Source organism: Rhodophyticola sp. CCM32 (assembly GCF_004751985.1).
Lineage (GTDB): Bacteria > Pseudomonadota > Alphaproteobacteria > Rhodobacterales > Rhodobacteraceae > Rhodophyticola.
This window is the reverse complement of sequence record NZ_CP038492.1, coordinates 3466784-3689847: the sequence shown is the minus strand read 5'-3', so window position 1 is coordinate 3689847 and position 223064 is coordinate 3466784. Positions and strand designations below refer to the sequence as shown.

Annotated in this window: 229 protein-coding genes, 1 tRNA gene, 1 other RNA gene and 9 pseudogenes (2 of these 240 running past the window's edge); 90 read left to right on the top strand and 150 right to left on the bottom strand. The window is 60.9% G+C overall.

Annotated elements, in window-relative coordinates; genetic code table 11:
* On the bottom strand, positions 1-347 hold the start of the coding sequence (locus E2K80_RS18090) for an NAD(P)/FAD-dependent oxidoreductase (protein ID WP_135376267.1). It extends 946 nt beyond the left edge of the window; only the first 347 of its 1293 coding nucleotides appear in the window; the start codon lies at positions 345-347; its stop codon lies off the left edge, out of view.
* 104 nt (positions 348-451) lie between these two features.
* Between E2K80_RS18090 and E2K80_RS18085 the strand changes: the two genes are divergently transcribed.
* The 4 genes from E2K80_RS18085 to tdh all read left to right on the top strand — a co-directional run bounded on the left by E2K80_RS18085 (position 452) and on the right by tdh (position 4279).
* Positions 452-1114 (top strand): sigma-70 family RNA polymerase sigma factor, encoded by a 663-nt coding sequence (locus E2K80_RS18085; RefSeq protein WP_238475584.1) that lies wholly within the window; start codon positions 452-454, stop codon positions 1112-1114.
* A gap of 6 nt (positions 1115-1120) precedes the next feature.
* Positions 1121-1768, top strand: a complete 648-nt coding sequence (locus E2K80_RS18080; protein ID WP_135376266.1) for a ChrR family anti-sigma-E factor — start codon at positions 1121-1123, stop codon at positions 1766-1768.
* A gap of 271 nt (positions 1769-2039) precedes the next feature.
* Positions 2040-3245, top strand: a complete 1206-nt coding sequence (locus tag E2K80_RS18075; protein ID WP_135376265.1) for a glycine C-acetyltransferase — start codon at positions 2040-2042, stop codon at positions 3243-3245.
* A complete protein-coding gene (gene tdh, locus E2K80_RS18070; RefSeq protein ID WP_135376264.1) occupies positions 3242-4279 on the top strand; it encodes an L-threonine 3-dehydrogenase in 1038 nt (345 codons plus the stop codon). Before E2K80_RS18075 ends, tdh begins: the two co-directional genes overlap by 4 nt.
* Positions 4280-4431: 152 nt before the next feature.
* Here the strand turns inward: tdh and trxA are convergent, their stop codons facing one another.
* From trxA to regB, 8 genes and pseudogenes are all read right to left on the bottom strand, one after another.
* The gene (gene trxA, locus E2K80_RS18065) at positions 4432-4752 is read right to left on the bottom strand and encodes a thioredoxin (RefSeq protein WP_135376263.1); all 321 of its coding nucleotides are present in this window, start codon (positions 4750-4752) and stop codon (positions 4432-4434) included.
* Positions 4753-4821: 69 nt separating this feature from the next.
* The gene (gene addA, locus E2K80_RS18060) at positions 4822-8205 is read right to left on the bottom strand and encodes a double-strand break repair helicase AddA (RefSeq protein WP_135376262.1); all 3384 of its coding nucleotides are present in this window, start codon (positions 8203-8205) and stop codon (positions 4822-4824) included.
* Positions 8202-11162 (bottom strand): double-strand break repair protein AddB, encoded by a 2961-nt coding sequence (addB, locus tag E2K80_RS18055; protein WP_238475583.1) that lies wholly within the window; start codon positions 11160-11162, stop codon positions 8202-8204. The genes addA and addB overlap by 4 nt, the downstream gene beginning before the upstream one ends.
* Positions 11152-11847: a nucleotidyltransferase family protein gene (locus E2K80_RS18050; RefSeq protein WP_135376261.1), complete on the bottom strand. Its 696-nt coding sequence runs from the start codon at positions 11845-11847 to the stop codon at positions 11152-11154. Before E2K80_RS18050 ends, addB begins: the two co-directional genes overlap by 11 nt.
* Positions 11844-12812, bottom strand: coding sequence for an aminoglycoside phosphotransferase family protein (locus E2K80_RS18045; RefSeq protein ID WP_135376260.1), 969 nt, complete (start codon positions 12810-12812; stop codon positions 11844-11846). The genes E2K80_RS18050 and E2K80_RS18045 overlap by 4 nt, the downstream gene beginning before the upstream one ends.
* Positions 12809-13333 carry a tRNA (adenosine(37)-N6)-threonylcarbamoyltransferase complex ATPase subunit type 1 TsaE gene (gene tsaE, locus E2K80_RS18040; protein WP_238475582.1) on the bottom strand — a complete coding sequence of 175 codons (525 nt, stop codon included), beginning with the start codon at positions 13331-13333 and terminating at the stop codon, positions 12809-12811. Before tsaE ends, E2K80_RS18045 begins: the two co-directional genes overlap by 4 nt.
* 75 nt (positions 13334-13408) lie before the next feature.
* The gene (locus E2K80_RS18035; protein WP_168193236.1) at positions 13409-15055 is read right to left on the bottom strand and encodes a PAS-domain containing protein; all 1647 of its coding nucleotides are present in this window, start codon (positions 15053-15055) and stop codon (positions 13409-13411) included.
* Between the two features lie 58 nt (positions 15056-15113).
* A pseudogene (gene regB, locus E2K80_RS18030) lies at positions 15114-16516 on the bottom strand (sensor histidine kinase RegB).
* A 95-nt stretch (positions 16517-16611) separates the two neighbouring features.
* Between regB and E2K80_RS18025 the strand changes: the two are divergent.
* The 3 genes and pseudogenes from E2K80_RS18025 (at position 16612) to E2K80_RS18015 (ending at position 18376) form a co-directional block, all read left to right on the top strand.
* Positions 16612-17250 carry an SCO family protein gene (locus tag E2K80_RS18025; protein ID WP_135376258.1) on the top strand — a complete coding sequence of 213 codons (639 nt, stop codon included), beginning with the start codon at positions 16612-16614 and terminating at the stop codon, positions 17248-17250.
* Between the two features lie 69 nt (positions 17251-17319).
* Positions 17320-17871: pseudogene (locus E2K80_RS18020) on the top strand (ActR/PrrA/RegA family redox response regulator transcription factor); the annotation flags it as partial.
* Between the two features lies 1 nt (position 17872).
* On the top strand, positions 17873-18376 hold the full coding sequence (locus tag E2K80_RS18015) for a hypothetical protein (RefSeq protein WP_135376257.1): 504 nt from the start codon (positions 17873-17875) through the stop codon (positions 18374-18376).
* 287 nt (positions 18377-18663) lie between these two features.
* Here E2K80_RS18015 and E2K80_RS18010 read toward each other — a convergent pair whose 3' ends face one another.
* Entirely contained in the window at positions 18664-19563 is a 900-nt protein-coding gene (locus E2K80_RS18010) for a LysR family transcriptional regulator (RefSeq protein ID WP_135376256.1), read from the bottom strand.
* A 123-nt stretch (positions 19564-19686) separates the two neighbouring features.
* Here E2K80_RS18010 and E2K80_RS19225 point away from each other — a divergent pair, with 123 nt between their 5' ends.
* Positions 19687-19830 (top strand): hypothetical protein, encoded by a 144-nt coding sequence (locus E2K80_RS19225; RefSeq protein ID WP_168193235.1) that lies wholly within the window; start codon positions 19687-19689, stop codon positions 19828-19830.
* 149 nt (positions 19831-19979) lie between these two features.
* Here E2K80_RS19225 and E2K80_RS18005 read toward each other — a convergent pair whose 3' ends face one another.
* Together E2K80_RS18005 and E2K80_RS18000 are read right to left on the bottom strand one after the other, a co-directional pair.
* Complete coding sequence (locus E2K80_RS18005; protein ID WP_135376255.1) at positions 19980-20477, bottom strand: GNAT family N-acetyltransferase; 498 nt, start codon at positions 20475-20477, stop codon at positions 19980-19982.
* Entirely contained in the window at positions 20474-21037 is a 564-nt protein-coding gene (locus E2K80_RS18000) for an HD domain-containing protein (RefSeq protein ID WP_135376254.1), read from the bottom strand. Before E2K80_RS18000 ends, E2K80_RS18005 begins: the two co-directional genes overlap by 4 nt.
* A gap of 455 nt (positions 21038-21492) precedes the next feature.
* On the opposite strand from E2K80_RS18000, the gene ahcY reads away from it, so the two are divergent.
* The 6 genes from ahcY to E2K80_RS17970 all read left to right on the top strand — a co-directional run bounded on the left by ahcY (position 21493) and on the right by E2K80_RS17970 (position 27546).
* Entirely contained in the window at positions 21493-22881 is a 1389-nt protein-coding gene (gene ahcY, locus E2K80_RS17995; protein ID WP_135376253.1) for an adenosylhomocysteinase, read from the top strand.
* A gap of 10 nt (positions 22882-22891) precedes the next feature.
* The gene (locus E2K80_RS17990; RefSeq protein ID WP_135376252.1) at positions 22892-23896 is read left to right on the top strand and encodes a ketopantoate reductase family protein; all 1005 of its coding nucleotides are present in this window, start codon (positions 22892-22894) and stop codon (positions 23894-23896) included.
* Positions 23897-23902: 6 nt separating this feature from the next.
* A complete protein-coding gene (locus E2K80_RS17985) occupies positions 23903-24217 on the top strand; it encodes a hypothetical protein (RefSeq protein WP_135376251.1) in 315 nt (104 codons plus the stop codon).
* Positions 24218-24676: 459 nt separating this feature from the next.
* Positions 24677-26221: an acetolactate synthase large subunit gene (locus E2K80_RS17980; protein ID WP_135376250.1), complete on the top strand. Its 1545-nt coding sequence runs from the start codon at positions 24677-24679 to the stop codon at positions 26219-26221.
* 8 nt (positions 26222-26229) lie between these two features.
* On the top strand, positions 26230-26934 hold the full coding sequence (locus tag E2K80_RS17975) for an extensin-like domain-containing protein (protein WP_135376249.1): 705 nt from the start codon (positions 26230-26232) through the stop codon (positions 26932-26934).
* A gap of 270 nt (positions 26935-27204) precedes the next feature.
* On the top strand, positions 27205-27546 hold the full coding sequence (locus tag E2K80_RS17970) for a DUF2853 family protein (protein WP_135376248.1): 342 nt from the start codon (positions 27205-27207) through the stop codon (positions 27544-27546).
* 1164 nt (positions 27547-28710) lie between these two features.
* Here E2K80_RS17970 and E2K80_RS17965 read toward each other — a convergent pair.
* The 3 genes from E2K80_RS17965 to tsaD are packed head-to-tail and all read right to left on the bottom strand — an operon-like array spanning position 28711 to position 31165.
* A complete protein-coding gene (locus E2K80_RS17965) occupies positions 28711-29130 on the bottom strand; it encodes an EVE domain-containing protein (RefSeq protein WP_135376247.1) in 420 nt (139 codons plus the stop codon).
* A gap of 5 nt (positions 29131-29135) precedes the next feature.
* Positions 29136-30089: an NAD(P)H-dependent glycerol-3-phosphate dehydrogenase gene (locus E2K80_RS17960; protein ID WP_135376246.1), complete on the bottom strand. Its 954-nt coding sequence runs from the start codon at positions 30087-30089 to the stop codon at positions 29136-29138.
* A complete protein-coding gene (gene tsaD, locus E2K80_RS17955) occupies positions 30086-31165 on the bottom strand; it encodes a tRNA (adenosine(37)-N6)-threonylcarbamoyltransferase complex transferase subunit TsaD (RefSeq protein ID WP_135376245.1) in 1080 nt (359 codons plus the stop codon). The genes E2K80_RS17960 and tsaD overlap by 4 nt, the downstream gene beginning before the upstream one ends.
* A gap of 48 nt (positions 31166-31213) precedes the next feature.
* On the opposite strand from tsaD, the gene E2K80_RS17950 reads away from it, so the two are divergent.
* The 3 genes from E2K80_RS17950 (at position 31214) to E2K80_RS17940 (ending at position 34736) form a co-directional block, all read left to right on the top strand.
* Complete coding sequence (locus tag E2K80_RS17950) at positions 31214-31918, top strand: uroporphyrinogen-III synthase (protein WP_135376244.1); 705 nt, start codon at positions 31214-31216, stop codon at positions 31916-31918.
* A 98-nt stretch (positions 31919-32016) separates the two neighbouring features.
* Positions 32017-33249, top strand: coding sequence for a COG4223 family protein (locus E2K80_RS17945; RefSeq protein WP_135376243.1), 1233 nt, complete (start codon positions 32017-32019; stop codon positions 33247-33249).
* A gap of 11 nt (positions 33250-33260) precedes the next feature.
* Positions 33261-34736 (top strand): heme biosynthesis protein HemY, encoded by a 1476-nt coding sequence (locus E2K80_RS17940; protein WP_135376242.1) that lies wholly within the window; start codon positions 33261-33263, stop codon positions 34734-34736.
* An 11-nt stretch (positions 34737-34747) separates the two neighbouring features.
* On the opposite strand, the gene E2K80_RS17935 is transcribed toward E2K80_RS17940, so the two are convergent.
* A complete protein-coding gene (locus E2K80_RS17935; protein WP_135376241.1) occupies positions 34748-35659 on the bottom strand; it encodes an alpha/beta hydrolase in 912 nt (303 codons plus the stop codon).
* A 248-nt stretch (positions 35660-35907) separates the two neighbouring features.
* Here E2K80_RS17935 and ttcA point away from each other — a divergent pair.
* The 8 genes and pseudogenes from ttcA to E2K80_RS17895 all read left to right on the top strand — a co-directional run bounded on the left by ttcA (position 35908) and on the right by E2K80_RS17895 (position 43935).
* Positions 35908-36758 (top strand): annotated as a pseudogene (gene ttcA / locus E2K80_RS17930) (tRNA 2-thiocytidine(32) synthetase TtcA).
* 91 nt (positions 36759-36849) lie between these two features.
* Positions 36850-38403 carry a putative bifunctional diguanylate cyclase/phosphodiesterase gene (locus E2K80_RS17925; protein ID WP_135376240.1) on the top strand — a complete coding sequence of 518 codons (1554 nt, stop codon included), beginning with the start codon at positions 36850-36852 and terminating at the stop codon, positions 38401-38403.
* Positions 38404-38607: 204 nt separating this feature from the next.
* The gene (yidC, locus tag E2K80_RS17920; RefSeq protein WP_135376239.1) at positions 38608-40437 is read left to right on the top strand and encodes a membrane protein insertase YidC; all 1830 of its coding nucleotides are present in this window, start codon (positions 38608-38610) and stop codon (positions 40435-40437) included.
* Positions 40434-41174, top strand: coding sequence for an MOSC domain-containing protein (locus tag E2K80_RS17915; RefSeq protein ID WP_135376238.1), 741 nt, complete (start codon positions 40434-40436; stop codon positions 41172-41174). Before yidC ends, E2K80_RS17915 begins: the two co-directional genes overlap by 4 nt.
* Positions 41171-41824, top strand: coding sequence for a ribosome biogenesis GTP-binding protein YihA/YsxC (gene yihA / locus E2K80_RS17910; RefSeq protein ID WP_135376237.1), 654 nt, complete (start codon positions 41171-41173; stop codon positions 41822-41824). Before E2K80_RS17915 ends, yihA begins: the two co-directional genes overlap by 4 nt.
* A 64-nt stretch (positions 41825-41888) precedes the next feature.
* Complete coding sequence (gene argB / locus E2K80_RS17905; RefSeq protein WP_135376236.1) at positions 41889-42752, top strand: acetylglutamate kinase; 864 nt, start codon at positions 41889-41891, stop codon at positions 42750-42752.
* Between the two features lie 38 nt (positions 42753-42790).
* On the top strand, positions 42791-43438 hold the full coding sequence (locus tag E2K80_RS17900) for a ferredoxin (RefSeq protein WP_135376235.1): 648 nt from the start codon (positions 42791-42793) through the stop codon (positions 43436-43438).
* Positions 43435-43935, top strand: coding sequence for a SixA phosphatase family protein (locus tag E2K80_RS17895; protein ID WP_135376234.1), 501 nt, complete (start codon positions 43435-43437; stop codon positions 43933-43935). The genes E2K80_RS17900 and E2K80_RS17895 overlap by 4 nt, the downstream gene beginning before the upstream one ends.
* A gap of 301 nt (positions 43936-44236) precedes the next feature.
* On the opposite strand, the gene E2K80_RS17890 is transcribed toward E2K80_RS17895, so the two are convergent.
* The 11 genes from E2K80_RS17890 to E2K80_RS17840 all read right to left on the bottom strand — a co-directional run bounded on the left by E2K80_RS17890 (position 44237) and on the right by E2K80_RS17840 (position 54602).
* Entirely contained in the window at positions 44237-45040 is an 804-nt protein-coding gene (locus E2K80_RS17890) for an amino acid ABC transporter ATP-binding protein (protein ID WP_135376233.1), read from the bottom strand.
* A gap of 12 nt (positions 45041-45052) precedes the next feature.
* Positions 45053-46369, bottom strand: a complete 1317-nt coding sequence (locus E2K80_RS17885) for an amino acid ABC transporter permease (RefSeq protein WP_135376232.1) — start codon at positions 46367-46369, stop codon at positions 45053-45055.
* 1 nt (position 46370) lies between these two features.
* Positions 46371-47588, bottom strand: coding sequence for an amino acid ABC transporter permease (locus E2K80_RS17880; protein WP_135376231.1), 1218 nt, complete (start codon positions 47586-47588; stop codon positions 46371-46373).
* Positions 47589-47719: 131 nt separating this feature from the next.
* A complete protein-coding gene (locus tag E2K80_RS17875; protein ID WP_135376230.1) occupies positions 47720-48736 on the bottom strand; it encodes an amino acid ABC transporter substrate-binding protein in 1017 nt (338 codons plus the stop codon).
* A 235-nt stretch (positions 48737-48971) separates the two neighbouring features.
* Complete coding sequence (locus E2K80_RS17870) at positions 48972-49685, bottom strand: ATP12 family chaperone protein (RefSeq protein WP_135376229.1); 714 nt, start codon at positions 49683-49685, stop codon at positions 48972-48974.
* Positions 49682-50371, bottom strand: coding sequence for an HAD-IA family hydrolase (locus tag E2K80_RS17865; protein WP_168193234.1), 690 nt, complete (start codon positions 50369-50371; stop codon positions 49682-49684). The genes E2K80_RS17870 and E2K80_RS17865 overlap by 4 nt, the downstream gene beginning before the upstream one ends.
* On the bottom strand, positions 50368-51417 hold the full coding sequence (locus E2K80_RS17860) for an RluA family pseudouridine synthase (protein WP_135376228.1): 1050 nt from the start codon (positions 51415-51417) through the stop codon (positions 50368-50370). The genes E2K80_RS17865 and E2K80_RS17860 overlap by 4 nt, the downstream gene beginning before the upstream one ends.
* Positions 51414-51794 carry a fluoride efflux transporter CrcB gene (gene crcB, locus E2K80_RS17855; protein ID WP_135376227.1) on the bottom strand — a complete coding sequence of 127 codons (381 nt, stop codon included), beginning with the start codon at positions 51792-51794 and terminating at the stop codon, positions 51414-51416. The genes E2K80_RS17860 and crcB overlap by 4 nt, the downstream gene beginning before the upstream one ends.
* Before the next feature lie 31 nt (positions 51795-51825).
* Positions 51826-53145 carry a replication-associated recombination protein A gene (locus E2K80_RS17850; RefSeq protein WP_135376226.1) on the bottom strand — a complete coding sequence of 440 codons (1320 nt, stop codon included), beginning with the start codon at positions 53143-53145 and terminating at the stop codon, positions 51826-51828.
* A gap of 181 nt (positions 53146-53326) precedes the next feature.
* Positions 53327-53914, bottom strand: coding sequence for an acyl-homoserine-lactone synthase (locus E2K80_RS17845; protein ID WP_135376225.1), 588 nt, complete (start codon positions 53912-53914; stop codon positions 53327-53329).
* A 76-nt stretch (positions 53915-53990) separates the two neighbouring features.
* Entirely contained in the window at positions 53991-54602 is a 612-nt protein-coding gene (locus E2K80_RS17840; RefSeq protein WP_135376224.1) for a helix-turn-helix transcriptional regulator, read from the bottom strand.
* Between the two features lie 90 nt (positions 54603-54692).
* Between E2K80_RS17840 and E2K80_RS19220 the strand changes: the two genes are divergently transcribed.
* Positions 54693-54860, top strand: a complete 168-nt coding sequence (locus tag E2K80_RS19220) for a hypothetical protein (protein WP_168193233.1) — start codon at positions 54693-54695, stop codon at positions 54858-54860.
* A gap of 70 nt (positions 54861-54930) precedes the next feature.
* Here E2K80_RS19220 and rplQ read toward each other — a convergent pair whose 3' ends face one another.
* From rplQ to E2K80_RS17695, 29 genes are all read right to left on the bottom strand, one after another.
* Positions 54931-55356 carry a 50S ribosomal protein L17 gene (gene rplQ, locus E2K80_RS17835; RefSeq protein WP_135376223.1) on the bottom strand — a complete coding sequence of 142 codons (426 nt, stop codon included), beginning with the start codon at positions 55354-55356 and terminating at the stop codon, positions 54931-54933.
* A 129-nt stretch (positions 55357-55485) separates the two neighbouring features.
* Positions 55486-56502: a DNA-directed RNA polymerase subunit alpha gene (locus E2K80_RS17830; protein WP_135376222.1), complete on the bottom strand. Its 1017-nt coding sequence runs from the start codon at positions 56500-56502 to the stop codon at positions 55486-55488.
* Positions 56503-56619: 117 nt separating this feature from the next.
* Positions 56620-57009 (bottom strand): 30S ribosomal protein S11, encoded by a 390-nt coding sequence (gene rpsK / locus E2K80_RS17825; protein ID WP_135376221.1) that lies wholly within the window; start codon positions 57007-57009, stop codon positions 56620-56622.
* Positions 57010-57020: 11 nt separating this feature from the next.
* Positions 57021-57389, bottom strand: a complete 369-nt coding sequence (gene rpsM / locus E2K80_RS17820; RefSeq protein ID WP_135376220.1) for a 30S ribosomal protein S13 — start codon at positions 57387-57389, stop codon at positions 57021-57023.
* Positions 57390-57640: 251 nt separating this feature from the next.
* The gene (locus E2K80_RS17815) at positions 57641-57976 is read right to left on the bottom strand and encodes a DUF6693 family protein (protein ID WP_135376219.1); all 336 of its coding nucleotides are present in this window, start codon (positions 57974-57976) and stop codon (positions 57641-57643) included.
* Between the two features lie 170 nt (positions 57977-58146).
* Positions 58147-58803 carry an adenylate kinase gene (locus tag E2K80_RS17810; RefSeq protein WP_135376218.1) on the bottom strand — a complete coding sequence of 219 codons (657 nt, stop codon included), beginning with the start codon at positions 58801-58803 and terminating at the stop codon, positions 58147-58149.
* A complete protein-coding gene (gene secY, locus E2K80_RS17805; protein WP_135376217.1) occupies positions 58800-60170 on the bottom strand; it encodes a preprotein translocase subunit SecY in 1371 nt (456 codons plus the stop codon). Before secY ends, E2K80_RS17810 begins: the two co-directional genes overlap by 4 nt.
* A 132-nt stretch (positions 60171-60302) precedes the next feature.
* Positions 60303-60776 (bottom strand): 50S ribosomal protein L15, encoded by a 474-nt coding sequence (gene rplO / locus E2K80_RS17800; protein ID WP_135376216.1) that lies wholly within the window; start codon positions 60774-60776, stop codon positions 60303-60305.
* Between the two features lie 216 nt (positions 60777-60992).
* Positions 60993-61181, bottom strand: a complete 189-nt coding sequence (rpmD, locus tag E2K80_RS17795; protein WP_135376215.1) for a 50S ribosomal protein L30 — start codon at positions 61179-61181, stop codon at positions 60993-60995.
* A gap of 5 nt (positions 61182-61186) precedes the next feature.
* A complete protein-coding gene (gene rpsE, locus E2K80_RS17790; protein ID WP_135376214.1) occupies positions 61187-61774 on the bottom strand; it encodes a 30S ribosomal protein S5 in 588 nt (195 codons plus the stop codon).
* Between the two features lie 174 nt (positions 61775-61948).
* Positions 61949-62308 (bottom strand): 50S ribosomal protein L18, encoded by a 360-nt coding sequence (rplR, locus tag E2K80_RS17785; protein WP_135376213.1) that lies wholly within the window; start codon positions 62306-62308, stop codon positions 61949-61951.
* 11 nt (positions 62309-62319) lie between these two features.
* Positions 62320-62853 (bottom strand): 50S ribosomal protein L6, encoded by a 534-nt coding sequence (gene rplF, locus E2K80_RS17780; protein ID WP_135376678.1) that lies wholly within the window; start codon positions 62851-62853, stop codon positions 62320-62322.
* A gap of 10 nt (positions 62854-62863) precedes the next feature.
* Positions 62864-63256 (bottom strand): 30S ribosomal protein S8, encoded by a 393-nt coding sequence (gene rpsH / locus E2K80_RS17775; protein ID WP_135376212.1) that lies wholly within the window; start codon positions 63254-63256, stop codon positions 62864-62866.
* 13 nt (positions 63257-63269) lie between these two features.
* Positions 63270-63575, bottom strand: a complete 306-nt coding sequence (gene rpsN / locus E2K80_RS17770; protein ID WP_135376211.1) for a 30S ribosomal protein S14 — start codon at positions 63573-63575, stop codon at positions 63270-63272.
* 19 nt (positions 63576-63594) lie between these two features.
* Positions 63595-64158, bottom strand: coding sequence for a 50S ribosomal protein L5 (gene rplE / locus E2K80_RS17765; RefSeq protein ID WP_135376210.1), 564 nt, complete (start codon positions 64156-64158; stop codon positions 63595-63597).
* A complete protein-coding gene (rplX, locus tag E2K80_RS17760; RefSeq protein ID WP_135376209.1) occupies positions 64158-64463 on the bottom strand; it encodes a 50S ribosomal protein L24 in 306 nt (101 codons plus the stop codon). The genes rplE and rplX overlap by 1 nt, the downstream gene beginning before the upstream one ends.
* 1 nt (position 64464) lies before the next feature.
* Positions 64465-64833: a 50S ribosomal protein L14 gene (gene rplN, locus E2K80_RS17755; RefSeq protein WP_068340767.1), complete on the bottom strand. Its 369-nt coding sequence runs from the start codon at positions 64831-64833 to the stop codon at positions 64465-64467.
* 69 nt (positions 64834-64902) lie between these two features.
* Positions 64903-65133: a 30S ribosomal protein S17 gene (gene rpsQ, locus E2K80_RS17750; RefSeq protein ID WP_135376208.1), complete on the bottom strand. Its 231-nt coding sequence runs from the start codon at positions 65131-65133 to the stop codon at positions 64903-64905.
* 3 nt (positions 65134-65136) lie between these two features.
* On the bottom strand, positions 65137-65376 hold the full coding sequence (gene rpmC, locus E2K80_RS17745) for a 50S ribosomal protein L29 (protein ID WP_135376207.1): 240 nt from the start codon (positions 65374-65376) through the stop codon (positions 65137-65139).
* Between the two features lie 818 nt (positions 65377-66194).
* The gene (locus E2K80_RS17740; protein ID WP_135376206.1) at positions 66195-66815 is read right to left on the bottom strand and encodes a TIGR02466 family protein; all 621 of its coding nucleotides are present in this window, start codon (positions 66813-66815) and stop codon (positions 66195-66197) included.
* A gap of 40 nt (positions 66816-66855) precedes the next feature.
* A complete protein-coding gene (locus E2K80_RS17735; RefSeq protein WP_135376205.1) occupies positions 66856-67611 on the bottom strand; it encodes an SGNH hydrolase domain-containing protein in 756 nt (251 codons plus the stop codon).
* A complete protein-coding gene (locus tag E2K80_RS17730) occupies positions 67592-68764 on the bottom strand; it encodes an acyltransferase family protein (protein WP_168193231.1) in 1173 nt (390 codons plus the stop codon). The genes E2K80_RS17735 and E2K80_RS17730 overlap by 20 nt, the downstream gene beginning before the upstream one ends.
* Positions 68765-69077: 313 nt before the next feature.
* Positions 69078-69491 carry a 50S ribosomal protein L16 gene (rplP, locus tag E2K80_RS17725; protein ID WP_135376203.1) on the bottom strand — a complete coding sequence of 138 codons (414 nt, stop codon included), beginning with the start codon at positions 69489-69491 and terminating at the stop codon, positions 69078-69080.
* A 12-nt stretch (positions 69492-69503) separates the two neighbouring features.
* A complete protein-coding gene (gene rpsC / locus E2K80_RS17720) occupies positions 69504-70208 on the bottom strand; it encodes a 30S ribosomal protein S3 (protein WP_135376202.1) in 705 nt (234 codons plus the stop codon).
* A complete protein-coding gene (gene rplV, locus E2K80_RS17715) occupies positions 70208-70600 on the bottom strand; it encodes a 50S ribosomal protein L22 (RefSeq protein ID WP_135376201.1) in 393 nt (130 codons plus the stop codon). The genes rpsC and rplV overlap by 1 nt, the downstream gene beginning before the upstream one ends.
* On the bottom strand, positions 70597-70875 hold the full coding sequence (gene rpsS / locus E2K80_RS17710; RefSeq protein WP_135376200.1) for a 30S ribosomal protein S19: 279 nt from the start codon (positions 70873-70875) through the stop codon (positions 70597-70599). Before rpsS ends, rplV begins: the two co-directional genes overlap by 4 nt.
* 3 nt (positions 70876-70878) lie before the next feature.
* The gene (rplB, locus tag E2K80_RS17705) at positions 70879-71721 is read right to left on the bottom strand and encodes a 50S ribosomal protein L2 (protein ID WP_135376199.1); all 843 of its coding nucleotides are present in this window, start codon (positions 71719-71721) and stop codon (positions 70879-70881) included.
* 407 nt (positions 71722-72128) lie between these two features.
* Positions 72129-72515: a type II toxin-antitoxin system VapC family toxin gene (locus E2K80_RS17700; protein WP_135376198.1), complete on the bottom strand. Its 387-nt coding sequence runs from the start codon at positions 72513-72515 to the stop codon at positions 72129-72131.
* On the bottom strand, positions 72515-72745 hold the full coding sequence (locus tag E2K80_RS17695; RefSeq protein ID WP_135376197.1) for a type II toxin-antitoxin system Phd/YefM family antitoxin: 231 nt from the start codon (positions 72743-72745) through the stop codon (positions 72515-72517). Before E2K80_RS17695 ends, E2K80_RS17700 begins: the two co-directional genes overlap by 1 nt.
* Before the next feature lie 373 nt (positions 72746-73118).
* Between E2K80_RS17695 and E2K80_RS17690 the strand changes: the two genes are divergently transcribed.
* Together E2K80_RS17690 and E2K80_RS19215 are read left to right on the top strand one after the other, a co-directional pair.
* Positions 73119-73670, top strand: a complete 552-nt coding sequence (locus E2K80_RS17690) for a Panacea domain-containing protein (protein ID WP_135376196.1) — start codon at positions 73119-73121, stop codon at positions 73668-73670.
* Positions 73671-73783: 113 nt separating this feature from the next.
* Complete coding sequence (locus E2K80_RS19215; protein ID WP_135376195.1) at positions 73784-74056, top strand: hypothetical protein; 273 nt, start codon at positions 73784-73786, stop codon at positions 74054-74056.
* A gap of 90 nt (positions 74057-74146) precedes the next feature.
* On the opposite strand, the gene E2K80_RS17680 is transcribed toward E2K80_RS19215, so the two are convergent.
* From E2K80_RS17680 to E2K80_RS17575, 21 genes are all read right to left on the bottom strand, one after another.
* A complete protein-coding gene (locus tag E2K80_RS17680) occupies positions 74147-74443 on the bottom strand; it encodes a 50S ribosomal protein L23 (RefSeq protein ID WP_135376194.1) in 297 nt (98 codons plus the stop codon).
* Complete coding sequence (rplD, locus tag E2K80_RS17675; protein WP_135376193.1) at positions 74440-75060, bottom strand: 50S ribosomal protein L4; 621 nt, start codon at positions 75058-75060, stop codon at positions 74440-74442. The genes E2K80_RS17680 and rplD overlap by 4 nt, the downstream gene beginning before the upstream one ends.
* Entirely contained in the window at positions 75057-75908 is an 852-nt protein-coding gene (rplC, locus tag E2K80_RS17670; protein WP_135376192.1) for a 50S ribosomal protein L3, read from the bottom strand. Before rplC ends, rplD begins: the two co-directional genes overlap by 4 nt.
* A 13-nt stretch (positions 75909-75921) precedes the next feature.
* Positions 75922-76236 (bottom strand): 30S ribosomal protein S10, encoded by a 315-nt coding sequence (rpsJ, locus tag E2K80_RS17665; RefSeq protein WP_121899052.1) that lies wholly within the window; start codon positions 76234-76236, stop codon positions 75922-75924.
* 80 nt (positions 76237-76316) lie between these two features.
* The gene (gene tuf, locus E2K80_RS17660) at positions 76317-77492 is read right to left on the bottom strand and encodes an elongation factor Tu (RefSeq protein ID WP_135376172.1); all 1176 of its coding nucleotides are present in this window, start codon (positions 77490-77492) and stop codon (positions 76317-76319) included.
* Between the two features lie 84 nt (positions 77493-77576).
* Entirely contained in the window at positions 77577-79694 is a 2118-nt protein-coding gene (fusA, locus tag E2K80_RS17655) for an elongation factor G (RefSeq protein ID WP_135376191.1), read from the bottom strand.
* A gap of 49 nt (positions 79695-79743) precedes the next feature.
* On the bottom strand, positions 79744-80214 hold the full coding sequence (gene rpsG / locus E2K80_RS17650; protein ID WP_135376190.1) for a 30S ribosomal protein S7: 471 nt from the start codon (positions 80212-80214) through the stop codon (positions 79744-79746).
* A 12-nt stretch (positions 80215-80226) separates the two neighbouring features.
* Positions 80227-80598 (bottom strand): 30S ribosomal protein S12, encoded by a 372-nt coding sequence (rpsL, locus tag E2K80_RS17645; RefSeq protein WP_135376189.1) that lies wholly within the window; start codon positions 80596-80598, stop codon positions 80227-80229.
* Between the two features lie 255 nt (positions 80599-80853).
* Positions 80854-81747, bottom strand: coding sequence for a DMT family transporter (locus E2K80_RS17640; protein ID WP_135376188.1), 894 nt, complete (start codon positions 81745-81747; stop codon positions 80854-80856).
* A gap of 379 nt (positions 81748-82126) precedes the next feature.
* Positions 82127-82330 carry a hypothetical protein gene (locus E2K80_RS17630; protein WP_135376186.1) on the bottom strand — a complete coding sequence of 68 codons (204 nt, stop codon included), beginning with the start codon at positions 82328-82330 and terminating at the stop codon, positions 82127-82129.
* A gap of 202 nt (positions 82331-82532) precedes the next feature.
* Complete coding sequence (locus tag E2K80_RS17625) at positions 82533-83171, bottom strand: ImmA/IrrE family metallo-endopeptidase (RefSeq protein ID WP_135376185.1); 639 nt, start codon at positions 83169-83171, stop codon at positions 82533-82535.
* Between the two features lie 26 nt (positions 83172-83197).
* Entirely contained in the window at positions 83198-83491 is a 294-nt protein-coding gene (locus E2K80_RS17620) for a hypothetical protein (RefSeq protein WP_135376184.1), read from the bottom strand.
* Positions 83492-83819: 328 nt separating this feature from the next.
* Positions 83820-88028 (bottom strand): DNA-directed RNA polymerase subunit beta', encoded by a 4209-nt coding sequence (gene rpoC, locus E2K80_RS17615; RefSeq protein WP_135376183.1) that lies wholly within the window; start codon positions 88026-88028, stop codon positions 83820-83822.
* Positions 88029-88107: 79 nt separating this feature from the next.
* The gene (rpoB, locus tag E2K80_RS17610) at positions 88108-92244 is read right to left on the bottom strand and encodes a DNA-directed RNA polymerase subunit beta (protein ID WP_135376182.1); all 4137 of its coding nucleotides are present in this window, start codon (positions 92242-92244) and stop codon (positions 88108-88110) included.
* 257 nt (positions 92245-92501) lie between these two features.
* Entirely contained in the window at positions 92502-92882 is a 381-nt protein-coding gene (rplL, locus tag E2K80_RS17605) for a 50S ribosomal protein L7/L12 (RefSeq protein WP_135376181.1), read from the bottom strand.
* Positions 92883-92957: 75 nt separating this feature from the next.
* Positions 92958-93476 (bottom strand): 50S ribosomal protein L10, encoded by a 519-nt coding sequence (gene rplJ / locus E2K80_RS17600; protein WP_135376677.1) that lies wholly within the window; start codon positions 93474-93476, stop codon positions 92958-92960.
* Positions 93477-93742: 266 nt separating this feature from the next.
* Complete coding sequence (rplA, locus tag E2K80_RS17595; RefSeq protein WP_135376180.1) at positions 93743-94441, bottom strand: 50S ribosomal protein L1; 699 nt, start codon at positions 94439-94441, stop codon at positions 93743-93745.
* A 3-nt stretch (positions 94442-94444) separates the two neighbouring features.
* On the bottom strand, positions 94445-94897 hold the full coding sequence (rplK, locus tag E2K80_RS17590; RefSeq protein WP_135376179.1) for a 50S ribosomal protein L11: 453 nt from the start codon (positions 94895-94897) through the stop codon (positions 94445-94447).
* A 167-nt stretch (positions 94898-95064) separates the two neighbouring features.
* Complete coding sequence (nusG, locus tag E2K80_RS17585) at positions 95065-95598, bottom strand: transcription termination/antitermination protein NusG (RefSeq protein WP_135376178.1); 534 nt, start codon at positions 95596-95598, stop codon at positions 95065-95067.
* Positions 95599-95890: 292 nt separating this feature from the next.
* Positions 95891-96088: a preprotein translocase subunit SecE gene (gene secE, locus E2K80_RS17580; protein WP_135376177.1), complete on the bottom strand. Its 198-nt coding sequence runs from the start codon at positions 96086-96088 to the stop codon at positions 95891-95893.
* 135 nt (positions 96089-96223) lie between these two features.
* Positions 96224-96299 (bottom strand) — tRNA-Trp (locus E2K80_RS17575).
* A 229-nt stretch (positions 96300-96528) separates the two neighbouring features.
* On the opposite strand from E2K80_RS17575, the gene E2K80_RS17570 reads away from it, so the two are divergent.
* Positions 96529-96825: a hypothetical protein gene (locus tag E2K80_RS17570; protein WP_135376176.1), complete on the top strand. Its 297-nt coding sequence runs from the start codon at positions 96529-96531 to the stop codon at positions 96823-96825.
* A gap of 110 nt (positions 96826-96935) precedes the next feature.
* On the opposite strand, the gene gndA is transcribed toward E2K80_RS17570, so the two are convergent.
* The gene (gene gndA, locus E2K80_RS17565) at positions 96936-98423 is read right to left on the bottom strand and encodes an NADP-dependent phosphogluconate dehydrogenase (RefSeq protein WP_338014559.1); all 1488 of its coding nucleotides are present in this window, start codon (positions 98421-98423) and stop codon (positions 96936-96938) included.
* Positions 98424-98606: 183 nt separating this feature from the next.
* Here gndA and E2K80_RS17560 point away from each other — a divergent pair, with 183 nt between their 5' ends.
* The 3 genes from E2K80_RS17560 to E2K80_RS17550 all read left to right on the top strand — a co-directional run bounded on the left by E2K80_RS17560 (position 98607) and on the right by E2K80_RS17550 (position 100837).
* Entirely contained in the window at positions 98607-99302 is a 696-nt protein-coding gene (locus tag E2K80_RS17560; protein WP_135376175.1) for a lysophospholipid acyltransferase family protein, read from the top strand.
* Positions 99303-99567: 265 nt separating this feature from the next.
* The gene (locus E2K80_RS17555; RefSeq protein ID WP_135376174.1) at positions 99568-100146 is read left to right on the top strand and encodes a peptide-methionine (R)-S-oxide reductase; all 579 of its coding nucleotides are present in this window, start codon (positions 99568-99570) and stop codon (positions 100144-100146) included.
* 436 nt (positions 100147-100582) lie between these two features.
* A complete protein-coding gene (locus tag E2K80_RS17550; RefSeq protein WP_135376173.1) occupies positions 100583-100837 on the top strand; it encodes a hypothetical protein in 255 nt (84 codons plus the stop codon).
* Positions 100838-100941: 104 nt separating this feature from the next.
* Here E2K80_RS17550 and tuf (E2K80_RS17545) read toward each other — a convergent pair whose 3' ends face one another.
* The 5 genes and pseudogenes from tuf (E2K80_RS17545) to parC form a co-directional block, all read right to left on the bottom strand.
* Entirely contained in the window at positions 100942-102117 is a 1176-nt protein-coding gene (gene tuf / locus E2K80_RS17545; RefSeq protein ID WP_135376172.1) for an elongation factor Tu, read from the bottom strand.
* A gap of 89 nt (positions 102118-102206) precedes the next feature.
* The gene (locus tag E2K80_RS17540) at positions 102207-102851 is read right to left on the bottom strand and encodes a hypothetical protein (protein WP_135376171.1); all 645 of its coding nucleotides are present in this window, start codon (positions 102849-102851) and stop codon (positions 102207-102209) included.
* 167 nt (positions 102852-103018) lie between these two features.
* Entirely contained in the window at positions 103019-104185 is a 1167-nt protein-coding gene (locus E2K80_RS17535; protein WP_135376170.1) for a M48 family metallopeptidase, read from the bottom strand.
* Entirely contained in the window at positions 104185-105369 is a 1185-nt protein-coding gene (locus tag E2K80_RS17530) for a DUF898 family protein (protein ID WP_135376169.1), read from the bottom strand. Before E2K80_RS17530 ends, E2K80_RS17535 begins: the two co-directional genes overlap by 1 nt.
* A gap of 9 nt (positions 105370-105378) precedes the next feature.
* Positions 105379-107681: pseudogene (gene parC, locus E2K80_RS17525) on the bottom strand (DNA topoisomerase IV subunit A).
* A 140-nt stretch (positions 107682-107821) separates the two neighbouring features.
* Here parC and E2K80_RS17520 point away from each other — a divergent pair.
* The 7 genes from E2K80_RS17520 (at position 107822) to E2K80_RS17490 (ending at position 112973) form a co-directional block, all read left to right on the top strand.
* Positions 107822-108418, top strand: a complete 597-nt coding sequence (locus E2K80_RS17520; RefSeq protein WP_135376168.1) for an SH3 domain-containing protein — start codon at positions 107822-107824, stop codon at positions 108416-108418.
* A gap of 163 nt (positions 108419-108581) precedes the next feature.
* On the top strand, positions 108582-109412 hold the full coding sequence (locus tag E2K80_RS17515) for an SDR family NAD(P)-dependent oxidoreductase (RefSeq protein WP_135376167.1): 831 nt from the start codon (positions 108582-108584) through the stop codon (positions 109410-109412).
* A gap of 164 nt (positions 109413-109576) precedes the next feature.
* Entirely contained in the window at positions 109577-109786 is a 210-nt protein-coding gene (locus E2K80_RS17510; protein ID WP_135376166.1) for a twin transmembrane helix small protein, read from the top strand.
* Between the two features lie 5 nt (positions 109787-109791).
* Positions 109792-110364, top strand: coding sequence for a cob(I)yrinic acid a,c-diamide adenosyltransferase (locus E2K80_RS17505; RefSeq protein ID WP_135376165.1), 573 nt, complete (start codon positions 109792-109794; stop codon positions 110362-110364).
* Positions 110365-110485: 121 nt separating this feature from the next.
* Positions 110486-111145: a PAQR family membrane homeostasis protein TrhA gene (gene trhA, locus E2K80_RS17500; protein WP_135376164.1), complete on the top strand. Its 660-nt coding sequence runs from the start codon at positions 110486-110488 to the stop codon at positions 111143-111145.
* A 137-nt stretch (positions 111146-111282) separates the two neighbouring features.
* Positions 111283-112044: an electron transfer flavoprotein subunit beta/FixA family protein gene (locus E2K80_RS17495; RefSeq protein WP_135376163.1), complete on the top strand. Its 762-nt coding sequence runs from the start codon at positions 111283-111285 to the stop codon at positions 112042-112044.
* Positions 112044-112973: an electron transfer flavoprotein subunit alpha/FixB family protein gene (locus E2K80_RS17490; RefSeq protein WP_135376162.1), complete on the top strand. Its 930-nt coding sequence runs from the start codon at positions 112044-112046 to the stop codon at positions 112971-112973. The genes E2K80_RS17495 and E2K80_RS17490 overlap by 1 nt, the downstream gene beginning before the upstream one ends.
* Positions 112974-113023: 50 nt before the next feature.
* Here the strand turns inward: E2K80_RS17490 and E2K80_RS17485 are convergent, their stop codons facing one another.
* Positions 113024-113845 (bottom strand): DUF6473 family protein, encoded by an 822-nt coding sequence (locus E2K80_RS17485; protein WP_135376161.1) that lies wholly within the window; start codon positions 113843-113845, stop codon positions 113024-113026.
* Positions 113846-114026: 181 nt separating this feature from the next.
* On the opposite strand from E2K80_RS17485, the gene E2K80_RS17480 reads away from it, so the two are divergent.
* Entirely contained in the window at positions 114027-114902 is an 876-nt protein-coding gene (locus E2K80_RS17480) for a 3-hydroxybutyryl-CoA dehydrogenase (protein WP_135376160.1), read from the top strand.
* Positions 114903-114958: 56 nt separating this feature from the next.
* On the opposite strand, the gene E2K80_RS17475 is transcribed toward E2K80_RS17480, so the two are convergent.
* From E2K80_RS17475 to E2K80_RS17445, 7 genes and pseudogenes are all read right to left on the bottom strand, one after another.
* The gene (locus tag E2K80_RS17475) at positions 114959-115849 is read right to left on the bottom strand and encodes a lysophospholipid acyltransferase family protein (protein WP_210405491.1); all 891 of its coding nucleotides are present in this window, start codon (positions 115847-115849) and stop codon (positions 114959-114961) included.
* A gap of 48 nt (positions 115850-115897) precedes the next feature.
* Entirely contained in the window at positions 115898-116179 is a 282-nt protein-coding gene (locus E2K80_RS17470) for an HPr family phosphocarrier protein (RefSeq protein ID WP_135376158.1), read from the bottom strand.
* Positions 116176-116567 (bottom strand): annotated as a pseudogene (locus E2K80_RS17465) (PTS sugar transporter subunit IIA). Before E2K80_RS17465 ends, E2K80_RS17470 begins: the two are co-directional and overlap by 4 nt.
* A 17-nt stretch (positions 116568-116584) precedes the next feature.
* A pseudogene (gene rapZ, locus E2K80_RS17460) lies at positions 116585-117465 on the bottom strand (RNase adapter RapZ).
* A 173-nt stretch (positions 117466-117638) separates the two neighbouring features.
* Positions 117639-118115, bottom strand: a complete 477-nt coding sequence (locus tag E2K80_RS17455) for a serine kinase (protein WP_135376157.1) — start codon at positions 118113-118115, stop codon at positions 117639-117641.
* A gap of 3 nt (positions 118116-118118) precedes the next feature.
* Complete coding sequence (locus tag E2K80_RS17450; protein WP_135376156.1) at positions 118119-119852, bottom strand: sensor histidine kinase; 1734 nt, start codon at positions 119850-119852, stop codon at positions 118119-118121.
* Positions 119853-120554 (bottom strand): response regulator transcription factor, encoded by a 702-nt coding sequence (locus tag E2K80_RS17445; protein WP_135376155.1) that lies wholly within the window; start codon positions 120552-120554, stop codon positions 119853-119855.
* Positions 120555-120857: 303 nt separating this feature from the next.
* On the opposite strand from E2K80_RS17445, the gene E2K80_RS17440 reads away from it, so the two are divergent.
* Together E2K80_RS17440 and E2K80_RS17435 are read left to right on the top strand one after the other, a co-directional pair.
* A complete protein-coding gene (locus E2K80_RS17440) occupies positions 120858-122456 on the top strand; it encodes a phosphoenolpyruvate carboxykinase (RefSeq protein WP_135376154.1) in 1599 nt (532 codons plus the stop codon).
* Positions 122453-123025 (top strand): DUF3859 domain-containing protein, encoded by a 573-nt coding sequence (locus E2K80_RS17435; protein WP_135376153.1) that lies wholly within the window; start codon positions 122453-122455, stop codon positions 123023-123025. Before E2K80_RS17440 ends, E2K80_RS17435 begins: the two co-directional genes overlap by 4 nt.
* Before the next feature lie 248 nt (positions 123026-123273).
* Here E2K80_RS17435 and E2K80_RS17430 read toward each other — a convergent pair.
* Positions 123274-123944, bottom strand: a pseudogene (locus tag E2K80_RS17430) (sulfite exporter TauE/SafE family protein).
* A 256-nt stretch (positions 123945-124200) separates the two neighbouring features.
* Between E2K80_RS17430 and E2K80_RS17425 the strand changes: the two are divergent.
* A complete protein-coding gene (locus tag E2K80_RS17425) occupies positions 124201-125892 on the top strand; it encodes an acyl-CoA dehydrogenase family protein (protein ID WP_135376152.1) in 1692 nt (563 codons plus the stop codon).
* A 293-nt stretch (positions 125893-126185) separates the two neighbouring features.
* Entirely contained in the window at positions 126186-126581 is a 396-nt protein-coding gene (locus E2K80_RS17420) for an META domain-containing protein (RefSeq protein WP_135376151.1), read from the top strand.
* Here E2K80_RS17420 and recO read toward each other — a convergent pair.
* Genes recO through era form a run of 3 tightly spaced genes read right to left on the bottom strand, consistent with a single transcriptional unit; the run spans position 126566 to position 128578 of the window.
* A complete protein-coding gene (recO, locus tag E2K80_RS17415) occupies positions 126566-127294 on the bottom strand; it encodes a DNA repair protein RecO (protein WP_135376675.1) in 729 nt (242 codons plus the stop codon). The two genes, E2K80_RS17420 and recO, sit on opposite strands and share 16 nt — an antisense overlap.
* 49 nt (positions 127295-127343) lie before the next feature.
* Positions 127344-127676 (bottom strand): DUF1491 family protein, encoded by a 333-nt coding sequence (locus E2K80_RS17410; protein WP_135376150.1) that lies wholly within the window; start codon positions 127674-127676, stop codon positions 127344-127346.
* The gene (gene era / locus E2K80_RS17405) at positions 127673-128578 is read right to left on the bottom strand and encodes a GTPase Era (protein ID WP_135376149.1); all 906 of its coding nucleotides are present in this window, start codon (positions 128576-128578) and stop codon (positions 127673-127675) included. Before era ends, E2K80_RS17410 begins: the two co-directional genes overlap by 4 nt.
* Positions 128579-128811: 233 nt before the next feature.
* Between era and E2K80_RS20130 the strand changes: the two genes are divergently transcribed.
* Complete coding sequence (locus E2K80_RS20130; protein ID WP_443216563.1) at positions 128812-129189, top strand: thermonuclease family protein; 378 nt, start codon at positions 128812-128814, stop codon at positions 129187-129189.
* On the opposite strand, the gene E2K80_RS17395 is transcribed toward E2K80_RS20130, so the two are convergent.
* From E2K80_RS17395 to folK, 11 genes are all read right to left on the bottom strand, one after another.
* Positions 129157-129926, bottom strand: a protein-coding gene (locus E2K80_RS17395; RefSeq protein ID WP_168193246.1) for an IS5 family transposase whose coding sequence is annotated in 2 segments (ribosomal slippage) — positions 129157-129605 and positions 129605-129926 — 771 coding nt in all. Because the reading frame shifts where the segments join, the coding sequence is not laid out codon by codon here. The two genes, E2K80_RS20130 and E2K80_RS17395, sit on opposite strands and share 33 nt — an antisense overlap.
* Positions 129927-130149: 223 nt before the next feature.
* Complete coding sequence (gene rnc / locus E2K80_RS17390; RefSeq protein ID WP_135376147.1) at positions 130150-130833, bottom strand: ribonuclease III; 684 nt, start codon at positions 130831-130833, stop codon at positions 130150-130152.
* Positions 130830-131615 (bottom strand): signal peptidase I, encoded by a 786-nt coding sequence (lepB, locus tag E2K80_RS17385; RefSeq protein ID WP_135376146.1) that lies wholly within the window; start codon positions 131613-131615, stop codon positions 130830-130832. Before lepB ends, rnc begins: the two co-directional genes overlap by 4 nt.
* A 62-nt stretch (positions 131616-131677) precedes the next feature.
* Positions 131678-132127 carry a holo-ACP synthase gene (gene acpS / locus E2K80_RS17380; RefSeq protein ID WP_135376145.1) on the bottom strand — a complete coding sequence of 150 codons (450 nt, stop codon included), beginning with the start codon at positions 132125-132127 and terminating at the stop codon, positions 131678-131680.
* Between the two features lies 1 nt (position 132128).
* Positions 132129-132764, bottom strand: coding sequence for a LysE family transporter (locus E2K80_RS17375; protein WP_135376144.1), 636 nt, complete (start codon positions 132762-132764; stop codon positions 132129-132131).
* Positions 132761-133387 carry a LysE family translocator gene (locus E2K80_RS17370; RefSeq protein WP_135376143.1) on the bottom strand — a complete coding sequence of 209 codons (627 nt, stop codon included), beginning with the start codon at positions 133385-133387 and terminating at the stop codon, positions 132761-132763. Before E2K80_RS17370 ends, E2K80_RS17375 begins: the two co-directional genes overlap by 4 nt.
* Positions 133384-134145 (bottom strand): pyridoxine 5'-phosphate synthase, encoded by a 762-nt coding sequence (locus tag E2K80_RS17365; RefSeq protein WP_135376142.1) that lies wholly within the window; start codon positions 134143-134145, stop codon positions 133384-133386. The genes E2K80_RS17370 and E2K80_RS17365 overlap by 4 nt, the downstream gene beginning before the upstream one ends.
* A gap of 260 nt (positions 134146-134405) precedes the next feature.
* Entirely contained in the window at positions 134406-135050 is a 645-nt protein-coding gene (locus E2K80_RS17360; RefSeq protein ID WP_135376141.1) for a DUF2062 domain-containing protein, read from the bottom strand.
* Between the two features lie 28 nt (positions 135051-135078).
* A complete protein-coding gene (locus tag E2K80_RS17355; protein WP_135376140.1) occupies positions 135079-137202 on the bottom strand; it encodes a RelA/SpoT family protein in 2124 nt (707 codons plus the stop codon).
* Positions 137203-137229: 27 nt separating this feature from the next.
* Positions 137230-137583, bottom strand: a complete 354-nt coding sequence (rpoZ, locus tag E2K80_RS17350) for a DNA-directed RNA polymerase subunit omega (RefSeq protein WP_135376139.1) — start codon at positions 137581-137583, stop codon at positions 137230-137232.
* Between the two features lie 43 nt (positions 137584-137626).
* On the bottom strand, positions 137627-138271 hold the full coding sequence (gene folK, locus E2K80_RS17345) for a 2-amino-4-hydroxy-6-hydroxymethyldihydropteridine diphosphokinase (protein WP_238475581.1): 645 nt from the start codon (positions 138269-138271) through the stop codon (positions 137627-137629).
* Positions 138272-138367: 96 nt separating this feature from the next.
* On the opposite strand from folK, the gene E2K80_RS17340 reads away from it, so the two are divergent.
* Complete coding sequence (locus tag E2K80_RS17340; RefSeq protein WP_135376137.1) at positions 138368-138946, top strand: LabA-like NYN domain-containing protein; 579 nt, start codon at positions 138368-138370, stop codon at positions 138944-138946.
* A gap of 63 nt (positions 138947-139009) precedes the next feature.
* Here E2K80_RS17340 and E2K80_RS17335 read toward each other — a convergent pair whose 3' ends face one another.
* A complete protein-coding gene (locus E2K80_RS17335; protein WP_135376136.1) occupies positions 139010-139546 on the bottom strand; it encodes a peroxiredoxin-like family protein in 537 nt (178 codons plus the stop codon).
* A 196-nt stretch (positions 139547-139742) separates the two neighbouring features.
* Between E2K80_RS17335 and ispH the strand changes: the two genes are divergently transcribed.
* Positions 139743-140693, top strand: coding sequence for a 4-hydroxy-3-methylbut-2-enyl diphosphate reductase (ispH, locus tag E2K80_RS17330; RefSeq protein WP_135376135.1), 951 nt, complete (start codon positions 139743-139745; stop codon positions 140691-140693).
* Here the strand turns inward: ispH and E2K80_RS17325 are convergent.
* Positions 140690-140935, bottom strand: coding sequence for an excalibur calcium-binding domain-containing protein (locus E2K80_RS17325; protein ID WP_210405405.1), 246 nt, complete (start codon positions 140933-140935; stop codon positions 140690-140692). The genes ispH and E2K80_RS17325 overlap by 4 nt on opposite strands.
* Positions 140936-141098: 163 nt before the next feature.
* On the opposite strand from E2K80_RS17325, the gene E2K80_RS17320 reads away from it, so the two are divergent.
* The 4 genes from E2K80_RS17320 to E2K80_RS17305 are packed head-to-tail and all read left to right on the top strand — an operon-like array spanning position 141099 to position 143693.
* Complete coding sequence (locus E2K80_RS17320) at positions 141099-141743, top strand: lysophospholipid acyltransferase family protein (protein ID WP_238475580.1); 645 nt, start codon at positions 141099-141101, stop codon at positions 141741-141743.
* Complete coding sequence (locus E2K80_RS17315) at positions 141740-142690, top strand: phosphatidate cytidylyltransferase (RefSeq protein ID WP_135376132.1); 951 nt, start codon at positions 141740-141742, stop codon at positions 142688-142690. Before E2K80_RS17320 ends, E2K80_RS17315 begins: the two co-directional genes overlap by 4 nt.
* Positions 142690-143058 (top strand): hypothetical protein, encoded by a 369-nt coding sequence (locus E2K80_RS17310; protein ID WP_135376131.1) that lies wholly within the window; start codon positions 142690-142692, stop codon positions 143056-143058. The genes E2K80_RS17315 and E2K80_RS17310 overlap by 1 nt, the downstream gene beginning before the upstream one ends.
* Positions 143055-143693 (top strand): CDP-alcohol phosphatidyltransferase family protein, encoded by a 639-nt coding sequence (locus tag E2K80_RS17305; protein WP_135376130.1) that lies wholly within the window; start codon positions 143055-143057, stop codon positions 143691-143693. The genes E2K80_RS17310 and E2K80_RS17305 overlap by 4 nt, the downstream gene beginning before the upstream one ends.
* A gap of 2 nt (positions 143694-143695) precedes the next feature.
* Here the strand turns inward: E2K80_RS17305 and E2K80_RS17300 are convergent, their stop codons facing one another.
* Together E2K80_RS17300 and nudC are read right to left on the bottom strand one after the other, a co-directional pair.
* Positions 143696-144169 (bottom strand): hypothetical protein, encoded by a 474-nt coding sequence (locus tag E2K80_RS17300; RefSeq protein ID WP_135376129.1) that lies wholly within the window; start codon positions 144167-144169, stop codon positions 143696-143698.
* A 169-nt stretch (positions 144170-144338) separates the two neighbouring features.
* Positions 144339-145310 carry an NAD(+) diphosphatase gene (gene nudC / locus E2K80_RS17295; protein WP_135376128.1) on the bottom strand — a complete coding sequence of 324 codons (972 nt, stop codon included), beginning with the start codon at positions 145308-145310 and terminating at the stop codon, positions 144339-144341.
* Between the two features lie 208 nt (positions 145311-145518).
* Between nudC and E2K80_RS17290 the strand changes: the two genes are divergently transcribed.
* The 6 genes from E2K80_RS17290 (at position 145519) to rsgA (ending at position 151756) form a co-directional block, all read left to right on the top strand.
* Positions 145519-147414: a bifunctional 2',3'-cyclic-nucleotide 2'-phosphodiesterase/3'-nucleotidase gene (locus E2K80_RS17290; RefSeq protein WP_135376127.1), complete on the top strand. Its 1896-nt coding sequence runs from the start codon at positions 145519-145521 to the stop codon at positions 147412-147414.
* A 166-nt stretch (positions 147415-147580) separates the two neighbouring features.
* Entirely contained in the window at positions 147581-148594 is a 1014-nt protein-coding gene (locus E2K80_RS17285; RefSeq protein WP_135376126.1) for an ABC transporter substrate-binding protein, read from the top strand.
* Positions 148595-148665: 71 nt separating this feature from the next.
* Positions 148666-149508: an ABC transporter ATP-binding protein gene (locus tag E2K80_RS17280; RefSeq protein WP_135376125.1), complete on the top strand. Its 843-nt coding sequence runs from the start codon at positions 148666-148668 to the stop codon at positions 149506-149508.
* Positions 149505-150275 (top strand): ABC transporter permease, encoded by a 771-nt coding sequence (locus tag E2K80_RS17275; RefSeq protein WP_135376124.1) that lies wholly within the window; start codon positions 149505-149507, stop codon positions 150273-150275. The genes E2K80_RS17280 and E2K80_RS17275 overlap by 4 nt, the downstream gene beginning before the upstream one ends.
* Positions 150276-150391: 116 nt before the next feature.
* Positions 150392-150488: signal recognition particle sRNA small type (ffs, locus tag E2K80_RS17270), an RNA gene on the top strand.
* A 224-nt stretch (positions 150489-150712) separates the two neighbouring features.
* Positions 150713-151756 (top strand): ribosome small subunit-dependent GTPase A, encoded by a 1044-nt coding sequence (gene rsgA / locus E2K80_RS17265; protein WP_135376123.1) that lies wholly within the window; start codon positions 150713-150715, stop codon positions 151754-151756.
* A gap of 109 nt (positions 151757-151865) precedes the next feature.
* Here the strand turns inward: rsgA and E2K80_RS17260 are convergent, their stop codons facing one another.
* Both E2K80_RS17260 and E2K80_RS17255 read right to left on the bottom strand, forming a co-directional pair.
* A complete protein-coding gene (locus tag E2K80_RS17260) occupies positions 151866-152171 on the bottom strand; it encodes a hypothetical protein (RefSeq protein ID WP_135376122.1) in 306 nt (101 codons plus the stop codon).
* A gap of 147 nt (positions 152172-152318) precedes the next feature.
* Positions 152319-153860, bottom strand: a complete 1542-nt coding sequence (locus tag E2K80_RS17255) for an ankyrin repeat domain-containing protein (RefSeq protein WP_135376121.1) — start codon at positions 153858-153860, stop codon at positions 152319-152321.
* Between the two features lie 273 nt (positions 153861-154133).
* Here E2K80_RS17255 and E2K80_RS17250 point away from each other — a divergent pair, with 273 nt between their 5' ends.
* Genes E2K80_RS17250 through recR form a run of 3 tightly spaced genes read left to right on the top strand, consistent with a single transcriptional unit; the run spans position 154134 to position 156862 of the window.
* Positions 154134-155888, top strand: coding sequence for a DNA polymerase III subunit gamma/tau (locus E2K80_RS17250; protein ID WP_135376120.1), 1755 nt, complete (start codon positions 154134-154136; stop codon positions 155886-155888).
* 18 nt (positions 155889-155906) lie between these two features.
* A complete protein-coding gene (locus E2K80_RS17245; protein WP_135376119.1) occupies positions 155907-156251 on the top strand; it encodes a YbaB/EbfC family nucleoid-associated protein in 345 nt (114 codons plus the stop codon).
* Positions 156252-156262: 11 nt separating this feature from the next.
* Positions 156263-156862, top strand: a complete 600-nt coding sequence (recR, locus tag E2K80_RS17240; protein WP_135376118.1) for a recombination mediator RecR — start codon at positions 156263-156265, stop codon at positions 156860-156862.
* A gap of 12 nt (positions 156863-156874) precedes the next feature.
* Here recR and E2K80_RS17235 read toward each other — a convergent pair whose 3' ends face one another.
* The gene (locus E2K80_RS17235; RefSeq protein WP_135376117.1) at positions 156875-157507 is read right to left on the bottom strand and encodes a ribonuclease T2 family protein; all 633 of its coding nucleotides are present in this window, start codon (positions 157505-157507) and stop codon (positions 156875-156877) included.
* A gap of 130 nt (positions 157508-157637) precedes the next feature.
* Between E2K80_RS17235 and E2K80_RS17230 the strand changes: the two genes are divergently transcribed.
* Together E2K80_RS17230 and E2K80_RS17225 are read left to right on the top strand one after the other, a co-directional pair.
* Positions 157638-158396, top strand: a complete 759-nt coding sequence (locus E2K80_RS17230) for a DUF1013 domain-containing protein (RefSeq protein WP_135376116.1) — start codon at positions 157638-157640, stop codon at positions 158394-158396.
* 185 nt (positions 158397-158581) lie between these two features.
* Entirely contained in the window at positions 158582-158911 is a 330-nt protein-coding gene (locus E2K80_RS17225) for a DUF4453 domain-containing protein (RefSeq protein ID WP_168193230.1), read from the top strand.
* A gap of 521 nt (positions 158912-159432) precedes the next feature.
* On the opposite strand, the gene E2K80_RS17220 is transcribed toward E2K80_RS17225, so the two are convergent.
* From E2K80_RS17220 to clpS, 4 genes are all read right to left on the bottom strand, one after another.
* Positions 159433-160578, bottom strand: coding sequence for an aminotransferase class I/II-fold pyridoxal phosphate-dependent enzyme (locus E2K80_RS17220; RefSeq protein ID WP_210405404.1), 1146 nt, complete (start codon positions 160576-160578; stop codon positions 159433-159435).
* A 212-nt stretch (positions 160579-160790) separates the two neighbouring features.
* The gene (locus E2K80_RS17215; RefSeq protein ID WP_135376114.1) at positions 160791-161600 is read right to left on the bottom strand and encodes an SDR family NAD(P)-dependent oxidoreductase; all 810 of its coding nucleotides are present in this window, start codon (positions 161598-161600) and stop codon (positions 160791-160793) included.
* A gap of 16 nt (positions 161601-161616) precedes the next feature.
* Positions 161617-162615 (bottom strand): class I SAM-dependent methyltransferase, encoded by a 999-nt coding sequence (locus E2K80_RS17210; RefSeq protein ID WP_135376113.1) that lies wholly within the window; start codon positions 162613-162615, stop codon positions 161617-161619.
* Positions 162616-162641: 26 nt separating this feature from the next.
* Positions 162642-162962 carry an ATP-dependent Clp protease adapter ClpS gene (clpS, locus tag E2K80_RS17205; RefSeq protein ID WP_168193267.1) on the bottom strand — a complete coding sequence of 107 codons (321 nt, stop codon included), beginning with the start codon at positions 162960-162962 and terminating at the stop codon, positions 162642-162644.
* A 212-nt stretch (positions 162963-163174) separates the two neighbouring features.
* Between clpS and E2K80_RS17200 the strand changes: the two genes are divergently transcribed.
* Positions 163175-163879, top strand: coding sequence for an HAD family hydrolase (locus E2K80_RS17200; protein ID WP_135376112.1), 705 nt, complete (start codon positions 163175-163177; stop codon positions 163877-163879).
* 27 nt (positions 163880-163906) lie between these two features.
* Positions 163907-164644: a CDP-alcohol phosphatidyltransferase family protein gene (locus E2K80_RS17195; protein ID WP_338014557.1), complete on the top strand. Its 738-nt coding sequence runs from the start codon at positions 163907-163909 to the stop codon at positions 164642-164644.
* Between the two features lie 30 nt (positions 164645-164674).
* On the opposite strand, the gene E2K80_RS17190 is transcribed toward E2K80_RS17195, so the two are convergent.
* Together E2K80_RS17190 and E2K80_RS17185 are read right to left on the bottom strand one after the other, a co-directional pair.
* On the bottom strand, positions 164675-165664 hold the full coding sequence (locus E2K80_RS17190; protein WP_135376111.1) for an NAD(P)H-quinone oxidoreductase: 990 nt from the start codon (positions 165662-165664) through the stop codon (positions 164675-164677).
* A 21-nt stretch (positions 165665-165685) separates the two neighbouring features.
* The gene (locus E2K80_RS17185; RefSeq protein ID WP_135376110.1) at positions 165686-166384 is read right to left on the bottom strand and encodes a COQ9 family protein; all 699 of its coding nucleotides are present in this window, start codon (positions 166382-166384) and stop codon (positions 165686-165688) included.
* Positions 166385-166498: 114 nt separating this feature from the next.
* Here E2K80_RS17185 and rpsU point away from each other — a divergent pair, with 114 nt between their 5' ends.
* Positions 166499-166705 (top strand): 30S ribosomal protein S21, encoded by a 207-nt coding sequence (rpsU, locus tag E2K80_RS17180; protein ID WP_121896303.1) that lies wholly within the window; start codon positions 166499-166501, stop codon positions 166703-166705.
* 143 nt (positions 166706-166848) lie between these two features.
* On the opposite strand, the gene E2K80_RS17175 is transcribed toward rpsU, so the two are convergent.
* From E2K80_RS17175 to E2K80_RS17155, 5 genes are all read right to left on the bottom strand, one after another.
* The gene (locus E2K80_RS17175) at positions 166849-167487 is read right to left on the bottom strand and encodes a hypothetical protein (protein ID WP_135376109.1); all 639 of its coding nucleotides are present in this window, start codon (positions 167485-167487) and stop codon (positions 166849-166851) included.
* On the bottom strand, positions 167484-167624 hold the full coding sequence (locus E2K80_RS17170) for an aa3-type cytochrome c oxidase subunit IV (protein WP_135376108.1): 141 nt from the start codon (positions 167622-167624) through the stop codon (positions 167484-167486). Before E2K80_RS17170 ends, E2K80_RS17175 begins: the two co-directional genes overlap by 4 nt.
* A gap of 87 nt (positions 167625-167711) precedes the next feature.
* Positions 167712-168173: a DUF6173 family protein gene (locus E2K80_RS17165; protein WP_135376107.1), complete on the bottom strand. Its 462-nt coding sequence runs from the start codon at positions 168171-168173 to the stop codon at positions 167712-167714.
* Between the two features lie 3 nt (positions 168174-168176).
* Positions 168177-169196 carry an MBL fold metallo-hydrolase gene (locus E2K80_RS17160; RefSeq protein WP_238475740.1) on the bottom strand — a complete coding sequence of 340 codons (1020 nt, stop codon included), beginning with the start codon at positions 169194-169196 and terminating at the stop codon, positions 168177-168179.
* Positions 169196-170893, bottom strand: coding sequence for an acyl-CoA dehydrogenase (locus E2K80_RS17155; protein WP_135376106.1), 1698 nt, complete (start codon positions 170891-170893; stop codon positions 169196-169198). The genes E2K80_RS17160 and E2K80_RS17155 overlap by 1 nt, the downstream gene beginning before the upstream one ends.
* Before the next feature lie 129 nt (positions 170894-171022).
* On the opposite strand from E2K80_RS17155, the gene E2K80_RS17150 reads away from it, so the two are divergent.
* Positions 171023-171985, top strand: coding sequence for an L-threonylcarbamoyladenylate synthase (locus E2K80_RS17150; RefSeq protein WP_135376105.1), 963 nt, complete (start codon positions 171023-171025; stop codon positions 171983-171985).
* Between the two features lie 110 nt (positions 171986-172095).
* Here the strand turns inward: E2K80_RS17150 and lepA are convergent, their stop codons facing one another.
* The 5 genes from lepA to E2K80_RS17125 all read right to left on the bottom strand — a co-directional run bounded on the left by lepA (position 172096) and on the right by E2K80_RS17125 (position 179049).
* Complete coding sequence (gene lepA / locus E2K80_RS17145) at positions 172096-173895, bottom strand: translation elongation factor 4 (RefSeq protein ID WP_135376104.1); 1800 nt, start codon at positions 173893-173895, stop codon at positions 172096-172098.
* Between the two features lie 224 nt (positions 173896-174119).
* On the bottom strand, positions 174120-176225 hold the full coding sequence (locus E2K80_RS17140; protein WP_135376103.1) for a N,N-dimethylformamidase beta subunit family domain-containing protein: 2106 nt from the start codon (positions 176223-176225) through the stop codon (positions 174120-174122).
* 2 nt (positions 176226-176227) lie between these two features.
* On the bottom strand, positions 176228-177523 hold the full coding sequence (locus E2K80_RS17135) for a TRAP transporter large permease (RefSeq protein WP_135376102.1): 1296 nt from the start codon (positions 177521-177523) through the stop codon (positions 176228-176230).
* Positions 177520-178002 (bottom strand): TRAP transporter small permease, encoded by a 483-nt coding sequence (locus E2K80_RS17130; protein ID WP_135376101.1) that lies wholly within the window; start codon positions 178000-178002, stop codon positions 177520-177522. Before E2K80_RS17130 ends, E2K80_RS17135 begins: the two co-directional genes overlap by 4 nt.
* 87 nt (positions 178003-178089) lie before the next feature.
* A complete protein-coding gene (locus E2K80_RS17125; protein WP_238475579.1) occupies positions 178090-179049 on the bottom strand; it encodes a TRAP transporter substrate-binding protein in 960 nt (319 codons plus the stop codon).
* A 143-nt stretch (positions 179050-179192) separates the two neighbouring features.
* Between E2K80_RS17125 and E2K80_RS17120 the strand changes: the two genes are divergently transcribed.
* The 6 genes from E2K80_RS17120 (at position 179193) to E2K80_RS17100 (ending at position 184690) form a co-directional block, all read left to right on the top strand.
* Complete coding sequence (locus E2K80_RS17120; RefSeq protein ID WP_135376099.1) at positions 179193-180083, top strand: LysR family transcriptional regulator; 891 nt, start codon at positions 179193-179195, stop codon at positions 180081-180083.
* 246 nt (positions 180084-180329) lie between these two features.
* A complete protein-coding gene (locus E2K80_RS17115) occupies positions 180330-180860 on the top strand; it encodes a DNA helicase (protein WP_238475578.1) in 531 nt (176 codons plus the stop codon).
* Positions 180838-181044 carry a hypothetical protein gene (locus tag E2K80_RS19690; protein ID WP_238475577.1) on the top strand — a complete coding sequence of 69 codons (207 nt, stop codon included), beginning with the start codon at positions 180838-180840 and terminating at the stop codon, positions 181042-181044. The genes E2K80_RS17115 and E2K80_RS19690 overlap by 23 nt, the downstream gene beginning before the upstream one ends.
* 89 nt (positions 181045-181133) lie before the next feature.
* Entirely contained in the window at positions 181134-182579 is a 1446-nt protein-coding gene (locus E2K80_RS17110) for a hypothetical protein (RefSeq protein WP_135376098.1), read from the top strand.
* 51 nt (positions 182580-182630) lie between these two features.
* Positions 182631-184016, top strand: coding sequence for a capsule biosynthesis protein (locus E2K80_RS17105; RefSeq protein ID WP_238475576.1), 1386 nt, complete (start codon positions 182631-182633; stop codon positions 184014-184016).
* Between the two features lie 11 nt (positions 184017-184027).
* The gene (locus E2K80_RS17100) at positions 184028-184690 is read left to right on the top strand and encodes an ABC transporter ATP-binding protein (protein ID WP_135376097.1); all 663 of its coding nucleotides are present in this window, start codon (positions 184028-184030) and stop codon (positions 184688-184690) included.
* Positions 184691-184708: 18 nt separating this feature from the next.
* Here E2K80_RS17100 and E2K80_RS17095 read toward each other — a convergent pair whose 3' ends face one another.
* From E2K80_RS17095 to gmd, 7 genes are all read right to left on the bottom strand, one after another.
* Positions 184709-186979, bottom strand: a complete 2271-nt coding sequence (locus E2K80_RS17095) for a DUF4214 domain-containing protein (protein ID WP_168193229.1) — start codon at positions 186977-186979, stop codon at positions 184709-184711.
* Between the two features lie 202 nt (positions 186980-187181).
* Positions 187182-188135, bottom strand: coding sequence for a glycosyltransferase (locus E2K80_RS17090; RefSeq protein WP_135376095.1), 954 nt, complete (start codon positions 188133-188135; stop codon positions 187182-187184).
* A 10-nt stretch (positions 188136-188145) separates the two neighbouring features.
* The gene (locus tag E2K80_RS17085; RefSeq protein ID WP_135376094.1) at positions 188146-188967 is read right to left on the bottom strand and encodes an ABC transporter permease; all 822 of its coding nucleotides are present in this window, start codon (positions 188965-188967) and stop codon (positions 188146-188148) included.
* A 64-nt stretch (positions 188968-189031) separates the two neighbouring features.
* On the bottom strand, positions 189032-190444 hold the full coding sequence (locus tag E2K80_RS17080; protein WP_135376093.1) for a mannose-1-phosphate guanylyltransferase/mannose-6-phosphate isomerase: 1413 nt from the start codon (positions 190442-190444) through the stop codon (positions 189032-189034).
* Between the two features lie 20 nt (positions 190445-190464).
* Positions 190465-191379, bottom strand: coding sequence for a class I SAM-dependent methyltransferase (locus E2K80_RS17075; RefSeq protein WP_135376092.1), 915 nt, complete (start codon positions 191377-191379; stop codon positions 190465-190467).
* Between the two features lie 36 nt (positions 191380-191415).
* Positions 191416-193911: a glycosyltransferase gene (locus E2K80_RS17070; protein ID WP_135376091.1), complete on the bottom strand. Its 2496-nt coding sequence runs from the start codon at positions 193909-193911 to the stop codon at positions 191416-191418.
* Between the two features lie 92 nt (positions 193912-194003).
* Positions 194004-195077: a GDP-mannose 4,6-dehydratase gene (gene gmd, locus E2K80_RS17065; protein WP_135376090.1), complete on the bottom strand. Its 1074-nt coding sequence runs from the start codon at positions 195075-195077 to the stop codon at positions 194004-194006.
* A 219-nt stretch (positions 195078-195296) separates the two neighbouring features.
* Between gmd and E2K80_RS17060 the strand changes: the two genes are divergently transcribed.
* The 6 genes from E2K80_RS17060 (at position 195297) to E2K80_RS17035 (ending at position 204147) form a co-directional block, all read left to right on the top strand.
* On the top strand, positions 195297-198026 hold the full coding sequence (locus tag E2K80_RS17060) for a DUF4214 domain-containing protein (protein ID WP_135376089.1): 2730 nt from the start codon (positions 195297-195299) through the stop codon (positions 198024-198026).
* A 154-nt stretch (positions 198027-198180) separates the two neighbouring features.
* On the top strand, positions 198181-199029 hold the full coding sequence (locus E2K80_RS17055) for an OmpA/MotB family protein (protein ID WP_238475575.1): 849 nt from the start codon (positions 198181-198183) through the stop codon (positions 199027-199029).
* Between the two features lie 210 nt (positions 199030-199239).
* On the top strand, positions 199240-200550 hold the full coding sequence (locus E2K80_RS17050; RefSeq protein ID WP_135376088.1) for a flagellar hook protein FlgE: 1311 nt from the start codon (positions 199240-199242) through the stop codon (positions 200548-200550).
* Between the two features lie 25 nt (positions 200551-200575).
* The gene (gene flgK, locus E2K80_RS17045) at positions 200576-202033 is read left to right on the top strand and encodes a flagellar hook-associated protein FlgK (RefSeq protein ID WP_135376087.1); all 1458 of its coding nucleotides are present in this window, start codon (positions 200576-200578) and stop codon (positions 202031-202033) included.
* 3 nt (positions 202034-202036) lie between these two features.
* Entirely contained in the window at positions 202037-203047 is a 1011-nt protein-coding gene (locus E2K80_RS17040) for a flagellin (RefSeq protein ID WP_135376086.1), read from the top strand.
* Positions 203044-204147, top strand: a complete 1104-nt coding sequence (locus tag E2K80_RS17035; protein WP_443216537.1) for a flagellar basal body P-ring protein FlgI — start codon at positions 203044-203046, stop codon at positions 204145-204147. Before E2K80_RS17040 ends, E2K80_RS17035 begins: the two co-directional genes overlap by 4 nt.
* 48 nt (positions 204148-204195) lie before the next feature.
* On the opposite strand, the gene E2K80_RS17030 is transcribed toward E2K80_RS17035, so the two are convergent.
* Genes E2K80_RS17030 through fliF form a run of 5 tightly spaced genes read right to left on the bottom strand, consistent with a single transcriptional unit; the run spans position 204196 to position 208012 of the window.
* On the bottom strand, positions 204196-204711 hold the full coding sequence (locus E2K80_RS17030) for a hypothetical protein (protein WP_135376085.1): 516 nt from the start codon (positions 204709-204711) through the stop codon (positions 204196-204198).
* Between the two features lie 11 nt (positions 204712-204722).
* Complete coding sequence (gene fliP, locus E2K80_RS17025; RefSeq protein ID WP_135376084.1) at positions 204723-205451, bottom strand: flagellar type III secretion system pore protein FliP; 729 nt, start codon at positions 205449-205451, stop codon at positions 204723-204725.
* On the bottom strand, positions 205441-205719 hold the full coding sequence (locus E2K80_RS17020; RefSeq protein ID WP_135376083.1) for a FliM/FliN family flagellar motor switch protein: 279 nt from the start codon (positions 205717-205719) through the stop codon (positions 205441-205443). The genes fliP and E2K80_RS17020 overlap by 11 nt, the downstream gene beginning before the upstream one ends.
* A complete protein-coding gene (locus E2K80_RS17015) occupies positions 205716-206336 on the bottom strand; it encodes a hypothetical protein (RefSeq protein WP_135376082.1) in 621 nt (206 codons plus the stop codon). Before E2K80_RS17015 ends, E2K80_RS17020 begins: the two co-directional genes overlap by 4 nt.
* Positions 206333-208012, bottom strand: a complete 1680-nt coding sequence (fliF, locus tag E2K80_RS17010) for a flagellar basal-body MS-ring/collar protein FliF (protein ID WP_135376081.1) — start codon at positions 208010-208012, stop codon at positions 206333-206335. Before fliF ends, E2K80_RS17015 begins: the two co-directional genes overlap by 4 nt.
* Positions 208013-208270: 258 nt before the next feature.
* Here fliF and E2K80_RS17005 point away from each other — a divergent pair, with 258 nt between their 5' ends.
* The 11 genes and pseudogenes from E2K80_RS17005 to E2K80_RS16960 all read left to right on the top strand — a co-directional run bounded on the left by E2K80_RS17005 (position 208271) and on the right by E2K80_RS16960 (position 217971).
* Positions 208271-208642 (top strand): flagellar basal body-associated FliL family protein, encoded by a 372-nt coding sequence (locus E2K80_RS17005; protein WP_238475574.1) that lies wholly within the window; start codon positions 208271-208273, stop codon positions 208640-208642.
* Complete coding sequence (locus tag E2K80_RS17000) at positions 208642-209139, top strand: DUF6468 domain-containing protein (RefSeq protein ID WP_135376080.1); 498 nt, start codon at positions 208642-208644, stop codon at positions 209137-209139. Before E2K80_RS17005 ends, E2K80_RS17000 begins: the two co-directional genes overlap by 1 nt.
* Positions 209136-209750, top strand: coding sequence for a MotE family protein (locus E2K80_RS16995; protein WP_135376079.1), 615 nt, complete (start codon positions 209136-209138; stop codon positions 209748-209750). Before E2K80_RS17000 ends, E2K80_RS16995 begins: the two co-directional genes overlap by 4 nt.
* A gap of 48 nt (positions 209751-209798) precedes the next feature.
* Entirely contained in the window at positions 209799-210668 is an 870-nt protein-coding gene (motA, locus tag E2K80_RS16990; RefSeq protein ID WP_135376078.1) for a flagellar motor stator protein MotA, read from the top strand.
* Positions 210665-212731 (top strand): hypothetical protein, encoded by a 2067-nt coding sequence (locus tag E2K80_RS16985; protein WP_135376077.1) that lies wholly within the window; start codon positions 210665-210667, stop codon positions 212729-212731. Before motA ends, E2K80_RS16985 begins: the two co-directional genes overlap by 4 nt.
* A 218-nt stretch (positions 212732-212949) precedes the next feature.
* The gene (locus E2K80_RS16980) at positions 212950-213687 is read left to right on the top strand and encodes a transglycosylase SLT domain-containing protein (RefSeq protein WP_135376076.1); all 738 of its coding nucleotides are present in this window, start codon (positions 212950-212952) and stop codon (positions 213685-213687) included.
* Positions 213687-215770, top strand: a pseudogene (flhA, locus tag E2K80_RS16975) (flagellar biosynthesis protein FlhA). The gene E2K80_RS16980 and the pseudogene flhA overlap by 1 nt, the downstream one beginning before the upstream one ends.
* Positions 215767-216543, top strand: a complete 777-nt coding sequence (locus tag E2K80_RS16970) for a flagellar biosynthetic protein FliR (protein WP_135376075.1) — start codon at positions 215767-215769, stop codon at positions 216541-216543. Before flhA ends, E2K80_RS16970 begins: the two are co-directional and overlap by 4 nt.
* Positions 216543-217013 (top strand): EscU/YscU/HrcU family type III secretion system export apparatus switch protein, encoded by a 471-nt coding sequence (locus E2K80_RS19980; protein WP_338014556.1) that lies wholly within the window; start codon positions 216543-216545, stop codon positions 217011-217013. The genes E2K80_RS16970 and E2K80_RS19980 overlap by 1 nt, the downstream gene beginning before the upstream one ends.
* Positions 216911-217630: an EscU/YscU/HrcU family type III secretion system export apparatus switch protein gene (locus E2K80_RS16965; protein WP_338014606.1), complete on the top strand. Its 720-nt coding sequence runs from the start codon at positions 216911-216913 to the stop codon at positions 217628-217630. The genes E2K80_RS19980 and E2K80_RS16965 overlap by 103 nt, the downstream gene beginning before the upstream one ends.
* Entirely contained in the window at positions 217627-217971 is a 345-nt protein-coding gene (locus E2K80_RS16960; protein WP_135376074.1) for a hypothetical protein, read from the top strand. Before E2K80_RS16965 ends, E2K80_RS16960 begins: the two co-directional genes overlap by 4 nt.
* On the opposite strand, the gene E2K80_RS16955 is transcribed toward E2K80_RS16960, so the two are convergent.
* The 9 genes and pseudogenes from E2K80_RS16955 to E2K80_RS16915 form a co-directional block, all read right to left on the bottom strand.
* Positions 217959-218510: a flagellar basal body-associated FliL family protein gene (locus E2K80_RS16955; RefSeq protein ID WP_135376073.1), complete on the bottom strand. Its 552-nt coding sequence runs from the start codon at positions 218508-218510 to the stop codon at positions 217959-217961. The two genes, E2K80_RS16960 and E2K80_RS16955, sit on opposite strands and share 13 nt — an antisense overlap.
* A 9-nt stretch (positions 218511-218519) precedes the next feature.
* Positions 218520-219260: a flagellar basal body L-ring protein FlgH gene (flgH, locus tag E2K80_RS16950; RefSeq protein WP_135376072.1), complete on the bottom strand. Its 741-nt coding sequence runs from the start codon at positions 219258-219260 to the stop codon at positions 218520-218522.
* Positions 219257-219685, bottom strand: a complete 429-nt coding sequence (gene flgA, locus E2K80_RS16945) for a flagellar basal body P-ring formation chaperone FlgA (protein WP_135376071.1) — start codon at positions 219683-219685, stop codon at positions 219257-219259. Before flgA ends, flgH begins: the two co-directional genes overlap by 4 nt.
* 1 nt (position 219686) lies before the next feature.
* On the bottom strand, positions 219687-220472 hold the full coding sequence (flgG, locus tag E2K80_RS16940) for a flagellar basal-body rod protein FlgG (RefSeq protein WP_135376070.1): 786 nt from the start codon (positions 220470-220472) through the stop codon (positions 219687-219689).
* A gap of 16 nt (positions 220473-220488) precedes the next feature.
* A pseudogene (locus E2K80_RS16935) lies at positions 220489-221213 on the bottom strand (flagellar hook-basal body complex protein).
* A complete protein-coding gene (locus E2K80_RS16930) occupies positions 221213-221479 on the bottom strand; it encodes a flagellar biosynthetic protein FliQ (protein WP_210405403.1) in 267 nt (88 codons plus the stop codon). The pseudogene E2K80_RS16935 and the gene E2K80_RS16930 overlap by 1 nt, the downstream one beginning before the upstream one ends.
* Positions 221479-221781 (bottom strand): flagellar hook-basal body complex protein FliE, encoded by a 303-nt coding sequence (fliE, locus tag E2K80_RS16925; protein WP_135376068.1) that lies wholly within the window; start codon positions 221779-221781, stop codon positions 221479-221481. The genes E2K80_RS16930 and fliE overlap by 1 nt, the downstream gene beginning before the upstream one ends.
* Before the next feature lie 18 nt (positions 221782-221799).
* A complete protein-coding gene (gene flgC / locus E2K80_RS16920) occupies positions 221800-222189 on the bottom strand; it encodes a flagellar basal body rod protein FlgC (RefSeq protein WP_135376067.1) in 390 nt (129 codons plus the stop codon).
* Between the two features lie 17 nt (positions 222190-222206).
* Positions 222207-222560 (bottom strand): FlgB family protein, encoded by a 354-nt coding sequence (locus E2K80_RS16915; RefSeq protein ID WP_135376066.1) that lies wholly within the window; start codon positions 222558-222560, stop codon positions 222207-222209.
* A gap of 89 nt (positions 222561-222649) precedes the next feature.
* Between E2K80_RS16915 and E2K80_RS16910 the strand changes: the two genes are divergently transcribed.
* Positions 222650-223064: the 5' portion of a FliI/YscN family ATPase gene (locus E2K80_RS16910; protein ID WP_135376065.1), read on the top strand. 911 nt of this gene lie beyond the right edge of the window; only the first 415 of its 1326 coding nucleotides appear in the window; the start codon lies at positions 222650-222652; the stop codon falls past the right edge of the window.

The window sequence follows — 223064 nt, the reverse complement described above, 5'->3', positions numbered from 1 at the left end:
TGGGCGAAAAGCGACCTGACATCGCGCAATCCGTATTCAATCCTGCCACCATCAATCGAGGCAGCAAAGCTCATATCGCTTTTGGCAACCGGCACGTCCAAGGCATCAAACAGCGCTGTCAGATGGGGATAGTTCGCGTAATTGAACACGATGAACCCGGTATCGACCGGCTGATCGCCATTTGCGCCGGCCAGAACCGTGCGCGCATGCCCGCCAAGTCGTCCCTCGGCCTCGAACAGGCTGACGGCATGGGTTCTCGACAGGTGATAGGCCGCACCCATCCCGGAAATCCCGCCCCCGATAACAGCAATACGGCGTGGCGCGGCGGCGGCAGTTTCAAATGGCACGGATGATTCCCCAAGCGCGTTTTTCAATCTCTATATGGGATTACGGGCAATGTCCCCTTGCGGATGAAACAAAAAAGAATGATCCGTGTTAGGCCATTGCGCGTATGGTCTGTATGCTTGTGATGAATGACCATAATGCACCTGCAAAGCTGCCGCCAAGCGTGATCCGGCAAAGCCGTGACACCGTGCTGGCAGCGGATGCGAAACCCGGGAAAGCCGTGACCATCGCACCAGAAGATGAGACAGATTGGGCCGGGCTTGTGCGTGCAATTGCCTGCCATCACGATCAGACGGCCTTTGCCGCGCTGTTCCGGCATTTCGCGCCAAAGGTGAAAGCGTTTCTGATGAAATCCGGCGCCGATGCCGGCCTGGCCGAGGACTGCATGCAGGATGTCATGGCAACGCTTTGGCGCAAGGCACATATGTATGACCCGTCCCGGGCCAGTGTGGCGACATGGATTTTCACCATAGCCCGGAACCGCAGGATCGACCTGTTGCGCAAATATGCCCGGCCTGAACCTGAAGACCTGCCCTGGGGCCCCGAAGCGGCCCCTGATCAGGCTGATGTGATCGCATTTCAGCAGGAAAGCACACAACTGGCAGATGCCCTGAAACACCTTCCCGAAAAGCAGCGGGTTCTGGTCGAACGCGCCTATTTCGGAGACCTCACCCATAGCGAAATCGCCGCCGAAACCGGTCTGCCCCTTGGCACGATCAAGTCGCGCATTAGGTTGGCGCTGGACCGGCTTCGGCACAATATGACGTGAAATGATATGATTGATGTAAACCACCAGATACCCGACGACCTTTTGATGGGCTATGCGGCAGGCGCCCTGCCCGAGGCTTTTGACCTGGTTGTCGCAACCCATGTCTCGCTCAGCGATGAGGCCCGCGCCCGGCTGGAAAGCTACGAGGCCATTGGCGGCGGTGTGCTGGAGACGATCGGGCTGGCCGATCTGGACGCGCATAGTCTGGAGGCAACCCTTGCGCGGATCACCGGCGACCCGATGCCGGAGATGACAGAGATTGCCCCTGCAACGGGCGTCTTTCCCGCGCCGCTGCGCCAGATGGTCGGCGGCGATCTCGACACGGTGAAATGGCGCCCCGTCGGCATGGGGGTGAAACAATGCGTGCTGCATACCGGCAAGGATGCCAGCGCAAGGCTGCTTTACATTCCCGCCGGTCAGGCGATGCCGATGCACAGCCACCGGGGCACCGAGATGACGCTGGTTCTGCAAGGCGCCTATGCGGATGAGGAAGACCGCTTTGCCCGCGGTGATATCGAGATTGCCAATGCGGAGACCCATCACACCCCCACGGCGGAACCGGGGGCGGATTGCATCTGCCTGATCGCAACCGACGCGCCGCTGAAATTCGACGGGATTTTGCCGCGCATCGCGCAGCCTTTTGTGGGGATCTGAGGCCTAGAATATCATCCATCTAATCCTCAACGCACATGCATTGCGCGGAGGGCAGCGCCCGAACCGAAGGGTGGGCGAGAAGCGCCCGCCCTGTTGGGGCGGGTCGGGCGCTGCCCGGCGTTGCCGCCGGGCGGGATGGTGCTGAGCGGGGTGAAATTTCAGACCGAAGTTATAAAACGCCCGTTTCCGACAGCTTGCCTGATATCCATGTCGCGCGCCATTCAATCTGGCGCGCAACATGGTTTATGCTGGCGGTCAGGAGGTCGCGCATATGTCCCAGGCTTTTCTCACACGCGTATCCGAAACCCTCAAACACATCCGGGAGGACGGGCTTTACAAGACGGAACGCCCGATCATCTCGCCACAGGGCGGGCATGTGACGGTCACAGAGGATGGCAGGCCGCGCAGGCTGCTTAACCTTTGTGCCAATAACTATCTGGGTCTGGCCGATCATCCGGCCCTGATTGCCGCCGCCCGCGAGGCGATGGAACATCAGGGGTATGGCATGGCCAGCGTGCGGTTCATCTGCGGCACGCAAGGCCTGCACCGCGCTTTGGAACAGGCGCTGGCGCGGTTTCTGGGCAAGGAAGACGCGATTCTGTTTGCCGCCTGTTTCGATGCCAATGGCGGGCTGTTCGAACCCCTGCTCGGCCCCGAGGATGCCATTATTTCCGATGCGCTGAACCATGCCTCGATCATCGACGGCATCCGCCTGTGCAAGGCCCGGCGCTATCGCTATGCCAATGCGGATATGGAGGAGCTTGAGGCGCAGTTGAAAGCCGCAAGGGCCGAAGGCGCGCGTACGATCATGATTGCCACAGATGGCGTGTTCTCGATGGATGGCTATCTGGCGCCCCTGGCCAAGATCACCGCCCTGGCAGAGGCTTATGACGCGGTGGTGATGGTCGATGATTGCCATGCGACGGGCTTCATGGGGCCTGAGGGGCGCGGCACCCCCCATCATGCAGGCGTCGCCGATCAGGTGCATCTGCTGACCGGCACCCTGGGCAAGGCGCTTGGTGGGGCCATCGGCGGCTATATCGCCGGGCCGCAACCGGTGATCGACCTGCTGCGCCAACGCTCCCGCCCCTATCTGTTTTCCAACGCCCTGCCGCCCGCGGTTTGCGCCGCGGGGCTGGAAGCCTTGACACTGGTCGAGGCGGGCGACGGGCTGCGCGCACAGCTTTTCGAGAATGCCGCCCATTGGCGGGCCGGTCTGACCGATCTGGGGTTCGACCTTCTGCCCGGCCAGCACCCGATCATCCCGGTGATGCTGGGCGAGGCCCGGCTGGCGCAGGAGATGGCATCGGCGCTTTATGCGCGTGGCGTTTATGTGGCCGGGTTCTTCTTCCCGGTTGTGCCCAAAGGCAAGGCGCGGATCAGAACCCAGATGAATGCCGCCCTGACCCGCGATGATCTGGATTTCGGGCTGGAGGCCTTTGCCGCCGCCGGGCGGGATGTGGGGGTGATCAGATGACCAATCAGATGCAGGCTTTGGTCAAACCCGCCCCGGTGGAAGGGCTGGAAATGCAGGCCGTTCCCGTCCCCGAGATCAAACCCGATGAGGTTCTGATCCGCATCAACAAGACCGGGATCTGCGGCACCGATATCCATATCTGGACCTGGGATGACTGGGCCGCGAAAACCGTGCCGACCCCGCTTGTCACCGGCCATGAATTTGCCGGGCAGATCGTTGAGATGGGCCGGAATGTGGAGGGGCTGACACTTGGCCAGCGCTGCTCGGGCGAGGGGCATCTGATCGGCAGGACATCGCGCCAGAGCCGGGCGGGCAAGTTCCACCTCGATCCGGAAACCCGCGGGATCGGGGTGAATGAACAGGGCGCATTCGCGGAATATCTGGCCCTGCCCGCGTTCAATGTGGTGCCCCTGCCCGATACGATTGATGATGAGATCGGGGCCATTCTGGACCCGTTGGGCAATGCGGTTCACACAGCGCTCAGCTTTGATTTGCTGGGCGAGGATGTGCTGGTGACCGGCGCCGGCCCGATCGGGATCATGGCCGCCGCCGTGGCCCGGCATGCAGGCGCGCGCCATGTGGTGATCACCGATGTGAACCAGGCCCGGCTGGATCTGGCAGGACAGGTGGCCGATCTGCGGCCGGTGAATGTCGCGCAGGAGGATCTGGCCGCTGTGATCCCCGAACTGGGCCTGCAGCAGGGCTTTGATGTGGGGCTTGAGATGTCGGGCAATCAGCGGGCGCTGGACCAGATGGTTGAAACGCTGGTGATGGGCGGGCGGATTGCGCTTCTGGGCATTCCGCCGGGCAAATCCCCCGTCGACTGGAGCCGGATCGTCTTCAAGGCGATCACAATCAAAGGCGTTTATGGCCGGGAGATTTTCGAGACCTGGTACAAGATGATCGCGATGCTTGAAAACGGGCTGGATGTGCGCCGGGTCATCACCCACCGGTTCAAGGCGGCGGAATATCGTGACGGGTTCGCGGCAATGCTGTCAGGGCAGTCGGGCAAGGTGGTGCTGGACTGGACCTGAAGCACCGGGCCATCTGCGGGAGAGGTATGTGGAATTCCCGCATCTCCGGGCACTCCCCGTATATCAAAAAAGACCCGCCGGGTGATCCCCGGCGGGTCTGTTGCTGAAAACTGTCGTGCCCTCTTACAGCGGGGGCGCAGACCAGGGCGGGGTCAGACCGCCTCGTCAATCCATTTCTGCAGGGCCGCTTTCGGGGCCGCGCCGACCTTGTTGGAGATCACTTCCCCATCCTTGAACATGAACAGCGCCGGAATGCCCCGCACACCCAGTTGCATGGGCGCGGTGGGGTTTTCATCCACATTCACCTTCACGATCTTGACCTTGCCGTCATACTCGCTTGACAGTTCTTCCAGGGCCGGGCCGATCTGTTTACAGGGGCCGCACCATTCGGCCCAGAAATCCACCACAACAGGGATGGTCGATTGCCGGACCTCGGCGTCAAACGTATCATCGGTGACGGAAACGGTGGTCATTGCTCGCTCTCCTCAAAGGCGCGGATCATTGATGTTGGAGGGTGAAGGTAGGAACCTGACCCGCCAAGGTCAAGCAGAGGCTGCCCTTTGCAACGCCGCCATGACGGAACTGTGAGGCAGCACCATCAGCGTTGCAGTCCGGGTCCAGAGGAGTGCCGTCTCGATGCTGCGGCCCGGATAAAGCGGGCTCAGCATTTCCGCATAAGCCCCCATCTGCCGCAACAGCCCCTCGGGCACATCTTCCGCCCGGGCCGGAACCGTGGCGTTCGATTTGAAATCAACCGCCAGAACGCGGGTTTCGGTCACGATCAGCCGGTCGATCACGCCAAACAACTGCACCGACAAGATGTCGCTCCAGGCGGTCAGCGGCACCTCGGCCAGGGTGTCAGGGGCGAAGACAGGGGCCAGGGCCGGGGCGGTCAGAACCCTGCTTGCCTCTTCCAGCAGGGCCGCCTGTTCCGGCTCCGGCACGTCTTCCTCCAATGCCAGAATGCCCGGGGCCGCCGCCGCCCATCCGGCCTCGGCCACGCCGGGCAGATGCTCCAGCAGCAGATGGATCAACCGGCCGCGCCGTTTCGCCTGATCCTCGGCCAGCCCGACGGTATCAGAGGCCAGCGCCTTGGCCCCGCCCAGATCAGAGGGCGCGCGGGCGGGCTGCATCCGACCCGTATCCGCCGCCGGGTGCCGCGCCCAGTCCGGCAACCCGGCGGGCGGCGGCGCGGCGACCGGTGCGGCATCCCCCGGCGCGGCCCAATCGCCGCTTTCCAGACGCAAGCCTGTCTCACCGAACATCGGCTGTGGCGCAGCACTCAGGGCCTCGGCGCTTTCGCGGATCATCCCGTACCAGCTTTGCCCCGCTGCCCGGCCCAGATCACCGGCGGCGGCCACGATCAGCCAGCTTTCCGCCCGCGTCATCGCCACATAAAGCAGCCGGTTGCGTTCTTCCGCCTCGGCGCGGGCCGCCGCCTCATGGGCGGGCCGCATCATTGCCGGGGCATCCGCCTTGGGCATCGGCCAGACCAGCGGGCCGCCTTCGGGCTCCAGCAGGCGAACACCCTGATTGCCGCTGCGCCGCTGTGCGCAATCGGGCAGGATCACAATCGGCGCTTCCAGCCCTTTCGCCCCGTGGATCGACATCACCCTGATCTGGTTTCCCGCCCGCCCCGGGTCGCGTTTGATGGTCACGTCATCGGCCTGCAACCAGCCGACAAATCCGGTCAGGTTGGGCACCTCCATCCGTTCATAGGCCAGCGCCTGACCCAGCATCGCATCAATGCCGTCTTCCGCCTCGGGCCCCAGACGGGCCAGCAGATTGCGCCTGGCATCATGGCGGATCAACACCCGTTCAAGCAGGTCATAGGGGCGCAGAAAATCCGCGCGGTCGCGCAGGTCTTCCAACAGCGCCACACTCTGCGGGAACGCCCCGGCCCGGCTTTGCAGGGCGCGCCATAAAAAGCCTTTGCGCCCATGGGCAAGATCGTACAGCGCCGCCTCGGACCAGCCCAGAACGGGCGACCGCAGAACACAGGCCAATGACAGGTCATCCTCGGGCGTGGCCAGAAACGCCATCAGCGCGATCAGATCCTTCACCGCCAGTTCAGCGGCCACGCGCATCCGGTCGGCCCCGGCAATCGGCAGGCCCGCCGCCTTGATCGCGGCGATCATCTCGTGAAACAGGTCTGACCGGCGCTGCACCAATATCAGAATGTCGCCGGCCCGCACCGCGCGGCGGCGGGTTTTGCCGTCTTCCTCAACGGTGATCATGGTCTGCCCGTCCAGCATCGCGCTGATCGCCTCGGCCACCCGGCGCGCCAGACGCACATGGTGATGATCCTCTTCCAGAAGATCGACCGGGTTTTCCCAGTTCGATGGCACCTGCTTTTCCGATCTGGCGATATGCGGCCAGATGTCGATCCGCCCGGGCAAAGCGGTTTTGAAGGCTGTATGGGTGACATCCGGCCCCACGCCTGCCGCCGCCGCTCCGCCCGCCACATGATCAACCAGCGCCAGAACAGGCGCGGCCGAGCGGAAGGAATAGATCAGTTCGCGCGCCTGGAACGGCGCGCCGATCTGGGCCAGTTGCCCGGCGAAATGCTCGCGCATCCGGTCAAACCCCGACGGGTCGGCCCCCTGAAAGGAATAGATCGACTGTTTCTTGTCGCCGACCACAAAAATGGTTCGCGGCGTATCGGCCCGCGCGCCGATACCGGCGGCAAATTCCTCGGCCAGTTTGGCGATGATCTGCCATTGGGCGGGGGCGGTATCCTGCGCCTCATCCACCAGAATATGGTCAATCCCGCCATCCAGACGGAACAGAACCCATTGCGCCACGCCCGGTGCCATCAGCAAGGCCCGGGTGCGGCGGATCAGATCGTCGAAATCAAGCCAGCCACGGGCCTGTTTCGCAGCGTCATAAGCGGGCAGGAACGCTGCGGCGAACTGGTGCAGCGCGGCGGTCTTGCCCGCCGATTGCAGGGCCCGGCGCTGCGGGCGAGCCGCTTCAAGGCGCAGCATGAAGTCTTCCAGTGGTGCCAGATCCGCGCCCATAGCTGCCCGTATCTGGGCATTGCCAAACGAGCCGATCTTGGCCGCATCCGGCGTCTTGGTGGCTGAGCCCGTCAGAAACACCTTTTCGAGTTGCGTCAGATCTTCAAGACCGGGGCGCAGCCAATTGATCCCCGCCAATATCCGATGGCTGTTGCCATAGGTCCGGCTTTCCGGGTCCAGATGCGGCAGCAACCTGTCACAAAGCGCCTGCTCACCGCCCAGAAAACACGGACCCAGAATATCTGCGGCGCTCAACCCCGGGTCGATCCCGAACCAGCCGAAAATATCCGCCCGGCTTTTCGGCGGCTCAACCCCGTCGCGATGGGCCAGAAGCGCGCGCAAAAGCCCGGCCATGTCATCGCCTGACAGATATTGCGCCACCGCATCCACCGCCGCCACATCGCCGCCAGCCGCCAGATCGCCCAGCACATCCTCGGCCAGCAGCATCTGCGCGCGTTCATCCATTTCGGTGAAGCCGGGCGACACCCCGGCCTCCAGCGGAAACCGGCGCAGCACCCCGCCGCAAAACGAGTGGATGGTCTGGATTTTCAGGCCCCCCGGCGTCTCGATCGCGCGGGCAAACAGCGTGCGGGCGCGCGACAGCAGGTCGGGCGTGATCTCTGCGGGGTCCAGCCCCAGATTGTTCAGCGCCTCTTCCAGCCCGTCAACCCCCATCATTGCCCATTCGCCAAGGCGCCGGAACAGGCGGTTCTGCATCTCGGACGCCGCCGCCTTGGTATAGGTCAGACAGAGAATGCGCTCCGGCGGCACCTCCTCCAGCAGCAGCCGCGCAACCCGGTCGGTCAGAACCCGGGTCTTGCCGCTGCCCGCATTGGCCGAAAGCCAGGTGGATTGCCCCGGATCGGCGGCAATGATCTGCGCGCGGGAGGCCTCATTCACACTCATCCGCCCACCTCTTCGGATTGGGGCGGGGTGGTTTCATCCCATTCGCCATAGCGCGCCAGATGGTCGTAATCACCCGCATAGCGCAATTCGGCCATGGCGCGGCGCGCGGTGTAGCCGGTGGCGGGTTCGGCGTAATGGGTCAGCAAGGCGTCGAACTCTGTGGCGATCAGGTCAATCTCGGCATCGGTGACCTCATGGGTCAGCAATCTGCCACCGCTGCCCAGCCCGATATAGGCGATCCGCGCGACCTGCCTGGCATCGCCAAAGGCCCCGCCCCGGGCCATCATCGCCTCCAGCCAGAGCTGTTTGTTGAAATAGCGCTCCTGATCGGCGGAGGGCACCGAACCGGTCTTGTAATCGTAAATCGCCAGCGCCCCGTCAGCGGTGCGATCCAGCCGGTCCGCCGTACCGCTGAGCGTGAACCCCGTTTCGGGGAAGGTGAGTTTCCCCTTTATCTCAAGCAGATGGGGGGCGGCAAAGGCGCGCCTGTCCCGCTCGGTCGTCACAAACCAGGGCGCGATGCGCGCCATGCGCGCCTGCCACAGACGCCGCGCCACGGGCCAGGGCACCTCCTGTTCCAGCGCCTCGGCGGTGAGGCGGTTGAACAGATCCTCTGCCGCCTCGGGCAGGCCCGCATCGGTGGCCTTGATGAAGCGGCGCAGGATCGCATGCAATGTCGTGCCCCGCAGGCGGGCATCAGGGGTCTGGCGCAGCGGGTCCAGAGGTTTCAGCCCCAGCACTTTCAGCGCATAGATCGCATAGGGGTCGCGCACCAGTTTTTCGATCTGGGTGACCGAAAGCCGGGCGGGCCGCGCCGCCACGGGCGGGCAGGGCGACGGGCGCGGGGCCGGGTCAACCGGGGCCTCAGGCGTCCCAAGCGCCTCGGCCCGGGCCAGCCAGATATCCCCCCGCGCCCGCATCTCTTTCAGGGCCGCGTGCGCGCCCTCGCCGGTCCCCTCCATCAGGTTCAGCAACCGGTTCAGCCAGCGCGAGGGCACGGTTTCGGTCTCCGCATCCCGGCGCGACCGGCTCAGCCAGACCTCATTGCCCGCCACCGCCTGCTGGAAATCATGGGCGGACAGGCCGATCTGCCGGTCCGGCAGGCGCAACCCGGCTTCGGCCCGCATCGCCCGGTTCAGCCAGGGGTCGGCGCCGGGGGCGGCGGGCCAGATACCTTCGTTCAGCCCCGCCAGTATCATCAGATCCGCGCCCTGCACCCGGGCCTCCAACGCGCCCCAGATCATGATATGCGCATGGGGGCGGACGGGGTTGCGGGCCTCCGCGTCCTGCAAAACCGCGCTGATCAGGTCCCGGTATTCCACTGGCGTCAGATCACCCCCCGCATCCGCATCGGCCGCAACCGCCTGCATCAGACGCCCTGCCGTCTGGCCGTCTTCACGCTCCCATAGCGCGCCGGTCCGCGTCTCTGCATCATCGCCCGGCCCCGCGGCCAAAGCCCCGGCCAGCGCCAGATGCCGCGCCACATGATCGGCAAATGGCACAGCCCCGATAGCGGGGTCCACCAGCAGCAGATCGGCAAGCCAGACAGCCCAGTCCACAGCCCCCGGATCACTGTCGCGCGCCCCGGCCCAGACCATCAGATCGGCACGCTCCAGATAGGGGCCACCGCCGCGCAGCACCTGCAATTCCAGATCGCGGCTGCGCAGCAGGTGCTGGCCCCGGCCATCGCGGCCCGAATGGCACAGCGGATGCTTCAGCAGCACCAGCAGCGCTTCGGCATTTGGGCGGGTCGCCATCGCCTCGGCCACATGGCGCAGCAGACGCCCCGGCGCGGTCAGCGCCACGGGCTGCCCGGCGCTGTCATCGGGCAGGATCTGCCAGCGGTCCAGCGCGGCGGTCACCTGCCGGGTCAGGGTCCGGTCGGGGCTGATCAACGCGGCGGTCTGCCCGTCTTCGGCGGCCTGACGCAGGCGCAGGGCAATCGCGGTCGCCTCGGCCTGGGGCGTGGGCGCCTCGATCAGCGTCAGACCGGCCACCGCCCCGGTCAGATCACCCAGTTTCGGACCTTCCTCACGCCACTGATCGGTCACCGGGGCCGGGCGCAGGGCAAGGGATATCAACCGGTTGCGCAGCGGATGCGGGGGTGAGACCGCACCCCAGACCGGCACTGCCCCCGGGGCCAGCCCCAAATCGGTGGCAAAGCGCCCCAGACGGTATTGCGGGTGATCCTCCCCGCCCAGACCCATGGCGCGGCCCTGCAACAGACCCTGCCACACCGTATCGGGCATGTCATAATCCAGCCCCGGCAGCACCACCGCCCCTTGCGGCAGGCCCGCCACCGCCCGCATCAGCCGGGCCGTCACCCCGCGCGACCCGGTGGAGCCTGCCACGATCACCGGATGATCCGGCGGCGCGGTCTGCCAGAGCCGGGCCAGCCGGTCAACAATGGCCGAATGGCGCGCCTCGACCGTCAGGCTGTCATCGCCCGCGAAAAACGGCGCGACGATGGACAGGAACGCCTGACTGCGTTGCCAGTGCTGCGCATGATCACCCACATCCAGATTATGGAGCATCCCGGGCGTTACCCGTTCTTCCTGCATCTCCCCCATCAGATCGGCCAGGCTGTCGGCCAGCGCATAAAGTGCCGCGCGCGGCGCCAGATCGGGGCGCTGATCCAGCAGCCGGGCAATCAGCTGGCTGAGTTGCAGGCGCTCCCTAAGCGGTGACATCGCCGGGGGCAGCCCGGCCATATCCGGTCGCGCGGCCAGATCGGTCACCGGCCGGATGCGGGGCAGAAAGCTGGCCCGGCGCTGTGCAAACTGCGCGGTCAGGCGGCGCTGCATGCGGGCGGTGTTGACATAAATCTCAACCCGCGCCAGCGCCTCGGGCGGCTGACCCTGCAAACGGGCCTCGACCCCGTCGATCAGGGCGGCGGTGAAATCAACCCCAAGCGGGGTGGCGAACAGCCGGGGTTTGTCTGTGGGCTCAAACAGCATCTGCGCCCCGCAGCATCTCTTCGGCCAGGGCGATGCCGCCGGGATGGCCCACATCCGCCCAGACCCCGGAATAGGGGAGGCCGAACAGCCGCCCCTCGACGATCAGCTTTCGCCATATGACCCACATGGAAAACGGCCCCGGCGGGGTGGTCTCAAAAACCGCCGGATCAAGGATTTGCGCGCCGGTCCAGACCAGACCGGATTTGTCCGGGGTGATCTGCCCCGTCCCGGCCAGCGCGAAATCCCCCCCGTCCTTGCGCCCCACGGCCCGGGTCTGCGGCACCAGCAACAGCAACCCGCCCATCCGGTCCGGCCTCCAGCCTGCGGCAAGGGTGTTGAGCGCGTTATCCCCCCGCCAGACCGCATCGGAATTCAGCGTCCAGAACGGTATTTCGCCCAACAGCGGCAGCGCATTGCGCACCCCGCCGCCGGAATCGAGGATCTCCGGCACCTCATGCAGAAACCGGACCTCCGGCGCATCCGCCAGATATGCGGCCAGTTGATCGGCCCGGTAATGCCCGTTCACCACGATCCGGCCGGCCCCCGCATCCCTGGCCTCGGCCAGGGCATGGTCGATCAGGGGGCGCCCGGCCACCTTGATCAGGGGTTTGGGACACGCAGCCGTCAGCGCGCCCATACGGGTGCCGAACCCGGCAGCCATGATCATGCAGGCACGCGGGGTCATCGGGCGGGGACTTTCGTGTAATGGTCCAGAAGCAACCCCACCGGGGCCTGCAAATCTGTCAACCCGGCATGACCCGCTGCCCGCCGGATATGGCCCGCCACACGCGGCATATGGCGCAGATATCCGGGTTTGCCATGGGTTTCTGCCAGCCGGGCAAAAACGCCCAGAATGCGCAGGTTGCGTTGCAGCGACAACAGCGCGCAGCGCAGGGCAAACTGGTCCGGGTCAACCCCCAGCGCTGCCGCCTGCCGCGCAATCAGCTGCCCGCGCAGCGCCGGTGACACATCCCGCCGCGCATCATCCAGAAGCGAGATCAGATCATAGCCCGCAGGCCCGATCACCGCGTCCTGAAAATCCAGCAGGCCGATCCGGGCATGACCTGTGCGATCCGGCAGCCAGATCAGGTTTTCCCCATGGTAATCCCGCAGGATTGTCACCCCCGGACCTGCGGCATGGCTTTGCAAAAGCGTGAATAATGGCCCCGAAATCTGATCCCGCAGGGTGTTGGGCTGCGCGCCGGATGGCATTTGTTCAAAGGTCACGGCGATCATCCCCACCATGCGCTCCGGCGTCAGGCGGGGCAGATCAGGCGGGGGCGGCAGACCGGCGAGATGGGTCGAGAGATCGGCAGCGGCGGTGTAAAGCTGCGCCTCACCCGGCGGGTCATCGGCCACCCGCCGGGCGATCAGATCATCCCCCAGATCCTCCAGCAGCATCAGCCCCGTCTCTGGCGCCGTGGCCAGAACATGCGGCGCCGACAGGCCATGGCCCGTCAGATATCCCGCCATCGCCTGAAAACTGTCACAGGCGGCACGATCCGCAGGCGGCGCGATCATCAGCACAGCGGTTTCTGGGCCAGCACAAAGCCGCAGATAGCGCCGGGCCGAGGCATCGCCTGCAATCTCCTGCCGGCGCGCCCCGGCCCATCCGGCCTGCCGCAGAAATCCCTGAATATCCACGTTCATGGGCTCTCCACACAGCGGGTCAGCTTTGCCGCCAGCGGGCTGGCAGGCGCGGCGGAATGGAGCGTGATGATCCGGCTGTCTTCGGGTTTTGCGTCGGGTGCGAAATGCAGCATGACCGCGTCATCGGGCCAGTGCCCGGACAGACGGTCGGGCCATTCGATCAGGCAAAGCGCATCGGCAAAAGCCTCTTCCAGCCCCAGTTCCAGCGCCTCGTCCGGGCCGGTCAGCCGGTAGAGATCGCAATGCCAGATTTCCAGATCTCCGGCCTGATAGGTTTGCACAAGGGTGAAACTGGGTGAGGGCACATCCTCGGTAATGCCATGTTCTGCCTGCCGGGCCTGTATCAGCGCGCGGGCAAAATGGGTTTTGCCGCTGCCCAGATCACCGCTGAGAAGCAGAACATCGCCCGCCCCCAGCACAGCGGCGATCCGAGCAGCCAGCGCCGAGGTCCCCTCCGGGCTTGGGCTGTGCCGAGCCGCAAGGGCGGGCATATCGGGGGAAAGGGGGGTGCGCCGGGACATGGTGGCAGAGTTTAGCCAAGCCCGGGCCACCCGCAACCGCTACCTCGGCGGAAGGTGGTTTTCGGATGTTCCGGTTCAGTCTTCGGCGACGGCGCGGTCGGGTCGGTCCTTGACCGGGGCAGGGCCGGTGACCGGGGCGGGGCCGGTGATCGGGGCGGGGCCGGTGATCGGGGCAGAGTTGGCCGAAACCGGCAGGAAACTGACCATCATCGCCCCGGCTTTGAGCGGGGATATCCGGGTTTCCACCACCCGGCCATCGGTCAGCACCACATCGTCAGACCAGGTGACACGATCGGCTTCCTGACCGGCAAAGGTACGAATATCGCCCCAGACCGGCGTGGGCTGCGCCGCCTCCTGCCAGAGCCGCGTTGCCTCGACCAGCCCCATCATGCCCAGAATCTCGCGCGGGTCATTGCCCCAGAGCGCAGCATAGGCATCATTGCTGAGGATCAACTGGCCGTCTTTCGAAAACACCGCAAGCGCGGCCTCTGTTTCATTCAGAACCGCCTGATAGAGGTCAAGATCAGCGCGGAATTGCCGGGTCAGCGACACTTCGGAACTGATATCCTCGAACATGAAGGCCACCGCCCCATCCGGGTGCGGGCGCCCGATCACGCGATAGGTCTGACCCGTCGGCAGGGTCCACAGCTCCTGATAGCTGCCATCCTGTGCGGCCTGTTCCAGCTTTGACAGGCTCTCGCGCCAGGCTTTGTAATTCTTCGGCTCCGGCATCCGCTGACATTCCCGCAACTGGTCAAGGAATGCGAAAAGCGAGGGCCGCGAGGACAGCCATTCAGGGTCCAGTGTCGACAAGGTCAGCAAGGCCGGGTTGAACAGCATCAACTCGCGCTTCTTGTCGAAAATCGCCAGTCCGATCGGCAGATGGGCAAAGGTTTTCGACAGGGTCTGAACGAAATTCCGAAGCCCGGTTTCGGCGGCCACAAGCCGGTTGATGGACCGCGCTGCAAACAGCGTACCGGTCTTTTCCCGCGTCATCGAGACATCAAACCAGCCCGGATCAATCTGATCGGTGAATGCCAGCTGACAGCGCCGGCTGGCTTCCGGTTCGGGCGGCGGGTCCAATTGTTCGGCAAACAGCCTGCGGATCGGCCAGACAAGCGGCCCGTCGATATCCGCAGTTCTGCGGACCAGCCGAAAATAGGCCGCGTTGGCCCAGAATATCTGATCATCCGGCCCTTCACGCCACATCGGTACGGGCAGAAAATCCAGCGCCGTGCGCAACCCCTGCATCTCGGCCTGGATCTTGTCGAGACTGCCTTTGTGGACCGTCTGGCGGGCGCTGCTTTCCTGGGCCGTGGCCACGGTGATTGTCAGCATCTCACCGGTGATCTGCCCTGACACCGACAAGGCATCACTGCCCACATGACCGATCAGCATGAACCCGTCACCATGCGCGTCAAGCGCGCGCATCGCCTGTGGAATATCCCGGTGCAGGGGGGTGAGCCCCTCAATCAGCCCGGCCCAGGCCCCGACGCGATCCTCCCGGTCAGAGATAAAGCATTCATCCTCATCCAGGTCCGAGATCAGATATCCGTCCCGAAACACATAGATGCGTGGCGCATCCAATCCGCCCAGGATACGCTGGCCGATATACCCATTGCGTCTGCGCCAGATCATCTGGTTCAGCATCAATGCGATCGAGGCCGCCAGAATGCAGACCCCGGTCAACAGCACAACTGTCATGATATCCGGGCCGCCCATATGCCCCCCTGCCGAAAATTCCATCCGGCAACCAAACGGCAGAAGGGTTAACGATGCGTTAAACGGGAAACGGTTGATTGGCGCCCAACGGCGCGCTGGCCTCATTGGCCAGCAGGCCAATCGCGTCATCCGGCCAGCTGACCACAACAACGGCACCGCGTTTTTCGCCCCTGTCCTCGGCTGGCAGGAACGGATCATAGGCGTTCAGAAACTGCACGGTGGCGCCTGAACGTTCCAGAAGCGTCTTGGCAATGAACAGGCCAAGGCCCATCCCCTCATATCCGGGCCGCTGGTCGGTTTTGGGGCCTGACCGCCGGCGCAGAAACGGATCCCCCAAACGCCCCAGAAGATCCGGGGGAAGCCCGCGCCGTCATCGACCATCCGCAGACCGATCCGGCCATCGCCCCAATGCCCCTCGATCCAGACCCGGCTTTCCGCGAAATCCACCGCGTTCTGAACCAGGTTGCGCAACCCGTGGATGATCTCGGGCTTGCGCCAGATGATCGGCTGCCCTTCGGGCGCGCCCTCATCGGCCTGAAACTCATACCGGATATCAATGCCCCGGTCTTCATGAGGTTCGGCCGCCTCGCGCATGACGGCGGCAAAAGGCGCGCTGCGCATATGCAGATCATCCTTGCCCGCCCGGCCCATGGCCCGCAGGATATCGCGGCACCGGTTGGCCTGTTCGCGGATCAGCGTGGCATCCTCCAGCAGTTCGGGCCGGTCCGCCAGTTCCTCCGCCAGTTCGGTCGAGACCAGTTTGATCGTCGCCAAAGGCGTGCCCAGTTCATGGGCCGCGGCCGCCACCACGCCGCCCAGATCGGTCAGTTTCTGTTCCCGGGCCAGCGCCATCTGCGTTGCCAGCAGCGCCTGGGTCATGGAATGGGCCTCGCGGGTGACCCGGCGGGCATAGGCAGACAGAAAAATGATCCCGATCACAATCGCCAGCCAGAAACCCAGAACAAACAGATCGGGCAGCGCCAGAACCACACCTTCGGCAGAGCGGAGCGGAATATAGACACCCACCAGAAGTGTGATCATCATGATCGCCATAAACCCCAGAAACAGCGTGGATCGAAGGGTCAGCGCGGTGGCGGAAATCGTGACCGGTGCCAGAATCAGCAAGGCAAAAGGGTTGTTCAGCCCACCGGTCAGAAACAGCAGGAATGACAATTGCGTCAGATCGAAAAGCAGGGTCAGCATCGCGTCCCGGTCGCTGAGCCGCTGGTTTTCCGGGAAGATCGTCATCGCGATCAGGTTCGAAATCACGCTGGCCCCGATGGCCAGAAAACACAGGCCCAGTTCAACCCTCAGACCCAGATAGAGGCTGACAATCACCACCGTGGTCGTCTGCCCCAGGATCGCCAGCCAGCGCAGCACCAGAAGCGTGCGCAGCCGCACCCATTCGCTGCGCGCATCGCCGGAAACGAGGGTCAGGGACGGATCGGGAATAGAGGCCATGGCGAACGAGGCTTTCTGTCACAGGCGCGCGATCGTGAATTGATAGTCGGTCAGGCTTGGTTGATCAACGGACCGCATATATCCAGGAGGACAGGATGACCCGTATTTATGCCATCAGTGCCGTCACTCTGATCGCCGCCATGCTGGCCGGGATTGCGCTGGTGATCTATCTGAACCGGGGTCAGAACAACGCGAATGCCGATCTGTATGGCCATTGCCGGGCAACGCAGATCGCCGGCGGGGCGGACAGCATCGGCGGCCCGTTCGAACTGGTCAATGCAGCAGGCGAAACCGTCACCGATGCGGATGTGATCACCCGGCCGACGCTGCTGTATTTCGGCTATACATTCTGCCCCGATGTCTGCCCGCTTGACACCGTGCGCAATGCGGATGCCGTAGATATTCTGGCCGACCAGGGGATGCCGGTGACATCGGCCTTCATCTCCATTGATCCGGGCCGTGACACGCCGGACGTGGTGGGGGCCTTTGTCGGCAATGTGCACCCCGACATGATTGGCCTGACCGGCACGCCGGAACAGACCGCCGCAGCCTCCCAGGCCTATCGCACCTATTACCAGGCCCATGACACATCAGATGAATTCTATCTGGTGGATCATTCCACCTTCACCTATCTGGTGATGCCAGAGGATGGGTTTGTGGAATTCTTCCGGCGTGAACTCTCGCCTGCGCAACTGGCCGAGCGGGTCAGCTGCTTTGTTGAGGCCGGGTCGTAAGCACAAATTGACCTCTCGCAATAATTGCGCGTATGAGGGTTAAATTGCGCAACTATCGGAGGATGCCGCATGTCTCAGGAACGCAGGCTACGGGAGATCGGGCCTGACAAGTCCCTGCTTCTCGTGGATGATGACGAGCCGTTTCTGCGCCGGTTGCAGCGCGCCATGGAAAAACGCGGCTTCGAGGTCGAGGCGGCGGGCTCTGTCGCGGCGGGCGGCGCGATTGCCACGGCGCGGCCCCCCGCCTATGCGGTCATCGACCTGCGGCTGGAAGATGGCAATGGCCTCGATGTGGTTGAGATTCTGCGGGAAAAGCGCCCGGATTGCCGGATTGTGGTGCTGACGGGCTATGGCGCGATTGCCACGGCTGTGGCCGCCGTGAAGATCGGCGCCACCGATTACCTGTCGAAACCCGCCGATGCCAATGACATCACCGCGGCCCTTCTGGCGGCCGAGGAAGAAATGCCGCCGCCGCCGGAAAACCCCATGTCCGCCGACCGGGTCCGGTGGGAACATATTCAAAGGGTCTATGAGCTGTGTGACCGCAATGTCTCGGAAACCGCGCGGCGGCTGAACATGCACCGCCGGACCCTGCAACGTATCCTGGCCAAACGGTCCCCCGGTGAGATATGGCGCGCTGGCCGTCGCGGCTCTGGCGCTGGCGGCCTGTGTGCCCGGCAATAGCGACACCCCCATGGCCCTGCCCGCCCCGCTCAGCCCTTCGGCCATCGGGTTGCAACCGGCGGGCAGCCCGCTTGAGATCAGCTTTGGCCGCGCCCGGGAGGGCGTGATCGAAACCGTGTCGCGCCTGCTTGGCGCAGGCCCGGTGGAGATCACCCGGCAGGATGAATGCGGCGCAGGCCCGGTGACCGCCGCGCGCTGGTCGAATGGCCTGACACTCAACTTCACCGATGGCGATTTCCGGGGCTGGGTGCTGAACCAGCCGGGGCTCCGCACCGCACAGGGCCTGTCTGTGGGTCAGCCGCGCGACGCATTGGGGGCCGTGCAGACCACGGAAACCTCGCTTGGGAGCGAATTCCGGAAAGGCGGCGAATATGGCCTTCTGGGCGAAGACGGCAGCGCCATTGACCTGATCTGGAGCGGCACGACCTGTTTCTTTCGGTGAGGAAGAGCGCCTTGGACCCGGACCTCTCCTGAGCCGTGATCACACCAATACGGCGAGACATAATAGCGTCCGGTTGCGCATATAGAGCAGAGGGCCGCGCCCGAACCGAGGGGCAGGAAGCGAAGCACCCGCCCCGTGGGGGCGGTACGGGCGCTGCCCGGCGGTGCCGCCGGGCGGGAAGATGCCAAAGTCGCGCCCCAAATGAGAGCCTTAAGTCATAAAGGCCTGCTTCCCATGTCTTCGCTGAAAACTCCGCAAACCCGCTTTGCAGGGTCAGACAGCCGCCTCTAACATTCCGCCGCGCAGGCGACCAGCCAGTCTTCAAACACCTTCACCCGGGCGGGCACAGGGCCCGGCTGGCGCAGGATGTAATAGCCCAGTTCCGCATCGCATTGCTGCCGCAACAACACCAGCCGACCCTCTTCGATATCCCGTTCGACCACCGCGTAGGGCTGCATGCTGACCCCGGCGCCGGCGCGACAGGCGGCCAGAACCAGCGAGTTTGACATCAGCTTGGTTGTCGAGAGGGCCTTTTCCTCCAGCCCCTGGGCCCGGAACCAGGAAAAGAACTCGCCAAAGCTGGTGTCGATGACCCAGGGCAGTCTGGCCAGCATCTGTACCGCGTCCGGCGCCGCCGGGTCATAGCTGTCAGGCAGTTGCGCGACCACAGAGGGATGCGCAACCACGGCCTTGTTGGCCGAGGTCAGAAACCGCGCCTCCAGCCCCGGCCAGGTTCCGCGCCCATAGCGGATCGCCAGATGGTGGCCCTCGCGCCGCAGATCGCGCACCCGGTTATCGGGCGTGATCGTCAGCGGGATATCGGGATGCGCGGACCAGAAACCAGACAGGCGCGGCATCAGCCAGTTTTCGGCAAATGTCTGGGTGGTGGTGAGCGAAATCGGCCCCTCTTCGGCGGCGTCCATCAGGGTGCGAACGCCCGCCGCGATCTCGGCAAACCCGTTGGCCAGATCATTGGCCAGCCGCCGCCCCACAGATGTGGGCACCATGCGCTTGCCTTCCCGTTCGATCAGGGACTGGCCGAAATGGCTTTCCAATGCACGCACATGCTGCGCGATGGCCGCATGGGTGACGTTCAGCGTGCGGGCGGCGGCGGAGTAATTCTCCAGCCGGGCGGCGGCCTCGAACGCGCGCAGCGCCGAGAGGGAGGGGATATCACGCCAATCCATACCTGTAACCTCAGCTTACATGTGCAAGCTATTGCTGACTCGCCGAACCAGGTCAAGCCCGGCTATTGTGGGAACAGATCACATGGAAAGGAACAAGCCATGCTTCGCCTTTACGCTGACAGTATGAAAACCGCCTTACGGCAGAGAAAATGGGATGCGCCGGATTACTGGCGCCAGATGGAAGACCCCCCCAGGTCGCGCCTGCCCCAAAAGCAACGTGACCAGCGCAGCATGCGCCGCTGGCTGCGCGACACCGGTATTTTGTGATCCCATCTTACACCGGCAACAACTGATCCCTGTGGCGGGCCGTTATGGCCGCCCTTACTCTGGCCGGGGGAGAGTGGCGCCCCAAACGCCCCTGTCCTTCGGCCGTTTTTTGAGAATACGAAACATGGTTGCGGCGCCTCCCGGCCCGCTCAATCCAGGGCGTAGCGCTTCAGAACCTTGTCCACGGTCTGGCCATTTTCCAGCCGGAACCCGGGTTTAACCCCGTAATCCTCAAACCCACGGCTTTGATAATAGGTCAGCCCGCTGCTGTTATCGGCACGGATATTGGCGTTGATCCAGGCATATCCCAAATCCCGCGCTGCTGCCTGCGTGGCGCGGAACAGGTTTGATCCGATCCCCAGACCATGCCGCCCGGGCGCCACGAATGTGGCGATCTCTGCCGCCTCGGGGGGCAGATACTCGGCGGGTTCGATCCATTGAAACCCAAGGATCTGCCCGGTTGCATCCTCGGCCACATGCCAGGCGCTTTTGCCCGGCGCGCGGGCCATCCAACCGGCAATATCCACAGCCGTAACCGGCCGGGTCATCGCGGTGGTGCCGCCAATTCTGATGATCTGGCAAAGCAGTTCTGCCATGCCATTTGTGTCAAGCCCGTGGGCCGGGCGAATGTGAAGGTTCCGGGTCATAACATCCCCAGCAATTCTGCATGGCGTCCGGTGAAATCCGCCCGCACCTCGGCGGGCGGGCGCAGGCGCAGGGTCAACCCACGGGTGAGGGCCGCCACAGGGCGCCCGAAAAACCGGTTGGCCTCGGCCTCGGTGAAACCTGCCAGTTGTGTCGCCTCCAACCAGGCCGACAGCTTGTCGGCCCGTTTGATCCGGGCCTTGATGGTTTTGGGCAGCATCGCGGGCAGACCGAAGCGCAGATGAATAGCCGCAGTCAGCCGGTCATCCAGTGCCCCGTAGCCGGGGCCGACCGCCGCCTTGACCGGGGAAATCATATCGCCGATCACATATTCCGGGGCATCGTGCAAAAGCGCCGCCAGCCGCCATTTGACCGGCGCATCGGGCATCGCGCGGCCAAAAATCTCTTCCACAAGCAGCGAATGTTCTGCCACCGAATAGGGGTAATCGCCCCGGGTCTGCCCGTTCCAGCGCGCCACAAAGGCCAGCCCGTGGGCGATATCCTCGATCTCGATATCCACCGGCGTGGGGTCCAGCAGGTCTAATCTGCGACCCGACAACATGCGCTGCCAGGCGCGGGGGGCTGTTTCGGCATCTGGTCCTGTCCGGCAATCTCTGGGCCCGAAAAGGCATAGGCGGCAGCGGTGCAAAGAACAACCGTGAGGGGATAGGCCACAGAATTTTCTAGGTGCAGGCGCAGGTTTGCGCTTAAGCTTTCTCCACTATTCGCAATTTAAGGGAGGATGATTATGTCAAAAGATGAAAAGGGCGGCGGCAAAGGCCCCGGAACCACACCCCACGGGACCGAAAAAATGCCCGGTGGCGGCAAGGGTGCGGAAAAAGGCAAATAAGCCTTTCACATACTGACAGAATACCGGAAGGGGCCGCGCAATCTGTGACGCGGCCCTTTTACATTCCGTCAGGGTTCCGCATTCCGGCCCTGCCCCGCCATTGCCGCCAACGGGGCGCGCTGTTATGGGACGGAAAACCCCGAGATGCCGCCCAAAGGAGAGGCCCCGTGACCGACTATATCGTGAAGGATATCAATCTCGCCGCATTCGGCCGCAAGGAACTGGATATCGCAGAAACCGAGATGCCGGGCCTGATGGCGCTGCGCGAGGAATATGGCGACAGCAAACCCCTGAAAGGCGCGCGGATTGCCGGTTCACTGCACATGACAATCCAGACGGCGGTGTTGATCGAAACCCTTGTGGAGCTTGGCGCGGATGTCCGCTGGGCCTCTTGCAACATCTTTTCGACCCAGGATCATGCGGCGGCCGCCATCGCGGCTGCGGGCATTCCGGTTTATGCGGTCAAGGGACAGACGCTTGAGGAACACTGGGACTATCAGGACCAGATATTCCTGTTTGAGGGCGGCGCGAACATGATCCTCGACGATGGCGGCGATGCGACGCTTTATGTCCTTCTGGGGGCGCGGGTCGAGGCCGGGGAGACCGACCTGATCGCGATCCCGAAATCCGAGGAGGAAGAGGCGATTTTCGCGCAGATCAAAAAACGCATGGCGGCCTCCCCCGGCTGGTTCACCAAACAGCGCGATCTGATCCAGGGCGTGTCCGAGGAAACCACGACCGGGGTGCATCGTCTTTATGAATTGCAGCGTGACGGGCAATTGCCCTTCCCCGCGATCAATGTGAACGATTCCGTCACCAAGTCGAAATTCGACAACAAATACGGCTGCAAGGAATCGCTGGTCGATGGCATCCGCCGCGCAACCGACACGATGATGGCCGGCAAGGTGGCCGTTGTCTGCGGCTATGGCGATGTGGGCAAAGGCTCTGCCGCGTCGCTGCGCGGGGCGGGCGCACGGGTGAAAGTGACCGAGGCCGACCCGATCTGTGCGCTTCAGGCGGCGATGGACGGGTTTGAGGTGGTTCTGCTGGAGGATGAAGTGGCGCATGCCGATATCTTCATCACCACCACCGGCAACAAGGATGTCATCCGCATCGAGCATATGCGTGAGATGAAGGATATGGCGATCGTCGGCAATATCGGCCATTTCGACAATGAAATTCAGGTGGCCGCGCTGAAGAACCACAAATGGACCAATATCAAAGAGCAGGTGGACATGATCGAGATGCCTTCGGGCAGCCGTCTGATCCTGCTCAGCGAGGGGCGTTTGCTGAACCTTGGCAATGCCACGGGGCACCCCAGTTTCGTGATGTCCGCCAGTTTCACCAATCAGGTGCTGGCGCAGATCGAGTTGTTCACCAAAGGCGATGCCTATCAGAACCAGGTGTATATTCTGCCGAAACTGCTGGATGAGAAAGTCGCGCGGCTGCATCTGAAGAAGATCGGGGTGAAGCTGACCGAACTGGCAAAGGAACAGGCCGATTATATCGGTGTTGCGCAGTCAGGGCCGTTCAAGCCGGAACATTACCGGTATTGAGGAACGGCCGATGCGCGTGGTGATCTACGGCGTCGGGGCGGTTGGCGGTGTCATTGGCGCCGCGCTGGCCCATGCCGGGCACCCGGTTATCGGGATTGCCCGCGGGCGCCAGTTAGAGGCGCTTTGCGCCGGGCCGCTGCGGATGCGCCACCCGGGTGGAGAGGTCAATGTGACCCTGCCCTGTGTGGAGGACCCGGCGCAAATCACATTCCGCGCCGATGACGTGATACTGCTGACGATGAAAACCCAGGATACCGGTCCGGCGCTGACCCGGTTGCGCGCGGCCGGGGGGCGCGATCAGGCGATCTTCTGCCTGCAGAACGGTATCGCGAATGAACGGATGGCCCTGCGGCTGTTCCCCAATGTGCATGGGGTCACGGTGATGATGCCCGCCGGGTTTACAGAACCGGGCGAAGTGACCGGCCATGGCACGCCAAAGCTCGGGCTCTTCGATATCGGGCGTTATCCGCAGGGTTCGGATGCGGCGGATGCGACGCTGGCAGCCCTGTTCGACAGCGCGGAAATGGCCGGGTTCGTACATTCGGACGTGATGGCAAGCAAACGCGGCAAGCTGTTGATGAATATCGGGAATGTACTGGAAGCCGGTCTTGGCCAGGGCGTGGATAAAGGCGCATTCATGGCGCGCGCCAAAGCCGAGGCCATCGCCGCCTTCAAGGCCGCCGGTCTGGGCTGGGACGATGTTGGCATGCAAAACCCCCGCCGCGCCGCGCTGATGCAGACCGGCAAGATTTCGGGAACCGACCGGCTTGGCGGATCGACGACGCAAAGCCTGTTGCGCGGCACCGGCGCGGTGGAGACGGATTACCTGAATGGTGAGGTGGTTCTGATCGCCCGGCAGCAGGGTATCCCCGCCCCCGTGAACAGTTTTCTGTGCGATCTTGGGGCGGAGATGGCCGCGCGGAACACACAGCCGGGCAGCCTGTCCGAGGACCGGCTGCATCGGCTTTTCGCGGTCTGGGAGGCGGGAGGTGATGTATCTCTGCCCGGCAGTTAAGGCATTTTGCGCAAACTCATCACGCCACGGCAAAGGAACATGCTGTGCCTCGCCACCCCCGCTTTTGTGCCGCACCCGATGATCGCCGGAATTCGCGAGAATTCCATGTGGAAAACGGGCGTTTTCCACAGTCTGGTGTTTCACCTGAAATCTTGCAAGATATTGTTTTATAATAACTATTCCGAGGGGAATGTTTCAGGTGCTTCGGGACGGGATAGCGATCAAGCGCAAATTTCTCTAAAGCAGAAATCGTTTAATCTGAATCAAAATTCTCTGCCTCTCGATCAGCAAGCTGCTGATCTCGAACGCGAATTTCGATGAGCGATGGTACAGATTAAAACGATTTCGCTCCAAGGCGCATAGCTTTACGACACCGCAAAGGCGAAATCTGCGCGGGTCGGATACAAGACATTCTCGGAAACATCCCGGTGCAAAGCCCGGCATGTGCCATCCGGCAGGACAGAAAGAAGCGGCGCCGCTTCAGAGACGGAAGCGGTTTCTGATCCACCCGGCACCCGGTTTGCGCCGGGCCGGGGGGGGGAACGCGCGCGGTCTGTGCGGCCCGTCCTTGGCCCGTTCGGGGCTGTCTTCGGAAAGGCCCTCGAAACCGGTGTCCTGTCATCGCGGGCAGGCCCGAGGCCCGGTCCGCATGGTATACCGCCCTCCCCTATGGCAGAAATTGGTTAAACCAAGCTTAAGCGATGTGCAGAATCCCCTTGGCAGTCCATGCGCCCCGTGATCGGGTGGCGGCCAGACCATCCCGAAAACAGGAGCCCGCGAATGAACGGTGCCGAAAGCCTTGTCACCACCTTCCTGCAAAGCGGGGTGGAGGTCTGTTTCGCCAATCCCGGTACGTCAGAGATGCATTTCGTTGCGGCGCTGGATCAACATCCCGATATGCGCTGTGTGCTCTGCCTGTTCGAGGGCGGGGCCTCGGGCGCGGCGGACGGGTATTACCGGATGACCGGCCGGGTGGCGGCAACGATGCTGCATCTGGCCCCGGGCTTCGGCAATGCCTATGCCAATCTGCACAATGCGCGGAAGGCCGGCAGCGGCATTGTCAATGTGATGGGGGATCATGCGACCCATCACATGCGCCATGAAAGCCCGCTGAAAGGCGATACTGCGGGGATCAGCGCCGCGATTTCCCAATGGGCACGGTCGGCCCAAAGCGCAGGCGATGTGGCGCGGGACGGGGCCGCCGCGATCACCGCGGCGCGCAGCCGGGGCGGGCAGATTGCCACGCTGATCCTGCCTGCCGATACCGCCTGGGGGGAGGCCGAAGGGCCGGTCGTGGCGGCGGATCCACCGGCGCTGCATCACCCCTCACCCGATCAGATTGCAAGCGCGGCGGCGGTTCTGACAGGCGGGAACGCCGCCCTTCTGATCAGCGGGCCGGCGCTTTGTGAACCGCTTCTGACCCGGGCGGGGCAGATCGCGGCAGCCACGGGCGCGCAGCTGATGTCCCCCTTGCAGGTGCCGCGTTTAAGCCGGGGCGCGGACCGGGCGCAGGTGGCGCTGCAACCCTATGTGGTGGAACAGAATCTGGCCGCCCATGCGACGCTGGAGGCGGTGGTGCTGTGCGGGGCGCATCCACCGGTCAATTTCTTCGCCTATCCCGGCAAGCCAAGCGTGCCGACACCGCCGGGCTGCGCGATCCATGATCTTTGCCTGCCGGGGATGGATGTGGGATGGGTATTGGAGGCATTGGCGGATCATCTGGGCCTGGCGCAGGACGCCCCCTTTGACGCCGCCGCTCTGGACCTGCCCGATCTGCCAACGGGTGCGATGGATCTCGACAAGATCGCGGATGCCATTACCGCCCTTCTGCCGGAACAGGCGATTGTGGTGAATGAGGCCGTGACCAGCGCCGCCCCGATCCTGACCGCGACCGAAACCGCCCGCGCCCATGATCTGCTGGTCACCACCGGCGGGGCCATCGGGCAATGCCTGCCGGTTGCCACCGGGGCGGCCGTGGCCTGCCCCGACCGGCCGGTGATCGCGATGAGCGGTGACGGATCGGCCATGTACACGCTGCAATCGCTGTGGACGATGGCCCGCGAACGGCTGGATGTGACGGTGCTGATCTTTGCCAACCGGGGCTATCAGATTCTGCGCGGCGAGTTGACCAATGTGGGCGTCGAGAGTGTTGGCCGCAACGCCATCCGCATGCTGGATGTGGATGATCCGCTGCTGGATTGGGTCGCCCTGGCAGAGGGGCATGGGGTGCCGGGCCGCCGGGCGACGACCACGGACGCTTTTGTCGAGGCCATGCAGGAGGCGCTGGCCACGCCCGGGCCGCATCTGATCGAGATCGTGCTCTGAAACGGCCGGTGGCACGGCTCTGGCGGGGGGGGACGGCGCTTGTCTGGGCGGGGCTGGTCCTCTGGGGCGGCTGGTGGCTGCTCAGCCACCCGCTGCCTGATCATTGGAACCCTCTGACACCGCTGGATGTGGCGGCCCCGGTGACACCGCTGACCGGTCTCAAACTGCGCGCGGCGCTGCGCTCGACCGAGGCTTGTTTCGCGGCGCTGGACGGGCAGGCCCGTCTGACCCGCATGGCGCCTTTGCGGGAAAGCGCGACCTGTTTCATCGACCCGCGCCTGCGGCTTGACCGGGCAGGCCGGGCCGATCTGGTCCCGGTGGAAACCACCTGCGCCATCGCCCTGCGGCTGACCATGTGGGAACATCACGTTCTGCAACCGGCGGCGGAAACCGCATTCGGGCAGGGCATTGCGGCGCTTCACCATCAATCAAGCTATAACTGCCGCCCCATTCGCATGACAGGCGGCGCAGGGACCCGGATGAGCAGCCATGCCACCGCTGAGGCGATTGATATTCGTGGCGTTGTGCTGGCCGATGGGCAGCGCGTGGACCTGCTGGGCAACTGGGGTGGCTCCACACCGGAGGCAGAGTTTTACCGGGCTGCGCGGGATGGCGCCTGCCGCTGGTTCAGCACCGTACTGGGGCCGGAATTCAACAGGCTGCATGCGGATCATTTTCATTTACAATCCACCGGCTGGGGCACCTGCCGGTGATCGGAAGCAGAGATTGCCCTGCAATTTCAGGCTTCAATCACAATCCGGCCACGATAACCGGCACTTTGCATGAAAGCCGTATGTCCTTGCATATGCGACGCATAAACATAAATGGGCGAGAGGGTGCTGATACGGGGCCGCTCATTACACCTCCGCCAGCGCGGGATTGAGCAGACCGGCCCGTATTTCCCCTTTCTTTTTGACGCGGTTCACGCCAATCTCCCCTGCACATTGGGGCTACCCCAAGACCAAACTGACTGGGAGAAAATGATGGGAAAGAGAGACGATTTGATCGCCGTCTATGCGGATGATCTGAAAAACAAATGCGGTATGACACCGGATATGGCGTTGCTGACCAAGGTCACCATCGGATGCGGACCGGCGATTTACGACGCCGATGCCTCAACCGTCGCAGCGACGCAGCCCGGTGAGCTGGAAACCGTGAAGAACAATTTTCTCATCAAGAAGCTGGGTCTGGCCGATGGCCCGCAGCTGATGGAGGCGATCAACAGCGTGATTGCAACCTATGGGCAATCCGAGCGGAACAAATACCGCGCGGTGGTCTATTACATGCTGACCAAACATTTCGGCAAAGAAAGCGTTTACGGCTGAACCTGTTTGATATTTCAGTTTTGAAGGGCCTGCAGTATCTGCGGGCCCTTTTGGGATGGAAGGGCCGTGAAATTTCCCAAATGGAGCCCGGAATCCCTAAAGCGGGTTTCGATAGATCTGCCTTGCATAAACGCAAACCACTATAGGAAATTTTAAACTTTTCTACTTCACAGGCAAAGATAGAGATCATAATTCTCGTAGGTATTTGCATTAGCTCGTGTCGACGCATATTCAGCGCGCGAGTCACCTCCGGCCCGACAAATTCTGGTTGCCTCGGCCTGCGATGCAATACCCGCCTCATCAGCGTTTGCCCATTGGGAAGTCACAATTGTTACACTCGCTCCATTATATTCTGAAACAATGGGAGTAGCTGGAACACACCCCATTAAAGATATAACAGTATCAGCAAAGGCACGGAGTTTCATTTACATCCTCAAATAGAATATCTATGCGTTAAAGCAGAAATCGTTTAATCTGAATCAAAATTCGCTGCCTCTCGATCAGCAAACTGCTGATCTCGAACGTGAATTTTGATAATCGGTGGTGCAGAATAAAACGATTTCGCTATAGTATTTTCGTTGATCGTGAAATTTATGAAAATTTAATACGATTATAGATTCATGATTCGCAACAAATAAATGGCTCTATCATCAACAGCTATGGTCTCGACCTGAAATTCTGAAACACACCACATCACCTTTCCGCCCGGCGGCAGCGCCGGGCAGCGCCCGAACCGCCCCCACGGGGCGGGCGCTTCTCGCCCTCCCCTCGGTTCGGGCACTGCCCTCTGCGCAATGTATATGTGATGCAGAGTTTTGGGTCGGCACTTTAGGGGCAGATTTAGATAAATCTTCCCGGTTATTTCTTTGCACCCGACCCGGCACTGCCATATCCTGAATTGGCGCCCGACCAGGATGGCGGGTCTTCATTATACAGCATTTTGCGTTTGCATCGCATCAATAACTGCAGCCTTTCGGCTTCGGTTTGACCGCGTCTTTCAACAGGCCCTGTTTCGGACAAGCCGCGAAATGCCACAGAACACCAGCGGAGCGAGAGACCCGCGTGGGTGTTGGAGGGCCCCGGCGTGCGGTATCGGGGCTCTCCGCCTTTTTCTGATCGGGTCTGGATATCCCGTTTCAACAGATTGCAAGCCGCGCAGAGCTTTCAGCCTGCGACCCCGCCCATCTGGCAAATCAGCCGCCATTCCTCTGCCCGGACAGGCTGCACAGACAGGCGGGAATTCCTGACCAGCACCATGTCGGCCAGACGCTCATCAGCCTTGATCTGTTCCAGTGTCACCGGGCTGGCCAGCGCCTCCACCGCTTTGATATCCACACATTCCCATCGCGCGTCATCGATGGTGCTGTCCGGGTGAGCCTCGGCAATCACCTCAACAATGCCCACAATTTCCTTGTCCTTCTGGGAATGGTAGAAAAACCCCCGGTCGCCCACGGCCATCTCGCGCATGAAATTGCGGGCCTGATAATTGCGCACGCCATCCCATTCCTCCCCTTCGGCGCCTTTGGCGGCCTGTTGGTCCCAGGACCAGGTGGAGGTTTCGGATTTGAAAAGCCAATAACGCATCGGGGTCACTCCGGTTTCAGGGGGCGCGACAACAGGGTCTCCAGCGTGGCGGCAAAGTCAAGCCGTCCCTCGGCCAGGGCCGTGACCGCATCGGCGATGGGGGTGTCGGGTTCCGGGCGGGCGGCAAGCTCCTGCGCGGTGGCCAGACCCTCCACCGTGATCTCCGGATCAAAGGCCTCCCCCCGGGCCAGACCGGCCCCGAAGCGGAAATTGCGGGATTTGTCAGAGGTGCAGGTGAGCACCAGATCGCCAAAGCCCGACAGGCCCGAAAGCGTGTCATCACGCGCGCCTGCGGCCCGGGCGACCCGGCGCATTTCGGCAAATCCACGGGCCATCAGCGCGGCCCGGGCGCTTTCGCCAAGCCCGGCACCGATCACTGCGCCCGCAGCAATGGCAATCACGTTTTTCAGGGCACCGCCAAGCTCGGCCCCGATCACATCGCTTGTGGTGTAAAGGCGCAGCGCGGGGGTTGAAACGGCCTGTTGCAGATGGCTGGCCACCGATGCGTCGGCACAGGCCAGCGTCAGCGCCGTGGGCAGGCCATGGGCCAGATCCGCGGCAAAGCTGGGACCGGTCAACTGGGCGGGGATGGCTTTGGGCAAGGCGCGGGCGATCAACCCGGTGGGGCCAAGCCCGGTGGCCCGGTGAATGCCCTTGGCGGTGGAGATCACATGACCGGCAGACAGGCGCGCACCGGCCAGAAACCCGTCAAGCTTCTGGGTCGGGATCGCCAGGATCAGGATATCGGACGTCAGGCTTGCCAGATCGCCGGTGACGCGGATACCCGGCGGCAGATCATGACCGGGCAGGCGGCGGGTATTCTGGCGCTGCGCCTGCATCTTTTCGGCGCCCTGGCGCGCCCAAAGCGTCACCGGATGGCCCGCATTGGCCAGTGTGATCGCCAGCGCCGTGCCGAAGGCGCCCGCGCCTGCAATGTCGATGGCAGCTATGACGCTCATGCCTTGGCACCTTTTTTACCAGAGCCGATCAGCGCCGGGCTGGTGCGATCCAGCGGCCAGCGGGGGCGCGCGGCCAGATCCATACCATCCCTATGCCCATCCCGGAATGCCTCCAGCCCCGCATAGGCGATCATCGCCGCGTTGTCGGTGCAAAGCGCCATCGGCGGCGCGATGAAGGGCAGGCCCGCATCCGCCGCGACCTGTTTCAAAGCGTCCCGAAGGGTCTGGTTCGCGGCAACACCACCGGCAACGGCAAACCCGGTCAGATCGCCTTGGCCGGTCAGGGCGCGGCGGGATTTTTCGGCCAGCACATCGCGCACAGCCGCCTGAAACCCGGCGCAAAGATCGGCGCGATCCTGATCTGTCAGGCCGGATTTTTCCGCCACCACCGCATCACGGCTGCGCAGGACGGCGGTTTTCAGCCCTGAGAATGACAGGTCCGCGCCGGGCCGGTCCAATAATGGGCGCGGCAGGGCAAAGCGGGTGGGGTCGCCGCGCGCGGCCTCAGCCTCGACTGCGGGGCCGCCGGGTTGCGGCAGGCCAAGGATACGCGCCACCTTGTCGAAGGCCTCCCCCGGGGCGTCGTCAATGGTGCCGCCAAGGCGGGTGAATGCGTCATGCCCGTCCACGCGCAGAAACTGGCAATGGCCGCCAGAGACCAGCAGCATCAGATAGGGATAGGCGAGAGCATCGGTCAGGCGCGGGGTCAGGGCGTGACCGGCCAGATGGTTCACCCCGATCAGCGGTTTGTTCAGGGCAAAGGCCAGCCCCTTGGCGGCCATGACACCGGACAGCACACCGCCGATCAGCCCGGGCCCGGCGGTCACCGCAATCGCGTCAATTTTATCCAGCGCGGTTTCCGCCTGTTCCAGCGCCTGCGCCACCACCAGATCAAGACGTTCCGCATGGGCGCGGGCGGCAATCTCGGGCACGACCCCGCCAAAGGCGGCGTGCAGATCGGTCTGGCCGGAAACGATGGAGGACAGGATCTGCGGCCCCCCATCGTCGCGCAGAACCGCCGCCGCCGTATCATCGCAGCTGCTTTCGATACCAAGAAGGGTCAGGGGCGCGGTCATGATCGGGTTCGTTGCCTGGGGTTCGGATCGCAGGTAACACTCGGGCCCATGCCTGACAATGCCGCGCCTTTGTTGTTGCTGACCCGCCCTGCCCCGCAATCCAGCCGGTTTGCGGCCCGGTTCACCGGCAGGATAGAGGTGGTGATCGCCCCCTTGCAGGAGATTGCCCCGCTAGAGCCACGGCTCAGCCTTGATGGGGTGGGCGCGCTGATTTTCACATCGGAAAACGGGGTCAGGCGATTTGCCGATATGTCAGACCGGCGCGATCTGCCGGTATTCTGTGTCGGTGACCACACCGCAGAGGTGGCACAGGCCGCAGGCTTGCAGGCCCGGTCCGCCGGGGGCACGGCGGCAGAGCTTGTGGCGCTGGTGCAGGCAGCCCATACCGGGGGCCGGGTGTTGCATATACATGGGCGCCACACGCGGGGCGATGTGGCGGGGCTGCTTTCCGCTGCCGGTCTGGAGGCCCGAGGGGTTGCGACCTATGAACAGCGGGCCTGCGCGCGCCCCGCCGCATTTGACGGGACGCTCAGCCGGGGGCGCCCGGTCATCGCGCCCTTATTCTCCCCCAGAAGCGCGGATCTGTTTGTGAAAGCCATGGGCCAGACCCGCACGGCCCGGCTGGTTCTGCCCTGTCTCAGCCAGCCTGTGCGCGCGGCCCTGCCTATGGATTTGCAGGCGCTTGCCCCTGTCTCTGAGACACCGGATGCAGCAGCGCTGACTGCGACGATTGAGGGCCATTTTTCCCCCTAGCCGCGCCTTGAGAGGCATGCAACGCTGCTTTAAACTGACTCGCGGCCCATTGGGGCCAGGCAGGCAGTGCAATCGCTGACAATTGAAGGGATGGCGTGGTGGCAAGACAGACCTCAGACCACTCAGGCGCGGATAAAGCGCAGGACGCGACCGCAGAGGAAACCATCGCCCCCGAAGAGACCACAGCAGAAACCGGGGCGGACGGACCGACGGAGGCGCGCGCCGAACCGCTGGTGCTGGAAACGGCAGAGGCGGAGCCCGATAGCATGGATGAGGCCGACGCCGAGGCGGATACGGGGCCGAGCCCCATGGCCACGCTGATGGCCAATGCCACCCCGGCGCAGACCGTGATTGAACGGCGCGGGCCCGGGTTTTTCCCACTGGTTCTGGGCGGTATCGTTGCGGTGGCGCTTGGCTATGGCGCGGCCTATATGGGCTATCTTCCGACCCCTGATCGCAGCATGCTCATCGAGGATCTGGGCGCTGCTCTGGAGGCTCAATCCACCGATCTCTCGGCGCTGAATGATCGTGCAGACGGGATCGAGGCGCGGCTTGCCGCCCTGCCCGAGACCCCCGAGATCGACCTGTCGCCCCTGCAGGGGCAACTGGACGGGATCACGGCCCGGATCGACGATATGTCCGCGCGGATCACCACGCTGGAGGCCCGCCCGGTTCTGACCGGAGAGGGCAATCTTGATGATCAGGCCATCGCCGCCGCGATGGCCGATCTCAGGGCCGCCAACACCGCCATGGCCGATCAGATCACCGCCGCCGCTGCCGAGGCCGAGGCCCGCATTGCCGCCGCCGAGGCGCGTGCGGAGGCCCGCGCCGACAGCGCCATGGCACAATCCGCGTTGAGCCAGTTGCGGATCGCCCTGGCCGCAGGCAATCCGTTTGCGCAACCGCTGGCCGATCTGGCCGGTGCGACGGCGCTGGAGGTGCCCGACCGGTTGAGCGCCATCGCCGAAACCGGCGCGCCCACGCTGGAAGAATTGCAGGCGGATTTCCCCGCCGTGGCCCGGGCCGCCCTGCCCGTCGCCCTGCGTGAAACCGCCGGTGACGGCACCACCAACCGGGTGGGTGCGTTTCTGCGCGGGCAGATCGGCGGGCGCTCCCTGGAACCCCGCGAAGGCGATGACCCGGATGCAGTCCTGTCGCGGGCCGAGGCGGCGCTGGCCACCGGCGATCTGACCACCGCGCTGGATGAGCTGCAAAACCTGCCCGAAGCGGCCCGCGACCAGATGGCGATCTGGATCACCGACACCCAGACCCGGCTGGACGCGACACAGGCGCTTGAAGGGCTTGCCACCGCGCTGGATGCCGCGAATTAAGGAGCTGCAAGATGCTTTGGTCCCTTCTCAGGATCCTTGTCTTTGTTGTCATCGTGGCCGCCCTGGCTTTGGGCGTCGGCTATTTGCTGGAACTTGGCGATATGGTGCTGATCACCGTGGCGGGCCGCGAATTTGCGCTGACCCCGCTGACGGCGGTGCTTGCAGCACTGGTGGTGCTGGTGGTGGTCTGGGTGGTGTTGCGGCTGGCCGGTCTTCTGGTCGCCACGCTGCGGTTTCTCAATGGCGATGAAACCGCGATCTCGCGCTATTTCAACCGGCGCGGCACGCAAAAGGGCTATCAGGCGCTGGCCGACGGCATGCTGGCGCTGGCCGCAGGCGAGGGGCGGTTGGCGATCCGCAAGGCGCAGCGGGCCGAAACCTATCTGCAACGGCCCGAGATCACCAATCTGATCGTGGCCCAGGGGGCCGAGATGGTTGGCGATGACGCGCTGGCCACCGACACGCTGAAAGCGCTGGTGCAGGATGACCGCACCCGGTTTGTGGGCGTGCGCGGGCTGATGAAACAAAAGCTTGAGGCCGGCGACACGGACACCGCGCTGAAACTGGCCGAAAAGGCCCTGACGCTGAGGCCACAGCATGAAGAGGTGCAGGATACGCTGCTGCATCTGCAGGCCCGGCATGAAGACTGGCAGGGCGCACGGACAACGCTGGCAGCCAAGCTGAAAGCCGGCCATCTGCCGCGCGATGTCCATAAACGGCGCGATGCGGTGCTGGCGCTGGCCCATGCGCGCGAAGCCCTGGCCGATGGCCAGATCGCCGAGGCGCAGCGCGATGCAACAGCCGCCAACCGCATGTCTCCCGGTCTGGTGCCCGCCGCTGTCATGGCCGCGCGTCTGGAGATTGATGAGGGCAAACCGAAAATCGCTGCCCGGATCATCGTCAAAGCCTGGGATACCGGCCCGCATCCCGATCTGGCCGCGGCCTTTGCCGCGATTGCGCCAGACGAAACCCCGCAGGAGCGTATTCGCCGGTTTGCAACCCTGACCAACCGCCATGCGGATGCAGAAGAAACCCGGCTGCTGAAAGCCGAATTGCAGATCGCGGCGGAGGATTTCCTGGCCGCACGCGCCGCCCTTGGCGATCTGGCCGAAACCCGCCCGACTGCCCGCTCGCTGACCATCATGGCCGCGATCGAACGGGGCGAGGGTGGAGAGGATCAACTGGTGCGGGCCTGGCTGGCCAAGGCGGTCACCGCGTCTCGCGGGCCGCAATGGATATGCTCGGCCTGCGGCCATGTGCATGGGGAATGGCACCCGATCTGCGCCAATTGCGACCGGTTCGACACGTTGAGCTGGCAGGAAGCCCCGCAAAGCGAGGCCGCCCTGACCGGCCCCGACCGGATGCTGCCACTGATCGTCGGCGCGCTGGAAGACAGTCGCGGCGATGGGGATGTGGTGGATGCCGACCCGGCCGCCGAGGCAGAGGCAACACAGCCCGAGCCCGAAACAGCGGCCGGGCGGAGCTGAAGCGGTTCGCGTTACCCGATCAATGCCTGATTGCCCAGATCGGTCACACCCCGGGTGGGCATGGCATTGGCGGGCGTTCCTGCAAGCGTCAGGGCCGCATCCCGATAAAAGGTGGCGTCCAGAAACTCCCAATTATGAGAGATCGACGTGCTTTGCGGCCATTCATTCTTATGCTGGATGTAATAATTCTGCACCGTGACATTCGCACAATCCGCCGGAGCCCTGTCGGGAAGGCCTGAAAACCCAAGGCGCGAGGCCTGACCCAGACGATAAATCTGCGACAGGCTGAGAATTTCATCCGCCCGGCTGTAGTAATTGGTGATCCGGCCCGAAAAATCATAAAGCGCTTTGGATTTCTTTGCCCCCGCATTCATCGACTTGCCCGCGATATCAGCCGCGACCATCAACACCTCGCCCACCGAGAAATCCAGCGCCGTGGCCTTGCCCAATTCCACCAGCCGCGTGAAGGCATGGCGGGTCACCAGATTGCCCATGGAATGGGCGAAAATGTCGATCTTCACATCGGCTTTGGCCTTGCGCAGCACACCGATCACATCCAGCACCAGTTGCGGTGCGATCGTATGGGCATCGGCACGATCCTTGGCATATTCGAGAAAAACGCCATTGGTCGGCCAGTCGAAACTGACCACAGCCCCGCCGAACCCCTGTGCTTTCAGCCCGTCGCGCACAAGGTCATGGCGCGCCATCAACTCACGCTGCTGGATATTGAACCCGTGCACATGGATCAGAACCCCCTGCCCGTTGGCCTGCGCCAGCACCTCGGCAGCCCAGGCATCGGCGGTCAGAAAATGCGCCACTTTCTGGCCAGCCGCACCCGGGATAATTTTCAGATATCGGGTCACGCCGGGATTATTGGTGAATTTACCCGAATTCACACTGCGGGTTGAAATGATATAGTCCATGGATATTCCCCCGAAATAATTACGTTTAAAGCATCCTGCCTTAAACTTGAATTACAAATACCCTGCCACGCTTCGCGGCCCCGGGACATTTGCGATAAGCGATGTCTCAGGTTTTAGGCAGCATGCTGTAATAAAATCTATTTTATCGCAAATTTGCAAAATACCCAAATCGGGCCGGGTCATCGCAGCCCACTTGACCTGACCCGGCCTGCGGCCCTATGCCGGGGCAAACCCGCAAAAGGCCCGCCATGCTGGACGAAAGTGACGACATTCACCCGCTGTTTCACGGCGCCCCGAAGACCGCCGAATTCAAGAAACTGCGCAAACGGCTGATCCGCGAGACCCGGGACGCGATTGACCGTTATGGCATGATCGAACGGGGCAGCCGCTGGCTGGTCTGCATGTCCGGCGGCAAGGACAGCTATACCCTTCTGGCGACGCTTGTGGAATTACAGTGGCGCGGGGTGCTGCCGGTTGAGCTTCTGGCCTGCAATCTTGATCAGGGACAGCCGGGTTTTCCCGCGACCGTTCTGCCGGATTTCCTTGAAAAGATGGGCGTGCCCCATCGGATCGAATATGCCGACACTTATTCCATCGTGATGGACAAGGTGCCCCGGGGGCGCACCTATTGTGCGCTGTGTTCCCGGCTGCGGCGCGGCAATCTCTACCGGATCGCGCGTGAGGAGGGATGCTCGGCCGTTGTGCTGGGCCATCATCGTGACGACATTCTTGAGACGTTTTTCCTCAACCTGTTCCATGGCGGAAAACTGGCCACCATGCCGCCGAAACTGCTGAATGACGAGGGGGACCTGTTTGTCTATCGTCCGCTGGCCCATGTGGCCGAGGCCGATTGCGACCGCTTTGCCCGGACGATGGGCTATCCGATCATCCCCTGCGATCTGTGCGGCAGCCAGGACGGGCTGCAACGCCAGGCGATCAAACAGATGCTGGACGGGTGGGAGGCCAAGGCCCCGGACGGCGGCAAAAGATGCTGTCGGCCCTGATGTCGGCGCGCCCCTCGCATCTGCTGGACCCGGCGCTGTTCGACTTTGCCGGGCTGACAAGATCGGCGGGAATTGATGAAAATTCGCCGGAATAAGCGCCCGGGGCATTAAGGCCCTATCAGCCAGTTTGCCCTAGCCAAGGCCCTGACCCGGTTTCCTGACGGGTGGCGTTGCAAAGAGGCGATCATGGTGAGATTTGGAAAATTGCGCTTCTCTGCGCGGATGGACCGGCTGCGCGCCGGGATGTCCCGGATCGAAGTTCTGGCGCTTTATCCCGGTCTTGTCCTTGTTGCCGTCTGGCTTGGACATCTGGACATACTGCTTGTCACGGCTTTCCTGCTGCCCGGTCTTCTGGCGCTTCAGGCATTTGTGAAAATGGCCCAGCCCCGGCCCGATGACATGGACAAAGGGGATGAGGACGCGCTGGCCCAACTGCCCACACGCCCCGCCCTGACCGCCATGGCCGACCGCGTGGCCGGACTGGCCCCGGCGAAATCGACCGTGGCGATTTTTCTCCATATCGACGCGCTGGACAGCGTGACCGAGCTTTGGGGCAGTGAAGCGGTTGATACGATCCTCAACAAATCCGCTGACCGGTTGCGCGGCACCCTGCGCAATGATGATCTGATCGCCCGGATCGGCGATGCGGGGTTCGGCATTGTGCTGCGCCCGATGTCCAGCACCAATCTGGATGTTATCCTTGGGCTGATCGACAGGATTCAGGCCGCCTTTGGGGAGCCGGTTGCCGTAGCGGGCACAACCGTCCATGTCACCGCCTCTTTCGGCTATTGCACGCTGGACATGGCGCCGGCGCGCACCGGCCGATCCGTGCTTGAGGCGGCCGATACGGCCCTGACCGAGGCCCGGCGTCATGGCCCTTCGGCCATTCGCGCCTTTTCAAAAAAGTTCAACATGAAACGCCGCAAACGGGTTGATCTGGTCGACAAGGTGGAGACCGCGTTGGCAGGCGGTGAGATCAAGGCCTGGTATCAGCCGCAGGTGTCCACCGATACAGGCGTGATAAGCGGGTTCGAGGCGCTGGCCCGCTGGCACCACCCTGACGAAGGCGTCTTGCCCCCGGTGGAGTTTCTGGGTGCGATTGCCGATGCGGGACATATGGCGAAACTGGGCGAGGTGATGCTGTATAATGCCCTGTCTGCGCTGAAAAGCTGGGATCAGGCCGGTTTGAAAATCCCCTCCGTCGCGGTGAATTTCTCGGCTGAAGAGCTGCGCGACCCGCAACTGGCGGACCGGATCAAATGGGATGTGGACCGGTTTGACCTGCGCGCCAGCCGCCTGACGATTGAAATCCTTGAAACCGTGGCCGCCCAATCCGAAGATGACATCATCATCCGCAATATCGAAATGCTGGGAAGCCATGGGTTCAACCTTGATCTGGATGATTTCGGCACCGGGCAGGCCTCGATCGCCAATATCCGGCGGTTCCATGTGAACCGGATCAAGATCGACCGGTCATTCATCACCCGGCTCGACAAGGATGCCAAACAGCAATCCATGGTTTCCGCCATCCTGTCGCTGGCGGACCATCTGGGCGTCGACACATTGGCCGAAGGGGTGGAAACCACGGGCGAACACAGCATGCTGGCGCAGCTTGGCTGCGGCCATGTGCAGGGGTTCGGCCTGGCCCGGCCGATGCCCTTTGAAGACACGATCGCCTGGGCACGGGCGCATACGGACAAACTGGCCAGCCCGGCCCGGATCGGACGGCAGGCGGGCTGATCCACCGCCAGTCCATGATCACGTGACCCGGTGCCCGGCAAATGCCGGTCTTGTCCTGGCTGCACCCGCCGGGTTCCGACAACGGCCTTACATCGCAGGGCACAGGCAGCGAGGCGGTCAACGCCCGAAAGGGAAAAGCGCTTGACCTTTCCACCCTCAATCTGTTGAACCTCGGTGACTTCAACAAAGGGGTGGTCTGCGACAATGAACGATCAGAACAGAAACCTGATCCTTGCGACGGCGTTGAGCTTTCTGGTGATACTGATCTGGTTCGTTCTGTTCCCGCCGCCCGATCCACAGATCACCGACCCGAACACCCCCGCCGCCACGGTTGTGGATGACGAAGGCAACGCGATTGCCCTGGCCCCGCCCGTGGCCACGGGCGGTGACACGCCGCAACTGGCCAGTGACGCGGAAACCCGTGCCGATGTTCTGGCCGAGGCCGAGCGGATCACCATCGAGACGCCATCCGTCTCCGGCTCCATCTCGCTGATTGGAGGGCGCATCGACGATCTGTCGCTGAACAATTATTCCGAGACCCTGGAAGATGACAGCCCGACGGTCACGCTTCTGTCGCCGGTGGGCGAGGCCGAGGCGTATTATGCCCTTTACGGATGGGCCCCGGCGGGGGATCTGGGCTTTGATGATGTGCCCGGCGCCAATACCGAATGGCAGATCGAAAGCGGTGACATCCTGACCCCCGACAGCCCCGTTTCCCTGGTCTGGGCGAATGGCAATGGCCTTGTGTTCCGCCGCCATATCGAGATTGACGACAATTTCATGTTCGCCATCAGCCAATCGGTCGAGAACACAACCGATACGATTGCCCGCATGGCCCCTTACGGCATCGTCGCGCGCCATGGCCTGCCCTCGGATTTGCAGAACTTCTTCATCCTGCATGAAGGGGTGGTGCGCAAGGTCGATGGCTCGCTGGACGAAATTGCCTATGACGACATGCCCGATCTGGATTTCGTGCAGCGCGAGGGCACCCCGGCGGATGTGGTCGATGTCACCGAAAACGGCTGGATCGGCTTTACCGACAAATACTGGATGACCACCCTGATCCCCGGTCAGGAGCAGCCCTTCAGCTCGGTCACCCGATATGTGCCCGCCAGCGATATCTACCAGACCGAGGCCCGCCTGCCGACGATGAGCGCCGCACCCGGAGAAACCGTCGAGATCACGACCCAGCTTTTCGCCGGTGCGAAGGAATGGGAAACCATCCGCAATTACCAGAACGAGGGCGGTATTGTGCGTTTCCTCGATTCCATCGACTGGGGCTGGTTCTATTTCCTGACGAAACCCATTTTCTGGCTGCTGCACACGCTGCACGGGCTGATCGGCAATATGGGCCTCGCGATCATCGCGCTGACGCTGATCATCAAGGGGGCTTTGCTGCCGCTGGCCTTCAAATCCTATGTCTCGATGGCCCGGATGAAAGAGCTTCAGCCGGAAATGGAAGCGCTGAAGGAAAAGGCCGGGGAAGACCGGCAGAAACTGCAACAGGGGATGATGGAACTGTATAAGAAGAACAAGGTGAACCCGGCCTCGGGCTGTTTGCCGATCCTTCTGCAAATTCCGATCTTCTTTTCCCTCTACAAGGTGATCTTCGTCACGCTGGAACTGCGTCAGGCGCCGTTCTTCGGCTGGCTGAACGACCTGTCGGCGCCGGATTCCTCGTCAATCTACAACGCGTTCGGGTTGCTGCCCTGGGCCCCGCCGGAACCGGGCACGATCATGGCACTGCTTTTCATCGGCATCCTGCCGCTGCTTCTGGGTGTCTCCATGTGGTTGCAGCAAAAGCTGAACCCGGCACCCACCGATCCGACACAGGCGATGATCTTTGCCTATCTGCCCTGGGTCTTCATGTTCATGCTTGGCAGCTTCGCCAGCGGTCTGCTGGTCTATTGGATCACCAACAACACGGTCACCTTTGCCCAGCAATATTCGATCATGCGATCCCAGGGTTTCAAACCCGATGTGTTCGGCAATATCAGGTCCAGCCTGAGCCGGTCGAAGCCCGAAAAGAAATGACCCCGCGTCTGGCCCATATCTGGCGTCATCCGATCAAAGGCATCGGTGCCGAAACCCTGGATCAGGTGACGCTCAGCGCTGATCGCCCTCTGCCGCTTGACCGGGCCTGGGCCGTGTTGCAGGAGGGGGCTGTGTTCGATGGCGGCTGGAGTTCCTGCCGCAATTTCCTGCGCGGAGCGAAAGGCCCGGGCCTGATGGCTGTCACCGCGCGGGTTGAGGGAAACCAAATCCATCTCAGCCACCCGGAGCGGCCCGATCTGACCGTTGACCCGTCAGGGGATGCCAGCGATCTGATCGCCTGGCTTGGCCCGATCTATCCCGACACCCGGCCCGCGCCGGTGGCACTGGTCGCGGCCCCGCCCCAGGGGATGAGCGATGCGCCCTTCCCGTCGGTCTCGGTGCTGAACCTGTCCTCGCTGCGCGCCCTGTCCCAGAAGATCGGTCAACAGCTCGACCCGCGCCGGTTTCGCGGCAATCTGTGGCTGGAAGGGCTGGCCCCCTGGGAAGAGTTCGATCTGATCGGCAAAACCCTGCATATCGGCACCACCGCCATGGATGTGGTGGAGCCCATCGGACGTTGCCGCGCGACCGAGGCCAACCCCGAGACCGGACAGCGCGATGCCAACACCCTGGACGCGTTGCAGGACGGATGGGGCCATACGAATTTCGGGGTCTATGCACGCGTGACCCGGGGCGGCGATATCGCCCTTGGCGACACGGTTGAGGTCACCGCGTGAGTACCCTGCCCTTCCCATTGGCCGAAACCCCCGATGACGCCACAACCGAGCTTGGGCGCAAGCTGTTCGCGGGGGGCGCGGATTTCCTGAAAGGTGTCGTCGCGATGGACGGCATGCCGGTTGCCGACCGGGTAGAACTGTGTTTCGCGGGCCGGTCCAATGTGGGGAAATCCACCTTGATCAATGCGCTGACCGGCCGCAAATCGCTGGCCCGGGCCTCGAACACGCCGGGGCGGACGCAGGAAATCAACTTTTTCACCCTCGCCGACAGCCATTATCTGGTGGATCTGCCCGGCTATGGCTTCGCCAATGCGCCGGTTGCCGTGGTCGAGAAATGGCAGCGGCTGCTCAAAGCCTATCTGACCGGGCGCGCGACCCTGCGCCGGGCCTTTGTGCTGATCGACGCCCGCCATGGGGTGAAACCGGTGGATGAAGAGATCATGGGCCTTCTGGACAAGGCCGCCGTGACCTTTCAGGTGGTCCTCACCAAGGCTGACAAGGTGAAAGACAGGGATCGCGATGCAATGCTGGCGCAGGTCCGCCGCGCCTTGTCGAAACACCCTGCGGCTTTTCCTGAACTGGTGCTGACATCTTCTGAAAAAGGCGACGGGATTGCCGGGCTGCGCAGCATCATCGCCAGGATTGACTGAGCCCCGCGCTTGCCTCAAACACGGCGCGCCCGTAACAAGGCGCAACCCCAAGACCAGAGCCGCAATGAAGACACAGACCGCCATGACCCGTGATTACGTCGCCACAGCCCGCACATTGAACGAGGCGCTGCCCTATCTGCAACGCTATGCCGGGGCGATTGTGGTGATCAAACTGGGCGGTCACGCCATGGGCAGCGACGATGGCATGGCCAGTTTCGCCCGTGATGTGATGCTGATGCGCACGGTGGGTATCAACCCGGTGGTGGTGCATGGCGGCGGGCCGATGATCAACGATCTGCTGGCCCGGCTTGGGGTTGAAACGGTGTTTCTGCATGGCCAGCGCGTGACCGATGAACAAACGGTCGATGTGGTCGAGATGGTGCTTTCCGGTCAGGTCAACAAGCGCATCGTGCAGGCGGTCAATGCCGCCGGTGGCAAGGCCGTGGGCCTGTCGGGCAAGGATGCGGATATGATTGTCTGTGATCAGGCGCACCCGGATCTGGGTTTTGTGGGCCAGCCCGCCGAGATCAATCTGGGCATTCTGGAGCAGCTTTTCGAGGCCGAGATGATCCCGGTGATTGCCCCGATCGGAACCGGGCGGGCGGGGGAGACCTTCAACATCAATGGCGATATCGCCGCAGGCGCGATTGCCGCCGCGCTGAAGGCTGACCGGTTGCTGCTTCTGACCGATGTCTCGGGGGTGAAAAACGCCGCCGGGGAGGTCGTGACCGAATTATCCGCCGCCGAGGTCGAAGAGATGACAGAGGCGGGCGTGATCGCGGGCGGGATGATCCCCAAGACGCAGACCGCGCTGGAGGCGGTGCGTGCCGGCGTGCGGGCCTGTTCCATCGTCGATGGGCGCGTGGCCAATGCGGTGCTGCTGGAACTGTTCACAGATCACGGGGCAGGCAGCATAATCCGCGTCTGACGCTTGCGCCCCTGCCCTATGCCGGACAGGGTGAGGGTATGGATTATGCCGCACTCTCCCAGATTATCCGTGTTCAGCATCTCGGTATTTTCGGCGGTTTCCATCCGCGTCCCGAAGATTGCGCGCCCGAAGGCACCGGGACGCTGCTGCTGCTTGGGCCCGATGAACCGGGATTCTGGGCGCATGTGACATCTGAACCGGAATTCGCTGATGGCAAACCCGACCCGATGGACCGTTGGTCGCGCCGGGTGATCGGGCATCTGGCCTGTGATCTGGGCGCCAAGGCGCAGTTTCCCTTTGGCGGACCACCCTATGCGCCTTTCATCCGCTGGGCCGGGCGGACAGGCCGCGCCTGGGTCAGCCCGGTCAGCATTCTGGTCCATGATACCGCCGGGCTGATGCTGTCCTATCGCGGGGCCCTGGCCCTGACCGAGCAGATCGACCTGCCAGAGCCGCCGCCACCCCCTTGTGAGACCTGCGCCAAACCCTGCCTGACCGCCTGCCCGGTCAATGCGCTGACATCGGATGGCTATGACACCGACACCTGCCACCGATACCTTGACACCGCCCCGGGCACGGCCTGCATGACCCGGGGCTGCGATGTGCGCCGCGCCTGCCCGGTCAGCCAGTCCTATGATCGTCTGCCCGAACAATCGGCCTTTCATATGAGAAGTTTTCACCCATGAGCCTGACCCTGATCCTGATCCGCCACGCGAAATCCGACTGGGAGGATCCGCTTCAGGTGGATCATGACCGCCCGCTGAACGACAGGGGGCGCCGGGCGGCCCCGAAGATCGGCGGCTGGCTGCGGGCGGAGGGGTTTGTTCCGCAAACCGTGATCTGCTCCACCGCCCGGCGGACACAGGAAACATGCAGCGGGATCAAGAGCCGGTTCAACGATCCGCCCGAAATACGCTTCACCCAAACACTCTATCATGCCGATGCCTCTACCATACTGGCACAGACCCACACGGCAGAGGGCACGGCGCTGGCGATCATCGGCCATAACCCGGGCATCGGCAGTCTGGCCTGGTCGCTATGCGACAGGCCCCCCGCGCATCCGAAATTCGAGAGCTACCCGACCGGCGCCTGTCTGGTTCTGGGGTTTGATGTGCAAAGCTGGGATCAGGTTACAGCCGGACAGGGCCGGGTTCTGGGCTTCGTGACCCCGCGGGATCTTTGAAGCGTTTCGCCTTTCCGTGAGAGTAGATGCGCGTTTACGGCGGAGCGCCGCAGGGGTGGAAAACTCCAGTTTTCCATGTGGAATTCTGCAGAATTCCGGCCATCAGCGTGTAACCCCACAAACCGCAAAAGCCCTGCCACGTATTGGCTTTCTTCGGGCTTTTGCGATGCTTTAAAGCACCCTGCCTTAAACTTGAATCACAAATACCCTGCCACGCTTCGCGTTCTCGGGACATTTGTGATGCGCGATGTCTCAGGTGTAAGGCAGCATGCTTTGGATCTCGGGTATTCCGCGACCTGTTTCAGTGACCCAGAATCTGGCTGAGGAACAATTGTGTCCGTTCACTTTTGGGATTGTTGAAGAACTCTTCGGGTTCGTTCTGTTCGACAATCTGGCCTGCATCCATGAAGATCACCCGGTTGGCGACCTGGCGGGCAAAGCCCATCTCATGGGTCACACAGATCATCGTCATGCCTTCTTCGGCCAGCTGGATCATCGTATCCAGAACCTCCTTGATCATCTCAGGGTCAAGCGCCGAGGTCGGTTCGTCAAACAGCATGATCCGGGGCCGCATGCACAAGGAGCGCGCGATGGCGACCCGCTGCTGCTGACCGCCTGACAACTGGCCGGGGTATTTGTCGGCCTGTTCCGGGATCTTGACCTTGTTGAGGAAATACATCGCCGTTTCCTCAGCCTCTTTCTTGGGGGTCTTGCGCACCCAGATCGGGGCCAGCGTGCAGTTTTCCAGAATCGTCAGATGCGGGAACAGGTTGAAATGCTGAAAGCACATCCCGACCTCGGACCGGATCTTGTCGATATTCTTCAGGTCATTGGACAAAAGCGTGCCGTCCACCGTGATCGAACCCTGCTGATGTTCTTCCAGCGCGTTGATACAGCGGATCAGGGTGGATTTGCCCGAGCCTGACGGGCCGCAGACGACGATACGTTCGCCCTGATTGACCGTCAGGTCGATGTCACGCAGCACGTGGAAGGTGCCGTACCATTTGTTCATACCCTGGATTTCAATTGCCACCTCGTCAGAGACAGCCATTTTCGAGCGGTCGATCTCGCGGTCGACGGCAGGGGAAGTTTGCGCGTCAGTCATAGGGACGTCTCCTTAACGGTGGTCAGTGCGAAGCTTGCGCTCCAGCCATTGCGAATAACGGGACATTGAGAAGCAGCTGATGAAGAAGCACAGCCCAATGAAGATGAACAATTCCCAGTAGATGCCGTTCCAGTCGGTGCTGGCACGGATCGCATTGGAAAAGCCGATCGGGTCCAGCAGGCCGATGAACACCACAAGGACGGTATCCTTGAACAGACCGATGAAACTGCTGACGATCCCGGGGATCGAGATTTTCAGAGCCTGGGGCAGAATGATCAGCTGCATGGATTGCCAGTAATTCAGGCCCAGACTGTCCGCGCCTTCATATTGGCCCCGTGGCAATGCCGCCAACCCACCCCGGATCACCTCGGCGATATAGGCCGAGGAAAACAGGGTCACCATGATGATCACCCTCAGCAGCAGGTCGAAATTCGTCCCCCGTGGCAGGAAGTAGTTCAGCAACAGTTGCGCGGTAAACAGCCACACGATCAGGGGAACCCCCCGGATCGTTTCGATAAAGATCACGCTGAACCGGTTCAGGATGAACAGATTCGACTGTCGTCCAAGTGCCAGAACGATGCCAAGCGGGAAGGACAGCACAATCCCCGACGCCCCGATAACAACCGCCAACAGGAAGCCGCCAAACTGGTCAGAGGCGATATATTCGATCCCCAGAGGCAGGATATTGTGCAGCACGCCGGCCAGAGGCCCGGCCAGAAACAGCCAGTACAGGATCGGCACCACAATCGCGCCCAGGGTTGCCGTCAGGGCGCCGGCCATCTCCTGACCGTATGTCAGAATGGCCCAGCCCAGAACAAACCCCGCCGCAACAGCAACCGGCCCCCAAAGCGACCCGCCCCACAGCAGCCAGTAGCAGATGAACGGTGCCAGCGCTGTGAACAAAAGCAGTTTGCGCGGCACGGTGTCGAACAGAACCGGTGCAAGACCAATGCCAAAGACGGCAATGGCCAGAAGCGGCCTCCAATAGGCATCCGACGGGTAGAAGCCGAACAAAAGCTGATCCCACCGGTCGGAAATCACCGCCCAGCAGGCCACACTGGCCCCGTCGCCATAAAGCTCATCGCGGATCGCGCGGCATTCTGTCAGCGACCCGGCATCCCAGATACCATAGACGATCCAGCCAAGCGTATGGGCCAGAACCCAATATACAAAAGCCAGGGAAATCAATGTCAGCGCGGAATTCAACCAACCGGAAAACAGGTTTTCCCGCACCCATTTATATACGCCCCTTTGGGTGACCGGGGGCTCTTTCTCCGGCAGCATGGTATCGCGGACATAGCTGACGGTTTGTGCATGATGATCACTCATATCAACGCTCCTTCAGCTTGACGGAATTGTTGTAGATGTTCATGACGCCCGCGATCACCAGGGATGTGATCAGATAGAACAGGCCAAGAAGCATCATCCCTTCCAGTTCTCGCCCGGTCTGGTTGATGGTGATCCCCCCAAGGGTGGAGCGGACATCCATATACCCCACCGCGATTGCCAGCGACGAGTTTTTGGTCAGGTTGAGATATTGCGAGATCAGCGGCGGAATGATGACGCGCAGCGCCTGCGGCAGGATCACCAGGTTCATCGTTCGGCTTGGCTGGATACCCAGGGCAAAGGCGGCCTCGGTCTGGCCTTTGCTGACGGCCAGAATACCCGCGCGCACGATTTCAGCGATGAAAGCCCCGGTGTAGAGAGACAACGCAATCCACAGCGCGATCAGCGAGTTTCTGAGATGCGTGCCGCCGGTGAAATTGAACCCGGTCAGTTCCGGGTATTCCAGGCTCACCGGACGGCCCAGAATGAAATAGAACAGCACAACCGGCACAAAGAACAGGCCAAGCGACACCCAGAACACCGGCAGGATATCCCCGGTCTGTTCCTGGCGCTTGCGCGCATAGCGGCGGAAGGCCCATATCGCCACCAGAGAGGCCACAAAAATTGCTATCAGAATGGCAGAGCCATTCCCCCAGACCGGGGCAGGTATGAACACCCCCCGGTTGGTGACTGCGACACTGTCAAACAGCAACATGCTGGCATCCGGGTTATCGCCCCTGAAATCCCTTGGTTGCGGTGTGCTTTCGGTCATCACCGCGAAAATCACGATGATCCAGAGCAGCAGCGGAATATTGCGGAACCCTTCGACATAAACCGTCATCAGGCGGCCGACGATCCAGTTTTGGGACAGCCGCAAGACACCGGCGATAACCCCAAGGATCGTTGCCAGCACACAGCCCAGAAACGCCACCAGAAGCGTGTTCAGGATACCGACCAGGGCCGCCTGGCCATGGGTGCTGTCATTTGTATAGGCGATCAGACGCTGGTTGATGTCATAGCCGGCACGGGAACTGAGAAATCCGAAATCGAAATCCTTGCCCAGATCTGCCAGATTCTGGATCGTGTTGTTCACCAGCCAGGCCAGCGACAGCATGATCAGAATAAATGCCACAACCTGAATCGTCATGGATCGGTAGCGGGTATCGTAGATCAACTGACTTATTCGGAAAGACTCGGTAGGCGGTTCCGTCATCGTTGCCATATCGTGCACCCCTGCAACTGTTGGATAGCCGAACTCTTTAGCAGAATACCTATCGGTTTCTGCCCGGTTCGGTCTTTGCGCTTCCAGATAAACGAAGGGCGCGGGATGACCCGCGCCCTTCGTAGATTATGTCACCGGAACGGCGGGCTGTAGAGCAGGCCGCCATCGGTCCATTGTGCGTTCAACCCGCGCGACAGACCAATCGGGGTCGACGCGCCGATGTTTTCCTCAAACAGCTCGCCATAGTTGCCGACGGCTGCAATCGCGTTCATGGCCCAGTCCGCCTCGAGGCCAAGCATGGCCCCCAGATCGCCTTCGGTCCCGAGAATACGATTGATTTCAGGATTATCGGTTCCGGCTGCCAGTTCCGACACATTGGTCGAGGTGATGCCCAGCTCTTCCGCCGAGATCAGCGCGTTCAATGTCCACCGAACAAGGTCGCCCCATTCGTTGTCACCGTGACGGACCAGAGGACCAAGCGGCTCTTTCGAAATGATCTCAGGCAGAACCACATGGGCATCAGGATCTTCGAATGTGGCGCGCGTGGCAGCCAGACCCGATGCATCGGTGGTGTAAACGTCACAGGCGCCAGCCAGATACTGCTGCTGCGCTTCGGCGTTGGTTTCGATCGGCACCGGCTCATAGCTCATGCCGTTCGAGCTGAAGAAATCAGCCAGGTTCAGTTCTGTCGTGGTGCCGGTCTGGATGCAGACGGTCGCGCCGTCCAGTTCCATGGCCGAGGCCACGCCCAGATCACGCGGAACCATGAAGCCCTGACCATCGTAATAGTTGACGCCCACGAATTCGAATCGCAGGTCAACATCGCGGCTGAAGGTCCAGGTTGTGTTCCGGGCCAGCATGTCCACTTCGCCGGATGCCAGCGCCGTAAAGCGTGTCTGACCGGTGGTGGGCACAAAGCTTACAGCCGTCGGATCGTCAAAGATGGCAGCAGCAACAGCGCGGCAAATAGCGACGTCAAAGCCTTCCCACTCGCCACTGGCGTCGGGAGCGGCAAAACCAACCAGACCGGTTGATACGCCGCAGTTCAGGCTGCCCCGCGCCCGGACCTCGTCCAGGGTTTGCGCGGAACCGGCTGCTGCGGCGAGGCCAGCGATGGCCAAAGTGCCGAGAAGTACGGATTTATTCATTTTTAACCTCTTCCTGATGGACTGCCTTTGTTGACAGTTTCCGATGCCAGGATTTCCCTGGCGTAGTTTATGAAGAATTTTTACGCTCTTCATCGCCTCTTAATTGGGCAAATATGTCGCAACAGGTCAAGAGTGAGAACCTTGGTTTCCGTTAGGTCAGGTCATTTCCCGGGCCGTAACTTTATAAGATGCCCAAATGCTAAGCATCACATATGGTTATATGACATTAGCGCAATCACGCCCCGTCTGACAGTTTCAGAAAGCGGGCAGCATGAAAAAATTCATCTTTCTTCCGGGCCGCAAATTCCGTCGCTTCATCGTCTTTACCCCATTGTTCAATCTGCCAGGATTCATCGATTCGCGACAAGGACCAGGCTTCTTGCACGGTGATCTGCCCCTTATGCACCGCCAATGCGAGGATCAAAGACCCCGATAATGTGACCAGATCGTGAAAGCCGGTCAGCGAGAAAGGGCGCAATTCCGAGACCGCATTGCCATAGATCGTCAAACTGTCTTCCGGCTGGCCGACCGGCAGCACACCTTCGGTCGGGATCAGCGGTGCATGATAGATACGCGCGGCCCAGTCCAGCACCGGGTCCCACCCCTTGGTCTGGCGCTGCACCAGCCCCTCTGGCGTGCCGGCCCGGTGGCAAAGCAGATCGGTTTCGGCATACCCCGCTAGCATCGCCGCCACCGCCGCGTGTTGCGGGGCCACCTTGTCGATGGCGGAGTTGGCCGAGCGGGTGACCGGCATGCTGAGCGGATCAACCTGTTCGCCCTGGGCGCCCCATTCCCCAGCCACAGCGCGCGCCATGGCGCGTGTCGGCAGAATGAGGGCCGATTTGAACGGCGTGCGCAGGGGGCGCGCATCCAGGGTGACCTGAAACCCGGCCCCGGCCTCTGACACCTCGGCCTTGTCCCAGAACCTCTTTGCGGCCCATTCGCTCATCCCCGGCCCCAAAGCTGGTCCAGTGCCGGGGGAAGCTCTGTGAAATCCGACAGGATCGTTGCCGCCCCCGCCCCGGTCAGTGTCGTACTCGGGTGATACCCCCAGTCAACGCCAATGGCGTGAATGCCGCCGGCGCGGCCCATCTCGATATCATAGGTGGTGTCACCCAGAATGACGGCGTGTTCCGGGGCGACACCTGTCTCCCTCAAACAGGTCAGCACCATTGAGGGATGCGGTTTTGACGGGTGATCATCGGCCACCTGCACCGTATGAAACAGCGGCCCGATCCCGTGTATTTCAAACAGATGGTCCAGACCGCGCCGGGATTTTCCGGTGGCGATGCCCAGAAACACCTCCTCCTGCGCGGCCAGAGCCTGCAAACCCGCCATCGCACCGGGATATAGCGGCGACAAGGCCCGGCCATCCCCTGTCTGGCGCAACTGGGCAAAGCGGCTTTTATAGGCCTCCACAAGCTGCGTTCTGACGGCCTCGGAGGCATCCGGGATCAGCCGCATCATCGCCTGCGGCAGGGACAGACCGACAATCGACAGGGTTGCCGCCCGATCCGGGGCGGGCAGGCCCATCGCGTCAAAGGCGCCCTCCATCGAGGCCAGAATATGCGCCTGGCTGTCGACCAGGGTGCCATCCACATCGAAGATGATCAGTTTCAGGGTGCCTGCGCTCACCACGTATCCTCATCAAACGGATCGGCGGGCACGTCATTTGCAAACCAGCCCAGAGTGTCCCAACTGCGCGCCATATGATCCGGCAAAGGCGCTGTCAGGTTCAGGCGGGCGCCGGTGACCGGATGGGTCAGAGACAATGAGCGCGCATGAAGATGCAGTTTCCGGCTGATCTCTCCACCCAGTTGCGCGCCCCAGCCATCGCCAAGGTTTTCCTGACCCGAACCACCATATTTGCCATCGCCGATCACCGGATGCCCGATCTCGGCCATATGGGCGCGCAACTGATGGGTGCGCCCGGTGACAGGCACCAGTGCAACCCAGGCCGCGCGACCGCCCAGATTGCTGAGCACCGCATAATCGGTTGTGGCGCGTTTCGCATCCGGCGTGCTGTCGGCCTGATCGGGGTGCAGGCAGTGCATCTTTTCGCCCTCTCCGCCCATGCCATGGCCCGGCGCCTTCACCAGCCCGAATTTGATCGTGCCCATGCGTGGCAGGGGCGCGCCGGCGACAGCCGCCCAATAGATCTTGCGCGTATCGCGCGCCCGAAAGGCCTTGGTCAGGGCGGCGGCGGCCTGACGGGTCCGCGCCAGCAGCAAAATGCCCGAGGTGTCCTTGTCCAGCCGGTGCACCAGCCGCGGTTTGTCTTCCAGGCCAAAGCGCAACGCCTCGGCCAGACCGTCCACATGGCGGGTCTGTTTGCTGCCGCCCTGGCTGGGCAGGCCGGGGGGTTTGTTCAGCGCGATCAGGTGATCATCCCGGTACAGAACCGCCGCGCGGATCATCTCGGCATCCGCTTCGGACACGGTGCTGCGGGGCGTGATCGGTTGAGGTGCGGCCTGATCCGGCAGGGGCGGCACGCGCACCATCTGCCCGGCGGCAACCCGGGTCGCAGGTTTCACCCGACCGCCATCAAGCCTGATCTCGCCCTTGCGGCACATCTTTTCGATCCGGCCCTGGCTGATCTGCGGAAACTGGCGGCGAAACCAGCGGTCCAGCCGCTGGTCGCCATCGCCAGCGGCCACTTCAAGGGTCTGCACACCGCTCATGCAATGACACCGCGTGCCAGCCAGAGGCCCAGAAACAGGGCTCCGACGGACAGGATCACCGATGCCAGAACATAAATCGCGGCCGACATCACCTCACCCCGTTCATAAAGCGTCACCGCCTCAAGCGAGAAGGCCGAGAAGGTGGTGAAGCCGCCCAGAAACCCGGTCATCACCAGAGGCGACAGATGGGTCAGCCCCCGTTGTGCCGCGACACCCACAAAGGCGCCGATCAGAAACGAGCCGATGATATTCACCGTGATCACCCCATAGGGAAACCCTGTATGCCCCAGCATACGCACCATGCCCAGACCGGTCAGATAGCGCAAAACCGCCCCCGCCGCGCCGCCAAGGGCCACCTGAAAAACTGCTGTCATCATGGGCGGGGTTTCGGCGCTTGGGCGCGGCTTGTCAACTGTGCTGGCGGTCCGCGCGCAGCTTGTTGAAATAGGCAAGACGTTTGGCAAGCTCGCGCTCGAACCCGCGCTGGACCGGCTGATAGAATTGTGCCCGGCCCATACCATCGGGAAAATAGGCCTGCCCGGAAAACCCGTCTTCGGCATCATGGTCATAATCATAACCCGCACCATAACCCTGATCTTTCATCAGCCCGGTGGGCGCGTTCAGGATATGTTTCGGCGGCGGCTTTGACCCGGTGGATTTCGCCGATTTGCGGGCATCTTTATAGGCGGTATAGGCCGCGTTCGATTTTGGCGCCAGGGCCAGGTACACCACCGCCTGCGCCAGCGCCAGTTCCCCCTCGGGGGAGCCGAGACGCTCATAGGTTTCCCAGGCATCCAGACAGACCCGTTGCGCCTGTGGCTCGGCCAGGCCGATATCCTCGACAGCCATCCGGGTGATCCGGCGGGCCAGATAGCGCGGGTCTTCGCCACCTTCCAGCATCCGGGCCAGCCAATAGAGACTGGCATCCGGGTCAGACCCGCGCACGGATTTATGCAGGGCAGAGATCAGATTGTAATGGGCATCGCCGGATTTGTCGTATTGCGCAGCTCGGCGGGACAGGCGCGCCCCGAGGGCGGCAATGTCCAGCGGGGCCTCCGGCGTCCAGGCGGCAACCTGTTCGGCCAGGTTCAACAGCGCCCGGCCATCCCCATCCGCCATCTCGCGCAGGGCCATGCGGGCCTCTTTCGTCAGCGGCAGCTTATGATCCAGCACCGCCTCGGCCCGGGCCAGAAGCTGCTCCAGATCCTCGTCATTCAGCCGCTCCAGTACCAGAACCTGGGCCCGGCTGAGCAGGGCCGCATTCAGTTCAAAGGACGGGTTTTCGGTTGTGGCCCCGACCAGCAGGATTGTCCCGTCTTCCATATGCGGCAGGAACCCGTCCTGCTGCGCCTTGTTGAAACGGTGAATCTCATCCACGAACAGAAGCGTGCCGCGCCCGTTGGCATGGCGCAGCTTGGCGGCCTCGAACACTTTGCGCAGTTCCGGCACGCCGGTGAAAATAGCGCTGACCTGCACAAAATGCAGATCGGTTTCCGCCGCCAGCAACCGGGCGATTGTGGTCTTGCCCACCCCGGGCGGACCCCAGAAGACCAGCGATGACAGGGCACCACTGTCCAGCATGACCCGCAAACTGCCCTCGGGGCCCATCAGATGGGTCTGGCCGATCACCTCGGACAGGGATTGCGGGCGCAGCCGGTCGGCCAGGGGGCGCGGACCGGCGGCGGATGCATCTGGCGGTGCAGAGGTTGTATCAAACAAATCGGCCATATCCCCTGTCTACAGCCTTTTGCGTTTCATCTGAAACAGGACATATCGAAAGCTGCGGTCATGCCGGTGGGGACAGGCGCGCGCTTTCGATGGAAAACGGGCCTGCAACAGGAAAACGGCGGGCAGGCGCAGGCAGCCTGCCCATGGTTGTTATGGGCCCCATCCGGAGAGAATGGCCATGTCAGTGCATCTTCGAGGCCATCGACACGAAATAGCACCGGTGGGATATGCCGCCGATCTTCATCATCGGCCCCCCCGCTTCCATTTGAATACCCAGACGGCGGCCCAATCGCGGGATGCCGATGGGCAGAAGCCCCAGAAGCGTTGTCGCCCCCAATGCCCGCGCGGACCGTACCATATGCCCCATCAGCGACATCTGAACTTCGCGCCGGATTTCCGTGCTGACACCATCGACGACGAATAACCTGTTCGCGTCCCAAATATGCGGCGCAATCGGTGCTTCTTCATAAAGCAGATTGGAGGGTATCGCATCTAACAGCCCCCGTTGCGCGTCGCGCACCATATAAGAATAAATTCCACATCGCGCGATGGTGGGCGTCAACCGCACCCCCGCCAGAACTTTTCCCATTTCATGCACACATACCCAACGGCTTTGTGGGGTATCATACTGATCGAATTCCATTCCATCCGCACTCGGAAGATCCCAATGCATATGGTCAATGAACGTCGAATGACGAGCACGTAACATATTTGCGAACAACTCTCCATAATTGTGCATGTTGTTGAAAGAGAGTGTCGTTGCCTGCATAGGTTGGCCTCCTGTGGCTCTGGTTAAAAAAACCTTCACCGCGGAAACGCTCAGCAGCCTGCCAATGTCCTATCCCTCAGATCAATCCGTATTCTTTTGCCCGCTGGACAGCCTCGGCCGTTGTCCGGGCCATAAGCTTCTGACGGGCAGAGGTGAGACGCGCCTTGAAAGCACTTTCGGATATCTTAAGTCTGGCGGCGGCAGCTGCATGGCGGTCCCCATCCGCGATACATCTTAACGCTTCTATCTGCGCCTTTGAGAGTTTCGTGGGCGGCACAGAGAGATCATGCATGCGCTGCACGATCCTGTGGACATGTTCCATTTCCTCCTGTGTATATTCGCGATCAAACCGTGTTGCCCCGGCGATGGTGCGCGACGACAAGGGGCCGATTGCGCAGATCATCCCGAAATGCATTCCATATTCGGCAGCCTCTTTCAGAATCCCGAACGGATCCGGCAGGCCAATCTCTGTCCATCGGCGAACCCCCGTATGGCTCAGCCCCCATGCAAGTGTCGGATCGCGAAGGCCATAAACCTTGGCTGTGTAAATTTCCTGCCATTCCTCCGGGTAGGTATTCACCATGATCAGCGGCGCCACATATCGAATGTGAAGGCCGATTGCATAACCACCCGGAGTCGCCAAAGCGAGCTCATGCAAGAGTAAGTCGAGGGCAGGTGTTTTTGACATGGAACCGACGAAAAGACATGTCTTTTTAGACAGGTTGCCAGGAACGCGGTCAACCATAAACTCTGATTCTCCTATCAGAGGTCATGCTGCATGTCGGAAAAGATTAACCCGGAAATTTTTGCCCGGTTAATGAAATTACCAAAGCCTGTTCGCGATGATCTTCTTGAATTTTTGGGCGAAACGCCGGTTGCAGACGAGGAATTGGAACGTTTGATTGATGCGGCAATCAAAGACAATCAGGCGAAAAAACTATCATAATACAAAGAAACCCCACCAATCGGCGGGGTTTCGTTTTTCTGAAACTGTGTCGAAAATGCGGCTCTTGTGATCAGCCCTGATCTTCCAGGGCCTCCTCGGCCTCGATACGGGCGCGATCACCGGCGCCCTTTGCATCCACATCCCGATCCACGAATTCGATGATCGCCATCGGCGCCATATCACCGAAACGGAAACCCGCCTTCAGAACCCGGACATAACCGCCCTGACGTTCGGCATAGCGCGGGCCCAGAACCTCGAACAGTTTTGCCACATAGGCATCCTGCTTGAGCTGTGCGGCCGCCTGACGACGGGCATGCAGATCGCCGCGTTTGGCAAGCGTGATCAGCTTTTCGACAATCCGCCGCAGCTCTTTGGCTTTCGGCAGGGTGGTTTTGATCTGCTCATGTTCGATGAGCGAGCCGGCCATATTCGCAAACAGCGCCTTGCGGTGCTCATGGGTGCGATTCAGGCGGCGGTAGCCTCGTGCGTGACGCATGTCATTTACTCCGTTTTATACTTTGTCCGGGGCCCCATGCGTGCGGGGCCCTCTCCTTGGGGCGTCTATGCCCGGATTTTCCCCGCATCCATGCGGGCATTCAAAGGCCTGAAGCGCGATTGCCGCGTTTCAGAAATTGTCTTCGTATTTCTTGGCCAGATCTTCGATATTGTCGGGCGGCCAGTCGATGATATCCATACCAAGATGCAGCCCCATGCCTGACAGAACTTCCTTGATCTCGTTCAGGGATTTGCGGCCAAAATTCGGGGTCCGCAGCATCTCGGCCTCGGTTTTCTGGATCAGATCCCCGATATAAACGATATTGTCGTTCTTCAGGCAGTTCGCCGAACGCACCGACAGTTCCAGCTCATCCACTTTCTTCAGCAGCAGCGGGTTGAATTCCAGATCATCCTCATCATCCTGACGGCTGGCGCTTTCCGGCTCGTCGAAATTCACGAAGATCGACAACTGGTCCTGGATGATCCGCGCGGCATAGGCCACCGCATCGTCAGGCGTAACCGATCCGTCGGTTTCCAGCTTCAGGGTCAGCTTGTCGTAATCCAGCACCTGGCCCTCACGGGTCGGCTGCACGTCATAGCTGACCTTCTTGACCGGCGAATAGATCGCATCAATCGGGATCAGGCCGATCGGTGCATCCTCGGGGCGGTTCTTATCTGCCGCGACATAGCCTTTGCCGGTGCTGATGGTCAGTTCCACATAGAGGTCCGCGCCTTCATCCAGATGGCAGATCACATGCTCTTTGTTGAGCACTTCGATGCCTGCGGATTCCGAGATATCGCCCGCGGTCACAACCTTCGGGCCCTTGGCCGAGATCGACACGCGTTTCGGGCCGTCGGTTTCCATGCGGATCGCCACGCCCTTGAGGTTCAGAACCACATCGGTGACGTCTTCCCGCACACCGGCGATCGAGGAAAACTCATGCAGCACATTGTCGATCTGCACGCTGGTGATCGACGCCCCCTGCAGCGAGCTCATCAGCACGCGGCGCAAGGCGTTGCCAAGCGTCAGGCCAAAGCCCCGCTCCAGTGGTTCGGCCACAACGGTTGCCTGACGTGCGGGTTCATTGCCCGGGTTCACGACCAGTTGCGTGGGCTTGATAAGCTCTTGCCAGTTTTTATGGATCATGGTGTCGCCTCCATTCTTGTTCAGGGCCTGGATCCGTGGCCCCGAACGCTCGAGGATCAAAAATGACGGTAACGAGCCACGCGCAAATACCGCAGCTCGTCACGGATAAATCATGTCTTAAACGCGGCGGCGCTTTGGTGGGCGGCAGCCATTATGGGCCATCGGCGTCACGTCGCGGATCGAGGTGATCGAAAACCCGACAGCGGCCAGCGCGCGCAACGCGGATTCGCGGCCCGAACCGGGGCCCTGAACCTCAACCTCAAGGGTTTTCACACCATGTTCCTGCGCTTTCTTGCCGGCATCTTCCGCCGCCATCTGCGCCGCATAAGGCGTGGATTTGCGCGAGCCCTTGAAGCCCATGGTCCCCGCCGAGGACCAGGCAATCGCATTGCCCTGCACATCCGAGATCAGAATCTTGGTGTTGTTGAACGAGCTGTTCACATGCGCCACACCTGCGGCAATATTCTTACGCTCTTTTTTCTTGGTCCGTGTCTTGTCGCGTGCCATTGATCTGCCCCCTACTTCTTCTTACCGGCAATGGCCTTTGCGGGGCCTTTGCGGGTGCGTGCGTTGGTATGGGTCCGCTGACCGCGCACGGGCAGGTTACGGCGATGGCGCAGACCGCGATAGCAGCCCAGATCCATCAGACGTTTGATGTTCATCTGCGTGTCCCGGCGCAAATCACCCTCAACGGTGAAATTCGCGTCGATATGTTCACGGATTTGCAGAACTTCCGCATCCGACAATTCATTGACCCGGCGCGCGGTGTCGATGCCGACAGCTTCGCAGATCTGCGCGGCTGAGTTATGTCCGATGCCTGTGATATAGGTCAGCGCGATTGGGACGCGCTTGGCGGTGGGGATGTTCACCCCGGCAATACGTGCCACGTATCTTTATCCTTCTTCGTTGCGGTTCCGTGATGCCAGAACCTTTTTTCACAACATAAGGCCCGAGGATGTGGTCCTGCGGGCCCTGTCATATCTGGTCGGGTGTATCGGGGTGCCCGGCAGGCGCCCATACCCATTTGATTCCCGAGGGAAGGCCTGCAATTAAGATCATTTCATGCAGGCGTCAAGAGGTGTTCCTGTTTCGACTGACGCTCTTTGCGTTTCGCAAAAACTGATGCTTTGGCCGGGTTCTAAAGCTCAACCATCTTGCTCGCATTCAGCACTCGTTTGATCACCGCAGGCCAATAAACGAGATAGGCCAGACCGAAGGTCACGATGGTCAGCAACAACCAGACCAGCGCATGGCCCAGAATGTCACTGAAACTGACCTCAACATTCAGGCGTGCAAGCTTGGTCCCGTCACGATCAACGACAAATGTACGGTTAATTGGTGCCTTCACGAAATAGTAGGGCAGTACAAACAGCGCCAAGCCGAACGTGATGATCGCAAGCAATATCCAGATGATCAACTGGCCGATTGCTTCACTCAGAGAGAATTCGCATTTAAGATTACTACCGACTACCATATCTGTTCTCCTGGCTTAATTAGCAGGGAAACTGTTGCACGCAGAAATATGCAGCGTCAATCGGGAAGAGAGCTAAGGTGAGACTAAAGCACCCTGCCTGAAACTTGAATCACAAATACCCTGCCACGCTTCGCGTTCCCGGGACATTTGTGATGCGCGATGTCTCAGGTTTAAGGCAGCATGCTGTAGTCAAGCACCGTGGCGATCTCTCCGGCAACCTCGTCAATCTCGCCCAGGCCCGGAACCCAGCGCAGCTGCCCTTTGGCATGATAATAGCCGACCAGGGGGGAGGTCTTTTTGTAATATTCCATCAGCCGGGTTCTGAGGCTTTCCTCATTGTCATCGGCCCGGCGTTTGAAATCGGATGCGCCGCAATTGGTGCATTTGCCATCCGCCGGGATCGGCTTTGTGATGTCGTTATAGACCTCGCCGCAATTGCCGCAGGTGGACCGTGCGGTGATCCGCGCCACCAGCGCCTCGTCATTCACCTCCATCGCCACAACATGATCAAGGGCCTGACCCTTGAGTTCCAGCAAATCGGCCAATGCATCCGCCTGGCCCAGCGTGCGCGGGAACCCGTCAAAGATCACCCCGCCACCGATATCGCCCAGCAGTTTCTCTTCAATCAGGCCGATCACGATTTCGTCGGTGACCAGTTCGCCTGCATCCATGATGGCCGCAACACGCTGGCCCATTTCTGTCCCTGAGCTTCGCGCCTCGCGCAGCATATCTCCGGTGCTGAGCTGCACCATGCCGCGATCTTCCACCAACCGGCGGGCTTGTGTGCCCTTGCCAGCGCCTGGCGGCCCCAGGAGTATGATATTCATCTGCGTGCAGGTCCCTTCCGTCCGCTGCCGCTGCGGTTTTTCTTGCCGCGCAGCTGCGATTTTTCGATCAGCCCTTCATATTGATGGGCCAGCAGATGAGACTGGATTTGCTGAACCGTATCCATCCCCACCGACACAATAATCAGAATCGAGGTGCCGCCGAAATAGGCCGTGATCGCCAGTTCCGTCCGCACAATTTCGGGCAGAAGACAGACCAGCGCCAGATAACCGGCGCCCAGAACCAGAACACGGTTGACCACATATTCCAGATATTCCGAGGTTCTTTTGCCGGGCCGGATGCCGGGGATAAACCCGTTCTGGTTTTTCAGGTTATCGGCCACATCATCGGTCTTGAACGACACGTTCAGCGTATAGAAATACGTGAAGAAAACGATCATTGAGACAAAGAACAGAAGGTAAAGCGGCTGACCGGGGCCGAAATTGGCCAGCAGCCAGGACATCACCGGGCCGGAGGTTTCAGTACCCGAAAAGGCGCTGAGCGTCGTCGGCAGAAGCAGCAGCGATGAGGCAAAGATCGCCGGGATCACACCTGCCGGGTTCACCTTGATCGGCAGATGGCTGGTGCCGCCATCATAGACCTTCATCCCCACCTGGCGGCGCGGATACTGGATATGGATCTTGCGCAAAGAGCGTTCCATGAACACCACGAATGTCAACGTCGCCAGAAGCATCGCGATCACCCCAAGGATCACCGGGGTGGCCAGCGCGCCCTGACGGCCCTGTTCGAAGAACTGGGCAAAGGCCACCGGAAGCTCGGCAATGATGCCCACGAAAATCACCAGCGAGATACCATTGCCGATCCCGCGCGCGGTGATCTGTTCACCCAGCCACATCAGGAACATGGTGCCGCCCACCAGCGTGATCACGCAGGCCGCCCGGAAGAACAGGCCCGGATCGGTGACCAGCCCGCCGGATTCCAGCGAGACCGCGATGCCATAGGCCTGGAATGTCGCCAGAACCACGGTGCCGTAGCGCGTGTACTGGTTCAGCTTCTTGCGACCGGATTCACCCTCTTTCTTCAGCGCTTCCAGTTGCGGCACCATGGCCGACATCAGCTGCACGATGATCGAGGCCGAGATATAGGGCATGATGCCCAGGGCAAACACGCCCATCCGCGACAGGGCACCGCCGGTGAACATGTTCAACACACCGCCCAGCCCGGCGCCCGCATCTTCAAAGAAGCGCTGTAGCTGGACCCCGTCAATCCCCGGCACGGGAATATAGGTGCCGATCCGGTAGATGATCAGAAGCCCCAGGGTGAACAGGATGCGCTGTCGCAGCTCGGTCGCTTTGCCAAGCGCGCTCCAGCTCATGTTGGCTGCCATTTGCTCTGCCGCAGATGCCATGCTGTCTCTCTTATGCATTGCGCCGCGGGATCGGAGGTCGATCACGCGGCGCGGATATAAACCTTGGGCGTAGATGTAAGGGGCGAACGCGCGCCTCACAAGCGCCTATACTGTCCTCAGCGCGCGGGCGGGTTATTCCGCCGCAGGTGCCGTGGCAACAGTCAGGCTGCCACCCGCCTTTTCCACCGCATCCACGGCAGCTTTCGACGCGCCGGTGACGGTGAGTTTCAGCTTGGAGGACACGTCTCCCTTTGCCAGCACGCGCACCCCGTCAAGCTTGCGCCGGATAACACCTGCTTCAAGCAGGGTGTCTTCGGTGATGTCTTTCTTGGCGTCCAGCTTGCCGGCCTCGACGAATTTCTCGATCAGGCCCAGATTGACGACAGCGAATTTCTTGCGGTTCGGCTTGTTGAAGCCACGCTTGGGCAGACGCTGGTAAAGCGGCATCTGGCCGCCCTCATACCCGTTGATCGCCACACCTGAACGGGATTTCTGCCCCTTGATCCCCCGGCCAGCGGTCTTGCCGATGCCAGAACCGGGCCCACGACCAACGCGTTTGGCTTTCTTGGTGGCGCCGGGATTGTCGCTGAGTTCATGCAGTTTCATATCGCTTCTCCTTGGCCGGAACTGCCCCCGAAGCGAGATGGGCAGACACGGCGTTTCTTGATGTGTGAGTCGGGTCCGCAAGGGACCACCGGGGGCATATAGACGGGGCGGCAGGCCGGATCAAGCCAATTGATGGGCAGCTCGGCATTGCACCTCAAACGGAAAACGCCCCGGCGGTCACTCACCAGGGCGTTTTCAATCCTGTATCGAAGAAGCTCACCCGCGTTCTTCGATGATCTCCACCAGATGCGGGATCTTGTTGACCATGCCGCGCACGGCGGGGGTGTCTTCAAGCTCGCGGGTCTTGTGCATCTTGTTCAGGCCCAGGCCGATCAGCGTCTGGCGCTGTTTGGCGGGGCGCCGGATCGGAGACCCCACCTGTTTCACAACAATCGTTTTTGCCATGTCTCTCAGGCCTCCTCAGCCGCGGTTTCCGCCTCGGCTGCCGGGGCTTCTTCCCGCTTGGGCAGGATATCGGCAACCTTCTTGCCACGACGCGCCGCAACCTGACGCGGGGAGGACTCTTTCTTGAGACCATCCAGCGTGGCGCGGATCATGTTATAGGGGTTCTGCGAGCCTGTGGATTTCGACACCACATCCTTGATCCCCAGCATTTCGAACACGGCGCGCATCGGACCACCGGCAATGATGCCCGTCCCTTCCGGTGCGGTGCGCATGACAACCTTGCCGGCACCATGGCGGCCCAGCATGTCGTGATGCAATGTCCGGCCCTCTTTCAGAGGCACGCGGATCAGTTGGCGCTTGGCCTGTTCGGTCGCCTTGCGGATCGCCTCGGGCACCTCTTTGGCCTTGCCCTTACCAAAGCCCACGCGGCCCCGCTGATCGCCCACAACCACAAGGGCCGCAAAGCCGAAGCGCTTGCCGCCTTTCACGGTTTTGGACACCCGGTTGATCGCCACCAGACGATCGGCAAATTCCGGCGTTTCCTCTTCACGGTTGCGACCGCGGCCACGCCCTCTGTTTTCACGTTCTGCCATAAGTGGCATCCTTTCCTGACGGCACGCGCATGTCGCGCCCCTGAATTCCGATCGCAGTGGGCCTGTCCAAAGACCCCCCGATCATCGAGGCGGCGCAACCGCCGCCTGCCTTTTCCTAGTGGTCGCGCGACCTGTTCCGAAAACCGGTTTCCGCTTTTCGGCTTGCCCGCACCTTTAGAACTTCAGACCACCTTCACGGGCAGCGTCGGCCAGAGCCTTCACCTTGCCATGAAAGAGAAACCCGCCCCGGTCGAAATAGCACTCTTCGACACCGGCTTTCCTGGCGCGTGTGGCAATCGCCTCACCCACCTTGGTCGCTGCCTCGACATTGTTCTTGCCCACAACACCCAGATCCTTTTCAAGGCTGGAGGCCGCGGCAAGCGTCACGCCATTCAGATCGTCGATCAGCTGCACGCTGATGTTTTTGTTGGACCGATGCACCGACAGGCGCGGGCGCCCATCTGCCATCTTCCGCAATTTGTTCCGAACGCGCAGGCGGCGTTTCTGGAACAGAACTCGTTTGCTGTTTGCCATTGTTCGCGCCCTTACTTCTTCTTGCCTTCCTTGCGGAAGATATACTCGCCCTTGTAGCGAATGCCTTTGCCCTTATAGGGCTCGGGCTTGCGCCACTCACGGATGTTGGCCGCAACCTGGCCGACGAGTTGTTCATCATTGCCCTCGATGATCACTTCGGTGACCTTGGGGGCCGTCACGGTCACACCGGCCGGCACCTCAAAGTTCACTTCGTGGGACAGGCCAAGCGACAGTTTCAGGGTGTTGCCCTGCATCTGTGCGCGATAGCCCACGCCCTGGATCTCAAGCTCTTTCTTGAACCCGGCGGTCACACCGGTGACCAGGTTCTGCACCATCGTGCGGCTCATGCCCCACTGCTGACGGGCGCGTTTGGACTTGCCGCGCGGGGTGACCGTCACGGCATTGTCTTCCACGGCCAGGGTCACATCATCGGTCGCGGTGAAGCTGCGGGCGCCTTTCGGGCCTTTCACTTCAATCGTCTGACCCGAGATGTTCGCCTCGACGCCCGAGGGAAGATCAACCGGCCTTTTGCCAATACGAGACATCATTCCCTCCTTAGAATACGGTGCAGAGCACTTCGCCGCCGACATTGGCGTTGCGTGCGGCTGCATCCGACATCACGCCCTTGGACGTGGAGACAATCGACACACCCAGACCCTGACGGACCTGCGGAATGTCACCGACGCCCATATAGACGCGACGACCGGGTTTGGAGACCCGTTTCAACTCGCGAATAACAGGCGTGCCTTCATAGTATTTCAGGCTAATCTCGATCGCCGGGTGGCCATCGGCCCCCGTCGTCTTTTCATAGCCGCGGATGTAGCCTTCATCGGCCAGCACATCCAGAACCCAGGCCCGCAGTTTGGAGGCGGGCGTCATCACCGTGGATTTGCCGCGCATCGAAGAGTTGCGGATCCGGGTGAGCATATCTGCGATAGGATCAGTCATATCTATATCTCCCCTACCAGCTTGACTTGACCATGCCGGGGATCTGACCGTTGGAGGCCAGATCGCGCAGCTTGATCCGCGACATTTTCAGCTTGCGGTAATACGCCTTGGGGCGGCCCGTCAGCTGGCACCGGTTGTGCAACCGGGTGGCAGAGCTGTTGCGCGGCAGTTTCGCCAGTTTCAGGCGGGCCGTGAAACGCTCTTCCATCGGTTTGCTTTCATCATTCGCGATCTCTTTCAGCGCGGCGCGTTTGGTGGCGTATTTCTCCACCAGGCGCTGACGCTTCAATTCGCGTTCGACCATTGCTTTTTTTGCCATGTCTCTTTCTCTCCCGCGATCAGCTGTTGAAGGGCATGTTGAAAGCTTTCAACAGCGCCTTGGCTTCCGCGTCCGTATTCGCGGTGGTGGCAATCACGATATCCAGTCCCCAGTTCTCGTCGATCTTGTCAAAGTTGATCTCGGGGAACACCAAATGCTCTTTCATGCCCATGGCATAGTTGCCGCGGCCATCGAAGGATTTGCCGCTGACGCCGCGAAAATCGCGGACCCGGGGCAATGCGACGGTGATCAGACGATCCAGAAATTCATACATCCGGTCGCCGCGCAGGGTGACCTTGGTGCCAAGCGGCATTTCTTCACGCACCCGGAACCCGGCGATGGATTTCTTGGCCTTGGTGACAACGGCCAGCTGACCGGCAATCGCTGTCAGATCTTCCTGCGCCGATTTCACCTTCTTGGTGTCACGAACCGCCTCGGCACCGGCGCCGATATTCAGCACGATCTTGTCCAGACGGGGCGCCATCATCGGGTTTTTATACCCGAATTCCTCGATCAGAGCGGCTTTGATCGTAGCGGCATAAAGCGCCTTCAGACGCGGTGTGTAGGTTGCAGTATCCAGCATCAGATCACGTCCCCCGTGGTCTTGGCAAACCGCACCTTCTTGTCATCTTCCATACGGAACCCGACGCGGGTGGCTTTGCCATTGCTATCCAGCAGCGCCAGATTGCTCAGCTGGATCGGCATCGCCTGTGGGATGCGACCGCCCTGGCTGGACTGGCTTTGCTTGGTGTGACGGATGGCGATGTTGATGCCATCGACGATTGCCTTGCCGGCTTTCGGGTCAACAGACGAAATCTCGCCCTCTTTGCCCCGGTCCTTGCCGGCCAGCACGACGACCTTGTCGCCTTTTTTCAGTTTCGCAGCCATGTCACAGCACCTCCGGCGCAAGCGAAATGATTTTCATGAAGTTCTTGCCGCGCAACTCACGCACCACCGGCCCGAAAATCCGGGTGCCGATCGGCTCGTTATTGTTGTTGAGGATGACGGCGGCGTTGCGGTCAAAGCGGATCGCGGTGCCGTCTTCACGGCGCACTTCCTTGGCGGTGCGCACAACGACGGCCTTGCGGACATCGCCTTTCTTCACGCGGCCCCGAGGGATGGCTTCCTTCACGGACACAACGATCACGTCACCGACGCTTGCGTATTTCCGCTTGGACCCACCCAGGACCTTGATGCACTGAACACGGCGAGCGCCGCTATTGTCAGCCACATCCAGATTGGTCTGCATCTGGATCATTTTGGTTTCTCCCGACCTTTGGGGACCTTTTTGCCCCAGGGTTTCGATCAAACCGGTTGGTGGTTACCTTTAGGAGGCAATCACCTCCCAGCGTTTGGATTTCGAGACAGGGGCACATTCCTGAATACGGACCTGGTCCCCGACCTTGAACGTGTTTTCCGGATCATGCGCCCGATACTTCTTGGACTTCCGGATGGTCTTCTGCATGACCGGGTGCTTGAAGCGACGCTCCACGGATACGGTCACGGTCTGTGCATTGGCGTCGCTGGTCACGGTGCCGGTCAGAATACGCTTGGGCATGGTTTACGCCTCCGCTTCGCTGGTTGCGGACGTGACATCCGACGCCGCTTCGGCGGCTTTCTGATTCAAAATGGTCTTCACCCGCGCGGCGCCCCGACGGACCTCGCGCATACGGGCGGTGTTTTCCAGCGCACCGGTGGCTTGCTGGAAACGGAGGTTGAAAGCCTCTTTCTTCAGCTGGACAAGCTCCTCGCGAAGCTGATCCGGCGTCTTGTCACGCAGGTCCTGGGCGCTGGTCGCCATCTGGTCTTCCTTTCAACATCACCAGACGGCCCCGCTTTGGGTCACCGTGATTCTGGTGGAGGTGGTGAATGAAGGATGGCTATAGGGGTCGATTGCTTGGCGTGCAACCCTTGTTTTTTGCAACCGTCGAAGCCATTGTCGACTTTTGAGGCACGAGATAACGTCAGATGTCAACGCGCACAGCCATGCTTTGCCTTGCCATTGGGTTTAACGCATTCGGGACCACAAGCTCATTTGGCTTTTGTTTCGAACCTTCCTTCAATGGTTACGAGCCACACTTCGCGCAAAGCCCACCGAGTGCTCCGTCGGCGTTTGCAATACCTAGAGTGCCTTATTGCCTTACATCTTACAGTTATTCCGGGACCCACACCTGTTCCCAATGGGAGCTCGACCGCTACTTCAATGATGTTGATGCATATATCCGAGACTTAAATCTATACATTTCTAATGCGAACGCCTATGCCGACGCCGCGCGGCAATACGCGCTTGATGCCACCGAGTTTGCTGATGGAGCATCAGCATACGCAGAGGACGTTTACTCGTTTGCGTTATGTGAAGCCGACGAAGCGAGAACACAACACGAATAGCTAACCATTTGACTATCTCAAATCCCTGCCGTCTTCCGCAACGCCGAATTCATCCGGCTCTGCCATCCCGGCCGTCCTTTTGAAACGCTTCCACCACATCCGAGTCTGGTCGGATCTTTGTGGAGATGCTCTGTCAGACCTAAGCTGGTCGTAAATCCAAGTCAGGGCTCCGCCCGTTCGCGCCTCGAAAGGTCCACTGAACCTTTCGCCGGGCTTTGCCCGGATCGGCGCTCACTCCCACCCATAGTTAAAGCTCACACTCACCCGGTCCTCTGCATCCATGTTCATCGGCACCTCATGGCGCAGCCAGCTTTCCCAGAGCAGCACATCCCCCGTCTTCGGGCCCGGATAGACAAAGGCCCGCAATTCCTCGCGGCAATCCGTCCGCCGGTTGGGGGCTGCCATCATCATCGCATGGCGCGGGTCTTCCAGTTTGATCGACTGCGCGCCGGGCGGCACCGCCACATAGGTGGTGCCCGAGATCACCGCATGCGGGTGGATATGGGAGGTATGGATGCCGCCTTCGGGCAGGATATTGATCCACAGGCTGTCAAGTTTCAGCTTCTTCTCGCCCAGATCGAATTCCAGATCACCCGCAAACGCCTTCACATGTTTGTCGAGCACCTTCTTCAGATCCTTGAAGATCGGGAACCGCCAGGGCAGATCGGTCAGGGATGCATAGCTGGTATAGCCCGGAAATCCGTTCTCGGCGCTCCAGTCCTGCCCGGCGGTGTCATCCTCGGCAATGGACAGACAGGACACCTCCAGCTCATCCGGGTCGATGGGTTTGCCAAGCTCGGACAGGCGGGCGTGGTAAAGGCGGGTGGCGAAGAGGGAGCGGATGTTTGACATGGGACCTGACTAGCAGAGCTACTGTGTTCACAACAGAGGGTCAGGGGGCCAAGACACTTAGCGCCCAGTCATTCAACAGGTTTGCCGCTCCCAAGCTTAGATGATCATCGTCAGAATAATAGCTGTTTCGTAGATCGCCTATCCGGCAAATGCCGCCAGGCGTGCAGAGAATTTCCGCCGGATCATAAAGCCGGGCTGAAGGGTATGCACTCGTTGCATCCTCCATAAGCGCATGAACATGTTCGGTGAATGATTGATGTGCTGACGCAGATACAGCCATATCAGTCAGATATTCAGGCCGAGATGTCTCGAAGAAAAGGTCATACACTCTCCGGGGATCGTATGGCTGGTGCGGCACCTGAGACACAAGCTGCACGGATATTCCCGCATCCTGATAAGTCTGGAGTGTCCTCATAATTGCCGCTTCAAGATACCCTAGGCGGTCGTCTTCATTCTGTCCCCATGCGGCGCCCAGAAAGCGGGTGTTTTGAGTATATCCACAGTCCGGTTGGGGCTCACCACAGAAATAGTAATTCCAGCGAGATGCGAAAACGACCCGCTCGATGTCATGTTCTATGGCATAATCGAGAACGGCATATCCTAAGGTTAGGCATTGTTCCGACAACGGTTCGCCACGGTTCGGCTCAAGATCCAGCAGCAGAGGGCACCCCGAACGAGAGACAACCAGTCCGCGCAAATCAGCCTCTGTGGCAGCCGAATGGAAGACAGATGCAATCGCCTCAGCGTGACTGTCTCCAATAAGCAGGAATTCGATATCACCATCGGCGGCTCCCAACCCGCACCACAGGTATTGACCTGTAGACCTGCTCGACATCGCGCAGTGCAACACTACTTGCGACCACTAAAAAGACGGCTGACAATCCCCCGCACCCATAAATCAGACCCGAGGTACTGATCTGATTGCGGTTTCGGAAGGGCTGTTCGACCCAACGCCATGTTACAGCCGCCATCAGGCCGCTTAGGATGATCAGGACAATCATCACCATTGCGGATATATCTTGCGTGCTGGAGATCCGGGCGAATGCAAAAACCGGGAAATGCCAAAGATAAAATGAGTAGGAGATCAATCCGATACCGACAAACGGCCGAGAGGACAGCAATCGGGTTGCCGGATCATTCGGGTTCGCCCATCCGATGACAAACACCGCGCCCAGCACCGGAATAAGTGTATAGAATGATGGATGGGGCATGGTGTCAGAAAAGGTAATGATTGCTCCTAAAATCAACCCCAGACCAAGAGTGGGCAGGTAGCGGCCCAACAGACCCAGCCGGGGCTTACGGCTCGCCGGTATCAACGCAAGCAACCCGCCACAGATCAACTCCCAGGCGCGTGTTGCGGTAACAAAGAAATTTGCGTCAACAAATCGCGTCGACAGATACTGCGCCAGCAAAAGCGACAGTAGCGCCAGTGCCAAAAGCAACATAAGGCGTATTCTAAATGCCAGCACACTCAATGCCATCATCAGCGGCGGGAAGAAAATGTAGAACTGCTCTTCGACGGAAAGGCTCCAAGTGTGCAGCAATGGTTTGAGTTGGCTAGGCTCTGTTGCGTAACTGTCCTGAAACCAGAAAAAGAAATTTGAAAAGAAAAGCAAAGTCGAGACAACCGAGCCTGCAAACTCCTGTTGTGCTTCCGGATCCATAAGGGCCAGAGCGAACGGCGTTGACGACAATATGACAAAAAGCAGTGCAGGCAGAATACGCCGGGCTCGTCTTTCATAGAACCGCAGGATCGAAAAGCGCCGCGCCGTTAGCTCACCGGCGATCAGTTGCGTGATCAGGAAGCCAGAGATGACGAAAAACACGTCAACGCCGACAAAGCCACCGGGCAGTTGCTTCATGCCGCCCAAAACGAAATCTGCGTGATAGATCACCACTGAGATGACAGAAACAGCTCGCAGCCCGTCGATTTCACGTCTGTAGTCCAAGTTCTTACAATCCCCAGAACGCCACCCGAAAGCCAAACCTATGTGATCATGCCATTTTTTGCGACAGCTGCGTATTGGTTTCAACCTTCTCCGCGATATTTTGATTGGCACCTTAAACCCGTTTGAGCATTCAGGCCCCATGCCATTGCGCAGGCGCGACCCGGCGGTGTCGGATGGGGACAGATGACGGCGGACGCACCAAAAGAAAACCCCCGCCGATCTCTCGGGCGGGGGCTTCGTTATCTCAACCGGGGTGGGGCCCGGACGTTTTCTTCGAAATCGCCTATACCCCACTTGGCGGCGAAGCCGCCGTTTACCAGTCTTCGCGAACGACCGTGCGGGTCTTGACCGGCAGTTTCATCGCGGCGAGGCGCAGGGCCTCGCGGGCGACCGGTTCGGACACGCCGTCGATCTCGAACATGATCCGGCCGGGTTTGACCTTGCAGGCCCAGAAATCGACCGAGCCTTTCCCCTTGCCCATCCGCACTTCGGTGGGTTTCGAGGTGACCGGCACATCGGGGAAAATCCGGATCCAGACCCGGCCCTGACGTTTCATGTGGCGGGTCATGGCGCGGCGGGCGGCTTCGATCTGGCGTGCGGTCACACGCTCAGGCTGAAGCGCCTTCAGGCCATAGGTGCCGAAGGTCAGGTCAGACCCGCCCTTGGCTTCCCCTTTGATCCGCCCTTTGAACTGTTTGCGGAATTTCGTGCGCTTTGGTTGCAGCATCTCATCTACTCCTTAACGGTCGCGGCGCGGACGTGGGCCGCCACCTTCCTGAAGCTCCTGATGCTTGCGATCACGGGCCGACGGGTCGTGCTCCATGATCTCGCCTTTGAAGATCCAGACTTTGATGCCGATGATACCATAGGCGGTTTTCGCTTCTGCATGGGCATAGTCGATATCCGCGCGCAGCGTGTGCAGCGGCACCCGGCCCTCGCGATACCATTCGGTCCGTGCAATCTCGGCACCGCCAAGACGACCCGCGACATTCACGCGAATGCCAAGTGACCCCATGCGCATCGCGTTCTGAACCGACCGTTTCATCGCACGGCGGAACGACACCCGGCGCTCAAGCTGCTGCGCGATGCTTTCGGCGACCAGGGCCGCGTCAAGCTCGGGCTTGCGCACCTCGACGATGTTCAGGTGCAACTCGCTGTCGGTCATGGCGGCAAGCTTGCGGCGCAGGGTTTCGATATCTGCGCCTTTCTTGCCGATGATGACGCCCGGGCGCGCCGTGTGGATCGTGACGCGGCACTTGCGGTGCGGACGCTCGATGATCACACGGGACACACCCGCCTGTTTGCACTCTTCCGCGATAAACGCGCGCATACGGATATCTTCCAGCAGAAGATTTCCGTAATCCTTGGTATCGGCATACCAGCGGCTGTCCCAGGTGCGGTTCACCTGCAGGCGCATGCCGATCGGATTGACCTTATGACCCATTACGCTTGCTCCCCGACGATATCTTCGACCTGGCGGACCGTGATGGTCAGCTCGCTGAACGGCTTGATGATCTTGCCAAACCGGCCCCGTGCCCGCGGACGCCCGCGTTTCAGGGTCAGGTTCTTGCCGACATAAGCCTCGGCAACGACCAGATCATCCACATCCAGGTTATGGTTGTTTTCGGCATTGGCGATGGCGGATTGAAGGCATTTCTTCACATCTGCCGCGATCCGCTTTTTCGAGAAGGTCAGATCGGCCAGCGCCTTTTCAACCTTCTTGCCCCGGATCATCTGCGCCACAAGGTTCAGCTTCTGCGGGCTTGTGCGCAGCATGCGGGCCTTGGCCATGGCTTCGTTTTCCGCCACGCGGCGGGGGTTCTTATCCTTGCTCATTTTCGTTTCGCCTTTTTGTCGGCGGCGTGACCGTAATAGGTCCGCGTGGGCGAATATTCCCCGAATTTCTGACCGATCATATCCTCGGAAATGCTGACCGGGATATGTTTGCGACCATTATAGACCCCAAAGGTGAGGCCCACGAACTGGGGCAGGATGGTGGAGCGGCGCGACCAGATCTTGATGACCTCGTTGCGACCGGATTCCTTGGATTTTTCGGCCTTCTTGAGGACATAGCTGTCGACAAAAGGACCCTTCCAGACAGAACGCGACATGATCTAGCGCCCCTTCTTCTTGGCGTGGCGCGAGCGGATGATCAGCTTCGACGACGCTTTGTTCTTGTTGCGGGTCCGGGCGCCTTTGGTGGGCTTGCCCCAGGGCGATACCGGATGACGGCCGCCGGATGTCCGGCCCTCACCACCACCATGGGGGTGATCGACGGGGTTCATCACCACACCACGGACAGAGGGGCGGATGCCCTTGTGCCGGTTGCGGCCCGCCTTGCCGAGATTCTGGTTCGAGTTGTCGGGGTTCGACACCGCGCCAACCGTGGCCATGCATTCCTGGCGGACCAGGCGCAGTTCGCCCGAGGAAAGCCGGATCTGCGCATAGCCACCGTCGCGGCCCACGAATTGCGCATAAGTGCCGGCGGCCCGCGCGATCTGGCCACCCTTGCCGGGCTTCATCTCGATATTGTGGATGATCGTGCCGATCGGCATGCCCGAGAACGGCATCGCGTTGCCCGGCTTGATATCCGCCTTGGCGGAAGAGACGACCTGATCGCCAACCGCCAGACGCTGCGGCGCCAGGATATAGGCCTGTTCGCCATCTTCATAGCGGATCAGCGCGATGAAGGCGGTGCGGTTGGGGTCATATTCGATCCGCTCGATGGTTGCGGATACATCCATCTTGTTGCGTTTGAAATCAACGATCCGATACAGACGCTTCGCGCCACCGCCCTTGCGGCGCATCGTGATCCGTCCGGTGTTGTTCCGGCCGCCATTCTTGGTCAAACCCTCGGTGAGGGATTTGACCGGGCGGCCTTTCCAAAGCTCCGAACGGTCGATCAGAACCAGCCCACGCTGGCCCGGCGTCGTCGGCTTATACGACTTGAGTGCCATGCTTTCTGTCTTCCGTTTGCTTTGCGGGAGGTTGATCCCGTCTCTTGATATGTAGGGCCCCGGAGGTCCCCGAATTTTGTGGCCTTGCGACCAAAAGCAGAACCCCGGACGAATCCGGGGCCTTGCCGATGGGGTCTGTTAAGGGATGGGGGTGGGGGGGTCAAGTGGCGCTGGCGGGAAGTCAACGGATTGGGCAGCTTTACCGTGCGGATTCAACGGGTCGCAACACAAGCCGGGCGAGCGCCTGCCCGTGGGATGGCGCTGCTACAGATATGTGAGGTGATTAACGCCAGCCAAGCCCCCCTATCCCATGATAGCATACGCAATGGTCGCAGAAGCGCCAGCCCGCCGGAACGGGCAGGCGCTCGCCCGGCGCCTTCGGCTTGATTCCGGGCGCAGTTAAACTCCTAATCCCAAATTCGCTCCACCCCCGCCGCATCAAACGCGGCATCCGACGACACCAGCGGCACCCTCTCCCGCAATGCAGTCGCCGCGATTATCCGGTCGAACGGATCGCGGTGGGGCCAGTCCAGCAGGGCGGCTTTCAAGCACAAATCCGCTGACATAGGCAGAAGCTCCAAGCCACTGGCCAATGCGCTGGTTTCAAGCTCGTCCATGAACGGCTCCATCTCAGGCCACTTACCCAATCGCGACTTCTGCGCGATTTCGTAAAACGAGATGGCAGACACCAGAACGGCATTGCTTTTCTTAATAAGGATTCGCACCTCCGGTTTCATGCGAGCGCTCTCCAACAGCAGCATCGCAAATGGACCGGTGTCCAACAGCAGTGGCATCAGCCGCCTTCCCACAGGCGCAACTCTTCCTCGGACATCTGCTCGAAGAAGCTGTCCGGGATTTCGCCAATTTTGTCTTTCAGAATGCCAAAGCGTACCGTCTTCTTCCGCGCCGGGATCAATTCCGCCGCCGGTTTCCCGTATTTCGTGATCACAACCCGCTCCCCCCGCTCGACCGCTTCGAGCAGTTTCGACAGGTTCGTCTTGGCTTCATGGACGGAGGCTTGCATGAGCGGCTCCCAAAGTGTTGACTAAGTCTTAGCTAAGTCTGAACTTATCGAAAATCAAGCCAGCAAACCCCGAACGGTCGATCAGAACATGCTTTCTGTCTTCCGTTTGCATTGCGGGAGGTTGATCCCGTCTCTTGATATATAGGGACCCTGAGGTCCCCGAATTTTGTGACCATACGACCAAAAGCAGAACCTCGGACGAATCCGGGGCCTTGCCGGTGGGGTCTGTTAGGGGATGGGGGAAGGGGCGAGGGGCGGAGCGGAACGAGCACAAGCAAACCATGCAGCAACAGCTTATTCACTTTTGTTAGCACATGTATTGCCTGACGAAGACTAGACGCACATATTGAAAATAGAGGAAAGATATAAGATTATGCCGTACGATCCCCAAAAAGCCGCCCAGACTGTCGCCTTCTTTGCAATGCAAGAAGGCGGTTCGATCAATGTGCTTAAGGTCGTGAAACTGGTTTACCTTGCTGATCGCGAGAGCGTGCGGACACGCGGACATCCAATTCAAGATGAAGCCCGGGTTTCGATGCCGCATGGACCAGTCAATTCTGTGACACTCAACTACCTCAACGGTGCCTATCGCGACGACGGTGGTTGGTCTGAGTATCTACGTGATCGCGCGAATAACGATGTCGGTGTGGTGCAAAAAGACCTCACTACTGATCACCTATCCTCTCTCAGCGAAGGCGATTTGGAGATGCTCGAAAGCACTTGGGACCAATTCGGGCACTTCGACCGATTTGATCTTGCTGATTGGACGCATAATCACATTGCGGAATGGCAAGATCCCAATGGCTCATCTACACCGATCCCATTGGACCGGATCATGACAGCGGTTGGATTAGAGAACCCTATTGAAAGGGCAAAAGAACTCGAAAGCGTGAACCGCGCAGCCAATGTGTTTGCTCGTCTTTGATTGGCAATCGGATAATCTTCCGTAAAAACACGTTACTTGTCCCTTCCGGTCCTAGTAACAACTTAGCAAAAAAGCACTTGCACGTTGTTTGCAACGACACTTGCCACCTAGGTTTGAACCTCTTGGTGCCGGTGTGCACCTTTTATGACGGTTGCGATACCACCTGCGAGCTTGATCAGGGCGACCATGACTTCATACAGCATTTGTCTTATGTATTTTATGCCAAATCGTTGCTTGTCGAAGCAGATAGAATCCGCAAAGGATTGAATTCAAGTATCCTGCTACGTCAGCCCAATATCGGTGAAGAAGTCTTTAGTAGGGTAGAAGGTGGGGTGTGTTTATCGCCAGACACACCGCTTAAAATCAAACAATACTTTGGCTGTTGAATAAGCATCTCTTGACAACCGCCCACCGGAATCAAAAACCCCGACCGCTCACGCAGCCGGGGCTTCAATCTTCACACCTGATCTCGAAACTTAAAGACCCGTGCTCACATCAATCGTGTTGCCCTCTTCAAGGGTCACATAGGCTTTCTTCACGTCCTTGCGGCGGCCGAGCTGGCCCCGGAACCGTTTGGATTTGCCTTTGGTGATTGTGGTGTTGACCGCTTTGACCTTCACACCAAAGAGGGTTTCAACCGCCTCCTTGATCTGTGGTTTGTTCGCGTCGATTGCCACCTCGAAGACCACGGCGTTCTGTTCGGACGCCATGGTGGCCTTCTCGGTGATGACCGGCTTGCGGATCACGTCGTAATGGGATGCGTCTGTGCTCATTTCAGGCGAGCCTCCAGTGCTTCGACACCCGCTTTGGTGAGCACCAGGGTGTCACGTTTGAGGATGTCATAGACATTTGCGCCCATCGACGGCAGCACATCGAGACCTTCGATATTGCGTGCGGCCATGGCGAAATTTTCATTCACCTCGGCGCCGTCGATGATCAATGCGCGTTTCCAGCCAAGGCTTTTGACCTGTTTGGCCAGCGCACCGGTCTTGGGGGCATCCAGATCGGCATTGTCGATGATGACCAGCGAGCCTTCCGCCATCTTCGCCGAAAGCGCGTGCTTCAGGCCAAGTTTGCGGAACTTCTTGGTCAGATCATGGCCATGGCTGCGGACAACCGGGCCTTTATAGACGCCGCCACCACGGAAGATCGGGGCCGAGCGGGCGCCGTGGCGGGCGCCGCCGGTGCCTTTCTGGCGATAGATCTTCTTGGTGGAATAGCTCACCTCGGACCGGGTCTTGACCTTATGGGTGCCGGCCTGCGCATTGTTGCGCTGCCAGCGGACCACACGGTGCAGAATGTCGGCACGCGGTTCCAAGCCGAAGATATCTTCGCCCAGATCGACGGAACCGGCTTTCTTGCCGTCCAGTTTGATCACGTCGAGTTTCATTCCTCACCGTCCTTCTTCTCGGCTTCCTCAGCAGGCGCCTCGGTTGCGGTGTCGGATTCAGCGGCTTCCATCGCGGCCTGTTCCGCCTCGGCGGCGGCAGCGGCGGCGGCTTCCGCCTCGGCGGCGGCGGCGGCGGCAGCCTCTTCTGCGGCTTTCGCGGCTTCCTCAGCGGCCGATTTCAGCGCGGCAGGCAGAATGGCGTTCTCGGGGAACGGTTTTTTCACCGCATCCTTGATCGTCACCCAACCGCCTTTGGATCCGGGAACCGCGCCCTTGATCATGATCAGGCCACGGTCGGCATCGGTGCGCACAACCTGAAGGTTCTGCGTGGTCACCCGCGCCGCGCCCATATGGCCGGCCATTTTCTTGCCTTTGAACACCTTGCCCGGATCCTGGCACTGGCCGGTGGACCCGTGGGAACGGTGAGAGATCGACACACCATGGGAGGCCCGGAGACCCCCGAAATTATGCCGCTTCATCGCGCCCTGAAAGCCTTTACCGATCGAGGTGCCCGAGACATCCACGAACTGGCCTTCAAAATAATGGTTGGCGGTGATCTCTTCCCCCACGCCAATCAGGTTTTCATTGGCCACGCGGAACTCGGCCACCTTGCGCTTCGGCTCCACCTTGGCGGCGGCGAAATGGCCGCGCATCGGCGCGCTTGTGCGTTTGGCCTTGGCCGTGCCCGCGCCAAGCTGAACCGCCGAATAGCCGTCCTTCTCGGGCGTGCGCTGTGCCACCACCTGCAATTTGTCCAGTTGCAGAACGGTCACCGGAACCTGGCGGCCATCCTCCATGAACAGGCGGGTCATCCCCACCTTTTTCGCGATCACTCCAGAGCGCAACATATCCGTCACCCCCTTAAACTTTGATCTCGACATCGACACCGGCAGCCAGGTCGAGCTTCATCAGCGCGTCCACGGTCTGCGGGGTCGGGTCAACAATGTCCAAAAGACGCTTATGGGTGCGAATTTCCCACTGGTCGCGGCTTTTCTTGTCCACATGGGGCCCGCGCAGGACCGTGAACTTCTCAATCTTGTTCGGCAGCGGGATCGGCCCGCGCACCTGCGCACCGGTGCGTTTGGCCGTATTGACGATCTCTTGCGTGCTGGCATCCAGAACGCGATAGTCAAAGGCCTTCAGCCGGATGCGGATATTTTGGCTTTGGACTGCCATGTTATCAGCCTTTCGAGGCAATTGGAGTTGATAGGAGGAGCGGCCACCATGGCCGCCCCTCGTCGAACCCTTAGGGTCTTTTACTCAATGACTTTGGAGACGACACCAGCGCCGACGGTTCTTCCGCCTTCGCGGATGGCGAAGCGCAGGCCGTTTTCCATGGCGATGGGCGCGATCAGTTCCACGTTGAACTTCAGGTTGTCGCCCGGCATCACCATCTCGGTGCCCGAGGGCAGTTCAACCGTGCCCGTCACATCCGTCGTCCGGAAGTAGAATTGCGGACGGTAATTGGCGAAGAACGGCGTGTGACGGCCCCCCTCTTCCTTGGTCAGGATATACGCCTCGGCCTCGAACTTGGTATGCGGGTTCACCGAGCCCGGCTTGCACAGCACCTGGCCACGTTCCACCCCGTCGCGATCCACACCCCGCAGAAGCGCGCCGATATTGTCGCCCGCCTCGCCACGATCCAGCAGCTTGCGGAACATCTCCACACCCGTGCAGGTCGTCTTGGTCGTGTCCTTGATGCCGACGATCTCGATCTCGTCGCCCACATTGATCACGCCACGTTCCACCCGGCCGGTCACAACCGTGCCGCGACCAGAGATCGAGAACACATCCTCGATCGGCATCAGGAACGGCTGGTCAACAGCCCGGGCCGGCGTCGGGATATACTCATCCACCGCCGCCATCAGCTCGGCAATCTTCTGTTCGCCGATCTCCGGGTCGCGGCCTTCCAGCGCCGCCAGGGCAGAGCCCGCGATGATCGGGATATCGTCGCCCGGGTATTCATAGGAGGACAGCAACTCGCGGATCTCCATCTCGACCAGCTCCAGCAGTTCCTCGTCATCGACCTGGTCGACCTTGTTCATGAACACGACCATGTAGGGGATGCCAACCTGGCGGCCCAGCAGGATATGCTCGCGGGTCTGCGGCATCGGACCATCGGCAGCGTTCACCACCAGGATCGCGCCATCCATCTGCGCCGCACCGGTGATCATGTTCTTCACATAATCCGCATGGCCGGGGCAGTCGACATGGGCGTAGTGGCGCGCCTCGGTCTCGTATTCCACATGCGCCGTCGAGATCGTGATCCCGCGCGCCTTCTCTTCCGGCGCACCGTCAATCTGATCGTAATCCATGAAATCGCCAAACTGCTTCGTGATCGCAGCCGTCAACGTCGTCTTGCCATGGTCAACATGACCAATCGTACCGATGTTAACATGCGGCTTACTACGCTCAAACTTTTCCTTAGCCATGATGGCCTCCTGTCTTTGCTGTCTATCGGCGGGAAATCCGCCCTGCGGGTGGTGGGTTGGGCGGGGAACCCCCGCCACCCGGGTTTATGCGTATTGCGACTGAATCTCTTCCGAGATGTTCTGCGGCACCGGATCGTAATGGTCGAACTGCATCGTGAACTGCGCCCGGCCCGAAGACATGGAGCGGAGCGTGTTGATATAGCCGAACATGTTGGCCAGCGGCACCATCGCAGCGATGGCAATCGCATTGCCGCGCGGCTCCTGCCCGGTCACCTGGCCGCGACGCGAGGTCAGATCGCCGATGATACCACCGGTGTAATCCTCGGGCGTCACCACCTCGACCTTCATGATCGGTTCCAGCAGCTTGGCCCCGGCTTTCTTCATGCCTTCGCGCATGCCCATGCGGGCGGCAATTTCAAAGGCCAGAACCGAGCTGTCCACGTCGTGGAATTTGCCATCGATCAGGGCCACCTTGAAGTCGATCACCGGGAAGCCTGCCAGAGGGCCGCTATCCATCACCGATTTGATGCCTTTTTCCACGCCGGGGATGTATTCCTTGGGCACCGCCCCGCCAACGATTTTGGACTCGAAGGAATACCCCTCGCCCGGCTCGGTCGGCGAGATGACCATCTTGACCTCGGCGAACTGACCCGATCCACCGGACTGTTTCTTGTGGGTGTAGGTATGTTCGACCTCATGGCCGATGGTTTCCCGATAGGCCACCTGCGGCGCACCAATATTCGCCTCGACCTTGAATTCGCGCTTCAGACGATCCACCAGAATATCCAGATGCAATTCGCCCATGCCCTTCATGATGGTCTGACCGGATTCAAGATCGGTCTCCACCCGGAAAGACGGGTCTTCGGCGGCCAGACGTTGCAGACCTTGCGACATCTTTTCCTGGTCGGCCTTGGTCTTCGGCTCAACGGCGATCTCGATCACCGGATCGGGGAAGGTCATGGTTTCCAGCACCACCGGATCCTGCGGATCGCAGATCGTGTCACCGGTCGTGGTGTCCTTCAGACCGGCCAGCGCGATGATGTCACCGGCAAAAGCCTCGTCAATCTCTTCACGGTTGATCGAGTGCATCATCATCATCCGGCCCACACGCTCTTTCTTCTCCTTGGTGGAGTTGAGCATCGTGTCGCCCTTTTTCAGCATGCCTGAATAGATGCGCGTGAAGGTCAATGAGCCGACAAACGGGTCATTCATGATCTTGAATGCCAGACCGGCAAAGGGCATCGCATCATCCGCGCGGCGCGCGATGTCGCGGGTTTCGGTTTCGTCACCGGGTTTGAAGCCCATGTAATCCACCACATCCAGCGGGCTGGGCAGATAGTCGATCACCGCGTTCAGAAGCGGCTGAACGCCTTTGTTCTTGAAGGCCGAGCCACACAGAACCGGGATGAACTTGATCGCCAGCGTGCCCTTGCGGATCAGCGCGCGCAGGGTCTCCACATCGGGCTCTTCGCCTTCGAGATAGGCCATCATCGCGTCGTCATCCATTTCGACGGCGGTCTCGATCAGCTTGCCGCGCCATTCCTCGGCAGTGTCTTTCAGGCTGTCGCGGATCGGGCGTTTTTCCCAGGTCGCGCCCAGGTCTTCACCGGCCCAGACCCATTCTTCCATGGTGATCAGGTCAACGATGCCTTCCAGCTCGGTCTCGGCCCCGATCGGGATCTGAACCGGGGCGGGGATTGCGCCGGTACGGTCCTGGATCATGTGAACGCAATTGAAGAAATCGGCGCCGATCTTGTCCATCTTGTTGACGAAAACAATCCGCGGCACCTTGTAGCGGTCGGCCTGGCGCCAGACGGTTTCGGTCTGCGGCTCAACCCCGGCATTGGCGTCCAGCACGGCAACAGCACCATCAAGAACCGCCAGCGAGCGTTCAACCTCAATCGTGAAATCCACGTGGCCGGGGGTGTCGATGATGTTCAGACGGTGCTTTTCGGTATCTGCCGACTGGCCATCCTCGGTCCGTTCCCAGAAGGTGGTCGTGGCCGCCGAGGTGATGGTGATGCCCCGCTCCTGCTCCTGCTCCATCCAATCCATGGTGGCCGCGCCATCATGCACTTCCCCGATATTGTGGGATTTGCCGGTGTAATACAGAATCCGTTCCGAGCAGGTGGTCTTGCCTGCATCAATATGGGCCATGATCCCAAAGTTGCGGTAGCGGTCGAGCGGAAAGTCGCGAGCCATTTGAGTCAGTCCTCAGACAGAGATTGAAGACGCCGGGAACCCCCGACGATTACCAGCGGTAGTGGCTGAATGCCCGGTTGGCATCGGCCATTTTATGGGTGTCTTCGCGCTTTTTCACGGCAGAGCCCCGCGCGTTCACGGCGTCGATCAGTTCCCCTGCCAGACGCTCTTCCATGGTGTTTTCGTTGCGCGACCGGCTGGCATTGATCAACCAGCGGATGGCCAGGGCCTCGCGGCGCTCAGGGCGGACCTCGACAGGCACCTGATAGGTGGCGCCCCCGACCCGGCGGGACCGAACCTCCAGCGCGGGTTTGATGTTGTCGAGCGCTTCGTGGAACACTTCCACGGGCGCGCGTTTCAGTTTTTCCTCAACCCGGTCAAACGCGTTGTAGACGATGCGTTCAGCGACGGATTTCTTGCCGTCGATCATCAGGTTGTTCATGAATTTGGTCAGGACCCGGTCACCAAATTTGGCGTCGGGCAGAACTTCGCGCTTCTCGGCAGCGTGACGGCGGGACATGGGCTGTTCCTCTTACTTGGGGCGCTTGGCGCCGTATTTCGAACGACGCTGACGGCGGTCTTTCACGCCTTGCGTATCCAGAACACCGCGCAGGATGTGATAGCGCACGCCGGGAAGGTCTTTCACACGACCGCCACGGATCAGAACCACCGAGTGTTCCTGAAGGTTATGGCTTTCACCGGGGATATAGCTGATCACCTCAAACCCGTTGGTCAGGCGCACCTTGGCCACTTTCCGCATGGCCGAGTTGGGCTTTTTCGGTGTCGTGGTGTAGACGCGCGTGCACACGCCGCGTTTTTGCGGGCAGGCTTCCAAATGCTGGGATTTGGAGCGTTTAATTTTGGGCTGCCGCGGTTTGCGGATCAGCTGTTGGATCGTCGGCATTCGGTTCCCCGTCTTGCTCGTTCATGTCAACTGGCGCACCGTCACATGACGACAACACCAAAACCGCATGCGTCCCTTCCCTACCTGGAGGACGCCGCGGTGGAATTCCCAGAGGATCGGGGCACTTAAACAACCCGGATCATGGCCACTCAAATCTGTATCTCTGGCAAATGGGTGCATGACGCAGCCCTGCCAAGTGGCGCGCGGTATAGGAGGAATCGGATAGGCTGTCAACAGCGCCCCGGCCCTGGTATTTCAGGCCGTGCACAACTGTCGCGCCCGCCTGACCGCGACCTGTTCACGCCACAGGGTGAAAAGCCCGGTCGCCACCACGATCGCACTGCCCAGCAGCGTCAGATTGTCGGGCCATTCCCCGAAAATCAGCCAGCCCAGGATCAGCGCCCAGATCAGGGCCGTATAGCGGAACGGGGCGACAAACCCGATCTCGCCCACCCGCATCACCATGATCGAAAACAGATAGGCCACGATGATCACGGTCGAGGCCGCCAGAACCAGCCCCGCGGCCTTCATGTCAACCGGTTGCCATGATGTGCCCAGCGACAAAGCGCCACCGCACAGCCCCACAGCCGCCGCCGTGATCACCGCCACCCCGGTTGAGGGGACATCCGCGCTCAACCGCCGGGTGACCAGATCGCGCGTGGTCACCAGCATCACCGCCAGCAAGGCCGCCAGCGCATAGATGTTGAACCCGCTTCCGCCGGGCTGGATGATCAGCAGAACACCGCCAAACCCGATCAGAATGGCCAGAAGACGCCTCCAGCCCACCGGCTCCCCCAGAAACACATGGGCCGCGAGAGTGACGGTCAGGGGCAAAGCCGCCAGAATGGCCGAGGCATTGGCAAGCGGCATGTTGATCAGCGCGGTCAGAAAGGCGATCATCGCGCCGATCTCGGCCACCGTGCGCATGGCCACCCGCCCCCGATCCCCGCGCGGAATACGAAAGCTGAGACCGCCCATCGCCCAGACCATCGCGGCCATCATCGCAGTGGTGGTCACGCCGCGCAGAAAGACGATCTGAAACAGCGGCAAATCCCCGGCCAGCAGTTTCACAAAGGCGTCGTTCAAGGTGAACCCCGCCATGCTGGCCATCATGAACAACGCGCCTTTGAGGTTCGGGCTCTTGCCCATATCTATCTATGCTTTCCTTCTCAATACGTAAGCTGAACCCACCCAAATCGTCCCTTATAGCATGCTGCCTTAAACCTGAGACATCGCGCATCACAAATGTCCCGGGAACGCGAAGCGTGGCAGGGTATTTGTGATTCAAGTTTAAGGCAGGATGCTTTAGGCTGGCGACGGTGGAACTGCTGCCGCCAGCCTTGAGTGTTTTGCTTACTTTCCGCGATGTTTCGTCGGATCAGTGAGCCGGAACTTTTGCCCCTTACTCTCAGGTGGGGGCAGAGGCTCACCCCGCACCACGGTTCGCTCGACGCCGGTTTTTCCACCTTTCGGCCCGACAATTTCATATTGTCCAGAACGCGGGGCTTTCTGGCCCGGTTTATACAGCTTACCCGACATGAGAAGCCCCTCCCTGCTCATCTGAAAGCGTTGCAGGGCGCACCTGCGCAAAGCGCTTGCCCTTCGCAATCTCGCAAATACGGCCTTGGTTTAGGTCATAATCTGCGGCGATGCGATGCTGGAACTCACCCATAAGAAGGCGAGCTTTGATGATCGACACGTCATGGTGTGTCAGCCCCTTTATCGAAGCCATTGGCTTACTCCTCTTGAGCGCAGGAAAGTGTTGCCCCCGACCTCAATCAAAGCTAAGCCTCAGTTGCTACAGTGAGGGCTTTGATCATCGGAGCCTTTCGCTTGGGTGCGCTAACCCCTTGCGAAAACTGCGGAAAACGGGCCTTTATGGTCCGTTTTTTGCTTTTTCTCTCTCCCTCGAACGCACTAAGTGGGCAAATTCCTTAAGCGGCGCGGGCACGACGTAGCTCCTCCAAAAGAGGCGCAAGTTCTCGCACCTGCTCTATGAGTTTCTGTGCAGCTTGCATGGACATGCGATAACGAAGCTTGAGGTCTCTGGCCCTCGTGTGCGAGGTAATTACGTCAACGGGGGCCAATAAGCCCCCGCCGAAAACATTTGCCTCTTCTTCCTCAATGGGATCAGTCCGAAAGGACGTACCGCTATTCGGCATGCCCCGTTTCAAAGCTTGCCCCACACGCTTTTTCATCTTTTCGGTGTGCAGAACGGCATGGGCGATCTCGTGACAGAGGGTCGTTAGTGCGGCGCCGTCCTTAGGCCCCTTGTGGATATCAAAGGGCTTCAAGGCTTCGAATGCTCCTCTCACCACTTCGTCGGTGACTTGTAGAAATGGGTGACGGTCAAAAACGACTTGGCCGTCGTTTTCGGTTCCATCGTCCTCTATGAGCTCTTCTTCGTACCCGTAGACGCAATGGGGCTTTCTCAACAACATATCATGCTCGATATGCCGAAGAGGGTTGAACGGCTCGTCGTCCTTAAATCCAAACCGGCGGCGATAGTCCTGCGCATCTAGCAACAGTTCCGCTGTCCGTCGATCCGATATGTTCCGCTTCTTGTTTTTCACTGCCCTCTCCTGTCCCTCGGGGTCGGTTACTTTTTGCTTGCGGCCAGAGCATGAACGCGTTCACTCACGCGGGGGCGTGACCGAAACTCAACGTTAGATTTTTCTACTGCGGTGCGAAGTTTGGTTTGGTCTTTCTCGTCGAGGTCTAGAAAGTCAGTGATGGTTGGAATCCAGCTCTCGGGGACTGGTTTACGGCCCAACTCTACGCTGCTGAGTAACGACGGAGTGCAATCCATAAAGATCGCCTGCTCGACCAGCAAACGACCCTGCTCCATGCGCTTGATCCGCACGAACCTTCCATAGGGCGTGACTTGCTTCATAGCATCCCTCCTGATCCGGTACAAAATTGTACCACATCTTTCCATTACCCCGAAATCTAGCGGCAGGTCAACCCTTTGCCGCAAGATATGGAAAACAACGCAGTTTGAAGCGCAAAACCCCTTCTATTTGGGGTTGCAGCAAGCCCGCTCTACAGTCGGCATTCACAATCTTGCAGAAATTGGTAGGTCTGGCCTCAACCCCGCCATTTGAAAGCCGATTAAGCACCGGCAGCATGCACCGCTTCGCTTGACATGCATCCACAAAAGAAAACCCCCGCCGAATACGTATTCGGCGGGGGCAGGTTTTCATGATACGGGGCTGTGCGGTTTATTCCGCCGCGCTTTCCCCGCTCTCAGACTCGTCGGGGGCGGCCAGTGCGGCAGCCGCTTCGGCCTCGGCACGGGCTGCTTCGATCACCACTGCGTCACGTTCGGTTGCAATCCGGCGCACCCGCTGCGTGGCGCCCCCGGTGCCCGCCGGGATCAGGCGGCCGACGATGACGTTCTCTTTCAGCCCCACCAGCTTGTCGCGCTTGCCCTGCACCGAGGCTTCGGTCAGCACGCGGGTGGTTTCCTGGAACGATGCGGCCGAGATGAACGACCGGGTCTGCAGGCTGGCCTTGGTGATCCCCAGCAAAATCGGCTCCCCCGTTGCCGGGCGGCGTTTTTCGGCAAGGGCCTTTTCATTGGCCTCGTCAAACTCGGCCTTATCGACGTTTTCGCCTTTCAGCAGCGTGGTTTCCCCTGAATCCAGGATCTCCCATTTCTGCAACATCTGGCGGACGATCACCTCGATATGCTTGTCGTTGATCTTCACGCCCTGCAACCGGTACACATCCTGCACCTCGTCGATCATGTAATCGGCCAGCGCCTCGACACCCATGATCGACAGAATGTCATGCGGCGCCGGGTTGCCATCCATGATGTAGTCGCCTTTCTGGACGAAATCGCCCTCGGCAACGGGGATGTGTTTGCCCTTCGGCACCATGTATTCCACCGGCTCCTGCCCGTCTTCGGCGGGAACCACCGCAATCCGGCGCTTGTTCTTGAAGTCGCGGCCGAATTTCACATAGCCATCCTTCTCGGCGATAATCGCATGGTCTTTCGGGCGCCGCGCCTCGAACAGTTCCGCCACCCGGGGCAGACCCCCGGTGATGTCCTTGGTCTTGGCGCCTTCACGCGGGATACGGGCGACGACATCACCGGCCTCGATGGTCTGGCCATCCTCGACCGACAGGATCGCATCCACCGACATCGGATAGGTCACCGGGTTGCCCGCGTCATTGCGGACCGGTTCGCCATCTTCACCGACCACAAGGATCTCGGGCTTCAGCTCGTTGCCCTTGGGGGCCGCGCGCCAGTCCATCACGATCTTCTGGGTCATGCCGGTGGCATCATCGGTTTCGTCCCGCAGGGCCGTGCCCACCGCCAGATCGACAAACCGCACGCTCCCGGCCTTTTCGGCGATGATCGGCAGGGTATACGGGTCCCATTCGAACAGACGGTCACCGCGTGTCACCTCGGCACCTTCGGCGGCATGAACCTTGGTGCCATAGCCAAGCTTGAAGCTTGCCCGTTCGGCCCCATGCTCATCCATGATCGCCATGACCATGTTGCGCCCCATGACGATGATCTCACCGGCGGCGTTTTCCAGCAGGTTGGCATTGCGGAATTCAATCTTGCCGTCCGCACCCGCCTCCTGGAAGGATTGCTGGCCACCCTGGGCCACACCGCCGATATGGAAGGTCCGCATGGTCAGCTGTGTACCCGGCTCACCAATGGATTGTGCGGCGATGATGCCGACAGCTTCGCCCACATTCACCCGTGTGCCGCGCGCAAGATCACGCCCATAACAGGTGGCACAGACGCCCTCCTCGGCCTCGCAGGTCAGGGGGGAGCGGATCTGCATCGACACGACACCGGCCTGTTCCACCGCATCGGCCTTGCGTTCGTCAATCAGCTCTCCCTTGGTCAGGATCACCTCATCGGTGCCCGGCACCAGCACATCCTCACCCGCGGTCCGGCCCAGAATCCGCTCAGCCAGGGAGGACACAACCTCCCCGTCATTCACGGCGGCCTCGGCGGTGATCGTGTTCTCGGTGCCGCAATCAATCATCCGAACGATGCAATCCTGCGCCACATCCACCAGACGCCGGGTCAGATAGCCCGAGTTCGCGGTCTTCAACGCGGTGTCCGACAGGCCTTTCCGGGCGCCGTGGGTCGAGTTGAAGTATTCAAGAACGGTCAGACCTTCCTTGAAGTTCGAGATGATCGGCGTCTCGATGATCTCACCCGAGGGTTTGGCCATCAGCCCGCGCATCCCGCCCAGCTGCTTCATCTGGGTGACAGAGCCACGGGCGCCGGAATGGGCCATCATATAGACCGAGTTCGGCTCCTGTTCGGCGCCGTCATCATCGGTCACCTTGGCCGAGATGGAACCCATCATGGCGTCAGTGACCTTGTCATTGGCTTTCGACCAGGCGTCGATGACCTTGTTATACTTCTCACCCTGGGTGATCAGGCCATCCATATATTGCTGTTCGAATTCCTTCACCTGGCCGCGGGTCTCGTCAACCAGCGTCCATTTGGTGTCGGGGATCAGCATGTCATCCTTGCCGAAGGAGATACCGGCCTTGAATGCCTCACGGAACCCAAGCGTCATGATCTGATCGCAGAAAATGACCGACTCTTTCTGACCGCAATAGCGATAGACATTGTCGATCACCTGCTGGACCTCTTTCTTCCGCAGAAGACGGTTCACCAGTTCAAACGGCGCCTTGGCATTCAGCGGCAGCAGGCTGCCCAGACGGATCCGGCCGGGCGTGGTTTCAAACCGCTCATAAACCTCGTTGCCTTCCTCGTCGATCTGCTTGAGACGCGCGGTGATCTTGGCGTGCAGATGCACCTCACCGGCGTTCAGGGCATGTTCCACCTCTTCGACCGAGGCAAAGACCATGCCTTCGCCCTTCATACCTTCGCGTTCCAGGGTCACATAGTAGAGACCCAGGATCATATCCTGCGAGGGCACAATGATCGGCGCGCCGTTGGCCGGCGACAGAACATTGTTGGTCGACATCATCAGAACGCGTGCTTCCAGCTGTGCCTCCAGCGAAAGCGGCACGTGAACAGCCATCTGGTCGCCGTCGAAATCGGCATTGAACGCGGAACAGACCAGCGGATGCAGCTGGATCGCCTTGCCTTCGATCAGCGTCGGCTCGAACGCCTGAATGCCCAGACGGTGCAGCGTCGGCGCCCGGTTCAGAAGCACCGGATGTTCGCGGATCACCTCATCCAGGATATCCCAGACCTCGGGGCGCTCTTTCTCAACCAGTTTCTTTGCCTGCTTCACCGTGCTGCTGAGGCCCTTGGCCTCCAGCCGCGAATAGATGAAGGGTTTGAACAGCTCCAGCGCCATCTTCTTGGGCAGGCCGCATTGATGCAGCTTCAGTTCCGGCCCGGTCACAATCACCGAACGGCCCGAGAAATCGACCCGTTTGCCCAGAAGGTTCTGACGGAACCGGCCCTGTTTGCCTTTCAGCATGTCGGAAAGCGATTTCAGCGGGCGCTTGTTGGCCCCTGTGATCACCCGGCCACGACGGCCATTGTCAAACAGCGCATCAACGGATTCCTGCAACATCCGCTTTTCGTTGCGGATGATGATGTCGGGCGCGCGCAGTTCGATCAGCCGTTTCAGACGGTTGTTGCGGTTGATCACCCGGCGATACAGATCGTTCAGGTCAGAGGTCGCAAACCGGCCCCCGTCCAGCGGCACCAGCGGGCGCAGCTCTGGCGGGATCACCGGCACAACGGTCAGGATCATCCATTCCGGGCGGTTGCCGGATTCCAGGAAGTTCTCGACGATTTTCAGCCGCTTGATGATCTTCTTCGGTTTCAGCTCACCGGTGGCCTCTTTCAGGTCTTCACGCAGTTGCGCGGCTTCGGCCTCAAGGTCGATATTCTGCAACATCTCGCGGATGGCTTCGGCCCCGATATTGGCCTGGAACGCATCGGCGCCATAAGCGTCCTGCGCATCCATGAACTCTTCTTCGGACATCAGTTGCCCATAGGTCAGATCGGTCAGGCCCGGCTCGATCACCACATAATTCTCGAAATAGAGAATCCGTTCCAGATCGCGCAGGGTCATGTCCAGCATCAGGCCGATGCGGCTCGGCAATGATTTCAGGAACCAGATATGGGCGACGGGCGCGGCCAGTTCGATATGGCCCATCCGCTCGCGGCGGACCTTTTGCAGGGTCACCTCCACACCGCATTTCTCGCAGACAACGCCGCGATACTTCATGCGCTTGTACTTGCCGCAAAGGCATTCGTAATCTTTGACCGGGCCAAAGATACGGGCGCAGAACAGCCCGTCACGCTCGGGCTTGAAGGTCCGGTAATTGATGGTCTCGGGCTTTTTGATCTCGCCATAGGACCATGACAGAATCCGCTCAGGGCTCGCCAGGCTGACTTTGATCTCGTCAAAGGCCTTTTGCGGGGTCAGCGGGTTAAACGGGTTGTTGGTCAGTTCCTGGTTCATCGTATTTCCTTACACAAAGGTGCGGGGTCGAGGGAGGTGGAAAACGCGCGTTTTCCACCGGGAATTCTTGCGAATTCCGTTATTCCTCCCCCTCCGCATCCAGGAGTTCCATGTTGAGGCCGAGGCCGCGGACTTCTTTGACAAGCACGTTGAAGCTTTCCGGCACGCCGGCTTCAAAGTTGTCCTCGCCTTTGACGATGCTCTCATAGACTTTCGTCCGTCCGGCCACGTCGTCCGACTTCACGGTCAGCATCTCCTGCAGGGTATAGGCGGCGCCATAGGCTTCCAGCGCCCAGACCTCCATTTCCCCGAAGCGCTGGCCGCCGAACTGGGCTTTACCGCCCAAAGGCTGCTGCGTGACCAGGCTGTAAGGCCCGGTGGAGCGTGCGTGGATCTTGTCATCGACCAGATGGTGCAGTTTCAGCAGATATTTCACACCCACCGTGACCTGACGGGAGAATTGCTCCCCCGTGCGGCCATCATAGAGATCGGACTGACCGGATGTATCGAACCCTGCGCGTTGCAGCGCATCGTTCACATCCGCCTCTTTCGCCCCGTCAAAGACCGGGGTGGCCACCGGCACACCACGGGTGACGTTGGAGGCCGCCTCAAGGATCTGGCTGTCCTCCATCCCGGCGGTGGCGTCGTTATAGACATCCTCGCCATAGGCGATCTTCATCGCATCCTGCACCGGTGTCATATCGCCGGAGCGGCGATATTCCTGCAGCGCTTCGTCGACTTTCAGGCCCATGCCACGGGCCGCCCAGCCCATATGGGTTTCCAGAATCTGGCCCACATTCATCCGGCTTGGCACCCCAAGCGGGTTCAGCACGAAATCCACCGGCGTGCCATCGGCCAGGAACGGCATGTCTTCCATCGGCACAACCTTGGAGATCACACCTTTGTTGCCATGACGCCCGGCCATTTTATCACCCGGCTGCAATTTGCGCTTCACGGCGATGAAGACCTTGACCATCTTCATCACACCCGGCGGCAGGTCATCGCCCCGGCGCACCTTTTCGACCTTATCATCGAATCGGTGATCCAATGCGCGTTTCTGCGCCTCGAACTGTTCGTTCAGGGCTTCCACATGGGCCGCGTCTTTTTCCTCACCAAGGGCCAATTGCCACCACTGCCCGTGAGACAGGGTTTCCAGAAGCTCTTCGGTGATGTCCGAACCGGATTTGACGCCTTTGGGGCCTTTCACGGCGGTCTTGCCGAGGATCATCCCCTTCAGACGCGCATAGATGTTGCGCTCCAGAATGTGCAGCTCATCATCGCGGTCACGGCTCAGGCGTTCCACCTCTTCACGCTCGATCTGCAGGGCGCGTTCGTCTTTCTCCACCCCGTGGCGGTTGAAGACACGCACCTCGACCACGGTGCCGAAATCCCCCGGCGGCAGGCGCAGGGATGTGTCACGCACATCCGAGGCTTTTTCGCCAAAGATCGCGCGGAGCAGTTTTTCCTCCGGCGTCATCGGGCTTTCGCCTTTCGGGGTGATCTTGCCGACAAGAATATCCGCCGGGCCCACTTCGGCGCCGATATAGACAATCCCCGCCTCGTCGAGGTTGCGCAGCGCTTCCTCGCCCACATTGGGAATGTCGCGGGTAATCTCTTCCGGGCCAAGCTTGGTGTCACGGGCGGCAACCTCAAACTCCTCGATATGGATCGAGGTGAAGACGTCATCGCGCACGATCCGCTCGGAAATCAGGATCGAGTCCTCGTAATTATAGCCATTCCACGGCATGAAGGCGACGATGACGTTCTTGCCAAGCGCCAGTTCCCCCATATCGGTGGAAGGCCCATCGGCAATCACCTCTTCCTTCGAAACCTTGTCGCCGACTTTCACCAGCGGGCGCTGGTTGATGCAGGTGTTCTGGTTCGACCGCTGGAATTTCCGCAGGCGGTAGATATCCACACCCGCATCCCCCAGTTCCAGATCTTCGGTGGCGCGCACAACGATCCGCTGCGCATCGACCTGATCGATGATGCCGCCGCGTTTCGCCATGATCGCGGCGCCTGAATCCTTGGCCACGACGCTTTCGATCCCGGTGCCGACAAATGGCGCATCGGCCTGCAACAGCGGCACCGCCTGGCGTTGCATGTTGGAGCCCATAAGCGCCCGGTTCGCATCGTCATTCTCAAGGAACGGGATCAGCGAGGCGGCCACCGAGACCAGCTGTTTCGGGCTGACATCGATCAGGTCCACATTCTCGCGGGGCGAGAGCGTGTATTCCCCGGATTTCCGGGTCGACACCAGATCATTGAGGAATTTTCCATCCTCGCTGAGCGTCGCATTGGCCTGGGCCACCGTGTGCCGCATCTCTTCGGTGGCGGACATGTAATGGACCTCATCGGTCACCTTGGCATCCGCGACCTTGCGATAGGGCGTTTCGATAAAGCCGTATTTATTGACCCGCGCATAGGTGGCCAAGCTGTTGATCAGGCCGATATTCGGGCCTTCCGGCGTTTCGATCGGGCACATCCGGCCGTAATGGGTGGGGTGCACGTCGCGCACTTCGAAGCCCGCACGCTCCCGGGTCAGACCGCCCGGCCCAAGCGCCGAAAGACGGCGTTTATGGGTGACTTCCGACAAGGGATTGGTCTGGTCCATGAATTGCGACAATTGCGAGGACCCAAAGAATTCACGCACCGCAGCCGCAGCCGGTTTCGCGTTGATCAGATCCTGCGGCATCACCGTGTCAATCTCGACCGAGGACATACGCTCCTTGATCGCACGTTCCATGCGCAGCAGGCCGACGCGATACTGGTTTTCCATCAACTCACCGACCGAGCGGACACGGCGGTTGCCCAGATGGTCGATATCGTCGATATCGCCGCGCCCGTCGCGCAGTTCAACCAGCGCCTTGATGCAGGCGATGATATCTTCCTTGCGCAGCGTGCGCTGCGTGTCTTCGGCATCCAGCGCCAGACGCATGTTCATCTTGACCCGGCCGACGGCTGACAGGTCATACCGTTCGCCATCGAAGAACAGCTGATCGAACAGGCCCGAGGCCGCATCAACCGTGGGCGGCTCCCCCGGGCGCATCACGCGATAGATATCCATCAGCGCGGTTTCGCGGTTCAGGTTCTTGTCCGCGGCCATTGTGTTGCGGATATAGGGGCCGACATTGATGTTATCGATGTCGAGCACCGGGATATCGGTGATGCCCGCATCCATCAGTTCTTTCAGCGAACCGCCGGTCACCTCACCGTCTTTATCCAGTTCCCAGGTCAGTTCATCCCCGGCCTCGACATAGATCGCGCCGGTGTCCTCATTGATGATATCCTTGGCGACGAAACGGCCGACAATCGCATCAAAGGGCACCAGAAGATCAGTGACTTTCCCCTCGTCGATCAACTGCTTGACCGCACGCGGCGTGACTTTCTTGCCGGCCTCGGCAATCACGTTACCGGTTTTCGCATCCACCAGATCCATCACCGGGCGGGTGCCGCGCACACGTTCGGGGAAGAACTTGGTGACCCAGCCCTTGTTCTTTTTCAGCTTGAAATCGACCGTGTCGTAATAGGCATCCATGATGCCTTCCTGATCCAGCCCCAAGGCATAGAGAAGCGTGGTGACAGGCAGTTTCCGGCGGCGGTCGATCCGGGCGAACACGATATCCTTGGCATCGAATTCAAAGTCCAGCCACGAGCCGCGATAGGGGATGATGCGGCAGGCGAACAGCAATTTGCCCGAGGAATGGGTCTTGCCCTTGTCATGGTCGAAGAACACGCCGGGGCTGCGGTGCATCTGGCTGACAATCACCCGCTCGGTGCCGTTGACAATGAAGGTGCCATTGGGGGTCATCAGGGGCATGTCGCCCATGAACACGTCCTGCTCCTTGATGTCCTTGACCGATTTCGCGCCGGTATCCTCGTCGATATCAAACACGATCAGGCGCAGGGTCACCTTCAGCGGCGCCGCATAGGTCATGTCGCGCTGCTGGCATTCCTCGACGTCATATTTCGGATGCTCAAGTTCGTATTTCACGAATTCCAGCACGGCGGTTTCATTGAAATCCTTGATCGGGAACACCGACTGGAACACGCCTTTGATGCCTTCGCCATCCAGCGGCTGCGGTTCATCGCCGGATTTCAGGAACAGATCATACGAAGATTTCTGAACCTCGATCAGGTTCGGCATCTCCAGAACTTCGCGGATTTTACCATAGAATTTGCGAATACGTTTCGCGCCTGTGTAGGTCTGAGCCATGCTCTCAAACACCTTTCCGTTTCCTCGTGCCGCACACGCCGTCGGGGCACCGACGCGGCCACACACTGAAACAAACGGGTTCGGACCAATTCATGCCCACCGTCCCACCGGCAAGCTCCCGATCCATTGAACACCGCCTTAGGGAAGACCCGCCCATCTTTCCAACGGGCCCTCGCTAAGACAGGGTCGGCTGGACCCGGGCGCATTGCCCGGATCCAGCCAGATATCTGCATCCTGCCCGCAGGCAGGCACAGGACTTACTTCAGTTCGACCTCGGCGCCAGCTGCTTCCAGCTTGCCCTTGACCTCTTCTGCTTCATCCTTGCTGACGCCTTCCTTGACGGCCTTGCCGCCGGCTTCAACCAGCTCTTTGGCTTCTTTCAGGCCCAGGCCGGTCAGGGCGCGGACTTCCTTGATCACGTTGATCTTGGAGGCACCAGCGGCCTTCAGGATCACGTCGAATTCGGTCTGCTCTTCCGCAGCCGCGCCACCGGCATCGCCGGCAGGCCCGGCCATCATCACCGCGCCACCAGCGGCGGGTTCGATGCCGTATTCGTCTTTCAGGATGGTTTTCAGTTCTTGGGCTTCGAGAAGGGTCAGACCCACGATCTCTTCTGCCAGTTTTTTCAGATCAGCCATGTTAACGGTTTCCGTATGTAGGTTTGTGTTCCAACATCGCAAGGGCCAGGCCCTACGACAGGTCTCAAAGTTGCTTTACGCGGCCTCTGCCTTCTCTTCGATCGAAGACAGAATGCTCGCGATATTCGAAGCAGGTGCGCCAATGGCCCCGGCGATGTTGCTGGCAGGTGCGCCAATGCAGCCCACGATCGAAGCGATAAGCTCCTCCCGCGACGGCATTTTCGCAACGGCCTTCACACCGTCAGCATCCAACAGGTTCTCGCCCATCGTGCCGCCAAGAATGACAAACTTGTCATTGCTTTTGGCGTACCCGTCCGCGACCTTGGCCGCAGCCACAGGATCTTCGGAAAAGGACAGAACTGTCATCCCCGCCATCAGGTCGGCGATGCCAGCGGCAGGCGTTCCTTCAAGGGCGATCTTGGCGAGCCTGTTCTTGGCGACACGCACGGACCCGCCCGCTTCACGCATTTGCGCGCGCAGGTCCTGCATCTCAGCAACCGTAAGGCCTTCGTAGTGCGAGACCACGACGACGCCAGAGCTTTCAAAGATCTGGCCGAGTTCCTCGACCACTTTCTCTTTCTGGGCTCTATCCACAGTTTCACTCCAAATTGGGAGGTTTCCCTCCCGGCTCATATTTGGCTGGGTTGCCCCAACCACTTCGGGTCCAAGTCAGGGTCCCGAGGCCAGATCGCCCGAGGTTGCCCCCGGAAATCGTCTCTCGCGTCCCATCTCAGGAAGGAATTATGTGGCGGATGCCACACCCTCCGTCTCGGACAGAACGGGGCCGTATTGATGGCCCCGCCATTCACCCGGCGAACCGGGCAAATCCTGTCAGGCAGGCAATGCGCCTGCCCGCAATCTCAATTGCCGGTCGCGCTTTCCACGCTGACCGTCACACCCGGCCCCATGGTGGAGCTGAGCGAAACTTTCTGCATATAGGACCCTTTGGCCCCGGCAGGTTTGGCCTTGCTGACCGCATCCACAAAAGCGCGGATATTCGCGGCAAGCTTCTCGGCATCAAAGCTCGCCTTGCCGATGCCCGCATGCACGACACCGGCCTTCTCGGCCTTGAACTGCACCTGGCCACCCTTGGCCGCTTCCACGGCCTCTTTCACATCCATGGTCACCGTGCCCACTTTCGGGTTCGGCATCAGGTTGCGCGGGCCCAGCACCTTACCCAGACGGCCCACGATGGGCATCATGTCGGGCGTGGCGATGCAGCGATCAAACTCGATGGTGCCGCCCTGAACGGTTTCCATCAGGTCTTCGGCCCCTACGATATCAGCGCCTGCCGCGGTGGCCTCTTCGGCCTTCGGACCACGGGCGAACACGGCCACACGAACCGATTTTCCGGTGCCGTTGGGCAGGGTCACCGTGCCGCGCACCATCTGGTCGGCATGGCGCGGGTCAACACCCAGGTTCATCGCAATCTCGACCGACTCGTCAAATTTCGCGGTCGCGCTGGCCTTGATCAGATCAACAGCCTCTTCAACACTCAGATCGGTCTTGCCGGCAAAGGCCGTACGGGCCGCAGTGCTTCGTTTTCCAAGCTTACCCATGATTTACCCCTTTACCTCGATACCCATCGAGCTGGCGGAGCCAACGATGATTTTCATGGCAGCCTCGACGTCATTGGCGCTGAGGTCTTTCATCTTCGCTTCGGCGATCTCGCGCACCTGCGCCACCGTAACCGAGGCCACCGTTTCACGACCGGGCGCCTCTGCGCCACGCGGGCGGTTGCGCTTGCCGACGGGTTTCAGGCCAGCGGCCTTCTTCAGATAATAAGACGCAGGCGGCGTCTTGATTTCCATCGCAAAGGATTTGTCCTGATAATAGGTAATGATTGTCGGGCAGGGGCTGCCCTGTTCCATCTCCTGGGTCTTGGCGTTGAACGCCTTGCAGAACTCCATGATGTTGATCCCGCGCTGACCCAGAGCCGGGCCAACAGGCGGGCTTGGGTTGGCCTGACCGGCCGGGATCTGGAGCTTCATCGTTCCAGCAAGTTTCTTGGCCATCCGGCCTCTCCTTTTGTCATCGGCAGGCAGAGCGCCCACCCTGAGAACCGGAACGCGATCCGGCCCTGTCGCTTCGCGTGGTCCGGTTCAGACGCGCGCGCCCTCGCCTCCCACAGATGATTGGCGTTGCCGCCATCAGATGGGCAGGTGCCCACCATTCCCTGAACTCAGATCTGCTTTGCGACCTGCGTATATTCCAATTCGACCGGGGTGGCCCGGCCAAAGATCGAGACCATCACCTTCAGGCGCTGGTTCTCATCATCCACTTCCTCGACCATACCATCGAAATCCTCGAACGGGCCGTCATTGACCTTGACCTTCTCACCCACTTCAAAGGTGATGGTGTTGCGCGGCGAGGCTTCACCTTCCTCAACCCGGTTGAGGATCGAATTCACCTCATCATCGCGCATCGGCATCGGGCGGCCCTGCGGGCCCAGAAACCCGGTGACCCGGGGGATCGAGTTGATTGCGTGATAGGCGCTGTCGGTCAGCTCCATCCGCACCAGCACATAGCCGGGCATGAACCGGCGCGGCACCGTGACTTTCTTGCCGCGACGCACCTCGATCACATCCTCTTCGGGCACCAGAACTTCCTCGATCTCGTCTTCGAGGCCTTTCTCCGTCACGGCAGTTCTGATCTGCTCGGCAATGCGCTTTTCGAAATTCGACAGCACGCTGATCGAATACCACCGTTTCGCCATGTCTTGCCCGTCCCTCGCACCGGCGCCCGCAGCAACCGGAAAATTACCATCATCTCAACGACTTAATCCGCGCCCCATCAATAAAAAACAGCGCGCATCACGAATCGACGCACGCTATCATTGGGGAAGTCGCGTGTGACCTACCGCCCGGGCCTTGGAAAATCAAGGGGTCGGGGCAGGTTTTCTGACCCGATTTCCCTGCTATAGCGTTTCGACTTTATAGTGAGACAGTGTAACGGCTTTCGCGTTTGAGCCAAAGGCGAAAGCCGTTTCAACATAAAGTCGAAACGCTTTAGCCGAACATGTTCAGGATCTGCTCCAGGCCCAGGCGGATCAACAGGTCGACACCGAAGAAAAAGATCGCGGCCAGCAACGCCATGATAAACACCATAACGGTGGTCAGCAGCACCTCGCGGCGACCGGGCCAGACAACCTTGGCAATCTCGGCACGGGTCTGCTGGAGAAACTGAAACGGGTTGGTCATGGCCATGGCTCTGTCCGATCCTTCGCGGGTATTGCGGGGCATATACGCATCACATGCGAGGCGCGCAAGCCGGGCGACAGCAATCCATACGGCTTTTCTGGCAATCCCTGAGGTCTGGCCCTGGGGTCTGGCCCTGAGGTCTGGCAGGGGCGGAGGGACTCGAACCCCCGACCGTCGGATTTGGAATCCGATGCTCTACCAACTGAGCTACACCCCTAGACCGGAGCCTCGTTTAGCCCTGGGCCTGCATCATTGCAAGCCGCAAAGAGGCAGATCACAGGCCGACCATGCACGCCCATCGAATTTGGCGGGACAGGTGCCGCAGGCGATGATCCGGCAAACCGGCGACACCGGCATCACGCGAAAGCGTTACGCGCCGTGGGTTGACCATGCCTGCGTCGCGCCTCATGTCTTGATCAGACGCCGCTGAGCCTCGAAGGCCTTTTATGTCACATGCCCACAGAACCGCCCTTGCCCTGATCGCCGCCCTGGCCCTTGCCCTGCCGATAAGCGTACCGGCGGCCCAGGCACAGGGGGCCCATGAATGCTCCGGTCAGCTTATCAGATCCGTCGAGGCCCGCTTACCGCGACTGAACCATGACATTCCGGTTCAGGCCTTGTCCTGCGCGGGTATCGTCCAGATCTATTTCCTGCTGGACCAAAGCAACCGGGGCGAGATCCAGCGGAATTACCTGCGCCAGCGGATCAACGCGGTTTTCCGGCGCGAAGGCCTGATCAACTGATCCTTTATCAATAATAGCGGTCTGAGGCGGAATTCTCCAGAATTCCACGTGGAAAACTGGAGTTTTCCATCCCTACGACCCATGGGCTTACGGGGCATAATCCGAAACACTTACCCCCAGGGGCCGTGCAACCCGGTCTGACCCGGCTGGTCCAGCCGTTCAAACCCGTGCTGGCCAAAGAAGTCACGCTGTGCCTGAAGCATGTTGGCGGTGCCCCGCGCGGTGCGCATCGTGTCGAAATACCCCAATGCGGCGGATAAGGCTGGCACCGCGATACCATGGGCCGATGCCAGGCTGACGGTCTGGCGCAATGCCCCATGGTGCTCGATCAGAAGGCCCGCGAAATAGGGGGCCATGATCAGGGAGCGGTCGGCAGCCTCACCTAGGGCGGCCGCCATATCGTCCAGCATGGCCGACCGGATAATACAGCCCGCGCGCCAGATCTCGGCCACCTTTGGCATCGGCAGGGCCCAGTCTTCCTCGGCGCTGGCTTTGGCAAGCAATTCAAACCCCTGCGCATAGGCCAGAACCTTGCCGGCGATCAGCGCGCCTTCCATCATTGTCTGGCTCAACGCGTCGCGTGGCAGGGGCGATGGCCCGGAACCGAAAAGCGCCTCGCCCGAAACACGATCCGCCGCACGGGAGGACAGGATGCGCGCGGTCACCGCCGCCTCGACCGCAGAAAGCGGCGCACCACGTTCCTGGGCATCCATCACCGTCCATCGGCCTGTGCCTTTCTGGCCTGCGCGATCGGCGATCACATCCAGCATCGGTCGGCTGGTTTCCGGGTCTGTGGCGGCTGCGATGTCCGCTGTGATCTCGACCAGGTAAGACTGCAATATGCCTTCATTCCAGCCCGCGAAGATCGGGGCCATATCAGCAGCCCCCATACCCAGCCCGTCGCGCATCAGCCCGTAGATTTCGGCGATCATCTGCATATCGGCATATTCGATGCCGTTATGGACCATTTTCACATAATGCCCCGCACCCCCCGGCCCCAGATGGGCCACACAGGGGCTGCCTGCGAAATCGGCGGCAATGGCTTTCAGCACCGGGGCGACCATGGCAAAGGCCTCCGCCGCGCCGCCCGCCATCATCGACGGTCCATGGCGTGCGCCTTCGGCCCCGCCGGACACTCCGAGACCCAGATGCAGAAGCGGTGCGGCAGAGGCCACACGGCGATTGGTGTCATGCCAGTCGGAATTGCCGCCATCAATGATCAGATCACCGGGATCAAGCAGCGGTTTCAGGGTCGCGATCTGATCATCGACGGGCTGCCCCGCAGGCACCAGCAGAATGATCCGGCGCGGCATGCTCAGGCTGGCGACAAACGCCTCCAGCGTCTCAGACGGGAGCAACCGGTCCGCAAGCGGGCCTGCCTCGGCCAGAAAGCCTTGGGTGCGGGCAAAGGTACGGTTGAAGACGGCGATACGGTGGCCTTTTTCGGCGATGTTCAGCGCCAGATTTGCCCCCATCGTGCCCAGACCAATCAGCCCGATTTCTGCCTGTTCCGCCATCTCGACACTCCACTCTTCCTGTCCGGTTCCGGGGCACCCTAACCGGCGAATGAACGTGCCGCCAGTATGTAGCGCCCACATGTCGGACCCGCATATTAAAGCGTTTTGCGTTTATATGAGGCATCCCCATCGAAAACCGCGTTTGAGCCGAAGGGGAGAGGCAGCGGTTTTCGATAAAGATCGAATGCAAACCGCTATAGGATTGACCCGCACCGCACAATCGCCCATTTCAACCACATTCCGAAATCAAATCCGCCAAGGCATATGAACCTCCGCAAACGCATCGCTGATCATCCGACCGCAAACCGCGCCGTGGCCGGGCTGTTCGGCCTTTACATGCGGTTCGTGCGGGCCAGTTCCCGCTGTGATGAGGATGGATGGGCGGCGGTCTCGCAGGCGATAGAGACCCATGGCGCGGTCCTGATTGTCTGCTGGCATCAGCGTCTGATGCTGACACCCTGGATGTTCGACCTGACCCAGGCCCCCTGCCGCAGCCTGACCTCGAACAGCCGTGCCGGGCGGCTGATGGGCTGGATTCACCGCGCTTTCGGCTATGAAACCATGCCGATGAAACATGGAATGCTGGGGGCAGGTGCGATCCGTGAAGTGCTCAAAGGGTTGCAGAACGGGATCTCGATCGGGATCTCGCCCGATGGGCCAAGAGGCCCGGCGCGGGTGGCCAAGGTGACCCCGATTCAATGGGCGCGGGCAACACAAATACCGGTTTTTGTGTTTACCTTCTCGGCACGGCGCTACTTGAGCTGGTCAAGCTGGGACCGGCTGATGTGGCCGGCCCCTTTCACAAAGCTCAGTCTGATGTGGCGGCAGTGGGAACGCGACATTCCCCGCCGGTTACAAGCTGACGAGGCCAAGGCGCTGGCCGATGATCTGGGTGCGTTCATGAATGGCGTCAGCGCAGAATGCGATGCCCGGGTCGGGCATGCCGCGCCACAGTTATAGCGCGGGATGAAGGGCATCATTTCAAATCTGTGCCATGCAGCCCCTGTACAAATCCGACGCCGCCCCGGAGACCTGTTTCCCCAATGGTTCGCGCTCACCTCCCTATGGTCAAGAATACCGGCATCAACGCTGCGGAATGACCGTATCAGGCCCCGGGGCATGTCACCAAAAAGCGATTTCTCCATCACGATCCGTCACGCAGGCTTGGTTGGGCTGTTAGCAGGTATCAGCGCTAGGCTTTCCCTGTAAAATCAGGAGATTCACCATGCTGCCAACGCACATCCCCCGCCGCCAGTTTCTGGCCGCAGTCACCATCAGTTCTGCCGCCGGTTTGCTGGCGGAACCGACCCATGCCAATGCCAGCCCAACCATCGAAGGGTCGGAAGACTTCCAATATGAAGTTACCCGCAGCCTGCCTGAATGGCTGCATCGTCTGAGCGAGCCGGAGTTTCGCATCTTGCGGCTGAACCAGACCGAAATTCCACGATCCAGCCCGCTTTGGGAAGAAAGCCGCAGCGGAACTTATTGCTGTCGTGGCTGCGATCTGACCCTTTATGACAGCGACTGGAAAGTGATCCTGCCCATTGGCTGGGTCTTTTTCGAGCATTCCAGACAGAATGCAGTACTGACCGGCATTGATAACGGCCCGCAACCGTCAGAAGAGGAGGCCAGTATGGATGAGACCGAGGTGATTATCAGCCCGATGCCGGGCGCAGACGGAGCGCGGGCCTTTGTCGAGGCGCATTGCCGCCGCTGTGGCAGCCATTTGGGCCATATGGTGGCAATCGAGGGACGGCTGCTGCATTGCATCAACGGGGCAAGTCTGGATTTTCAGCCCGCCTGATCCGCAAGGATCGACCCAAAACCGATTCCATCCCGCGCGCCTTCTCAGGCATCGAACCCCCTGCCATGTAACACGGTCAGGGGGTTTTTTGACGCATCGGTGAAGAGGCGCAGCCCGCTGTTTCACAAGTAATTGACCCACGAAAAGGTGTTGTCGTGAAACTTGCGAAACCCAGCACAGATCTGTGATTTACGCCCGACATGCGGATCACAGATCCTGAGAATTTGTGAAAAAAGTTACATAATAATTTCAGATGTTTGCATCATATCCCGCCGCTGCACTCACAAGCGGGTCACGGTCTCGGCCTGACAATCCAACCCTGCGCGATCAGGCGTGAGGAAAATGGTGTTTTTACCCCGGAGCCAAGGCTGTCGATGGTGACATCGCGGAACAAACCCGCAGTTTTGAAACCAAACACACTCTGAGGAGACTGATCATGAAAGCAACACTGAGTGCACTGGCCATTGCGGCCTCATTGTCCGCTGGTCTTGCCACCGCCAGCTTTGCCATGGAGGCAGAGATCGACGCGCTGATGGAAGCACTGGAAAGTGAATTGTCCACACGTGGTATCGAAACGGAAGGGTTGGAAAACCTGACCATTGCCGAACTGCGCCTGGTTCAGCAGATGCTGAGCAATGGCGATAGCGCCGGCGAAATGCGCGGGGCCATCGACACATTCGTGAACCAGTAAGCTTGACAGCTTATGGAAACCGAAAAGGGGCCGCGTGATGCGACCCCTTTTTTCATGAAAGGCTAAACGCCTGCTCAGATCAGCAGCAGGCAAGCCCCAGCCGCTTACTCAATGACTTTGGAGACGACGCCCGCGCCGACGGTTCTTCCGCCTTCGCGGATGGCGAAGCGCAGGCCGTTTTCCATGGCGATGGGCGCGATCAGTTCCACGTTGAACTTCAGGTTGTCGCCCGGCATCACCATCTCGGTGCCCGAGGGCAGTTCAACCGTGCCCGTCACATCCGTCGTCCGGAAGTAGAATTGCGGACGGTAATTGGCGAAGAACGGCGTGTGACGGCCCCCCTCTTCCTTGGTCAGGATATACGCCTCGGCCTCGAACTTGGTATGCGGGTTCACCGAGCCCGGCTTGCACAGCACCTGGCCACGTTCCACCCCGTCGCGATCCACACCCCGCAGAAGCGCGCCGATATTGTCGCCCGCCTCGCCACGATCCAGCAGCTTGCGGAACATCTCCACACCCGTGCAGGTCGTCTTGGTCGTGTCCTTGATGCCGACGATCTCGATCTCGTCGCCCACATTGATCACGCCACGTTCCACCCGGCCGGTCACAACCGTGCCGCGACCAGAGATCGAGAACACATCCTCGATCGGCATCAGGAACGGCTGGTCAACAGCCCGGGCCGGCGTCGGGATATACTCATCCACCGCCGCCATCAGCTCGGCAATCTTCTGTTCGCCGATCTCCGGGTCGCGGCCTTCCAGCGCCGCCAGGGCAGAGCCCGCGATGATCGGGATATCGTCGCCCGGGTATTCATAGGAGGACAGCAACTCGCGGATCTCCATCTCGACCAGCTCCAGCAGTTCCTCGTCATCGACCTGGTCGACCTTGTTCATGAACACGACCATGTAGGGGATGCCAACCTGGCGGCCCAGCAGGATATGCTCGCGGGTCTGCGGCATCGGACCATCGGCAGCGTTCACCACCAGGATCGCGCCATCCATCTGCGCCGCACCGGTGATCATGTTCTTCACATAATCCGCATGGCCGGGGCAGTCGACATGGGCGTAGTGGCGCGCCTCGGTCTCGTATTCCACATGCGCCGTCGAGATCGTGATCCCGCGCGCCTTCTCTTCCGGCGCACCGTCAATCTGATCGTAATCCATGAAATCGCCAAACTGCTTCGTGATCGCAGCCGTCAACGTCGTCTTGCCATGATCAACATGACCAATCGTACCGATGTTAACATGCGGCTTACTACGCTCAAACTTTTCCTTAGCCATCGCCCTGATGCCTCGTCATATGGGGCCCGTATGAGGCCCGGTTTCATATCCGGGCGCTCGTTACGAAGATGTGAGAGGAAAATCAAGCGTCAGTTGCTGACCGCCTCCGGCTCCACATCTTCGGGTATGGCGACATCGGTCTCGGATGCGTCTGCAATCGCTTCAATCTCGGCAGCGTCCACCGCAGCGGCGTCGGGGTCGATGTTGAACCAGTCCGGGTTCTGCAACATCCACAACTGCACCCGGCGGACGGCGTTGCGGGCCAGGATATCCATCTGCTCTTCCCGGGTGCGGATCAGACCCGAACCGAAGATCGAAGCGGCGCTGACCCCTTCGAAAACGGTGATCCGCTCCGGTTCCTCATGCAGTTTGATCTGGGCCGCGTCATCCCAGACATTGGCGGAAATCACCAGAACCGACTTTGGTGCCAGCACCACGGGAATGCCCGGTGGTGCCAGCGAAAACCCGTCAACATTGATCGCGATATGATAGAGCCGATCGCCCTCATAGCCCCCGAAACGGCGGTCGACCTCGGCGGTCAGCGCGTCGATCCATTCCTGTTGCGTGGCGTTCCGCGAAGGGGAAACCCGACGCATGTTCTCGGCCACGACGATGTTATATTCGAGGCGGAAATCGCCCATATCCGGCAGGTCCTCCTCCACCGGGTCGGGCGCCGCGCAGGCCGCCAGAAAACAGACCAGACCAAACGCCGCGATACGGGCCGTGAAGCGCATGAGAAATCCCCCGGGACAAGCAACGGACAAGCCATACCCCAGCGGATGCACCCACGCAACGTTGCCTTGGGACGACCCGGTCAACCGGCGGTCAGAGGATCACCCGGCATGGGTGCAAAGCGCGTCAGGACCTTGCCTGAGCAGATGCATGAGGCGGATATCAAAGATCAACTTTTGTCGATCGCCGTGTGTGCGCTGTTCTGGCATATGCTTTGCAGGGCACCCCATTCTGCCCCGGACAGGATCGGCGGCCCTTGGGTGAACCCGTGATCGGCGGCAGCAGTCGAGGCCGCGATCCGGTCCAGCAGTCCGGGATGGCTGCTGAGATGGCGGAACACCCCCAGATCCGTATCCAGACCTTCAGCCCGCAACCGTTCAAAAAACACCGCAAGCGATGCCGGGGAAACCCCTGCATGCGCCAGAAGATCATGGGCATAGGCATCCGCGCGGGCCTCTGCCTCGCGGCTGTAGGAGGAATTCACCAATTGCTGTGTCACCGCGGCAACAGCCGAACTGCCCAGAAAATCCCCATAGGCCAACCCGATGATCCCGAAAGAGCCGGTTCTGCGCAGCACGGCACGGGTGCCATCGCGATGGGCCACATGGCCGATCTCATGGGCCAGAACAGCCGCCACTTCCTCCGGCGTTTCAGCCGCCTGGATCAGACCGTTATGAAGGGTCACATACCCGCCCGGCAGTGCCGTGGCGTTCAGGCTTGGGTCAAAAACCACATGCACCTGCACCGGATAGGGCAGATCCAGCCCATCGGTCAGCCGTGTCTGCATCACCGCAAGGGCCGCCTGCCCCGCCGGATCGGTGCATTCATAGGCCCCCATGGCCGGGTAGATCTGGTTGAATGTGGTTTGCCCAAGGGCCATTTCGGTCGCGGGCGGGATCATCTCGGCGCCTTTATCCGCCATGAACGGGATCAACGCGAACAGGATCGCGCCAAACGCGACAACCGCCGCACCCGCCAGACCCAGAAGCCTGAGCGGCGATCCGTTTCGGGGCCGCAGGGGTTTCAGGTCGGGGAGCGCGCTGAGCAATATGCGCAGCGCCTCTCTCTCGCGGATCACAAGGCGCGCGGGCCCGGCATTGTCAGGGGCGAAGATAAACGCATCCGCACTGGCCTGATCGGGCACCTGGCGCATATCGGCCAAAGACCAGCGCTGGCTGCCCTGGGTCTCGACATTCTTCAACTCCAGCATTGCGGTGGAGCCCTGCCCGGCCACGCGCAGGCTGACCCGCTGCACCATCGGGCTGATCCCGTCATAAAGCTCGGCATAGATCATTGCGGCGGCGGCGAAGGAGGGGGTGCGTCGGGACAGGGCCATCAGAATGCCGCCCCCACATCAAGCGCTTCGGCAAATCCGCCTGCATCGCGCATATCATCACGGTCGCGCTGGCGGATCGTGCCAAGCAGCGCGGGTTCGTGGATTTCCAGCGTTTCAGCCACATGGCGGACCATCGGGAAGGTGACAAACACCTGGCGGAATACATTGTAAAAGACAGCGATCAGCGCAAAGGCCGAGGCCAGGATCAGCATGATGATCGCAAGCGGTGGGTTTTCAAGCATCGCTGGCGAGGCGACACCCCCCAGCAACAGGATGCCAATGGCCAGCCCCAGGATCAGCATCGCAGCAAACCCGCCCACGAGGCTGGTCAGCAGATTGCCGAGAATATGGATTTTCACCAGGGTGCGCGTGCGCGGATAAATGTCAAATTCCAGCCCGTCGCCAAGCGTCTTCATCGCCGCCATGATCCGGAACGCCGAGACCCGGTAATAAACCGCGAAAAGCAGGGTCAGCGGCAACACCAGATACACCGCAGCCAGCATATACCACTCGGATCGCTGCTGCACCGAAATCAGCGGCAGCGCGACCAGCCCCCACAGGCAGACCAGAAAGGGAAGCAGCGATCCGTATAGCTGCCCGAAATGTCCGAACTGGGTGAACCGTGCCGTGCCGAACCAGCTACGGTCGGTCAGGTATTTTTCAAGCTGAAACGTCATCAACGGCCAGAACAGCCCGACAGACAGGATTGTCAGAACCCAATACATGAAAGACCGCCAGGCATAGCCCCAGGCCCCAGGCGACATGGCAAACCGAATACCCCGCCAGCGCGACCGCGCCAGGATATAGCGCCGGTTACGATAGCGGGCCATGAAGACGATCGGCACAAGCGACAGTGGCGTGGCGGCCACCCCGAATGTCAGGATATCGGGGGGGCCTTCGCTCAGACGGATCAGGATGAACATCGCCGCGACATTGAACAACGCCAGATAGATCGCCAGAAGGATAATGGCGAAAAGGAACCCGACCAGTTTTTCCTGCCCGGTCCCGGTATATTCCATCGGCGTGCCCCCCGGGCGAACCGAAGACCAGTACCAGCGCCGGAACCGCGCGATCTGCCAGAAACGATAAAGACCAAAGGTGAGTGCGGTGAGCAGCCCGGTTTTCAAGGCCAGCTGAAACAGCTCGCCCCGGTCGCCGCCGAATTCCGTTTTAAGTCCTGACATGTCCTGCCTTCAGGTGAACCGATTATCCCTGGGAAACCCGCGCGGGGCCATACGGCCCGCGCTGGCGCGCTTGCCCATCCATTCGGTCAAATCGGTTTCCGTCCGCGTGCGGCCTGCCGGATCACTCCAGCTCAACCCCTCGGACAGACCAAAGGCGCGGGCGTCAGACAGGCCCCCGTCTTTGTATTTCTGCAGCCGCACACCTTTGCCGCGGCCCATTTCGGGCAGCTCCTCCAGCGCGAAAACCAGAACCTTGCGGTTCTCACCAACTGTGGCGATGTGATCATCGCCAGCCGCCAGGGGTTTGCAGACCTTCGCGGTCACATCTCCCCTGACATTCAGCACCTGCTTGCCTGCGCGGGTCTGCGCCACCACATCGGCCTGCGGCACCACAAACCCGTCCCCCGCCGAAGAGGCGACCAACAGTTTGCCGTCAGGCTGATGAATGAACAGATCCACGATTTCGACCTCATTGGGCATGTCCACCATCAGGCGAACAGGTTCCCCCATCCCACGGCCTCCGGGCAAATTTGTGGCAGAAATCGTGTAAAAGCGGCCATTATTCCCGAAACATAACAGCTTGTCGGTGGTTTCCGCATGGAAGGCGAAACGCGGCGCGTCGCCATCGCGGAATTTCAACTCGCTGCCCAGGTCGATATGGCCCTTCATGGCGCGGATCCAGCCCATTTGAGAGCAGACCACAGTGATCGGCTCACGCTCGATCATCGCCTCCAGCGGCACCTCTTCCACCTCTCCGGCTTCGGCAAACTGGGTGCGACGGGCGCCGAATTCGGTGGTTTTGCCAAATTGCTTGCGGATGTCTTTCAACTGGTCGGTGATGGCGGACCACTGGATATCGTCGTTTTCCAGCAGGTCTTCGAGGCCCGCGCGCTCTTCCATCAGCGCTTCCTGCTCGCGCAGCAATTCCATCTCTTCCAGCCGCCGCAGGCTGCGCAGGCGCATGTTCAGGATCGCCTCGGCCTGCACATCGCTCAACTCCCCTTCGCCCGGGGCGGGGTTTTGTAATCGGCCTCATCGCGAGCGCGGGTGAAATCGCGGCCCCAATCCTCGCGCATCAGCGCCGCTTTGGGGTCATCATCATAGCGGATGATGTCGATCACCCGGTCCAGATTCAGAAACGCGATGATAAAGCCTTCCAGCACCTCCAGACGATGGTCGATCTTTTCCATCCGGTGCCGGGACCGGCGGATCAACACATCGCGACGATGGTCAAGAAAGGCGCGCAAAACCTCTTTCAGGCTACACACTTTCGGCGTGCGCCCGTCGATCAGCACATTCATGTTCAGGGAAAACCGCGTTTCCAGATCGGAATTGCGATACAGCATGCCCATCAGCAGGTCTTTGTCGACGGTCTTGGCGCGGGGTTCCAGAACGATGCGGATGTCATCGGCACTTTCGTCGCGCACATCGGCCAGGATCGGGATTTTCTTGGTCTGGATGACCTCGGCCAGTTTCTCGATCAGTTTCGATTTCTGCACCTGATAGGGGATCTCGGTGACCACGATCTGCCACTGGCCCCGGCCCAGGTCTTCCACCTCCCATTTTGCGCGCAGACGGAAGGCACCGCGCCCGGTGCGATAGGTCTCGGCCATGCTTTCGGCGGGCTCGACAATGACGCCGCCGGTCGGGAAATCCGGGCCTTTGACATAGTTCAGAAGCGTATCATCCCGTGCATCCGGCACTTTGATCAGATGCAGGCAGGCCGCGATCAGCTCATCGAGATTATGGGGCGGGACATTCGTGGCCATGCCCACGGCAATGCCCGATGACCCGTTGGCCAGAAGGTTGGGCAGGGCTGCGGGCAGCACCTCGGGCTCTTCCAGCGTGCCATCGTAATTGTCGCGGAAATCGACCGCATTCTCTGCCAGACCTTCCAGCAGCGCCTCGGCCACCGATGTCATCCGGGCCTCGGTATAGCGGCTGGCGGCCGGGTTATCGCCGTCGATATTGCCAAAGTTCCCCTGCCCGTCGACCAGCGGGTAGCGAATGGTGAAATCCTGCGCCAGACGCGCCATCGCGTCATAAATCGCGGCATCGCCATGGGGGTGGTAATTGCCCATCACATCGCCGCTGATCTTGGCGGATTTGCGAAACCCCCCGGTCGAGGACAGGCGCAATTCCCGCATCGCATAAAGAATGCGCCGATGCACCGGTTTCAGACCGTCCCGCGCATCGGGCAGGGCACGGTGCATGATCGTGCTCAACGCATATTGCAAATAGCGAGACCCGATCGCCCGGCTCAGCGATTCGCTTTGGTCTGCGTTGTCGTCTGGCGTGTTCTGCTCGCTCATTTGAACCTGTGATACGCAAGCAACGACCAACCGTAAAGGAACCAAACGAGACAAAGCTGCGTTTTTTCCCCGTGTCAGAATCGCTGACAGCGCCCTAGAGATGGGTTTGTATTTGAAGACGACCTTTAAGGATTACTGCCATGATCCGCCTGACCCTTTTGTTATGCGCCATAATCTACAGCGGAATGATCATATTTTCCGACCCCGCGACACGCGATGTTGAGACACCGGACGGGGTAAGCACCCGGGCCGAATTTGACCCCTCTGTCGCCTTGCCGACACCCCATGCCCCGCCTGTGCCGCAGATTGCCAACAGCACAGGCACCGCCCAGGTGATCCGCGCGGCGCTTGTGGACCCTGCACCACAGCCACCGGTCCCGGACGCGCCGGTGATGACCCTGACCGGCCCGGATGGGGAAATAATCGCGATCAGCGCCGTGATCCGGCCATCACAGGCGGAAAACGAGATCATCAGCCTGACCCGTCCTGCCGCCCCCGCAACCACACCGGCGGCCGAGATCGCAGAGGCGCCGCGCCCGGTGGTCTATGTCACCGGTCGCCGGGTGAATATGCGCGCCGGGCCATCCACCGGAACGGCGGTGATCCTGTCACTTGGGTTCGGGGCCGAGGCTGAGCAGATCGGCGACGTGACCGATGGCTGGGTCCAGATCCGCGATCTGGCGTCCGATCAGACCGGCTATATGGCCGAGCGCTTTCTGTCCGCTGACCGTCCCTGACACCATTGCCCTGACGCGGCCCGTGCCCTATAGCTTTTTGGGTTTAACCTGAAACAGACCGCATCGAAAACGCGTTCGAGCCAAAGGCGAGAGGCAGCTTTTTTCGATGCAAGGCTGACCCGAAACGCTTTAGGCATGGGGCCGCAATCCAGACGAGGGCAGCATGGCAAAATCCATCCTGATCACGGGCTGTTCCTCAGGCCTGGGGGAAGATGCGGCACGCAGGCTGCACGCGCGCGGATGGCGGGTGTTCGCCACCTGCCGCAAACCCGAAGATGTGGCGCGGCTAAAGGCCGAAGGGCTGGAAAGCTTCGTGCTGGATGTGGCCGACCCCGACAGCATTGCGCAAGGGATGGCCGAAACCCTGCGCCGCACCGGCGGAACGCTGGATGCGCTGTTCAACAATGCGGGCTATGGATTGCCCGGCGCGATGGAAGATGTGCCGCCGGGCGCCCTTCGTGAGATTTTCGAGACCAATGTATTCGGATTGCATGACCTGACCTGCCGGGCGGTGGCGGTGATGCGGGCGCAGGGCGGGCATGGGCGGATTGTCCAGCATTCCTCGGCCCTGGGGCGGATGTTCCTGCGCTGGCGCGGTGCCTATACCGCCAGCAAACACGCGGTGGAGGGGTTGGCCGACAGCCTGCGGCTGGAATTGCGGGATACGGAAATTTACGTCTCGATCCTGAACACCGGCCCGGTGACATCAAAGTTCCGGGTGAATTCGATCCCCGGATTCGAGACCTGGATCGACTGGGAAAGCTCTGCCCTTGCGGATCGCTATCGAACCGAGTTGATCCACCATCTGTATCAGGACACGGGCAAAGCGGCCTTCCAGCTGGAACCGCCCGCCGTGACCGCCAGACTGATCCACGCGCTGGAGGCCCGCCGCCCCCGCGCCCGCTATTTCATCACCACCGCCACATGGATTGTCGAGATTGCACGGCGGGTGCTACCGCAACGGGTGTTTGACTGGATTCTTGCAAAGGCCTAAAGCAGAAATCATTTCATCTGAATCAAAATTCGCTGTCTGCGGGTCAGCAAGACGCTGATACCGAATGCGAATTTTGATGAGTGATGGTGCAGAACAAACGATTTCGCTATAGCCAAACCGGGCCAGGCCCCTAGATGTCCAGATACCGCATAAAAGGATATGCCATGCTTTCCGACCCGCTGTTCATCATCGTGGCCCTGGCTTGTTTCGGGGTGCTGGTCATATTGCTGATGGGCGTCAATTCGTTTCGTATCGGCGGAGAGTATAACCGCAGGAACGCCAATAAATTCATGCGCTGGCGGTTGCTGGCACAGTTTGTGGCGGTATTGCTGATCCTCGCCTTTGTCTATTTCCGTCGTCAAACAGGGGGCTGACCCGAATGGTCGTTCTGAACAAGATCTACACCAAGACCGGCGATGCCGGGGAAACCGCCCTGGGCGATGGCAGCCGGGTGGCGAAACATTCAATGCGGGTTGCGGCCTATGGCACGGTGGATGAGCTGAACGCGACGCTTGGCATCGCCCGGTTGCAGGCCGAAGGAGAGATGGATGACAGGCTGGCCGCGATCCAGAATGACCTGTTCGATCTGGGCGCGGATCTGTGCACCCCGGGGATGGAGAAAGACAGCGCCCGGGAATATCCGGCCCTGCGGATCACCGAGGCGCAGGTTCTGCGCCTTGAGGCCGAGATTGACGGGATGAATGCAAAACTGACGCCCCTGCGCAGTTTCATCCTGCCCGGCGGCACGGCCCTGGCCGCGCATCTGCACATATGCCGCACGGTCGCACGGCGGGCCGAACGGATGAGCGTGGAACTGGCCACCATGGAATCGGTGAACCCCGAGGGGGTGAAATACCTCAACCGCCTGTCGGACTGGTTTTTTGTCGCCGGCCGGATCGCCAATAACGATGGCAAGGATGATGTGTTATGGATTCCAGGTGCGAACCGCTGAAAGCGGCGAGGGCTCCGGGTCAATCGGAACACGCCCCCCTCACGCGGCTGTCACGATATGATCAATTGACCCGTCACCATTCCGCGTTAGGCTGACATCCTCATTTTCCGAAGGCCACCGCATGCTGCAACGCCACCCTCCAGACGTCTATTCCCGCGCCGAATATGTTTCTGATGCCGTGGTGCATGTCTCGGGCCTGTCTGCGGCGATGATCGGCGGGCCGGTGATGATCACCCTGGCCGCTGTCTGGATCGGGGATGCCACGATCACCACCGCCACAACCGTCTATACGCTTTGCCTGATCGCGATGCTGTTCTGTTCGGCGCTTTACAACATGATCCCGGCGCCTGCGTGGCAGGACTGGCTGCGCCGTATCGACCAGTCGGCGATCTATCTCAAAATCGCCGGAACCTATACACCCGTGGTGGCGCTGGCGGGCAGCCATGCGGGCTGGTTTCTGGCGGGCATCTGGGGCGTGGCGCTGACCGGCGCCTCGATCATTCTGTTCAGTGCCCGGCACCGCCGCTATCTGGCACTGGCGCTTTATCTGGGTCTGGGCTGGGCCGGGGTGGCCTTTGGCGGTGCGGCCCTCGCAGGGTTGAGCCAGGCAGCGATGATCCTGCTTCTGATCGGCGGGCTGACCTATACTGCGGGCGTGGTCTTCCATATCTGGCAGGCGCTGCCGTTTCACAACACCATCTGGCATGTCTTCGTTCTGATCGCGACCGGCCTGGTCTATGCGGCTGTGTTTGTCCAATTGGTCCACGCTTCCGGGGTCTGATGTCGTAACGCGGCGTCTGAGCAGGGGCAGGGGTCGATTTTGGGCTGTTTTCGCCTGAGCAAGAACGATAACACAGCTTGGGAACGGAGAAGTGGCCGGGCAATGCGCACCGGCCCATGAATAGGAGAGACGTGGCGATGAAGGTCTTGGTGCCTGTGAAGCGCGTGATTGACTATAACGTGAAGGTCCGGGTGAAAGCGGACGGGTCCGGGGTCGATCTCGCCAATGTAAAAATGTCGATGAACCCGTTTGACGAGATTGCCGTGGAAGAGGCGATCCGCATGCGGGAGGCAGGCAAGGCTGAGGAGGTCGTCGCCGTCTCGATCGGTGTCAAACAGGCGCAGGAAACCCTGCGCACGGCGCTTGCCATGGGTGCGGATCGTGCGATCCTTGTCATTGCCGCAGAAGATGTGAACCAGGATATCGAGCCGCTGGCGGTTGCGAAAATCCTGAAAGCCGTGATTGACGAGGAACAGCCCGGTCTGGTTCTGGCGGGCAAGCAGGCCATCGACAATGATATGAATGCCACGGGTCAGATGCTGGCCGCCCTGCTTGGCTGGTCACAGGCCACTTTTGCCTCGGCCATCGAGATCGAGGGCGACACCGCGAATGTGACCCGCGAGGTTGATGGCGGGTTGCAGACCATCGCGGTCAAGATGCCCGCCATTGTCACCGTCGATCTGCGCCTGAACGAGCCGCGCTATGCCTCGCTGCCGAACATCATGAAAGCGAAGAAAAAGCCGCTGGACGAGAAAACCGCCGCAGATTACGGCGTCGATGTTGCACCGCGTCTTGAGGTTCTGAAAACCACTGAACCGGAAAGCCGAAAGGCCGGTGTCATGGTTGGCTCGGTGGATGAGCTGATCACGAAACTCAAAGACGAAGCGGGGGTGATCTGATGGCTGTTCTTGTTCTTGCCGAAGTGACAGATGGGGCCTTGGCGATGGATGCCACGGCCAAGGCCGTAACCGCCGCCGCAACCCTGGGCGATGTAACGCTGCTTTGTGTGGGTGCAACGGCCAAAGAGGCGGCGGATGAAGCCGCGACGATTTCGGGTGTGGCCAAGGTGCTCTGCGCGGAAGATGCGATATATGGCCACCGTCTGGCCGAACCCACAACCGGTCTGATCGTATCGCTGGCCGGTGATTACAGCCATATCGCCGCCCCCGCGACGACAGATGCCAAAAACATCATGCCCCGGGTCGCCGCGATGCTGGATGTGATGGTGATCTCTGACGCGATTGCGGTGGTGGATGCGGATACATTTGACCGTCCGATCTATGCGGGCAATGCGGTGCAGACGGTGAAATCCACCGATGCCACCAAGGTCATCACCTTCCGCACCTCGACCTTTGATGCGGCGCCGACCGGTGGCAGCGCCCCGGTCGAGGCAATCGGCGCGGCGGCGGATCCGGGCCTGTCTTCCTGGGTTGAAGACAAGGTCGCGGCCAGTGACCGGCCCGAACTGACATCGGCAGGGATCGTCGTGTCCGGCGGGCGCGGCGTAGGATCGGAAGAACAGTTCGCGATTATCGAGGCGCTGGCCGACAAGCTGGGGGCCGCTGTCGGGGCCTCCCGTGCGGCGGTCGATTCGGGCTATGCCCCGAATGACTGGCAGGTGGGGCAGACCGGTAAAGTTGTGGCCCCCGACCTTTATATCGCGGTCGGCATTTCCGGCGCGATCCAACACCTTGCCGGTATGAAAGACAGCAAGGTGATCGTCGCGATCAACAAGGATGAAGAAGCCCCGATCTTCCAGGTGGCGGATTACGGGCTGGTCGCAGACCTGTTCGATGCGGTGCCGGAACTGACCGGCAAGCTTGGCTGAGCCTTTGTAAAATCAGACAGGAAAGCCCGCCGATGACCCGGCGGGCTTTTTTATCCTGCCAGACACGGGGCCAGCATCTCAGCCGCGCGGTCATGCAGATGCGGACCCGGCAAAGCCCGTGCGGCACCGGCCTCTCCCGGGGCGAAGAACATACCGCGCGTGGGGTTCACCCGATCTGTTTCATCGGCGACCGAAAAGCTCAGCGTGGTTGCCTCTCCGGCGATGTCTTCCAGCATCTCCTGACCGATGAACAGCGGATCCGTGCCAAGGGTGCCATCGCGGGGCTGCTCATCCGGGCGATGATCTGCGATCCACAGCAGATGCAGCGGCACGTTGATCTGCCCGATCACCTGGCGCATCCGTGCAACCCAGGCCTCACGCACCTCCTGCACCACGATCGCGAACCTGTCTTCTGACAGAATCTGCAAACTCGACAGCATGTGGCGTGTAAAATGAAACTCGGTGAAATCCACGTCGCGATAAACCGTCTGCAACAGGCCAGAGGCTTTTACAAACCGGTCATTGCGGCGCGGATGCACCCGATAGAACCGATTGTTCAGATTATGGGCCCCCATGATCTGCAACACCACCGCCTCGGCCCCGGTCATCACCCCTGCAATCGCCGGGTCATGCAGCAGCAGATCAAGGCCCGCATTCATCACACCCATATTCACAACCGGCCTGTTCAGGGCCCGGGACAATTGTTCTGGGAACGGCGCACTGACAAATTTCCCATAGGTTTCCGACCCGCCCAGACACAGCACATAAGGCTGGCTCAGATCCGCCGCCGGACCACGAAACATCACCTGCGATCCGGGATATTGCACCGGATCGTATTCAATGGGGCCATGCCCCGGTTGCGCAAAGCTCATCGCCTGCTCCCACCTAATTTCGACTCACCCGCCTCCAGATGGGCCGGGAGCCGTTTCCATTTGGCTAAACAACCAAGTTGAATGGGTTTTTCACAGAATCTGTCACGCCCCTTGGCCCTTGTGCGCGGGCCATCGCCGCGCCTATGGTGCGGCGGAAATCGGATGCTGGAGGATGCCGGACATGGACGTTCAGAAAATCGGGATTGTCGGCGCGGGGCAAATGGGCAACGGCATTGCCCATGTCTGTGCACTTGCAGGCTATGAGGTTGTTCTGAATGACATTTCCCAGGACATGCTGAACAAGGCCATGGGTCTGATTGACCGTAATCTGGAACGGCAGGTCAGCCGCGAAAAGATCTCGGCCGAGGAGAAATCCGCCGCCATGGGCCGGATGTCGACGACCCTGCGCCTGGCTGATCTTGGCCCTTCGGACCTGATTATCGAGGCCGCGACAGAACGCGAAACCGTAAAACAGGCGATATTTGAAGACCTTCTGCCGCATCTGAAACCCGAGACAATCCTGACCTCGAACACCTCGTCAATCTCGATCACCCGGCTGGCCAGCCGCACGGACCGGCCTGAGAAATTCATGGGGTTCCATTTCATGAACCCGGTGCCGGTGATGCAGCTGGTCGAACTGATCCGTGGCATCGCCACCGATGAAGAGACCTTCGCGGCCTGCAAGGCGGTGGTTGACACACTTGGTAAAACTTCGGCCACAGCCGAGGATTTCCCGGCTTTCATCGTCAACCGCATTCTGATGCCGATGATCAACGAGGCGGTCTATACGCTTTATGAAGGCGTGGGGAATGTGAAATCGATCGACGAATCCCTGAAACTGGGGGCGAACCACCCGATGGGGCCGCTGGAGTTGGCCGATTTCATCGGGCTGGATACCTGTCTGGCCATCATGAATGTGCTGCATGACGGGCTGGCGGATACGAAATACCGGCCCTGCCCGCTGTTGACGAAATATGTCGAAGCCGGATGGCTGGGCCGGAAGACCGACCGGGGATTTTACGATTATCGCGGGGACACGCCGGTTCCGACACGGTGAGGGGTTGGGCGTTTCCGCGCGGAAAACATCTGGAAAACCCGCGTTTTCCGACCCTGTCAGGTCTGGTCCGGGTTCTCTTTCAAAGACAAGGTCCGCTCCCGCAGCCAGCCCATGAACTGGCGCGGGTTGTCCGCATGACCATCCCAGTCTTCAGGCCGGATCGGGTTTCCGATGATCGGTGCCTGGGGTTTGTCGAACGCATGAACAACCTCATGGATCAGCAGCCCCTGACGCAAAACCGATGAAATCTGGTTGGCGGCCTGATACCAGCGCGAATTTGACCCCTGAAAATAGCATGGCACCACCGTGGCACCGGATTTGCGGATCATCTTGGCGGTGAAGACATTCCATTCCGCCTCGATCACAGGACCGAACATGGTTTTCGAGGTTGCCACAACGCCCGAGGGAAAGAGCGCAATCAGCCCTTTCTGCTCCAGATGCGTCATCGCCTGTTTGCGCATCTCGATCATTTTCTGCTGGGATTCAGGCTCATGCGGGAACGGCACGGGGATCATGTAACTGCCCGCGCTGTCATCAATCCCGGTCAGGATCGAGCGACTGAGAATACGGTAATCATCCCGCCGTCGGCCGATCAGATCGGCCAGGATCATCCCATCGACCAGCCCATGCGGATGGTTGGCAACGAACACAACCGGGCCGTCAGCCGGAATCCTGTCAAGCTGCGCCTGCGGCGTCTGCAGCTCGATCCCCATGGCTTTCATCGTCGCGGGCCAGAACGCCCGCCCTGCGGGCGCGCCCATACGTTCAAACCGGCGCACCCGGCGCAGAATGGTCAGCTTGCCGGTCAGCCATTCAAGCGTCTTGATCGAATGGCGCGTCACCGCATTATCAAACGAGTTGGCGTATGTCAGGGTGCGATGGTCATAGACAATAGAAGGGCGCCGGCCTGCGGGCCGGTTTCTGGGCTTTACTGTGGGCGTGGTGATATCTGTCAACGCACCCGGTCCCCCCGGATTTTTTCCCTTGGCACGGGGTCAGTTGCCTTCGCCAAACTTGTCGGCCACCAGGGCCTCCAATGCGTCAGCCAGCGCCTCGGCATCCGTGCCACATGTTTCAACCTCAATAGAGGTTCCAAGCGAAGCTGCCAACATTAAAAGCCCCATGATCGAATCCCCGGCAGCACTCAGCCCATCGCGGCGCACCGTGGCCCGGGCCTCAAACGTCTCGACAACCTCGACAAATTTCGCCGAGGCACGGGCGTGCAGGCCCTTGATATTCACGATCTTCAGATCGCGGGTCACCGGCGCGGTGCTCATTCAGGGGCTCCGTCGAAACTGTCGATATAGCGCCGCCCGGCCTCTGCCGCCCGGCTGACAGCGGTCTCTACAGGCAAATGACGGGATTTGGCCAGCTTTATCAGCATCGGCAGGTTGACCCCGGTCAGGATTTTGCGGTTTTGCGGGCGGCAGGCCCTGAGCGACAGGTTCGAGGGGAGCCGCCATACATATCGGTGACCACCACCACCCCGTCGCCGGTATCCACACGATCGGCGGCATCGCAAATCTCGGCCGTACGGCGGGCGCGGTCATCGTCAACCCCGACAGGGATCGCCACCATGGTCGCCTGATGCCCCACCACATGTTCGGTCGCGCTCAACAACTCCCGTGCGAGCCCCCCATGCGCAACAATGACAATACCGATCAATTCGTATGCTTCCCGGCTTACGGCGTCTGGATCACGCCCCGCCTCTCCAATTCACGATGTCTTTTAGATACCTGCCACCCGGCACGCGCAAGATGGGTGGCCAGATTTTCGGCCATGGCGACCGATCTGTGTTGCCCGCCGGTACATCCGAACGCGACATTGAGATGGCTTTTGCCCTCGTCCCGATAGGCGGGAAGCAGGGTTTCGATCAACTGGGTGACCTGATCGGCGAAGGGGGGAAAGCGCGGGTCTGCGGCGATATACTCTGCCACCGCCGTATCGCGCCCGTCGAGAGGGCGCAGATCCTCCTGCCAATAGGGGTTGTTCAGAAAGCGACAGTCAAAGACCAGATCCGCACCGGTCGGCAGGCCGCGCTTATAGGAAAAGGACTGCACCGACAGCGCCAGTTTCTGATGCCCGCCCGCGGCGAACCAGCGATTGATCTCGGCCCGCAGATCATGGGGGTCATATCCGTCGTGTCGATCAGAATGCCGGCGCGGGCGCGGACCGGGGCAAGCAGATCCTGCTCCAGCCCGATGCCCAGCATCGGCTGCCCCTCGGGTGCCAGAGGGTGGCGGCGCCGGGTTTCGGAATAGCGTCGCTCCAGCACGTCTGCGGCACAGTCGAGATAGACCAGATCAGACAGGATGTCAGGGTCTGTGGCCATCCGGTCCACCGCCGCGATCAGGGCCTGGGCACTGTAATCGCGGTTTCGCGGGTCAGTGCCAAGCGCCAGGGGGCGGGTGATCGGCGGCCCTTCCAGCAGGCGCGGCAACAGGCTGAGCGGGAGGTTGTCGATCGCTTCATAACCCAGATCCTCCAGGGCGCGGATCGCCGTGGACCGGCCCGCGCCCGAGGGGCCCGAGACAAAGACAACCCGCGTGACGTCCTCGGCCATGGCGGCGGCAGTCTCGGGCGGGCTGGGAGGCTGGGCATCATTCATGGCTTACCCTCGCGCAGATGAAGATTGGGGTCTATAGATTCGAACGGATATTCGGAACCATATCCTATCACCTTTTCGTATGCGGCCTGACCGGGCTGGGGCATTGCCGGGGCCTTTGGTCCGGCATTTCAGCCCGCATAACCGCCGCGCAGATATTGTATCAGCGCCGCCCAGAGCATCGGCTGGCCAGCGCCATGGATCAACGGGGCGCAGGCTGCGCCCCAACTGATTGCACGCCGGGGGGGCAGGCGCGCCGGTTCTGGCTGATCAAGATCGACCGCCAGGCGCAGGGGCACCGGGCCTGAGGCCGGTTCAGCGGCCAGCAGGCCCATATGACGCGCTTCGATCAATGGCGGGGCTGTCGCGGGGCGATGAAGGGTCAGGATATCCTCAACCCGGGTGACCCGCACCCCGTCATCGGCAATCAGCACAGCCCCATGCGCCATCAGGGCAAGCGCCAGGGCCGATTTGCCGGAGCCCGAGGCCCCAAGCAGCAACAGGCCCTGCCCGGCAAGACTGACCGCCGTACCGTGGCAGTGAAGATAAGTGTCGAATGCTGTGCCGTAAGCATCAAGCGGGCAGATCAGGTCAGGTGCTGCGCCCACCGGTCAGACCGGCAGGCCGACCACGAAACGCGCGCCGAACGGTTCCGAGGTCACATCCACCTCGGTCGGGCGGATATTTTCGGCCCAGATCACGCCGCCATGAGCCTCGACAATCTGTTTCGAGATCGCCAGTCCAAGGCCCGAATGATCGCCGAACTGCTGCTCCGGGCGTTCGGAATAGAACCGGTTGAATACCTTGGTCAACGCCTCTTCGGGAATGCCCGGGCCAGTGTCTTCCACGACAATCAGAACCCGGTTCTGGCGTTTTCGGGCCCATAGGCGCACTGCATCGCCAGGCTCACAGAACGATATGGCATTGGTGATCAGGTTCACAAATACCTGCGCCAGACGTCCCTCAAGCCCATTGATCACCGCCGGCTCTGCCGGCAGATCAGCGATGAAATCTATCCCGGCCTTTTCGGCCAGTTTCTGATGATGGGTGCCCAGATTTTCCAGCATATGGATCAGGTCAAATTCTTCCTCTTCCTCTTTCACCAGATCACTGTCGAGCCGGGAGGCGTTGGAGATATCGCTGACCAGCCGGTCCAGCCGCTTCACATCATGTTCAATGACTTCCAGCAGGCGATTGCGCTGATCCTCGGTCCGGGCCACGCGCATGGTGCCAACCGCCGATTGCAGCGAGGCCAGCGGATTCTTGATCTCATGAGAGACATCGGCGGCGAATTGTTCGTTTGAATCGATCCGGTCATAAAGCGCATCCACCATGCCGCGCAACGCACCGGACAGGCGCCCGATTTCATCCGGGCGCCCGGTCAGATCGGGAATGCGCACGCGGGTCGGGCTCATCTTGCGGGCGTTTTTATCGCGGCCAAGTTCAGCGGCGGCAGACAGATCCGACAGCGGGTTGGCGATGGTGGAGGCCAGAACCAGGCTGAGCCCGATGGAGACCAGCAGCGCAATGACGAACATCTGCAACAGCTGTTCGCGTTCGGCACGCACAAGCTGATCAATCTCACCGGCCGCCGTGGTCACCGCCACCACGCCGACCAGACCGGTCGCACCTTCAATCGGGGTGGCCGCGACATAGATCGTGCCCGCCATTTCAACCCCGCGACGCAATACCGTGCCGCCGGTCACCACATCCTCCAGCAGGGCGCGGGCCAGAACCTCATTATCGGTGACCGGTTGTGGCGTCTCCCGATTTGACAGGACCGAGGCGATTCCATCCCAGACGCTGTTCAGGAAATCGGTGATCAGCATCGACCGGCCCCGCCGGTCATCCACAAGGCCCTGCACCGGGCGCACCGGGTTGCGCGCCACCGTATCGGTGGAGGCGACCAGCACACCCGAAGGGGTATAGATAAAGACATCCAGCCCTGCGGTCAGCCCGATCCGGCCCAGCACCTCCTCCGGGTCGATCCCGTCACCGGTGTTCAGGTCGGCGGGGGCGTTCCGCGGCAGGCTGGCCTCAAACACATCGGCGATCAGCTGTGCCTCAATCGCAAGCCCGCGCTCCCGCTGCAACACCAGACTGTCCCGGAACGGGTTAAGGTAAAGAACCCCTGCCACCAGCACCACAATGGCCAGCAGGTTGAAGATGATGATCTTTCGTGCCAGGGGCGAACGGTTCAGCGACCGCATGCCCCGACGCTGTCGCGCGGCGCGCAGCTCGGATTCGACCGCGCCCTGCGGTCGATCCCAGTCTTCACCAAGCACGATATCGCCGCGGTCGCGGGCGCGCCTGTTGGTCATTGAAAGATCAGAGGCCAGAGTCATCTACTCTTCGTTGTAACGATAACCGATGCCGTACAGGGTTTCGATGGCCGAAAACTCACCATCCGCCTGACGCATCTTTTTGCGCAGGCGTTTGATATGGCTGTCGATCGTACGATCATCGACATAGACCTGTTCATCATAGGCCACATCCATCAGCTGATCGCGGGATTTCACGAAACCGGGCCGTTGCGCCAGCGCCTGCAACAGCAGGAACTCGGTCACGGTCAGGGATACGTCATTACCCTTCCAGGTCACCGCGTGGCGCAAAGGGTCCATCGACAATTCACCGCGCACCAGAACCTGGCTTTCCTCGGGCGTGTCCGTGGCATCGGATGCAATCGCATCCTGACGGCGCAGGATCGAGCGGATACGTTCCACCAGAAGACGCTGCGAGAAAGGTTTCCTCACGTAATCATCCGCGCCCATGCGCAGGCCCATCAATTCATCAATCTCATCATCCTTGGAGGTGAGAAAAATGACCGGCACCTTGGATTTCTGGCGCAGACGCTGCAACAGGTCCATGCCGTCCATACGGGGCATCTTGATATCCAGAACGGCCAGTTCCGGCATCCGCCGGGTAAACGCGTCCAGCGCGCTTTGGCCATCATTATACGTCTCGACCTCGAAACCCTCTGCCTCAAGGGTCATGGATACGGAGGTCAGGATATTTCTGTCATCATCGACAAGCGCGATCCTTGACATGGTGTCATCCCTTATGCTGCTCAAGTTGCCTTATTTTTTCCTCATTCTCAGGTTTTCACGCTTTAGAATCAATCGCTAACTTGCGAATCATCGCGCCATGACACCCCAATTCAGGCCTTTTCGACGTTAATGCCGCCCTAATGATGCAAAAATGTTTCGCTTTGGTTGCGCTAACTGTGCCTTTGCGACCTGTTCATGAATAAAATCGCCATGTTATAGGGGCCGTGCTGCGGGGAGTATCGACCCTCGCCGACGGGATTTCCACCCCCCAGAACCGGACCCATTCGGGCAAGGAGCTTGCAGATGACAATCGGATATGTGAACCCGGCTGAAACGCTGGACCAGCAAGGCATTACCGGTCTGGACACGGTCTATTACAACCTGCTGGAACCCGCGCTGATACAGGAAGCCCTGCAGCGCAACGAGGGCATATTGGGTCAGGGTGGCGCCCTGCTGGTGACCACGGGCAAACATACCGGCCGGTCCCCCAATGACAAATTCGTCGTCCGCACACCACTGGTCGAAGATACGATCTGGTGGGAAAACAACAGCCCGATGGACCCAAAAGCCTTTGATCAGCTGCACAGCGATATGCTGGAGCATATGAAAGGTGGCGAATATTTCGTGCAGGATCTCTATGGCGGCGCCGACCCGGCCCACCGGCTGGATGTGCGTCTGGTGACCGAACTGGCCTGGCATGGTCTGTTCATCCGCCACATGCTGCGCCGCCCCGATATGGAGGAACTGGCGCGCTTCGTGCCGGAATACACCATCATCAACTGCCCCAGCTTTCAGGCCGACCCCAAGCGCCATGGCTGCCGCAGTGAAACCGTGATCGCGCTCAATTTCGACCGGAAGCTGATCCTGATCGGCGGAACCGCCTATGCGGGCGAGAACAAGAAATCGGTCTTTACGCTGCTGAATTACATCCTGCCCGGCAAGGATGTGATGGCCATGCATTGTTCGGCCAACCATGCAATTGGCAAGCCCGAGGAGACAGCGGTTTTCTTTGGGCTTTCGGGCACGGGCAAAACCACGCTCAGCGCCGATCCGGGCCGGGTTTTGATCGGTGATGACGAACATGGCTGGTCTGACACCGGGATCTTCAATTTCGAGGGTGGCTGCTATGCCAAGACCATCAATCTGAACCCCGAGGCCGAGCCCGAGATCTATGCGACCACCTCGAAATTCGGCACGGTGATCGAAAATATGGTCCATGACCCGCACAGCTTTGCGCTGGATTTCACCGATGACAGCCTGACTGCGAATATGCGCTGCGCCTATCCGCTGCATTATATCTCCAACGCATCCGAAAAGGCGCTTGGCGGGCATCCGAAAAACATCATCATGCTGACCTGCGATGCCTTTGGCGTCCTGCCGCCGATTGCCCGGCTGACCCCGGCACAGGCGATGTATCATTTCCTGTCCGGCTTCACCTCGAAAGTGGCGGGCACCGAACGCGGCGTGACCGAGCCCGAGCCGACCTTCTCCACCTGTTTCGGGGCGCCGTTCATGCCCCGCCGCCCCGAAGCCTATGGCAATCTTCTGCGCGACAAGATCGCCCATCACGATGCCACATGCTGGCTGGTCAATACCGGCTGGACCGGCGGTGCCTATGGCACTGGCAGCCGCATGCCGATCCGGGCGACCCGGGCGCTGCTGACCGCCGCGCTGGATGGGTCTTTGCAGGATGCGACGTTCCGCCGGGATCCGAATTTCGGCTTCGATGTGCCGGTCTCTGTCGATGGCGTGGCCGATCTTCTGCTGGACCCGCGCCGCACCTGGGACCGGCCCGACAGCTATGACCGGCAGGCCGGGCGTCTGGTGCAGATGTTTGTGGATAATTTCGCGCAATACATACCCTATATTGACGATGACGTGAAAGCGGCAGCCATCTCATGAGATGGCAGGGGGCAGGTCTGCGGGCCTGTGTCCTTGCGGCTGCGCTGGCCTGCATTGCGCCGGGTTTTCCGGCCTTGGCACAACCCGATGACGATAATCCGGTTATCGGACCGGGAATTGCCCGTCTGGAATACGGTGTCTATTGCGCCCAGGAGCCGGACGCGACCGAAGAGGCGCCCGGCACGGCTGCGGGTGTGGTGAATCTGGTGTCTGAAATCCCGGCGATCCGCTGGCCGCAATTTCAGGTGCCCGCCGATATCGGCATTGGCTTCGGGGTGATTATCGAGACCGGGGATGATCGCGTGCTGGACCCGGTCATCATCACCGTGACGCATCCCCCCTTCCCCGATAGCGGGATCGAGGTGGAGCAATGGCTCACCCGGATCGACGGGCAAAGCCCCAGCCTGCACGGGTTCAGTTTTGAATATGAGGCGGAACGGGTTCCCGGCGACTGGACGTTCAGCGCCAGCTATAAGGGGCAGGAGCTTTACCATGTCACGTTTCAGGTTCTGCCCGGCACTGCCATGCCCGAGTTTGCGCTCACCTGCATGGGCGGTGCGGTATCGTGATGCCGGGAAGCAGGTTTCCTCAAGGAAACCCGTGGGAATTCTCGAGAATTCCGGGCCACCCCGCAGGCGGAATATATAGAGCGAAACCGTTTAATCTGAATCGCCCTGCACCATCCTTCCGCCCGGCGGCACCGCCGGACAGCGCCCGAACCGCCCCCAAAGGGCGCGGGCGCTTCGCTTCCTACCCCTCGGTCCGGGCGCGGCCCTCTGCGTAATGTATATGTGTTGCAGAGTTTTGGGCCGAAGCTTTAGCCCATGATCCCGCGCCGCACCAGATTGGCGCCCGCAACCACCAGAACGATCAGGGTCATCTTGCGGAACAGACCCGCATCCAGCCGGTCGCTCAACCGAAAGCCCACCTGCATCCCCAGAAAGGCCGGTATCAACAGCGCAGCGGAAAACGGCGCCGTCACCGTGTTCAACACCCCTGACTGCACATGACCCAGAAACAGGCTGATCGCGCCCAGCCCATAAACCACACCCTGTACCAGCATCTGTTTGGCCTTCGGTGTTTCCAGCGCGATCAGATACAGCACCGTTGGCGGCCCCCATGTGCCGGTCAGCCCGCCAAGCCCCCCGCGAACAGGCCGACCCCCCATTCAACGCTGCGGCGGCGTGCGGGTGGCACATGAAACCGGACACCGGCAAGCTGGATCAGCGACAGAACCACAACCGGGATACCCAGAACCAGATAGAACAGTTCGGCCGGGATCATGGTCACAAATTGCGCCACGATCAGGATCATCACGCAGACAATCAAAATATAGCGCCAGTATTCAACCACCACCAGACGCGCCTCGGCCAGGCCAAACCGCAGCACCTGCAGAAAATTCGTCACCACAATCGGCAGGACGATCCCGGCGATGGCCAGTTGCGGTTCCAGAAACAGGCTGAGCCCCGAGATCATCACCAGGGGCATGGCAAAGCCGACGGCGCCTTTGACGAATCCGGCCACGAAAGTCACACCCAAGGCTGCGGCAAAGGCCCCGAGGGTCATCAGGTTCAGCGTTTCTTCCATGGTCAGACCTCTTGGGCCGGTCCAGCTATAGAGCCACTGCACCGCAAAACAAGTGCGATATTTTCGGTCTTTTTAACCGTCATTGTTGTATTTTTCTTGCGCTGCACTTGCAAAATCCTTACTCCCGGGCCAGACCCGTGATGAGAGGATATTTCCCATGCCCCATGATGGACAGCCGATGCCCGACACTCCGCTTCAAACCCCGGTTCTGCCCGATCTTCTCACCCTGACGGGGGATGCATTGGCCCCGGTTGCGGCGCTTCTGTCCAGCGCGACCGAAAGGGTACGCGACCAGGTCACCGAGGCGGGGCGCGTGTCGGCCAAGGCGATGGAGGAAAACCAGACTGCGGCCCATGGGCTGGCCTGGCTGGCCACCTATGTGGAATCGCTCCGCCAGATGCAGGGATGGGCCGAAGATTTGCAAGCAGAAGACCGGTTCGGTGAGACCGAGGCCCTGATCCACCAGATCGCCTTCGGCGAATATCTCTGGCAGATCTATGGCGGCATCCCGATGAGCCAGGGAGAGATCCTGCGGATGCAGGACCTTGGCCTGACCCAGGATGACCAGCGCGCGATGATGGCGCCTGCGGTCATGACCCTGTGCCAAAGCGGCAATACCCAGGCCGCGCGCCTGCGTCTGGTGGCACTGATGGAGGATCAGGCGGCCCATATCACCATCGGGGCCAGCGGCCTTGATGAGGAGCTGGAGATGATCCGCGAACAGTTCCGCCGCTATGCGGTCGAAAAGGTCGAACCCTTTGCCCATGACTGGCACCTGAAGGATCAGTTGATCCCCATCGAGGTGATCGAGGAACTGGCCGAAATGGGCGTGTTCGGCCTGACCATCCCCGAGGAATATGGCGGGTTTGGCCTGTCCAAAGCCTCGATGTGCGTGGTCTCGGAAGAATTGAGCCGGGGTTATATCGGTGTTGGGTCCCTTGGCACCCGTTCCGAGATTGCCGCCGAGTTGATCCTGACCGGCGGCACGGATGCGCAGAAACAGAAATGGCTGCCCCGGATCGCCTCTGCCGAAACCCTGCCAACAGCGGTCTTTACCGAACCGAACACAGGCTCTGACCTCGGCAGTCTGCGCAGCCGGGCGGTGAAGGACGGCGATGATTACCGGGTGACCGGCAACAAGACCTGGATCACCCATGCGGCCCGGACCCATGTGATGACCCTGCTGGCCCGCACCGACCCCGAGACCAGCAATTACAAAGGTCTCAGCATGTTTCTGGCCGAAAAGATCCCGGGCGATGACGCCAACCCGTTCCCGACAGAGGGGATGAGCGGTGGCGAGATCGAAGTGCTCGGCTATCGCGGCATGAAGGAATATGAGCTTGGCTTCGACAATTTCCATGTGAAGGGGGAGAACCTTCTGGGCGGTGTCGAGGGGCAGGGGTTCAAACATCTGATGGAAACCTTTGAATCCGCCCGTATCCAGACCGCCGCCCGGGCCATCGGCGTGGCGCAATCGGCACTGGATGTGGGTCTGCAATATGCCCAGGATCGCAAGCAATTCGGCAAATCGCTGATCGCCTTTCCCCGCGTCGCCTCGAAACTGGCGATGATGGCGGTGGAGATCATGGTGGCCCGGCAACTGACCTATTTCAGCGCGGCGGAAAAGGACAATGGCCGCCGCTGCGATCTGGAGGCCGGAATGGCAAAGCTGCTTGGCGCGCGTGTGGCCTGGGCCTCGGCAGACAACGCCTTGCAGATCCATGGCGGCAACGGGTTTGCGCTGGAATACAAGATTTCCCGCATTCTGTGTGACGCGCGGATATTGAACATCTTCGAGGGGGCGGCAGAGATTCAGGCGCAGGTCATCGCGCGACGCCTGTTGGGCTGATGGGAGAATGTTGGTTACAGCATGCCGCCTTAAAGCTGTGACATCACTGATCACAAATAGCCTATAGCTTCGGCCTGAAATCCTTCACCACCCCGCACCATGCTCCCGCCCGGCGGCGCTGCCCTTCGCGCTATGTATATGCGTTACAGATTACATCGAAAAACACGTTCGAGCCAAAAGCGAGAGGCAGATTTTTGATTAAAAGCCTACCCGAAAACCGCTAGAACGTGAATTTCGACGAGCAATAATACAGAATAAAACGATTTCACTATAGCCAGCCGAGACCATGCCCCATGCCCAGATTGACCGCCTGTTGTCTTGCCAGCCTCCTGCTGACCGCCTGTCAGGGGGATGAAACGATTTCCGGCTATGCCAATGGCGTCTGGACCCTGACCGAGATGGATGGCGGCCCCGCCCCGGCGCAGGTGATCCTTGATGTCACCGAACAGGGGCGGATTTCGGGTCACTCCCCCTGCAACCGCTATTCCGGGTCCCAGAATGTGCCTTATCCCTGGTTCGAGACCGGGCCGCTTTCCGTCACCCGCATGGCCTGCCCGGAGCTTGAGGCCGAAACCCGGTATCTGGCCCTATTGCACTCCATGACCCTGGCCGAGGCGACCGGCGATGTCCTGATCCTGTCCAATGAGGCGGGGGAAGAGCTGATCTTTGCCCGTCAGCTGGCGGACTGACGGACGATCAGATCGATCAGGCGCTGGCGGGCGGCAGGCAGGGGTTTTTCGCCCAGAGACGGGGCCAGATGATGGGCCAGAAAATGCCCGGTCAGGCGCAGCCCATCGTCGATCTGACGGGCATCCGCAGGCCCCTGCCCCAACAGGCATTCCGGCAGGGGCAGCAGACGATCCGCCCAGGCCCCGGCAGCCGCCCGGCTGACGGCGCGGCCCGTGCGCGGTGAAACATAGACCAGATCGTCATAGGACCCGGTGACAGCACATGAGGTCAGATCAAGGGCAAAGCCTGCCTCCTCCAACAGCCCCATCTCCCAGCCCAGATAGGCCCGGGCCCAGTTTTCCGCCCCCAACCCGTCCAGCAACGCCACCGAACGCGCATATAGCGCCGGGTGCGGCTCCCGCTCGGGCAGGGTGAAAGACAGAAGCGCACAGACAGAGGCCAGACCGGCCAGGGCCAGCCGGTCAGACAGTGCCTCCGCCGCGCGGGTTTTGACGGGTTCCACGGTGAAGGCCCCCAGATGATCCTGCAACCGCGCCCGCCAGGTCACATCCAGTTGCGCGCCCGGTTGCAACACCGGCGTCATCCGCCGCGATGTGCCGCCCCGCACCACGCCCACATGCCGCCCCTGCTTGGGCGTGAACATCTCGATGATCGCGGCAGTTTCCCCATGCGGCCGGACCGCCAGCAAAACCCCCTCGTCGCGCCATTCCATGGGGCTCATTTTCCACGGGCGGCGGCGCTTGTCCATCGCATCGGGGTTCTCAGGCCAGCCCGTCCTCGTCCAGCAAATGCCGCCCGGCCCGGTCCTCGACCTCGATCACCCAAAGATCGGGGTCAAACCCGCGCTGCCGGGCCAAAGCCGCGTCAACCTCCGCATCCGGCCCCTCGGCCAGCACGATCCAGGCCCGGTCGCCGGTCATCAGATCGAAAGACCGGTGAAAGGCCCAGGCCTGCCCGTCAAGCGTGTTCAGCTTGACCAGAACCGCGCCCGCCGTGATATCGCCCTTGGCGGTCACGAAGGCCGGTATATCCGCCAGTCTCAGCCGCGCCAGATAGGCCTGCACCCAGAATTCCGCGGTCAGCCTCGGGCTCATGCGCCATCCTTGAAATCCAGACCCATCTCGGAATACCGCGCGGCCTCTTCCAGCCAGCCGGGGCGGACCTTGACCTGCAAGAACAGGTGGATACGCCGGTCAAGAAAGGTTTCCAGCTCTTCCCGCGCGGCCTTGCTGACGGCTTTGATCGTCTCGCCCTTATTGCCCAGCACAATCCCCTTATGGCCATCGCGCATCACATAGATGATCTGATCAACCCTGGCAGAGCCGTCCTTGCGCTCTTCCCAGCCCTCGGTCTCGACGGTCAGTTGATAGGGCAATTCCTGATGCAGGCGCAGGGTCAGTTTCTCGCGGGTCATCTCGGCGGCGATCATCCGCATGGGCAGATCGGCGATCTGGTCTTCGGGGTAAAGCCAGGGCCCTTCGGGCATGGTATCAGCCAGCCAGGTTTTCAGATCATCCGCGCCATGACCCTTCTCTGCCGAAATCAGAAAGGTCTTCTCGAAGGTGAAGGCCGCATTCATCTTTTCGGTCAGCGCCAGCAATACCTCTGACTTCACCCGGTCGATCTTGTTGATCGCCAGCGCCACCGGGCGCCCCCCCGCCCGGTACGCCAGCCCGTCAAGGATTGCCTGAACCCCTTCGGTCAACCCGCGATGTGCCTCGATCAGCAAGACCACAACATCCGCATCCGCCGCCCCCGACCAGGCCGCCGCCACCATCGCCCGGTCCAGCCTGCGGCGCGGGCGAAACAGGCCCGGCGTGTCGACAAACACGATCTGCGCCTCACCAGCCATCGCCACACCGCGAATGCGCGCCCGCGTGGTCTGCACCTTATGGGTCACGATCGAAACCTTCGCCCCCACCATCCGGTTCAGAAGCGTGGATTTACCCGCATTGGGTTCTCCGATCAGGGCGACAAATCCGGCGCGTGTGGTCATTTTTTGGTCCTTGATTGGCAATTTGTGCGCTCTATCCCAATTCGCCGGGCGGGACCAGCAGTGGTTCCGGCAAGTACTGTAAGAAGGAGAGTGCCGAACCTACCCGGTTTCGGCACTCTGTCTTTCTCAAAGAACCGAGGGGTACCCGAACCTAATGTGTTGCTTCAAAGCCCCTTTTGAGTAATGCTCGCCGCTGTTTTGCAAGCTATCAATACACAGCAAAGGAATATTGCGTGTTTAGAATTTTGCGAATACTTACCAAGACCTTTAGCGATACGCCGACACGCAAACACGCACCTCGGCGCAAGGCTCCGCCTGTGATCCGGGTCGCTCGTGATCGCATTTCTGGGAATTGTTATGTGATCGACGGCGATACGATCGTCATACGGAAACTACGGATCCGGCTCTGGGGGATTGACGCGCCTGAGCTTGACCATCCTTGGGGACAGAAGGCCAAATGGGCAGTCCTAAACATGACGAAAGGCAAGACAATAACTGCTGTTTTCAATGGCGATACATCGCATGACAGGGCTGTGGCCAAATGCTTTCTACCAGATGGAACGGATATTGCCGCAGAGCTAGGCAGCGGACTCATAAAACTGGCACCATAGCCTGACGGATGCGAGTTTGATCATCGCCAAGAAGTTGGCAGATGTCTTTTCGTATCGGGTGGCTATACGGCGGAAGGAAGCTTTGAGGCGGCCAAAGAACCGCTCGATCTTGTTGCGCTCGCGATAGATATCGACGTCGAACTCGGCGGGCAGTTTGCGGTTGGATTTGGACGGGATGACGTCGATGGCGCCCTGTTCCCAGATCATCTTGCGGATCCAATCCGCGTCATATGCCTTGTCAGCCAGAACGTATTGGCCAGGTTGCAGCCCGTCCAAAAGCTGTTCGCATGGGGGTGCATCGTGGGCTTGGCCCGGCGTCAGTTCATAGCGGATCGGCAACCCGTCCTGATTGGTAAGTGCATGTATTTTCGTGGTTAACCCACCCCGCGACCGGCCCATGCAACGACGCGGGTCGTTTTTTTGAGCGTCGCTGCAGAATGGTGAACCCGAACCGATGTGCCATCCACCATCACGGTGTCGATATTGTGCGCATCGGCGACCGCCTCCATTACCCGATCCCAAATGCCCGCATAAGTCCATCGGTTGAAACGGTTGTAGATCGTTGTGTAGGGGCCGTATTGATCGGGCAAATCGCGCCACGGGATGCCTGTGCGCAAGACATAGAAGATGCCATTGATCACACGCCGATCATCGACACGCTTAACCCCTCGGCTGTTATTTGGGAGCACTGCTTTGATGAACTCCCACTCCAAATCGCTCAAATCTGACCGCGCCATTCCACTGCTCCGCATATTGTCTTGCGGGAAATGAATCATAACAGGCTGGAAACGTGAAGCTCTTTGTAAGTACGCTGCCTAGTCAAATTAGGTCTGGCGCTAGATTGGCCAAAATTCTCGGATGGCGCGTATAAGCATCTGGAGCAACAGGGCATACGTAAGAAATTGTGGCGTGCAGATGCCCGAATGAATGGACGTTGTCCACCCGCTCAAAGATAGCTTTCTAAGATCCCTTCATCCGTTTCAACAGGGCTTCGGCGGCGGCCTGTTCTGCCTGACGTTTGGCCCGCGCTTCGGCCCGGGCGGTTTCGCCCGATTGCAACCGCGCCTCGATCACGAAGACCGGCGCATGATCCGGGCCACTGCGCGCAATCTCGACATAGGCGGGCGGGGTCTGGCCGCGCGCCTGCGCCCATTCCTGAAGCGCGGTTTTGGCATCGCGGGCATCCGCCTCCACATTGGCGACCCGCTGGCCCCAAAGCCGCAGGATCAGCGCCCGGGCGACATCAAAACCCGCATCCTCATAGACCGCCGCAATCACCGCCTCCATCGCGTCGCCCAGCAGCGCGTTTTTGCGCCGTCCGCCGGTCATCATTTCCGATTTGCCCAGTTTCAGAACACTGCCCAGATCAATTTCGCGGGCCACATCGGCGCAGGTTTCCTTGCGGACCAGCGCATTGAAGCGGGGTGCCAATGTGCCTTCTGGTGCCAGCAGGTCCTGTGCCAGAACCGCCTCTGCCAGGACCAGGCCCAAAACCCGGTCCCCCAGAAATTCCAGCCGCTGATTATCCGGTCTGGTATCCGATGACAGGGAGGAATGGGTCAGGGCGCGGATCAGCAGGGCAGGGTCATCGAACACATGCCCCAGACGGCCGCAGAAGGCGCCAAGATCCTTCGACAGTTTCACTCGATCGCCCGGAAGAAACGATCACTGCGCCAGGTCCAGAAATAGACCATGCGCCGCCCGGAAGACGAGAACATGACCCGATCCGCCCGGCCGATCAGGTTTTCCATCGACACCATGCCGACCCCGCCGATGGATTGCGGGAACCGGCTGTCCTGGCTGTTGTCTCGATTGTCGCCCATGGCAAAGAAATACCCTTCGGGGATGGTGAAAACCGGCGTGTTATCCCCGAATGATCTGTCTTCGATATTCAGAACCGAATGGCTGACCCCGCCGGGCAGGGTTTCTGTAAACCGGTCCTTGATGCAATCCGCGCCCTGACCCACCGGCGCATTCGCGCAGCGCGGGGTGTGGCCCACCGGACCCTGCTGTTCGAAGGTTTCGATAAACGGGTCTTCGGGTGCCAGCCGGGCGGGCTCTCCGTTCACGTATAACACGCCATTGCGGACCTGAATCGTATCCCCCGGCAGGCCGATCACACGTTTGATGAAATCGCTGTCATTGACCGGGTGGCGAAACACCACGACATCGCCACGCGCCGGGTCAGAGCCAAACAGCCGCCCCTCGAACGGGCACATGGAAAACGGGCAGGAATAGCGCGAATAGCCATAGGCCATCTTGTTGACGAAAAGGAAATCACCGATCAGCAGCGTGTCTTTCATACTGCCGGATGGAATCCAGAACGGCTGAAAGAACAGCGTGCGGAAAAGACCCGCAATCAACAGGGCATAGACCACGGTTTTCACCGTTTCCCAGATGCCGTCTTTCTTTGCGTCTGCTGCCATTTATCCTGCCTCATCCGGGACCGATCCAATCCCGCGTGTCATGGGCGCAGACCCGGCAAGTGTCAAGCAAGCGGGCGCGGGCGCGCGGGCATCGGCGGGCGGGCGGGCATCTGCCCGTCGGGCAGCGCCTCGATCACCACAAAGGCCTGCGCCCAGGGGTGATCATCGGTCAGCGTGACATGGATCATCGCCTCACAGCCGTCAGGTGTCATCTGTCTCAACCGGTTCTGCGCCCAGCCGGTGACATGCATCACCGGCTGACCCGTGGGCAGATTGGTCACGGCCATGTCTTTCCAGGCGATGCCCATGCGCAACCCGGTGCCAAGCGCCTTGGAACAGGCCTCTTTCGCGGCCCAGCGTTTGGCGTAACTGGCGGCGGGCGCCGGCATCCGTTCGGCCCGGCGCTGTTCGGTTTCGGTAAAGACCCGATTGCGGAACCGGTCGCCGAACCGGTCCAGCGTGCGCTCTATCCGTTCGATATTCGCCAGATCGGTGCCGATACCGAGAATCATGTCAGGCGTTCCGCCACAGGACCAGCCGGATCGCCGCCAGCGCAAATAACGCGGCAAAGACCCCTTCGATCCAGCGCCGGAACCGGACATATCCGGCCATAACAGCGCGGCGGGAAAACAAGGTGGCATAGCCGGCATAGAGCCCCCCGCCCAACCCGGCGCAGATCGCAACCACCGCTATCGGAACCACCATGGCCTGCCCTGTTCCATCAGTGCCCAGCGCCAGCGCCGCCACCCAGGCCAGCACCGCTTTGGGATTGCTGAGGTTCAGCATCAGCCCGCGCCGGAACAGCTGCCTTGCATCGGCCACAGCCGGGGCGGTATCGGCCGCAGCCCCGGACCGCAGGGCGGATTGGCCGGATTTCACCGCGAGATAAAACAGGTAGACCGCCCCGAGGAGCTTCAGCACCACCAGAATGGACGCGCTTTGCGCCACCAAAGCGCCAAATCCCAGCGCCACCGCCACGCCCCAGATCGCCAGACCGACCGACAAGCCTGCCGCCATGGCAAGGCCCCGCCCCCGGCCCCCCGCCATGGAGGTTGCCGCCACCGCCAGCGTCGCCGGGCCGGGGGAGCCCGCCGCAAAGGCAAAGGTTGCAACACTGGTTGCAGCGGCAAGAAACGCAGGATCGCTCATGTGGCACGCCCCATCAGGATACGCAGGGCGGCAGCCCCGAAGAGAACCGCAAACACCGTATCAAACCAGCGCCCGAGGCGGGCATAGACCCGCACCACCGGCGGGCGCGAGAACAGCAGCGCATAGCCCAGGAACACGGTCAGGCTCAGCACGCCGACCGACCCGCCAATGAGTGCAAAATCGCGCCACGGGGCGTTTGTGGGCAAGGCAATGGAGTACAAAGACCCGAAAAACAGAATCGCTTTGGGGTTGGTCAGATGCAGCGCCAGCCCTTTGGCAAAGGCACTGCCGGTTCCGGCCCCGGCCAGTTGCGCAACCGTGGCGGGTTTGGCCCCCTGCCAGGCGCGGCGGGCGGCTTTCAGGCCCAGCCAGAGCAGATATGCCCCCGCCACATAGCGCATCCCCTCGAACACCCAGCCATGGGCCGCCATCATCGCGCCCAGCCCAAGTGCTGCGGCCAGCGACCAGGTCCAGCTTCCCAGAACCACGCCCGCGGCAAGTGCCAGCCCATGCTGTCGCCCCGCGCCCATGGATGTGCCTGCAATTGCCAGGGTGGCGGGGCCGGGGCTGCCTGCGGCGACAAGCGCGATCAGCAGGATCGGAAGAAGTGCTTCAACCGTCATTGGGACCGCGCCTCTTCCATCAAACGCCGCATCTCGGCCATCGCGGCGGGGAGACCGACAAACACCGCCTCCCCAATCAGGAAATGGCCGATATTCAGCTCTTTCACCTGCGGCAGGGCCGCGATCGGGGCCACATTTCTATAGGTCAGCCCGTGGCCCATATGCACCTCCAGCCCCAGGTCGTCGGCCTGTATCGCGGCCTCTTGCAGACGTGTGAATTCCGCATCACGGGAAACGCTATCGCCGTCGGCATCGAAATCGCAATAGGCGCCGGTATGCAGTTCGATCACCGGTGCGCCGATCCGGTAGGCGGCCTCCACCTGCGCGGGGTCCGGCGCGATGAACAGCGAAACCCGGCACCCCGCCTCCCCCAGAGGGCCGATGAAATCAGCCAGCCGGTTCTGGTCGGCGGCCACTTCCAGCCCGCCTTCGGTGGTGCGCTCCTCGCGCCGCTCGGGCACGATACAGGCCGCATGGGGCCGGTGGCGCAGGGCGATTTCCTGCATCTCATCGGTGGCGGCCATCTCGAAATTCAGCGGGATTTCGATGGCTTTCAGAATCGCCTCGATATCCGCGTCGCGGATATGACGACGGTCTTCGCGCAGATGCGCGGTGATCCCGTCAGCGCCTGCCCCCTGTGCGGCCATCGCAGCGCGCACCGGGTCGGGCAAAGCCCCCCCCCGCGCATTCCGCAAGGTCGCCACATGGTCGATATTCACACCAAGTCTTAGGGCCTGTTGACGTTCATATTTGGTCACTGGTTTCAGTCCAAAATTGCTCAGTTCCAGGCAAGATCGCGCAGAACTAGCCCGCTAATGCAAGCGATCTTAACGCAGAAATGGGCAATTTTGGCGAACTCCCTTCGGGACGCGGCCCTAAAGCACCCTGCCTTAGACTTGAATCACAAATACCCTGCCACGCTTCGCGTTCCCAGGGTATTTGTGATGCGCGATGTCTCAGGTTTAAGGCAGCATGCTGTAATCTGTCAGCCATCATCGGATCCTCTGCGAGGGCCAATCTACTGCTTTGTCACCCCTGCGCCAGACTGTTCGGCCAGCTTTTTCATTTTTGCCCTCAGCTTGTTTGCGCGGCGTTTCTGATAGGCCCGGATCACCGGCACGCTGAGGTAATAGCAGATCGTGCCGCAGATCAGCCCGGGGATGATCCCGCCCACCAGATAGGGCAGGAATACATCGCGGTAAAACACCGCCAACTGGTCCCAATGGGCCACCCGGTCTGTGAAGATCGCCATGAAATTATACCACAAATCCCCCGCCGCGCGGGAGAATTTGAAAAACAGATTGCCCCCGACATCGTCCCGCATCTGGCTTCCCAGCAGGAAATGCCCGGTCTGCAACGAGATAATCCCGACCGGGATATAGGTCAGCGGGTTGCCCAGGAATGTCGCCAGAAGGGCGGCAAGAATATTCCCGCGCAGCAATTTGGCGATGATCGCGGCAACAATGAAATGCATCCCGTAAAACGGGGTGAACACCGTCAGGGCGCCCGCAAAGATACCGCGCGCGATGGTCTGCGGCGTATCGGGCAGGCGGCGCAGACGATGTTTGATATAGTGAAACGCACGGGTCCAGCCGCCGCGCGGGTAAAACCACTCGGCCACGACCTGCCCCCAGGGACGGTTATCGCGTCGTTTGAAGACCATCTTTCGGGTCTCCTCCCTTTCAGGCCGATCAGGGGCGGCGCTCCAAGGCGCGATATCGCTCCATCATGGCCACTTCACTATCGGCCTCTACCGCCATCATCACCGCATGAAGATGTTCGGCATCTCGTACATCCAGGTCGATCAGCAGCCGGTAAAAATCCGGTTTACGATCTATAAAATGCAGGTCCGAGATATTGGCGTTCTGTTCCCCGATCAATGTGCAAATGCGACCCAGGGCACCATTCGCATTGCTTAATGTCACATCTATGGTGACATTGTGGACAGGCGCGTGTCGGCCATCGGTCCAGTGCAGGTCGATCCAGCGGTCGGGTTGATCATCCAGATCGGCCAGCGCCGGGCAGTCAATTGTATGAACGATCGGGCCGCGCCCCGGATAGGTGATGCCGACAATCCGTTCACCGGGAACCGCCTGACAGCACTGTGCACGCAGGATCACCGCCCCGGGTGGCAGGCCGATCACGGCGCGCCGCGCCTCGACCTCGCCTTCGCCATTGTGCCCGACCAGTTCGGGGTAAAGCGTGGCCACGACCTCGCGGGCTGACAATTCGGCACTGCCGATCCGGGCCAGAAGCTCATCGCCGCTGTCCAGTCCGAAGGTCCGCGCCGCAGTGGCCAGCGCCTTGTCCGAGGCTTTCTTGTCCACATGTTCAAACGCGACGCGGGCCAGCTCCTGCCCCAGTTTGATATACCGCCCCCGATCCTCTTCCCGCAGGGACCGGCGAATGGCCGCCTTGGCGCGCCCGGTCACGGCAATGTCGATCCAGGTGGCCTGCGGCGTCTGCCCCTCGGCGGTCATGATCTCGACAGACTGGCCGTTCTTCAACCGGGTCCAGAGCGGGACACGAATGCCGTCAACCTTGGCCCCGACACAGGAATGGCCGATCCGGGTATGGATCGAATAGGCGAAATCCAGCGGTGTCGCCCCTTTCGGCAGCTTCACAACATCGCCCTTGGGCGTGAAGCAAAACACCTGGTCGGAATACATCTCAAGCTTCACATGTTCGAGAAACTCGTCATGATCCTCGGCCATCTCGAAACGTTCGGTCAGATTGGCCAGCCATTTCGCAGGATCAACCGCAAACGGGTTCTGCGCCCGCACACCATCGCGGTATGACCAATGCGCCGCCACGCCGCTTTCGGCAACCTCATGCATCTGCCGGGTTCTGATCTGCACCTCGACCCGCTTGCCGTCGCGCCCGCTGACCGTGGTGTGGATCGAGCGATAGCCGTTTGATTTCGGCTGGCTGATATAATCCTTGAACCGGCCGGGCACGGATTTCCACCGCTGATGGATCGCGCCCAGAATGCGATAGCAGTCATCTTCACTCTGGGTGATGACACGAAACCCGTAGATGTCGGAGAGACGGGAAAAGGCCAGTTCCTTCTCCTGCATCTTGCGCCAGATCGAAAAGGGCTTTTTCGCCCGCCCGAACACCTCACCCGTCACCCCGTGTTTTTCCATCACCGCCTCGATATCATCGGTGATTTTCGGGATCACATCGCCGGTCGCCTTTTGCAGGGTCAGAAAGCGGCGGATGATCGAATTGCGTGCCTCGGGGTTGATCACCCGAAAGGACAGGTCTTCCAGTTCCTCGCGCATCCAGTGCATGCCCATCCGGCCTGCCAGAGGCGCAAAGATATCCATGGTCTCGCGGGCCTTCTTGGCCTGCTTTTCATAGACCATATGCCGGATCGTGCGCATATTGTGCAGACGGTCGGCCAGCTTCACCAGGATCACCCGCATATCCTTGGACATCGCCATGAACAGCTTGCGAAAATTTTCGGCCTGTTTGCTTTCGCGATTGCCAAGCTCCAGATTGGTCAGCTTGGTCACCCCGTCAACCAGTTCCGCCACATCCTTGCCGAACCGGTCCGCAATCTCGGAATAGGTGCCCTTGGTATCCTCGATCGTGTCATGGAGCAGGGCAGTCGCAATCGTCGCGTCATCCAGCCGCTGTTCGGTCAGGATCGCGGCCACCGCCACGGGATGGGTGAAATAGGGCTCACCGGAATGGCGCAGCTGCCCTTCATGCATGTCCCGCGCAAAATCATAGGCGCCGGTCAACAGCGCCTCGTTGCATTTCGGGTTATAGGTCTTGACCAGGCTCAGCAGGTCAGAGGCGTCGATCATCGATCCTCCATCCGCGCCCGGATCGGCCTATTTCTGGCCTTGCGCTTCCATCAGGGCGCGCAACATCTGTTCTTCGGTCATGTCATCCTGGGCAGGTTTGTCCTGCTCGACACCCTGAAGCAGCGCCATGGCGTCCTCTTCCGGCTCATCCACCTCGATCTGGGTCTGGTGGCTTTCGATCAGACGTTCGCGCAGATCATCGGCGCCTTGTGTCTCATCCGCGATCTCACGCAGGGACACAACCGGGTTCTTGTCATTGTCCCGATCAATGGTCAGCGGGCTGCCAGATGCAATTTCACGCGCCCGATGGGACGCCAGCATCACCAGTTCAAACCGGTTCGGAACCTTGTCAACGCAGTCTTCAACCGTCACGCGGGCCATCTAAGAAACTCCAGCATCCTGTTTCGGGAGGGTCGGGAAATCGTTATTTAAGGCCCGAAGGGGGGAAAGGCAAGGCCCCGGAGGGCGGATTGACAATGCGCATTGCCGCCCGGTCCTCCTCGGGCAGGGCCGCCAGCATTTCTGTCACGCTATGACCGGTCAGCGGATGGGTCCAATCAGGGGCGATATCGGCCAGGGGCCTCAGAACAAAGGCCCGCTCCGCCAGACGGGGATGGGGCAGGATCAGGGTTTCGGGTGCGATCTCTGCGGCCCTGACAGGCGGCAGATCGCGCCATCGGGTCTGGGTTTCAGGGTCCGGCAGAACCGTGTCGCCAAAGGCAATCAGGTCCAGATCCAGGGCGCGCGCCTCCCATCGCCTGCGTCGGATTCGACCGAATCCCTGCTCCAGAATGTGCAGTTCCTGCATAAGAGTTGCCGCCGATCCGGGCCAATCAAGGGCAATCGCGGCGTTAACATAGTCCGGGCCGGACCCGGGCGGAAACGCCGGTGTTTGATAGAGATGACTGAAAACCGGGGTGTGTTGCGCGACGTTAACCAATTGCGTGAGTGCTTCACAAACAACGGAAATCGGCGGGTTTCCCTTAAAAGACAGGTTTGACCCTACGGCAACCAATGCACCTGTAACAGATTTATGACATCTCGTTTCTTGTGACTGCCCAAAGTTCACATATTTCCCTTACCCATTGCCAGACGCCGACTTTTTTGTTCTCACTGACCTATCACTCTAGGCGGCTGGTGCCACCAAGTTCTACAGGATCAAATAATGTTTTACCGAGACGAACGGCTGGCGCTGTTCATCGATGGATCGAACCTTTACGCCGCAGCCAAAGCGCTTGCGTTCGATATCGACTACAAACTCCTCCGCCAGGAATTCATGCAGCGCGGCAAACTTCTGCGTGCATTTTACTACACCGCCCTGCTGGAGAATGACGAATACTCACCCATTCGCCCTCTGGTTGATTGGCTTCACTACAACGGCTACTCGATGGTCACCAAGCCTGCGAAAGAATTCACCGACAGCCAGGGCCGCCGCAAGGTCAAGGGCAATATGGATATCGAACTGACCGTGGATGCGATGGAAATCGCGCCCCATGTGGACCATATTGTCCTGTTCTCGGGCGATGGGGATTTCCGCCCGCTGGTGGCCGCCATTCAGCGCAAGGGCACCCGTGTTTCGGTTGTCTCGACGATCCGCAGCCAGCCGCCGATGATCGCCGACGATCTGCGCCGTCAGGCCGATAATTTCATCGAACTGGATGAGCTGAAAGACGTCATCGGCCGCCCGCCGCGCGAACCGCGCGAGATGGAAACCCCACAGCAGGTCGAAACCGTCGAAACCTGAGATCAGGCGCTGCGCCCCGCACGGGCGCGTCTGCGACAGACACGAAACCTGTGCGCGGCCCCCTCAGACGGGGCCGTCATATTCACCGCGCGCCGGATAATTCTTTTCGATGGCGAAATCCACGGCACGCAGAAGTTCCCGGAAATGCGGGCGGACAAAGGGCATGGTCTGCACCGACATGTAATACAGCGTCTGATCGGCGTTGATCAGGAACAATCCCGGTTCCGCAAACAGGGCCGGCTCGTCGATCCCGATCGAGGTCTTGCCCCGCGATGTGGAGATATAAAGCCCCCAGTTCCGCGCCGTCGTCAGGTTCAGATCATAGCCGAATTGCAGTTTGGAAGCCCCGATCTTGTCGGCCATCCCCTGCGCCCGGTCAGCGCCGTCAGACGAGATTGCCACACAGGCCAGCCCGCGTTCGGCAAAATCATCCGCCAGCTTCTCGAACTCTGTCAGATAGGTTGCGCAAAGCGGGCAATGCAGGCCGCGGTAGAAACAGACCACGGAACCGCGCGGGCTGTTTACAGCGCTGATATCAAACTGGCCTCCCCCCAGAAGCGGTACGGTCAGGTCAGGGGTCTTTTTGCGGGGCATCAGCATGGGAAATCTCCGGTATTGCAGCGTTTCGGGGTGATATCGGAACGCTTTCTCTGTCAGATCGCGACCCAATCATGCCCCAGGGAGGTCGTCTATCCCTGCCTGCTCACATCCTCGTGCGCAGAGACTCTGCGCGATCCGCCTCTGGACGCCGCAGCCCCCCGGTTCTACCTTTGCCCCGTCGCGCCCGGAGACCCGAATGACCAAACCGCCCCTTACCCTCTATCTCGCCGCCCCGCGCGGGTTTTGTGCCGGTGTCGACCGGGCGATCAAGATCGTTGAAATGGCCCTGCAGAAATGGGGCGCGCCGGTCTATGTCCGCCACGAGATCGTGCATAACAAATTCGTCGTCGATGATCTGCGCGCCAAGGGGGCCGTCTTTGTCGAGGACCTGGAGGATTGCCCCGGTGACCGCCCGGTGATCTTTTCGGCCCATGGCGTGCCCAAGGCCGTACCGGCGGAGGCCGCGCGGCGCGAGATGGTCTATGTGGATGCCACCTGCCCCCTTGTCTCCAAAGTGCATATCGAGGCGGAACGCCATCATGCAAACGGTCTGCAGATGGTGATGATCGGCCATGAGGGTCACCCCGAAACCGTAGGCACGATGGGTCAATTGCCACCGGGCGAGGTGATTCTGGTCGAAACCGTCGCGGATGTGGCCGGGATCAAACCGCGTGACCCGGGCAAACTCGCCTTCATCACCCAGACCACACTCAGCGTGGATGACACGGCTGAGATCGTGGCCGCGCTTCAGGCGCGGTTTCCCGCGATCATCGGGCCGCATAAGGAAGATATCTGCTATGCCACCACCAACCGGCAGGAGGCGGTGAAGGCCATGGCCCCCAAGGCGGATGCGATGCTGGTGGTGGGGGCGCCCAATTCCTCCAACTCCAGACGTCTGGTCGAGGTTGGCGCCCGCGCCGGATGCCAATATGCGCAACTGGTTCAGCGGGCCGCAGATATCGACTGGCGGGCGCTGGAAGGCATCGGCAGTATCGGCATCACCGCTGGCGCCTCGGCCCCCGAACTGCTGGTCAATGAGGTCATCGACGCCTTCCGCGCCCATTACGAGGTGACGGTTGAGCAGGTGGAAACGGCGCAGGAAAACGTGGAATTCAAAGTGCCCCGGGTGTTACGGGTGCCAGCTTAGCGTCGCTCGCAGGCGATGCCATCCCCATCCCGGTCCAACCGGTAGGGATCGGAACCCACGACACGGATCGGCCCCCTGACATAGATCGGACCATTTCCACTACCGCCTGCACAATCCACATCGGGGCCGTTCACCGGCAGGCACGCACCCTGATAACTGGGATGGCAGGATTGCGCGCCAGCGGGGTCAGGCCCAATCAGGACAGACCCGACAAGCGCTCCCAAACCCAAGATCAGGACCATAATCCGTTGCATAGGAAAATAGATAGTTAACGAAAGGTTAACGTGCAAGGCTGGCTCTGTCGGGATGCCTGATCAGGCCTGAGCAGACAGGTAAGGCAAACCTGACCTTCCCGATGCCGGCAAATGCGGTAAGCTGTGTCAATTGATGCGGATAGACGGATTTATGAAACCTTTCCTCGCGCGCCTGACCGGCGGCGCCATCATCCTCTTTGCCCGGTTCATCACCGCCGTCCGCGCCATCTGGGACGGGGCAGACCCCGTGCCCCGGCAACGGGTCTATTTCGCCAATCATGCCTCGAATGGCGATACGATCCTGATCTGGACGGTGCTGCCCACGGCGATGCGCGCCCGCACCCGGCCCGTGGCCGCCGCCGATTACTGGCTGACCTCGCCGATCAGGCGTTTCATCGGGCAGGATGTTCTGAACGCCGTGTTGATCGACCGGCGCGTTGAGCAACGCGACCACAGCCCGATGGACCTGATATTGGAGGCGGTGGATGACGGCGCCTCGCTCATCATCTTTCCCGAGGGTGGGCGCAACACCACAGAGACATCATTGTTGCCCTTCAAATCCGGCATTTACAACATTGCCAGCGCCCGGCCGCAGGTCGATCTGGTGCCGGTCTGGATCGAAAACCTCAACAGCGTGATGCCCAAGGGCAAGATCATCCCGATCCCGCTGCTTTGCACCGTCACCTTCGGGGCGCCGATCCATGTGGAAGAAGGCGAAACCCGCGAGGCGTTTCTGACCCGCGCACAAGCCGCCGTTCTGGCCCTGGCCCCGAAAACGGAGGAGGCGGAGATATGACCGGTCCCAGAGGTGATTTCCTGCTGCTTCTGTGTGGTATCGGCGGCATTCTGGTGCTTGCCTCGCTGATCGGGACAATCCTGAAACGGCGTATCGCGCCGGACGGGTCGAACCCGACCATTGAAAACCTGAACGCCCGTATCACCGCCTGGTGGGGCATGGCCGCGCTGCTGGCGGTGGCCTTTCTTGCGGGCCGGGCCGGCGTTGTGATCCTGTTTGCCTTCTGTTCTTTCGCGGCACTGCGCGAGTTCATGACGCTGACCACCAAACGGGTCGCCGATCACTGGCCGATCGCGGTGGCGTTTTTCATCATCCTGCCGGTGCAGTACTATCTGGTCTGGATCGACTGGTATGGGCTCTATTCGATCTTCATTCCGGTCTATGTCTTCTTGTTGCTGCCCGTGGTCACGGTGCTGCAGGGCGATACGAAAAACGTCTTCATCCGCATCTCGGAAACCCAATGGGCGCTGATGATCTGCGTCTATTGCGCCTCGCATGTGCCGGCCCTGCTCAGCCTGCGGATTGAAGGCTATGAAGGCCGGAATGTTCTGCTGATCGCTTTCCTGATCGTGGTGGTGCAGCTTTCCGATGTGCTGCAATACACCTGGGGCAAGCTGATCGGGAAACATGCCGTTGCGCCCGCGCTTTCCCCTTCCAAGACATGGGAGGGGCTGATCGGCGGCGTTGCCACGGCCACGCTGATCGGGGCAGCACTTTGGTGGATCACACCCTTCACGCCGGTGCAGGCGGCAGGTCTGTCGCTGGCGATCACATTGGCGGGGTTCTTTGGCGGGCTGGTCATGTCGGCAATCAAACGCGACCGGGGGGTGAAAGACTGGGGGCATCTGATCGCGGGCCATGGCGGGTTTATCGACCGGCTGGATTCCGTGGTTTTCTCGGCCCCGATCTTCTTCCATCTGGTGCGGTATTTCTGGTCATCGGTCTGATGGGTCTCTGGCGCAGCACCCTGGCCCATATGGCAGGCGGTTTCGCGCTTCAGGGCGGGTGGGCCGTCTTTGCGAATATGGCCCATCCGATGCCTGCCCCGCTGATCGCAGGCCTTGTTCAGGGTATGGTGAGTGCCATTGTCACCCTTGGCCTGAAACATATGATTGAAGCGATCTCGGCCCGCACAACCGGCCTGCCCGGCCTGGTTCTGCCCCCGCTGACCACCTGCATCATCTCGGTGACGCTGCTGTTTACCATCCACAGATTGGCGGGCACGCCCGAGGTCTGGGCAACGCTTGCGTTCCCTTCCACCATCGCCACGCTTTATGCCGCGCTTTACACATTTCGCCTGAGGTCCCACCAATGACGACCAGCCGCCGCCCTATCGCCAGCCGCAATGCCCGTTTGACCCGGTTCGTCGCCAGTCGGCTGGCCAGCTCCCGGATCACGCCGAACCAAATCTCGCAGGCCAGCATCGGCTTTGCAGCTTTGGCAGGCGCGGCATTCTGGCTGTCCTCTCTGGCGGGAAGCGGGTTGAGCATGGCACTGCTGATCCTGGCCGCTGTCGCGGTTCAGATGCGCCTGTTATGTAACCTGCTGGACGGGATGGTCGCGGTGGAGGGCGGCAAATCCGCCCCGGACGGGCCGTTCTGGAACGAGGTGCCGGACCGCGCCGCGGATTTTCTGATCCTGACTGGCCTCGGGCTTGCCATCGGTCATCTGGCCCTTGGTCTGGCAGCCTCCGCCTTTGCCATTGCCACCGCCTATATGCGGGAACTTGGCCGGGCCGAGGGCCTGCCTGCGGATTTTTCCGGCCCCATGGCCAAACCGCATCGTATGGCGGCTGTGACCCTTGGCAGCCTTGCCGCCGTGATCGAGCTTGTGCTTCTGGGCAGCAGCCATGCGCTGTGGATCACATTATGGGGGGTAACACTCGGCACTCTGGCCACTGCCCTGCGAAGGGCGATCAGGCTGATCGCGGCGCTGAAATCGCGTGGGTGAGGTCAGGATTTGGCGCGTCGCCGCCACGCCGTTTCGATCCTGTTACCCTGGCGGGCCAGCGTGGCCGTCATCCGTTGCAGCACACGCCCCCGGACCAGTTTCATCGTCTGGATGATCAACCGCGCGGTCAGCGTGTTGGGTTTGAGGTTCAATTCCGTCGCCACCCGCGTCACATTTGAAGACAAGGCGATAAAGGCCAGTTGGTAACGGGCATCCATGCCGCCCACGGCAATCTCGATCACCGCCATATCGTCCCGGGTCAGTTCAACCAGTTCAGCCTCGATCTTGCGCGTCTTGCCACGCACCGCAGCAACACCGCGCCAGCGCACACCCCGGGCCGCCTCGGTCCAGCCATCCACCCGACGAAGCTCACCCCCCCGGCCCCGGATATCCGCCTCAAAATGGGCGAAATCCGTCATATGTTCATAGACAAAACCGATGGGCGCATCCATATCCTCGGCTGTTTTGAACTTCATCGCCTCACCATCCTATAGCGTTTCGGCTTAAACATGAATCGCCATACTCTGCCTCAAATCAAAGATTTGAACGCGATTGGCGATGTGTCAATGTCTCTGGCTAAGGTCGAAACGCTTTAATACCCAAGTCTGGCCTGATGCCCAAACCTGATCCGCGCGCAATCTCGGCTCAATCCAGCCGATCCGCAAGCCAGTTTTCAAGTAAAAAATGCGCAATTGCACCTTTCCTTGGGGGGCGCATCCGATCATGGCGCCCGGCGAAAACATCCGTCATCTCTTCACGGCTCAGCCACAGGGCGTCTTCAATCTCCACCGGGTCCACTGTGATCTCGCGGCTGGTCGCGGCGGCCTGACAGCCAAACATCAGGGATGCCGGGTAAGGCCAGGGCTGGCTGGCCAGATAGCTGACCGCCCCGACCTGCACGCGGGTTTCCTCGAACACTTCCCGGCGCACGGCGGCCTCCAGCGTTTCACCGGGTTCCACAAAGCCCGCCAGCAGCGAATACATCGCCTCGGGCCAGCCGGGGGATCGGCCCACCAGCACGTCATTGCCATGGGTGACCAGCATGATCACCACCGGGTCGGTGCGCGGAAAATGCCGCGCGCCACAGGCCGCGCAGGCGCGTTGCCAGCCGCCTTCGGCCACGACACTTTCGGCCCCGCAGCGCGAACAGAACCGATGGGTCCGGTGCCAGTCCAGCAGCGCCTTGGCAGTCGCGGCCAGTTCGGCCTCCCGCGCGCTCAACCAGGTCATGGATGCGCGCAATTCCTGAAACACCGCGCCTTCAGGGGCTGCGGGATGGACCTGCAAACTCGCATCCAGAAACCCGCCGATCTGCGCCTCATCCACCTCGGTCGGCACCCAGGCCGAGATATCGGCGGCAAAGCGCATCTGCCCGTCATCCAGACCCAGAAACACCCGCAAATCAGCCGCCTCGGCCAAAACCGGGTGATCGCCCCTGAGCCAGGTCAGTGTTCCTGTACCCGCCGCACCACTCATCAGCGGTTTGCCCCGCCACAGGGGCAAAACCACATCCGCGCCGCCGCGCAACGCGGTCGTCAGGGCCGCCTCATCCCCACGCAGATGCGCGGCCCGGTCCAGCCCGGAGCCGCCAAAGGTCACGGTTTCCGCCAGTTTCACTCTCTGCCCGCCTTATACTGCCCGGCCCATACCTATCTGTCAGCATGGTCAGTCCATCAATATGGCGTGACTGTTGCAGACCCGCCCAACGGGTGCAAACAATCAGATTTAACCACCAGACCTCTGGCATCCGCAGCCAACAGCCCTTACAAAAGATGAACATCACGAAATGATGTTTACTTCGCAGAGTCCCTGAAAGGGCCAACAGATGCCTGCCGTTGCCAGTTCTGAGCATACAGTGCTTGGCAGCCTTCACCTTCGCGTTTTGGCAACCTCGGATCTGCATGCGAACCTATACCCTTACAATTATTATACCGACCGTCCCCATGATGGCGGCGGGTTGGCCCGCGCAGGCGGGTTGATTGCACAATTGCGCGATCAGGCCGATAATTGCCTGCTGGTTGATAACGGCGACACGCTGCAAGGCACGCCGCTTGGTGATTTCGCAGCGCACACCCCGGCCGAGAAAGGGCGCCTGCATCCGATGATCGCCGCCATGGACACCCTTGGCTATGATGCGATGACGCTGGGAAACCACGATTTCAACTATGGGCTGGAATTCCTGCAATCCACATTGGCGGGTGCCGCGTTTCCGGCGGTTCTGGCCAATATACGATGGGCGGGCGGCGCGCCGCTGGTTCCGCCCTGGGTGATCCTTGATCGTACCATGCGTGACAGCGCCGGGCGGCCAAGACAGATGCGCATCGGGCTGATCGGGCTGGCCCCGCCGCAAACCCTGCAATGGGATCGCTACATTCTGGATGGCAGGCTGGAAGCCGAGGATATGCTGACCGCCGCCCGCCGGGACATCCCCGCGATGCGCAAAGCCGGGGCCGATCTGGTGGTGGTGCTGAGCCATTCAGGCCTTGGTGCAGCCCAGGCTTATGAAGGCATGGAGAATGCGGGTGTACCCCTGGCAGCCCTGACAGGGGTTGATGCGCTGGTCGCGGGGCACACACACCGGCTTTTCCCTGCACCGCAAAAGACATGCCCGGCCTGGATGGATATCGCCACCGGCACGGTTCATGGCACCCCGGTTGTACAGCCGGGTTACGGCGGCTCCCATCTGGGGGTGATCGACCTGACCCTGTCAGAGATCACTCAGGGCAAATGGCGGGTCAGCGCAAGCCAAAGTTCCGTACATCCGGTCGGACCGGAGCTGCCGGAGGATGCCGCGGCCGCCCGCATTGCGACAGCCGGCTATTCAAGCGTGATCAAGGCAACCGCGCAGGATCATAAGGCGACGCTGAACCATATCCGCTGCCGGATCGGCGAAACCCGGGTGCCGCTGGAAAGCTATTTTGCCCTGATCACCAATTCCGCCGCAGTTCAGGTTGTGGCCGATGCCCAACGCGCCTTTGCCCGGGAGGCGCTGGATGGACATGCACTGCAACATCTGCCGCTTCTGGCTGCGGCCGCGCCGTTCAAATCGGGCGGTCCCGCCGGGCCACAGAACTACACAGACATTCCCAAAGGGCCGCTGGCCATCAAGAACGCCGCCGATCTGTATATCTTTCCCAACAGCCTTGCGATCCTGCGGGCCAATGGGGCGCAGGTCACCGACTGGCTGGAACGCGCCGCCTGCGCCTTTCACCAGATACACCCCGGACGCAATGATCAGGCGCTGATAGATCATCGGTTTGCCGCCTATAATTTTGATGTACTGGACGGGCTGACCTATGCGATCGACGTGACCGCACCCGCGCGCTACAGCGCCGATGGCGAACGCTGTTTCGATACGCCCGGCCGCATCCACGATCTGTGCCATGCAGGCCAGCCGGTCACCCCGGATCAGGAGTTCCTGATTGTCACCAACAGCCACCGGGCCGCAGGCGGCGGGCGGTTTACCGCAGCCGGGGCCGCCACCCCGGTTCTGACCCCGAAGATGCCGGTCCGTGACGTGCTGATCCGGTATTTCACATATTGCAAAACACTGAACCCGCAGCCCGGGGCAACCTGGCGCTTTCACCCCGCTGGCGGCATCCGCGCCGTGGCTGAAATTGGCCCGGGCGCGCTGGCCTACCCGGAACGGATCACAGCCTGTGGGCTGGATTATCTGGGCCAGAGCGACAGCGGATTTATCCGTTTTGCGCTTACGGTTTAACACCGCCCGGCACATCCGAATTGCCAGTTTTCTCACCACAGTGCTTGTTTTTCAGGCAAGCGCTGGTCCGCCATGCCCGGCGCACCGCGCATCAATTGACCCTGTCCTCCTGCCTGCCTGAGATAACGGATCAAGACGCGCACCCTATCAAAGGAGAAACTGCCCCGTGTTTACCCGATTGCTCACCACCTTTGCCGCCGGTGCCATCGCTGCCACCCCACTGGCTGCGGAAACCGATATTGCCTTTGCGCTGGACTGGCGGTTCGAAGGGCCGTCCGCCCCTTATTTCCTGGCCATTGATAACGGCCATTTCGCGGCGGAAGACATGGCTGTCGAGATCACAGCCGGTCAGGGCTCGCTTGATGCGATCCCGAAAGTGGCCTCGGGCGCGTTTCCGTTCGGCTTTGCCGATATCAACAGCCTTGTGCGCTTTCTGGATCAGAACCCCGGCGCCCCGGTGACCGCCGTGATGATGGTGTATGACAGCCCGCCCTTTTCGATTGTGGGCCGGGTCAGCCTGGGGATTTCCGGCATCGACGATCTGGAAGGGTCCACCCTTGGCGCCCCGCCCCCCGATGGGGCCTGGGCACAGTTCCCGATTCTGGCCGAGGTGAATGATATCGACGTCTCGACCATCACGGTCGAACCGGTCGGCTTTCCCACCCGTGAGCCGATGCTGGCCGAGGGCAATGTGGATGCGGTGACCGGCTTCAACTTCTCCAGCTATCTGTCGCTGGCCCGTCTGGGCATTCCCGAAGATGATATCACCACCATCCTGTTCGCCGATCACGGGGTTGAACTTTACGGCAACGCGATCATCGTCAATACCGATTTCGCGGCGGAAAACCCCGAGATGGTCACCGGGTTTCTGACCGCTGTTGCCCATGGCTGGGCCGATGCCATCGCAGACCCCGCCGCAGGTGCCGCCGCCGTGATTGCCCGCAACCCTGCCGGTGACGCGGAGCTTGAGGCTCGGCGTCTGGAACTTGCGATTGACGCCAATGTGCTGACCGATCATGTGCGCGGAAACGGCATGGGACAGGTCGATGCAGATCGCATGGACCGCGCCATTGAACAGTTGCGCATGACCTATGACTTCCAGTCGGAACCGGACGCGGCACTGTATTTCACCGATGCCTATCTGCCCGATGCCGAGATACGGATGATCGCAGCGGAATAGAAAAAACGGTCTCTTATGAGTGAATATCGCGGGCTGATCGTTCCGGCCCGCGATCTTTTTAAAGGCAGGTCATGACCTCTCAATTCCAGATCGAACTGCGTGACGTCACCCACGCCTACCGCACCAATAGCGGCCCGCTGCCTGTGCTGGATCATCTGTCGATCCAGATGGCCAAAGACAGCTTTACCGCCGTTGTCGGCCCCTCCGGTTGCGGGAAATCCACGCTGACCCGTCTGGTCTCCGGCCTGATGAAACCCGATCAGGGCAAGGTCTGGCTGGCCGGTCACAAGGTCACCTCGCCCCGCCCGACCGTTGGTATGGCCTTTCAGAACCCGGTGCTTCTGGAATGGCGCACGATCCTGCAAAACGTGATGCTGCCTTTGGAGATTGTCTCAACCACGATGGGCAAAGCCGAACAGGTGGAGCGCGCCATGGGTCTGCTGGCCCTTGTGGGGCTGGACGGGTTTGAGGGCAAACGCCCCTCTGAACTCTCCGGCGGGATGCGCCAGCGCGCCTCGCTCTGCCGGTCGCTGGTGCATCGCCCGGAAGTGTTGATTCTGGATGAACCTTTCGGTGCACTGGATGCCTTCACCCGCGAGGATCTGTGGCAAACCATGCATGATCTGCGCGCGCAGGAACCGTTCACCTGCCTGCTGATCACCCATGATCTGCGCGAAAGCGTGTTTCTGGCCGATCAGGTTGTGGTCATGTCCGGCCGCCCGGCCCATGCGCAATACACGCTTGACGTGGACATTCCGGGCAAACGTTCTCTGGATGATCTCTATACGCCCAAGGCGGTTGAGATGCTGGCCATCCTGCGCCACCAGATTCAGGTGGCCCAGGGCCGCGCCGACAGTGCCGATGCCCCGCTTGAGCGCCATCCCACCAAAGCCGAGATCGGAGCCGCCAAATGACCCGCGACACGATCCGCAAAATTGCCGCCCCGGTCGTGACCATTCTGGCGGTTCTGGTGATCTGGGAATTTCTGGTCTGGTTCTATCAGCTGCCCGATTTCCGCATGGCCTCCCCCTCGGATCTGATCCCCGCCTTTGCGCGCTATTGGGATCTGTTCCTGATCAAATCATGGGAAACCCTCTGGCGCACGGTGATGGGTCTGGGACTGGCGGTGATTGTCGGCACGCTGATCGGCATGATCATGGGCTTTTCCCGCATGGCGCGGGAGGGGCTTTACCCCCTGCTTGTGGGGTTCAATGCCATCCCCAAGGCCACCGTGGTGCCGATTGTCGCGCTGATCTTCGTGGGCCAGCATGATTTCAACACGATCCTGATCGCCTTCATGATCTCCTTCTTTCCGATCGCGGTCTCGGTCTCTATCGGCCTGTCGACGCTGGAGCCGGAATACCGCGATATCCTGCGGTCCCTCGGTACCTCCAATATCACGATCTTCTGGAAGATCGCCCTGCCGAAGACCCTGCCGGAGTTTTTCGGCGCGCTGAAAGTGGCGGTGACCCTGGCCTTTATCGGCACCAATCTGATGGAGATCGTCTCCCCCCATGGGCGGGGTCTGGGGGATCTGTTCGACAGCGGCCGGATCAACGCCAATTATCCGCTGATGTTTGCGGTTCTGTTCGCCCTGGCCGCATTGGGCATTCTGCTGTTCTACATCGTGGTGTTTCTGGAACGCATCTTCGCGGGCTGGGCCGAACGCAGCCCAGGCTGAAACAGGCAGACGCGGAATTCCCGGGAATTCCACATGGAAAACGCGCGTTTTCCGGCCCGCCGCGCCGCTGGTGCTATGGGTTGCGTCTGTCGCGCAAAATCCCTATCTGATGCGGTGAGAGGTTGGCGCGGGCAAGCACCTCGCCAACCTGGTCAGGTCCGGAAGGAAGCAGCCATAACGAGACCCGCTTGGGTCGCAGTCCAGCCTCTCACCAAAGCGTAATGCGCTTTGCGCGGCGCGCGTCAGCCCGACAAAGGGCAACCCGGGTCGCAACACGCGGCCAATACCGAGACCACAAAGCCGGAGGCTTCATGGATATTGTATCCCCCCTCCGGGCAGGCGCCGTCTAAACAGACAGCCCAAAGCCCGGCACGCATCTGCGCAGACCCCGTCACTGGCGTCTGCCCCTTCTTGACGTGTTTTCGGGACTTCAGACATTGACCCATTTTTCCCTTACCGACCTTGGATGGTCGTATCGTTTCCTCGCGCAACTGACGCCGGAGGAGGCGGAAACCCGCAATCTTGCCCGCATCACCACCGTGGCGCGGGACCGTCTTGGCGCCCTGACGCCAGACACATCCCTGACCCTGCTGCCGACAGCCGGCACAAGCAGCGGTGCCTATGCCACCGGTGACTGGGTTATCTTCGATCCGGTCAGCGCCCGGGTCATCCGCCGGCTGGAGCCCTTGACCGAACTGTCCCGCAGGGCGGCGGGCACGGGCGCTGACAGGCAGTTGATCGCCTCCAATGTCGACACGCTTGGCATCGTCAGCTCCTGCAATGCGGATTTCAACCTGGCTCGGCTGGAACGGTATCTGGCTTTGGCCGGGTCTTCCGGGGCATTGCCGCTTGTGATCCTGACCAAGGCGGATCTCTGCGATGACCCTGACAGCTATCGCAAACAGGCCGCGCGCCTGTCCCCTCTGGTCACCGCCATCGCGCTGAATGCAACCGACCCGGATATGGCCGAAACCCTCGCCCCCTGGTGCCGGAACGGGCAGACTCTGGCGCTGCTCGGCTCTTCCGGTGTCGGCAAATCCACACTGGCCAATGCGCTGACCGGCGGGGATGCGGCCACCCGGGGCATTCGTGAGGATGACGCCAAGGGCCGCCATACCACCACCGCGCGCGGGCTGGACCGGACGGTCTTTGGCGGCTGGCTGATCGACACGCCGGGCATGCGCGCCCTGCGCCTGACCGATGCGGCAGAGGGGATCGAAACGGTGTTTTCCGATCTGGGCGCGCTGGCACTGGACTGCCGGTTCTCGGATTGCAGCCACGAGACCGAGCCGGGCTGCGCGATACAGGCCGCCATCGCAGCGGGCGACATCGACCCCGACAGGCTGGACCGCTGGCGCAAACTGGCGCGGGAGGATGCCCGCAACAGCCGCAGCCTGCACGAGGCGCGCAGCCATGACCGGGCCCTTGGGAAGATGTATCGCTCTGCCCAGAAGGGCAAACGTGACCGGACCCGTAGCTGAAAACAGATCACCGTCCCTTTCGCGTGCTTATGCGAAGGGGACGGTGAAGATGCTTCAGAATTTCAATTTGAGACGATATCCACGATCAGATGGCAAAAGCGGCCTGCGGCTACCCGGTCAGCAAAGCATACCCGATCCTGGAAACCACCACTATCAGCAGCGCGACCGCCAGCCAGATCGGCGCAAGGCCGACCCATCGCAGCCGGTCGCCTTTCGGCAACGGGCGCACAAGAACCCACAGCATCAGGGCCAGCATCCCGCCCACCAATTGCCAGCTGAGGAACCCCGACATCCGGTTCTGCCCGCGGGTGAACCCGTCGCCGATCGGCGTTTCGCTCAAAGACAGGCCCGCGAACAGCATGCACAGCATCCACATCGCCAGCAGAATCCAGATTGTTGTGCGACTGACTTTCATGATTTGGCCCCGAATATTGGTTCGGGGCCAAACCTAAAACGTTTCGGCGTCATGGTGAACTGAAATTTCCCACCTGTCGCAAAGGCTTGCGCGGGCCGCCCGGTCTATGGCGCATCGGACACATATCGCAACTGCCCGATATCCCCGTCAGACCACACCGCCTTCGACCACCTGACCGGGATGGGCCCGGGCCCAATCGGTCAGAAACGCCGACACATCCGGGTCTCCGGCCAGATCAATCGCACGTTTGGGCAGGGCCACACCTTCGTTGAGCGCCAGCTCCAGACAGGTCAGATACTCCCGCTCCGCCCGTTCGGGGCAATTCTCGGACCCGTGGATGATGGTGCTGAGCAATGTGCCGCCATATCCGTTGATATGGCTGAGATCGGGTTTGAGGCTCAGGAAATACGCCATCATCTCCGGCAGGCCTTCCCAACCGGCGGTCTGGACCGGCGTCAGACCTTCGCTATCGGGGCGGTCATATTCCACCCCCAAAGCCACCAGCCGTTTCACATGGTCCAGCTTGCCGGGCAGATGCTGGATCGACCGGATGATGTTGCGATACGCCTCCGGCAGTCTGGCCGGGTCGATATAAACGCCATCCGGCACATCCCCATCCGCCGCCATGGCCAGCAGGCGTTCCTCCGGGGTCAGATCGGGCGGATCGCCCATGGCCCGGATCGCCGCGGCCAGATCGGAATTGCCGAACACCCTTGCATAGCCATAGGCGCTGGCCCCTTCGAACACACGCGACGGATCGGCGCCTGCGTTCAGCAACATGTCGATCATCCGAGGGTCAGACATCCGCCGCGCCGCCTGATGCAACGCCGGCACCACAAACGGGGCCTCGCCCCCCACATGGGTGCCATCGAAATCATCGGCCATGGCGCCTGCGTCAAGCAGCATCTGAACCGCCTCATGATCATGGAAATCCATCGCCCGCAGCATCGCATTTGTGCCGCGCGGATCGGCCTCATGTTCCAGCAGCATGCGCAGCCCTTCGTGATGGCCAAGCTCGGTCGCGTGATACAGCGATTCGTCGTCATTGGGGTTGGCCCCGTGTTCCAGAAGCCAGCGGCCAAGCACCATGTTATCGGCATGCCCGATTGCGAAATAGAGGGTTGAGAGCATGTGGGTGCTGCCTTCATAAGACGGCATGCCGGCATTCAGATCAGCGCCTTTTTCCAGCAGCATCTCCGCAATCGCCAGCATATCCGCCTCACGCTCGGGCCAGAGATGGATCATCCGCGATTGTGCCAGATGGATAATCGGCGGGCTGATCCCAAGCGTTGCCGTCGCACGGGACGGATCAGACCGCAGGGCCTCCTCCACCGCCTCGCGATGGTAAAGCGCGATCTCAAGCCCCAGAACGCCTTTGGCCAGATCGGGCGTGTCTTTCAGAAACTGGTCAATCACATGGGCCTGGCCGTGATGCACCGCGATTTTCAGACGCTGGAGCTTTGCGGCCTTGTCCATACCCATGGTTTCAGCCGCCAGTTTCAGATGCGGCCAGCTGGCAAAGCTGTTCTCGCGCGCCACCACATGCAGATAATCGGCCAGTTTCAGGGATGTGCCCTCGGGTCGCGGGCGATAGTTATTCACCCTGATCCAGGCAACCCTGTCTTCCGCCTCATAGGCTTTCTTCAGCGCCTTGGCATCCCGGCGCAATTGTTCGATGGATTTTGTCATCGGCTTCCTCATCAGATACGCCCGCCGGTTCGCTGATCCGGGCATGAGAAAGACCGAAATGGTCTGTCATATATCGTCTTGCAGGGGGGCCGATGACGGCTTTCCGCGAACCTGGATGCCGCCCCGTGCGGCATGGCAAGGATACGCCAGGTGCCGGGCAGCGGCAAGCCCGTCAAAACCGGAATGATGGAATAAAGCCGCCAGCCCCCTAATCCGGTAGACGCCGCGCAGCGCCCGGCATAACCTTGCCGTCATGCAATTTGATGAGGCAGGATGACCGACATACCCGACACCGGCTATCAGGTTCTGGCGCGGAAATACCGCCCCGAAACCTTTGCCGATCTTGTCGGTCAGGAGGCGATGGTCAGAACCCTTAGAAACGCCTTCGCCGCTGACCGGATTGCGCAGGCTTTCATTCTGACCGGTATCCGGGGCACCGGCAAAACCACCACCGCACGGATTGTCGCCAAGGGCCTGAACTGTGTCGGGGCCGATGGCAAGGGCGGCCCGACAACAGACCCTTGCGGTCTTTGTGAGCCCTGCCGGGCCATTGCCGAGGGCCGCCATGTGGATGTGATGGAGATGGACGCAGCCTCGCGCACCGGGGTCGGCGATATCCGCGAGATCATTGATTCGGTGCATTACCGGGCTGCCTCGGCCCGCTACAAAATCTATATCATCGACGAGGTTCACATGCTGTCGACCAGCGCCTTCAACGCGCTGCTGAAGACGCTGGAAGAACCGCCCGCCCATGTGAAATTCATCTTCGCCACAACCGAGATCCGCAAAGTGCCGGTCACGGTTCTGTCGCGCTGCCAGCGGTTCGATCTGCGCCGGATCGAACCCGAAGAGATGATCGCACTGATGCGCAAGATCGCAACATCCGAAGGGGCCGAGATTGCCGATGACGCGCTGGCGCTGATCACCCGCGCGGCGGAGGGTTCGGCCCGCGACGCCACCTCGCTTCTGGATCAGGCGATTTCCCACGGGGCCGGTGGCACCACGGCAGATCAGGTGCGCGCAATGCTGGGCCTGGCGGATCGGGGCCGGGTTCTGGACCTGTTCGACATGATCATGACCGGCGATGCCCCCGGCGCCTTGAACGAGCTTGGGGCGCAATATGCGGACGGGGCCGACCCGATGGCGGTTTTGCGCGATCTGGCCGAGGTCACCCATTGGCTGAGCGTGATCAAGATCACACCAGAGGCCGCGAATGACCCGACCGTCGGGCCGGATGAACGCGCCCGGGGTCAGGGGCTGGCCGAGCGTCTGGCGATGCGGGTGCTCAGCCGGATGTGGCAAATGCTGCTGAAAGCGCTGGAAGAGGTGGCCCTGGCCCCGAACCCGATGATGGCCGCCGAAATGGCGGTGATCCGCCTGACCCATGTGGCCGATCTGCCGCCGCCCGGCGATCTGGTGCGCAAATTGTCCAACACGCCCGCCCCATCAACCGCCGCCCCACCTGCTGCGGGCGGTTCCGCGCGGGCGCCCGATGCACCGCCATCCGCCCCGCCGCAGGGCCATGCCCCGTCATCGCCCCGGGCGCAGGGCGGTGCGCAACCGGCACTGGCCGAACTCTCTGAAACGGCGCTGGCCCATTACCCCGGCTTCGCAAGTGTTGTTGCGCTGATCGAGGCCAATCGCGATATCAAACTGCTGATCGAGGTGAAAACCACGCTGCGTCTGGTGTCTTACCAGCCCGGGCGGATCACCTTTCAGCCGACCGAGAGGGCCCCGGCCGATCTGGCCCAGCGTCTGGGGCAAAGCCTGAAAGGCTGGACCGGTGTGCGATGGGCCGTAACCATCGCCAATGAAGGCGGGGCCGCAACCCTTGAGGAACAGCAGAATGCCGGTCTGGCCGCGCTGAAAGCAGAGGCCGAGGCGCTTCCGATGATGCAGGCCGTGCGCGCCGCCTTCCCCGAGGCAGAGATCACCGAGATTCGCACCCGTGACGAGATTGCGGCGATGGCCGCCGTCGAAGCGCTGCCCGAAGTGAATGAGGAATGGGACCCGTTTGAGGATGACTGAGCAGAAAGGACAAAGGCAATGCTGAAAGGTTTGGGCGGGCTTGGCGATATGGCCAAACTGATGAAACAGGCGCAGGACATGCAGGGCAAAATGGCCGAGATGCAGGAGGCGCTGAACGACATCACGGTGACCGGCGAAAGCGGCGCCGGGCTGGTCAAGGCCACCGCGACCGCCAAGGGAGAGTTGATCGGGCTGGATGTGGACCCCTCGATTTTCAATCCCGATGAAAAAGAGGTGGTCGAAGATCTGATCCTGGCGGCGATCAAGGACGCGAAAAGCAGGGCGCAGGCCCGCAACCAGGAGGAAATGGCCAAGCTGACCGAAGGTCTGGGCCTGCCCCCCGGCATGCAGATGCCGTTCTAGAGGCACGGGCGGTGTCAGACACACCCCGCGAGATCGAGGCGCTGATCGAGATGATGGCGCGGCTTCCGGGGCTGGGCCCCCGGTCGGCCCGGCGCGCGGTGCTGCATCTGATCAAGGCGCGGGGGCCGTTGATGCGCCCGCTGGCACAGGCGATGGCCGATGTGGCCGCCACAGCCCGCGAATGTCTGAATTGCGGGAATATCGGCACCTCGGACCTGTGCGAGATCTGCACCAGCCCGAAACGCGGCAACGGGCAGCTTTGCGTGGTCGAGGATGTAGCCGATCTCTGGGCGATGGAACGCGGGCAGGTGTTTACCGGGCGCTATCATGTTCTGGGCGGCACGCTTTCGGCGCTTGATGCCGTGGGCCCGGAGGAATTGCGCATTCCCAAACTGCGCGACCGGGTGGCGCGCGAAGAGATCACCGAGGTTATTCTGGCGCTGAATGCCACTGTCGACGGGCAGACCACCGCCCATTATATCGCCGGAGAGCTGGAAGAAACCGGCGTCACCCTGACTTCACTGGCGCAGGGCGTGCCGATCGGCGGTGAGCTGGATTATCTGGATGACGGCACCATTTCCGCCGCGCTGAAGGCCCGCAAATCCTTTTGATAGGGCGCACCCCTACCGCATCGGGCTGAACAGCGCGTTGCCAAGCGTGCAATCGCGCACCACATCCGCGCCGCAGACCCGTGGTTCCAGCGCGCGTGTCAGGCAGACCCGCACCTCCTGTATCCGGCCGGACCGGCAGGTGACGGTCAGCATATCGGGTTCCAGATCTGGATTTGCCTCCAGAAACGCCTCTTCGATCACGGCGGCGGGCAGGCGCACCTCCTGATCCAGACGGCGCAGCAGATCAGGGCGGGTGACGCGCTCATAGGCTTCTCGCGAGAGCGCAAAGTAATCCGGGGCGGTGAGACCGGAACATACCCCGTGTTTGCGCCATTGATGCCAGGCCAGCCCGCCGGACCCCATGATATCAACCATCGCCCCGGTCATGCCGCGCGACGGGGCGCGTGCCCGCGTCGGGCAGAAACTGGGCCAGCCGCTTTCGAATTGCGGCCAAAGCCCGTGCAGCGTGAACCCGTATCCCTGCCCCGGGTCGCATTGATCAGCCCCCCTGTCATCACCTTCGACCGCGCACCATGTGGGCGTCCAGCTCAGCGACAGCACGTAATAATCGAATATACCTGTCGGCTCCCCCTCGGCCTGTGCCATCCCCGCCATCAGAACCCATGCCAGCAACACGCGTTTCATTTGCCTCTTCCCTCTTACCGCCACCACGCTTATATAGCGGTCAACTTCCCCGAAATCGAGGAACCGCAGGGCCCCGCCCCGCAGCCGAATGTCACGGCACGTCCGACCTGTATCCAAGAGGAGCCGCAAGATGAACAAACCGATCATGGCCAAAGCCACCGCAGTCTGGCTGGTTGACAACACCACTCTGAATTTTCGTCAGATCGGCGTCTTCTGCGGCCTGCATGAGCTGGAGGTGCAGGGCATTGCCGATGGCGATGTGGCCGCCGGTGTGAAAGGGTTCGACCCGATCACCAACAACCAGCTGACCCAGGAAGAAATCACCCGGGCCGAGGCTGACCCGTCTTATGACCTGAAACTGAAATTCAACCCCTCTGCCGCGGGGGAGGAAAAACGCCGTGGCCCGCGCTATACCCCGCTGTCGAAACGTCAGGACCGGCCCGCCTCGATCCTCTGGCTGGTGAAGTTTCATCCTGAGTTGAGCGATGGCCAGATTTCGAAACTGGTCGGCACGACGAAACCGACGATTCAAAGCCTGCGCGACCGCAGCCATTGGAATATCTCCAACATACAGCCGATCGACCCGGTGGCCCTTGGCCTGTGCAAACAGTCCGAACTGGATGCCGCCGTGCAGAAGGCCAATGCCAAGAAGGCCAAGGATGGCGAGGTGATGAGCGATGAGGAGCGGCGCAAGCTGGTCTCGACCGAGCAATCCCTCGGCATGGACCCGGAACCCAAAATCCCAAGTGCGATTTCGGGGCTGGAGACCTTCTCGCTTGGCGGCAGCGAAGATGAGACGGAAGAGAAAGACGAAACGCCTGTCGATGCGGACAGTCTGTTCAACCTGCCGGACACCGATGATGAGGGTGATGACGACACACAACCCTGACGTGTTTCAGGCAAAATCTGAAACGCTGTAAAAGGCGGCTTTCACTGGTCACGGGCGCGGGGCGTGATAATGTATATTCCATAGCGTCCGCTGTCCTTTCGGGTTTCATGATCAACCGGTTCAATCCTGTCTTCGGCTTCGTCCTGCACCATCGCGCCGTCTTCGGCGCGTGCCTGGCTTCTGTGATGGCTGTAGTCACCGTCTGCGCGGGTCTGGCACAGGTCAGCGAGGGGCCGGCCTTCACCCTTGGGCTGCTGACGGTAAACCCGACTCCCGCCGGGGCTGAACGTGTCTGTACCGGGTATCTTGGCGAGTCTTTGCAGCTTCTGGCCGCGCCCGAGGCCGAGGCTGACACGATCGGCGACGTGATGGAGGGGGATCACGTGACCTTCGCCCATGAACCACAGGGCGACTGGCAGTATGTCACGGTCACCTCCGGGCAGGCGGTCATCCCGCAATCGGATGGCTGGGTCTACCTGCCCGACGGGATCAATTGCACGGAGTTCAGCGGGTAAGGCCCGGGCGAACGGCTTCGCCGGTCAGGTTCGAAAGCCTTTGACTGAAAACACCATCATTCTTCTGCACCAACACTCGACTTGCCGCGTTGAGCAACGCGGCCATGAGCGAACACATCTTACAACTGCGCACACAACAAACTTATAAGCAGACCGCCCTACTGCTTCTGGCCGTCAAGAATGATCAATATGTAGTGCCATATCGCGTTGTTGTGTTTCGATAAAAATACTCTGTCTACTTTGCCCCTCCGATTGATAAATAGTGGTGCGCCTCTCTTTTGGGCGCAGAAAGGAGTATGACCATGCAAGAAAATACATATCGACTGCTATCTATAGCTCTGTTGGTTCTGACGATCATCGTTATGATCTTGATAGGCTAGAAAATAGCGAGGCCAGGGATGCGACAACATCCCTGGCCTTTTTCAGAGACTCTACCCGAGCCTCAAAGGTGTATGACCATGAAGGTACATACCGACTGATCACAATATACGCTTTGAGAGTTAATATTGCAAGAAAACGGTCTACCCCGCACCTGACAAGATATCCCCGGTCAGCCGGTTCAGCCGGTCCAACCCTTCGCACAGATGCGCATCCGGCAGGGCAGAGCTGATACGCAGATGCCCCTTAAGCCCGAATTTCGTGCCGGGGATGACCAGAACATCATGGTCCTGCAACAGGCCCGCGGCGAAACTGTCCGCGCCCAGTGGCAGATCGAACCGCACAAATGACATGGCAGAGGCCTGGGGCGGGACCACGGAAAAGACCCCCGGATGCGCCCCCAATGCGTCGGTCAGCGTGTCGAACCCGCGGCGGATCAGGCCGCGCGCGCGGGCTGTCAGTTTTGCCCGTGTCACCGGGACCAGAGCATATTCCGCCAGTTTCATCGACATCATGCTGGCCGAGATCGCGGCATATTCATGCCGCCGCCACAGCGCCGGGATCAGATCGGCGAGGGCGACCAGCCAGCCAAGCCGCAGGCCCGGCAACCCGTAAGCCTTGCTCATCGAATTGATCGCAATCACCCGATCCGCCTGCCCCAGGAAACTGGCGGTTGGCGTATCGGTGGCGCGCTCGGTTCCGGCATAGACCTCATCGGCGACAATCCAAGCACCGGATCGGTCCGCGGCCACGACAATCGCCGCACGGTCCTTTTCTGACAGCACGCAACCGGTGGGATTGTTGGGATTCACCACATGGATGATCTTGGTGCGGTCATCAACGGCCCGGGCCAGCCCTTCCCCGTCCAGCGCCCAGCCTTCGGCCTCAATCAGATCGACAACCCTGATCTCCACCCCCAGATTGCGCGCATTGCCCGCCATCTGTTCATAGGTCGGGCGAAACACCACCATATTGTCACCCGGCTCCAGCAGGGTGTTGGCGATCAATGTATTGGCCTCGGTCGCGCCAATCGTGACCAGGATATTCTCGGGTCCGGCCCCGTCATACAGCGCCGCGATCCGTTCCCGCAGCAGGTCAGAGCCGTTGACCTGCGGATAATCCACCAAAGTGTCGAACAGGGCCTCGGTGTCGATCTGCGCCAATGCGAACAATTCCGCATAGCGCATGGGATGCACACCGCTTTCCGAGAAATTGAACACGACACCCTGTTCCGTCTCGGACAGGAATTGCTCTACCGCAAAAGGGTGGAACGGCATCGCAGAAGGCATGCACACGGCCTATATCGTTTCGACTTTATATTGAGACAGTGTAACGGCTTTCGCGTTTGAGCCAAAGGCGAAAGACAGCGAAAGGCGTTTCAACAGTAAGTCGAAACGCCTTATAGCGGTTTGCGTTTGATCTTTACCGAAAACCGCTGCCTCTCGCCTTCGGCTCGAACGGGGTTTTCGATTGGACTGCCTCATATAAAACGCAAAACGCTTTAATGCGCGGCGGTTGTGACACTGTCCAGCAGCGTCCGGCCCCCGTCAACGGTCAGCACTTCACCGGTGACAAACCCGGCCCCGTCCGAGGCCAGAAACTGCACCGCACCGGCCACTTCCTTGGCCGATCCGATCCGGCCCAGAGGCGTGCATTCGCGGATTTCCTTGCGCAACCCGTCGGTTTCGGTCAAGGAATCCTTCAGGCTGGCCGACATGAGAGACCCGAACGCCACCGCATTGACCCGTATCCGGTGCGGCGCCAGCGCCACCGCCAGGCTGCGCGTGGCCTGATCAAGTGCGGCGGTGCTGATCGAATAGGCCAGCAAATCAGGATGCGTGCGCCGGGACGCGATAGAGGAGATATTGACGATGGCGCCGATAGCACCTTCTTCAACCTCGTCTTCCTCGGCCTGCAAAATCATCCGTTTCGCCACCACCTGGCTAAGACGAAGCGCTGCAAACATGTTCTGGTCCAGCAGCGTTTCAACCGAGATATCCGTCGGGTCCAACGGGTCTGTTGTCAGCAACTGGCGGCTGGCATTGACCAGAATATCCACCCGGTCAAACGCATCTATGGTCGCGGACAGCAGGTTGGCAACAGTCAGTTTCTCGCGCAGATCGCCCGCGAAATAGCGGGCATTGCCGCTTTGATGATCCGGGCCGCCGCATTCATCGACAAGGCGTGCCTCATCCCGGTCGGCCATCATCACATTGGCGCCGCGTTCCAGAAAATGCCGGGCGATGGCCAGACCGACGCCATTGGCCGCCCCGGTGATAATCGCCGTTTTACCTTGGATAGAAAGAGACATGTCTCACTCCTGATGATCAGGGTTTCGCCTGTTTGGGCTTTGACGCCTGATAGAGTTTGTAGCCCTGAAGCTCGGCCAGCATCCGGCCAGTGCCGAAATGGTCTTTCAGCGCGGCCTCATAGGGCAAATGCCGGTTGGCTACCATGAAAAACTGACCCGGCCGTTTCAGCATGCGCGCAGCCGAGGCGATGAAGGCCCGCCCCAGCCCCGGGTCGGCATCGCGGCCGATATGGAAAGGCGGGTTGGACAGGATCACATCATAGGGTTCATCGGGGTGATGGCTGGTGGCATCGCCCCAGATATACTGCGCACGCGGATCGTCGATATTGGCCTTCGCCGCCTCAAGCGCGGCCCATTCCGCCTCGACCAGGTCGATCCGGGTGATCCCGTCCTGCTCTGCCAGAAGCTCGGCCGCGATATAGCCCCAACCGGCCCCCAGATCAGCAATCCGCCCTTTCAGCAGCGGCACCAGCGCCACCAGAAGTTCCGAACCCGGGTCGGGCCCATCGGCGGAAAACCCGCCGGGCGCCGTGATATACCCGCCTTCCACCCTTTGCGGGCTGGCCTTCCATGCCACCACTGACGGGGGCAATGTTTCGGGCCGGGTCAGCCAGAACAGCTTGCCATGGGATTTCGACAGCACATCCTCCACCGGCAGTACAGCACGCACAGCTTTCAGATAGCTTTCGATCCCTTCGCTTTTCTGACCATCCACCAGCAACAGGCCACCGGGCCGCAGATGCGTCAGGGCCTGGGCCACCAGTGACAGGCTTTCGGCCCGGGCCTTCACGCTTTGCACAAGCGCCACGTCAAACACACCCTCGGGTGCCACGCAGACGTCCACACCCCGCGCCTCCAATCGTCGATGCCCCGGAAAGAACCCCTGAACCGCCGTGACATCCCCCAGGGCGGAAAAATCCGCCTCTGCCGCGGCCCGCAGCACCAGGGCTTTTCCTGCCTCGGGCAGGGTCAACACGCCGGTCTCCAGCGCGAGGGTCCATCTGTCAGGGGTCATGGGCAAACCGGAACAGGCCGCGCGGCCTATTCCTCTTTCTCCATCGTGCATTGCAGCGGGTGCTGGTTGCGCCGGGCGAAATCCATCACCTGCGCCACCTTGGTTTCGGCAATCTCATAGGAAAACACGCCAACCACGGCCAAACCTTTCTTGTGGACGGTCAGCATGATCTCGACCGCCTGGGCATGGGTGATGCCAAAGAACCGCTCCAGCACATGCACGACAAATTCCATCGGCGTGTAATCGTCATTCAGCAGCAACACCTTGTACAAAGGCGGCCGTTCGGTTTTGGGCTTTGTCTTGGTGATGACAGCGGCATCATCGTCCGGTTTGGACTTGTCGGCCATCATCGTCCAGGCGTCAGTCTGCATCAGGTCTCCCGCGGGGCTTATGCCACGTACTAAAGCGCTTTGACTCTACACTGGAACACCTGCCCCTGTCTCCTGCTTCTGCGGGAATGGGGCTGTGGTTCCATCATCCGTTACATATACGTCGAAACGCCGTAGGTCGCAGTATATAAGACGTCTGCCGCAACAGAAAAGAGGCTCTGACCCGGACAATGCCCAAAGGATTGCAAATAATCGGTTTCGATGCAGATGACACGCTGTGGCAGAATGAGAGCTTTTTTCGCCTGACACAGGAAAGATTTGCCGAACTTCTGGCCGATTATACGGATCGTGACCACCTGCACACACGGCTGCTGGAGGCGGAACGCCGCAATCTGGGCCAATACGGGTTCGGCATCAAAGGGTTCATGCTGTCGATGATCGAAACCGCGATTGAGGTCACGGATCAGACCGTGCCTGCCAGCGTGATTGCCGAGCTTCTGGCGGCAGGTCAGGATATGCTGGCCCACCCGGTTCACCTGCTGCCCCATGCGCAAGAGGCCGTTCGCAGCCTGGCAGAGACCCACAAGCTGGTTCTGATCACCAAGGGCGATCTGCTGGATCAGGAACGCAAGCTGGCACAATCGGGCCTGGGGGCGTTTTTTGACGGGGTCGAGATTGTATCGCACAAGACAACCGCCACCTATCAATCCGCCTTTACCAAATACGGGGATGGCCCCGAATATGCGATGATGATCGGCAATTCGCTGAAATCCGATGTGATCCCCGCGCTGGAGGCCGGTGCCTGGGGTATCTACATCCCCCATGGGCTGACCTGGGAACTGGAACATGCCGAAACCCCCACAGGCCATAGCCGCTATCGCGAATTGCCGGATCTGGGCGAAGTGGTCACGCTTCTTCAGGCCGCCGGTCTCTGATCCGGGGCCATGGAAGCGATGACAGGGGTGAATCCTGTCAATGTGATCCCGATTGATGCCAACACGCGGGATCGTGTCTTGCGCAGTGCCGATGACCCGATCAGGATATTCCACAACACCGATCACGCAGGTCGGCAGGTGACCGGGACCCTTATGATCGACGCTGCTCTTTTACCGTTGCAACGCCGCCTTATGATGCGGCCTGCACGGATTCTGCATAACCGGGGCATCGCCGCCGATCAGATCACCCTGATCGGGTTTGCAATTGGCGTGATGGCCCTGCCCGCCATCGCGCTTGGTTGGTATGGCATGGCCCTGACCATGATCCTTCTGAACCGTGTGGCCGACGGGCTGGATGGCACGGTTGCCCGGTTGAGCCAGCCAACCGATCGCGGGGCGTTTCTTGATATCGCGCTGGATTTCGTCTTTTACGCGCTGGTGCCCCTTGGCTTCGCGCTGCAGAACCCGGGCGTCAATGCCCTGCCTGCCGCCGTTCTGGTCACCGCCTTTGTGGGATCGGGCACCAGTTTTCTGGCCTTCTCGATCATCGCCGCCAAACGCGGGTTGCAGGCCGAGGAATACCCGTCAAAAGGCATCTATTATCTGGGTGGTCTGACCGAAGGGTTTGAGACGATCCTGCTTTTCGTGGTGATCTGCCTCTGGCCGCAAAGCTTTCCGCTGCTGGCCTATCTTTTTGCCGCCGCCTGTCTGATCACCACGGTCACCCGCTGGATTCAGGGCTGGCAGGCCTTTGCCGACACATAATAGCGCCCGCAGCGTATCACGCATGCGCGTTTACCGCAGGTTCAACACGATCTTCCCGATATGGGCACTGCTTTCCATCCGGGCATGGGCCTCTGCCACATTTTCCAGCGCGAAGCGGCTGTCCATCACCGGCCCGATCCGGCCCGCCTCAAGCAATGGCCAGACCTGATCGTGCAGTTGCGCCGCGATCTCTGCCTTGGCCGCATCGCTTTGCGGGCGGAGTGTCGAGCCGGTCATACTCAGCCGCCGCACCATCAGTGGCGCAAAATTCATCTCCACCTTCGGCGATTGCAGAAAGGCGATTTGCACCAGCCGCCCGTCATCGGCCAGCGCCTTGATATTGCGTGGAATATACTCACCCCCCACCATATCCAGAATCAGATCGGCACCGCCTTCGGCCCGCAGGATCGCAACAAAATCCTCCTCGCGGTAATTGATCGCCCGTTCCGCACCCAGACGGGTACAGGCCGCGCATTTTTCGGCAGATCCGGCAGTGGCAAACACCCTGTTCCCGAAATGGGCGGCCAGTTGAATGGCGGTGGTGCCGATCCCGCTGGACCCGCCATGGACCAAAAACCGCTCCCCGCCTTTCAGCCCGCCGCGCATGAACACATTGGACCAGACGGTGAAAAACGTCTCACACAGCGCCGCCGCCTGATCCATCGCCATACCGGCAGGCACCGGCAGCACATGATCCTGATGGGTGGCCACAAATTCCGCATAGCCGCCACCGGGCAGCAACGCGCAAACGGTGTCTCCGACGGCCCATTTCGTAACCCCCGGCCCCAGGGCGGCCACGGTTCCCGCCGCTTCCAGCCCGGGCAGATCCGACGCGCCCGGGGGCGGCGCATAGCGCCCGGCCCGTTGCAGGACATCGGGGCGGTTCACCCCCGCATGGTCCACCGCAATCAGAATCTGCCCGGCCATCGGCTCTGGCACCGGGCGGGAGGTGATCTGCAAAACCTCCGGCCCTCCGGGTTCGCTGATCTCGGCCGCGCGCATCACAGAGGGAAGCGACATCTGGTCTTCCTTTTTATGGTCTTATGTCTCGGTCTTGCCATGCCCGCGCCACCGGCCCGGCAGGTCCATATCCCGCATCCTGGCAGGGGCTTTCACCCGGCTCAACACCCAGTTCGGCGCCACCAGAAAAGGCTGCAGCAGCTTGTTGTCATTGATCTGTTTCTTGAAGGTCTCGAACTGCATCACATTCTCTATCCGCCGGTCCAGAAACGCCCAGGTCGCGATATGGCCTTCGGATTGGTCCCCCAGCCAGTAAAGCAGTGTTGCCCCATAGACACCCGATAATGTGGCGCGTTTTGTGTACCAGTTCACATCCTCGGACGCATCGCCCAACCCGTCCCAGATCGCATCACAGGTGTTCCAGATCGCCCTTGCGCCATCGGCGGCATATAGCGGCAGCGCAAACAGCGTCGATCCCCGCCGCACCGCCTCTTTATGGTCCTCAACCAACTCCAACCGGGTGCGCAGGGCAAAGGCGATGCGGTCACGAATACGCATCTGTGACAGATCTGCGGCTGCCAGCGCTGCACCCAATGCAGCATCACCCTGCCGGTGGAACCCCAGGGCCAGATCAACCGCGCCGCGCGGAAACAGCGCGCGGGCTGTGGCCTCATCCACCCCGGTATCGTTTATCGCGGCCTTGAATGTCCCCTCGGACCAGCCATCAAACGGCACATGATCAAGGGCGGCCTCAATCAGATTATCGCTCAGATCGGTCATGACATTCTCCACAGATCGGGGATATTGCATTGCTGGACAAGGTAGGGTGCCTTTGCTATACGGCCACTTCCTGCAATCTCTTGCAACTCAAACTTAGGAAGGTGGTGACACCACATGCAGGTTAGTGTTCGCGACAACAATGTCGATCAGGCGCTTCGTGCCCTGAAGAAAAAGCTCCAGCGCGAAGGCGTTTTTCGGGAAATGAAGCTCAAGCAACATTACGAAAAACCGTCTGAGAAAAAAGCACGCGAGAAAGCGGAAGCGATCCGCCGGGCCCGCAAGCTGGCGCGCAAGAAGGCACAGCGCGAAGGCATGATGTAAATCGTGCCCTGACAATGCGAACCGGCGGTTTCGACCGTCTTTGAAATACCCCCGCGCCATCCGGCCCGGGGGTTTATTTTTGCATGATCGGCGATTCGGAAAACTCAAGTTTTCCTGTTGTTTTCCTTGAGGAAAACAGGTGATCAGTTGGTGAATTCTTCGGGCAGCCCGTATCTTTCCGCGCGGGCCTGGGCCTGCAGAAGTTCCAGATTATCATCTGAATCGTCGTCATAAACCCGCGAGGTCCGCACCCCGGGCAGGTCTTCGAAACGGTTCATGATCCGTCTAGGAGACCAAGTGACCCCGATGCTTTCAAACCCGGGCGTCTGGCTGAGAACACGGGAGATCGACAGGGCACATCGCGCGGCGGACACACTGCCATATTGCTGCACGGCCTGTGACAGGCGCGCAGCGGTTTCAGGCGATACCTGAATTTCCTGCACAACCATATGGTAGGTCTCGCGCGCGTGGTAATCCATATAGAAGCCGTAAAGCTGCGGGGTCATGCCATAAAGAACGTCATTGCGTTCCGGCACATTGGGGTGATGCCAGCTGCCCGCCGGATCAAACATCAGACGTTGCGCTCCATCAATCATCAGGGATGAATGCCCGCCCGCGCCGGAGCCGTTGCTGATGGCCGTCAGCAAGGTCACCGTGGGCGGCGGCGGCGGCGCATAGGCCGCGCGTGTCACCGCATCATCCGGCGCCCAGACCGAAGGCGCCGCACAGGCCGACAATACCGTCAGAACGGTGAGAAGCAGAAAGGCCTTTTGCAGCTTCATCTTGCAAACAGCGCCAGAAAAATCACAACGCCAATACAGAAAATCGCCACGTTCATCGAGATGCGGATGAAGCTGTTAAATGTCTTCTCCTGCGTGGTAATATCCATTTCGCCGTGTTTGTACTTCTGCTCAGCCATATGATGTCTCCGAAATCCGATCTGCTTTATCCCTGTTGCGATAGCCGATTTCGCACGGCGTGTCACGGGGCACAAAGCGCCGCTGGGTCAGGGGGTTTTGGCAAGATCAGCGGCCAGTTGAAACCCGATGCGCTGCGCGGGTTTGTCCGTTGCCTTCGGCAGGGCCCGCAAGGTTACATTCAACTGGCTGACATGCTGGATCAACTGGGTTTTCAGCCCCGCGCCATCGGTGCCGTAAAAGGTGACGATATCGGGGGCGAAAAACCCCATGCCCTCAATCCGTAAAAGCCCCGCATCACTGCCCGCAAAGCCCATGGCGGCCTCATGGGTGGCATCCAGTTGCTCTTCAAACGTCTTGATATAAAGGATGATGCGTTCATAGGCCCATTCGGCGGGGGATTTATCTGCAACCGGTTTTTGCGTCACCGCACCGGGCAGGGGTATCTGCTCGGCGGATTTTGGTGCATCAGGGCTGCAATGCACCGCCCCGGCTTCGGGAAGGGCCGCGCTTTCCATTGCCTCGGCCGAGGTCATGATCTCATCTGCCATTCTCTAGCCTTTCATCTGCCAGTGCCACGCCCCGTCGCTGTGTTTCTCCCGGGTCACCTCCCCCAGGGCGAGAAGATGGTTCAGATGTGCAAGCGCTTCGACCAGGGCCAGCCCATAAGTCCCATCATCTATTTTGCGTTTGAACAACGGGGCAAAGCAGTCCACCGCCCTGCGTGGCACATTCAGATGCGCGCGTAAACGGTCCAGCGCCCCGTGATGGTTGTCAATCATCTGGCTCAATCGGTCGGGCAGGCCGGTATAGGGCAATTTATGGCCGGGCAGGATCAACTGATCCGCTGTCGCATGGGGCTGGAATGCCTCGCAACTGTCCAGCCAATCCTGAACCGGGTCCGCATTGGGTTCGGTCGCATACACCCCCAGATTGGGCGAGATCGAGGGCAGCAACTGGTCCCCGCCCAGCACCAGATTATCCGCCTCGCACCACAGGGTCGCATGTTCCGGCGCATGCCCGTGGCCGATGCGTATATGCCAGTTGCGCCCGCCGATGGTGAGCTTGTCGCCTTCGGAAATCCGTCTGTATCCAAGCGGCAGCGAGTGCACTATATCCGCAAAATTGAACGGGCGTTCGCTGGCGCGTTTTGCCAGAATGCCCGCGTCCATTCCCGCATCACGCCAGAAATCCAGCGTTTCCGGTGTTGGCCGCTCCTGTTCATCCAGCACCAGCATCCGCGCCATAAGCCATGCCGTGCGGGTGGTGATCAACTCGGCGCCCTGTGCCATGAACCACCCGGCCAGCCCGATATGATCAGGATGGTGATGGGTGGCAACAACCCGGGTGACCGGGTCGCCGCAGAACGGATCGCGCAGGATATCCGCCCAGATCGCACGGGTTTTCGCCGTGTCAAACCCGGTATCGACCAGCACCCAGCCGGCCCCGTCGCGCAGCGCATAGACATTCACATGATCCAGCGCCATGGGCAGCGGAAGACGAAGCCACAGGATACCTTCGGCAATCTCTATCGCGGTGCCCGCCGCGGGTGCCGTCTCATACGGGGTTCTGATCACGCGGCGAAATCATCTGCGCTAAACGCATAAAGATCTGCCGCACCGCCCTGAACCTGTGCCAGAAGACCGTGCAGTTCGGGCAATTGCCGCAGCAGGAAGCTGTGGGCAAGTTTGGCCCTGACACCGCCCGGTTCCGCCTTTGCAGCCTTCAGGTGATAATGCCCGCCAAGCGCCAGAGCGAACGCTCTGAGATACGGCACAGAGCCTGCGAACCGGTCATTCATCTGCATCCCGGTCAGGGCGGCGGTGGTGGTTCGCAGGGCCGTCGCCGCGTCGCTTAACGCCGCACCTGCATCGCTTGCAGCGGCGGTTTCCGCGATCTCATCCAGCAGGGTGGTTGCTGCCGCGCCGTCATCCATCATTTTGCGGCCCACCAGATCCATTGCCTGAATGCCATTGGTGCCTTCGTAAATCGCGGTGACGCGCACATCGCGCAGATACTGGGCGGCACCGGTTTCCTCGATAAAGCCCATACCGCCATGGACCTGAATGCCGGTATCGGCAACGGATATCCCGGTTTCTGTGCCATAGGCCTTGCAGATCGGCGTCAGGAACGCGGCGCGCGCGGCCATATCGGCATCGCCGGTGGCCTGGGCCAGATCAATCGAAACCGCCAGATCCAGCGCCAGGGCGCGGGCGGCAAAGATCTCGGCCTTCATGCCGGTCAGCATCCGGCGCACATCCGCATGGTCCAGAATTGTGCCCGGACCCCCTTCCACCGGCACCCGGCCCTGCTTGCGATCCATCGCATAGGAAACCGCATGCTGATACGCCGCTTCGGCCACGCCAAGGCCCTGCACGCCCACCCCAAGCCGGGCGTTGTTCATCATCGTGAACATCGCCGCCATGCCGTTATGGGGCTCCCCCACCAGCCAGCCGGTGGCGCCGTCATATTCCATCACCGCCGTGGGGGAGCCATGAAGCCCCAGCTTATGTTCCAGACTGACCACCTTCAGACTGTTGCGGACACCCGCGCCGCCATCTTCATTCGGCAGATCGCGCGGCACCAGAAACAGGCTGATCCCCTTGGTGCCGGGACCACCATCGGGCAGGCGCGCCAGAACCAGATGAATGACATTGCCAGAGAAATCATTGTCCCCCCAGGAGATGTAAATCTTCTGTCCCGAGATTGCATAGCTTCCATCCTCCTGTGGCACAGCCTTGCTGCGCAACGCGCCCACATCAGACCCGGCCTGCGGTTCGGTCAGGTTCATCGTGCCGCACCATTCCCCACTGACCAGCCGGGGCAGATACAGCGCCTTGATCTCATCGGATGCGTGATGTTCCAGCGCCTCGATCTGGCCTTGCGTCATCAGCGGGTTCAGTTGCAGCGACAGACAGGCCGAGGCCATCATCTCGTTGACCGCCGTGGTCACCGTCATCGGCAGGCCAAGCCCGCCATGGGCCGGATCCGCCGAGATCGCGATATAGCCGCCTTCGGCAATCGCACGATACCCTTCGGCAAAGCCGGGCGGGCTGCGCACCACGCCGTTTTCCAGCCGGGCAGGCGACAGATCACCGGCGCGGTTCAGCGGGGCCAGCACCTCTTCACTCATCTTTCCGGCTTCTGTCAAAATTGCATGAACAGTGTCGCGCGTGGCCTCTGCAAAGCGGTCTGTTGCCGCGACGCGGTCCATCCCGACCACATGATCCATCAGAAACCCGAATTCGGATACCGGGGCGCGATAAGACATATATTGTCCTTTCATACATGCGCGCGTTGCGCTGGCGGGCACTTCACGCTATGTCGTCGCGTCGGCCATTCCTCTGGCGGTAGCTAGAAACCCAGCCCCGCCTCCTTCAACAATAACGTTACGTTAAAGATGCCACAAAGCCAGCCGAAAATTCTTGTGGAAGAGGCCGATGGCATCGCCCGCGCCACCGCGCTGCTCAAGCAGGATGCGCTGGTCGCGATCCCGACAGAGACGGTTTACGGGCTGGCCGGAAATGCCCGGAGCGACACCGCCTGTGCCCGGATTTTCGAGGCCAAGGGGCGCCCCCGGTTCAACCCGCTGATCGTACATCTGGCGTCTCTGGATCAGGCCCGGGAAATCGCCGAATTCCCCCCCGCAGCCGGGGATCTGGCGCAGGCTTTCTGGCCCGGCCCGCTCACGCTTGTGCTGCCACTGAAACCGGGGCATGGCCTGTCCCCTCTGGTCACTGCCGGGCTGACAACCGTGGCCATCCGCCTGCCCGCGCATCCCGTGGCCCGCGCGGTTCTGGCAGGTTTTGGCGGCCCCGTCGCCGCACCCTCGGCCAACCCGTCCGGTGCGATCAGCCCGACAATGGCGGCCCATGTGGCCGATGGTCTGGGCCAGCGGGTCGCGGCCATTCTGGATGCGGGCCCCTGCGATGTGGGGCTGGAATCCACCATCCTGGCCCCGTCCGAAACCGGCACCCGCCTGCTGCGCGAAGGTGGCCTGCCACGGGAAGCGATCGAGGCGCTGACCGGACCCCTGCACAGCGACACCACACCGGGGCGAGTGGAAGCCCCGGGCCAGATGACCCGCCATTACGCCCCGTCAGTGCCCCTGGCCATGAACAGCGCCCTGACCGACAAGACCGCCCTGCGGATCGGGTTCACCGACACCGATGGCGGCGATCTGAGCCTGTCCCGCTCCGGCGATATGGTGGAAGCCGCCGCAACCCTGTTCGACATCCTGCACCAGGCCGAAACCATGGCCCATGCAAAAGGCAACCCCGAGATCCACATCGCCCCGGTCCCGGAAACCGGCCTTGGCCGCGCCATCAACGACCGCCTCCGCCGGGCGGCAGCGCCGGGTTGAGGTGTCTGTTTGCTTAAGAGATCAGGGTGTATGGCGCATTGCGTTCTCGTGCGAACACGCGACTTTCTTCGAAAGTAGCTTTCGCCCCGCCGCCCCTAAAACGGGCCACCTCACCCATCCATCTTCAACGCGCTGATAAACGCGCTTTGCGGGATTTCCACTTTCCCGAACTGGCGCATCTTCTTCTTGCCCGCTTTCTGCTTGTCCAGCAGTTTCCGCTTCCGGGTCGCATCCCCGCCATAGCATTTCGCGGTCACGTCCTTGCGCAGGGCTGACAGGGTTTCGCGGGCGATCACCCGGCCGCCGATTGCCGCCTGGATCGGGATTTTGAACATATGGCGGGGGATCAGCTCTTTCAGTTTCTCGCACATCGCCCGCCCGCGCATTTCCGCCCGGTCCCGGTGGACCATCATCGACAGCGCATCGACCGGTTCATCATTCACCAGCACCTGCATCTTCACCAGATGATCCTCACGATAGCCGATCATCTGATAATCGAAGCTTGCATAGCCCTTGGTGACCGATTTCAGCCGGTCGTAGAAATCGAACACCACCTCGTTCAGGGGCAGGTCATAGACCACCATCGCGCGGCTGCCCGCATAGGTCAGGTCCATCTGGATGCCGCGCCGGTCCTGGCAGAGTTTCAGCACATCGCCCAGGTAATCATCGGGCACCAGAATGGTGGCTTTGATCCGCGGTTCCTCGATATGGTCCACAAGGGTCATGTCGGGCATATCGGCGGGGTTATGCAGATCGGTCTTGGTGCCGTCGCGCATATAGACATGGTAGATGACCGAGGGCGCGGTGGTGATCAGGTCGATATCATATTCCCGTTCCAGCCGGTCGCGGATCACCTCCAGATGCAGCAGGCCCAGAAACCCGCAGCGGAAGCCAAAGCCAAGCGCGGCGGAGGTTTCCATCTCGAAGCTGAAAGAGGCGTCGTTCAGCGCCAGTTTCTCAATCGCGTCGCGGAGGTCTTCGAACTGGGCGCTGTCAACCGGGAAAAGACCGCAGAACACCACCGGCTGCGAGGGCTGGAAGCCGGGCAGCGGGTCATCCGCGCCCTTGCGTTCATGGGTGATGGTGTCGCCCACACGGGTATCGCGGACCTGTTTGATCGAGGCGGTCAGAAACCCCATCTCCCCCGGTCCCAGTTCCGCGATATCCTGCATCTTGGGGCGGAAGACGCCAAGCCGGTCAACCGGGTAAAGGCCGCCGGTGCGCATCATCCTGATCTTGTCGCCCTTGCGGATCACCCCGTCGATGACGCGGATCAGAACCACGACACCCAGATAGGGGTCATAATAGCTGTCGACCAGCATGGCTTTCAGGGGCGCGTCACGGTCACCCTCGGGCGCGGGAAGACGGGTCACAATCGCCTCCAGCACATCGGGGATGCCGATACCGGTTTTGGCCGAGATCTGCACCGCATCGCTGGCGTCGATCCCGATCACATCCTCGATCTGCTCGGCGACCCTTTCAGGCTCCGCCGCGGGCAGGTCGACCTTGTTCAGAACCGGGACAATCTCGTGATCCGCCTCAATCGCCTGATAGACATTGGCAAGGGTCTGCGCCTCAACCCCCTGGGAGGCATCCACGACCAGAAGCGAGCCTTCCACGGCGCGCATGCTGCGCGAGACCTCATAGGCGAAATCCACATGGCCCGGGGTGTCGATGAGGTTGAGAATATAGGTCTGGCCGTCCTTCGCCGGGTATTCGATGCGCACGGTATTGGCCTTGATGGTGATGCCGCGCTCCCGCTCGATATCCATACTGTCAAGCAACTGTTCCTGCATGTCCCGTTCGGCCACCGTGCCGGTCAGCTGGATCAGCCGGTCGGCAAGGGTGGATTTGCCGTGGTCGATATGCGCCACGATAGAGAAATTGCGTATCCGCGAGAGGTCGGTCATGGACGGCCCTTGGGGTTGGTTTCAAGGGGATGTAGCCGAAGGACGGGACTTGGGAAAGGGGTGGTATTTCGGTTGAGTCGGATCGAGGGTTTACAACCCGTAGATCAGGACGGGTATGCAGGCACGTCCCCTGTTCCCTGCATCCCCCGGAATGTCCCGTTCAGGCCCATACCCGCCTCAACCATACCCGTCCCCGGTTCAGCCTTTGGTCAAACCGGTGCGGATCACAAGCTGCGCCTGAGCACATTCTCCAACAGGCGGGAGATATTGTTGTCAAAATTGTTCCAAGGCAGGCTGCCGCAGAAGGTGATGGACCCGGTTGAAAAGACCGACCCGCCGCCGGGCACGTCAAAATAGATCATATCCGCATGCATCACATCGCCCGCCGGGCCGCCGCTGAGATTGGTGAGATGTGTCAGCTGTTCCTCGGGCACCAGCATGAATGCGCCATCATGGGTAATCGACCGGGCAAGAATGGTGACCGTCTCGGGCGTTCCCAACCGGGTGTCGCAATGGTCCAGCTCATAGCCCGCGGCACCATTACCGCTGAACCCGAAGGCACCAAGAATATCATCGTCGATCCCCTGAAACACCCAATCGAAATGCGGATCGTTGCAAACCCGTTGATACGGCGCGCCGGAAAACTCTCCCTGTGCGGCGAAGCCAATACCCACAAGCTCTTGTGGCGCGCGCGCATTGCGGCGCCATAGCCCGCCATAGCTGCCGTCAAATGCGTTGTAATACTCGCCGGGTTCCGCCGCCCAGGCACGAATACCATCCTCTGCCCGGCGGATTTCCAGCAGGCCGTCATCTTCCTGATGCCGCGCGATCCGCCAGTAGAAACCATTGCCGCCAAGATAGTGCAACGCCCCCCCGCAATCGCGAAAATCGCGCAGGGCATCCAGTGTTTCCCCGGTGTGGTATTCAGGATGCGAGGCGGTTGTCAGCGCCGCATAGCCGGTGATCGCGTCAACGCCTTCACAATGCAGCTCATGATCGGTGATCAGGTCATAATCGATATTCCTGGCATGCAGCCAGCTGATCAGATGGCTGTCTGCCGGAAGGTGGCGCAGCCCCGAACACGGGGTATCGCCAAAGGTCAGATACCCGGGCCGCAGGTTGAGCAGGGGCCGCCGATGCGATGCGTGACAGATGCCCGAACCATCGGAGTGATAATTATAGGTTGAAAGCCCGTATTGCGGATATTCCGCCGGGTTGTGGGGATAGGCCTTCCAGTCAGCCATTCGCGTCTGCCATGACGGGTCGTAATCCGGGCGGGCATGATTGCCATAGATCGTATAGGTGAAGGTCGACACCAGCACGCACAGCTTCGCGCGGGGTTTGCCCCGTGGCGCACAGACAAAGAACGGAATGGCGTCTTCATGGCCGCCAGCCGCCAGGCGCATGACATAGATCCCCGATGGCATGTCATCGGGCAGTGTGAAGGTGAAATCCGTCTTCCATTCGAAATCATAGATATCATCATCGTGGAAATGGATCGCGCCGTAATGTTCCGGTTTGTGGCGCCAGCACATTTCCGAGCCATCCCATCGCGACCCGGTCATCGCGCGTGCCGGGTGGTTTATCAGCGCCATATCCGGGCCTGTCGTCGCCCGCGCCGTGGTGGAATGTATATCTTGCGAAAAGTCCCAGGCTGCGCAGATCTGGCCATCAACCTGTATTTCGGGGGCTTCCAGTTTCCCGTTGAAATGCCCGCTAGGGCCGGTCTGACCGATCCGCGCCGCCACGGAAGGATGCCCCGACAGGCCGGGCGCGGTGGTCTGCCCGGATCGCACATAGCCCTCGCAGGCGTCTTCAAAGCTGCGCCCCAGCGGCTCCTGCCGGATCGTGAGATGCCCGTCGCGGCCAAGACTGCCGATCAGCCTGTACCAGCGCCGCAGGGTCAATGGCTGATCCGTGACCGCCAAAGCACGCCCAAACCGGAACCCGGCACCGCCGCCGGGTGTGATCAGCATCTCCATTGCCCCGCAGGCCAGAACAACCTGATCGCCATCATCCCGTTTGGTCGGAAACACAATCGCCGAGAGCTTAATCTCCTGCCCCGCCTCTGCGGTCAGTTGCGCATGTGCCACCCCGTAAGACCCGGCCTGAAACGCCTGTTCCCTGGATGGGAAGCGGGCCGGTGTGAAATAGGCCGAGGCATCCTCTTCAACGATCCCGCAGCCTGCGGGGTTGGGATCCGCGCTGATCGAGCGGACAAGATGCGCGGAATATGCCTCCGTTGCGGCGGATGAAACCTTGAAGGCAATGGTTTCACCCGGGCGGACCGACAGCCGATCCGTATACCCGATAAGGGGAATGTTTTTCATCGTTATCTCAGGCGCTCGCCATAGACCAGATCAGGCAGGAAGGTGACCCAGCCCGAAAAGAAAACCAGCAGAAAGATCATCAGCACATAAGGGATCAACAGCGGCAGAACCCCGACCGAAATATCCTCGATCGTTATCTTGCTGATCCTGGCCGCGACAAAGAGGTTGACGCCGATCGGTGGCGTCAGAAACCCGATCTCGCAGGTCATGACCGTGAAGATGCCGAACACAACCGGGTCAATGCCCAGGCCGGTGACCAGCGGGAAGAACACGGCTGTGAAGATGATGATCTGCGGAATGCTTTCCAGCCACATGCCGACGATGATGTAGAAGATACCGATCATCAGCATCACCAGCCAGGGATAGTCCACCAGTGCCTGGAACAGGCCGACAACCGAGGTTGAGATGTCAAAGATGGTGACAAGCTGCCCGAAGGCTTTGGTCGAGCCCAGAATGAACAGAACGGTGCCGATGACAATCGCGGTGAACTTGAAGGCATGAAACAGCTTGGCCCATGTCAGCCCGCGATAGATGAACAGGCCCACAAACAGGCCATAGGCCACCGCCACCCCTGCTGCCTCGGACGGGGTGAAGAACCCCGCATAAATACCGCCAAGGATCAGAATGGGCGCAAAGACGGCCCATTTCCCCTCCCATAACGCCTGCAGCAGCGGGCCCCAGCGGAACCGCTCCCCGGTGCCGCCATACCCCTGTCTGAGAGAGATGATGAACACCACGACCATCAGCATAAGCCCCAGAACAATCCCGGGCACGATGCCCGCCAGAAACAGGCGCGGGATCGAAACATCGGTGACAAGGGCAAAGATGATCAACAGGTTCGAGGGCGGGATCATACTGCCCAAAGCCCCCGCAGCGGCCGCGATCGCACCTGCAAAACGGGACCGATACCCCTCTTCCTGCATCGCCGGGATGGTGATTGATCCGATGGCCGCCGTGGTCGCCGGCCCCGACCCGGACAGGGCCGCGAAAAACATGCAGGCAACAACCGTCACCAGACCCAGACCGCCCTTATAGGCCCCGACAAGGCGTTGGGCGATGGCAACAAGCTTTTCAGACATGCCGCCCTGTTCCATCAACTGACCTGCCAGAATGAACAGCGGAATGGTGACCAGCGGGAAAGGTTCAAACGCAGTCCAGGCGGCCTGCGCCATCAGGGTCAGCGGGATATCTGCGATCAACAGCCCGGCCACCGTGGCTAGACCTGCCGCAAACGGAATCGGCACACCAATCGCCATCGTCAGAACGAAGATGGCGGCCATAACCACGGGGCCATTCATAGCGGAAGCCCCTTCCAGCCCGTCTTGCCCCAACGCCAATAGACCTGCGCCATTCGGAACAGCATCAGCAAAAAGGCGATGGGGATCATCAGTTGCAGCCAGCGCTGTTCAATCCCCAGACCGGGCGTGCGGTATGTGACACTGAACAGCAACTGCGTATAGGCCACGGTTTGCACGATCATGAAAATGACAAACCCGGCCCACAGAAAATCCGCCAATACGATGGAACAGACCTGCAAGGGCCTTGGCAATCTGTTGACCAGCAATGTGATGCGGATATGCGCCCTGTCCCGCACGGCCATGATCGCGCCAAGATAGACCGCAAAGATCATGCCATAGACAGCGGTTTCCTCGGCCCATGGCACGGCCGAGGAAAACCCGAACCGCAGCACCACCTGTAACAGGACAGACCCGACCAGCAGGCACAGGAAGAATGTGCACAGAACCTCTTCAAAATACCGATCTATGCGCGACAGCATCACGATACTCCCTTTCACGGCAGCCTTGAACGGGGGCGGCACACAACCGGCCACGCCCCGATATTTAAGTGAGATCGCGCGATCCTGTCAGTCAGAAACGGCGCGGATTGCCTCGATCAGGGCCCGGAACTGATCATCACGTTCTGCCGCATAGCGATCCTGCACCCGACGCCCTGCCGCGATGAAACCCGAGCGGTCAAATTCGGCTGTCTCCATACCGCCTTCGCCGGTCAGGAACTCCCGGATACCGGCGATCTGCGCGCCCATCTCCTCACGGTGATACAACCCCGCCTCTTCGGCGGCCTGCATCACGGCGGCGCGCTGGCCGTCATCCAGCTGATCCATGATCCGTGAACTGGCAAACAGCGGCGAGAAATACGTGAAATGCTCAAGCGCCGTGAAATAGGGCATGATTTCATAGAAATTCTGCGACTGGATGAACGAGGTTCCGTTATCTCCACCATCGACAGTGCCGGTCTGAAGCGCTGTCGGCGTATCCGCCCAGGGCAGCGGAATGGGCGCGGCTCCGAACTCTTCATAGGTATCAATCATAACCTGATTGCGCGGCACGCGGACCCGCAGGCCCTCCATATCTTCCACGCCGGTAATAACGTTGCGGGAGTTATAGAAATCCCGGTCGCCCACAAACCCGTAGGTCAGCAGATAGACATTGGTTTCGTCCTGAAGGCTTTCCGCGAACCCGACCCCCACATCGCCATCCAGAACCGCATAGGCATGGTCTTTGTCGTCAAAGATATAAGGCAGCACAAAGGCATCCATCAGCGGAAAATGCGGGGACACATTGTTGCCGGTGATGATGTGCATATCGACCGTGCCAAGCTGAAGCGCAGTGAACGCTTCATCTTCGCCCAGCAACTGGCCACAGCAGCGAACCCGCACGTCGATGGTGCCGTCTGAATATTCTTCCACCAGCTCTTCAAAGCGGTCTGCCAGAATACTGTAGGAACTGCCTTCGGCGGCGGCATAGCCAAGATTGATGACAACATCCTCCGCCCAGGCACCCTGGGCCGACAGTGACAAAGCCATGCAAGACCCTGCCAGAATTCGTCTGGATTTCTTGTCCATTTTTTAGTCCTCGCGCTGTTTTCAGTTCCCTGCCGAAAAGCTTTGCACGGGCAAATCTGCATGTATAATATCAATAGGATAATTTTTGATACCGTTTGGGCATCATGAAATTCGGATTGCGCCATATCCGGTACTTCATTGCCGTCGCCGAGGAAGAACATTTCCGGCGCGCCTCTGAACGTCTGCATATCGCTCAGCCTGCCTTGACCCGGGCCATTCAACATCTGGAACGGGAGTTGAATGTCACCCTGTTCGACCGCGCAAACAGGCGCATCCATATCACCGAGGCGGGCAAAACCTTTCTGGCCGGGTGCAAAAGCCTGATGGCGAATATGGAGGCGACGGTTGAAAATACCCGGCAGGTCGATGCCGGCAAAATCGGCGCCCTGCGCATCGGCTATACCGATATTGCCATCGCCGGTACGCTCCCCCGGTTGCTGAAAGACTTTCAGGAACGTGAGCCGGGCATCACGATGAAACCCCATCACAGCGTGACAACGGATCAGCTTGAGCGGTTGAAAAACGGCACCCTTGATTTCGGCTTCGTCACCGGACCGGTCACACGTCCCGATATCGAGTCGCACCCCATTCAGGAAGAGCGGTTCTTGTGCATTGTCTATGAGGGCCACCGGCTGGCATCCCGTAGCCGGATTTCCCTGGAAGACCTGGCCGATGAGGATTTCGTGCATGGCCCGGCCAAGGACTGGGAATATTTCTATTACCACCTTCTGCCGTTATGCCGCCGCGCCGGGTTCATGCCGCGCATCGTGCAGGAGGCCTATAACTCCGCAGGCATCCTTGGCCTTGTCGCCAGCCGGATGGGGATCACGATCCTGACGGAAAGCACCGGGAGATCGGCGATACCGGGCCTGGTGGAAATCCCGATTGCAGGGGTGAAGGAAACGCTCAAGACCATCGCCATCTGGAGGGCCGAGGATAGCGGCGGGGCAAAGAAGCGGTTTGTCGATTTCCTGAAAACCGCAACCCCCGACTGATCCGGCAGGTTCAGGGGCCGGAGGCCGGGACTGATCGCCGGCGAGTGGCACGCTTTCTGCCACAGCACTCTCTCTTGACGCGCAAGCGGGCACCGCTCATCTTGGGGCGCAGGCCTGGCCCGGGCCTCCCCCCTCCATCCGGGGAAGTATAGCACATGCAGGGTAATCCATTTTCCTGAGCCAACTCTGCGCGGGCGCATGTATAAGGGGGGATTGCAAAGACCGCTCGTAAGAGGAGGTTCTCTGATGAGACTGTCTGCCCCTATCTTCCACCTGAAACGACGCGCCCGGTTGCAGGCGCGCAACCGGATGATCCCGCTCCACAAGGCGCTGGATCAGATCGCGTCCGAGGAAGGCTATAAAAGCTGGAGCCATCTTTCCGCATCCCTGACCGCGCGCAGCCCCGCACAGGATATTCTTGCACAATTGCACGCAGGCGATTTGGTGCTTTTGGGAGCCCGCCCGGGTCAGGGCAAAACCCTTCTGGGGATTGATCTGGCGATTGCGGCATCTAAAACCGGGCGTCACGCATCCCTGTTCACGCTGGATTGCACCCACAGCGATGTACTGGGCCATATGCGTTTTCTTGGCACCGATCCGCATGTGTTATCCAGCGGGTTCCGTCTTGATACCTCTGATGAGATCAGCGCCGATTATATCACCGGGCATCTGGAAGAACCGGCAGAGACCACCTTTGTGGTCATCGACTATCTGCAATTGCTGGATCAGCGCCGCCAGACCCCGGAACTGGGGGTTGCAGATCAAAACCCTGCATGATTTTGCCAGACGCTCCGGGGCGATCATTGTCGCGATCTCGCAGATTGACCGCCGGTTTGATACAGGGGCCAAACCCCTGCCGGATCTGTCCGATGTGCGACAGCCCAATCCGGTGGACCTGTCGCTTTTCACCAGGGCCTGCTTTCTGCATGAGGGCCGGATCAGCCTGGACCCGGTGATCTGAGATCAGGGCAGGGCGGCGGGCCCGTTAAATATGCCATAATCTTTATACGCCATAAGACCGGTATCGGCCCCTTGCAAAGGATCCAGCCCGTGTTCAACCGGTTCCGTGGCGTATACATGCGATATGCGGCGCATCACAAACCTGCCGCCGCCGTTTCGCACGGGTTGGGGGCGGCCACCCGGTGGCTGCCTTTCGATCACGGGACGGGTCTTCGGTTTCTGCGTGACGCCCTTGGCGCCCTGCCCGCAGCGCTCTGCTGGTATCTGACCCGCGGCCCAGGATGGAAGGCGAAGGTGAAAACACGCCTGGGCCTGACCATGGACGAACGGGCACCTCCACCCGATCCTCAATGGACCCAGCAACTGATACAGGCGCTTGGAAAAGCCGCCGCATGCGCAGAAGGGCGCGTACCGATCTATCTGGCCCATTCTCTGGGCGGCGGGGCCGATCAGCACCTGAAACGAGAGATTGACGCGCGGCTGGCCAAACAGCAAAGCGCCGTCGTGCTGCGTTTTGGTGGCGCCTTGCGCGTGCAGGTGGAACTTTGCCGTCCCGAGGGTCGCCTGATCGCGGCCGCCCCGGATCTGGCCCTGACCCATCACCTGCTTGCGCCACTTACAAAGCGGCGCATCATCTATTCCTGTGCCGTGGGCGACAGCGACCCGCTGACCCTGCCACAGTTCATGCTGGATCTGGCCGGGAAGGATGCAGAGATTGAAATCCGCTTCCATGACTATTTTCCGGTCTCCCCCTCTTACTGCCTGCTGGACAAGGGTGATCAGTATCGCGGGCCGGTGACCGCTGCACGTAGCGACCCGGCGCATCAGATCACCCGACCCGATGGCAACCTCGTCTGTTTGCCTGCATGGCAGGCGGCCTGGCGCCCGGTGCTCAAGGCCGCCGCCCGGCTGCTGGTCTATTCCAATGACAGCCATGATCACGTCGTCGCGGCCTTCCCGGAGCTTTCAGGCCGGATCAGCATCACCCCGCATATGCCGACCTGGGAAACCGCCCGGGTTACACCGGATTTGACGCAGGATCGGATGGTGATCGGCGTGTTGGGCAATATCGCGCCACAGAAAGGCGCGGCCCTGATCTGCGACCTCGCGCACAGGTTGCGGGCCCAGCCCCATATGTCCCTGGCGCTGATCGGCACTCTGGATCCGGCATTCAAACTGCCCCGCTCCGCCCTGACCCATGGCCCCTATCACCCTGAAGAGATTGCCGGTCTGGCCCGGCGCTATGGCATCACCTGCTGGCTGATCCCGTCGATCTGGCCCGAAACATTCTCGTTCACGACCCATGAGGCACTGGCCACCGGCCTGCCGGTGATGAGCTTTGATATCGGCGCACAGGGCGATGCGACCGCGCGGGCGCCAAACGGCTACCCGATCAGCTTCATGGCGGATGGCGACCTTCCCGGCGCGGTGCTGGACAGGGTCAGGGATTTACCCTGCCGCCCGGGCCAGTCACCGCCTGAACGCTGCCCGCCCCGGCATATTGCATACGGGCATGCACTTCCCCGCAGCCCATAGCCAAACCGATGCAGGCCCCCCGATTTTATTTACCTCAAGGCGTTCCCGGACATGGCTGACCCACAGACCCCGAACCGCGCGGCGAACACACCAGCGCCGGATCCCTCACGCACCCGGGACGGGCAAGCCCTGGCCCATATCCGCAGGGCGGTGAAGGCGAATGCGGCCGCATCCCCACTTGCGAAACCCGCCCCGCAAGTGCAACCGGCACCGGCCACACCCCCCAGGGCAGAACCACCCGCCCCGCCGCAACGGGCCGACCCGGCCAGCCCGGTCCTGCAACCTGCCCTGTCTGAACCGGCACACATGCCGATCAGCGCAGCACATCCCAGCCGGGTCCGCAAGCGGCACTGGCTGGTGGTTTTATCCTTCATCATCATGGTGGCCAGTCCGGCAGCCGCCACGGCCTGGTATCTCTGGACACGCGCGGCAGACCAATACGCCTCTTTCGTGGGGTTCTCGGTCCGCATGGAAGAAACAGGGTCTGCCATCGAGATTCTGGGGGGGATCACTGACCTCTCCGGCTCAAGCTCATCGGATACCGATATTCTCTATGAATTCCTGCAAAGCCAGGAACTGGTGCGCCGGGTTGACGATCACCTCGACCTGCGCCGCATCTGGTCACGGGGCGACCCCGCGATCGATCCGGTCTTTGCCTATCACCCGCCCGGCGCGATCGAAGATCTGGTCGCCCATTGGGACCGCAAGGTTCGGATCTATTATGACAATGGCAGCGGACTGATTGATCTCAGGGTTCTGGCCTATGACCCTGCGGATGCACAAAGGATCGCCCAGCTGATCTTTGAAGAGAGCAGCGCAATGATCAACGCCCTGTCCGATGTCGCCCAAGAAGACGCGATCAGCTATGCCCGGGACGAGCTGTCCCAGGCCGAAAACCGGCTGACCGCCGCCCGTGTCGCGCTGACCGCATTCCGCAACCGCACCCAGATTGTCGACCCGACCATTGATACCCAGGGCCAGATGGGGCTGGTCAGCACGTTGCAGGCGCAATTGGCCGAAGCCCTGATCGAACTGGATGTGCTGCGCGAAACCACGCGCGAGAATGACCCCCGCATTGTTCAGGTCGAACGCCGTGTCACCGTCATCGAAAACCGCATCGCACAGGAACGCGCCGTCCTGGGCACGGGCGCCAATGGTGACAGTGCCTTTGCCGATCTGGTCGGCGAATATGAACGTCTGGCCATCGACCGGGAATTTGCGACCCAGGCCTATACTGCCGCCCTGGCCGCCTTTGACGCGGCCCGCAATGACGCAAGACGGCAAAGCCGCTATCTGGCAGCCCATGTGCAACCCACCCTGTCGGAAACCGCGCAATATCCGAAACGCGGGCTGCTGTTTGGCATGATCACAGTGTTTGCCATCCTGATCTGGTCCGTGGTGGTGCTGGTCGGCTACAGCCTGCGCGACCGGCGCTAAGGCCCTGCCCGATGATTGAATTTCGCAATGTCACCAAGGCGTTTCTCCGAAACGGGCGTTCCAAACCGGTCATCGACAATCTGACGCTGACAGTCCCGTCAAACAGATCGGTCGCGCTTCTGGGGCGAAACGGGGCCGGAAAATCCACCCTGTTAAGTATGATCGCAGGAACAATGGACCCAAGCGCGGGTGAGATTCTGTCGACCGGCAGCATATCCTGGCCCGTGGGTTTCGCAGGCGCGTTTCATCCCGATCTGACCGGCGCGCAGAATACCCGCTTTGTGGCCCGCATCTACGGCGTCGATACCGGAGAATTGTCGGATTTCGTCGAAGAGTTCTGCGAACTGGGGCCCAGCTACCGGCAGCCGCTCCGGGGGTATTCCTCGGGCATGCGGGCACGCCTGTCATTCGGGGTCTCCATGGGCATCGCCTTTGACACCTATCTTGTTGATGAGGTCACCGCTGTCGGCGATGCCGCATTTCGCAAAAAAAGCGCCACAATATTCCAGACGCGGATGGAACAGGCCGGGTCATTCGTTGTCAGCCATAACATGCCCCAGATCCGCGAGTTCTGCGATATGGGCATCGTTCTGGATCAGGGGCGGGCGGTGATTTATGATGATCTGGAAGAGGCCATACATCACCATCTGCACAATATGAACACAGGCCAGTAATGAAGACAGGCGCGGGCGTCACACAATTTCGAACATATGTTCATTGAACATCTCTGGTTGAATGTTTCGGAATATGATCTCGGTACCGGCCTCGCTGAGGCTGGTATCGGGGCCGGTTCGGGTCAGGGCGGCCAGCGCTTCGGCGGGGGTGGTATAGCTGAACCCTTCCAGCAGGACCTGGTCCCACGGGTCCATGTCGACGATCTCATGGCGGCCCGGCATGCCCGCATCAAACACAAACTGATCCGCCCCGAACCCGCCAAACAGCACATTCTCCCCCTGACCGCCCACCAGCGTGTCGCCGGCCACATTTGCCCGCATCCAGCTGGCCAGCGCCTCGGCGGTGTTGGCCCGGAACTCGGTGCTCTGGGCAAAGCCGCGCACCACCTCTGCCCGGCTCTGGCCACCCCCGTCCAGCCGGTCGAGCCAGCCCTGCAACCCGCCCGCATCCGGCGCCCGGCCCAGCACATTGTGATAGAGAAGGGTCACGAAATCCGTGTCACTGGTCGCCCCGTACCGGTCCTGAAACTCAGGTGAGGCGACAAACCCCGACACCACATCAAGATAGGCCACCCCATCGGCCAGTTCCCCGGCCCAGCCCTGCAGGCCCGCCACATCCGGCGCCCGGTCCAGCGTGGCCTGATACAGGCGGAACAGGTCATCACTCCAGCCCGACAGGTGACCGGCCCGGCTGAAGGCCAGCGCCCCGGCCTCGCTTGTGTCGATGAACTCGGCACTTTCCGAGAAACCCAGCACCACCTCCGCCCGGCTCTGGCCGCCGCCCAGCCGGTCGAGCCAGCCCTGCAACCCGCCCGCATCCGGCGCCCGGCCCAGCACATTGTGATAGAGAAGGGTCACGAAATCCGTGTCGCTGGTCGCCCCGTACCGGTCCTGAAACTCGGATGAGGCGACAAACGCCTCCCCCACCTGCAACAGGGTCGAGACCCCGGACAGAAGCGCCTTGGTCCAGCCCAGATGCCCCGCCCCGTCGGGCAGCCGGTCCAGCGTCGCCTGATAAACCCGGAACACCTGCCCCGCAACAGGGTCAAACATACCGTCAACCCCATCCCCAAGCAAAACATCATCCCCCAAACCACCATCCAGAAAATCCAGACCAAACCCGCCAATCAAATGGTCAGAGCCCATATCCCCTGTAATGCTGTCATCGCCAAATCCGCCATCAATCCGGTTGTCCGCCTGATTGCCGATCACCGTGTCAGACCCGCGCCCGGCATTGAAATTTTCGATCAGCGTGTCGCGGGCGATCACCAGATTGCCGCGCAGACCATACACATCCGACAGGGCTTCAGGGCGCAGATCGACACGTTGTTTGTGGGTGTCATCGCTGAACGTGATGGTATCCGTGCCGCCCACATCATAGATCGTCTGGGCCAGATTGCCGCCGCCGTAATCATCTGCCGGGTCCTGCCCAAGATGGACTGCGTCCATCAGCACTTTCATATATCCGCTTTGATTATGGCCCAGACCATAGATCGTATCGCCGGATGTGGCAGAGCTCGCGGCATCGGGGGCGCCATACAAATCCTGGATGGCGATGATATCGACCAGCATCGGTGTGACCGGGCGCGCGAAACTGGCGTTGACCGACCAGTTCTCGCTTTGCGAGAAATAGGACATCAACGACCATTGATAGCTGTCCTTGGCAAAGATGTTGTCGCTGCCATAAGTGGCGCTGCCATTGTAATCGCCCTGATGGCCCAGGCCGAGCGCATGCCCGATTTCATGCAGATAGGTCAGGAATGTATGATCATCTATCTGCGTGCCATATGCGGACAGCCATCCGGTTGACACATTCACCCAGGCGGTGGTCGTATCTGTGCCCGCTGCGGCGTAATTCGCATAGGCGCCGGACTGGTCATCGTCGAAACGGATCATCGCGCCGGACGCGTTTGAGACCGCCTGAAAGCGGATATCGGCCACCGCTTCCCAGGCCTGCAACGCCCATTCGGCCAGGCGCTGGCCATCAGCGGTCAACGCATCCAGATAAACGGTGATGACATTGCTTGTGCTTGTGTCAAACGCATGCCGGGCCGCGCCGAAATCAGCCCAGAACCCATCGGTCAGATAGGCGGCCTGCATATCGGGCTGTGAGGCCGGTTGCGCCGCAGGGTCCGAAGCCGCCTGGCCGGTTCCGGTTGCGACAGGCGCATCCTGCGCATCGTTTGTCTGGGGTGAGATCAGAGACGGGGCTGCCTGATCTTCATTTGTCGTGTTTGCCTCCCCGGTGATCACAGTCGGGGCGTCGGGCGCGGCCGGAGCCCCGGGCATATCCTCGTAGAGGCAGCTTTCATCGAATGGTCGAAATGTCTGACAAATTATACACATGGTTGGGCCGAGGGTTACACCGGGCGCGATACCCGGCGGGGTCGTCCCGATATGTGTTGGGTCAAAAGGCTGTATTGCCGGGCCCAAGGACAGCACAGAAATCCGGCGGCTGCATAGCATTAAGAAACGTCAATTTATGATGAACTTAATGCGGGTTTTGCAGTTTCCCGGTCAGCGCCAGACAGCACAGCAGCGCCGTCGCCGCGCCGCTGCTGCGCCGGGCGCCTGCGCGGTGCAGGCTGAGATATTGCGCCAGACCGCCGCGCCCGGAACCGGCGGCAAAACTGGCAAGCCGGGCCTGCGCATCCGCAGACAGATGCGGGGCCAGAGGCGCCAGAGCCGCCGTATTCCGCGCGATCCAGCGGCCATAGGTGCCGTCAATCATCCGGTGGATGCGCCAGGCCACGGCCCGCCCGCCCCGATGCGCACCCAGAATATTGCGGTCATGCTGACGATAATACAGGCAGGGCGTTTCATCATGGATGATCTGCGCGCCGATCCCGCTGAACAGCAGATAGAGCCACCAATCGTGAAACGGCACTGCCGATCCGGGCGGCCCGATGGCCCGCAAGATGCGGATCGCTGCCGCGTTCAGCATCATCGTGTTCCCGGCCAGAATATTCTGTACCAGCGCATTGGCGAAAGACGGTTGCAGAGCCACCCTGTCCCGTCGTCGATACGGTGTCAGATCAGCATCGGCTGGACTGGTGTTTGCAGCATAGAGACCGGGACGCCCTGCCGGGGTTTCGTTCATCATGGCCAGACCACGGGCCAGACGATGTGGCAACCAGACATCATCCTGATCCGACAAGGCAACCGGCCCGGCGGGCAGATCGGGATGGTGGAGCAGGGACAGAAAATTCGCAGCCGCCCCGGCGCCCGGCCCATGGAACAGGCGAAATTCCTGCCCCGGTCTCAGGGTTTTGGCAAAGCGGTGCAGGATCGCCAAAGTCCCGTCGGTGGAGCCATCATCGCTGACCCATAGCCGCCAGCACCGATGGGTCTGCGCATGAAACGAGGCAAGCTGCGCATCAAGATACGCGGCCCCCTGATATGTGGCCAGAAGGATCGTCACCATATCCGGGCGCGGCGCGGCCATTCTTTCCGGCTCAGAAATTCAGAATGTCGCGGTGATACCGCCGCAGGAAGACCAGCCCGGCAACCGCGAGAACAAGACTGAGACCGAACACATAGGTCAGCGAGACATAAGAGGCGTCATAACTGCTGTAAAACCCCATGCGGATATAGCCCACCACATGCACAAGCGGATTGTACCAAAGATAGGATTGAAACGGCTCGGGGATGCTTTCGAAGGTGAAGAAAATGCACGACACAATGAAAAGCGGCCGGTTCATAATGCTCCAGACCGCCTGCCAGACCGGGAAAACCGACAGCAGGAAACAATTCATCGTACCGACACCAATCGCCAGACTGGCCATCATCAGATAGCCGATTGCGATCCGCCCGAGATCCGGCACGGTATTGGTGTCAGACAGGGTCAGAATGCCGAAAAAGATGATATATCCGACCAGAATCTGGGTCAGAAGATTCAAGGTAAATCGCGCCAGAAGCGCATCCACATAGGTCACGCTTGGATAGGATAGAAGCTGCCTGGAATAGTTCAGCGCCTGACCGGTCTTCAGGTTGAGATCCATATAGGCAAGAAACGGCACCAGGCCGGTGGCATAGAACATCGCGAAATTGGACCCCATCGGCGGGGCCTCGAACGCGACCGAAAAGATCAGAACCATAAGCCCGATGCCTGCCGCGGGTTCCAAGACCGCCCAAAGATACCCGCCGGGGGACCTGCCATAAGTCACGCTCATCTCGCGCAGCATCAGCGCGGCAATGGCACGGGCGGTGGCAAAACTGCGCCGGGTGCGTGTCTGGCGCAGGGTCTGTTCCGGGCTGGTGTCGGGGAAATGGGCCATAATTCATCCGCAAATTCGATTTGAGTTGCGCCCGTTTTTCGGCGTGGGGCGGCAAGATGCAGGTCTAGCCGCGGGCATACCGATCCTCGTAGCGCGTGATGTCATCTTCGCCAAAATAGCTGCCGGTTTGCACCTCGATCAGCACCATGGGCGCCGGGCCGGGGTTCGCCAGGCGATGTTTCGAGCCCACCGGGATATAGACGGACTGGTTTTCGGAAAGCTGTTTTTCGGTGTCATCAATGGTCACCTGCGCCACGCCTTCCACCACGATCCAGTGTTCCGAGCGATGGTCATGGGATTGCAATGACAGGCTGGCCCCCGCATGCACATGGATACGCTTGACCTGAAACCTGTCGCCCAGAACCAGTGTTTCGAACCAGCCCCAGGGGCGGTAATCAACCGGCAATTGCACCGCCTGTTTGGCCTCCCGCGCTTTCAGATTTGTGACCGCCTGTTTGACGTTCTGGGCCTGTGACATGTCGGCCACCATGACCGCATCGCCCATGGCGACGGCGACAATGTTTGTCAGACCGATCCCGACCAGTTCGATCCCGTCACTTTCAGAGCGGAGCAGAGAGTCCTTGCAGTCAAGCGCGGTTGTGTTGGCAGAGCGGGCGTTGCCATCCTTGTCGCGGGTCGTTTCCTGCCAGACCGATTGCCAATTGCCAAGATCAGACCAGTCACCCTGAAAGGGCACCAGGCTGATATTTTTCGCTTTCTCCATGATCGCATAGTCGATCGAAATATCCGGCATTCCGGCCCAGGCCACCGGGTCGATCCGGGTGAACCCCAGATCATCCGTGGCATTGGCCAGCGCGCGTTCGGCCAGCGCAAGCATGTCAGGGGCATGGGTCTGGTAGGCCGCGACCAGGGTTTTCGCCTGCGCCAGAAACACGCCCGCATTCCACATATACCGGTCATCCGCCAGCAGACGCGTGGCGGTTTCAGCGTCGGGCTTTTCAATGAACCGTTCCAGATTATATGCCCCGTCTGTGGTTTCAGCGCCGCGTTCCAGCCAGCCATAACCGGTTTCCGCACGGGTCGGTGCAATCCCGAAGGTCACGATCTGCCCGGCCCCGGCTGCGGCACAGCCTTGCGCGACTGTGGCCCGAAACAGGTCCGGGTCGGCCACGGCATGATCGCTGGGCATGATCAGGATCAGATCATCGGGGCGGTGGCGCAACACATGCAGGGCGGATATCAGAACCGCCGGCGCGGTGTTCCTGCCCTCGGGTTCGATCAGGATGCTGCCGGGCGCGATCAGGCATTCATCCAGCTGTTCTGTCACGATAAACCGAAACGCGTTGCCGGTGATCACCACCGGATCGGCAAACCCATCTCCGATGCAGCGCCGGGCCGAGGCCTGAAACAGGCTATCCTCCCCCACCACATCGGCAAATTGTTTGGGATAGCTTTCGCGCGACAGGGGCCAAAGCCGGGTGCCGGATCCGCCACAAAGAAGAATGGGAGTGATCATGCCTGTCTCTGCCTTGACTGTTATGCCGACGGGCCGAACGTGACAGGGTTGGCCCATAATTGCACGCCATCAATCTGAACCCTTGGCTGCCCCCCGACGGGCGGGGCGATGGCCGGGCGTTCCATCTCCAGCTTCCAGCCTGCGGTCTGAAACGCGGCAAAAAGCTGCCCTTCGATCCTGCGGCTATGGGTGCCGATCAGAACCCGTTTCACATGTTGCAGAATATCGTCGAAACACCCCTCGACATAGGCATATTCCGCACCCTGAATATCCAGATGCAGCAGGTCGATCATCTGCCCGTCTGCAACTTTCGACAGCGGTATGATCTCCAGAATCTGGTGCCGGTCGCTGGTCTCGGCCTCGGCGAGGGCTTCAGGGTCTGGGTCAAACACGGCCTCACCGCCCCAATCCGCCTCCTCCTCTTCATGGAGCGGAAAGATCGCCTTGCCCGGTGCGGCGCCGGCCACGCCATGGATCAGCCGGTAATCTGCCGAGGTGAAGCCATTGAGATTCAGGGTTTTTTCTGCCCGCGCCAGATGATGGGCATTCGCCTCGATCCCGATCAGGTCAACCGCCATATCCAGCTTCCGGGCGGCGACCCCCATATTGGTCATCCAGCACCCCCAGCCACAGCCCAGTTCCACAATCCGGTACATATCCTCGGCCAGGGTCACGCTTTTCAGGGCGGCGGCCCATTCCGCGATATCCGCGTGCCAGTTGCCCGGGGCCGGGATCGGTTCGACCTGGCCGGCAAGCGGGGTCAGCACCTGGGGGCAGACGAAGGGGGCAATCCTGGTGCCCAGAAAATTGCGGATCAGGCCCGGTTCCGGCACCTGATCCACATCCTGAAACCCCTTCAGCAAAGCCTCGGCATCGAATTCGCAGAAATAGGCGGAGAGGGCGTGGTGGATGACAGCTTGGGAGGTGGAGGGCATAGGCAGGCTTTCTGCGCTTGGTTGCGAATCTGGAGGTTACAGGGTCTTCAAAATCTCTTTCAGCCGCGCCCTGTAGCGTTTGGAAATTGCGGCAGCCGAGAATGTCTTGTGTACAGATTTGAACGCGGCCCCGGTTTTGGCAGCACGGGCCGCCGGGTCGCTATAGACCGCGCGCAATTGCGCGGCCGCGTCGGTGATATCAGGCTCAACCCATTTCTGGCCGGGCCGGACAAAAATGTAATCGCCGGGGGCGACCGCAGATTCGGTGGAGGCAACCAGCCAAGCGGTCCGGTCCGAGCAGAACGCCATATTGCCGGAATAGCCGGTGCAGACCACGGGCACATTCAGGCTCATCGCCTCGATCATGCCAAAGCCCCAGCCTTCGGATTTGTGCAGCGAGATATAGCAATCGCTGGCCGCTTTCAGCGCCACAAGCGTGTCATAGGGCAGGGTTTCATTGATCACCCTGATGCGCGGGTCCTGGTCCAGCATCGCATCAACCCGTTTCCAGATACGATCCTGCACCGGATCAAACACATGATCGCGGTTCTGGGTCTTGAGGATCAGGCGCACATCCTCGACACCGTCAAACGCCATCTGGAAAGCATTGAGCACGCCGATGGGATTTTTGCGTTGCACGAATGAAAAGGAATCGAAGGCGGCCAGAAACACCATCTCGTCACCGGTGAACTGCAACCGCCGGTTCAGATCCGCCCGGGCGCTGCCCCGGTCGACCGGACCCATCTCTTCGAAACACATGCCGACATTTGTCACCGGCTTGTCGGTTTCAGGTTTGTAGATGCGGACACCGAATTCACTCGACACCCAGATCTCATCCAGCAGACCCATTCCCAGATAATGGCACAGCGCGGGTGTATCGAGTTCCCAGTAGAAATAGCCGATATTGTAGCTGTCCGAAAACACATCCGGCCCATAGGCAAAAGCCAGCGGAATGGATTCCGCGTTCAGATGCAGCAGATTGATCCGCGCCTTTTTCCAATCCGACATCGGGGCGGATTTGCTGTATCCCTCGGGGGAGGGGTTATCCAATCCGAAATCCACGCAATTCACGGACAGGTTTGTTTTTTCCAGTATCCGGGCCGACAGGCGTGTGGCCTGCCCCAGGCCCGAGGCTTTGCCGAAAGGGCCGATCAGTTGCACATCAACCGGGGCCTGATCTGCCGGAACCGGCAATGCCGCCGCGTGCAGCCGGTGGCCGCCATCCGTGATGGACAGGAATGTCTGGCCATGCAGGTCATATCCCTGGTGCCGCAACATATCGGCAAACCGGTCAATCGAGATGGGAACCGTTTCTTCCTGCAACGCGACGGACTGATAGAAGGTTTCAAAAATCGACGGGTCGTCGCCACACCGGTCAAACAGCAGGTTGATCGACCGGACCGGGATATAGCGCAACAGATCGGGCCGGTTGACGGATTTCACCACCAGACACAGCGTGAACAGTTTGCGCCCCATTTCGGAGGTCTGGTCAAGGGCATGGTAATCGGGCTGGGCGGCGAAGAAATGCGCCATGAAATGTGAAAATGGAAACGTCTCGTCCTTGCGCCCGGTCGGGATGGCCCGCAGCAGGTCGGCAGAGTGTTTCGGCACCAGGCAATCTTCGGCAGAGAGGCAACATACCTCATGCGCGGCCCACCAGCATAACAGCCGGATCACGCTGTTCGCATCCGACAGGTTCAGCTTGTCCAACTGCCCCTTGTTGTTCAGCACCCGCCACCACATTGCCCGCGTCAGCGCATGAGCCTGGCCACCCATCACCAGCGGTTCATTCAGATACGCGATCTGGTCGCGGGTCAGCGGTATGCGCAGCCCGCGCCGCGTCATGCCATATTCGGTCAGATACCAATGCAGGAAATGGTCCCGGTCGGCGGGCACGTGATCGGTTTCAAATTCATGATCCTTGCGGGTGCGATACCGGGTGAAATCCAGATAGGCCGGAAGACCCGTAACACCCGTGCCGGGCAAAACCCCGTCAGTGTCGAAAAGCCGCCCGTGTTTGTGCAGGGCCGGCAGGGGAAACGGGCGGTCGGTCAGCGGCAGCAGCCCGGCCATGCGCGACAGTTCTCGCTGCAACAGGCTGCGGCACTGGGCGATCAGCGGGTTATCGCGTTCAAGCCCGTCATGGCTGCGCCGGGGCAGTGTATACTGCCCGATCTCGTATTCCGGCGCGTCCAGAATACGGATGCTGACCAGATGGTCATGGGCCCCTGCGGCATCCAGATGCGCCTCATCCACGGGAATTGCAAAGCCGCATTGGCCATCGCCGATCCCCGCGGCTTTGACATCATCGCGATACAGATTGGCCACTTGCCTGGCCAGCAACTGGTCCCCGGCGAACAAACCGACCGCCAGCGCCGCTTTGCAAGGATCAGCAGAGCTTGCCCAGCCATGCAGCTTCCCGGCGGAATACTGATCAATATGACCGGAATATCCGGCATTTTCTGACGTCAGGTGAAGGGGTGCGGGCACTGTGCGCAATGTGGATCGCAGTTTTTGGTAGCTCTTGCGCATTCTGCCCCGGCTTTCCCTTTTAGAAACGAGCCCTCATGACAGGTTCAAAAGGCCCAGCTTCTGAAATGGCAGAAATTGGTTAAGACAGTGTTTCAGGCACAGCGCCCAAATGGCTGAAAGCGGTCTGCATCTGATCCGTTTTGCGAACCGCCCGGGGCAAGCGCATCATAATCCGAAACCGCCATCATCTCGGCCAGCGCGCGGACATCCACCTTGGGCTTCCAGCCCAGGTTTTCGCGCGCTTTCGTGGCATCGCCGATCAGCAGATCAACCTCCGCCGGGCGGAACCATTCCTCACTCACCTCGATGATACGCTGGCCGGTTTTCCGGTCGGTCCCGATCTCATCAATCCCTTCCCCCCGCCATTCCAGTTCGATACCAAGCGGGGCGGCGGCATAGGCGATGAAATCACGGATCGTGGTGGTGACACCCGTGGCCAGCACATAATCATCGGCCATATCCTGTTGCAGCATCCGCCACATGCCTTCGACATAATCGCCGGCAAAGCCCCAATCCCGCCGCGCGTTCAGATTGCCCAACACCACGGGCCGGTTGCCGCCATGGGCGATCCGGGCCAGCCCTGTGGTGATTTTGCGGGTGACAAAATCTTTGCCGCGCAGGGGGGATTCATGGTTGAACAGAATTCCCGAAGAGGCGTGCAGCCCAAAGGATTCCCTATAATTGACCGTAATATAATGGGCATAGACCTTTGACACCCCATAGGGGGAGCGGGGATAAAGCAGGGTGGTTTCGCTTTGCGGCACTTGCTGAACCAGCCCGAACATCTCTGAGGTCGAGGCCTGATAAAACCGCGTTTCCGGGGCAAGTGTGCGCAACGTGTCAAGAATCCGGGTCACGCCGATAGCGTTCACATCACCGGAATAGACCGGCAGATCCCAGGACGCGCCGACAAAGCTGAGCGCGGCAAGATTATACACCTCATCCACCTGCAAGTCGCGCAAGCTGCGGAAAATATTGTTCATATCGCTGAGGTCGAACACATGCATCTGAACCGCGTCGGCCACGCCCAGTTGCTCCAGCCGGGCCATCTGCTCCTGAGATATCCAGCGCGCGCCGCCATGCACCTCATACCCCTTTTCCAGAAGCAATCGCGCCAGATAGGCCCCGTCCTGACCGGTGATGCCGGTGATAAAGGCTTTTTTCATCTGATCATCTCCAACATTCTGCGGGTCGCATCCTCCATGGGGATATACCGGGTCGGGTTTCGAAACCGTGAAAGCGCCGCCTGTTATCCGGGGAACCCGGAAACCCCCGCAAATCTAATGGAACGCCCGAACTCCGCCACAATGACCTGACGGGTTGTTAACGCTGAACGCGCAGGTTTGGCCCCATGCGTGGGGCGCAGATTTGTGAAAGGGGTCGGGGTGGCTCAGCTATCATATGTCACAACCTTGTCTCATGCGACGCCGGGGGCGGTGACGGCGGTCACAGATATGGATGTCTTTGTTGACGCATTCGGGCAGGCCACGCTTTACGCCACCAGCCGGTCGGGCCAGGCGATCACCGCCTATTCGGTCGAGGCCGGGGCCCAGGCCGGGTTGATCGACACCCAATATCTGACCGAAGACACAACCGCGCTGGAATTGATGATTTTTGACGGCGGCCTGAAGGCGGTCACCCTTGGGCCCCATATGGATGGCCCGCTTGTGTTTCAGGTTGCGGCGGATGGCAGGATTGAAAACACACCGGTCACCCTGACCCATATGACCTCTGCCGAGGGCTTCTCGGACATTGTGCTGACTGACACCACAGGCGGCACCTATATCTATGCAACAGATCGGGTAGAGGGCCGGATCAAGGCATATCAGCTTGATGCCGAGGGTGCCGTGCTGCCACTGGCACAGACGGCCTCACCCGAGGCCAGTGCAGGTCTGATCGTCGCCCGCTCCGGCTCAGACAGCCACCTGATTGCCGTGGGCCCGGACGGGGACCAGATCACCAGTTATCAGGTCGGCCCCGACGGGGATTTACAGGCCAGTGGCAGTGTCGGCGTGATCGAGGGTCTGGGTCTGGCCGGGGTCAGCGCATTGGCGCAGGCCACATTGCCGGATAGCACCTATATCGTGGTCGCGGCACAGGGAAGTTCCTCCCTCAGCGTTCTGCATATGAACAGCGATGGGGCGCTGACCCCGGTCGATCATGTCCTTGACGATCTGAATACCCGCTTCCAGTCGGTCACCAGCGTTGAAGTCGTGACACTTGGCGATCAGGTCTTTGTTCTGGCGGGCGGGCGCGATGATGGTGTGTCGCTGTTTCAGCTGCTGCCCGGGGGGCGATTGCTGCACCATGCCACCATGGCCGATACATTTGCCGCAAGCCTGGCCAATGTCAGCAGTGTCGCGGCCAGTGCCCAGGGCGGCCATCTGGAGATCTTTGCCGCAAGCCATACAGAACAGGGGATCACTCAACTGACATTTGACCCCGGCCCTCTGGCCGCCACCCAGCTGGGGGATGCCGGCAATGACACCCTCACCGGCACCGCCCATGGCGAGGTGATCTTTGGCGGGGATGGCGATGATCACCTGAACGGGCAGGCCGGCAATGACATTCTGATGGATGGGAACGGTGCCGATCATCTGACCGGTGGCGCGGGTCAGGACATTTTCGTCATGGCCGCCGATGGCATCACCGATACGATTGCCGATTTCAACCCGGATCAGGATGTCCTGGACCTGTCCGCCTACAGAATGCTGCGTAATATCGGCCAACTGGTGTTTGAGACCAGACCTGACGGTGCCATCCTGACCTTTCGGGATGAAACCCTGCGGATCATCAGCGCCGATCAGCGGCCACTGGACGCGGGCGATCTTCTGCACCCCGGTCTGATCAACCTGTCCCGTGTTCCGGTCTCTGTCCCGGGCGACCAGATCACCTTTATCGGCAAAACCACGGCGGATTTCATAACCGGGAACAAGGCGGCGAATTACATATCCGCAGGCACGGGGGATGACCGGGTTTTCGGCATGGACGGCTCTGACCGTTTGATTGGCGGGTTTGGTCTGGATTTTCTGGATGGTGGTTTGGGGGATGATGTTTTGCTTGGGGATGGGGTTGACGGTATGTTTGACCCTGTTGCGGGGCAGGTGTTCCGGGTTTATCAGGCGACGCTGGACCGGCTGCCCGACGGGGCGGGGCATCTGGGCTGGACCAAGGCGCTTCTGTCCGGGGTCTCGACCCTGTTGCAGGTGGGGGAGGCGTTTGTCGCCTCATCCGAGTTTCAGGACCGGTACGGGGCGACCAGCGACACGGATTTCGTGACCCTTCTCTATCACAATGTGCTGGGCCGGGCGCCGGATGCGGGCGGGTTGCAGGGCTGGCTCGACCGGCTGGGCGGCGGCCAGAGCCGGGCGGAGGTGGTGCTGGGTTTCTCGGAAAGTGCCGAGTTCATCGACACAAGCGAGGCCGGGGCGCTGGCCTTCAGCCGGGCCGGTCACCTGTCGGGCTGGAGTGATGACCTGTTCCGCCTGTATCAGGCCACGCTGGACCGGGCGCCGGATGTGGCGGGCCTGCAGGGCTGGGCCGGGGAACTGGCCGATGGGGTGGCCTATCTTGATGTGGTGTCGGGGTTTGTCGCCTCACCTGAGTTTCAGGACCGGTACGGGGCGACCAGTGACACGGATTTCGTGACCCTTCTCTATCACAATGTGCTGGGCCGGGCGCCGGATGCGGGCGGGTTGCAGGGCTGGCTCGACCGGCTGGACGGGGGTGGCCAGAGCCGGGCAGAGGTGGTGCGCGGCTTTGCCCAGAGCACCGAGTTCCGGGCCAACACCGCCGAGGCGCTGGCCAGCTGGATGCGGGCAAATGTGGCCGGCGACACGCTGGTGGGCGGTCAGGGGGAGAATGTGCTGTTTGGCGGGTTCGGGGCGGATCAGTTTGTGTTTGATGCGGGCATGCCGGGCCGCCATGAGATCGTCGACATGGACCCGTGGGACCAGGTCCTGCTGGAAGGGTTCAGCTATACCACCCCCGCCGAAGCGCTGGCCGCCCTGACCCGAACCGGCCCCGATACCAGCCTCAGCGAGGCCGGTACCGAGATCATATTCCGAAACATTCAACCAGAGATGTTCAATGAACATATGTTCGAAATTGTGTGACGGTTATAGCTTTTAGGGTTTACCCTGAAACAGACGGTATCGAAAACCGCGTTTGAGCCAAAGGCGAGAGACAGCTTTTTTCGATCCAAGGCTGACCCGAAACGCTTTAGGAGGTTTTTCAGACTTGCCCCTTATGGCTGTGCAGGATCACAACATGAAGGTGAACATGTCGGGACAGAACGACCCTCGCCCGATCATCATCAAACGCAAGAAAGTGGCGGGTGGTGAGGGCCATCACGGCGGCGCCTGGAAGGTTGCCTATGCAGATTTCGTGACCGCGATGATGGCATTTTTTCTGCTGATGTGGCTGCTGAATGCAACCACCGAGCAGCAGCGCAAGGGTCTGGCCGATTATTTCAGCCCCACAGTGCCCATCGCCCGGATATCCGGCGGCGGCGACGGGGCTTTTGGCGGCGAAAGCGTGTTCTCGGAAACAGTGGAAGCCCAGAATGGCACCGGGGCCAGCAACCAGCGCCCGACCGAAGGGCGACAGAGCATGGGCATGACAGGCAGCAGCCATCGGGAAGAGGCCGAACAGGCCGCGCTTGCCGCCGTGGAAGATGCGCTGATGGCCGGTGGCGGGGACAGTATGGTCAGCGACATGGCGCTGCGCCATGTGCAGACCCGGCTGTCTGACGAAGGCCTGATTATCGAGATATTTGCCCGCCCCGATGACCCTCTCTTTGAAGAGGTCACAGGGGCGCCTGTCCCCTGGCTCGTAAACCTGTCTGACGTGATGGCAGGGCTTTTTGATACGGTAACCAACCATGTGGCGCTCAATGGCTATACCCGGTCTGAACCGATTATGGTGACAAGGGAAAGCCGTTGGGCGACCTCGATCGCGCGGGCACAGATCATGCGCGAATTGTTGCAGTCTGCGGGTCTGCCGCCCGCGCGGATTGACCGGGTTACCGGACATGCAGACCGGCACCCCGCAGATGCGGACCCGATGTCAGAACGCAATGACCGGATCGAAATTATCCTTCTGCGCCATCACCTGTAGACTACAGCATGCTGCCTTAAACCTGAGACATCGCGCATCACAAATGTCCCGAGAACGCGAAGCGTGGCAGGGCATTTGTGATTCAAGTTTCAGGCAGGGTGCTTTAGGATCATCGGGAAACTCCCTTGGATTTTATCTGTTATCCTCGCGTTAAGCCGCATCTGCCAAAGCTGTCTGAAAATTGAGACATGCAGCAGAAAGGCGCATCAGATGACCATCCCATCCTCATTGAATGCCGGCGTCGCCGGTTTGAGTGTGAACGCCAGTCGTCTGGCAACCATCTCTGACAACATCGCGAATTCCGGCACCTTTGGATACAAACGCGCCGTCGCGGATTTTCAGTCCCTCGTGATCAGCCAGGGCCAGGGCAGCTATTCCGCCGGTGGCGTGCGTGTGACCACAGGCCGGATGATTGACCAGCGCGGAAACATGATCACCACCGAAAACCCAACCGATCTGGCCATTGGCGGGCGCGGGATGCTGCCGGTCACCTCTGCCACTGCGCTTGACGACAGCAGTGGCAGCATGCCGGCCATGCTGACCACAACCGGGTCTTTCCGCCCCGATGCCGAAGGGTATCTGCGCACCGATGACAGCCTTGTGCTGATGGGCTGGCCCGCCAACCCCGATGGCACAATCCCGAATTTCCCGCGCGATTCCTTTGTCGGGCTGGAACCGGTCCGGATCAACACCAGTCAGTTGTCGGGGGATCCCACCACCCAGATGGAGTTGAGCGTTAACCTGCCCGCCACCTCGACCAAAGCCGGGGCATCCGGTGACGCGCTGACGATGTCGGCGGAGTATTTCGATAATCTGGGCACCTCGGAAAATATCGAAATAACGTTTACACCCACAGTGCCGGGCAGCGGCACATCCCATGAATGGGTAATGGAAATTCGCGATTCCGCAACTGGCGCGACACCCATCGGGGAATACACGCTGACCTTCGATGACACGCGAGGCAATGGCGGCAATCTGGATGCGGTGGCCCAGGCCATGGGTGCGGCAGGCGGGGCCTATGACCCGGCCACCGGCAGCGTGACCGTCAATGTGAATGGCGGCCCGCTTGAAATCTCCATTGGTCTGTTGGGCGACCCTTCGGGACTGACGCAACTGTCTGACACTTTCGCGCGGTCGCCAGTGGTCAAGAACGGCTCTCCGGTCGGCAGCGTGGATAGCGTCGAAGTTGATGCCAACGGCTCTGTCAACGCGATCTATGACAGTGGCCTGACCCGCAGTATATATCAAATCCCTGTTGTCGATGTGCCCAACCCCAACGGGCTGATTTCATTAAGCAAGCAGGTATATCAGGTGTCACCGGACAGCGGGTCTTTCTTTCTGTGGAACGCCGGTGACGGGCCGGTCGGCGACATGATCGGTTTTGCGCGGGAGCAATCCACAACGGATGTCGCGGGCGAGATGACCCAGCTGATCCAGACACAGCGGGCCTATTCCTCGAACGCCAAGGTGATCCAGACCGTGGATGAGATGTTGCAGGAAACAACCAATATCAAACGCTGATCGCCTCTGATCCGCGGACCCAGTCATGAGCATTTCAACCGCGCTTTCCAATGCCCTTTCGGGGCTCGGCACGACCAGCAGGGCGGCGCAAATCGTGTCGTCAAACCTGGCCAATGCGGCAACCGATGGCTATGGCGTCCGTCGGCTGTCGACCTCTGCGGCCACGCTTGGCGGGCAGGGCGCCGGTGTGCGGATCAACGGTGTTGACCGGCTTGTCGACCCGCTGCTGATCGGGGCACGTCGCGGGGCAGATGCCAGCCTCGGCCAAGGCACGACGCAGGCCGATTTCGCCCGCCGGATCGAGACGGCAATCGGCACGCCGGATGACCCCGCCAGTCTGACCGCCCATATCAACGCCTTCGAGGCAAGCCTTGTCACCGCCGCCAACCGCCCGGAAAGCCAGACCCGGCTAACCGCCGTTTTCGATGCAGCCACACGGCTTGCGGGAAAGCTGAACACCCTGTCGGAAACCGTACAGGCCGCCCGGATGGAGGCCGATCAGGGGATCGCCCGCGATGTGGATTTTCTGAACAGCTCGCTGGCCCAGATCCACATGTTGAACACCCAGATTCACAAGGCGCAGGGTGCCAGCGGCAACCAGGCCGCGCTCTATGATCAGCAGCAAGCGCTGATCGACGGAATATCCCCCCTGATCCCGGTCCGCGAACTGCGCGACGCAACCGGGCGCGTGTCGCTTTACAGCGCCGATGGCATGGCCTTGCTTGACGACCGACCTGCGGTCTTTGGCTTCGACCCGGCCACAGTCATGGCCCCCGATCTGACACAGGCCAATACCGGGCTGTCCGGGTTGCGGCTGAATGATCACCCCGTGGTGCTCGACGGGGCCTTTCCCGCGCTGCAGGGCGGGCGTCTGGCTGCCCAATTCGCCCTGCGGGATGATCTGGCGATCACCGCACAGGCACGGCTGGATGCGGTCGCGCGCGATCTGACGACCCGGCTGGATGACCCGGCGCTGGACCTGACCCTCACCCCCGGTGACCCGGGTCTTTTCACCGATGCAGGCAATCTGGCGATCCCGGCCAATGAGCTGGGCCTGGCCGGTCGGTTGCGCATAAATGCGCGGGTCGATCCGGGCCAGGGCGGCGCCCTCTGGCGGCTGCGCGACGGGCTGGGCGCAACGGTCGAAGGCCCCCCCGGACAGGCCGGGTTGCTCAACGGAACGCTTGAGGCATTGCGCGCCGTGATCCCCACCCAGTCGGGCGGGTTTTCCACCGCCGGGCGTAATCTGGAGACACTGGCAACCGATCTTCTCTCGATGGCGGGCCAGGCCCGGCAATCCGCCGAGGTTGACGAAAGTTTCGCCGCCAGCCAGCACAGCAGATTGCGCAGCGCCGAACTGGCCACCGGTGTCGATACAGATCACGAAATGCAGGAACTGCTGCGGATTGAACAGGCCTATGCCGCCAATGCGCGGCTTGTACAAACGGTTGAGGATATGCTCGACCAGCTGATGAGGATTTGAACGATGAGCATGGCCGCAATCAGCGATATGGCGCAGAGCTTTCACATGCGTCAGCGCAGCACCGAGGTGAAAACCCAGATGCTGCGTCTGACCGCCGAGCTGGGCAGCGGCAAGATCTCTGACCTCGGCACCGCGCTTGGCGGTGATTTTGCCGGTCTGGCCGCCATCGAACGCGGCCTGCGTCTTGGCACCGCCTATAAGACCGCAATTGACGAGGCCGCGCTTCAGACCAGCGCGATGCAGACAGCCCTGGGCACCATCAGCTCTCAACTCGATACAACCGGGCCGAAACTGTTCAGCGCGGTCGCCTCCGGCTCCTTGCCCAATCTTGATGCGGCCGCCGCCGATGCCGGATCAAAGCTGGATCACCTGATCAACGCGCTGAACGGCAAGACCGCCGGGCGCAGCCTGTTCAGCGGGGACAGACCCGGCCAGCCGCCGCTGATCAGTGGCGCCGACATGCTGACAGAGATTGCCCCACTTCTGGCCGGTGCCACAAATGCGCAGGACATGATCACAATTGTCGAGGACTGGTTCCTCGCCCCCGGCGGCGGGTTCGAAACAACGGCCTATCAGGGCGGGACCGCCCCGGCATCGGGCTTCACCCTGGCCGACGGGGATGTGGTGACCCCCGGGCTATCCGCCCTGACCCCGGAAATCCGTGAGGCGCTGGTGGGCTTTGCCCTGACCGCACTTGTCAGTCAGGGTCAGGGGCCAGGGGATGAAACCTCGCGCCGGACCCTGCTGGAGTCGGCTGGCAACAAGATGCTCGGCAGCCAGAGCGGCCTGTCCGCGATCCGTGCGGATCTTGGCACCATGGAGGCCCGGGTCGAGGCTGCACGGGTCCGCAATACGGCCTCCAGAACAGTGTTGTCGGTGGAACATAACCGCCTGACCGGTGCCGACCCTTTCACAACCGCAACCGAGCTGGAAGCCGTACAGGCGCAGTTGGAAAGCCTGTTTATTCTCACCGCGCGCATGGCGCGTCTGAACCTGGCGGAGTTTCTGAGATGATGCGGGCAATTGTCTCTGCACTTCTGGTAATGGCCCTGGCGCTGCAAGCTGCGGCCTCTCCGATCCGAATTCGGGATCTGGTGGTGTTCGATGGGGTCCGGGGCAATGACCTGATCGGCTATGGCCTGGTCGTGGGGCTGAACGGAACCGGTGATGGTATCCGCAACGCGCCCTTCACCGAAGAGATCATGACCAATATTCTGGAACGGCTGGGCGTCAATGTCTCGGGCGAACAGTTTCGCCCGCAGAATGTGGCGGCGGTCTTTGTCACCGGCAGTCTGCCGCCCTTTGCCCGGGCCGGCAGCCAGATCGACGTCACCATATCGGCCATCGGCGATGCGGACAGCCTGTTGGGCGGCACGCTTGTCATGACGCCCCTGACCGCCGCGGATGGAGAGATTTATGCCGTCGCCCAGGGTGCAATCATCGCCGGTGGTGCCTCGGCCGGGGGGGAGGGCGCGCAGGTTGTGCAGGGGGTGCCGACTGTGGGGACCATCCCTTCCGGTGCCCGGATCGAACGGGAGGTGGCCTTCGATTTTGCCGAGATGCAGGATATCCGTCTGGCCCTGCGTATGCCCGATTTCACCACCGCCGCCCGGATCGAGGGGGCCATCAATGCCGAATTCGGCCGCAGCGTCGCAGTGATGCTGGACGCAGGCACCGTTACCCTGAACATACCCGCCACGCGCAGCCCCTCACCCGCCCATGCGCTGAGCCGAGTCGAAAACCTGTATGTGGAACCCGAAACGCGGGCCCGGGTGGTGGTTGATCAACGGTCAGGCACAATTGTGATGGGTGAAGATGTGCGCATCTCGCGGGTGGCGATTGCCCAGGGAAATCTGACGCTCCGAATCGAAGAACGCCCGATCGCGGTGCAACCCAACCCGTTTGCCGAAGGGGAAACGGTGATCGTGCCCCGCACGAATGTCGATATCATCGAGGAACCCGGGGCCGGGCTGGCCGAAATCAGTGGCGGCACCTCGCTTTCCGAAGTGGTGGCCGGGCTGAATGCCCTTGGCGTTTCTCCAAACGACATGATCGATATTCTCAACAGCATTCATGCGGCCGGCGCCCTGCATGCGGAATTTATCGTGCGCTGACACCTCTTGCAGATCGGTTTACGGGGTCACCCGCTGAACAAGCGCATTTCAGAGCACCTTTAAAACCCGCATCACCGCCCGGGCCTGACCGCCGGGCAAATGCCGCAGCACCCGCGCCCGCAAATCGGTGCCTTGCAGTTTCAGCAAATGGGCAATGACCGCCGGGTGTTCATGCATCAGCGTGGCATCCTCCAGGTTTTCCGCCAGACGCGTGACCAGCGCTGTCGCCCCCGGTGGTGGAGCTCCCCTGGTCGGCGGAGGCCCGGGCAGGTCTGGCTCGGGCACATCGGCGGTCAGAAACCCACGGTCACGGAACCGCTGGATCAGGCGATTGCGTTGCCAGACAATGGTGTCGGTCTCCTCCTGATCGGGGAGGTCTGCATCATCTGCCTCTTGCAGATCCGCCGCGCCAAGGGTTTCTTTCCAGAAGGCCCTGAACCGGTCGGGGCCCAGCAATGCCTTCAGAACCCTGGCCTTTTCCGCCCTCGTCGCCACAGTCGCAGCAGTCGCCACAGCCGCAGCAGAGACGGCAGATGATCGCGGGTTGTCTGACGGGGGTGCCATGGCAGATCCTTTCAGAAATAGCTGCGCACAAGGGCGCCTGTGATCAGGGTCCAACCATCTGCAACCACGAAGAACGCCAGTTTGAAGGGCAGCGAGACAATGGCGGGCGGGACCATCATCATCCCCATCGACATCAGAATTGCGGCCACAACCAGATCAATGATCAGAAATGGCAGAAAGATCAGAAACCCGATCTGAAAGGCGCGCTCCACCTCGCTGAGCATGAAGGAGGGGATCAGAACAGACGGATCCGGTGCCGCATCTGCGGCGCCTTCACGCAGCGCCATCATGGCTTGCAGGGTTTCGGGATCGACACGCGCCTCCATGAAGATCCGAAACGGATCATAGGCCAGCGGGATCGCCAGTTCCGGCGGGATCGAGCCTTCGATCAGCGGGGCGATGCCCTGTATATAAGCCTCCTGAAACACCGGGGCCATGACGAAATAGGTCAGAAACAGGGCCAGACTGACGATCAGCATATTGGGTGGCGATTGCTGCAACCCGATGGCCTGGCGCAGGATTGACAGGACTGTCACCACAAACGGGAAACAGGTGATCATAATCGCCAGACCCGGTGCCAGGCTCAACACCGTGATCAGCGCAATCATCTGCAGCGCCCGCCCGGTCAGCGCGCCATCATCGCCAAGATCAACCGAAATGCCCTGCGCCTGACAGGTCTGCGCCGCAAGCAATGTGACCAGCAGACCCAGACAGACGCACGCAAAAAAGCTATGCCGCATCGCCCGGATCCATGAGATTTGTCAGGCGCACGGCCAGTTGTCCGCTGCGATCCCCGTCAAGTTCCACCAACTCGCCCATGGCAACCAGCCGGTCACCAACCCGCACCTCCACCTCATCCTCAATCCGGCGGTCCAGCGGCAGAACAGCATCACGTTCCATCGACAGAAGTTCCGAGATCGTCGGTCGGGCCCGGCCGACACAGACCCGCATTTCAATCGGAACCCCGCGCAGCATTCCTTTGGCAAGATTGGGGGATTGATCGGTCATGAGGCCTGCCTTTGATCTGGAATTCGGGTTGTCTGTTCGGCGTCAGAGGCAAAGTCCCGGATCGCCCCGGCAATCTGCTCTGTCGCTGTATCAAGGTCGATCTCGCGCAGCTCGGCCCCGAAACGCAGGGTCACATGCCCCTCGGAATAGGCCGGTTCCGGCACCACAGATACGTCAATCGCGATCTCGTCGGACAGCAGGGTTTCCAGCCCCGGGCAGGCGGCGGGTGCCGCGATCAGGTCGCATTTACCATCGGGCACCCGGTCAAGAATCGCTGTCAGTTCGGCGCGCACCATCGGGCCGACAGATGCCGCCGCGATGGCAGGCAACAGGCGATCCACAATCCCGTCCAAAAGCACCTGCAACCCGGTCAGCACATCGGTTCGGGCTTCCAGATAGGTAAAGCTCAGATTCGCGAGGGTCTGGCCAAGATCTGCGCCGATCCGGGCCTTGCTTTGCTGCTCGGCCGCAACACAATCTTCCCAGCCGTCGCGATATCCGGTCTCGAAAGCCTCGACCCTGATCGCCTCGGTGTCGCCTTGTGCCTGCGGGCGGGCGGATGTCTCGGATGGCAGGGATGTGCCGAACTCTTCCAATGTCAGGGTCTGGGGCGTCATGCGGGTTCCTCATCTTCTTCCATCCATCCGCGCAGAATCTCGACCGTTTCATCCTCCCGTTCTTCGATCAGACGTCTCAGCCGGTCGACCGGGTCCGGCGCAGCTGCGGACGGGGCCGAGGGCAAACCGGGCAGGGCGGCAGGGTCTGCCCCCTGCTGGATATCGCCCGGCGCGGGATTGCCCGGATGGCCGGACCCGTCACCCCCTGCGATATCGGCTTGGGGCAGGTCACCACTTGCCGCGGCCCCGGCGGGCGCGGCGGGTGGCAACGCGGCCTGAGAGGCCGTGCTGCCCAAAGCGAAGGCCTGTGTCTGATCCGTCACTGCAATCGGCGCGCGCGCCAGAACCGGGCGGATCACCCCGAAGGCGATGGCCAGGGAAACCATGGAAAGCAACCCGATCTGGATCAGTCGCATGATATCAAGGCGCGCGAACAGCCCCGGACCATCCTGATCACGCAACGCATCCCCGGGCGGGTCGTCGAACACCATGGAGCGGATTGTCACCTGATCCCCCCGCTCGGCATCGAAACCGATGGCCGATTGCACCAACTGTTCCAGTGCCGCGAGTTCCCCGGCACCGCGCGGGGTCATCACTTCCAGCCCGTCGGCATTGATCTCCCTGACACCATTGACCAGAACCGCCACGCTGATCCGGCGGATATTGCCCGGTTCCCTTTCCACCTCACGATGGGTTTCAGAGACATCGAAGGTCACCCGTTCCCGGCTTTCGCTGGTCTGGGCGCTGGAGCTTTGACCATCTGTCGCGCCATCCCCATCGGGCAGGTTCGAGGCAACCGTAACCGCGCCGGATGCCCCGTCGCTGGACCTGTTGGAGCTTTCCTCGGTATCGGTGGCGATGATGATCCGGCTTTCAGGGTCAATCCGCCGTTCGACTATGGTTTCATGGGTCGTGTCCAGATCGACGCTGACCTCGACCACCGCATTGTCGCGGCCGACCCGTGCCGCCAGTAAACGTTCGATATTTTGGCGTAAATCCTCTGCCCGGCCAGCGCTGTCAGCGCCGGGCATATCCAGATCATCGGCGCCCAGAAGCTGCCCGCTATCGGCGTCGATCACGGTCACCTTGTCCGGTGTAAGCCCCGGCACGGAAGAGGCCACCAGATACCGCAACGCTCTTGCATGGTCTGCACCGATCCCGCCTGCGGCCGGGCGGATGGTGACCGAGCCTGTCATCTCTGCCGGGGTCTGAAACGGGTCGTTTATCGGGCTGGCCAGATGCACGCGGGCGGCGCGAATGCGCGGGCTGGCCAGAATTGTCCGGGCCAGTTCCCCTTCTTTCGCGCGCCAATAGGCGGCATCGAACATCTGCGATGTGGTGCCGAAACCTGACAGGGAATCAAGCAGTTCATAACCCATGGCCCCATTGGCGGGCAGGCCTTCTCCGGCAAGGTTCATGCGCAATTCGTCGCGACGGCGTTCATCAACATAGATCCCAGAGCCGCGAATCGCATAGGCAACTCCGCGCGCCTCCAACGCGGCCACAACCTCGCCCGCGGCGGTGGGTTCCAGCCCGGAATACAGCAGGCTGTAACTGGGCGCCATCGCCAGACGCGACAGGATAATCAGCACTGTGGCCAGCGCCGCCAGCCCGCCCAGCAACAGCGCCTTATGGCGTGTTTCCAGCGTCATCCAATAGAGACTGAGCTGCTGCACCTGTCACCTCATCCTTGCGCCGTTCTGGCCCGTTTCGATACCGGTGATAGACCGCCTGCGATTAACATTCGGTTAGTGCTGAGGGGATAGAACAAACACAGACCAAACCAGCAGGAGATTGACCAGAATGGCCGCTGCAGCCGACCCGGAGCTTGACGAGGTGCCGAAAAAACCCGGCCTTTTGATGCCGATGCTGATCGGGCTGGCTCTCGCCCTGGCGGCAGGCGCGGGCGCTTACTGGGCCATCACCCGGGGCCTTTGGCCGCAAGTTTCACCCATGCCGAGGATGATATGGGGCATGAGCCGCCGTCGCGCCCGACTGAATATGTTCCGGTGGCCTTCGTGCCGCTGGAAACGCTGATCGTGTCGCTGGGGTCCGAGGCATCGGGCCAGCATCTGATCGTCACTGCCGAGCTTGAGGTTGACCCGGATTACGCGGCCGAGGTGACAACCCTGTCGCCCCGGGTTCTGGATGTTCTCAACAGTTATCTTCGTGTTGTCGCGCTGGAGGAGTTGAGCGAACCGACCAGCCTGATCCGCATGCGCGCGCAGATGCTTCGCCGGATTCAGGTGGTGACCGGGGCCGGGCGGGTGCGTGACCTTCTGATAACGCAATTTGTGGTGAATTGATGGATATGGTTTTGACCTTTCTGGCCGATCTGCTGATGGTGGCCGCAGCCTTGGGCGCGGCAGCCTATTGTCTGATCCTGTCGCGGCGGCTGACGCGGCTCAGCAGCATCGACAAGGGTCTGGGCGGCGCGATTGCCGTTTTATCCGCCCAGGTCGATGACATGAACGCGTCGCTGGAGGCTGCGAAATCCGGGTCCGCATCGGCCATCGCGCGGCTTGAGGAACTGACCCGGCAAGCCCGCGAAATTGCCGGTGATCTGGAGGTTATGATCGCCGCCTGCCATGATGTGCCCACATCCACCCCGCCTGTGGCGGCACAGCCTGACCTGTCGCCGGAACCGCAGGAAACAGCAGGGCAAACGCCTGTTGGTGAAGACGGAGCCACCCCCGACATCCCGGTTTTTGAACGGCGCAGATCACAGACCCAAGCCGAAGCCGGGGTCACACCGCCGCTGTTTCGTCATCACCGCTCAACCCCGGCAGGGGCATCTCGATGAGCAGGACATGCCCGCCCCGCACACCCCGCTGGCGCCAGCGGGGGATTTTGTTGCTGCTTTTCGCAGGTTTCGCATTATCAGGCATTTTGCGATTGGGCACGATGAACATGGCCCGGGCCTCGGGACATGAAACCCATGATATGGCCCCTGATGAAGCCGGCCTGATCTGCCCGACAACCGAACCTCTGCGCGACGCCCTGACCCTGGTTCAGGGCCGCGCAGAAATTCTGGATACCCGTGAAGCCGCACTGGACGGGCGCGAGCAGGCGCTTGCCGCCGCGCAGAGCGTGGTCGAAGACCGGATGGCCGGGCTTGCCGCGCTGGAAGACCGGCTTGAAGCGCTTATAGCCCTGTCTGACAGTGCCGCGGAAACCGATCTGGGTCGTCTGACCCAGGTCTATGAAACCATGAGCCCTGACACCGCCGCGCCGCTGTTTGAACAGATGGAGCCCAGCTTTGCCGCCGGGTTTCTGGCCCGCATGCGCCCCGATGCGGGCGCGGCACTTCTGGCCGAAATGCCCCCGGAAACCGCCTATGCCATATCGGTTCTGGTCGCGACGCGGAATGCGGCAGCGCCCCGCCTGCCCGAGATGGTGGAGACCGAAAATTAATCCCTCTGTGACATCTATCGCCCGCATATCGAAGATGAGGCCCCGCGCATGATCAGCCTGATTGGCATTCTTATCGTGTTTTTGACCGTGTTTGGCGGCTATATGGCCGCTGGCGGCAAGCTGGGCATCATCATCAAGTCGCTGCCCTATGAATTCACCATGATCGCCGGGGCTGCGATCGGGGCTTTTGTGCTGTCCAACCATACGTCGGGTGCGAAACACACGCTGAAAGACATCAAGAAAGTGTTCAAGGGCCCCCATTGGCAGCCCGGTGATTATCACGACCTTCTGTGCCTGCTGTTTGAGCTGATCCACCTTGGCCGCCAGAACGCAGTCGCCCAGGAAGAGCATATCGAAATGCCCGAATCCTCAGCGATTTTCGGGCGGTATCCGCGCATCCTGGCCGATTATGACGCGGTTGAGATGATCTGCGACACCCTGCGTTCTGCCTCGATGAACTATGACGATCCGCATCAGGTGGAGGAAGTTCTGGAAAAGCGTCTGGAAGCGCAGATGCATCACGCCATGCATTCCACCCACGCGTTGCAGACCGTGGCAGACGGGCTGCCCGCGCTTGGTATTGTGGCCGCCGTTCTGGGGGTGATCAAAACCATGAGCTCGATCGACCAGCCCCCGGAAATTCTGGGCAAGATGATCGGCGGGGCGCTGGTTGGGACGTTTCTGGGGGTGTTTCTGGCCTATGGCATTGTCGGGCCCTTTGCGACACGTCTGAAATCGGTTGTCGAGGAAGATCAGAATTTCTATGCCCTGATCCGCGAAGTGCTGGTTGCCAATCTGTTCAACCACGCAACGAATATCTGCATCGAAGTCGGGCGACAGAACGCGCCCGGCCATGTCCGCCCAAGTTTTGGCGATCTGGAAAGCTCTCTTAAATCCCTGAAACAGGCCGCAGAATGACCCGCGTCGGCGCGGTTCTGGGCGCTTTGCTCCTCTGGGCCGGTCTTGCCTGGGGGCAGGTTGCGGCGGTTCAGTCAGGCGACCATGAGGGGTTTACCCGTCTTGTCCTGCCCATCGGCGCTGAAAGGACCTGGCAGCTTGAGAGGAGAGAGAATATTGGCCAGCTTTCCTTTTCCCCCGATTTACCGCCGCTTGATGTTTCAGGTGTTTTCGACAGGATCGACCGGGCGCGCCTGACCGAGATTGCCACCGATACCGGGCTGACCCTGACCCTGGGCTGCAACTGCGGGTTGAGCCTTTACCGGTTCCGTGACGACTATCTGGTGATCGACATCACCGACCCTGCGCCAGCCGGCCCCGAAACGGGGCCCGATGGCCCGCGCACAACATCAATGCATGGCCAGCTGCCCCCCCTGCCCAATCCGTTTACAATACCGCAGATCGTCTTTGACCTGCCCGAAGACCGGCCGGTCATCCCGCCCCCCGCCCTGGCACCCGACCCCCGGCTTGACGAAGCCGCGGCGCTTCTGACCGAACAACTGGCCCGCGCCTCAGCTGCGGGCCTGCTTGAGGCAGCCCCGCTGCAACCCTTATCGGCGGCTGATCCGCGCCCCGCACAACAGGCACAGCCCGCGCCGGTGGACACACCCGCCACCACAGACCCGGACATATCGGATCATGCCCAATCAGGTCACATACCGATGGCGCGCATGCACGACCCGGGCCCGGGCCTCAGGGCGGAAACCGCCTTTGATGCGCTGCATCACGGACGCGAGGGGCCAGTGCCGGTACAGACCCCGCTGTCCTGCCCACCCGGAACCGATCTTGATATCAGCACATGGGCAAGCGGGGCCGGTTTCGAGCAGGAAATCGGCTGGCTCCGCGCCCGGCTTTATGATGACCGTGACCGGGTGGTGCCCGCCGCCGCCCTCGCCCTCGCAAAATACTATATCTATTACGGTTTCGGGGCCGAGGCCCTGTTCTGGCTCAACCAGCTTGCCGATGCGCCACCGGCATTGCTGGCGATGGCCGGTTTTCTGACCGATACCGGTCACCCGGTTTTCAGCGCCATCGACACCACAATCGGATGCAATGGCACTGAAATCCTCTGGCGTTATCTGGATGCACCCGGTGACAGGCCACTCAGCGATGAGGAAACCCGGATTATCCTGCGCGCCTTTGCCCGGCACCCGCACGGGTTGCGCGACCTGATGGGGCCAGGGCTGGTGCGCCGCTTCCTCGATGAAAACCGCATGGCTGCCGCGCAGGATGTGCGCGATGCCCTGGCCCGGGGCAACCGGTTGACCGACACCGCGCAATTCCTTGTCGACATGGAAATGGATCACAACGCCACGACCGCAGCGATGGAAACCGGGTTGGAACAGGTGATGCGCAGCGATACCGGCAATGCCCCCGAAGCGATGCGCCGCTATCTGGCCCTGCACCGGCAGGAAGGCGCCCGGGTCTCAGCCGAGCGACTGACCGCCGCCGATGCCCTGCTGCGCGAAACCGGGGCGGGCCCGGCGCTCAACTCGCTCTGGTCCGAAATCCTGCTTGCCCATGCGGCAACGGGCAATCTGGACCGGGCGCTGGACCTTGCCGCGATGACGACAGACCCCGATATCACCCAGGCCATGATCACAGAGCTTTTTGCGCACCAGGCCGGGCAACAGGATCTGACCGGTCTGGTGCTTCTGACAACCGCGCGGGCCGATCAGTGGCAACAAACCCGCGGAACTCAAGCCTTGCGCAGCAACATCGCCGAACGGTTTCTGACCGAGGGCCTGCCCGATCTGGCCTTTCGCCTGGCCCCGCCCGGCCTGCCGATGGACGCACCGCCAGAGGATGCAATGGCCACCCCGGCAGATCATGCGCTGGCACTGGCATGGCGCCACGGGGATTGGCCTGCGCTGTCAGCAATGCCCGCCGGCCCCCATGCCGAATTTGCGACACTGGCCGTAACCTTGCCCGACAATCCTTCTCCACCCCGGGGACCGTTGATCTGCAGACGATACGTCAGGCGGTTTCCGACAGCGGTGAAACCCGCGCTCTGGTCGCGTTGATCCTCAACACCGCCCCCGCCCTTTCCGCGCCGGACTAAGGCAGAAATCGTTTAATCTGAATCAAAATTCTCTGCCTCTCGATCAGCAAACCGCTGATCTCGAACGCGAATTTCGATGAGCGGTTGTGCAGAATAAAACGATTTCGCCCTAACGGATTGGTAAACACTGGCGCTTAACCTGACCCGATCCGATGCCTTGCAAGAACTGCGAGACCACACATGCCTGACACCGCTTTGCGGCGCCACTGCCATGGCCTTCATATCTGGATAAAGCAGATACTGCTTTGCGGCCTGCTTGCCCTGCCACAGCCCTGTTTTGCATCGGAAGCGCGGGCCGATCCGCATCATATCTGCGACCGCGCCGCTGATCAGGCCAGCCGGTCCAGCGGCGTGCCCCTTGAGGTCCTGTTGGCGATCACCCGTACCGAGACCGGGCGCCGCCGGAACGGGCAGACCCAACCCTGGCCCTGGACCGTGAATATGGAGGGCCATGGCCTGTGGTTTCAGAGCCGGGCCGAGGCACTGGCCTATGCCACCCGGCATCAGGCGGGTGGCGCCACCCGGTTTGATATCGGGTGCTTCCAGATCAATTATCACTGGCACGGGGCCGCCTTCGCCTCGCTTGACGCGATGTTCGACCCGGATACAAATGCGCGCTATGCGGCCGCGTTTCTGACCCGGCTGCAGGGGGAGCTTGGCAGTTGGGATGCCGCCGCCGGGGCCTATCATTCCCGCAGGCCTGAACATGCCACAAATTACCTCGCCAGATATCACCAACAGCTTGCGGCGCTGGATACACCTGCCACAATCGACACAGCGCCTGTGGCGGACCCCCGCCCTGCAGATCGGCCAAACCGTTTTCCCCTGCTGCAATCCGGCGCCGCCGCAAGCGCCCATCATGGCTCACTGGTTCCGCGCCTGACTGGCGGCGCCCGGGCCCTGTTCCGGCATATGTGATGGGCAGGCTCCACACGATATTCCAGCCGACGATCCTGTTCGCGCTGGCCCTGATGGCGGTCATCCTGATGATGATCCTGCCGGTCCCGTCCTGGGTTCTGGATGTGGGGCTGGCCGCCTCATTCGGGCTTGCAATCCTGATTTTCACCGTCACGCTGTTTGTCGAGCGGCCACTTGATTTTTCCTCCTTCCCGACGGTGCTTCTGGCCTCTTTGATGCTGCGACTGTCGCTGAATGTCTCCTCCACCAAGCTGATCATCGGCGCGGGGCATACGGGCACCTCGGCGGCGGGCGGGGTGATCGAAGGCTTTGCCATGTTTGTCATGGGCGGCAGCGTGATCATGGGGCTGGTGATTTTCGGCGTTCTGCTGATCGTGAATTTCATCGTCATCAACAAAGGCGCGGCGCGCATGGCCGAGGTGGGCGCGCGGTTTGCGCTGGACGGGATGCCCGGCAAACAACTGGCGATTGATGCAGATATGTCAGCCGGGGCCATCGACCATACAGAGGCGAAGGACCGCCGCGAACGTGAACAGGCCGAAACGACGTTTTTCGGCTCTCTCGACGGGGCTTCGAAATTCGTCAAGGGCGATGCGATTGCAGGGCTGCTGATCACCCTTCTGAACCTGGTGATGGGGTTGATCATCGGCACGGTGATCCATGGCATGCCGCTTGGTCAGGCCTTTGAAACCTATTCGATCCTGACGGTGGGCGACGGGCTGGTCTCGCAGATCCCGGCGGTGATTATCGCGATCGCCTCGGCCCTGTTGCTGGCCCGGGGGGCGCAACCGGGGCCACGGATGCCGCCCTGATCGGACAATTGGGGCGCTACCCTTCTGCGCTGGCCACGGTGGCCATTCTGATGGGGGTCTTTGCCCTGGTGCCGGGCTTGCCATTTGTGCCCTTTGTCATCGGCGCCATCGCCCTGGGCACCGCCGCGCGGCTGAAATTCAGCGCCCTGAAGCAGGAAAAAGAAGCGGCACATATCCCGGCCATAGAGACCGATGAAACCGCACAGGGCGAGACAATCGGCGACGTGCTTGACCTGGATGATATCCATGTGGAATTTGCCCCCGATCTGGTCAGCCTTGCCCTGGACCCGGCCACCGGGCTTGATGCGCGCATCCGCAATATGCGCGATCATGTGGCGCGCGGTTTTGGCCTGATCCTGCCGGAAATGCGCCTGACCGACCGGGCCGATCTGCCGCCCGGCACCTATACGGTGCGCATTCACGGGGTGGAACATGCCCGCGACCATCTGGATACCAACGGGGTTCTTATTCTGAAGGGTGACAGCGATGGCACCCTGCCGCCCGGAAAGGATGTGGAGGAACCGGTCTATGGCGCGCCCGCGCGCTGGATTTCGGCCGCCGACAGGGAACAGGCCGCACTGCTGGGGCTGACGGCGGTGGCCCCGTCGGAAGTGCTGGCCACCCATCTGCTGGAAACCCTGAAACGCAACCTGTCGCGGCTGTTGACCTTCAAGGCCCTGCAACGGCAGCTGGATGCGTTTGTAACGCTCAGCGACCCGGCGCGGTCAGAGGAAAACCGCCGTTTGCTGGAAGAACTGGTGCCTGAAAAAGTACCCCTTGATCTGCTGCATGCGGTGTTGCGCTTGCTCCTGTCGGAGCAGGTTTCGATCCGCAATCTGCCGCTGATCCTGGAAGCGATTGCCGAGATTCGCCCCTCGGCCCCGCAGCCGGACCTGATTTGCGAACATGTACGCCAGCGGCTTGGCGCCCAGTTGATCGCCGATCTGCGCCGCGCCGATGGCAGCCTGCCGCTGATCCAGCTGGCAGGCCAGTGGGAGGATGTGTTTCAACAACATCAGATGCCCGGCGATACCGGCCTGCCGGATATCGCCCTGCCGCCGGAGGACTTCAACAAACTGGCCAAAAGCATCGGCGACAAGGTCTCGCAGGCCAGCGAAAACGGCACGTATGCGGCGATTGTCACCTCGGCGATCCGGCGGCGCTTTGTGCGCACGGTCCTGACTGCGCGGGGCATCACCAACCCTGTCCTGTCCTTTGAAGAGATCGGGCTTGAAGGGAAACCCGCCCTGGTCGGGCTGGCCGCCCCATGATCGTGCTGCTGGCCGAGCTGTTTCCATCAGTGCAGGCCTGGCTTGGGCTGGCCGCGGCCGTCTTTCTGCGGATCGGGGCGGCGTTTCTGGCGCTGCCGGGATTTGGCGAGGCTTTCATCCCCCTGCGCGTGCGTCTTGGGGCCGCGATTGCCTTCACCGCGATCCTTGTGCCGGCCCTTGGCCCCGATCTGCTGCCTCTGCCCGCAGATGGCCTGCCACCCACCCGGTTCTTCCTGACCGAAGCCACGATCGGCCTGATGATCGGCGTATCATTGCGGCTTGTCATTCACGGGTTGCAGATCGCGGGCGTGATGGCCGCTCAGGCCACATCCCTGTCACAAATCATGGGGGGGGCATTGCCCGATGCGCAACCGGCGATGGGCAGTTTGCTGATGCTGTCCGGGCTGGCCCTGGTGGTCATGTCCGGCCTGCATGTGCATCTGGCCCGGACCTTCCTGCACTCCTATGATATTCTGCCTGCGGGCATATTCCCGTTCCACGGCGATACCGGCGCCTGGATCGTGGGGCAGGTGGCGGCAACGTTTTCCCTGGCCTTTTCGCTGGCCGCGCCATTCCTGATTGCCTCGCTTCTCTACAATGTCGCGCTAGGCGTGATCAACAAGGCGATGCCGCAACTGATGGTCGCCTTTGTCGGTGCCCCGGCAATCACTTTTGGCGGGCTGCTTTTACTGCTGGTGACCACACCGTTTATCCTGCCCCTGTGGTTTTCCCTGTTCGAGGCACGGCTTGCCAACCCGTTCGGGATGCCGTGATGAGCGAGGATCAGGCCAGCGGTGACAAGCCTTTTGACCCAACACCCAAAAAGCTGGAAGAGGCACGCCGGAAGGGAGAGATTGTCCGCTCCACCGATCTCAACACGGCGGTGATATATGGCGGCATGCTGCTTGGCGCAGCTTTGTTCGGTCAGGCCGTGGGGACAGATCTGGGTGATCTGGCGCAGGGTGTTTTCGCGCAGGCCGACAGTCTGGCCACACTTATCCTGTCTCCCGGCGGGCAGAGTTTAAGCGCAGGAATGATCCGCATCGTCATGATCGGGTTTCTGACCCTGATCGCGCCCCCGCCGCCCTGTTGCTCATATCGCTTTTTGCCCAACAGGCGATTGTGTTCACGCCCTCGAAACTGGCGCCAAAACTGTCGCGGATATCTCCGCTGTCCAATGCAAAGAACAAATTGGGGGCGGGTGGCCTGTTCGAATTCGCGAAATCCAGCGCCAAACTGGTGATATATTCCGTCCTTCTGGCGGCGTTCCTATGGGCCCGGTCCGATCAGATTCTCAGCGCGATCTACGCCTCTGACGGGCAGATCATGCTTGCGCTGTGCCAACTGGTCATGGCGTTTCTGGCTTTTGTGTTCCTGATCGCCCTTCTGGTCGGGGCAGTCGATTACCTTTGGCAATATGCCGAACATCAGCGCAAGAACCGGATGAGCCGACAGGAGGTTATGGATGAGACCAGACAAAGCGAAGGCGACCCGCATCTGAAACAGCAGCGGCGGCAGCGCGGGTATGATCTGGCCATGAACCAGATGCTGCGCGATGTGCCCGGCGCAGATGTGGTGGTGGTCAACCCCACCCATTACGCCGTTGCCCTGAAATGGGATCGTGGCCGGGGCACCGTGCCGATCTGCGTGGCCAAGGGCGTGGACGAGATTGCCGGGCGCATCCGCGAGATTGCCGCCGAAAACGGCGTGCCCGTTTTCCACGATCCGCCCACAGCGCGGGCGCTGCATGCGGTGATTGATATCGGGGCGCCGATTGCCCCTGATCATTTCCGGGCGGTGGCCGCCGCCATCCGCTTTGCCGATGCCATCCGGGCCAAGGCAAAAACGATGGCACGATGACTGCAAAGCCTGATCCAAAACTGGCCGGGCTGTTGCAGATCGCGACGGTTCTGGCCGACCGGGCCTGTCAGGATCTGGCCCGCGCAACCCGGGACTGCGCCGCGCTTGAGGTAAGGTTGGACACTCTGTCACAGATGACGGCACAGGCAGTGTCGGTGGCGCCCGATCTGGCAGAGGAGGCGATTGTTGCGAAATGGCAGAGGGCCCGGAACGACCGCCGGGCAGATCTGCTTCAACACTTGGCAATCGCACAGGCCAAACGGTTGGAAAAGCAGGCATATGCCCGACAGGCAGAGGGCCGCCGCCAAGCCCTGGAAAGCCTGGTTACTCAGGCATCCTGACGCACGATATCGACAATCAACACATCCATGGCAATCTCACCCAGAACGTCAATCGCCGCCTCACGCAACGCTTCACGCAGCGGCATCATTGCGGCGGCTTCGGTGAAACTGCCATCGAACCCGCCGGCATTTGCATGGGCGAACATGACACGAAGAAACGCATCCCGCAGTCTTGGTTCCCGCTGAAACACAGCCTCGTTCCGGCCCGGCGCGACCTCCAGGGTCAGGGACAGAACCACCATCGAGCGGACATTTCCATGGCGCACGATCGGCACCACGAACTGGTTGTTCAGGCGCACATATTCCGGGTCATTGCTGTGCATATGGCCATCATCATGACCCCCGCCATGATCATTGGCGGCATGGTCATCTGTACCATGCGCATCACCCGCGCCGTGGTCATCCCCGGCCATCTCTCCATGGGCGGCCGGGTCTTCGCCATGATGATCTCCACCGCCTCTCATGCTTATGACACCGGCGGCCAGACCGCCGCCCAGGCCCAACAGAAGCAGGACAACAGGGATCAGGATACGGATCATCACAACACCTCAGAACGGCAGAACGATATCGGCGATTTGCTGGCCATAACGCGGTTGCTGCACATCGGTGATCTGCCCGCGCCCGCCATAGGAAATCCGCGCTGCGGCGATCTTGTCATAGGTGATCTCGTTCCGGCGTGAGATATCCTCGGGCCGCACAAAGCCCGAGATCAGCAGTTCCCGTATCTCGAAATTCACCCGAACCTCCTGGCTGCCCTCGATCCGCAGAACCCCGTTCTGCAACACATCCGTGACCGTGGCCGCGACCCGCAGGGTCAGGGCTTCATTGCGCCGGACAGAACCATCGCCGCCAGATTCGCTGGAGGAGGTGGTGCTGACCGCGTCGGCCATGCTGGCCCCGTCAGGCAAACGGTCATCAATCCGCTGCGGGATGCCGAAAAGCGATGGCAGGGACAATTGTTCAGACCCGCTGCGCGAGCGGTTGGTGCTGTTGGAAATCTCGGCGCTTTCATCAATCTCGATCACCACGGTCACAATATCCCCGCGTGTGCCTGCACGCCGGTCCCCCAGCAGGGATTGCCGACCGGCATTCCATAATGAGGCCTCACGCCGCAAATCCGTATCCGGCGCATCGGCCGGGAAAGGGGCCGATGTCATCGCCAGTATCTCGTTCCCGCCCATGGGGGAGCTTAATGCCGGGGCGCGCCCGACATTTTCCAGACGGCTGCACCCGGCACCCATGATCAGAACATACAGGCCAAGAAAGCCGATGAAATACCGTATCTTCATTGCAGCATCCCGACCCCGACCAGACCGTCGGACAGAACCGTACCGGTAACCGTGTTGCGCGAGGCCATGTTGATGACCCGCAGCCGATCCCCGATGCCCGCGCGATCCAGCGCGCGGCCTTCTGTCACGATGCGCAGGCCGTTTTCAGTGTATTGCAGGGTGATGATCTCGTTGCGATCCACAACCGCGGGCGCCCGCAGATCAGAGGGCCGGATCGGGCGGCCGGGGTAGAGATTGACCCGTGCCTCCATGCCGATGGCCGTTTCCGGGTCGCTGAGCGCACCGGGCACATGGCCATCGGCCAGCCGCACATCAGCCGGGCCAATCACCGCCTGGCTGCGGATCGTGCCCGTGGCCACCAGTGTCTGGGAAAAGGCCTGCCCGGTCAGGCCAAGCAGAAATAGGATCAGGAGAAAGCGGATCATCTTACCGGATCTGCGTTGTGGCGCTGAGCATCTGGTCAGCGGCAGTGATCACCTTGGCGTTCAGCTCATACCCGCGCTGCGCCTCGATCAGGTCGGTGATCTCACGCACCGCATCGACAGAGCTGTCCTCCAGATAGCCTTGCCGCAGGGTGCCAAGGCCATCCTCCCCCGGCTGCCCGACAAGGGCCGCGCCGGAAGCGGCGGTCTCGACAAACAGGTTTGACCCCATCGCCTCAAGCCCGCGTTGATTTGCAAACCCTGCCAGCGTGAACTGGCCCAGAAGTTCCGGTTCGACCCGGTCGGTGAAATAGGCATAGACCTCTCCATCGCCATTGATCGAAAGGCTGCGCGCGTCGTCGGGAATGGTGATGCCCGGGGCAACGGTATAGCCATCCGCGGTGACGATCAGCCCGTCACCGGTGCGGTTCAGCCCGCCGTCGCGGGTATAGGCGGGCAGGCCCGAGGGCAGTGTCACCTCAAGATATCCCTGCCCTTCGATCGCAACATCCAGATCACCGCCGGTTTGCGACAGGCTGCCCTGGGCCACATTGACCGACACCGCCGTCGGCCGCGCGCCAAGGCCAAGCTGAACGCCCGCAGGCACCACCGTGCCATCAGCGGCATTGATGCTGCCGGCGCGCGTCATCTGCTGGTAATGCAGATCGGCAAAGGCGGCACGGCGGGCATTGTACCCGGTGGTGTTCATATTCGCGAGATTGTTGGAGATCACCTCCACCCGCATCTGTTGTGCGCTCATGCCGGTTGCGGCGATATTCAGGGCTCTCATTTCGGCGGCTCCTTTTTCATGATGACCGCGCACCAACCGTGCGCAGGAAAGAGCGGATCCGCTCATCTTCCTTGTCGAGAAAACTCTGGCCCAGCTCATAAGCGCGCTGAACCTCGATCATGCGGGTGATCTGCGCCACCGGGTTGACATTGCTTTGCTCAAGAAAGCCTTGCAGCAGGGGGCAGGGGGGGCCGGTTCGACGCCGGTTTCGGACACAAACTGCACACCTGTCTGATATCGCAGATCGGTCGGGTCGACCGGTTGCCATAGCCCGATCACCGTCAGGGGGCGGCCATCGGCGCTTAACGTGCCATCCCCGGCCAGGGTGATGTTGCGCGCGTCCGGTGGAATGAAGACCGGCGCGCCGCCTGCATCCAGCAGGTTCTGGCCATCGGCATTCACCAGTTCCCCTTGCGCATTTGGCATGAAATGCCCGGCGCGGGTCAGGGCCTCTCCCTCCGGGGTTTCGATCAGGAAAAATCCTTCGCCTTCAATGGCAAAATCCAGGCTGCCGCCGGTTTGCGTCAGCGCCCCCTGATCCTGCCGGATATGCCGCCCGATGGCCGAGGCCATGGACAGGCTTTCCCGGTCATGACCCAAAGAGACCACATGTTCCGCAAAAATCACCCCTTCACCGCGAAACCCGGTGGTGGCGCTGTTGGCGATATTATTGGCCACACTCTGCATTTCGCGCAGAAGGCCCGATTGCCGGGTCAGCGTGGCATAGATCGCATTGCTCATCACATCGCCTCAATCAGCGGGATCAGACGATCCGTGAAATAGGTGCTGAGACTTTCGGCCATGAACCCCATCGAGACCCAGAAAACCGCGACAATCACCGCCAGTTTCGGCACGAATGTCAGGGTCATTTCCTGTATCGAGGTCAGGGCCTGAAACAGGCCCACCAACACGCCCGCCATCAGCGCGACAAACAGGATCGGGGTCGAGATCACCACCGCAACCCAAAGGCCCTGACGCAGGGTGTCATAGAAAATGGCCTCTTCCATCAGATCGGCATCCTCAGAATTTCCTGATAGGCCTCAACCACCTTGTCGCGCACGGTTACGGCGGTCTGCACGGCCAGTTCCGTCTGCGCCAGCGCGGTTACCAGAGAATGCGGGTCGGCGCCGGTGGTCAGCGCCGCAAGGGCCGTCTGTTCGCCGGTTTGGACCGTGTCGGTGAAATTGCGGATCGCTTCTGAAAACGTCTCTCCGGCATCGGTTTCCTGCGCTGCACGGCCCGGCGCGGGCCGGGCTGCATTCTGGGCCAGACCATAGCCCTGCGCCGCAAGAGAACTGCGTAAATCCATCTCAATCTCTCCTTACACTCAGCGTCGCAACAGGTCGTTCAGGGACCGCGACATCTGCCGGATCTGATCGAAGATTTTCAGATTGGCCTCATAACTGCGCTGCGCCTCCCGCGCGTCGGCCAGTTCGATCACCAGATCGACATTTGACCCTTCGTAATATCCGTCATCATCGGCCATCGGATGGCTGGGGTCATGGATTTGCGGCAGGGCAGAACGATCCAGCCGCACCGGTCCCGTGGTTACGACACCGGGGGTGTCGGCCTGGCGATCAACCTCGAAAAGGGTCAGTTTGCGGCGATAGCCGGGCGTGTCCGCATTGGCGATATTTTCCGAGAGATGCTGCAACCGGTTGGTCTGGCTGCGCATGCCGCTGGCGGCGACGGACAGGGCTGTGCTGAAATCACTCATCGGTGCCGTAGCCCCCCTTAATGGCCAATGGATGTGCGCAGGACGCGCAAGGCGGATTGATAGATGCTCAGCGCGCGGCTATGGGCGCGCTGCGCCTCGACCGAGCGGAGCATTTCCGTCTCAAGCGAGACGGTGTTGCCATTGGGCGATGCGGGCCCGCTGGCGTCATATGTGGTAAAATCCGCGTCTTGCACCGGTCTGGCGGCAGCGCCTGTACCGGTGTGGAACACATCCTCGAACGCGGCGATATCCTGCGCGCGATAGCCGGGCGTATCGGCATTGGCCACATTGGTGGCGACCACCGTCTGCCGTGCGGCGGCATGGCGGGCGCGGGCCTGGGCCAGGCCAAAGATCTCAAGATTGTCGAACATCGGGGTTTCTCCCTCGAAGGCTTACACCAAGGCTTAACTGTGATTCCTTTAGAAACGGTAAGTGCCGCCCATGATGCGTGAGGAAACCGATGACCCAGGATGTCTTTGCCCCGCTGGTTGCCCGCATTCAGCAGGTGCAGCCCTGCTATTCCGTGGGCCAGGTGGTTGAAATTTCGGCCAGCGCATTGCGGGTCAGCGGGCTGAACCGGGTCGCGGCCCTTGGCGATGTCGTGGCGCTTGAGGGCGGGCTGAAAGGGGAGATTGTGCGGGTCGAGGCCGCAGGCTGTCTGGTGATGGCCGAGGGCCGCATGGCGGGTCTGCGACTGGGTGCGCGGGTGGGTCATCTGGGTCCGCGCGTGATTGCGCCCGGGGCCCATTGGATCGGCCGGGTTCTGGACCCGGATGGGGCGCCGATTGACGGGCGCCCGCTTTTCCCCGGGTCTGCGCCCCGCCCGCTTCATGCAGCACCGCCGCCGCCCACCGCACGGCGCGGTCTGGGCCAGC

What these genes read in the sequence shown, in the direction of transcription:
- E2K80_RS18085 (WP_238475584.1), top strand. Translation starts at nt 452, where the DNA reads ATGGTCTGTATGCTTGTGATGAATGACCATAATGCACCTGCAAAGCTG.
- E2K80_RS18080 (WP_135376266.1), top strand. Translation starts at nt 1,121, where the DNA reads ATGATTGATGTAAACCACCAGATACCCGACGACCTTTTGATGGGCTAT.
- E2K80_RS18075 (WP_135376265.1), top strand. Translation starts at nt 2,040, where the DNA reads ATGTCCCAGGCTTTTCTCACACGCGTATCCGAAACCCTCAAACACATC.
- tdh (WP_135376264.1), top strand. Translation starts at nt 3,242, where the DNA reads ATGACCAATCAGATGCAGGCTTTGGTCAAACCCGCCCCGGTGGAAGGG.
- trxA (WP_135376263.1), bottom strand. Translation starts at nt 4,752, where the DNA reads ATGACCACCGTTTCCGTCACCGATGATACGTTTGACGCCGAGGTCCGG.
- addA (WP_135376262.1), bottom strand. Translation starts at nt 8,205, where the DNA reads ATGAGTGTGAATGAGGCCTCCCGCGCGCAGATCATTGCCGCCGATCCG.
- addB (WP_238475583.1), bottom strand. Translation starts at nt 11,162, where the DNA reads ATGCTGTTTGAGCCCACAGACAAACCCCGGCTGTTCGCCACCCCGCTT.
- E2K80_RS18050 (WP_135376261.1), bottom strand. Translation starts at nt 11,847, where the DNA reads ATGACCCCGCGTGCCTGCATGATCATGGCTGCCGGGTTCGGCACCCGT.
- E2K80_RS18045 (WP_135376260.1), bottom strand. Translation starts at nt 12,812, where the DNA reads ATGAACGTGGATATTCAGGGATTTCTGCGGCAGGCCGGATGGGCCGGG.
- tsaE (WP_238475582.1), bottom strand. Translation starts at nt 13,333, where the DNA reads ATGTCCCGGCGCACCCCCCTTTCCCCCGATATGCCCGCCCTTGCGGCT.
- E2K80_RS18035 (WP_168193236.1), bottom strand. Translation starts at nt 15,055, where the DNA reads ATGGGCGGCCCGGATATCATGACAGTTGTGCTGTTGACCGGGGTCTGC.
- E2K80_RS18025 (WP_135376258.1), top strand. Translation starts at nt 16,612, where the DNA reads ATGACCCGTATTTATGCCATCAGTGCCGTCACTCTGATCGCCGCCATG.
- E2K80_RS18010 (WP_135376256.1), bottom strand. Translation starts at nt 19,563, where the DNA reads ATGGATTGGCGTGATATCCCCTCCCTCTCGGCGCTGCGCGCGTTCGAG.
- E2K80_RS19225 (WP_168193235.1), top strand. Translation starts at nt 19,687, where the DNA reads ATGAAAACCGCCTTACGGCAGAGAAAATGGGATGCGCCGGATTACTGG.
- E2K80_RS18005 (WP_135376255.1), bottom strand. Translation starts at nt 20,477, where the DNA reads ATGACCCGGAACCTTCACATTCGCCCGGCCCACGGGCTTGACACAAAT.
- E2K80_RS18000 (WP_135376254.1), bottom strand. Translation starts at nt 21,037, where the DNA reads ATGTTGTCGGGTCGCAGATTAGACCTGCTGGACCCCACGCCGGTGGAT.
- E2K80_RS17990 (WP_135376252.1), top strand. Translation starts at nt 22,892, where the DNA reads ATGCGCGTGGTGATCTACGGCGTCGGGGCGGTTGGCGGTGTCATTGGC.
- E2K80_RS17980 (WP_135376250.1), top strand. Translation starts at nt 24,677, where the DNA reads ATGAACGGTGCCGAAAGCCTTGTCACCACCTTCCTGCAAAGCGGGGTG.
- E2K80_RS17970 (WP_135376248.1), top strand. Translation starts at nt 27,205, where the DNA reads ATGGGAAAGAGAGACGATTTGATCGCCGTCTATGCGGATGATCTGAAA.
- E2K80_RS17965 (WP_135376247.1), bottom strand. Translation starts at nt 29,130, where the DNA reads ATGCGTTATTGGCTTTTCAAATCCGAAACCTCCACCTGGTCCTGGGAC.
- E2K80_RS17960 (WP_135376246.1), bottom strand. Translation starts at nt 30,089, where the DNA reads ATGAGCGTCATAGCTGCCATCGACATTGCAGGCGCGGGCGCCTTCGGC.
- tsaD (WP_135376245.1), bottom strand. Translation starts at nt 31,165, where the DNA reads ATGACCGCGCCCCTGACCCTTCTTGGTATCGAAAGCAGCTGCGATGAT.
- E2K80_RS17950 (WP_135376244.1), top strand. Translation starts at nt 31,214, where the DNA reads ATGCCTGACAATGCCGCGCCTTTGTTGTTGCTGACCCGCCCTGCCCCG.
- E2K80_RS17940 (WP_135376242.1), top strand. Translation starts at nt 33,261, where the DNA reads ATGCTTTGGTCCCTTCTCAGGATCCTTGTCTTTGTTGTCATCGTGGCC.
- E2K80_RS17935 (WP_135376241.1), bottom strand. Translation starts at nt 35,659, where the DNA reads ATGGACTATATCATTTCAACCCGCAGTGTGAATTCGGGTAAATTCACC.
- E2K80_RS17925 (WP_135376240.1), top strand. Translation starts at nt 36,850, where the DNA reads ATGGTGAGATTTGGAAAATTGCGCTTCTCTGCGCGGATGGACCGGCTG.
- yidC (WP_135376239.1), top strand. Translation starts at nt 38,608, where the DNA reads ATGAACGATCAGAACAGAAACCTGATCCTTGCGACGGCGTTGAGCTTT.
- E2K80_RS17915 (WP_135376238.1), top strand. Translation starts at nt 40,434, where the DNA reads ATGACCCCGCGTCTGGCCCATATCTGGCGTCATCCGATCAAAGGCATC.
- argB (WP_135376236.1), top strand. Translation starts at nt 41,889, where the DNA reads ATGAAGACACAGACCGCCATGACCCGTGATTACGTCGCCACAGCCCGC.
- E2K80_RS17900 (WP_135376235.1), top strand. Translation starts at nt 42,791, where the DNA reads ATGGATTATGCCGCACTCTCCCAGATTATCCGTGTTCAGCATCTCGGT.
- E2K80_RS17895 (WP_135376234.1), top strand. Translation starts at nt 43,435, where the DNA reads ATGAGCCTGACCCTGATCCTGATCCGCCACGCGAAATCCGACTGGGAG.
- E2K80_RS17890 (WP_135376233.1), bottom strand. Translation starts at nt 45,040, where the DNA reads ATGACTGACGCGCAAACTTCCCCTGCCGTCGACCGCGAGATCGACCGC.
- E2K80_RS17885 (WP_135376232.1), bottom strand. Translation starts at nt 46,369, where the DNA reads ATGAGTGATCATCATGCACAAACCGTCAGCTATGTCCGCGATACCATG.
- E2K80_RS17880 (WP_135376231.1), bottom strand. Translation starts at nt 47,588, where the DNA reads ATGGCAACGATGACGGAACCGCCTACCGAGTCTTTCCGAATAAGTCAG.
- E2K80_RS17875 (WP_135376230.1), bottom strand. Translation starts at nt 48,736, where the DNA reads ATGAATAAATCCGTACTTCTCGGCACTTTGGCCATCGCTGGCCTCGCC.
- E2K80_RS17870 (WP_135376229.1), bottom strand. Translation starts at nt 49,685, where the DNA reads ATGAGCGAATGGGCCGCAAAGAGGTTCTGGGACAAGGCCGAGGTGTCA.
- E2K80_RS17860 (WP_135376228.1), bottom strand. Translation starts at nt 51,417, where the DNA reads ATGAGCGGTGTGCAGACCCTTGAAGTGGCCGCTGGCGATGGCGACCAG.
- crcB (WP_135376227.1), bottom strand. Translation starts at nt 51,794, where the DNA reads ATGATGACAGCAGTTTTTCAGGTGGCCCTTGGCGGCGCGGCGGGGGCG.
- E2K80_RS17850 (WP_135376226.1), bottom strand. Translation starts at nt 53,145, where the DNA reads ATGGCCGATTTGTTTGATACAACCTCTGCACCGCCAGATGCATCCGCC.
- E2K80_RS17845 (WP_135376225.1), bottom strand. Translation starts at nt 53,914, where the DNA reads ATGCAGGCAACGACACTCTCTTTCAACAACATGCACAATTATGGAGAG.
- E2K80_RS17840 (WP_135376224.1), bottom strand. Translation starts at nt 54,602, where the DNA reads ATGTCAAAAACACCTGCCCTCGACTTACTCTTGCATGAGCTCGCTTTG.
- E2K80_RS19220 (WP_168193233.1), top strand. Translation starts at nt 54,693, where the DNA reads ATGTCGGAAAAGATTAACCCGGAAATTTTTGCCCGGTTAATGAAATTA.
- rplQ (WP_135376223.1), bottom strand. Translation starts at nt 55,356, where the DNA reads ATGCGTCACGCACGAGGCTACCGCCGCCTGAATCGCACCCATGAGCAC.
- E2K80_RS17830 (WP_135376222.1), bottom strand. Translation starts at nt 56,502, where the DNA reads ATGATCCATAAAAACTGGCAAGAGCTTATCAAGCCCACGCAACTGGTC.
- rpsK (WP_135376221.1), bottom strand. Translation starts at nt 57,009, where the DNA reads ATGGCACGCGACAAGACACGGACCAAGAAAAAAGAGCGTAAGAATATT.
- E2K80_RS17815 (WP_135376219.1), bottom strand. Translation starts at nt 57,976, where the DNA reads ATGGTAGTCGGTAGTAATCTTAAATGCGAATTCTCTCTGAGTGAAGCA.
- E2K80_RS17810 (WP_135376218.1), bottom strand. Translation starts at nt 58,803, where the DNA reads ATGAATATCATACTCCTGGGGCCGCCAGGCGCTGGCAAGGGCACACAA.
- secY (WP_135376217.1), bottom strand. Translation starts at nt 60,170, where the DNA reads ATGGCATCTGCGGCAGAGCAAATGGCAGCCAACATGAGCTGGAGCGCG.
- rplO (WP_135376216.1), bottom strand. Translation starts at nt 60,776, where the DNA reads ATGAAACTGCATGAACTCAGCGACAATCCCGGCGCCACCAAGAAAGCC.
- rpmD (WP_135376215.1), bottom strand. Translation starts at nt 61,181, where the DNA reads ATGGCAAAAACGATTGTTGTGAAACAGGTGGGGTCTCCGATCCGGCGC.
- rpsE (WP_135376214.1), bottom strand. Translation starts at nt 61,774, where the DNA reads ATGGCAGAACGTGAAAACAGAGGGCGTGGCCGCGGTCGCAACCGTGAA.
- rplR (WP_135376213.1), bottom strand. Translation starts at nt 62,308, where the DNA reads ATGGCAAACAGCAAACGAGTTCTGTTCCAGAAACGCCGCCTGCGCGTT.
- rplF (WP_135376678.1), bottom strand. Translation starts at nt 62,853, where the DNA reads ATGTCTCGTATTGGCAAAAGGCCGGTTGATCTTCCCTCGGGCGTCGAG.
- rpsH (WP_135376212.1), bottom strand. Translation starts at nt 63,256, where the DNA reads ATGACTGATCCTATCGCAGATATGCTCACCCGGATCCGCAACTCTTCG.
- rpsN (WP_135376211.1), bottom strand. Translation starts at nt 63,575, where the DNA reads ATGGCAAAAAAAGCAATGGTCGAACGCGAATTGAAGCGTCAGCGCCTG.
- rplE (WP_135376210.1), bottom strand. Translation starts at nt 64,158, where the DNA reads ATGCTGGATACTGCAACCTACACACCGCGTCTGAAGGCGCTTTATGCC.
- rplX (WP_135376209.1), bottom strand. Translation starts at nt 64,463, where the DNA reads ATGGCTGCGAAACTGAAAAAAGGCGACAAGGTCGTCGTGCTGGCCGGC.
- rplN (WP_068340767.1), bottom strand. Translation starts at nt 64,833, where the DNA reads ATGATCCAGATGCAGACCAATCTGGATGTGGCTGACAATAGCGGCGCT.
- rpsQ (WP_135376208.1), bottom strand. Translation starts at nt 65,133, where the DNA reads ATGCCCAAGCGTATTCTGACCGGCACCGTGACCAGCGACGCCAATGCA.
- rpmC (WP_135376207.1), bottom strand. Translation starts at nt 65,376, where the DNA reads ATGGCGACCAGCGCCCAGGACCTGCGTGACAAGACGCCGGATCAGCTT.
- E2K80_RS17740 (WP_135376206.1), bottom strand. Translation starts at nt 66,815, where the DNA reads ATGTCAAACATCCGCTCCCTCTTCGCCACCCGCCTTTACCACGCCCGC.
- rplP (WP_135376203.1), bottom strand. Translation starts at nt 69,491, where the DNA reads ATGCTGCAACCAAAGCGCACGAAATTCCGCAAACAGTTCAAAGGGCGG.
- rpsC (WP_135376202.1), bottom strand. Translation starts at nt 70,208, where the DNA reads ATGGGTCATAAGGTCAATCCGATCGGCATGCGCCTGCAGGTGAACCGC.
- rplV (WP_135376201.1), bottom strand. Translation starts at nt 70,600, where the DNA reads ATGAGCAAGGATAAGAACCCCCGCCGCGTGGCGGAAAACGAAGCCATG.
- rpsS (WP_135376200.1), bottom strand. Translation starts at nt 70,875, where the DNA reads ATGTCGCGTTCTGTCTGGAAGGGTCCTTTTGTCGACAGCTATGTCCTC.
- rplB (WP_135376199.1), bottom strand. Translation starts at nt 71,721, where the DNA reads ATGGCACTCAAGTCGTATAAGCCGACGACGCCGGGCCAGCGTGGGCTG.
- E2K80_RS17700 (WP_135376198.1), bottom strand. Translation starts at nt 72,515, where the DNA reads ATGCCACTGCTGTTGGACACCGGTCCATTTGCGATGCTGCTGTTGGAG.
- E2K80_RS17695 (WP_135376197.1), bottom strand. Translation starts at nt 72,745, where the DNA reads ATGCAAGCCTCCGTCCATGAAGCCAAGACGAACCTGTCGAAACTGCTC.
- E2K80_RS17690 (WP_135376196.1), top strand. Translation starts at nt 73,119, where the DNA reads ATGCCGTACGATCCCCAAAAAGCCGCCCAGACTGTCGCCTTCTTTGCA.
- E2K80_RS17680 (WP_135376194.1), bottom strand. Translation starts at nt 74,443, where the DNA reads ATGAGCACAGACGCATCCCATTACGACGTGATCCGCAAGCCGGTCATC.
- rplD (WP_135376193.1), bottom strand. Translation starts at nt 75,060, where the DNA reads ATGAAACTCGACGTGATCAAACTGGACGGCAAGAAAGCCGGTTCCGTC.
- rplC (WP_135376192.1), bottom strand. Translation starts at nt 75,908, where the DNA reads ATGTTGCGCTCTGGAGTGATCGCGAAAAAGGTGGGGATGACCCGCCTG.
- rpsJ (WP_121899052.1), bottom strand. Translation starts at nt 76,236, where the DNA reads ATGGCAGTCCAAAGCCAAAATATCCGCATCCGGCTGAAGGCCTTTGAC.
- tuf (WP_135376172.1), bottom strand. Translation starts at nt 77,492, where the DNA reads ATGGCTAAGGAAAAGTTTGAGCGTAGTAAGCCGCATGTTAACATCGGT.
- fusA (WP_135376191.1), bottom strand. Translation starts at nt 79,694, where the DNA reads ATGGCTCGCGACTTTCCGCTCGACCGCTACCGCAACTTTGGGATCATG.
- rpsG (WP_135376190.1), bottom strand. Translation starts at nt 80,214, where the DNA reads ATGTCCCGCCGTCACGCTGCCGAGAAGCGCGAAGTTCTGCCCGACGCC.
- rpsL (WP_135376189.1), bottom strand. Translation starts at nt 80,598, where the DNA reads ATGCCGACGATCCAACAGCTGATCCGCAAACCGCGGCAGCCCAAAATT.
- E2K80_RS17640 (WP_135376188.1), bottom strand. Translation starts at nt 81,747, where the DNA reads ATGGGCAAGAGCCCGAACCTCAAAGGCGCGTTGTTCATGATGGCCAGC.
- E2K80_RS17630 (WP_135376186.1), bottom strand. Translation starts at nt 82,330, where the DNA reads ATGGCTTCGATAAAGGGGCTGACACACCATGACGTGTCGATCATCAAA.
- E2K80_RS17620 (WP_135376184.1), bottom strand. Translation starts at nt 83,491, where the DNA reads ATGAAGCAAGTCACGCCCTATGGAAGGTTCGTGCGGATCAAGCGCATG.
- rpoC (WP_135376183.1), bottom strand. Translation starts at nt 88,028, where the DNA reads ATGAACCAGGAACTGACCAACAACCCGTTTAACCCGCTGACCCCGCAA.
- rpoB (WP_135376182.1), bottom strand. Translation starts at nt 92,244, where the DNA reads ATGGCTCAGACCTACACAGGCGCGAAACGTATTCGCAAATTCTATGGT.
- rplL (WP_135376181.1), bottom strand. Translation starts at nt 92,882, where the DNA reads ATGGCTGATCTGAAAAAACTGGCAGAAGAGATCGTGGGTCTGACCCTT.
- rplA (WP_135376180.1), bottom strand. Translation starts at nt 94,441, where the DNA reads ATGGGTAAGCTTGGAAAACGAAGCACTGCGGCCCGTACGGCCTTTGCC.
- rplK (WP_135376179.1), bottom strand. Translation starts at nt 94,897, where the DNA reads ATGGCCAAGAAACTTGCTGGAACGATGAAGCTCCAGATCCCGGCCGGT.
- nusG (WP_135376178.1), bottom strand. Translation starts at nt 95,598, where the DNA reads ATGGCGAAACGGTGGTATTCGATCAGCGTGCTGTCGAATTTCGAAAAG.
- secE (WP_135376177.1), bottom strand. Translation starts at nt 96,088, where the DNA reads ATGGCCATGACCAACCCGTTTCAGTTTCTCCAGCAGACCCGTGCCGAG.
- E2K80_RS17570 (WP_135376176.1), top strand. Translation starts at nt 96,529, where the DNA reads ATGTCACATGCCCACAGAACCGCCCTTGCCCTGATCGCCGCCCTGGCC.
- gndA (WP_338014559.1), bottom strand. Translation starts at nt 98,423, where the DNA reads ATGTGGGCGCTACATACTGGCGGCACGTTCATTCGCCGGTTAGGGTGC.
- E2K80_RS17560 (WP_135376175.1), top strand. Translation starts at nt 98,607, where the DNA reads ATGAACCTCCGCAAACGCATCGCTGATCATCCGACCGCAAACCGCGCC.
- E2K80_RS17555 (WP_135376174.1), top strand. Translation starts at nt 99,568, where the DNA reads ATGCTGCCAACGCACATCCCCCGCCGCCAGTTTCTGGCCGCAGTCACC.
- E2K80_RS17550 (WP_135376173.1), top strand. Translation starts at nt 100,583, where the DNA reads ATGAAAGCAACACTGAGTGCACTGGCCATTGCGGCCTCATTGTCCGCT.
- tuf (WP_135376172.1), bottom strand. Translation starts at nt 102,117, where the DNA reads ATGGCTAAGGAAAAGTTTGAGCGTAGTAAGCCGCATGTTAACATCGGT.
- E2K80_RS17540 (WP_135376171.1), bottom strand. Translation starts at nt 102,851, where the DNA reads ATGCGCTTCACGGCCCGTATCGCGGCGTTTGGTCTGGTCTGTTTTCTG.
- E2K80_RS17535 (WP_135376170.1), bottom strand. Translation starts at nt 104,185, where the DNA reads ATGGCCCTGTCCCGACGCACCCCCTCCTTCGCCGCCGCCGCAATGATC.
- E2K80_RS17530 (WP_135376169.1), bottom strand. Translation starts at nt 105,369, where the DNA reads ATGTCAGGACTTAAAACGGAATTCGGCGGCGACCGGGGCGAGCTGTTT.
- E2K80_RS17520 (WP_135376168.1), top strand. Translation starts at nt 107,822, where the DNA reads ATGATCCGCCTGACCCTTTTGTTATGCGCCATAATCTACAGCGGAATG.
- E2K80_RS17515 (WP_135376167.1), top strand. Translation starts at nt 108,582, where the DNA reads ATGGCAAAATCCATCCTGATCACGGGCTGTTCCTCAGGCCTGGGGGAA.
- E2K80_RS17510 (WP_135376166.1), top strand. Translation starts at nt 109,577, where the DNA reads ATGCTTTCCGACCCGCTGTTCATCATCGTGGCCCTGGCTTGTTTCGGG.
- E2K80_RS17505 (WP_135376165.1), top strand. Translation starts at nt 109,792, where the DNA reads ATGGTCGTTCTGAACAAGATCTACACCAAGACCGGCGATGCCGGGGAA.
- trhA (WP_135376164.1), top strand. Translation starts at nt 110,486, where the DNA reads ATGCTGCAACGCCACCCTCCAGACGTCTATTCCCGCGCCGAATATGTT.
- E2K80_RS17495 (WP_135376163.1), top strand. Translation starts at nt 111,283, where the DNA reads ATGAAGGTCTTGGTGCCTGTGAAGCGCGTGATTGACTATAACGTGAAG.
- E2K80_RS17490 (WP_135376162.1), top strand. Translation starts at nt 112,044, where the DNA reads ATGGCTGTTCTTGTTCTTGCCGAAGTGACAGATGGGGCCTTGGCGATG.
- E2K80_RS17485 (WP_135376161.1), bottom strand. Translation starts at nt 113,845, where the DNA reads ATGAGCTTTGCGCAACCGGGGCATGGCCCCATTGAATACGATCCGGTG.
- E2K80_RS17480 (WP_135376160.1), top strand. Translation starts at nt 114,027, where the DNA reads ATGGACGTTCAGAAAATCGGGATTGTCGGCGCGGGGCAAATGGGCAAC.
- E2K80_RS17470 (WP_135376158.1), bottom strand. Translation starts at nt 116,179, where the DNA reads ATGAGCACCGCGCCGGTGACCCGCGATCTGAAGATCGTGAATATCAAG.
- E2K80_RS17450 (WP_135376156.1), bottom strand. Translation starts at nt 119,852, where the DNA reads ATGACTCTGGCCTCTGATCTTTCAATGACCAACAGGCGCGCCCGCGAC.
- E2K80_RS17445 (WP_135376155.1), bottom strand. Translation starts at nt 120,554, where the DNA reads ATGTCAAGGATCGCGCTTGTCGATGATGACAGAAATATCCTGACCTCC.
- E2K80_RS17440 (WP_135376154.1), top strand. Translation starts at nt 120,858, where the DNA reads ATGACAATCGGATATGTGAACCCGGCTGAAACGCTGGACCAGCAAGGC.
- E2K80_RS17435 (WP_135376153.1), top strand. Translation starts at nt 122,453, where the DNA reads ATGAGATGGCAGGGGGCAGGTCTGCGGGCCTGTGTCCTTGCGGCTGCG.
- E2K80_RS17425 (WP_135376152.1), top strand. Translation starts at nt 124,201, where the DNA reads ATGCCCCATGATGGACAGCCGATGCCCGACACTCCGCTTCAAACCCCG.
- E2K80_RS17420 (WP_135376151.1), top strand. Translation starts at nt 126,186, where the DNA reads ATGCCCAGATTGACCGCCTGTTGTCTTGCCAGCCTCCTGCTGACCGCC.
- recO (WP_135376675.1), bottom strand. Translation starts at nt 127,294, where the DNA reads ATGGAATGGCGCGACGAGGGGGTTTTGCTGGCGGTCCGGCCGCATGGG.
- E2K80_RS17410 (WP_135376150.1), bottom strand. Translation starts at nt 127,676, where the DNA reads ATGAGCCCGAGGCTGACCGCGGAATTCTGGGTGCAGGCCTATCTGGCG.
- era (WP_135376149.1), bottom strand. Translation starts at nt 128,578, where the DNA reads ATGACCACACGCGCCGGATTTGTCGCCCTGATCGGAGAACCCAATGCG.
- lepB (WP_135376146.1), bottom strand. Translation starts at nt 131,615, where the DNA reads ATGGCAGCAGACGCAAAGAAAGACGGCATCTGGGAAACGGTGAAAACC.
- acpS (WP_135376145.1), bottom strand. Translation starts at nt 132,127, where the DNA reads ATGATTCTCGGTATCGGCACCGATCTGGCGAATATCGAACGGATAGAG.
- E2K80_RS17375 (WP_135376144.1), bottom strand. Translation starts at nt 132,764, where the DNA reads ATGAGCGATCCTGCGTTTCTTGCCGCTGCAACCAGTGTTGCAACCTTT.
- E2K80_RS17370 (WP_135376143.1), bottom strand. Translation starts at nt 133,387, where the DNA reads ATGACGGTTGAAGCACTTCTTCCGATCCTGCTGATCGCGCTTGTCGCC.
- E2K80_RS17360 (WP_135376141.1), bottom strand. Translation starts at nt 135,050, where the DNA reads ATGGTCTTCAAACGACGCGATAACCGTCCCTGGGGGCAGGTCGTGGCC.
- E2K80_RS17355 (WP_135376140.1), bottom strand. Translation starts at nt 137,202, where the DNA reads ATGATCGACGCCTCTGACCTGCTGAGCCTGGTCAAGACCTATAACCCG.
- rpoZ (WP_135376139.1), bottom strand. Translation starts at nt 137,583, where the DNA reads ATGGCCCGCGTGACGGTTGAAGACTGCGTTGACAAGGTTCCGAACCGG.
- E2K80_RS17340 (WP_135376137.1), top strand. Translation starts at nt 138,368, where the DNA reads ATGTTTTACCGAGACGAACGGCTGGCGCTGTTCATCGATGGATCGAAC.
- E2K80_RS17335 (WP_135376136.1), bottom strand. Translation starts at nt 139,546, where the DNA reads ATGCTGATGCCCCGCAAAAAGACCCCTGACCTGACCGTACCGCTTCTG.
- ispH (WP_135376135.1), top strand. Translation starts at nt 139,743, where the DNA reads ATGACCAAACCGCCCCTTACCCTCTATCTCGCCGCCCCGCGCGGGTTT.
- E2K80_RS17325 (WP_210405405.1), bottom strand. Translation starts at nt 140,935, where the DNA reads ATGGTCCTGATCTTGGGTTTGGGAGCGCTTGTCGGGTCTGTCCTGATT.
- E2K80_RS17320 (WP_238475580.1), top strand. Translation starts at nt 141,099, where the DNA reads ATGAAACCTTTCCTCGCGCGCCTGACCGGCGGCGCCATCATCCTCTTT.
- E2K80_RS17315 (WP_135376132.1), top strand. Translation starts at nt 141,740, where the DNA reads ATGACCGGTCCCAGAGGTGATTTCCTGCTGCTTCTGTGTGGTATCGGC.
- E2K80_RS17310 (WP_135376131.1), top strand. Translation starts at nt 142,690, where the DNA reads ATGGGTCTCTGGCGCAGCACCCTGGCCCATATGGCAGGCGGTTTCGCG.
- E2K80_RS17305 (WP_135376130.1), top strand. Translation starts at nt 143,055, where the DNA reads ATGACGACCAGCCGCCGCCCTATCGCCAGCCGCAATGCCCGTTTGACC.
- E2K80_RS17300 (WP_135376129.1), bottom strand. Translation starts at nt 144,169, where the DNA reads ATGAAGTTCAAAACAGCCGAGGATATGGATGCGCCCATCGGTTTTGTC.
- E2K80_RS17290 (WP_135376127.1), top strand. Translation starts at nt 145,519, where the DNA reads ATGCCTGCCGTTGCCAGTTCTGAGCATACAGTGCTTGGCAGCCTTCAC.
- E2K80_RS17280 (WP_135376125.1), top strand. Translation starts at nt 148,666, where the DNA reads ATGACCTCTCAATTCCAGATCGAACTGCGTGACGTCACCCACGCCTAC.
- E2K80_RS17275 (WP_135376124.1), top strand. Translation starts at nt 149,505, where the DNA reads ATGACCCGCGACACGATCCGCAAAATTGCCGCCCCGGTCGTGACCATT.
- E2K80_RS17260 (WP_135376122.1), bottom strand. Translation starts at nt 152,171, where the DNA reads ATGAAAGTCAGTCGCACAACAATCTGGATTCTGCTGGCGATGTGGATG.
- E2K80_RS17255 (WP_135376121.1), bottom strand. Translation starts at nt 153,860, where the DNA reads ATGACAAAATCCATCGAACAATTGCGCCGGGATGCCAAGGCGCTGAAG.
- E2K80_RS17250 (WP_135376120.1), top strand. Translation starts at nt 154,134, where the DNA reads ATGACCGACATACCCGACACCGGCTATCAGGTTCTGGCGCGGAAATAC.
- E2K80_RS17245 (WP_135376119.1), top strand. Translation starts at nt 155,907, where the DNA reads ATGCTGAAAGGTTTGGGCGGGCTTGGCGATATGGCCAAACTGATGAAA.
- E2K80_RS17235 (WP_135376117.1), bottom strand. Translation starts at nt 157,507, where the DNA reads ATGAAACGCGTGTTGCTGGCATGGGTTCTGATGGCGGGGATGGCACAG.
- E2K80_RS17230 (WP_135376116.1), top strand. Translation starts at nt 157,638, where the DNA reads ATGAACAAACCGATCATGGCCAAAGCCACCGCAGTCTGGCTGGTTGAC.
- E2K80_RS17225 (WP_168193230.1), top strand. Translation starts at nt 158,582, where the DNA reads ATGGCTGTAGTCACCGTCTGCGCGGGTCTGGCACAGGTCAGCGAGGGG.
- E2K80_RS17220 (WP_210405404.1), bottom strand. Translation starts at nt 160,578, where the DNA reads ATGCCTTCTGCGATGCCGTTCCACCCTTTTGCGGTAGAGCAATTCCTG.
- E2K80_RS17215 (WP_135376114.1), bottom strand. Translation starts at nt 161,600, where the DNA reads ATGTCTCTTTCTATCCAAGGTAAAACGGCGATTATCACCGGGGCGGCC.
- E2K80_RS17210 (WP_135376113.1), bottom strand. Translation starts at nt 162,615, where the DNA reads ATGACCCCTGACAGATGGACCCTCGCGCTGGAGACCGGCGTGTTGACC.
- clpS (WP_168193267.1), bottom strand. Translation starts at nt 162,962, where the DNA reads ATGGCCGACAAGTCCAAACCGGACGATGATGCCGCTGTCATCACCAAG.
- E2K80_RS17200 (WP_135376112.1), top strand. Translation starts at nt 163,175, where the DNA reads ATGCCCAAAGGATTGCAAATAATCGGTTTCGATGCAGATGACACGCTG.
- E2K80_RS17190 (WP_135376111.1), bottom strand. Translation starts at nt 165,664, where the DNA reads ATGTCGCTTCCCTCTGTGATGCGCGCGGCCGAGATCAGCGAACCCGGA.
- E2K80_RS17185 (WP_135376110.1), bottom strand. Translation starts at nt 166,384, where the DNA reads ATGACCGATCTGAGCGATAATCTGATTGAGGCCGCCCTTGATCATGTG.
- rpsU (WP_121896303.1), top strand. Translation starts at nt 166,499, where the DNA reads ATGCAGGTTAGTGTTCGCGACAACAATGTCGATCAGGCGCTTCGTGCC.
- E2K80_RS17175 (WP_135376109.1), bottom strand. Translation starts at nt 167,487, where the DNA reads ATGAAGCTGCAAAAGGCCTTTCTGCTTCTCACCGTTCTGACGGTATTG.
- E2K80_RS17170 (WP_135376108.1), bottom strand. Translation starts at nt 167,624, where the DNA reads ATGGCTGAGCAGAAGTACAAACACGGCGAAATGGATATTACCACGCAG.
- E2K80_RS17165 (WP_135376107.1), bottom strand. Translation starts at nt 168,173, where the DNA reads ATGGCAGATGAGATCATGACCTCGGCCGAGGCAATGGAAAGCGCGGCC.
- E2K80_RS17155 (WP_135376106.1), bottom strand. Translation starts at nt 170,893, where the DNA reads ATGTCTTATCGCGCCCCGGTATCCGAATTCGGGTTTCTGATGGATCAT.
- E2K80_RS17150 (WP_135376105.1), top strand. Translation starts at nt 171,023, where the DNA reads ATGCCACAAAGCCAGCCGAAAATTCTTGTGGAAGAGGCCGATGGCATC.
- lepA (WP_135376104.1), bottom strand. Translation starts at nt 173,895, where the DNA reads ATGACCGACCTCTCGCGGATACGCAATTTCTCTATCGTGGCGCATATC.
- E2K80_RS17140 (WP_135376103.1), bottom strand. Translation starts at nt 176,225, where the DNA reads ATGAAAAACATTCCCCTTATCGGGTATACGGATCGGCTGTCGGTCCGC.
- E2K80_RS17135 (WP_135376102.1), bottom strand. Translation starts at nt 177,523, where the DNA reads ATGAATGGCCCCGTGGTTATGGCCGCCATCTTCGTTCTGACGATGGCG.
- E2K80_RS17130 (WP_135376101.1), bottom strand. Translation starts at nt 178,002, where the DNA reads ATGCTGTCGCGCATAGATCGGTATTTTGAAGAGGTTCTGTGCACATTC.
- E2K80_RS17125 (WP_238475579.1), bottom strand. Translation starts at nt 179,049, where the DNA reads ATGGCTTTGTCACTGTCGGCCCAGGGTGCCTGGGCGGAGGATGTTGTC.
- E2K80_RS17120 (WP_135376099.1), top strand. Translation starts at nt 179,193, where the DNA reads ATGAAATTCGGATTGCGCCATATCCGGTACTTCATTGCCGTCGCCGAG.
- E2K80_RS17115 (WP_238475578.1), top strand. Translation starts at nt 180,330, where the DNA reads ATGAGACTGTCTGCCCCTATCTTCCACCTGAAACGACGCGCCCGGTTG.
- E2K80_RS17105 (WP_238475576.1), top strand. Translation starts at nt 182,631, where the DNA reads ATGGCTGACCCACAGACCCCGAACCGCGCGGCGAACACACCAGCGCCG.
- E2K80_RS17100 (WP_135376097.1), top strand. Translation starts at nt 184,028, where the DNA reads ATGATTGAATTTCGCAATGTCACCAAGGCGTTTCTCCGAAACGGGCGT.
- E2K80_RS17095 (WP_168193229.1), bottom strand. Translation starts at nt 186,979, where the DNA reads ATGCCCGGGGCTCCGGCCGCGCCCGACGCCCCGACTGTGATCACCGGG.
- E2K80_RS17090 (WP_135376095.1), bottom strand. Translation starts at nt 188,135, where the DNA reads ATGGCCGCGCCGCGCCCGGATATGGTGACGATCCTTCTGGCCACATAT.
- E2K80_RS17085 (WP_135376094.1), bottom strand. Translation starts at nt 188,967, where the DNA reads ATGGCCCATTTCCCCGACACCAGCCCGGAACAGACCCTGCGCCAGACA.
- E2K80_RS17080 (WP_135376093.1), bottom strand. Translation starts at nt 190,444, where the DNA reads ATGATCACTCCCATTCTTCTTTGTGGCGGATCCGGCACCCGGCTTTGG.
- E2K80_RS17075 (WP_135376092.1), bottom strand. Translation starts at nt 191,379, where the DNA reads ATGCCCTCCACCTCCCAAGCTGTCATCCACCACGCCCTCTCCGCCTAT.
- E2K80_RS17070 (WP_135376091.1), bottom strand. Translation starts at nt 193,911, where the DNA reads ATGCGCAAGAGCTACCAAAAACTGCGATCCACATTGCGCACAGTGCCC.
- gmd (WP_135376090.1), bottom strand. Translation starts at nt 195,077, where the DNA reads ATGAAAAAAGCCTTTATCACCGGCATCACCGGTCAGGACGGGGCCTAT.
- E2K80_RS17055 (WP_238475575.1), top strand. Translation starts at nt 198,181, where the DNA reads ATGAAGGTGAACATGTCGGGACAGAACGACCCTCGCCCGATCATCATC.
- E2K80_RS17050 (WP_135376088.1), top strand. Translation starts at nt 199,240, where the DNA reads ATGACCATCCCATCCTCATTGAATGCCGGCGTCGCCGGTTTGAGTGTG.
- flgK (WP_135376087.1), top strand. Translation starts at nt 200,576, where the DNA reads ATGAGCATTTCAACCGCGCTTTCCAATGCCCTTTCGGGGCTCGGCACG.
- E2K80_RS17040 (WP_135376086.1), top strand. Translation starts at nt 202,037, where the DNA reads ATGAGCATGGCCGCAATCAGCGATATGGCGCAGAGCTTTCACATGCGT.
- E2K80_RS17035 (WP_443216537.1), top strand. Translation starts at nt 203,044, where the DNA reads ATGATGCGGGCAATTGTCTCTGCACTTCTGGTAATGGCCCTGGCGCTG.
- E2K80_RS17030 (WP_135376085.1), bottom strand. Translation starts at nt 204,711, where the DNA reads ATGGCACCCCCGTCAGACAACCCGCGATCATCTGCCGTCTCTGCTGCG.
- fliP (WP_135376084.1), bottom strand. Translation starts at nt 205,451, where the DNA reads ATGCGGCATAGCTTTTTTGCGTGCGTCTGTCTGGGTCTGCTGGTCACA.
- E2K80_RS17020 (WP_135376083.1), bottom strand. Translation starts at nt 205,719, where the DNA reads ATGACCGATCAATCCCCCAATCTTGCCAAAGGAATGCTGCGCGGGGTT.
- E2K80_RS17015 (WP_135376082.1), bottom strand. Translation starts at nt 206,336, where the DNA reads ATGACGCCCCAGACCCTGACATTGGAAGAGTTCGGCACATCCCTGCCA.
- E2K80_RS17000 (WP_135376080.1), top strand. Translation starts at nt 208,642, where the DNA reads ATGGATATGGTTTTGACCTTTCTGGCCGATCTGCTGATGGTGGCCGCA.
- E2K80_RS16995 (WP_135376079.1), top strand. Translation starts at nt 209,136, where the DNA reads ATGAGCAGGACATGCCCGCCCCGCACACCCCGCTGGCGCCAGCGGGGG.
- motA (WP_135376078.1), top strand. Translation starts at nt 209,799, where the DNA reads ATGATCAGCCTGATTGGCATTCTTATCGTGTTTTTGACCGTGTTTGGC.
- E2K80_RS16985 (WP_135376077.1), top strand. Translation starts at nt 210,665, where the DNA reads ATGACCCGCGTCGGCGCGGTTCTGGGCGCTTTGCTCCTCTGGGCCGGT.
- E2K80_RS16980 (WP_135376076.1), top strand. Translation starts at nt 212,950, where the DNA reads ATGCCTGACACCGCTTTGCGGCGCCACTGCCATGGCCTTCATATCTGG.
- E2K80_RS16970 (WP_135376075.1), top strand. Translation starts at nt 215,767, where the DNA reads ATGATCGTGCTGCTGGCCGAGCTGTTTCCATCAGTGCAGGCCTGGCTT.
- E2K80_RS19980 (WP_338014556.1), top strand. Translation starts at nt 216,543, where the DNA reads ATGAGCGAGGATCAGGCCAGCGGTGACAAGCCTTTTGACCCAACACCC.
- E2K80_RS16960 (WP_135376074.1), top strand. Translation starts at nt 217,627, where the DNA reads ATGACTGCAAAGCCTGATCCAAAACTGGCCGGGCTGTTGCAGATCGCG.
- E2K80_RS16955 (WP_135376073.1), bottom strand. Translation starts at nt 218,510, where the DNA reads ATGATCCGTATCCTGATCCCTGTTGTCCTGCTTCTGTTGGGCCTGGGC.
- flgH (WP_135376072.1), bottom strand. Translation starts at nt 219,260, where the DNA reads ATGAAGATACGGTATTTCATCGGCTTTCTTGGCCTGTATGTTCTGATC.
- flgA (WP_135376071.1), bottom strand. Translation starts at nt 219,685, where the DNA reads ATGATCCGCTTTCTCCTGATCCTATTTCTGCTTGGCCTGACCGGGCAG.
- flgG (WP_135376070.1), bottom strand. Translation starts at nt 220,472, where the DNA reads ATGAGAGCCCTGAATATCGCCGCAACCGGCATGAGCGCACAACAGATG.
- E2K80_RS16930 (WP_210405403.1), bottom strand. Translation starts at nt 221,479, where the DNA reads ATGGAAGAGGCCATTTTCTATGACACCCTGCGTCAGGGCCTTTGGGTT.
- fliE (WP_135376068.1), bottom strand. Translation starts at nt 221,781, where the DNA reads ATGGATTTACGCAGTTCTCTTGCGGCGCAGGGCTATGGTCTGGCCCAG.
- flgC (WP_135376067.1), bottom strand. Translation starts at nt 222,189, where the DNA reads ATGAGTGATTTCAGCACAGCCCTGTCCGTCGCCGCCAGCGGCATGCGC.
- E2K80_RS16915 (WP_135376066.1), bottom strand. Translation starts at nt 222,560, where the DNA reads ATGTTCGACAATCTTGAGATCTTTGGCCTGGCCCAGGCCCGCGCCCGC.